At 38.8% G+C, this 230,686-nt stretch carries 187 protein-coding genes, 2 tRNA genes and 2 pseudogenes (2 of these 191 cut by a window edge); 105 read left to right on the forward strand and 86 right to left on the reverse strand.

All coding sequences use genetic code 11. The features are described 5' to 3' along the window. A protein-coding gene (locus tag Q4575_RS00410; RefSeq protein WP_303520987.1) for a PAS-domain containing protein crosses the window boundary here: on the reverse strand, nucleotides 1–3,066 show its 5' portion. 405 nt of this gene lie to the left of the window's left edge; only the first 3,066 of its 3,471 coding nucleotides appear in the window; its start codon is at nucleotides 3,064–3,066; its stop codon lies beyond the left edge, outside the window. A 140-nt stretch (nucleotides 3,067–3,206) separates the two neighbouring features. Between Q4575_RS00410 and Q4575_RS00415 the strand changes: the two genes are divergently transcribed. Beyond that, nucleotides 3,207–4,403, forward strand: a complete 1,197-nt coding sequence (locus Q4575_RS00415; protein WP_303520988.1) for an MFS transporter — start codon at nucleotides 3,207–3,209, stop codon at nucleotides 4,401–4,403. 10 nt (nucleotides 4,404–4,413) lie between these two features. Continuing rightward, nucleotides 4,414–5,358 (forward strand): alpha/beta hydrolase, encoded by a 945-nt coding sequence (locus tag Q4575_RS00420; RefSeq protein WP_303520989.1) that lies wholly within the window; start codon nucleotides 4,414–4,416, stop codon nucleotides 5,356–5,358. Between the two features lie 92 nt (nucleotides 5,359–5,450). On the opposite strand, the gene Q4575_RS00425 is transcribed toward Q4575_RS00420, so the two are convergent. Next, on the reverse strand, nucleotides 5,451–6,233 hold the full coding sequence (locus Q4575_RS00425; protein WP_215962786.1) for a 3-hydroxybutyrate dehydrogenase: 783 nt from the start codon (nucleotides 6,231–6,233) through the stop codon (nucleotides 5,451–5,453). A 303-nt stretch (nucleotides 6,234–6,536) separates the two neighbouring features. On the opposite strand from Q4575_RS00425, the gene Q4575_RS00430 reads away from it, so the two are divergent. The 5 genes from Q4575_RS00430 (at nucleotide 6,537) to Q4575_RS00450 (ending at nucleotide 10,813) form a co-directional block, all read left to right on the forward strand. Further along, complete coding sequence (locus tag Q4575_RS00430; protein ID WP_303520990.1) at nucleotides 6,537–7,235, forward strand: CoA transferase subunit A; 699 nt, start codon at nucleotides 6,537–6,539, stop codon at nucleotides 7,233–7,235. A gap of 14 nt (nucleotides 7,236–7,249) precedes the next feature. Then, entirely contained in the window at nucleotides 7,250–7,906 is a 657-nt protein-coding gene (locus tag Q4575_RS00435) for a 3-oxoacid CoA-transferase subunit B (RefSeq protein WP_215962788.1), read from the forward strand. 274 nt (nucleotides 7,907–8,180) lie between these two features. Beyond that, the gene (locus tag Q4575_RS00440; protein WP_215962789.1) at nucleotides 8,181–8,525 is read left to right on the forward strand and encodes a DUF1428 domain-containing protein; all 345 of its coding nucleotides are present in this window, start codon (nucleotides 8,181–8,183) and stop codon (nucleotides 8,523–8,525) included. 50 nt (nucleotides 8,526–8,575) lie between these two features. Beyond that, nucleotides 8,576–10,102 (forward strand): glycoside hydrolase family 13 protein, encoded by a 1,527-nt coding sequence (locus Q4575_RS00445; protein ID WP_303520991.1) that lies wholly within the window; start codon nucleotides 8,576–8,578, stop codon nucleotides 10,100–10,102. A 204-nt stretch (nucleotides 10,103–10,306) separates the two neighbouring features. Beyond that, nucleotides 10,307–10,813, forward strand: a complete 507-nt coding sequence (locus tag Q4575_RS00450) for a hypothetical protein (protein WP_215962791.1) — start codon at nucleotides 10,307–10,309, stop codon at nucleotides 10,811–10,813. A 27-nt stretch (nucleotides 10,814–10,840) separates the two neighbouring features. Here the strand turns inward: Q4575_RS00450 and Q4575_RS00455 are convergent, their stop codons facing one another. The 6 genes from Q4575_RS00455 to Q4575_RS00480 form a co-directional block, all read right to left on the reverse strand. Further along, nucleotides 10,841–11,734, reverse strand: a complete 894-nt coding sequence (locus tag Q4575_RS00455) for a nitrate- and nitrite sensing domain-containing protein (RefSeq protein ID WP_303520992.1) — start codon at nucleotides 11,732–11,734, stop codon at nucleotides 10,841–10,843. Nucleotides 11,735–11,750: 16 nt separating this feature from the next. After that, nucleotides 11,751–12,917, reverse strand: coding sequence for a methyl-accepting chemotaxis protein (locus tag Q4575_RS00460; RefSeq protein ID WP_215962793.1), 1,167 nt, complete (start codon nucleotides 12,915–12,917; stop codon nucleotides 11,751–11,753). Between the two features lie 345 nt (nucleotides 12,918–13,262). Then, the gene (locus Q4575_RS00465; protein ID WP_215962794.1) at nucleotides 13,263–16,340 is read right to left on the reverse strand and encodes an efflux RND transporter permease subunit; all 3,078 of its coding nucleotides are present in this window, start codon (nucleotides 16,338–16,340) and stop codon (nucleotides 13,263–13,265) included. Nucleotides 16,341–16,346: 6 nt separating this feature from the next. Further along, nucleotides 16,347–19,622 carry an efflux RND transporter permease subunit gene (locus Q4575_RS00470; protein WP_303520993.1) on the reverse strand — a complete coding sequence of 1,092 codons (3,276 nt, stop codon included), beginning with the start codon at nucleotides 19,620–19,622 and terminating at the stop codon, nucleotides 16,347–16,349. Between the two features lie 10 nt (nucleotides 19,623–19,632). Next, nucleotides 19,633–20,718 (reverse strand): efflux RND transporter periplasmic adaptor subunit, encoded by a 1,086-nt coding sequence (locus tag Q4575_RS00475; RefSeq protein ID WP_303520994.1) that lies wholly within the window; start codon nucleotides 20,716–20,718, stop codon nucleotides 19,633–19,635. A gap of 238 nt (nucleotides 20,719–20,956) precedes the next feature. Further along, nucleotides 20,957–22,243 carry a citrate synthase gene (locus Q4575_RS00480; RefSeq protein ID WP_303520995.1) on the reverse strand — a complete coding sequence of 429 codons (1,287 nt, stop codon included), beginning with the start codon at nucleotides 22,241–22,243 and terminating at the stop codon, nucleotides 20,957–20,959. Nucleotides 22,244–22,653: 410 nt separating this feature from the next. Here Q4575_RS00480 and sdhC point away from each other — a divergent pair, with 410 nt between their 5' ends. The 8 genes from sdhC to sucD all read left to right on the forward strand — a co-directional run bounded on the left by sdhC (nucleotide 22,654) and on the right by sucD (nucleotide 32,513). Next, a complete protein-coding gene (sdhC, locus tag Q4575_RS00485) occupies nucleotides 22,654–23,028 on the forward strand; it encodes a succinate dehydrogenase, cytochrome b556 subunit (protein WP_215962798.1) in 375 nt (124 codons plus the stop codon). Beyond that, the gene (sdhD, locus tag Q4575_RS00490) at nucleotides 23,022–23,369 is read left to right on the forward strand and encodes a succinate dehydrogenase, hydrophobic membrane anchor protein (RefSeq protein WP_215962799.1); all 348 of its coding nucleotides are present in this window, start codon (nucleotides 23,022–23,024) and stop codon (nucleotides 23,367–23,369) included. Before sdhC ends, sdhD begins: the two co-directional genes overlap by 7 nt. Further along, a complete protein-coding gene (sdhA, locus tag Q4575_RS00495; protein ID WP_303520996.1) occupies nucleotides 23,370–25,136 on the forward strand; it encodes a succinate dehydrogenase flavoprotein subunit in 1,767 nt (588 codons plus the stop codon). It begins immediately after the preceding gene. Between the two features lie 17 nt (nucleotides 25,137–25,153). Then, entirely contained in the window at nucleotides 25,154–25,867 is a 714-nt protein-coding gene (locus Q4575_RS00500; protein WP_215962801.1) for a succinate dehydrogenase iron-sulfur subunit, read from the forward strand. Nucleotides 25,868–25,994: 127 nt separating this feature from the next. Then, the gene (locus Q4575_RS00505; protein WP_215962802.1) at nucleotides 25,995–28,802 is read left to right on the forward strand and encodes a 2-oxoglutarate dehydrogenase E1 component; all 2,808 of its coding nucleotides are present in this window, start codon (nucleotides 25,995–25,997) and stop codon (nucleotides 28,800–28,802) included. Nucleotides 28,803–28,817: 15 nt separating this feature from the next. After that, entirely contained in the window at nucleotides 28,818–30,308 is a 1,491-nt protein-coding gene (gene odhB / locus Q4575_RS00510) for a 2-oxoglutarate dehydrogenase complex dihydrolipoyllysine-residue succinyltransferase (RefSeq protein ID WP_303520997.1), read from the forward strand. A gap of 166 nt (nucleotides 30,309–30,474) precedes the next feature. Then, nucleotides 30,475–31,641 carry an ADP-forming succinate--CoA ligase subunit beta gene (gene sucC / locus Q4575_RS00515; protein ID WP_215962804.1) on the forward strand — a complete coding sequence of 389 codons (1,167 nt, stop codon included), beginning with the start codon at nucleotides 30,475–30,477 and terminating at the stop codon, nucleotides 31,639–31,641. Beyond that, nucleotides 31,641–32,513 carry a succinate--CoA ligase subunit alpha gene (gene sucD / locus Q4575_RS00520; RefSeq protein WP_215962805.1) on the forward strand — a complete coding sequence of 291 codons (873 nt, stop codon included), beginning with the start codon at nucleotides 31,641–31,643 and terminating at the stop codon, nucleotides 32,511–32,513. The genes sucC and sucD overlap by 1 nt, the downstream gene beginning before the upstream one ends. Nucleotides 32,514–32,592: 79 nt before the next feature. Here sucD and Q4575_RS00525 read toward each other — a convergent pair whose 3' ends face one another. The 4 genes from Q4575_RS00525 to gloB form a co-directional block, all read right to left on the reverse strand. Next, nucleotides 32,593–33,030 carry a hypothetical protein gene (locus Q4575_RS00525; protein ID WP_272179563.1) on the reverse strand — a complete coding sequence of 146 codons (438 nt, stop codon included), beginning with the start codon at nucleotides 33,028–33,030 and terminating at the stop codon, nucleotides 32,593–32,595. 33 nt (nucleotides 33,031–33,063) lie between these two features. Next, nucleotides 33,064–33,642 carry a hypothetical protein gene (locus Q4575_RS00530; protein WP_303520998.1) on the reverse strand — a complete coding sequence of 193 codons (579 nt, stop codon included), beginning with the start codon at nucleotides 33,640–33,642 and terminating at the stop codon, nucleotides 33,064–33,066. 46 nt (nucleotides 33,643–33,688) lie between these two features. Then, nucleotides 33,689–35,308 (reverse strand): LysM peptidoglycan-binding domain-containing protein, encoded by a 1,620-nt coding sequence (locus tag Q4575_RS00535; RefSeq protein ID WP_215962808.1) that lies wholly within the window; start codon nucleotides 35,306–35,308, stop codon nucleotides 33,689–33,691. 139 nt (nucleotides 35,309–35,447) lie between these two features. After that, nucleotides 35,448–36,218, reverse strand: coding sequence for a hydroxyacylglutathione hydrolase (gene gloB, locus Q4575_RS00540; protein WP_215962809.1), 771 nt, complete (start codon nucleotides 36,216–36,218; stop codon nucleotides 35,448–35,450). Nucleotides 36,219–36,291: 73 nt separating this feature from the next. Here gloB and Q4575_RS00545 point away from each other — a divergent pair, with 73 nt between their 5' ends. The 5 genes from Q4575_RS00545 (at nucleotide 36,292) to Q4575_RS00565 (ending at nucleotide 40,171) form a co-directional block, all read left to right on the forward strand. Further along, nucleotides 36,292–37,044 carry a methyltransferase domain-containing protein gene (locus Q4575_RS00545; RefSeq protein WP_215962810.1) on the forward strand — a complete coding sequence of 251 codons (753 nt, stop codon included), beginning with the start codon at nucleotides 36,292–36,294 and terminating at the stop codon, nucleotides 37,042–37,044. 70 nt (nucleotides 37,045–37,114) lie between these two features. After that, nucleotides 37,115–37,858, forward strand: a complete 744-nt coding sequence (locus tag Q4575_RS00550; RefSeq protein WP_303521126.1) for a sulfite exporter TauE/SafE family protein — start codon at nucleotides 37,115–37,117, stop codon at nucleotides 37,856–37,858. A gap of 20 nt (nucleotides 37,859–37,878) precedes the next feature. Beyond that, complete coding sequence (locus tag Q4575_RS00555) at nucleotides 37,879–38,253, forward strand: rhodanese-like domain-containing protein (RefSeq protein ID WP_215962812.1); 375 nt, start codon at nucleotides 37,879–37,881, stop codon at nucleotides 38,251–38,253. Between the two features lie 242 nt (nucleotides 38,254–38,495). Further along, the gene (locus Q4575_RS00560) at nucleotides 38,496–39,248 is read left to right on the forward strand and encodes an electron transfer flavoprotein subunit beta/FixA family protein (RefSeq protein ID WP_215962813.1); all 753 of its coding nucleotides are present in this window, start codon (nucleotides 38,496–38,498) and stop codon (nucleotides 39,246–39,248) included. Continuing rightward, entirely contained in the window at nucleotides 39,245–40,171 is a 927-nt protein-coding gene (locus tag Q4575_RS00565; protein ID WP_272179570.1) for an electron transfer flavoprotein subunit alpha/FixB family protein, read from the forward strand. Before Q4575_RS00560 ends, Q4575_RS00565 begins: the two co-directional genes overlap by 4 nt. 47 nt (nucleotides 40,172–40,218) lie before the next feature. Here the strand turns inward: Q4575_RS00565 and Q4575_RS19785 are convergent, their stop codons facing one another. The 3 genes from Q4575_RS19785 to Q4575_RS00575 all read right to left on the reverse strand — a co-directional run bounded on the left by Q4575_RS19785 (nucleotide 40,219) and on the right by Q4575_RS00575 (nucleotide 42,343). Continuing rightward, the gene (locus tag Q4575_RS19785) at nucleotides 40,219–40,707 is read right to left on the reverse strand and encodes a GNAT family N-acetyltransferase (protein WP_368392513.1); all 489 of its coding nucleotides are present in this window, start codon (nucleotides 40,705–40,707) and stop codon (nucleotides 40,219–40,221) included. A 70-nt stretch (nucleotides 40,708–40,777) separates the two neighbouring features. Beyond that, nucleotides 40,778–41,539, reverse strand: a complete 762-nt coding sequence (locus tag Q4575_RS00570) for a hypothetical protein (RefSeq protein ID WP_303521000.1) — start codon at nucleotides 41,537–41,539, stop codon at nucleotides 40,778–40,780. An 87-nt stretch (nucleotides 41,540–41,626) separates the two neighbouring features. After that, a complete protein-coding gene (locus Q4575_RS00575; RefSeq protein ID WP_303521001.1) occupies nucleotides 41,627–42,343 on the reverse strand; it encodes a sensor histidine kinase KdpD in 717 nt (238 codons plus the stop codon). Nucleotides 42,344–42,595: 252 nt separating this feature from the next. Between Q4575_RS00575 and cysB the strand changes: the two genes are divergently transcribed. After that, nucleotides 42,596–43,570: an HTH-type transcriptional regulator CysB gene (gene cysB / locus Q4575_RS00580; protein ID WP_215962818.1), complete on the forward strand. Its 975-nt coding sequence runs from the start codon at nucleotides 42,596–42,598 to the stop codon at nucleotides 43,568–43,570. Between the two features lie 87 nt (nucleotides 43,571–43,657). On the opposite strand, the gene Q4575_RS00585 is transcribed toward cysB, so the two are convergent. After that, nucleotides 43,658–44,884 (reverse strand): NupC/NupG family nucleoside CNT transporter, encoded by a 1,227-nt coding sequence (locus Q4575_RS00585; protein WP_215962819.1) that lies wholly within the window; start codon nucleotides 44,882–44,884, stop codon nucleotides 43,658–43,660. A gap of 240 nt (nucleotides 44,885–45,124) precedes the next feature. Here Q4575_RS00585 and Q4575_RS00590 point away from each other — a divergent pair, with 240 nt between their 5' ends. Then, complete coding sequence (locus Q4575_RS00590; RefSeq protein WP_215962820.1) at nucleotides 45,125–47,431, forward strand: TonB-dependent receptor; 2,307 nt, start codon at nucleotides 45,125–45,127, stop codon at nucleotides 47,429–47,431. Nucleotides 47,432–47,573: 142 nt separating this feature from the next. Here Q4575_RS00590 and pyk read toward each other — a convergent pair whose 3' ends face one another. Next, on the reverse strand, nucleotides 47,574–49,013 hold the full coding sequence (gene pyk / locus Q4575_RS00595; RefSeq protein ID WP_215962821.1) for a pyruvate kinase: 1,440 nt from the start codon (nucleotides 49,011–49,013) through the stop codon (nucleotides 47,574–47,576). 163 nt (nucleotides 49,014–49,176) lie between these two features. Beyond that, nucleotides 49,177–50,034, reverse strand: a complete 858-nt coding sequence (locus Q4575_RS00600; RefSeq protein WP_215962822.1) for a MurR/RpiR family transcriptional regulator — start codon at nucleotides 50,032–50,034, stop codon at nucleotides 49,177–49,179. Between the two features lie 293 nt (nucleotides 50,035–50,327). Here Q4575_RS00600 and zwf point away from each other — a divergent pair, with 293 nt between their 5' ends. The 5 genes from zwf (at nucleotide 50,328) to Q4575_RS00625 (ending at nucleotide 56,011) form a co-directional block, all read left to right on the forward strand. After that, entirely contained in the window at nucleotides 50,328–51,797 is a 1,470-nt protein-coding gene (zwf, locus tag Q4575_RS00605; protein ID WP_215962823.1) for a glucose-6-phosphate dehydrogenase, read from the forward strand. Continuing rightward, nucleotides 51,797–52,495, forward strand: coding sequence for a 6-phosphogluconolactonase (pgl, locus tag Q4575_RS00610; RefSeq protein ID WP_303521003.1), 699 nt, complete (start codon nucleotides 51,797–51,799; stop codon nucleotides 52,493–52,495). The genes zwf and pgl overlap by 1 nt, the downstream gene beginning before the upstream one ends. Before the next feature lie 25 nt (nucleotides 52,496–52,520). Then, nucleotides 52,521–54,338: a phosphogluconate dehydratase gene (edd, locus tag Q4575_RS00615; protein WP_215962825.1), complete on the forward strand. Its 1,818-nt coding sequence runs from the start codon at nucleotides 52,521–52,523 to the stop codon at nucleotides 54,336–54,338. A gap of 12 nt (nucleotides 54,339–54,350) precedes the next feature. After that, entirely contained in the window at nucleotides 54,351–55,304 is a 954-nt protein-coding gene (locus Q4575_RS00620; RefSeq protein ID WP_303521004.1) for a glucokinase, read from the forward strand. 65 nt (nucleotides 55,305–55,369) lie between these two features. Continuing rightward, entirely contained in the window at nucleotides 55,370–56,011 is a 642-nt protein-coding gene (locus Q4575_RS00625) for a bifunctional 4-hydroxy-2-oxoglutarate aldolase/2-dehydro-3-deoxy-phosphogluconate aldolase (protein WP_252736695.1), read from the forward strand. A gap of 113 nt (nucleotides 56,012–56,124) precedes the next feature. Here Q4575_RS00625 and Q4575_RS00630 read toward each other — a convergent pair whose 3' ends face one another. Together Q4575_RS00630 and gap are read right to left on the reverse strand one after the other, a co-directional pair. After that, on the reverse strand, nucleotides 56,125–56,964 hold the full coding sequence (locus Q4575_RS00630) for a D-hexose-6-phosphate mutarotase (RefSeq protein WP_303521006.1): 840 nt from the start codon (nucleotides 56,962–56,964) through the stop codon (nucleotides 56,125–56,127). An 85-nt stretch (nucleotides 56,965–57,049) separates the two neighbouring features. Next, nucleotides 57,050–58,063 carry a type I glyceraldehyde-3-phosphate dehydrogenase gene (gap, locus tag Q4575_RS00635; RefSeq protein WP_215962828.1) on the reverse strand — a complete coding sequence of 338 codons (1,014 nt, stop codon included), beginning with the start codon at nucleotides 58,061–58,063 and terminating at the stop codon, nucleotides 57,050–57,052. A gap of 380 nt (nucleotides 58,064–58,443) precedes the next feature. On the opposite strand from gap, the gene malQ reads away from it, so the two are divergent. From malQ to Q4575_RS00700, 13 genes are all read left to right on the forward strand, one after another. Beyond that, nucleotides 58,444–60,654, forward strand: coding sequence for a 4-alpha-glucanotransferase (gene malQ / locus Q4575_RS00640; protein ID WP_303521007.1), 2,211 nt, complete (start codon nucleotides 58,444–58,446; stop codon nucleotides 60,652–60,654). Between the two features lie 175 nt (nucleotides 60,655–60,829). After that, nucleotides 60,830–63,013, forward strand: coding sequence for a 1,4-alpha-glucan branching protein GlgB (glgB, locus tag Q4575_RS00645; protein ID WP_215962830.1), 2,184 nt, complete (start codon nucleotides 60,830–60,832; stop codon nucleotides 63,011–63,013). A 58-nt stretch (nucleotides 63,014–63,071) separates the two neighbouring features. Next, nucleotides 63,072–65,144 carry a glycogen debranching protein GlgX gene (gene glgX / locus Q4575_RS00650; protein WP_303521008.1) on the forward strand — a complete coding sequence of 691 codons (2,073 nt, stop codon included), beginning with the start codon at nucleotides 63,072–63,074 and terminating at the stop codon, nucleotides 65,142–65,144. Between the two features lie 181 nt (nucleotides 65,145–65,325). Beyond that, nucleotides 65,326–66,849 (forward strand): NADP-dependent phosphogluconate dehydrogenase, encoded by a 1,524-nt coding sequence (gndA, locus tag Q4575_RS00655; RefSeq protein ID WP_303521009.1) that lies wholly within the window; start codon nucleotides 65,326–65,328, stop codon nucleotides 66,847–66,849. 78 nt (nucleotides 66,850–66,927) lie between these two features. Continuing rightward, the gene (gene msrB, locus Q4575_RS00660; protein ID WP_215962833.1) at nucleotides 66,928–67,317 is read left to right on the forward strand and encodes a peptide-methionine (R)-S-oxide reductase MsrB; all 390 of its coding nucleotides are present in this window, start codon (nucleotides 66,928–66,930) and stop codon (nucleotides 67,315–67,317) included. 234 nt (nucleotides 67,318–67,551) lie between these two features. Beyond that, a complete protein-coding gene (locus Q4575_RS00665) occupies nucleotides 67,552–68,997 on the forward strand; it encodes a glyceraldehyde-3-phosphate dehydrogenase (protein ID WP_215962834.1) in 1,446 nt (481 codons plus the stop codon). A 108-nt stretch (nucleotides 68,998–69,105) separates the two neighbouring features. Then, nucleotides 69,106–71,127 (forward strand): TonB-dependent siderophore receptor, encoded by a 2,022-nt coding sequence (locus Q4575_RS00670; RefSeq protein WP_303521010.1) that lies wholly within the window; start codon nucleotides 69,106–69,108, stop codon nucleotides 71,125–71,127. A 58-nt stretch (nucleotides 71,128–71,185) separates the two neighbouring features. Continuing rightward, nucleotides 71,186–71,677, forward strand: coding sequence for a redoxin domain-containing protein (locus tag Q4575_RS00675; RefSeq protein ID WP_215962836.1), 492 nt, complete (start codon nucleotides 71,186–71,188; stop codon nucleotides 71,675–71,677). 90 nt (nucleotides 71,678–71,767) lie between these two features. Next, nucleotides 71,768–72,895, forward strand: a complete 1,128-nt coding sequence (locus Q4575_RS00680; protein ID WP_303521011.1) for a M14-type cytosolic carboxypeptidase — start codon at nucleotides 71,768–71,770, stop codon at nucleotides 72,893–72,895. Between the two features lie 81 nt (nucleotides 72,896–72,976). After that, nucleotides 72,977–74,647 carry a sodium:alanine symporter family protein gene (locus Q4575_RS00685; protein ID WP_215962838.1) on the forward strand — a complete coding sequence of 557 codons (1,671 nt, stop codon included), beginning with the start codon at nucleotides 72,977–72,979 and terminating at the stop codon, nucleotides 74,645–74,647. A 93-nt stretch (nucleotides 74,648–74,740) separates the two neighbouring features. Next, entirely contained in the window at nucleotides 74,741–75,067 is a 327-nt protein-coding gene (locus Q4575_RS00690; protein ID WP_215962839.1) for a hypothetical protein, read from the forward strand. 9 nt (nucleotides 75,068–75,076) lie between these two features. Beyond that, the gene (locus Q4575_RS00695) at nucleotides 75,077–75,358 is read left to right on the forward strand and encodes a YeaC family protein (protein WP_215962840.1); all 282 of its coding nucleotides are present in this window, start codon (nucleotides 75,077–75,079) and stop codon (nucleotides 75,356–75,358) included. Next, nucleotides 75,348–78,128 (forward strand): DUF349 domain-containing protein, encoded by a 2,781-nt coding sequence (locus tag Q4575_RS00700; RefSeq protein ID WP_303521012.1) that lies wholly within the window; start codon nucleotides 75,348–75,350, stop codon nucleotides 78,126–78,128. Before Q4575_RS00695 ends, Q4575_RS00700 begins: the two co-directional genes overlap by 11 nt. A gap of 109 nt (nucleotides 78,129–78,237) precedes the next feature. Here Q4575_RS00700 and ansA read toward each other — a convergent pair whose 3' ends face one another. Next, entirely contained in the window at nucleotides 78,238–79,257 is a 1,020-nt protein-coding gene (ansA, locus tag Q4575_RS00705; RefSeq protein ID WP_215963043.1) for an asparaginase, read from the reverse strand. A 251-nt stretch (nucleotides 79,258–79,508) separates the two neighbouring features. Beyond that, nucleotides 79,509–81,365 carry a signal peptide peptidase SppA gene (gene sppA, locus Q4575_RS00710; protein ID WP_303521013.1) on the reverse strand — a complete coding sequence of 619 codons (1,857 nt, stop codon included), beginning with the start codon at nucleotides 81,363–81,365 and terminating at the stop codon, nucleotides 79,509–79,511. Nucleotides 81,366–81,545: 180 nt separating this feature from the next. Here sppA and Q4575_RS00715 point away from each other — a divergent pair, with 180 nt between their 5' ends. Together Q4575_RS00715 and Q4575_RS00720 are read left to right on the forward strand one after the other, a co-directional pair. Next, on the forward strand, nucleotides 81,546–83,561 hold the full coding sequence (locus tag Q4575_RS00715) for an FAD-dependent oxidoreductase (protein WP_215962843.1): 2,016 nt from the start codon (nucleotides 81,546–81,548) through the stop codon (nucleotides 83,559–83,561). Between the two features lie 78 nt (nucleotides 83,562–83,639). After that, on the forward strand, nucleotides 83,640–84,140 hold the full coding sequence (locus Q4575_RS00720; RefSeq protein WP_215962844.1) for an RNA methyltransferase: 501 nt from the start codon (nucleotides 83,640–83,642) through the stop codon (nucleotides 84,138–84,140). A 174-nt stretch (nucleotides 84,141–84,314) separates the two neighbouring features. Here the strand turns inward: Q4575_RS00720 and pssA are convergent, their stop codons facing one another. The 5 genes from pssA to asnS form a co-directional block, all read right to left on the reverse strand. Further along, entirely contained in the window at nucleotides 84,315–85,637 is a 1,323-nt protein-coding gene (pssA, locus tag Q4575_RS00725) for a CDP-diacylglycerol--serine O-phosphatidyltransferase (RefSeq protein ID WP_215962845.1), read from the reverse strand. Nucleotides 85,638–85,677: 40 nt separating this feature from the next. Further along, nucleotides 85,678–86,385: a dipeptidase PepE gene (gene pepE / locus Q4575_RS00730; protein ID WP_215962846.1), complete on the reverse strand. Its 708-nt coding sequence runs from the start codon at nucleotides 86,383–86,385 to the stop codon at nucleotides 85,678–85,680. A 107-nt stretch (nucleotides 86,386–86,492) separates the two neighbouring features. Beyond that, on the reverse strand, nucleotides 86,493–86,873 hold the full coding sequence (locus Q4575_RS00735) for a response regulator (RefSeq protein ID WP_215962847.1): 381 nt from the start codon (nucleotides 86,871–86,873) through the stop codon (nucleotides 86,493–86,495). Nucleotides 86,874–86,889: 16 nt separating this feature from the next. Further along, on the reverse strand, nucleotides 86,890–87,327 hold the full coding sequence (locus tag Q4575_RS00740) for a DUF3010 family protein (RefSeq protein WP_215962848.1): 438 nt from the start codon (nucleotides 87,325–87,327) through the stop codon (nucleotides 86,890–86,892). An 81-nt stretch (nucleotides 87,328–87,408) separates the two neighbouring features. Continuing rightward, complete coding sequence (gene asnS, locus Q4575_RS00745; RefSeq protein ID WP_215962849.1) at nucleotides 87,409–88,806, reverse strand: asparagine--tRNA ligase; 1,398 nt, start codon at nucleotides 88,804–88,806, stop codon at nucleotides 87,409–87,411. 336 nt (nucleotides 88,807–89,142) lie between these two features. On the opposite strand from asnS, the gene Q4575_RS00750 reads away from it, so the two are divergent. Further along, on the forward strand, nucleotides 89,143–89,493 hold the full coding sequence (locus tag Q4575_RS00750) for a hypothetical protein (RefSeq protein WP_215962850.1): 351 nt from the start codon (nucleotides 89,143–89,145) through the stop codon (nucleotides 89,491–89,493). A 69-nt stretch (nucleotides 89,494–89,562) separates the two neighbouring features. Here the strand turns inward: Q4575_RS00750 and bioA are convergent, their stop codons facing one another. Next, on the reverse strand, nucleotides 89,563–90,885 hold the full coding sequence (gene bioA / locus Q4575_RS00755) for an adenosylmethionine--8-amino-7-oxononanoate transaminase (protein WP_303521014.1): 1,323 nt from the start codon (nucleotides 90,883–90,885) through the stop codon (nucleotides 89,563–89,565). Between the two features lie 110 nt (nucleotides 90,886–90,995). Here bioA and bioB point away from each other — a divergent pair, with 110 nt between their 5' ends. The 6 genes from bioB to Q4575_RS00785 are packed head-to-tail and all read left to right on the forward strand — an operon-like array spanning nucleotide 90,996 to nucleotide 95,962. Further along, nucleotides 90,996–92,042: a biotin synthase BioB gene (gene bioB / locus Q4575_RS00760; protein WP_215962852.1), complete on the forward strand. Its 1,047-nt coding sequence runs from the start codon at nucleotides 90,996–90,998 to the stop codon at nucleotides 92,040–92,042. Between the two features lie 4 nt (nucleotides 92,043–92,046). Then, the gene (locus Q4575_RS00765; protein WP_303521016.1) at nucleotides 92,047–93,237 is read left to right on the forward strand and encodes an 8-amino-7-oxononanoate synthase; all 1,191 of its coding nucleotides are present in this window, start codon (nucleotides 92,047–92,049) and stop codon (nucleotides 93,235–93,237) included. Further along, on the forward strand, nucleotides 93,230–94,033 hold the full coding sequence (locus Q4575_RS00770; protein WP_303521017.1) for a methyltransferase domain-containing protein: 804 nt from the start codon (nucleotides 93,230–93,232) through the stop codon (nucleotides 94,031–94,033). The genes Q4575_RS00765 and Q4575_RS00770 overlap by 8 nt, the downstream gene beginning before the upstream one ends. Before the next feature lie 5 nt (nucleotides 94,034–94,038). After that, complete coding sequence (gene bioD, locus Q4575_RS00775; protein ID WP_303521018.1) at nucleotides 94,039–94,710, forward strand: dethiobiotin synthase; 672 nt, start codon at nucleotides 94,039–94,041, stop codon at nucleotides 94,708–94,710. Continuing rightward, entirely contained in the window at nucleotides 94,707–95,423 is a 717-nt protein-coding gene (locus Q4575_RS00780) for an ABC transporter permease (protein WP_303521019.1), read from the forward strand. Before bioD ends, Q4575_RS00780 begins: the two co-directional genes overlap by 4 nt. 2 nt (nucleotides 95,424–95,425) lie before the next feature. Further along, nucleotides 95,426–95,962: a YaeQ family protein gene (locus Q4575_RS00785; protein WP_303521020.1), complete on the forward strand. Its 537-nt coding sequence runs from the start codon at nucleotides 95,426–95,428 to the stop codon at nucleotides 95,960–95,962. On the opposite strand, the gene Q4575_RS00790 is transcribed toward Q4575_RS00785, so the two are convergent. The 6 genes from Q4575_RS00790 to Q4575_RS00815 are packed head-to-tail and all read right to left on the reverse strand — an operon-like array spanning nucleotide 95,946 to nucleotide 99,228. Further along, complete coding sequence (locus Q4575_RS00790; protein ID WP_215962857.1) at nucleotides 95,946–96,137, reverse strand: DUF2897 family protein; 192 nt, start codon at nucleotides 96,135–96,137, stop codon at nucleotides 95,946–95,948. The two genes, Q4575_RS00785 and Q4575_RS00790, sit on opposite strands and share 17 nt — an antisense overlap. Continuing rightward, nucleotides 96,137–96,817 carry a M15 family metallopeptidase gene (locus Q4575_RS00795; protein WP_215962858.1) on the reverse strand — a complete coding sequence of 227 codons (681 nt, stop codon included), beginning with the start codon at nucleotides 96,815–96,817 and terminating at the stop codon, nucleotides 96,137–96,139. The genes Q4575_RS00790 and Q4575_RS00795 overlap by 1 nt, the downstream gene beginning before the upstream one ends. A 20-nt stretch (nucleotides 96,818–96,837) precedes the next feature. Continuing rightward, nucleotides 96,838–97,974 carry a succinyl-diaminopimelate desuccinylase gene (dapE, locus tag Q4575_RS00800; RefSeq protein ID WP_215962859.1) on the reverse strand — a complete coding sequence of 379 codons (1,137 nt, stop codon included), beginning with the start codon at nucleotides 97,972–97,974 and terminating at the stop codon, nucleotides 96,838–96,840. 1 nt (nucleotide 97,975) lies between these two features. Next, complete coding sequence (locus Q4575_RS00805) at nucleotides 97,976–98,332, reverse strand: ArsC family reductase (RefSeq protein WP_303521022.1); 357 nt, start codon at nucleotides 98,330–98,332, stop codon at nucleotides 97,976–97,978. A gap of 7 nt (nucleotides 98,333–98,339) precedes the next feature. Next, nucleotides 98,340–98,831: a PTS glucose transporter subunit IIA gene (locus Q4575_RS00810; RefSeq protein WP_272179600.1), complete on the reverse strand. Its 492-nt coding sequence runs from the start codon at nucleotides 98,829–98,831 to the stop codon at nucleotides 98,340–98,342. 7 nt (nucleotides 98,832–98,838) lie between these two features. Further along, a complete protein-coding gene (locus Q4575_RS00815) occupies nucleotides 98,839–99,228 on the reverse strand; it encodes an ACT domain-containing protein (protein ID WP_215962861.1) in 390 nt (129 codons plus the stop codon). 558 nt (nucleotides 99,229–99,786) lie between these two features. On the opposite strand from Q4575_RS00815, the gene Q4575_RS00820 reads away from it, so the two are divergent. After that, nucleotides 99,787–100,257 carry a DUF412 family protein gene (locus Q4575_RS00820; RefSeq protein WP_215962862.1) on the forward strand — a complete coding sequence of 157 codons (471 nt, stop codon included), beginning with the start codon at nucleotides 99,787–99,789 and terminating at the stop codon, nucleotides 100,255–100,257. A 141-nt stretch (nucleotides 100,258–100,398) separates the two neighbouring features. On the opposite strand, the gene Q4575_RS00825 is transcribed toward Q4575_RS00820, so the two are convergent. From Q4575_RS00825 to xthA, 3 genes are read right to left on the reverse strand one after another with little or no spacing between them, the layout of a single operon-like run. After that, entirely contained in the window at nucleotides 100,399–100,995 is a 597-nt protein-coding gene (locus tag Q4575_RS00825; protein WP_215963045.1) for a glutathione S-transferase family protein, read from the reverse strand. 32 nt (nucleotides 100,996–101,027) lie between these two features. Then, nucleotides 101,028–101,618: a YceI family protein gene (locus Q4575_RS00830; RefSeq protein WP_303521024.1), complete on the reverse strand. Its 591-nt coding sequence runs from the start codon at nucleotides 101,616–101,618 to the stop codon at nucleotides 101,028–101,030. A 33-nt stretch (nucleotides 101,619–101,651) separates the two neighbouring features. Further along, the gene (gene xthA, locus Q4575_RS00835; protein ID WP_303521025.1) at nucleotides 101,652–102,473 is read right to left on the reverse strand and encodes an exodeoxyribonuclease III; all 822 of its coding nucleotides are present in this window, start codon (nucleotides 102,471–102,473) and stop codon (nucleotides 101,652–101,654) included. Between the two features lie 100 nt (nucleotides 102,474–102,573). On the opposite strand from xthA, the gene Q4575_RS00840 reads away from it, so the two are divergent. From Q4575_RS00840 to recD, 4 genes are all read left to right on the forward strand, one after another. Further along, nucleotides 102,574–102,897, forward strand: a complete 324-nt coding sequence (locus Q4575_RS00840) for a DUF6122 family protein (RefSeq protein WP_215963046.1) — start codon at nucleotides 102,574–102,576, stop codon at nucleotides 102,895–102,897. Between the two features lie 133 nt (nucleotides 102,898–103,030). Further along, on the forward strand, nucleotides 103,031–106,558 hold the full coding sequence (recC, locus tag Q4575_RS00845) for an exodeoxyribonuclease V subunit gamma (protein ID WP_303521026.1): 3,528 nt from the start codon (nucleotides 103,031–103,033) through the stop codon (nucleotides 106,556–106,558). Continuing rightward, complete coding sequence (recB, locus tag Q4575_RS00850) at nucleotides 106,559–110,473, forward strand: exodeoxyribonuclease V subunit beta (RefSeq protein WP_303521027.1); 3,915 nt, start codon at nucleotides 106,559–106,561, stop codon at nucleotides 110,471–110,473. A 2-nt stretch (nucleotides 110,474–110,475) separates the two neighbouring features. Next, nucleotides 110,476–112,512, forward strand: a complete 2,037-nt coding sequence (gene recD, locus Q4575_RS00855) for an exodeoxyribonuclease V subunit alpha (protein ID WP_303521028.1) — start codon at nucleotides 110,476–110,478, stop codon at nucleotides 112,510–112,512. A gap of 17 nt (nucleotides 112,513–112,529) precedes the next feature. Here the strand turns inward: recD and Q4575_RS00860 are convergent, their stop codons facing one another. After that, nucleotides 112,530–113,510, reverse strand: coding sequence for a pentapeptide repeat-containing protein (locus Q4575_RS00860; protein ID WP_215962868.1), 981 nt, complete (start codon nucleotides 113,508–113,510; stop codon nucleotides 112,530–112,532). A gap of 199 nt (nucleotides 113,511–113,709) precedes the next feature. Here Q4575_RS00860 and Q4575_RS00865 point away from each other — a divergent pair, with 199 nt between their 5' ends. Next, nucleotides 113,710–113,859: a hypothetical protein gene (locus Q4575_RS00865; protein ID WP_303521029.1), complete on the forward strand. Its 150-nt coding sequence runs from the start codon at nucleotides 113,710–113,712 to the stop codon at nucleotides 113,857–113,859. Between the two features lie 2 nt (nucleotides 113,860–113,861). Next, nucleotides 113,862–115,736 carry a metallophosphatase gene (locus Q4575_RS00870; RefSeq protein WP_303521031.1) on the forward strand — a complete coding sequence of 625 codons (1,875 nt, stop codon included), beginning with the start codon at nucleotides 113,862–113,864 and terminating at the stop codon, nucleotides 115,734–115,736. Here Q4575_RS00870 and Q4575_RS00875 read toward each other — a convergent pair whose 3' ends face one another. Then, a complete protein-coding gene (locus Q4575_RS00875; RefSeq protein ID WP_215962871.1) occupies nucleotides 115,737–116,921 on the reverse strand; it encodes a class I SAM-dependent rRNA methyltransferase in 1,185 nt (394 codons plus the stop codon). Between the two features lie 199 nt (nucleotides 116,922–117,120). On the opposite strand from Q4575_RS00875, the gene Q4575_RS00880 reads away from it, so the two are divergent. The 3 genes from Q4575_RS00880 (at nucleotide 117,121) to putA (ending at nucleotide 122,421) form a co-directional block, all read left to right on the forward strand. Further along, nucleotides 117,121–117,732: a DoxX family protein gene (locus Q4575_RS00880; protein WP_215963047.1), complete on the forward strand. Its 612-nt coding sequence runs from the start codon at nucleotides 117,121–117,123 to the stop codon at nucleotides 117,730–117,732. An 84-nt stretch (nucleotides 117,733–117,816) separates the two neighbouring features. Next, on the forward strand, nucleotides 117,817–118,368 hold the full coding sequence (locus tag Q4575_RS00885) for an NAD(P)H nitroreductase (protein ID WP_303521032.1): 552 nt from the start codon (nucleotides 117,817–117,819) through the stop codon (nucleotides 118,366–118,368). 264 nt (nucleotides 118,369–118,632) lie between these two features. Next, nucleotides 118,633–122,421, forward strand: a complete 3,789-nt coding sequence (gene putA / locus Q4575_RS00890) for a bifunctional proline dehydrogenase/L-glutamate gamma-semialdehyde dehydrogenase PutA (RefSeq protein ID WP_303521033.1) — start codon at nucleotides 118,633–118,635, stop codon at nucleotides 122,419–122,421. Nucleotides 122,422–122,620: 199 nt separating this feature from the next. Here the strand turns inward: putA and Q4575_RS00895 are convergent, their stop codons facing one another. Then, nucleotides 122,621–123,997, reverse strand: a complete 1,377-nt coding sequence (locus tag Q4575_RS00895; protein WP_215962874.1) for an MATE family efflux transporter — start codon at nucleotides 123,995–123,997, stop codon at nucleotides 122,621–122,623. Between the two features lie 394 nt (nucleotides 123,998–124,391). On the opposite strand from Q4575_RS00895, the gene Q4575_RS00900 reads away from it, so the two are divergent. The 3 genes from Q4575_RS00900 to Q4575_RS00910 all read left to right on the forward strand — a co-directional run bounded on the left by Q4575_RS00900 (nucleotide 124,392) and on the right by Q4575_RS00910 (nucleotide 127,097). Beyond that, nucleotides 124,392–124,871, forward strand: coding sequence for a low molecular weight protein-tyrosine-phosphatase (locus Q4575_RS00900; RefSeq protein WP_272179616.1), 480 nt, complete (start codon nucleotides 124,392–124,394; stop codon nucleotides 124,869–124,871). Nucleotides 124,872–124,912: 41 nt separating this feature from the next. After that, nucleotides 124,913–126,259 (forward strand): class II 3-deoxy-7-phosphoheptulonate synthase, encoded by a 1,347-nt coding sequence (locus tag Q4575_RS00905; protein ID WP_215962876.1) that lies wholly within the window; start codon nucleotides 124,913–124,915, stop codon nucleotides 126,257–126,259. Nucleotides 126,260–126,353: 94 nt separating this feature from the next. Further along, nucleotides 126,354–127,097, forward strand: coding sequence for a heparan-alpha-glucosaminide N-acetyltransferase (locus tag Q4575_RS00910; protein WP_303521034.1), 744 nt, complete (start codon nucleotides 126,354–126,356; stop codon nucleotides 127,095–127,097). Here the strand turns inward: Q4575_RS00910 and Q4575_RS00915 are convergent. Next, complete coding sequence (locus Q4575_RS00915; RefSeq protein ID WP_215962878.1) at nucleotides 127,094–127,909, reverse strand: pyruvate, water dikinase regulatory protein; 816 nt, start codon at nucleotides 127,907–127,909, stop codon at nucleotides 127,094–127,096. The two genes, Q4575_RS00910 and Q4575_RS00915, sit on opposite strands and share 4 nt — an antisense overlap. Nucleotides 127,910–128,086: 177 nt before the next feature. On the opposite strand from Q4575_RS00915, the gene ppsA reads away from it, so the two are divergent. Then, nucleotides 128,087–130,462: a phosphoenolpyruvate synthase gene (gene ppsA / locus Q4575_RS00920; protein ID WP_215962879.1), complete on the forward strand. Its 2,376-nt coding sequence runs from the start codon at nucleotides 128,087–128,089 to the stop codon at nucleotides 130,460–130,462. 147 nt (nucleotides 130,463–130,609) lie between these two features. On the opposite strand, the gene Q4575_RS00925 is transcribed toward ppsA, so the two are convergent. After that, a complete protein-coding gene (locus Q4575_RS00925) occupies nucleotides 130,610–131,059 on the reverse strand; it encodes a YchJ family protein (protein ID WP_272179618.1) in 450 nt (149 codons plus the stop codon). 11 nt (nucleotides 131,060–131,070) lie between these two features. After that, nucleotides 131,071–131,499, reverse strand: coding sequence for a hypothetical protein (locus Q4575_RS00930; protein WP_215962881.1), 429 nt, complete (start codon nucleotides 131,497–131,499; stop codon nucleotides 131,071–131,073). A gap of 158 nt (nucleotides 131,500–131,657) precedes the next feature. On the opposite strand from Q4575_RS00930, the gene Q4575_RS00935 reads away from it, so the two are divergent. The 11 genes and pseudogenes from Q4575_RS00935 (at nucleotide 131,658) to Q4575_RS00985 (ending at nucleotide 149,609) form a co-directional block, all read left to right on the forward strand. Further along, entirely contained in the window at nucleotides 131,658–134,207 is a 2,550-nt protein-coding gene (locus tag Q4575_RS00935; protein WP_303521035.1) for a 7TM diverse intracellular signaling domain-containing protein, read from the forward strand. Further along, nucleotides 134,204–136,714, forward strand: a complete 2,511-nt coding sequence (locus Q4575_RS00940; protein WP_303521036.1) for an EAL domain-containing protein — start codon at nucleotides 134,204–134,206, stop codon at nucleotides 136,712–136,714. Before Q4575_RS00935 ends, Q4575_RS00940 begins: the two co-directional genes overlap by 4 nt. A gap of 142 nt (nucleotides 136,715–136,856) precedes the next feature. Then, a complete protein-coding gene (locus Q4575_RS00945) occupies nucleotides 136,857–137,276 on the forward strand; it encodes a hypothetical protein (protein ID WP_303521037.1) in 420 nt (139 codons plus the stop codon). 120 nt (nucleotides 137,277–137,396) lie between these two features. Further along, nucleotides 137,397–137,597, forward strand: a complete 201-nt coding sequence (locus tag Q4575_RS00950; protein WP_303521038.1) for a hypothetical protein — start codon at nucleotides 137,397–137,399, stop codon at nucleotides 137,595–137,597. Beyond that, nucleotides 137,597–138,970 carry a TolC family protein gene (locus Q4575_RS00955; protein WP_303521039.1) on the forward strand — a complete coding sequence of 458 codons (1,374 nt, stop codon included), beginning with the start codon at nucleotides 137,597–137,599 and terminating at the stop codon, nucleotides 138,968–138,970. Before Q4575_RS00950 ends, Q4575_RS00955 begins: the two co-directional genes overlap by 1 nt. Nucleotides 138,971–139,059: 89 nt before the next feature. After that, nucleotides 139,060–140,766: pseudogene (locus tag Q4575_RS00960) on the forward strand (efflux RND transporter periplasmic adaptor subunit). An 11-nt stretch (nucleotides 140,767–140,777) separates the two neighbouring features. Further along, nucleotides 140,778–143,915: an efflux RND transporter permease subunit gene (locus tag Q4575_RS00965; RefSeq protein WP_303521040.1), complete on the forward strand. Its 3,138-nt coding sequence runs from the start codon at nucleotides 140,778–140,780 to the stop codon at nucleotides 143,913–143,915. Then, nucleotides 143,915–144,643 carry a PepSY domain-containing protein gene (locus tag Q4575_RS00970; protein ID WP_303521041.1) on the forward strand — a complete coding sequence of 243 codons (729 nt, stop codon included), beginning with the start codon at nucleotides 143,915–143,917 and terminating at the stop codon, nucleotides 144,641–144,643. Before Q4575_RS00965 ends, Q4575_RS00970 begins: the two co-directional genes overlap by 1 nt. A 5-nt stretch (nucleotides 144,644–144,648) precedes the next feature. Then, nucleotides 144,649–146,487 (forward strand): PepSY domain-containing protein, encoded by a 1,839-nt coding sequence (locus Q4575_RS00975; RefSeq protein ID WP_303521042.1) that lies wholly within the window; start codon nucleotides 144,649–144,651, stop codon nucleotides 146,485–146,487. Nucleotides 146,488–146,671: 184 nt separating this feature from the next. Beyond that, nucleotides 146,672–147,055 (forward strand): annotated as a pseudogene (locus Q4575_RS00980) (MerR family transcriptional regulator); the annotation flags it as partial. Between the two features lie 286 nt (nucleotides 147,056–147,341). Further along, on the forward strand, nucleotides 147,342–149,609 hold the full coding sequence (locus Q4575_RS00985) for a heavy metal translocating P-type ATPase (RefSeq protein WP_303521129.1): 2,268 nt from the start codon (nucleotides 147,342–147,344) through the stop codon (nucleotides 149,607–149,609). Between the two features lie 222 nt (nucleotides 149,610–149,831). Here the strand turns inward: Q4575_RS00985 and fghA are convergent, their stop codons facing one another. Both fghA and Q4575_RS00995 read right to left on the reverse strand, forming a co-directional pair. Then, a complete protein-coding gene (gene fghA / locus Q4575_RS00990) occupies nucleotides 149,832–150,674 on the reverse strand; it encodes an S-formylglutathione hydrolase (protein ID WP_303521044.1) in 843 nt (280 codons plus the stop codon). A gap of 151 nt (nucleotides 150,675–150,825) precedes the next feature. Then, a complete protein-coding gene (locus Q4575_RS00995; RefSeq protein WP_303521130.1) occupies nucleotides 150,826–151,956 on the reverse strand; it encodes an S-(hydroxymethyl)glutathione dehydrogenase/class III alcohol dehydrogenase in 1,131 nt (376 codons plus the stop codon). 360 nt (nucleotides 151,957–152,316) lie between these two features. Here Q4575_RS00995 and Q4575_RS01000 point away from each other — a divergent pair, with 360 nt between their 5' ends. After that, entirely contained in the window at nucleotides 152,317–153,183 is an 867-nt protein-coding gene (locus tag Q4575_RS01000) for a LysR substrate-binding domain-containing protein (protein ID WP_303521045.1), read from the forward strand. On the opposite strand, the gene Q4575_RS01005 is transcribed toward Q4575_RS01000, so the two are convergent. The 5 genes from Q4575_RS01005 to Q4575_RS01025 all read right to left on the reverse strand — a co-directional run bounded on the left by Q4575_RS01005 (nucleotide 153,176) and on the right by Q4575_RS01025 (nucleotide 158,436). Continuing rightward, entirely contained in the window at nucleotides 153,176–154,849 is a 1,674-nt protein-coding gene (locus Q4575_RS01005; RefSeq protein ID WP_303521046.1) for a Gldg family protein, read from the reverse strand. The two genes, Q4575_RS01000 and Q4575_RS01005, sit on opposite strands and share 8 nt — an antisense overlap. Then, a complete protein-coding gene (locus Q4575_RS01010; RefSeq protein ID WP_215962893.1) occupies nucleotides 154,850–155,560 on the reverse strand; it encodes an ABC transporter permease in 711 nt (236 codons plus the stop codon). After that, nucleotides 155,557–156,354 carry an ABC transporter ATP-binding protein gene (locus tag Q4575_RS01015; protein ID WP_303521047.1) on the reverse strand — a complete coding sequence of 266 codons (798 nt, stop codon included), beginning with the start codon at nucleotides 156,352–156,354 and terminating at the stop codon, nucleotides 155,557–155,559. The genes Q4575_RS01010 and Q4575_RS01015 overlap by 4 nt, the downstream gene beginning before the upstream one ends. Before the next feature lie 360 nt (nucleotides 156,355–156,714). Continuing rightward, the gene (locus Q4575_RS01020) at nucleotides 156,715–157,323 is read right to left on the reverse strand and encodes a PolC-type DNA polymerase III (protein WP_303521048.1); all 609 of its coding nucleotides are present in this window, start codon (nucleotides 157,321–157,323) and stop codon (nucleotides 156,715–156,717) included. Between the two features lie 480 nt (nucleotides 157,324–157,803). Beyond that, complete coding sequence (locus Q4575_RS01025) at nucleotides 157,804–158,436, reverse strand: PEP-CTERM sorting domain-containing protein (protein WP_303521049.1); 633 nt, start codon at nucleotides 158,434–158,436, stop codon at nucleotides 157,804–157,806. A 1,465-nt stretch (nucleotides 158,437–159,901) separates the two neighbouring features. On the opposite strand from Q4575_RS01025, the gene Q4575_RS01030 reads away from it, so the two are divergent. From Q4575_RS01030 to Q4575_RS01040, 3 genes are read left to right on the forward strand one after another with little or no spacing between them, the layout of a single operon-like run. Then, a complete protein-coding gene (locus Q4575_RS01030) occupies nucleotides 159,902–160,942 on the forward strand; it encodes a DUF262 domain-containing protein (protein WP_303521050.1) in 1,041 nt (346 codons plus the stop codon). 1 nt (nucleotide 160,943) lies between these two features. Next, nucleotides 160,944–161,633 (forward strand): MAE_28990/MAE_18760 family HEPN-like nuclease, encoded by a 690-nt coding sequence (locus Q4575_RS01035; protein WP_303521052.1) that lies wholly within the window; start codon nucleotides 160,944–160,946, stop codon nucleotides 161,631–161,633. Beyond that, a complete protein-coding gene (locus Q4575_RS01040; RefSeq protein WP_303521053.1) occupies nucleotides 161,623–162,759 on the forward strand; it encodes a DNA cytosine methyltransferase in 1,137 nt (378 codons plus the stop codon). Before Q4575_RS01035 ends, Q4575_RS01040 begins: the two co-directional genes overlap by 11 nt. 433 nt (nucleotides 162,760–163,192) lie before the next feature. On the opposite strand, the gene Q4575_RS01045 is transcribed toward Q4575_RS01040, so the two are convergent. Next, nucleotides 163,193–163,269 (reverse strand) — tRNA-Val (locus Q4575_RS01045). 219 nt (nucleotides 163,270–163,488) lie between these two features. Here Q4575_RS01045 and Q4575_RS01050 point away from each other — a divergent pair. Next, on the forward strand, nucleotides 163,489–164,115 hold the full coding sequence (locus Q4575_RS01050; RefSeq protein ID WP_215962903.1) for a riboflavin synthase subunit alpha: 627 nt from the start codon (nucleotides 163,489–163,491) through the stop codon (nucleotides 164,113–164,115). Nucleotides 164,116–164,160: 45 nt separating this feature from the next. Here Q4575_RS01050 and Q4575_RS01055 read toward each other — a convergent pair whose 3' ends face one another. Both Q4575_RS01055 and Q4575_RS01060 read right to left on the reverse strand, forming a co-directional pair. Next, nucleotides 164,161–164,361: a CPXCG motif-containing cysteine-rich protein gene (locus tag Q4575_RS01055; protein WP_215962904.1), complete on the reverse strand. Its 201-nt coding sequence runs from the start codon at nucleotides 164,359–164,361 to the stop codon at nucleotides 164,161–164,163. A 17-nt stretch (nucleotides 164,362–164,378) separates the two neighbouring features. Beyond that, nucleotides 164,379–165,122 carry a pteridine reductase gene (locus Q4575_RS01060; protein ID WP_303521054.1) on the reverse strand — a complete coding sequence of 248 codons (744 nt, stop codon included), beginning with the start codon at nucleotides 165,120–165,122 and terminating at the stop codon, nucleotides 164,379–164,381. A gap of 240 nt (nucleotides 165,123–165,362) precedes the next feature. Here Q4575_RS01060 and thrS point away from each other — a divergent pair, with 240 nt between their 5' ends. The 4 genes from thrS to rplT all read left to right on the forward strand — a co-directional run bounded on the left by thrS (nucleotide 165,363) and on the right by rplT (nucleotide 168,582). Next, complete coding sequence (thrS, locus tag Q4575_RS01065) at nucleotides 165,363–167,273, forward strand: threonine--tRNA ligase (protein ID WP_215962906.1); 1,911 nt, start codon at nucleotides 165,363–165,365, stop codon at nucleotides 167,271–167,273. A 67-nt stretch (nucleotides 167,274–167,340) separates the two neighbouring features. Further along, nucleotides 167,341–167,901, forward strand: a complete 561-nt coding sequence (infC, locus tag Q4575_RS01070; protein WP_215962907.1) for a translation initiation factor IF-3 — start codon at nucleotides 167,341–167,343, stop codon at nucleotides 167,899–167,901. Between the two features lie 107 nt (nucleotides 167,902–168,008). Beyond that, nucleotides 168,009–168,206, forward strand: a complete 198-nt coding sequence (gene rpmI, locus Q4575_RS01075) for a 50S ribosomal protein L35 (protein ID WP_215962908.1) — start codon at nucleotides 168,009–168,011, stop codon at nucleotides 168,204–168,206. Between the two features lie 16 nt (nucleotides 168,207–168,222). Beyond that, a complete protein-coding gene (rplT, locus tag Q4575_RS01080) occupies nucleotides 168,223–168,582 on the forward strand; it encodes a 50S ribosomal protein L20 (RefSeq protein WP_215962909.1) in 360 nt (119 codons plus the stop codon). A gap of 124 nt (nucleotides 168,583–168,706) precedes the next feature. Here the strand turns inward: rplT and Q4575_RS01085 are convergent, their stop codons facing one another. Continuing rightward, entirely contained in the window at nucleotides 168,707–169,564 is an 858-nt protein-coding gene (locus tag Q4575_RS01085) for a MaoC/PaaZ C-terminal domain-containing protein (protein WP_215962910.1), read from the reverse strand. Between the two features lie 216 nt (nucleotides 169,565–169,780). On the opposite strand from Q4575_RS01085, the gene Q4575_RS01090 reads away from it, so the two are divergent. Then, nucleotides 169,781–170,410, forward strand: coding sequence for an MBL fold metallo-hydrolase (locus tag Q4575_RS01090; RefSeq protein ID WP_303521055.1), 630 nt, complete (start codon nucleotides 169,781–169,783; stop codon nucleotides 170,408–170,410). A gap of 391 nt (nucleotides 170,411–170,801) precedes the next feature. Continuing rightward, nucleotides 170,802–171,965, forward strand: a complete 1,164-nt coding sequence (locus Q4575_RS01095; RefSeq protein ID WP_303521056.1) for a N(5)-(carboxyethyl)ornithine synthase — start codon at nucleotides 170,802–170,804, stop codon at nucleotides 171,963–171,965. A 96-nt stretch (nucleotides 171,966–172,061) separates the two neighbouring features. On the opposite strand, the gene fur is transcribed toward Q4575_RS01095, so the two are convergent. The 4 genes from fur to Q4575_RS01115 all read right to left on the reverse strand — a co-directional run bounded on the left by fur (nucleotide 172,062) and on the right by Q4575_RS01115 (nucleotide 177,494). Beyond that, the gene (gene fur, locus Q4575_RS01100; protein WP_215962913.1) at nucleotides 172,062–172,502 is read right to left on the reverse strand and encodes a ferric iron uptake transcriptional regulator; all 441 of its coding nucleotides are present in this window, start codon (nucleotides 172,500–172,502) and stop codon (nucleotides 172,062–172,064) included. Nucleotides 172,503–172,605: 103 nt separating this feature from the next. After that, nucleotides 172,606–174,024, reverse strand: coding sequence for a 30S ribosomal protein S12 methylthiotransferase RimO (gene rimO, locus Q4575_RS01105; protein ID WP_215962914.1), 1,419 nt, complete (start codon nucleotides 174,022–174,024; stop codon nucleotides 172,606–172,608). Nucleotides 174,025–174,157: 133 nt separating this feature from the next. Then, entirely contained in the window at nucleotides 174,158–176,485 is a 2,328-nt protein-coding gene (locus Q4575_RS01110) for a response regulator (protein ID WP_303521057.1), read from the reverse strand. Nucleotide 176,486: 1 nt separating this feature from the next. Beyond that, the gene (locus Q4575_RS01115; RefSeq protein ID WP_303521058.1) at nucleotides 176,487–177,494 is read right to left on the reverse strand and encodes a cytochrome-c peroxidase; all 1,008 of its coding nucleotides are present in this window, start codon (nucleotides 177,492–177,494) and stop codon (nucleotides 176,487–176,489) included. Nucleotides 177,495–177,623: 129 nt separating this feature from the next. On the opposite strand from Q4575_RS01115, the gene Q4575_RS01120 reads away from it, so the two are divergent. From Q4575_RS01120 to Q4575_RS01135, 4 genes are all read left to right on the forward strand, one after another. Next, nucleotides 177,624–178,259: a TetR/AcrR family transcriptional regulator gene (locus Q4575_RS01120; protein ID WP_215962917.1), complete on the forward strand. Its 636-nt coding sequence runs from the start codon at nucleotides 177,624–177,626 to the stop codon at nucleotides 178,257–178,259. Next, complete coding sequence (locus Q4575_RS01125) at nucleotides 178,252–179,625, forward strand: SLC13 family permease (protein ID WP_303521059.1); 1,374 nt, start codon at nucleotides 178,252–178,254, stop codon at nucleotides 179,623–179,625. The genes Q4575_RS01120 and Q4575_RS01125 overlap by 8 nt, the downstream gene beginning before the upstream one ends. Before the next feature lie 72 nt (nucleotides 179,626–179,697). Then, nucleotides 179,698–181,587 (forward strand): AMP-binding protein, encoded by a 1,890-nt coding sequence (locus Q4575_RS01130; protein WP_303521060.1) that lies wholly within the window; start codon nucleotides 179,698–179,700, stop codon nucleotides 181,585–181,587. Between the two features lie 347 nt (nucleotides 181,588–181,934). After that, nucleotides 181,935–183,578 (forward strand): SulP family inorganic anion transporter, encoded by a 1,644-nt coding sequence (locus tag Q4575_RS01135; protein ID WP_215962920.1) that lies wholly within the window; start codon nucleotides 181,935–181,937, stop codon nucleotides 183,576–183,578. 64 nt (nucleotides 183,579–183,642) lie between these two features. Here the strand turns inward: Q4575_RS01135 and fldA are convergent, their stop codons facing one another. The 4 genes from fldA to Q4575_RS01155 all read right to left on the reverse strand — a co-directional run bounded on the left by fldA (nucleotide 183,643) and on the right by Q4575_RS01155 (nucleotide 185,536). Then, nucleotides 183,643–184,167 (reverse strand): flavodoxin FldA, encoded by a 525-nt coding sequence (gene fldA / locus Q4575_RS01140; protein ID WP_215962921.1) that lies wholly within the window; start codon nucleotides 184,165–184,167, stop codon nucleotides 183,643–183,645. 13 nt (nucleotides 184,168–184,180) lie between these two features. Beyond that, on the reverse strand, nucleotides 184,181–184,456 hold the full coding sequence (ybfE, locus tag Q4575_RS01145) for a LexA regulated protein (RefSeq protein ID WP_215962922.1): 276 nt from the start codon (nucleotides 184,454–184,456) through the stop codon (nucleotides 184,181–184,183). Further along, complete coding sequence (locus Q4575_RS01150; protein ID WP_272179653.1) at nucleotides 184,456–184,677, reverse strand: DUF2788 domain-containing protein; 222 nt, start codon at nucleotides 184,675–184,677, stop codon at nucleotides 184,456–184,458. Before Q4575_RS01150 ends, ybfE begins: the two co-directional genes overlap by 1 nt. Nucleotides 184,678–184,780: 103 nt before the next feature. Then, nucleotides 184,781–185,536, reverse strand: a complete 756-nt coding sequence (locus tag Q4575_RS01155) for an alpha/beta fold hydrolase (RefSeq protein WP_303521061.1) — start codon at nucleotides 185,534–185,536, stop codon at nucleotides 184,781–184,783. Nucleotides 185,537–185,866: 330 nt separating this feature from the next. On the opposite strand from Q4575_RS01155, the gene Q4575_RS01160 reads away from it, so the two are divergent. From Q4575_RS01160 to Q4575_RS01195, 8 genes are all read left to right on the forward strand, one after another. Then, the gene (locus Q4575_RS01160; RefSeq protein ID WP_272179655.1) at nucleotides 185,867–186,508 is read left to right on the forward strand and encodes a replication initiation regulator SeqA; all 642 of its coding nucleotides are present in this window, start codon (nucleotides 185,867–185,869) and stop codon (nucleotides 186,506–186,508) included. Between the two features lie 20 nt (nucleotides 186,509–186,528). Beyond that, complete coding sequence (gene pgm / locus Q4575_RS01165) at nucleotides 186,529–188,181, forward strand: phosphoglucomutase (alpha-D-glucose-1,6-bisphosphate-dependent) (protein WP_303521063.1); 1,653 nt, start codon at nucleotides 186,529–186,531, stop codon at nucleotides 188,179–188,181. A gap of 228 nt (nucleotides 188,182–188,409) precedes the next feature. Beyond that, the gene (locus Q4575_RS01170; protein ID WP_215962927.1) at nucleotides 188,410–190,881 is read left to right on the forward strand and encodes a glycogen/starch/alpha-glucan phosphorylase; all 2,472 of its coding nucleotides are present in this window, start codon (nucleotides 188,410–188,412) and stop codon (nucleotides 190,879–190,881) included. 116 nt (nucleotides 190,882–190,997) lie between these two features. After that, nucleotides 190,998–192,038 (forward strand): succinylglutamate desuccinylase, encoded by a 1,041-nt coding sequence (gene astE / locus Q4575_RS01175; RefSeq protein ID WP_303521064.1) that lies wholly within the window; start codon nucleotides 190,998–191,000, stop codon nucleotides 192,036–192,038. A gap of 240 nt (nucleotides 192,039–192,278) precedes the next feature. Further along, a complete protein-coding gene (locus tag Q4575_RS01180; protein WP_215963054.1) occupies nucleotides 192,279–193,472 on the forward strand; it encodes a thiamine pyrophosphate-dependent dehydrogenase E1 component subunit alpha in 1,194 nt (397 codons plus the stop codon). Continuing rightward, complete coding sequence (locus Q4575_RS01185; protein WP_215962929.1) at nucleotides 193,472–194,449, forward strand: alpha-ketoacid dehydrogenase subunit beta; 978 nt, start codon at nucleotides 193,472–193,474, stop codon at nucleotides 194,447–194,449. The genes Q4575_RS01180 and Q4575_RS01185 overlap by 1 nt, the downstream gene beginning before the upstream one ends. Before the next feature lie 16 nt (nucleotides 194,450–194,465). Next, nucleotides 194,466–196,148, forward strand: coding sequence for a dihydrolipoyllysine-residue acetyltransferase (locus tag Q4575_RS01190; RefSeq protein WP_303521065.1), 1,683 nt, complete (start codon nucleotides 194,466–194,468; stop codon nucleotides 196,146–196,148). A gap of 122 nt (nucleotides 196,149–196,270) precedes the next feature. Further along, entirely contained in the window at nucleotides 196,271–198,109 is a 1,839-nt protein-coding gene (locus Q4575_RS01195; protein ID WP_252736703.1) for a protein kinase, read from the forward strand. 38 nt (nucleotides 198,110–198,147) lie between these two features. Here Q4575_RS01195 and Q4575_RS01200 read toward each other — a convergent pair whose 3' ends face one another. Both Q4575_RS01200 and Q4575_RS01205 read right to left on the reverse strand, forming a co-directional pair. Then, nucleotides 198,148–199,797, reverse strand: coding sequence for a tetratricopeptide repeat-containing response regulator (locus tag Q4575_RS01200; protein ID WP_215962932.1), 1,650 nt, complete (start codon nucleotides 199,795–199,797; stop codon nucleotides 198,148–198,150). Nucleotides 199,798–199,941: 144 nt separating this feature from the next. Beyond that, nucleotides 199,942–200,026, reverse strand: a tRNA-Tyr gene (locus tag Q4575_RS01205). A gap of 110 nt (nucleotides 200,027–200,136) precedes the next feature. Between Q4575_RS01205 and Q4575_RS01210 the strand changes: the two genes are divergently transcribed. The 5 genes from Q4575_RS01210 to Q4575_RS01230 all read left to right on the forward strand — a co-directional run bounded on the left by Q4575_RS01210 (nucleotide 200,137) and on the right by Q4575_RS01230 (nucleotide 205,978). After that, nucleotides 200,137–200,724, forward strand: coding sequence for a VC2046/SO_2500 family protein (locus Q4575_RS01210; RefSeq protein WP_303521066.1), 588 nt, complete (start codon nucleotides 200,137–200,139; stop codon nucleotides 200,722–200,724). A 210-nt stretch (nucleotides 200,725–200,934) separates the two neighbouring features. Beyond that, complete coding sequence (locus Q4575_RS01215; protein WP_303521067.1) at nucleotides 200,935–201,216, forward strand: hypothetical protein; 282 nt, start codon at nucleotides 200,935–200,937, stop codon at nucleotides 201,214–201,216. Nucleotides 201,217–201,442: 226 nt separating this feature from the next. Beyond that, the gene (locus Q4575_RS01220) at nucleotides 201,443–204,544 is read left to right on the forward strand and encodes an FAD-binding and (Fe-S)-binding domain-containing protein (RefSeq protein ID WP_303521068.1); all 3,102 of its coding nucleotides are present in this window, start codon (nucleotides 201,443–201,445) and stop codon (nucleotides 204,542–204,544) included. Further along, nucleotides 204,544–205,203 (forward strand): LysE family translocator, encoded by a 660-nt coding sequence (locus Q4575_RS01225; protein WP_215962936.1) that lies wholly within the window; start codon nucleotides 204,544–204,546, stop codon nucleotides 205,201–205,203. Before Q4575_RS01220 ends, Q4575_RS01225 begins: the two co-directional genes overlap by 1 nt. A gap of 151 nt (nucleotides 205,204–205,354) precedes the next feature. Further along, nucleotides 205,355–205,978, forward strand: coding sequence for a hypothetical protein (locus Q4575_RS01230; RefSeq protein WP_303521069.1), 624 nt, complete (start codon nucleotides 205,355–205,357; stop codon nucleotides 205,976–205,978). Between the two features lie 61 nt (nucleotides 205,979–206,039). Here the strand turns inward: Q4575_RS01230 and Q4575_RS01235 are convergent, their stop codons facing one another. Next, the gene (locus Q4575_RS01235) at nucleotides 206,040–206,825 is read right to left on the reverse strand and encodes a DUF2884 family protein (RefSeq protein WP_215962938.1); all 786 of its coding nucleotides are present in this window, start codon (nucleotides 206,823–206,825) and stop codon (nucleotides 206,040–206,042) included. A 314-nt stretch (nucleotides 206,826–207,139) separates the two neighbouring features. Here Q4575_RS01235 and glnS point away from each other — a divergent pair, with 314 nt between their 5' ends. Then, nucleotides 207,140–208,810, forward strand: a complete 1,671-nt coding sequence (gene glnS, locus Q4575_RS01240) for a glutamine--tRNA ligase (RefSeq protein WP_303521070.1) — start codon at nucleotides 207,140–207,142, stop codon at nucleotides 208,808–208,810. Between the two features lie 97 nt (nucleotides 208,811–208,907). Here the strand turns inward: glnS and ttcA are convergent, their stop codons facing one another. The 11 genes from ttcA to ccoN all read right to left on the reverse strand — a co-directional run bounded on the left by ttcA (nucleotide 208,908) and on the right by ccoN (nucleotide 218,803). Continuing rightward, complete coding sequence (ttcA, locus tag Q4575_RS01245; RefSeq protein ID WP_303521072.1) at nucleotides 208,908–209,816, reverse strand: tRNA 2-thiocytidine(32) synthetase TtcA; 909 nt, start codon at nucleotides 209,814–209,816, stop codon at nucleotides 208,908–208,910. An 86-nt stretch (nucleotides 209,817–209,902) separates the two neighbouring features. Next, complete coding sequence (gene uspE / locus Q4575_RS01250) at nucleotides 209,903–210,838, reverse strand: universal stress protein UspE (protein ID WP_215962941.1); 936 nt, start codon at nucleotides 210,836–210,838, stop codon at nucleotides 209,903–209,905. Between the two features lie 78 nt (nucleotides 210,839–210,916). Then, nucleotides 210,917–211,645, reverse strand: coding sequence for a fumarate/nitrate reduction transcriptional regulator Fnr (gene fnr / locus Q4575_RS01255; protein ID WP_215962942.1), 729 nt, complete (start codon nucleotides 211,643–211,645; stop codon nucleotides 210,917–210,919). Beyond that, nucleotides 211,638–212,312 (reverse strand): sulfite exporter TauE/SafE family protein, encoded by a 675-nt coding sequence (locus tag Q4575_RS01260; RefSeq protein WP_215962943.1) that lies wholly within the window; start codon nucleotides 212,310–212,312, stop codon nucleotides 211,638–211,640. The genes fnr and Q4575_RS01260 overlap by 8 nt, the downstream gene beginning before the upstream one ends. Further along, complete coding sequence (gene ccoS / locus Q4575_RS01265; RefSeq protein WP_215962944.1) at nucleotides 212,305–212,475, reverse strand: cbb3-type cytochrome oxidase assembly protein CcoS; 171 nt, start codon at nucleotides 212,473–212,475, stop codon at nucleotides 212,305–212,307. Before ccoS ends, Q4575_RS01260 begins: the two co-directional genes overlap by 8 nt. A gap of 4 nt (nucleotides 212,476–212,479) precedes the next feature. Continuing rightward, nucleotides 212,480–214,909: a heavy metal translocating P-type ATPase gene (locus tag Q4575_RS01270; protein ID WP_303521073.1), complete on the reverse strand. Its 2,430-nt coding sequence runs from the start codon at nucleotides 214,907–214,909 to the stop codon at nucleotides 212,480–212,482. Between the two features lie 16 nt (nucleotides 214,910–214,925). Next, nucleotides 214,926–215,399, reverse strand: coding sequence for a FixH family protein (locus tag Q4575_RS01275; RefSeq protein ID WP_272179666.1), 474 nt, complete (start codon nucleotides 215,397–215,399; stop codon nucleotides 214,926–214,928). 169 nt (nucleotides 215,400–215,568) lie between these two features. Then, the gene (gene ccoP, locus Q4575_RS01280) at nucleotides 215,569–216,537 is read right to left on the reverse strand and encodes a cytochrome-c oxidase, cbb3-type subunit III (protein ID WP_215962947.1); all 969 of its coding nucleotides are present in this window, start codon (nucleotides 216,535–216,537) and stop codon (nucleotides 215,569–215,571) included. A gap of 8 nt (nucleotides 216,538–216,545) precedes the next feature. Continuing rightward, nucleotides 216,546–216,713: a CcoQ/FixQ family Cbb3-type cytochrome c oxidase assembly chaperone gene (locus Q4575_RS01285; protein WP_215962948.1), complete on the reverse strand. Its 168-nt coding sequence runs from the start codon at nucleotides 216,711–216,713 to the stop codon at nucleotides 216,546–216,548. Nucleotides 216,714–216,718: 5 nt separating this feature from the next. Beyond that, on the reverse strand, nucleotides 216,719–217,363 hold the full coding sequence (ccoO, locus tag Q4575_RS01290; RefSeq protein ID WP_215962949.1) for a cytochrome-c oxidase, cbb3-type subunit II: 645 nt from the start codon (nucleotides 217,361–217,363) through the stop codon (nucleotides 216,719–216,721). Nucleotides 217,364–217,375: 12 nt separating this feature from the next. Continuing rightward, nucleotides 217,376–218,803, reverse strand: coding sequence for a cytochrome-c oxidase, cbb3-type subunit I (ccoN, locus tag Q4575_RS01295; RefSeq protein ID WP_215962950.1), 1,428 nt, complete (start codon nucleotides 218,801–218,803; stop codon nucleotides 217,376–217,378). A gap of 360 nt (nucleotides 218,804–219,163) precedes the next feature. On the opposite strand from ccoN, the gene Q4575_RS01300 reads away from it, so the two are divergent. Continuing rightward, the gene (locus tag Q4575_RS01300; RefSeq protein ID WP_215962951.1) at nucleotides 219,164–219,442 is read left to right on the forward strand and encodes a hypothetical protein; all 279 of its coding nucleotides are present in this window, start codon (nucleotides 219,164–219,166) and stop codon (nucleotides 219,440–219,442) included. 258 nt (nucleotides 219,443–219,700) lie between these two features. On the opposite strand, the gene Q4575_RS01305 is transcribed toward Q4575_RS01300, so the two are convergent. Next, nucleotides 219,701–220,594, reverse strand: a complete 894-nt coding sequence (locus tag Q4575_RS01305; RefSeq protein WP_303521074.1) for a WYL domain-containing protein — start codon at nucleotides 220,592–220,594, stop codon at nucleotides 219,701–219,703. Between the two features lie 643 nt (nucleotides 220,595–221,237). Here Q4575_RS01305 and Q4575_RS01310 point away from each other — a divergent pair. Continuing rightward, the gene (locus Q4575_RS01310) at nucleotides 221,238–222,122 is read left to right on the forward strand and encodes a WYL domain-containing protein (RefSeq protein ID WP_303521076.1); all 885 of its coding nucleotides are present in this window, start codon (nucleotides 221,238–221,240) and stop codon (nucleotides 222,120–222,122) included. 744 nt (nucleotides 222,123–222,866) lie between these two features. Here the strand turns inward: Q4575_RS01310 and Q4575_RS01315 are convergent. From Q4575_RS01315 to aroA, 9 genes are all read right to left on the reverse strand, one after another. After that, the gene (locus Q4575_RS01315; RefSeq protein ID WP_303521077.1) at nucleotides 222,867–223,664 is read right to left on the reverse strand and encodes an ABC transporter substrate-binding protein; all 798 of its coding nucleotides are present in this window, start codon (nucleotides 223,662–223,664) and stop codon (nucleotides 222,867–222,869) included. Nucleotides 223,665–223,817: 153 nt separating this feature from the next. Further along, complete coding sequence (locus tag Q4575_RS01320) at nucleotides 223,818–224,357, reverse strand: DUF924 family protein (RefSeq protein WP_303521078.1); 540 nt, start codon at nucleotides 224,355–224,357, stop codon at nucleotides 223,818–223,820. A 331-nt stretch (nucleotides 224,358–224,688) separates the two neighbouring features. Continuing rightward, nucleotides 224,689–225,384 carry an orotidine-5'-phosphate decarboxylase gene (gene pyrF, locus Q4575_RS01325; protein ID WP_215962972.1) on the reverse strand — a complete coding sequence of 232 codons (696 nt, stop codon included), beginning with the start codon at nucleotides 225,382–225,384 and terminating at the stop codon, nucleotides 224,689–224,691. 19 nt (nucleotides 225,385–225,403) lie between these two features. After that, nucleotides 225,404–226,558, reverse strand: a complete 1,155-nt coding sequence (locus tag Q4575_RS01330) for a hypothetical protein (protein ID WP_303521079.1) — start codon at nucleotides 226,556–226,558, stop codon at nucleotides 225,404–225,406. Further along, entirely contained in the window at nucleotides 226,551–226,763 is a 213-nt protein-coding gene (locus tag Q4575_RS19790) for a LapA family protein (protein WP_215962974.1), read from the reverse strand. Before Q4575_RS19790 ends, Q4575_RS01330 begins: the two co-directional genes overlap by 8 nt. Nucleotides 226,764–226,828: 65 nt before the next feature. After that, on the reverse strand, nucleotides 226,829–227,161 hold the full coding sequence (locus Q4575_RS01335; RefSeq protein WP_303521133.1) for an integration host factor subunit beta: 333 nt from the start codon (nucleotides 227,159–227,161) through the stop codon (nucleotides 226,829–226,831). Nucleotides 227,162–227,188: 27 nt separating this feature from the next. Next, complete coding sequence (rpsA, locus tag Q4575_RS01340) at nucleotides 227,189–228,856, reverse strand: 30S ribosomal protein S1 (RefSeq protein WP_215962976.1); 1,668 nt, start codon at nucleotides 228,854–228,856, stop codon at nucleotides 227,189–227,191. A gap of 123 nt (nucleotides 228,857–228,979) precedes the next feature. Beyond that, nucleotides 228,980–229,663, reverse strand: a complete 684-nt coding sequence (gene cmk / locus Q4575_RS01345; RefSeq protein ID WP_215962977.1) for a (d)CMP kinase — start codon at nucleotides 229,661–229,663, stop codon at nucleotides 228,980–228,982. Nucleotides 229,664–229,812: 149 nt separating this feature from the next. Continuing rightward, nucleotides 229,813–230,686, reverse strand: partial view of a 3-phosphoshikimate 1-carboxyvinyltransferase gene (gene aroA / locus Q4575_RS01350; RefSeq protein WP_303521080.1) — the 3' portion only. 416 nt of this gene lie beyond the right edge of the window; only the last 874 of its 1,290 coding nucleotides appear in the window; its start codon lies beyond the right edge, outside the window; it ends in the stop codon at nucleotides 229,813–229,815.

Here is a 230,686-nt window from a genome sequence, read left to right on the forward strand (position 1 = left end):
GCTATTTGATTCGATTAGCTCTGGGCTTTCTACTTGGCTTTTTATTTCAGGTGCACAAGTGGGCAGTGTAACGCTAAATACCGATCCTTTACCGACAACTGATCGCACAGCCAATTCAATATTGAGCAATTGAGCGATACGTTTAGAAATGGTTAGACCTAAACCTAAGCCCGGCTTGTCGCGGTTTTGTTCTAAACGCTCAAACTCTTGAAAGATTACGTCTTGTTTTTCCTGAGGGATACCTTGCCCGTTATCCCACACCTGAATTTGGACTTTATCGGGATAACGACGAACGCCAATCAATACTCGGGCTTGTTTGCCGTCTTTTTGAGTAGGTGAATAATGAAACGCATTAGACAAATAGTTTTGCACAATGCGGCGCAATAAACGAATATCTGAGTTCACCCATAAACAACTTGATTGAAAATCAAAGCGAATGTTTTGTTGTTTTGCCAACAGACTAAACTCGTGAAATAGTGGATCTAGAACGTCTTGAATAGCAAAAGGTTCTTCAACAATTTTTTGACTGCCACCTTCCAGTTTTGAAATTTCAACGAGATCCGTTAACAAACTTTCCACAACACCTAAAGAGTCTTGGATATGCTCTGCGATGGTTTCGGACTTTGTCCCTTTGACTTGTTGTTTTAACATGTCTGTGAATAACGACAACGCGTTAAATGGTTGCATTAAGTCATGACTTGCCGCGGCTAAAAAGCGGGTCTTACTTCGGTTTGCAAGTTCGGCTTCCGCCTTGGCTTTACTCAGTGCCAATGTTCGTTCATCAACTTTACGTTCTAAATGTTCATTGGCATATTGTAGGGCTTTTTCAGCCTCGATATGGCGGGTGATATCGGAAAAAGTACTCACAAAACCACCGCCTGGCATTGCTTGGCCTCTGATTTCAAGAACAACCCCTGTGGGTAATACACGTTGGAAATAGTGATTGTTCCCGGCCTGCATATGCTCGATACGTCGAGCGACCATAGTTTCTATGTCGTCGCCTTCAAGCATTTTTCGTTCAGCATTAAATTGAATAAGCTCCTGGATAGGCATACCAATCTTGACTAGGTCTTTGGGATAATCAAGGAGTTCAATATAACGTGAGTTCCAGGCAACTAGTCGCATATCGGCGTCAACGATACTTATACCTTGCTCGATGTTTTCAACACCGGCTTGAAGTAATTCTCGATTAAAATGAAATAACTGACTTGCTTCATCGACAATGTTCGCAACATCTTCTAATTGAATGTGCCGATTACTATCCTCTACCGCGGCGTTCATCACTAATTTTGTTGATGCTGAGCCTAAAACAGAGGCGAGTTTTTTACGTGCGAACTCTGTTAATTGTGGTGAGGCAGGTGATTGTTTTGATAGATTTGCATCTACATGCAGCATTAAATCATTTGCAGCTTCTAGACTGACAAACCGATTTAACAAACGGTACAGGTCATCTGCCGTTAACTGGTAAGTAACTCTATTTGTTGGTTTTTTTAAAAATATCTCCGCTTGTATTTTTTCACCAACAGAGCGCCGACTATTTAGCGATAACAACACAAAACACAGAGTATTGATGGCGAGACTGATAAATACGCCGTGACTTGTGACATCTAACATTCCTAGACCAAATAAATTGGTCGGTTGCAACCATGAAATGCCAAACAAACCTTGTTCAACGAGATATGAATTAGGCCATACTGTGGGCAATAACAAGGTATAACACCATAGACAACTACCGACTACGATACCGGTAAGGGCGCCGCTCGAACTGGCACTGCGCCAATACAATGCGCCTATCACAGCTGGGGCAAATTGAGCCAGTAACACAAACGATAAGATACCAATACTTGAAAGATGGCTTTGTTGGTCAACTATCCGTTCAAATAGCAATGACAGCATTAAAATGCCAACAATCGCAAATCGACGAAAATTTAACAATAAAGTAGAAAAGCGCTGGTTTTGATCTACATATTTGGGGTTGAAGCGTAATAGACTCGGGGTAATTAATTCGGTTGAAACCATAGTTGAAAGTACAATTGAGGCAACGATAACCATACTCGTTGCAGCCGCAAGACCACCAATATAAACAAAGATACTTAACCATTCTTGTTGAAAATATAGTGGCAAAGTTAATATATAAGTATCGGCATTGACACTGCCACCTGGGAAGGTGATTTGTCCCGCAATTGCGATTGGAAGTACAAACAAGTTAATTAATATCAGAAACAATGGATAAAGCCATCGGGCGGTTTTTAATTGTTGTTCGTTGTGATTTTCTATCACCATGACATGGAACAGTTGCGGGGTAATAAAAATTGAAATAAAACCAAGGGCAATCTGCGCTATTGGCATATAAAACGAAGTCGTTTTGACTTCGGCTTGAGGAAGTTGCTGTTGTTGAACAAGTAAATCGGAAAACCCGTCAAATACGCCAAACGTAATGTAATAGCCGACTGTCGTGATGGCGAGTAACTTGACTATAGAACTAAAAGCGATAGCTAAAGTCAGGCCATTATTTTGTTTATTTGCAACAACATGCCGTGCACCAAATAAAACACTAAATACGGAAAGTACCATAGCGACGATAATGGTGGTATTCACCCCTGAACGATAACTGCCAGTCACTAAATCAAAACTTTGGCTTATGGCTCTAAGTTGTAGGGCAATATAAGGAATTGTCCCCAAAAGGGCGATTACGGTAACGATTCCCGCAATGTTTAATGATTTGTCGTAGCGGCAGGCAACAAAATCCGCAATTGAGGTTAAATTTTGTTGTTTGCTTATTCTGAGCATTTTTAACAGCATCGGCCACGCTAGAATAAAACAGGCTATCGTACCGTAATAGATATAAGCAAGCCATTGACCGCTTGTTGCAGCTTGACCAATGATCCCGTAAAACGCCCAAGAGGTACAGCTCACGCCCAGACTCAAGCTATAAATCCAAGGGTGATTTGTCCATCTAGAGTTTTTGCCCTGTTGTCCCCAATAGGCAATAAAAAACAGCAGCAATAAATAGCCGAGAGACAACAACCCGATAAACCACGTATCGACAGACAGCCATGTAAACAAAGTATTACCCCAAAATATAAGCGAATCGTTAGCTTAAAGGCAGACTGCGGATAAGCATAGTGTACTAAGGTAGAAGATATTTTTGATAAACCCTGCGTTAATCTTCTACCATCACTTTTCTAAATGAAAAATTAGCATATATGAATATTAGTAACAAATACCTAGTGGAAGCGATTGTTTTTCTTAGTTATGTCTTGTTCGCGATGGCATGGGTGGGGGGAACTGCAAGTATGAGCCAAATAATGGCCAACTTAGAACTGACCAGTTTGGCGTCGGCGAGCTTTATTTCAGGGGCTGTCACGTTTGCAAAGATAGTCGGTACGTTTAGCGCGGCTTACTTTGCTATTCGTTTTGGAATAAAAGGAGCGTTCTTTGTTTCTTGCTTATTGGTCACCCTCGGGTTGATGACTCCTTATGCGCCTAGCTACGACTGGCTATTGGTTAGTCGATTTTTAATGGGACTTGGCGGGGCATTAATGATTGTTTACTTCAATCCAATTGTGATGAATTGGTTTGCAGTAGAGGAACGCGCCACGATTAATGGTCTAAATGCCGTCGCATTTAATGTTGGTACGGCGATTGTTTTGTGGTGTATGAACGACATCAATGCGCTTACCGGAAGCTGGCAAAATACGCTTGTATTGTTTTCTTTTTTAAGTGGATTGCTGGCAATTTTTTGGTTGTTCGTTAAATTTGATGGGACTAGTTCTGCAGCGCAAGAGAAACAAGAAGGCGCAGTTCAATATAGTTATAAGTCTGGTATCACCGATAGCTTTAACTGGGCGTACGCTTTAACGTATTCTGGTTTGCTGGCGTTTTATATTTGCCTGTTTACCTTTTATCCAACAGCCGGAATATCCGCGAGTAAATGGGTTATAGGCGCGGGTATTATAGGCACGATTGCGGGCATGTTATATAGCCGTAAAATCAAACAGCGAGTCCCCGTTATTCGTTGGTCAGGCTTAATCCAAACGGTAATGGTTATAGGGTTGTCGTTTTCAGAAAACGCATTAATTCAAACAGGCTCCGCTATCTTACTGGGGTTCTTTATATTTTTCCCTATAACGGCATTGGTTTCTATCCCACATGAAATGAAAAAAATGAGCGCGGGTAAAATTACCGTAGTCTTCAGTTTGTTCTGGTCAATCAGTTATTCGGTGGCAACCCTTGTCTTGTGGTTGTTTGGCCTCGTTGTCGATTGGCACCAGGGGGATTTTTTCTATGCATTTGTATTAATAAGTTTTGTTAGTTCAAGCTTCTTTCTAGGTAGTTTCTTTTTACCTGAAACCAATCCGAAATCTGATTTATCTGACAAAACTGAACCAACGACAGAATAGGACAATAAGCATGCGTGGCGAATTATCACCAAAGCTAACGGACTTTATTGCAACGGTAAACGTTGCAGCCAAAGCGTTTAAATCATCTGGTCAAACGCTGACGACGGAGCAGGCGAGATTAAATTTACAAAAACTGTCAGCTTTTGTAACTAAGGTTCCGGAAATTTCCTTTATTGCGGATAAAGAAATTCGTCATGAAACCTTATCAGTGCCCGTACGATTGTTTAGTCCCGATACTCAACGACCCTTGCCAGTACTTGTGTACTTTCATGGTGGTGGGCATATGTGTGGCGATATTGAGTTGTATGATCCTATGTGTCGAAAACTTGCCATTCATAGTCATTGCCATGTTGTGGCAGTTGAATATAGACGCTCTCCAGAGCATCCGTACCCTTGTGGTTTGGTAGATGCCGAGATCACAATTAAAAATATTCAACAGGTGTTGGGCGACGTGCAGCACAATGGTCAAATTTTTATTGCTGGTGATAGTGCCGGTGGCGCAATTTGTACCAGTATTTTGATGCGTCAAACCAGTTATGGATCTATTTTATCTGGTGTCACGATAGACAAGCAGATATTAATTTATCCAAGTGTTGATTACACCGGCTCCACGGGGTCCTATATAGAAAATGGCACGGGATACTTGTTGGAAAATACCCGAATTAAATGGTATTTCGATCATTATTTTACTGCCAATGAAGACCGAAAATTAGCGTCGCCTTTGTTTGGCCCGTTACCTGAGAACTACCCTAAGACACTAATTATTACAGCAGGGTGTGACCCTCTTAGAGATGAAGGTCTAGCTTATCTAGAGCGATTGATATCCAAAGGCGTTGAGACTCAACACGTGCAGTTTGAAGGGATGATCCACGCCTTTATGAACATCGAAGACCTTGTCCCAGACGAATGCCAATCTTTGTATAGTGAAATTAGTCGGTTTGTTCAAGCTGAATAATAGAGGTCTGGGTTTTAGATTTGATTCACAATTTATAGTAATAAAAAACGCAGCCAAAGCTGCGTTTTTTATTAAGTAAACGTAAAATAGATTTATTGAGCTGTCCAACCGCCATCAATAGGTAGCGATGCTCCGGTTATTCCAGCTGCCGCATCACTGCATAAAAACTGAATCAATTCACCAATTTGCGATGGTGCTGCCATTTCTGCACGGGGTTGTTTGGCTGTGACGAGTTTTGCTTTAGCAGTCGCAAGGTCAGAGCCGTCTTTATCTGCAATATCTTGAATTTGTTGATTGATTAATGGTGTTTCCACCCAACCTGGGCAAATGGCATTAACCGTAACACCCATATTAGCGTTTTCTATAGCGGTCACTTTCGTTAGTCCAACTAAACCATGTTTAGCGGCGACATAAGCAGACTTGTTAACTGAGCCTACTAATCCGTGTACAGACGCAATATTGACGATACGTCCCCATTTTTTGAGCTGCATTTTTGGTAGTACAGCCTGAGTAGTATGAAATGCTGAGGATAAATTAACGGCTAATATTAGATCCCATTTGTCTTTAGGGAATTCATGAACTGGTGCCGTGTGCTGTATACCTGCGTTATTAACTAAGATGTCGACAGTGCCAAGTTCTTGTTCGATAAAAGAGAACATCTCTAAAATTTGGTTTTGATCGGCCATATTTGCATTTGAGAAATAGCTTAGAACGTTATATTTTTCGGCTAATTCCTGGGCGATTTGCTCACCAATATGATCTTCCACTAATCCATGCACAACAATATGGCAGCCGGCATTTGCCAAAACCTCAACAGTTGCCAAACCAATGCCACTTGTAGACCCAGTGACTAACGCAATTTTGCCTTTTAACATGGTAAACCCTTTTATTTTTATTGATGTTATGACAATACCAAATAATGGGGTGAAAAAAATTACTACTAAAGTGCCACACAGGCCAAATTTAGTGGCCTTGGTGTTCTAAAGTAGCAATGACTTTAGGAGATTAATGCCTACACTGTAATAAAGCGTGTAATGACTTCGAAACAAAATGTGTCAAAAGATGTTTACTTACCTATGGTTCTTGATTGAGACAACCGTGCGCTAAAAAATTGGGTCAGTGACAGAGTTATGTAACTATTGGCAGATAAAAATACTAATAAAATAAGAGGGTTGAAAATGGCAGGGTTTGACAAAGTAGTGACAAGCTATGAACAAGCCATGGCGGGATTGGAAGACAACATGACCGTTATCGCAGGTGGATTTGGTTTATGTGGTATCCCAGAGGGCCTCATTGCTGAAATTAAGAAAAAAGGCACAACGGGCCTGACAGTTGTATCAAACAATTGTGGTGTTGACGGCTTTGGACTCGGTATTTTATTGGAAGACAAGCAGATCAAAAAGATGGTGTCTTCGTATGTGGGTGAAAATGCGTTATTTGAAAAGCAATTACTCAATGGTGAATTGGAAGTTGAATTAACGCCACAGGGGACACTTGCAGAAAAAATGCGAGCCGGCGGTGCGGGTATTCCTGCATTCTTTACTGCAACCGGCTACGGCACGTTAGTTGGTGAAGGCAAAGAAGTACGTGAATATAATGGCCGCAACTACATATTAGAAGAAAGCATTACAGGTGACTTCGCAATAGTCAAAGCGTGGAAAGCTGACCGTTATGGTAATTGTATCTATCGTCACACGGCGCAAAATTTCAATCCTATGGCGGCAACAGCAGGTAAAGTCACTGTTGTTGAAGTTGAAGAGATAGTTGAACCTGGGGAACTAAACCCAAGCGAAATTCATACGCCCGGGATTTATGTAGACCGCATTATTTTAGGTACGTTTGAAAAACGTATCGAAAAAATTACCACAGCAGATTAATAGGAGACACACTGATGGCGTTATCTAGAGAACAAATAGCACAACGTGTTGCTCGCGAATTTAATGATGGTGATTACGTAAACCTTGGCATTGGTATTCCAACTTTGGCTGCTAACTTTGTACCTGACGGCATGCAAGTTATGTTGCAATCAGAAAATGGATTGTTAGGTATGGGCCCATACCCTACAAAAGAAAATGTTGATGCCGATATGATAAATGCGGGCAAAGAAACAGTAACCACAGCCACGGGCGCGGCAATTTTTAGTTCGGCTGAAAGCTTTGCTATGATCCGCGGTGGACATGTTGATATAACAGTTTTAGGTGCTTTTGAAATAGATCAAAATGGTAATATTGCAAGCTATATGATCCCTGGTAAATTAGTTAAAGGCATGGGGGGCGCTATGGATTTAGTGGCCGGAGCTGACAATATTATTGTTACTATGACTCACGCCAATAAACATGGTGAGTCTAAATTACTTGAAGCATGTACCTTGCCACTTACTGGTGTAAATTGCATTACTAAGGTTATAACTGATTTGGCTTATTTAGAAATAATCGAAGGCGAGTTTGTTTTGTTAGAGCGCGCACCTGGCGTGTCCGTAGATGAAATAAAGCAAAAAACAGCGGGTAAATTACGGATTAATGGTGACGTGCCTGAAATGCAGTTTTAGTCGATGTTTTAAGCCTTAACGCTAATAACAGTTTGCTTTTTATAGACAAAAAGCAAACTGTTCTTCATTTAAGATTAACCTTTCTATACCCATTTTAAACCCTCATCCTTTTAAGTCGATTGATTATTAAAACATTCTAAAATTCATGTGTTTAGTTATTTGAATTATTCTAAAATCAGCCTAAAGTTAATTGAGTTAAAAAAATGATATAACAAGTCAGCTTTCATCATTGACGTTATTTTCTTAATTAGGGTATACAAAAGAGGAATTTAAAATGGATTATATAGACGCCTTTGTCGCAGCGGTACCAACTGAAAATAAAGAACTTTATCTAGAACATGCTAAAACGTCCGTTGCACTTTTTAAAGAATACGGTGCTTTACGTGTGGTTGAATGTTGGGGAGATGATGTGCCAGACGGTAAAATAACGTCATTTCCAATGGCTGTTAAATGTGAAGCCAACGAAACCGTAGTATTTAGTTGGGTTACTTGGCCAGATAAAAAAACGCGAGATGCGGGTATGGAAGGGCTAATGCAAGACCCAAGAATGGACATGGAAATGCCTTTTGATATGACTCGCATAATATTTGGTGGGTTTCAAATGATCCTCAATGAATAATTTTTCTGCTTAATTTAAATCGTAAAAGTGATATAGCAAACAGGGAACTCATGACGTACGCCACTCAATCGGAAACAGAACTTAACCAAATACTTACAAATCGAGAAAAAGACTGGCGAATAGGTGCCGTCGTTTACCAAGTTTTGGTAGACCGATTTGCACCGTCTTCTCAACTCGAAAATAAATGTGGTCTTTACCCTGAACCCAAAGTTCTAAAAAGATGGAATGAAACGCCTAAACACGGACACTATTTAGAACAACACAAATTGTGGAGTCACGAAATAGAATTTTGGGGTGGGGATTTTGAGTCACTTACCGACAAACTGGATTACATCGTGCAGCTTGGGGTAGATGTTCTGTATTTAAACCCGGTTCATGAGGCGTATACCAATCATAAATACGACAGTTTGGACTTTAAAAACATATCACCAGAATTTGGCTCTAAATCAGATGTAAAAATGTTAATAGATGCTGTTCATCAAAAAGGCATGAAAATCGTGCTTGATGGAGTATTTAATCATATGGGTCAAAATGCGCCGGTATTTCAAGAAGCGCAAGATAAACCTGACTCTATATATAGAGACTGGTTTTGTTTCAGTGATGAATATGAAGTGGGGTATCGAAGTTGGGATAATGCGACCAATTTACCTGAACTAAACTTAGAAAATGAAGCTGTGCGTTCATATGTATATTTAGATGACGACTCTGTGGTTAAAAGTTATCTCACAGACGGTGTTGATGGATGGCGTTTGGATGTTGCTCATGACATTGGCTTTAATTACTTGGCTGAATTAACGTATGAGGCCCACAAGCATAAACCCGGCTCGCTTATTATTGGTGAAGTATGGAGCTATCCACAGCAATGGTTAGGCAGTGTTGATGGCATTATGAATCTTACAATGCGGCATTTGATAATCCAAAGTGTTCTCGGTGCTATCCCAGCAAATTTAGCGAATAAACAACTTAATCAGATGGTTGTAGACTCAAATTATGAAGGATTATTAAAGTCCTGGGTTCTACTAGACAATCACGATACTGCGCGACTGGCGACGTTAGTACCTGATATTGCACAGCGTAAACTCGCTATGGCGCTGCAGTTTTGCGTTCCGGGCTCACCAAATCTTTATTATGGCAGTGAGTTGGGAATGATTGGGGGAGATGATCCAGAAATGCGAGCGCCGATGTGCTGGGATAAAGTGACGAAAGATAACGAGATGTTGTTGTGGACCTTAAAATTAGTAGCAACTCGCAAACAGAATAGGGCGCTTCGAATTGGCGAATTTAAAACGGTCCATTCATCGGATTTAATTGCGTTTCTACGCTATACGGACAAAGTGGAAGATGCCTGTATTATAGTGGTGAACCCCAAAAACGAGTCAGTGAAAGAACAGTTGATGATCCCTTATTCAAAATTAATGAATATGGGGAACATGGTTGAATTACTCGGCATGTATCCCGCTCAACTTAGAATTTCAGCATCTTATTTGGCAGTCGAAATGGCCCCACTTTCAATTGCAATATTTAAACCCAATACTGCGCCAACTAATGGCTATACGACATATAAACGAGTTGTCTAAATGCGTATATCAGCGCATATTTTATAGATTTACCGATTAAGTTCACTAACTTATTGGTCAATTATTTGATTGGCCAATTTCTCTCCTTTTGTTCGTTAACAGCGTTTTTTGTTTACCTTTGAAATTTCTTAACGAGTCTGCCGGTTTTTATTGTGACCTGGAAACGTTATACTAACCCCCATTGTTTACCAATTAAGATGCCTAATGGAACAGATCCAAGTCGGATATAATGCAGTACACGACCGAATGATAATGTCGATTAAAGCTAAGGGAGACATCCACAAAGTGTGGTTGACACGGCGTTTTGTAATGTTGTTTTTAGCGCAATTAAACCAAACAACACAAAACGATCCGGTGATAAAAGAGCAAACAGCTGGCCCCCATAAATCTGAGATCATGGCATTTCAAAAGCAGCAGGCTGAATTACAAGGCAAGATCAATAAATCGGCGGAACCAATTAAAGTTGATTTAGATGAAGGTGAGCCAATTTTAGCTTGCGGTATAAAAATAGATGAACAAACCCTTCACATAGACTGCACAAATAAGCGACGTTTAACGTTAGGACTATCAACTGGTTTGGCTTATTCACTCATAAATTTGATAGAACAAGCGTTAAAACATACCGGTTGGGGCTTTACAGGTGTTAAACCGGTCGCTAAAAAAACAACTGATGTGACGGTGGCGTCAAGTTGGTCTGCTTCCATAAATTAAACGCGATCAAATAGCTTACGAGTTCCGCTATACAGAACTACTAACGCCGTTCAGAGGTACTATTGATTGCTGAGATTTAGTGAGATTTAAAGCACTTAGCACCTGACGTAGTTGCAATTCAAAAATATCATTTAATGTCGCCATCGTCACGGACGTAAACTCAAAATAGACTTTTGGCTCGACCACAATTATTGATGCATCAATAAACTCATTGGAGATAGTTCCGTTGAGCTGGTTTATTTGTTTTTTTGCTAATTCTACTTTTTGTTTTTGTTCAAAGGTATAGGGATCCACCGAGGATAAATGGTCTAAAACGTGTTCAGTGGTATTGGTTAGTTTTTGTTGTAAATACGCTAGCCTAATCTTATCGACCTGGCTACAGTGTTTCATTGTGGCTATACCAACGCCAATCGCACGGCACTGACCAACAAATTCCGACGTTTGAATTAACTCGCGCCAAGTGAATCCAACGGAAGGTAATGAGGGCAATTGTGTACCATTTAATGCACTATTCTCTGCAATATCCTCTAATAGATACAGTAAATTTTCAATTAATTTGGTGTGTTGACTGAAGTTTTCTAAAACTGTAATCGTTGTTGTATTTTTTTGTAGCCGTGTCCAGTGATCAATATAACTATCCCAACGAACATGGTTAATTTCTAACTCAGGTTTAGCAAGATTAGACTGCACGGATTTGATGTTTTGTTTTATCTTTACCAGATCAGTGCGAGCTTGGGTGTTGCCGTTTAATAAAGCTGAACTCATTCCTCGATGTTTTTGAGTGAGAGAAATGAGATCTTTTAACTGACTTATCTGAGCAACGCCTCGACACTGTGATGTGACCAGCTGTCGCTTTTTTGTGTATCTAAAATAAACAAAGAAACTAAAAATAACAGCTGAATAAATACAAATTTCTATCATAAGCTTCCCTATAGTTTTAGGCGTACTGCTCAGTTAAATGTTCCAAATGTGCTGCGACATGCTCTGTTTGTTTTGCTATTAATGCATTTTCTTTTGCAACAACCACAACTGAATCTACATGCTCTGCAATCTCGTTTGTCGCCACAGCTTGTTGTTCGGCGTTGGTCGCTACAATGGCAATTTGTTCCTGAACATCGTTTGTTGTTTGTTCTATTTGAGTTAGAGCTTGATCTACTATCACTGCGCCATCACAACTTTGCTGAGTCTCTATAACAACGGTGGTCATACTGTCTAATATCTGTTTTGTTTGATTAGATACCTCTAAGACCGCCCGAACAATACTGTCAGCTGCAAGGTGTGAGCGGGTAGCAAGTTCGCGTACTTCTTCGGCGACGACGGCAAACCCAACGCCAAACTGACCAGCACGAGCTGCTTCAATAGATGCATTGAGCGCAAGTAAGTTGGTTTGTTGGGCAATTTTTTGAATGGCATGGGATTCTTTTTCAACGGATGTCGCCATAACGTTCAGTTTTTCCATTCTAGTTTGTGTATCCTGGGCTTCGATAGTAACGTTATGTAACTTTTCAGTTAAATTGATGAGCTCTTTTTTTGCTAGTGATGCGGTACTACTCGCTCCGCACGCGGCACTATGAACCAGTTCTATCTTGTTACTGACTTCCTGTAAAGAATGTGTCATTTCTATTATGGCCGACGCAGTACTTGTGGTGGCGTCAGATTGACGCTGTACGTTTTCACTAACCGAATTGGCTGTACCGATCACTTGTTGGGCGGAGTAGGCCACCTCTCTTAATCTTGCAGTGTTTTGTTCATTGGAGCGGCTTAGTTCGCGGAGAACTTCGACAAATTTAGCAGCAAGTGGATGATTTTGGCTGGCTAAAGATTTTATATTACGGGGATCAAATTGTTCTATGTCTATTTCATCAAGAAAACTAAGGGATGTTTTCAAATAGTGGTAAGTGACATATAAAGTGCCAAATAAAAGGTAGCTAGAGAGTAAACATAAAATATTTATTTGGACAATTCCAATCGACAGCACATTGAAAATATTTAACATATTTAATGTGAGATAAATCGACAGGGACGTAATCGCTAAGACAAAACAGTTTCTTATCCCAATTGATTTTAGTAACAGGGACACAGGATAAAAAATAATATTGCCCATAAATATTCCTTGTTAAGCAATGTTAACATCGCATTGCCTTATAAAAATGTGGTGTGGATTTTAACGGTCGATGCCATAAATTGCTTATGAACAGGAACACACGCTAAAAACTAAGTACTTAGGTAAGAAGTAATGGCAAGTTGTATTCCACAAATTAACATGTTGTTATATAAGTGAAAAAAATTAACTATTCAAAAGGGCTTGGAGGATATGAGGTACAACTGTGCAAGGTTGCATCATTTTAGTGAAAACCGACTTTTCACTATATTCATAATGGCTTGTGTATTTTTTTCTAAAACCAAATAAAACGGCTAGATTACTTTAATCTAGCCGTTTTAAAATAGTTTAAATAACTTTCCCTACAATTTTGTTACTGCGGGCGAACAAACGATGGCTTCGGTCTCTGAGTTTTAACAAAAGCACGTATGCAAGTGGTATAAAATAAAGACTGGTCACAGTTGAAAACATTAACCCGCCCATAATCGCTATGGCCATTGGTGAATATTCAGGACTGCCTGCGCCGCCAATGTTGGCATTGCCGACAGCAAGTGGCAATAAACCTAAAACGGTAGTCGCCACAGTCATTAAAATTGGACGAATACGATTACGACTGCCTTCTAAAACGGCTTCTTTAATTGCATAACCTTGTTCCCGTAATTGATTAATCCTATCGACCAATACAATTCCGTTGTTTACGACGATACCCATCAAAATTAAGATCCCAATCATTACCATGATTGACATACTGGTGCCGGTTAGCATGAGTGCCCAGAACAAGCCTGAAATCGAAAACAATAACGAGGTGATAACCGCAGTAGGCAAGATCAAACTTTCAAATAATGCAGCCATTACGATGTAAATCATGGCTAAGGCCAACAACATATTAACTTCCATGACGCTTTCAGCTTCACGTTGTCTTTCGAAACTGCCATTGAGGCTCCAGCTATAACCAGTAGGGAGTTGTATTTGGTTTAAGGTTTCTTCTATTCGTAGTTTTGCCTGTTCTAAGGTTGTGCCTTCCGCCATGTTTGCACCAATATTTAAACTGGTTTGGCGTTCAAATCGACTGATTTGGCTCAATCTAGGTACTATTTTGAGCTCAGCAAGTTGATCAAGACGATAGTCAATACCGTCTTCGGAATGGATAACGATAGAACGAAAACGTTCAAGTGATTTTTCAACGTCCTGTGCAAACATTAACCGTACTTGGATCTCACCAGAATTACGGTCACGATACGTACGCAAGTTTAAACCGCGAAGTGCCGTCCCCGCTGCTTGAGCAACATCTCGGCTACTAAGGCCAATACGTTGCACACGTTCTCGGTCAATAATTATTTGGATTTCTTTTTGATCACCAGTGACCTCAGAATTTACATCTTCCAAGCCTTCAATGTTCGAGATAACAGGAATTAATTGGTCTGCAATTTCCATCAATACTTCCGTCGCATTGCCTTTTAAGGTCACTTGAATGCCGCCGCCGTTGCCGCCACCCCAGCCAAACTGAGGTCGGGCCCGAACAAAGGTTGGCCAGTCTTTTTCAATATCAGTTTTGATGGCCTTAGCAGAGCGCGTAAGTTGTTTTTTTAGGTTAATTACAGAGTTCGCGTAACCATTAGTGTAATAACTATAGACTGAATCAAATTCAAACTTGTCTTGATTGGCGTATAAATAGTCTTCCATTCGGTTTACTATTTTTTCAACTTCGTCTTTAGAATAGTTTTTTTGCAGTTGGTAGTTGATAAACATGCGGGTGTTATCGACACCGTCGGCTTCATCACTCGTCACGGCGCCCATAGGAATAGCCATAGAAGCAAACAGTAAAAATCCAACTAAAAACGACTTTTTCTGATGGTTCATCACCCAATTTAACGATTTTTGGTAAAACTTCATTAGCTTACCGTCTTCTTTGTTCTTTTTAATCGGGATGTTTTTAATTTTGCTGGTTAGCAATGGGATCAATGTTTGCGCTATAAACAGTGAAGCGAATAAGGAAATACAAATAGCGATAGCCACGTGTTCTAAGAAGATAGTGATATCAATTTTTTTACCTATGATATTTGGTAAAAAAACGATCGCTGTAGTACAAGTCCCTGCAATAACAGCAAGTGATACATTTTGTACGCCTTGGTTTGTCGCTTTTATTTGGTCTTTTTCATTTTGACGTTCGTGAAATATAGATTCGGTAACTACCACCGCATTATCCACTAACATACCGACGGCCAACATTAAGCCCATAAGCGACAATATATTGAGGCTATAGCCCAGCATATACATCGCACCTAACGTGATAAAAATTGCAAAAGGTACGGACAAAACAACGATTATCGTTGTCGCCACATGACGCAGGAACAAATATAAAACGATAACTGACAGAAGGGCACCGATTAAACCGGCTTCCAATAAATTACTAAGGGAGTTGGTAACATCTTCGGCAGTGTTTTGCATTACGAACAAGTTGATGCCGTTAAATTGCGCACTATTAGAAACTTCATTTACGACTTCCATTACATCGGACGCAACTTGTACTAAATTAGCGCCGGACTCTTTCATGACATCCATGCCAATGGCATAAGTTTGATGTAAATGACGACCATCTTGACGTTCAGGCAACTCCAATTGAATATTGGCAATATCGCCAAGTTTGATGTTTTGTTCGATATAAAGATTATATACGTCTTCTACGGATTCAAATTTACCATTTGGGTTTATCATTATCTTACCGTCGGAGGTATTAAGATAACCGGCTGACTGACTGAAGTTCATGCGTCGAAGTTTTTCTACGACCGTGGGTAAATTTAAACGATAAGACGCAATTTTATTTTCATCTAAACGAATGCTAATTTGGCGTTTATCAACACCATATAGGGTCACTTGAGAAACGCCCGCTACACGTTCGATAGGGCGTTTTAAGTTACGTTCAAGTAAGTCATAAGCTAATGACAGATCTCGATCCGAAGATATACGCAAGTTAAAGACAGGCATATCGTTCGTATTAAACTGAAATACCATAATGCGCTCTAGATCATCTGGCAATTGATCGCGAATTGCATCAATTTTTTCTCTCGCTTCAATAGACTTAGCGTTTATATTTTCGTCCCATTTAAACTGGATAGAAATGTCTGCGCCGGTTTCCTTGGACCAAGTTCTAAATTGCTGGATACCGGAAATCGTTGCTAAAGCCTCCTCCACTGGCTTAGTTATTTGGCGTTCTACTTCAGCTGGTGTCGAATTTGGGTAGGGAACACTAATATACAACTCTGGAATATCAATCCCTGGCCACTTTTCTAGCGGCAGTAACCGGCTGGCAAAAATACCCAAAATAAGCAATGACACGAACATTATTATGGTTGTTACGGGTTTTTTAATCGCCCAGTTTGCCAATGATTTACTTGCAGTTTGTGTGTTGTTATTTAAATTATTCATTTCAACCTACTGAGCAATTGAGTCAAGGTGATTAACAGGTTCATCGACAGGAGCCACAAATCGTTTTCGGTCGATCAGTAAATATAACGATGGAATAAAAATTAACGTCAGCAAGGTAGAAAATATCAGTCCAAAAATGACGGTAAGTGCCATTGGAGAACGTAATTCTGCTCCGTCACCCAGCCCTAGCGCTAGGGGAAGCAGTCCGAGAGTTGTTGTCAGTGTTGTCATTATAATAGGACGCAATCGGCTTTGAGCTGATTCCAAAATAGCTTGTCGTTTTTCAATACCGAGTTCTCGCAGCTGATTTATTCTATCAATTAGGACGATGGCATTGTTGACAACAATACCAGCCAACATAATAAAACCAATAAAGACGACAACGCTGATGTTACTGTTTGTTAAGTACAGACCGTAAATCGATCCGGCTCCTGCTAATGGCACAGTAAATAAAATAATGAGCGGGTGTAATAAAGACTCAAACTGTGACGCCATTACGATATACACCATAAATACGGCCAAGATGAGGGCAATGGTTAATGATTCAAAGGAAACTTGCATATCTTCATTTTGCCCTTTCACAGCCCATGTAATTGACAGTGGCATATTTTGTTCCGTAATAATGCCGTTAACGATTGTGACCGCTTTTGCTAAATCAATACCAGTAACATTTAAATCAATAAGGGCAACTCGTTGCTGTTGTAACCGATTTATTTCACTTGGACCTGTGGTTAAACTCACTTCTGCGACATCGGCTAACGAAATTGGCATTGTTGAATTTGAATTGACGATTAACTGTTTTAAATCGTTAATTGAATTGCGGTCATTTTCGTTTGTGCGAACCAAAATATCGACTTTTCTATCGCCAACAGACAACTTGGTTGCGACTTTGCCGCCAATTTGTGCCGCAACAACGTCAGAGACTTGAGCCGCAGTTAAATTAAGTTGGGCTAGTCTACCGTGATTAAACTCGAGTTTTATTTCAGGGTGGCCTTTTTTTAAACTTGGATTGACGTCGGTTAGGTAATTGTTTGACTCAAATAGGGCGACCAGTTTATTGCTTTGTGTTTGCAACATGGAAAGGTCATAGCCAGAAAGAACAACTTGTATTGGTGCTTTAAAGGTCAAGAGTTTAGGGCGGTCAATAGTGCCATTTACGCCAGGAATACGATTTAGTTCCGCACGTAAATTAGACATAACAATACTTTCTTGCTCTGATGATTGGCCTTTTTTAAGGACAACATTGAGACGCCCCCAATTATCACCACTTTGACCTGGTGACGCATTCATCAAACTTCCTGTTCCTACGACGCTATAGGTTCTTTCAACAGCCTCGAGGGTTTTGGCAACATTTGCTAATTGCGTCAAACGTCTTTCTGTTTCTTCTAGTTTAGTGCCAGTTGGCATTAATACGTCTACAAAAAATTCACCTTGAGCCATCGGAGGTAATAATTCTGAACCAAGCTTTTTAACTAACGGCACGCTACCTAGTGCTAATAATGAGATAGCAGTTATCGTTAACGCAGGCCGCTTTAAAGAGACAATTAGGGTATTTTGATACACCTCACTCAAACGGTTGTAAACAAAATTAAAACCTTTAGCTGATGGCACCATAATAAAGGAAATAATTTTAACAAATAGGCGTATAACGGCTTTTAATACAATAGTGACAATTAACGGAATGTAATAAACCACGACTAAAATTAGCTTTTTAAAAGGCCAGGTTAAATACCAAAACGCCAATGCGATCTTATTGGTTGGTTTTTCTTTAATTGTAGGTTGGATAAATGGGTCTTGCTCTTCTTCAAACTTTCTAGTTTCTCTTGCTGCTAACATTGGAATTAATGTGATGGCAACAATTAGCGATGCAAATAACGCAAACGTTACGGCAAGTGCTTGGTCTGAAAATAGTTGTCCTGCGATGCCTTCTACAAATGCAAGTGGAAAAAATACTGCCATAGTGGTCAGTGTTGATGCAGTTACGGCAGTCGCCACTTCTTTGGTACCAATCGCTGATGCTTGTTTTGGCTCTAAACCCTGTTCTTTGTAACGGGCGATATTTTCGAGTACAACTATAGCAGAATCGACAAGTAAACCGATGGCTAATGCAATACCACCAAGACTCATAATATTAAGAGAAATGCTATTAGCGTGCATAAAATTAAAAGTGGCGATGACAGAAACTGGAATTGAAAGCGAAACAATAAATGTGGTCCAACTGTTTTGCAGAAACAAATACAGGATCAACATAGCCAATAAGCCGCCAATCACGGCTGCAATTTGTACTTCATCTACGGCTGAGTCGATAAACGTCGCTTGGTTATATATAGGCTCTAAAGTTAGTCCTTTTGGAAGTATATCATTAACTACTTCGAGTTGACTTAGCACTAGTTCGGCGACTTTAACCACATTTGCATCACCTTCTTTGTAGATAGCAACTTCGATGGCTTCTTCGCCGTTGACCTGAGTAATGCTATCTCGTTCTTTATGAGCGTCGGTCACTTTGGCAATTTCACTTAATCTAATGATCCTGCTGCCGTCATGTTTGACGATAAGTTCGCGGATGTCGGTTAAATCTTTAAATTGGTTTATTGTTCGAACTAAATAATCCTGACTTTGGTCTTTGACTCGACCACCAGATAAATTGACGTTTTCGTCACGCAAACGTTGAATAATTTGACTGATATCTAAATTGTGATGAGCGAGTTTACGTTGATCGATTGAGACATGAATTTCCTGCTCTAAGCCGCCACCTAGTTTTACGGATGCGACACCATTAACAGCTTCTAATTTACGTTTTACTTCTTCTTCAGCAAATGTACGTATTGATTTTAAATCGGCATCTAAGTTGTCTGATTTAAGAGCGAATCGCAAAATTGGATCTAAGCTAGGGTTAAATCGCAGCAATACTGGCTTTTTAACATCTAGAGGCAGTTGCAGAATATCGAGTTTTTCTCGAACATTAAGACTGGCCAAATCCATATCGGCCCCCCATTCGAATTCTAAAACAATGTCTGACTGACCTGCTTTAGAAACAGAGTTTACCAGGCGAACATTTTTGACCGTACCTATGGCTTCTTCAATCGGCTTACTTACCAATTGTTCTACTTCTGCAGGGGCTGCACCTTCATAATCGGTTCGAATTGTTAATGTAGGATAAGATAATTCTGGCAGTAAATTTATTGCTAACCGATTTAAAGACACAATACCGAACAACATTACTGCAAAGACAAACATCCAAATTGTGACCGGACGTTTTATGGCAACATCGACTATTTTCATTTTATTGCCCTTAAATATTATTAATTACGTTAACGTCAGCTTGGTCTTTTAGATTATTGTGACCTGCTGTGATCAAAAACGCGTTGTCGTCTAGGCCAGATAAAATTTCAACAAAGCCATTTTCCCGATAACCAATAACCACTTCTGTCTTAATAGCTTTATTTTCACTCACAATATAAGCAATCGATTGATTGTCCATCGTCAAAATACTGTTTGAAGGTGCGAGTAATGCATTGCGATGAACGCCATATTCGAGTTTAACTTCAGCGAACATTCCTGAATTTAAGAGTAATTTTTGATTGTCCATAGTGATTACTACCTTAAATGTGCCGCTTTTTGCATCAATTACAGGACTAATTCTTTCTACCTTAGCAACAAATTGTTGGTTATTTACTGCTGGAACAGACAAATTAACATTTTGGCCCTTCTTAACATTAGAAAATTGACCTTCTGGTAAATGTAAAACGCCCTGAAGTTCACGTTGAGATACGATATGGAATAAGTTTTCATGCTGATATTGTTGGACTAGATTTCCTTTTTTAACGTAGCGAGCCGATATAAAACCAGAAATTGGCGCAACTACGTTAGCTTCTGCCACATCTAACTCAGCGATACTTGTTGCGGCTTCAAGCGATTTGTATTGCCATTGCAGTTTTTCGAGTTGATCTGCAGAAACCAAACCTTTGTTTTTAGTTGAATTGAGTCGGTCATATTCGCTTTTAACTTGTTTAAGCTCTGCTCTACGTTGGTCTAATACTAATTGGTAACGTGTTGCATCTATAGTGGCGAGTACTTGTCCTTGTTCGACATAGTCACCTTCTTCTACTAGGACCTGCTCAATAAGACCCTGTACCTTAGCGATTACATCAGCTTCATTGATGGATTCTAGGATGGCGTTGGCTGCATAATAATTTGCGATTTGGCCCCGAGTAATCTTAGTTGCTTCAACAGGGACTTTTACAATTTCTTTTTTTTCTTCTTCTTCTTTGTCCATTGACGCTGTCGCTTCGCCACATCCGCTAATCGCGAATACGCTCGAAAAAGCAAATAAAATAGCGATGAGAGGGGAATGATTTGTTGTTTTTAAGTTTTTCATTTTTTTGCAAATCCATAATCTAAGGTTTGACTGGTATTGCACATAGCGCACCAATTATATTTGTTATATTTATCAACAACTTAGAACGGTATTGTGTTTTAGGTTTGGCGTATAGATAAATAATTTAACGAATATCGTTAAATGTTAGTCGAATTAACCAATATAGATGGATTTTTGTTAAATCATAGGCAAAAAAAATAGCAGCCTAAGCTGCTATTTTCTAATAGGTACGTAATAATTAGCGTTTATCTGCTGTAACGTAATCACGTTGAGGCGCACCAGTATATAACTGACGAGGACGACCAATTTTTTGTCCTTCTTCACCTAACATTTCGTCCCAGTGGCTGATCCAGCCAATAGTACGAGACATAGCGAAGATTACAGTGAACATGCTAGTAGGAATTCCCATTGCTTTTAAGATAATGCCTGAGTAGAAATCAACATTTGGGTATAATTTCTTCTCAACAAAATACGGGTCTTCTAATGCAATGCGTTCAAGTTCCATTGCAACATCCAATAATGGATCTTCGATGTGTAATGCCTTAAGAACATCGTGACATGTTTGACGCATAACTTTGGCGCGAGGGTCAAAGTTTTTGTAAACACGGTGACCAAAGCCCATAAGACGGAACGGATCCGCTTTATCTTTTGCTTTTGCTACGAATTCAGGAATACGATCTACAGAGCCAATTTTTTCTAGCATAGTTAAACATGCTTCATTTGCTCCACCATGTGCAGGTCCCCAAAGTGACGCAATACCAGCTGCGATACATGCGTAGGGATTCGCACCTGAAGAACCAGCAAGTCTTACAGTTGAAGTAGATGCGTTTTGTTCGTGGTCAGCATGAAGCATGAATATCTTATCCATTGCGTCCGCCAAAACAGGATTAACTACATAATCTTCAGCTGGTACTGAGAACATCATATTAAGGAAGTTTTCAGAGTAAGAAAGGTCGTTGCGAGGGTAAACAAAAGGTTGACCGATACTATATTTATAAGCCATTGCAGCGATAGTAGGTAACTTAGCGACTAAACGATAAGCGCTACGTTTGCGTTGCTCTGGATCAGTAATATCAAGGTCGTCATGGTAGAAACTAGACATAGCACCAACAACACCACATAGCATCGCCATTGGGTGTGCTTCAATTACAAATCCTTGGAAGAATGTTGCAATTTTTTCATGTACCAATGTGTGGTTCGTAATGGTGTTTTCAAACACAGCCAGTTCTTCTGCAGAAGGTAATTCACCGTGCAATAACAGAAAACATAATTCTAAATAGTTAGAGTTTTCAGCTAGTTGTTCGATTGGATAACCTCTATGCAACAGAATTCCTTTACCACCATCAATGAAAGTGATTTTAGACTGGCATGATGCGGTAGCCAAAAAGCCTGGGTCGTAGGTGAAAACACCCTTAGAACCCAAAGTTCTTACGTCAATGACATCGTTACCTGCAGTACCAGACATAATAGGAAGTTCGAAAGCTTCTTGTCCAGTGACTTGAACTGTGGCCTTTTTATCCGCCATTCATGTTCTCCTCATAATTGTCGTTTTTTAATTGTGCGACGTTTCTTAACTTGCACATTCAAAAATTAGTATTTTTGTAAGACAAGTAAAGTCGGTCATTTTTAAAAGTGCAACATTGTAACTACAAAATAGAGTAAAAAGTCAATTTAATTGCACTTATGACTAATAATTATTCAATATTAGCTAATAATTGTTCAATCGTTTGGATTAAAGCGCTTAATTTTAAACAGAAATTGATAAATCGAGAATCGATATATATACTCCACTTGGCTGCACACGTATGCAGTCTGTAATTTCTACCAAATTTTAATAGTTGTAAATATTAAACTTTAGTCGTATTGCAAAAACACAAGTGTACTGGTTTAGTACGCACACACAAAAATAAAAACAGCTCGGATAGGCATGTAACCGTGAAAAAACAAAGACCTGTAAATCTAGATCTGACAACCATTTCAATGCCAGCGTCGGCTAAAGCATCCATATTGCATCGTGTCACAGGTGTCGCATTATTTTTTGCGCTCATTTTTGTGATTGTAGTATGGGCGATATCCTTACAATCAGCTCAAGGATTTGAAACAGCTCAAGAATTAATTAATGGTGTGATAGGCAAAATCATCACTATTGGTACTCTTGCTGTTCTTTCCTATCATGTTATCGGTGGCATTCGTCATTTGATAATGGATATGGGCTATTGGGAAGAATTGGAATCAGGGAACATAAGCGCCAAGGTGTCAATTGCACTTTGGATTGTAACTGTAGTGTTAGCGGGAGTATGGATATGTTGATTAATCAAGCATCCTTAAAGCGTGACGGAATCCAAGATTACGTTTCACTTCGCGCTACGGCGTTATTCATGACAGCGTATGTCATATTTATTTTAGGTTATTTCCTAACAACACCTACTGTGACCTATGAAGGTTGGTCAGGTTTATTCTCTAACATTGCGGTTAAAGTATTTACCTTTATCACCTTACTTTGTATTTGGGTTCACACTCGTATAGGTCTTTGGCAAGTATTAACGGATTACGTTAAAAGCCCAAAAATGCGCTCAATACTAAGCTTTATTCTAAACACGATCGGTTTGGCTTACGTCATAACTGGTTTATTTGTTTTGTGGGGTGTTTAAGTGAGTATTAAAGTTCTTGAATTTGATGCCGTCGTAATCGGCGCAGGTGGCGCAGGTATGCGCGCCGCATTGCAAATTGCAGAGTCAGGCCAATCATGTGCCTTGATTTCAAAAGTTTTCCCAACTCGTTCGCACACAGTATCTGCTCAAGGTGGTATTACCGTAGCACTAGGTAATGCCCATGAAGATCACTGGGAACAGCATATGTACGATACCGTTAAAGGTTCTGATTTTATCGGCGACCAAGACGCGATTGAATACATGTGTAAAGAAGGGCCAGAGGCAATCTTAGAAATGGAAAATAAAGGTTTACCTTTTTCTCGTTTCGAAGATGGTCGAATTTACCAACGTCCGTTTGGTGGCCAATCTAAAAACTTTGGTGGCGAACAAGCTGCTCGTACTGCAGCGGCAGCTGACCGTACTGGCCACGCCTTGTTACATTTGTTGTATCAACAAAATGTTAAAAACAAAACTACAGTTTATAGCGAATGGTATGCACTTGATTTAGTTAAAAATGCCGATGGTGCAATTGTCGGTTGTACAGCAATTGACATTGAATCTGGTGATGTTGTTTTCTTTAAAGCTCGAGCGACTGTTTTAGCAACAGGTGGTGCAGGCCGTATTTATGCTTCTACTACTAACGCGCATATTAATACTGGTGACGGTGTTGGCATGGCGGTTCGCGCTGGCGTTTCATTGCAAGACATGGAAATGTGGCAATTCCACCCAACAGGCATAGCCGGTGCAGGTGTACTTGTGACAGAAGGTTGTCGTGGAGAAGGTGGTTACCTTCTTAATAAAGACGGCGAACGTTTCATGGAACGTTATGCACCAAATGCGAAAGACCTAGCGTCTCGAGATGTTGTTGCACGTTCAATGATGACTGAAATTCGTGAAGGTCGCGGTTGTGACGGTCCTTTAGGTCCTCACCTGAAGTTAAAACTAGACCACTTAGGTCGTGAAACGTTAGAAGCACGTTTACCTGGTGTATGTGAATTGTCTAAGACATTTGCTCACGTTCATCCAGCTGACGAACCAATTCCAGTTCTTCCTACTTGTCACTATATGATGGGTGGTGTTCCAACTAACGTAAACGGTCAAGCGTTAACAAAACTCGACGATGGCTCGTTTGCTGAAGTTGAAGGTTTGTTTGCCGTAGGTGAGATTGCATGTGTATCTGTACACGGCGCAAATCGCTTAGGTGGTAACTCATTGCTTGATTTAGTTGTGTTTGGTCGCGCTGCAGGTCTATATCTAGAAAAATATTTAGGTGAAGGGCGCGGTGCCACTGAAGTAACTGATGCTGATGTTGAGAAAGCGATGGAACGTTTCAATCGTTGGGAATCGACTTCTCAAGGTGAAGATCCAATTCAAATCAAAAAAGATCTACAACGCTGTATGCAACTTAACTTCTCGGTTTTCCGTGAAGGTCAAGCAATGGCGGAAGGTCTGGCAGAATTAAAAGAAATTCGTGAACGTTTAAAACATGCGAAATTATCTGATAATTCGAAAGAATTTAATACCCAGCGTATTGAGTGTTTGGAATTAGACAATCTTATGGAAACTGCACTTGCTACCGCTGCCGCTGCTAATTTCCGTACAGAAAGCCGTGGTGCCCATAGTCGAGAAGATTTCTTAGACCGTGATGATGTAAATTGGTTATGCCACAGTATTTATGACCCAAAAACTCAAGAAATGAGCAAGCGTGAAGTGAACATGAGCCCTGTGCATCGTGAAGCATTTCCGCCTAAAGCTCGTACATACTAATAGGGGAGTAACGAAATATGAAAACTTTGAATTTCTCGATTTACCGTTATAACCCTGATGTAGATGATGTTCCATACATGAAAGACTATCAACTTGAAGTTGAAGACGGTCAAGACATGATGGTACTAGACGCATTAATGTTATTAAAAGAACAAGATCCAACATTGTCGTTCCGTCGTTCTTGTCGTGAAGGCGTATGTGGTTCTGATGGTCTTAACATGAATGGCACAAATGGCTTAGCGTGTATCACGCCGCTATCTGCACTTGGTACAGGGACGACTATATTACGTCCATTACCTGGTTTGCCGGTTGTACGTGACTTAGTTATCGATATGACTCAGTTCTACACGCAATATGAAAAAGTTAAGCCATTCTTAATTAACGACGACAAAATGCCACCGGCTCGCGAATATATTCAATCTGTTGAAGATCGCGAAAAGCTTGATGGTTTGTACGAATGTATTCTTTGTGCATGTTGTTCTACGTCATGCCCATCGTTCTGGTGGAACCCAGACAAGTTTATCGGACCTGCTGGTTTGTTACATGCTTATCGATTCTTAATTGATAGCCGTGACACCGCAACTGATGAGCGACTGGCTGACTTAGACGATGCATTTAGTGTGTTCCGTTGCCACGGTATCATGAACTGTGTCAACGTTTGTCCTAAAGGGTTAAACCCGACAAAGGCGATTGGACACATCAAGTCTATGTTGTTGCAGAGGTCAGTTTAGAAAGTGAAAACTGAGGCTGTAATGACCTAACAAGAGAAAGAGTCGTTTCATTTATTTGGAAGGGCTCTTTTTTATTTTTAAACAAGAAAAAGCTAGTCACAAATCGACTAACAAGGATATATATCTAATGCACGAAGGTGTTATGCAATCTTGGCTGAATAGTTCACATTTATCAGCTAACAGCATGGTATATGTTGAACAGATGTATGAGTTGTATTTAGACGACCCGACTTCTGTTTCTGATGAGTGGCGTGAAATTTTTGATACTCTGCCAAAAGTAGAGGGGGTTTCCGTTGAAACCAAGCATTCAGAAATTCGCGACTTATTCGCTCAACTTGCCAAAACAAAAGACCGTACTGTCGTATCAGTTGCTGACCAAGCAGATGAAAAACAAGTTAAAGTGCTTCAGCTCATTAACGCGTTTAGATTCCGTGGTCACCAGAACGCCAACCTTGATCCTTTGGGATTGTGGCAACGTGAAAAAGTACGTGAATTGAGCTTAGCTCACCACGAACTTGATGACGTTGATAAAACGCGTGAATTTAATCTGGGTTCATTTGCAATCGGCAAAGATAAAATGCCGCTTGGTGAATTGTATGAAGCGCTAAAAGACACATATTGTGGTCCGATTGGCGCAGAATACATGCACATTACTGATACAGACGAAAAGCGTTGGATCCAACAACGTTTAGAATCAATTCAAAGCAAACCTTCATTTTCTTTAGATGTTAAAAAACGCATCTTAAAAGGTTTAATTGCTGTCGACGGATTAGAAAAGTACTTAGGTGCTAAGTTCCCAGGCGCGAAACGTTTCTCATTGGAAGGTGGCGATTCACTTGTTCCAATGATCAAAGAAATTATTCATCGTGCCGGCGAGCAAGGTCAAAAAGAAGTTGTAGTTGGTATGGCCCACCGTGGTCGACTAAACGTCTTAGTTAACGTACTTGGTAAAAAAGCAGGCGAATTATTTGAAGAATTTGGCGGCAAAGTTGATGAATCACTGGCCGCAGGTGACGTTAAATATCACCAAGGTTTTTCATCAGATTTTGCAACAGCCGGTGGTAATGTCCACTTAGCGTTAGCGTTTAACCCGTCTCACCTTGAAATTGTAAACCCGGTTGTAATGGGCTCTGTTCGTGCTCGATTAGACCGTCGTGATTGTGAAAATGGTTCTAAAGCGTTAGCAATTACCGTTCATGGTGATTCTGCAATCGCAGGACAAGGTGTTGTTCAAGAAACATTTAATATGTCCCAAACACGTGCTTATAAAGTAGGTGGTACGGTACGTATTGTTGTAAATAACCAAGTTGGATTTACAACGTCACTGCAAGAAGACGCACGTTCTACTGAATATTGTACGGACATAGCGAAAATGGTTCAGGCACCAATATTTCATGTAAATAGTGATGACCCTGAAGCTGTGGCGCTGGTTGCTCAACTTGCCGTTGATTACCGAAATACATTCCGTCGTGATGTTGTTATCGATCTAGTGTGTTATCGCCGCCATGGGCACAACGAAGCTGATGAGCCAAATGCCACTCAGCCTTTGATGTACCAAAAAATCAAAAAACACCCGGTTCCAAGAAACCTTTATATCAAACGTTTAGTTGCTGAAGGTTCGATCCAAGAATCAGACGTTACGCAATTGGCTGACGATTATCGTGGAATTTTAGATAAAGGCGAATGTACAGTTGAAGAATGGCGTCCGATGACAGAACATTCTGTAGATTGGCGACCTTTCCTAAATCACGATTGGGACATTGAATACAATAAAGCGATTTCAGTTGAAAAATTGAATGAGCTAGGTGAGAAAATCACTCAGTACCCAGCAGAGCACACATTGCACTCTCGGGTTAAAAAACAATATGACGAGCGTCGTAAAATGTTAGCGGGTGAAAAACCTCTCGATTGGGGTTTTGCAGAAACATTAGCCTATGCTGCATTATGTGATGATGGTCACGATATCCGTATTACGGGTCAAGACTCTGGTCGTGGTACGTTTTTCCACCGTCATGCTGTATTGCATAATCAAGTTGATGCATCTACGTATATCCCACTTCAACATTTACATAAAGAACAAGGTAAATTCGAAATATTCGATGCCGTGTTATCTGAAGTCGGTGTACTCGCATTTGAATACGGTTACGCAACTGCTGAACCAGAATCTTTGGTTATATGGGAAGCACAATTTGGTGACTTTGCCAACGTAGCACAGGTAGTAATTGACCAATTTATAAGCTCTGGTGAACAAAAGTGGGGCCGCCTATGTGGACTTACAATGTTATTGCCACACGGTTATGAAGGTCAAGGTCCTGAGCATAGTTCGGCAAGAATGGAACGATTCTTACAATTGTGTGCTGACCACAACATGCAGGTGTGTGTACCTTCGACTCCGGCTCAAGTATTTAACATGATCCGTCGTCAACAGATACGCCCAATGCGTAGACCACTTATCGTAATGACACCTAAGTCATTGCTTCGTCATCCTTTAGCCGTTTCAACTATGGAAGAATTGGCCGAAGGTACTTACCACAATGTAATTGATGAGATTGATGAGATTAATCCAGCAAACGTCAAACGCGTGGTATTTTGTTCAGGAAAAGTATATTACGACTTATTAGATCAACGTCGTAAAGCTGAACAAGACGATGTTGCCATTGTTCGTGTGGAGCAGTTATATCCGTTCCCACATGCAGAAATGGATGCGGTAGTAGAAAAATATAAACACGTGACAGATTTTGTTTGGTGTCAAGAAGAGCCACAGAACCAAGGCGCTTGGTACTGTAGCCAACACCATTTCTGGAATTCAATTCCAGCAAAAGCAAACCTAACATATGCCGGTCGTAAAGCATCAGCTTCACCAGCAGTTGGTTATGCCTCTGTCCATGCTAAAGAACAACAAGCGTTAGTTAATGACGCATTAACGATTAAATAATCTCAAGGATTAATCATGACTACTGAAATTAAAGTTCCAGTATTACCAGAATCAGTTGCTGACGCCTCAGTTGCGACTTGGCACGTAAAAGTTGGCGACACAGTCTCTCGTGACCAGAATTTGGTAGACATTGAAACTGATAAAGTTGTGTTGGAAGTTGTATCACCAGAAGATGGTGTTGTTACTGAAATTCTTCAAGAAGAAGGTGCCGTAGTTTTAGGCGAACAATTAATTGCAACTATTGGTGCAGCAGGAGCCGCGGCGGCACCAGCAGCACCTAAAGCCGAAGCAGCGTCGGCTCCAGCAGCAGATGCAGCACCGTCAAAAACAATTCAAATCAAAGTTCCTGTATTACCTGAATCGGTTGCAGATGCTTCAATAGCTACTTGGCACGTTCAAGAAGGTCAAGCGGTTAGCCGTGACGAAAACTTAGTTGATGTTGAAACAGATAAAGTAGTACTTGAAGTTGTGTCTCCTGAAGACGGAGTTGTCACTAAAATCATTAGCCCTGAAGGCGAAACGGTTCTTGGCGAACAACTTATTGCAGAAATTACCGTAGGTGGTGCTTCTGCAGCGTCTGCACCAGCGGCTGAAGCTGAGGAAACAACGTCTTCTGATGATGCGTTATCACCTTCAGTTCGTCGTTTAATTTCTGAAAAAGGGTTAGATGCATCTAAAATTACAGGTACTGGCAAAAGTGGGCGAGTTACTAAAGAAGATGTTGAAAACTTTGTGAAAGCGCAATCTGCGGCACCTAAAGCGGCACCTAAAGCTTCTGCGACTCCTTCGGCACAAGTTCTGGGTGAACGCACACAAAAACGCGTTCCGATGACTCGTTTACGTAAAACAATTGCGAATCGTTTATTAGAAGCTAAAAACTCTACTGCAATGTTAACCACGTTTAACGAAGTTAACATGAAGCCAATTATGGACTTACGTAAGCAATATAAAGACGTATTTGAAGAACGCCACGGCGCTCGCTTAGGCTTTATGTCGTTTTATGTAAAAGCAGTTGTTGAAGCATTAAAACGTTTCCCAGCTGTAAATGCGTCAATTGATGGTGACGATATCGTTTATCATAATTACTTTGACGTAAGTATTGCTGTTTCTACTCCTCGTGGTTTAGTTACACCAGTACTACGCGATTGCGACAAAATGAACTTTGCTGAAATCGAAAATGGTATTCGAGCACTGGCAATTAAAGGTCGTGACGGCAAATTAACTGTTGATGAGATGCAAGGTGGCAACTTCACAGTAACCAATGGCGGTGTATTTGGCTCGTTGTTATCAACGCCAATTATTAACCTTCCACAATCTGCGATTTTGGGTATGCACAAAATTCAAGATAGACCAATGGCGGTTGAAGGTAAGGTAGAAATCTTACCTATGATGTATTTGGCATTGTCTTACGATCACAGATTGGTTGACGGTAAGGAATCAGTTGGATTCTTAGTAACAATTAAAGAGTTGCTAGAAGATCCGACACGCTTGTTACTTGATGTTTAATTTATAAACAAAAGTAAAATAAAGCTAACAAAATTAGTGCAATTATTCCAATTTATACTTTAGTTGTATTGCACTAATTTAGGGGTGAACTATAATATCCCCGCATGTAATTTGGGCTGTAGATGTTCTGCAGCCTTTAACTTATAAAAGAGATGGATTGAACCTCATGAATTTGCATGAATATCAGGGTAAACAGTTGTTTGCTCAATACGGGCTTCCTGTATCTAAAGGTTTCGCAGCTGAAACTCCAGCCGAAGCGGCAGCAGCTGCTGATCTAATTCCTGGTGATGCTTATGTTGTTAAAGCACAAGTACACGCCGGTGGCCGTGGTAAAGCAGGTGGTGTTAAACTTGTTAATACTAAAGACGAAATTAAAGCATTTGCAGAAAAATGGTTAGGCGAGCGTTTAGTTACTTATCAAACTGATGAGAATGGCCAGCCTGTAAGTCGTATTTTGGTTGAACCATGTACTGACATTGCTCAAGAATTATACCTAGGTGCGGTTGTTGACCGTTCTAGCCGTCGTATCGTTTTCATGGCATCTACAGAAGGTGGTGTTGAAATCGAGAAAGTAGCAGAAGAAACGCCTGAGAAAATTCTTAAAGCGACTATCTGTCCTTTAGCGGGTGCACAACCTTACCAAGGTCGCGATTTAGCGTTCAAACTTGGTCTTGAAGGTAAGCAAGTAGGTCAATTTGTTAAGATCTTCTTAGGTCTTGCGAAAATGTTTAAAGAAAAAGACGTTGAGTTAATTGAAGTTAATCCTTTAGTTATTACACCAGCTGGTGACTTACATTGTCTTGACGCAAAAGTTGCAATCGACAGCAATGCTGTTGGTCGTCACGCAGACATCAGAGAAATGCACGATCCTTCACAAGAAGACGCGCGTGAAGCTGATGCGGCAAAATGGGAACTTAACTATGTCGCACTCGACGGAAACGTTGGTTGTATGGTTAATGGTGCTGGTCTAGCTATGGGTACGATGGATATCGTAAACCTTAATGGCGGTCGTCCTGCAAACTTCCTAGATGTTGGTGGTGGCGCAACTAAAGAACGTGTTGCTGAAGCATTTAAAATCATTTTATCTGATGACAATGTTAAAGCTGTTTTAGTTAACATCTTCGGCGGTATTGTTCGTTGTGACATGATTGCAGAAGGCATCATCGGTGCAGTTAAAGAAGTTGGTGTTTCAGTTCCAGTTGTTGTGCGTTTAGAAGGTACAAATGCTGAGAAAGGTCGTGAAGTATTAGCGAACTCAGACGTAGATATCATTGCAGCAGAAAGCTTACAAAGTGCTGCTGAGTTAGTAGTTAAAGCTGCAGAGGGCAAATAATGAGCGTTTTAATTAATAAAGACACTAAAGTAATCTGCCAAGGTTTTACTGGCTCACAAGGTACTTTTCACTCTGAACAAGCAATTGCATACGGCACTAACATGGTTGGTGGTGTAACGCCTGGTAAAGGTGGTCAAACGCATCTTGGTCTTCCAGTATTTAATACTGTTGCTGAAGCGGTTGCAGAAACTGGTGCGGACGCGTCAGTAATTTATGTACCTGCTGCATTTTGTAAAGATTCAGTTCTAGAAGCCGCAAACTCTGGTATCAAGCTAATCGTTTGTATCACTGAAGGTGTTCCAACTCTTGATATGCTTGACTGTAAAGTTAAGTGTGACGAGCTAGGTGTGCGTTTAATCGGTCCTAACTGCCCAGGCGTAATCACTCCTGGTGAATGTAAGATTGGTATTATGCCTGGTCACATTCATTTACCAGGTAAAGTAGGTATTGTTTCTCGCTCTGGTACATTAACGTACGAAGCGGTTAAACAAACTACAGACGCTGGTTTTGGTCAGTCTACTTGTGTTGGTATCGGTGGTGATCCAATCCCAGGTACTAACTTCATCGACGTATTGGAAATGTTCCAAAATGATCCGCAGACTGAAGCAATCGTTATGATCGGCGAAATCGGCGGAACAGCTGAAGAAGAAGCTGCTGCTTACATTAAAGAAAATGTAACTAAGCCTGTTGTTTCTTACATTGCCGGTGTTACTGCACCTGAAGGTAAGCGTATGGGTCATGCCGGCGCTATCATCTCTGGTGGTAAAGGTACAGCTGACGACAAGTTTGCTGCGTTAGAAGCAGCTGGTGTTAAAACTGTACGTTCTCTTGCTGAAATCGGCAAAGCACTTGCAGAAAAAACTGGTTGGTAATCTACCACTTAGTTTAATAAAAAAGGCACCTTAGGGTGCCTTTTTTGTATCTAATTTTTGGATTTTAAAAAAATGGGTATTAGTTTTTAATATTTGCTCTAGCAATCCGAGTGACTTCGTAAAGAATGTCCATCGCCTTATCAATTTCCATAATGGCATTTACATAATAAACGTCGTCGATAAAAATACCCGATACTACATATTCACCACCAAGCTCTTGTGGCCAATAATCAATATCTTGTGCTGGACTGATACCGCATAGTGGAGCAATTTCTACATCCATATAATTTGATGTTTTACCTGCTATCTTTTCAGTTACTTCAAATACAATAGCGTTATAACCGTCTAGGTTTGTTTTTGTTATAGGTGACTTATAAAGTCGAGAAACTGAGCCAATATAAACAAAGTCAGCCGTTTTTACGGCGTTAATAAATTTATCATTGTCTGATAGATCATTTTCTTCGCAGGCAAATACATTAACGCAAACCAATAACATCAAACTGATTACTATTTTCATAATTTAACCTTGTAAATTTAATACAGTTAATGACTAGCCTTCAGGCGACTCACAAGGCTCACCTGAAGCTTCTTCATTTTCGTTAGCCTTACACTCAGCTTTTACTTTATTAAGGCCTAAACTGGCAACCATGCCGTCTACTTCTATTTCTTCTAACCCTTCTTCATTAAACGAAAATGTAATTTGAGCGATGTTTTTTGAAAAAAAGTAGTCCTTGTCGTCTATCGATAGAATGTAATCACCCATGACCGGTTTTGCTAGTATTTCTTTGTATAACCGAATGTGTTTTTCGCCAATCTTCCAATCAAAAGATTCAATTAAACTTTTTGAAAATTCCTGAACCCATACGTAGTTGTTTTTTTGTAAAACTAATACGAAGGAATATTTGTCTGGGCGTCCAGAAACAGCATATTCGGCTTTACCTATTTTAAACGTATGATCGTATTCTTTGGCGACATAACCAATCGACATTTTTGACGATTCTTTAGCACCTGTTGGGTAAACCATTTTAACTTCGCCTTTAATGTCAAAGTCGGCAAGGGCAGACAATGATATTAGAGAGAATGCCGAAACAAATAGGACTTTATAAACAACACTCATTGTTTTATTCATGTGGAAACAACCCTATGGTTTTACAAAATTAACTGCGTTAGTCGCTTTAAGTTCTAGTCACATCGACATAGAGCTTTAAAGCTTGTCCTACGCGTAGATATTTGTCTGTGTCTAATTGGTTCCATTTTGCAATATCGACAATTTTAACTTTAAACTTTTTAGCGATACGGGCTAAAGAATCACCGTTTCTAACTCTGTATGTAATTGCGCGCATGACCGCATTTTCAGATTGATGTTTCGTTACGGTATCTTTCCAAATAACGAGTTTTTGACCCGGTTTTATTGGATCTTTTGGCGCCATACCATTCCACTTTGCAAGCGACCTAATACTGACATCGTATTCGCGACTAATATCCCAAAATGTGTCACCAGATTGCACAATGTAAGTCAGTTTGTTTGACGCTTGTTTGGTATTTTGTTTTTTAACAAGGCGATTTTCAGCGGTTAACGTATAGTCTGTTAAGGCGATTGATGATGTCGGGATCAATAACGCTTGGTTCACCCTTATTAATCGGCCTTTGATTTTGTTGACATCTCGAAGTACATCTAACGAGGTATTAAATTTTTGTGCTATCCCGCCAAGTGTATCTCCTGATTTGACAATATATCGCGACCAAGACATGCGTTTATTGTTAGGTAAATTTGCCAGGGCAACTTCAAACGCATTCGCCTTCTCAATTGGCAGTATGAATTTATGTGGGCCATTTGGATCTGTGGCCCATTGGTTATAACCAGGGTTTAGATGGTGTAAATCTTCTAGATCCATTTCCGCTAATTCTGCTGCTTTTGCCAAATCTATTTGACTTTTAGCATCAACAACGGCGATTGCTGGTTGATTACTGATCTTTGTCCAGGCCAAATTAAATTCATCGTTTCTTTTAAGTAGATCTGCAAGGGCCAACAGTTTAGGAACATATGCAGAAGTCTCTTTCGGCAAATCTAACGACCAAAAATCAGTAGGGAGATGCTTTTGACGGTTGCGTTTAATTGCTCTAAGAACACGACCTTCGCCAGAGTTATAAGCGGCAATTGCATTCAACCAGTCGCCGTCTAGCGTCTTGTGTAAAAACGACAAGTAATCTAAAGCTGCACGAGTTGCAGCGATTACATCACGGCGTCCGTCATACCACCAAGATTGTTTTAATTTAAAACGGTTACCAGTCCCGGGAATAAATTGCCATAACCCTGATGCTCGGCCATGTGAATAAGCAAATGGGTCAAATGCACTTTCTACAATTGGTAACAGCGCAAGTTCTATTGGCATTTCACGTTTTTCAATTTCCTCTACAATAAAGTGAAGAAATGGTGATGCTCTAGCTGAAACACGTTTTATATAGCTCGGGTGTTTTGCGTACCAATTACGTTCAGTAACAACTTGTCTGTTTTGAGGTACGTTTATGCTGAGTTGGTAAGAAATGCGATCCCAAACATCCTCAAATTCTGGAGTTTTGAGTTCTTTGGCAAGCTCACCAACTTCCAGTTGTAGTGCAGCTATTGTTAAAGCGTCGACAACTTCTTCTGGCGATGCTATTACTTCAGGTGTTTGATTTTTAGCTTGGTACTGGTTTTTCTCTTTGTCAGTGTTAAAAGTAGGTGTCAAATTACAGCCAGACAAAACACTCAGTGATAATAGTCCAGAGAAACAGTATAAATAAGTTTTGTTCATAAATAGTCTTTAATTTGGTTAGTAGTGAACTCAGCTAAATAGGCGTTGGGCTAAGCGACATAAAATTCAGTTACAGGAAAAAAATAATATTAACCCATTTATTCTGCCTACGCTAATACCGAATAACTCTGTTTATCAATTAAAAACTATCTTTCCAGCGTCTTAAATTTGCAAAACAGTTTTTCTCATCAAGGTCTTTTGTAGAAAATTGTTTTTCGACAGCGTGTTTTACTGGAAGACTATCACACCGCAAAAATGGATTTATTTTATTTTGAACTTCTACGGTTGTAGGGATAGTTGCGAAATCATTTTTTCGCAAGTCCTTAACAATTGATTCATAAGCAATAAGATCTTGATTTGATGGGTCTACGGTTTTCGCAAATTGAATATTTGACGCAGTGTACTCGTGTGCACAATAAATATTGGTTGATGGAGCTAAACGACTGATTTTTTTTAAACTGACAAGCATTTGTTCTGCAGATCCCTCGAAGAGGCGACCACAACCGGCAGAAAAAAGCGTATCACCAACAAATACATTGGCCGAGTCGAAATAGGCAATGTGGTCTATGGTATGTCCAGGAACTTCGATAACTTCAATGCAAGTATCCGATGCCTCTAAATTTATAACGTCACCTTGTTTAACTCCCTGGGCAAAGGAGTTAAAACGACTAGTGTCAGGACCATATATTTTACAATTGGGAAAGTGACTTTGTAATAGCTTAACACCGCCAATATGATCAGAGTGGTGGTGCGTAATCAAAATTTCAGTTAACTCAAACTGTTGGATCTGTAAAAATGACATGACGACATCGCCGTCGCCAGGGTCGACAATCGCACATTTGCCTTCATTATTGTGTATAGCCCAAATATAATTGTCTGAAAAGGCTGGAATCTTTACTACTTGATACATATGCTTACTTCTTTCATTGTTGATAGTTTAAGTGTAACTAATAATTTAGTTGTCGAGAAGGTCACAAATATATATGAAACCCGCACTCGGTTATCGTTGGATCCAGCCAGTGGAACATTGGCAAGAATTTCCAAATGGAGAGCTGTTAAAACAACAAGAAAACACCTCTATAAGTCATAGACTAAATCTTTGTTTTGGTAATCATTTGCTTAAAATTGGTTCACTTGCCAGTGCAATAGATACCACAACATGCCGTATTAACCATCAAATTAGTTTAGCTAATTTGGCCAGCAGAACTGAAAGTACTGGGGTCGTTGGCGAAATTGATGAATTGCCGTTTGTTCAACATGCAATTGACACTGCGGTGGTTTCTCATGTTCTTGAGTTTAGCGCAGATCCCCATCAAACGTTACGCGAAGTTCATAGAGTGTTAATGCCTAACGGAAACTTAATATTAACCGTGTTTAACCCTTTATCACTTCTTCTAGTTGGCAAGCTTTGGCCATTTAAGTCCAACAAGTCTTTTTGGCATTGCCGACTTTTTTCAATTCCACGGATAAAAGACTGGCTGAACCTGTTAGGTTTTGAGGTTATTGATGAACATTATTTATGTCATTCGACCTTATTAGGTGAAATTAAGGAGCAAAAGAAAGGTCGCATTACCAATATGTTCGCCAATATTGCGCCCAAAATGGGTTCTGTTTGTGTATTGACCGCTAAAAAACGAGAGTGGCCTTTAACACCCATTCGACCAAGAGTTCGATATAGAACGGTTTTTCAACCAGCTGTGCGGACGGCGTCCATGTTAGACCATGACAAAAATTAAGTGTGTACATTTTGAGTATTTGTGTCACAATTTGGGGTATAAGATATAACTTTTAGGAATATGTATTTTGTTGGTCGTTGTTGCTCTAATAATTGGATTGGCGATGGGATTGTTTGGATCAGGTGGTGCAATCCTAACTTTGCCGAGTTTAATTTATTTTCTAGGCATTGAAGATAAAGTCGCTATTATTGGTTCGTTAGTCGTTGTTGGTTTTATTTCAGCGGTTACGGCAATACCGCATTTATTTTCAAAAACGACAAATTTTAGTGCTCTAGTGTATTTTGCGCCTAGTGGTATTGCCATGAGTTTCCTTGGTGCAAAAATTGGCTCATTTACCTCAAGTGAAATACAGATAAGCGTATTTGCATTATTGGCCTTTTTAGCCGCAATCAAACTATTAATGCAGCCAAATTTACCTTCGACAAACTCGTCAGAAGTAAAAAAACTTTCTCTTGTTATCACCGGCGGTATAGTCGGTTTTTTTACTGGTTTTATCGGAGTTGGGGGAGGGTTCTTAATTGTTCCAAGTCTTATTCTGCTCGCCAATTTAAGTATAAGAGCTGCGGCGGCAACTAGTGTTGTAATCATATTGCTGCAATCTATAGTAGGTACCGCAGCATATGCATTATATTCACCAGACTATTTTGATCAGTTACCTTGGAAAACCTTAATGGTTATAGGTGTAATTGCGTCTGTTGGCTCTTTGTCAGGTGTCGTTCTTTCACGTTACTTGAGTCAAACCCTATTATCGAGAATACTTGGGGTGTTACTGATCCTTGTATCAACCACTTTGTTATATACCAAATTATTTTAATTAAAAATTAGGAGAAAGCGATGTTAACGTCAATTGGAGACATTGTTGCCAATGTTAAGCAAGAAATTCGTGAAATAAGTGTTGCTGATTTTAAAGAAATACTTAATAAAAATACCGTAGTTATAGATGTTCGTGAGCCATCAGAGTACTCATTGGGACATATAGAAAGTGCCGTAAACTATCCTCGTGGTGTGTTGGAAATGCAAATTACTCAACATCCATCGGTTAAAGATTTAGCCGATCCGATGTTAGGGTTAGCCGATCAAGATATTTATTTAATTTGTCGCTCTGGCGCTCGTTCAGCATTAGCTGCTGAGTCACTTAACCGTATGGGACTAGACGCTGTATATTCTGTTGCTGGAGGCATGGTCGCCTGGGAACAGCAAGCGTCTTAATTTAATGTCGTTTAACTCTCTAATGGTGTTTATGGAATAGATCTAAATATTGTTTTTATTTCTTAAACACCCTGCAACTTATCTAAAACAACCTACATTTGTATAAGTTAACTTTACAATTCTATGATTTTTTTAGAGTGTTCACAGATTGACGTTTACGTTAACTGCGATTACATTGTTCTACATTATAACGAGACCGTAAACAAAACCCATATCAGATTGATTTAGGTTTAGGAGATGATATGAAAGTTCTAGTACCGATAAAACGAGTTATTGACTATAACGTTAAAGCGCGCGTTAAAGCTGACAACAGTGATGTCGATTTAGCTAATGTGAAAATGGCAATGAACCCATTTTGTGAAATCGCGGTTGAAGAAGCCGTTCGATTAAAAGAGAAGGGCATTGCGACTGAAGTAGTTGTTGTTTCTATTGGCACAAAAGCATGTCAAGAACAACTGCGTACCGCATTAGCTCTTGGTGCTGATAGTGCGATACAAATTGAGACTGACCTCAATCTTGGCTCTTTGCAAGTTGCCAAATTATTGCAAAAAGTGGTTGAAGAAATTCAACCTGAGTTGGTCATATTGGGTAAACAGTCAATAGACTCGGATAATAATCAAACAGGGCAAATGCTAGCTGCGTTAACAAATATGCCGCAGGGCACCTTTGCTAGTGAAGTAAATGTAGCAGATGGAAAGGTTGCGGTAACTCGTGAAATTGACGGCGGATTACAAACTGTATCATTGTCTTTACCGGCCATTGTCACTACAGACTTAAGACTAAATGAGCCTCGTTATGCCTCTTTACCGAACATTATGAAAGCAAAACGTAAGCCATTGGAAGTCAAAGTAGCAGCGGATATGGGCGTTGATACGACCACCAAACTAAATGTACTAAAAGTAGAAGAGCCTGCTAAGCGTGTGGCTGGAGTTATGGTCGAATCGGTAATAGACCTAGTCGAAAAATTAAAAAATGAAGCGAAGGTGATCGCATGAGTATTTTATTAATTGCGGAACATGATAATTCTGAATTGAAAGCCGATACATTAAAAGCGGCAGATGCTGCTAGTCAAATTGGTGGTGACATTCATATTTTGGTCGCAGGTAGTGACTGTATGTCGGTTGCACAGAGCGCGCAAAAAGTTGCCGGTGTGACTAAAGTACTGGTGGTTGATAACGCTTGTTATGAACATGCTTTGGCGGAAAATATGTCAGCGTTAGTTGTTTCTTTGGCGGCAGATTATTCTCACATTATGGCGCCAGCAACGACCACAGGTAAAAATTATATGCCTCGTGTTGCGGCATTACTCGATGTTGAACAGGTGTCGGATATTATCGCTGTTGAAAGCTCTGATACATTCAAGCGACCCATTTATGCAGGTAATGCGATAGCAACAGTACAGTCTGAGTACGCTAAAAAGGTTATAACAGTGCGTACCGCTGCATTTGATAAAGCTGACTTATCTGGTAACGCTGAATTAGTAAACATAGAAGCAGCGACATCGACAGATCTTTCGACATTTGTAAGTCATGAATTAACCAAGTCAGAACGTCCAGAACTAACAGCGGCCAATGTCGTTATTTCGGGTGGTCGCGGTATGCAAAATGGTGATAACTTTAAACTGTTAGATGGTATTGCTGATAAACTTGGCGCTGCTATTGGTGCTTCTCGAGCTGCTGTTGATGCGGGTTTTGTACCGAATGATATGCAGGTTGGTCAAACTGGTAAGATAGTCGCGCCGGATCTATATATTGCAGTGGGGATTTCAGGGGCGATTCAACACCTTGCCGGAATGAAAGATTCAAAAGTTATTGTTGCTATCAATAAAGATCCTGAAGCACCAATCTTTCAAGTGGCTGATTATGGTTTAGAAGCAGATTTGTTTGAAGTTTTGCCGCAACTAGAAGCTGCATTATAAATTAACTTGCCTAGTCGCAGTGTCATTTACTCTGCTAAGTTGGTTTATCAAGGCCTGCACATAAGTGTCAGGCCTTTTTTATGCTCTTTTATTAGTACGTTAGGGGTTTTATTATCGGGAGCACTTTGCACCCTAAAGCCAAACGGTTGGTAAAGTGATGTTAGTTCATTTGGGCAACTAAGCAGTAACCTAGCGTCACTTTTATTACACAATAAAGTTAATATCTGTTTGGCGATTCCGTAATGTCGATGCTCTGGGTCCACAAAAAGGCTTCTTAATACAAATTGACCTAGTTCGGGGTGGTCATAACTTTGGCAAGACTGCGCTTCAGACCTAGGTTTAATGTTAATACTTTTGTTGGTTGGTAAATAACAGCGTATTAATCCAGCTCCTATGATTTTGTCTCCATTATAACTGACAGCAACAAGGTCAGATTGATGGCAACTAACATTTAATTTGAAGGAACGGTAAAAGCGATTTACGGGTTTGAATGTTGTTCCCATCAATAAGTTGCTTTTGATATTTGTATTAGGCATAAAAAAAGCAGGCTAGACCTGCTCCTCTGAGGTGTGTTATTTACAAACCCACAATCTATAGATTACGGTATTACCACTTTTTCTTAGGGGCGAATAACTCGTCTAAATCATCTTTTTCGTCTTCAATTTTTTTCTTCACCGCTTTTGCGTTAGCCGACTTCAAATCAGAAGCAATCAGCTCTAAGCGTTCAGTTACATTTTTCTTACGAGCAACAATATAGTCGTCTGAGTAGGGTTGAGCTTCCAATGTGGCAAGTGCTTTTTCAAAATATTGTCTAGCAGAACCTGTCAAGCCATTAGTAATTGCAAGTTTTCCTCGCTTAATCTGAGATTCGACATTTATTTTGAGCTGTAATTTTTCAATTTTTTTGTCTTCTTGCATGAACAAATTGCTAGGTATACGCCCTTTACCATGTTCAGACCGAAGGATCGTGCGGTATTTTTTAATACCTTGGATCAACGCAATCAGAAGTTTTTCATTGTCAGGTAATTCCGTATTTGAAACCTCCGCACTCGGAAAATCCCCAGCTGTGATTTTTTCTTTGATACTTTTAATCCGTGCTACAACATCCTTTTGACCGGGGTTAGTTTCATTCATCCCTGTTAAAGCATGATGCACTCGGCGATAAAGTATAGAATAACCTTCATTGGAAATTGGTACACCAACCTCATTCATTATCGTTTCGTCGGTTTCTTCTATGATTGCTCTATATTTAGCCATCTCTTGTCGCTTCTCAGCTTCAAGTTTGTCTTTTTGTTGTTGCATTGTATTCGCTACAACCGCAATAATGACAAGCCCTATAATTAGCGCGACTATGATCGCAAATAGCATACCGCTTCCTCTGTTTCTATAATTATTAATCGAAGATATATAGATTACTATCTAATTTCATTGTTCATAGTAAACAATAATTGGGCATTAAGGTAGTGTTAATGTGAATACACTGCCGTCTAATTCCCCACCGTTTTCCAGTTGTATTTTGCCTACATTTCCATCTTGAATATGTTTAGAAGCAATAAGTTGGGCAAAATAAAGGCCCAATCCTGTCCGGCTCATAGTCATATTGAATGTACTCGGTGTCGGCACAAGTTTATCTAGCATATTTTCAGGATAACCAGCACCATCATCTAATATTTTTACAATTAATGTTTCACCTTGCTGAAAAGCTTTTACTTTAATTGAGGTTTTACAGTAACGCATCGCATTTACAAAAACGTCATTAAGTAAATTGGCAACTAGTTCATTGTCAAAATACCAAGCTAGCTCATCTTCTATTTCAAACTCGATGTTTAGTTTTCGGTTATCGATATACAATTCATTTTTTGCGACAAGTTCTTCGAGTATCTCATCAAGGTAATATTCGTCTATATTCAGCGGTAATGTGTCACAATCTTCACGGTATAAAGCTAGGATTTGTAGTAAATTTGAATTTAATCTAGAGGCTTCGTAGTGGATCCCAGCGAGTTCTTGCGCTTCTTCTGCGCCTTTCTGCTCTAACTTATTACTTAAGTTTTCTATTGATTGAATGAGCAAACAAAGACTGTTTTTCATATCGTGAACCGATGATGCTAATACCGTTGAAAATTCAATTGTACGAGTTTGTTGAAGAGGTGCATTTGGATCCGCGATAGTCATTTATCGTAATTCTCTTTTAGTTGTTTAAACAAACGTTACCTTAATTATTGCACTTTGATGATAGGTCTTTGGTAATTTTATTCCATCAATTTTTCTATCGTTATGTGATTTTTGTTGCAAATATTGCGTTCTTATTCCTAAAAAGTGCATAAAAATGAAGTTTTTTATAAAAAAATGCAATTCTTTATGGAATAAATTAACGAATATGTATATATTTTTCGAATAACGAAGGCCAAATAAGCAACAATTCAAATGAAATTACAGCAATTACGTTACATCGTCGAAGTAGAAAACCATAATTTAAATGTTTCAGCAACGGCAGAAAGCCTCTATACCTCTCAGCCAGGGATCAGCAAACAAGTTCGTATGTTAGAAGATGAGCTTGGTATTCAAATATTTGGTCGCAGTGGTAAGCATTTAACTCATGTGACACCAGCCGGTAAAGAAATAATTGATATTGCGCATGATATCTTGAGTAAAGTGGACAGTATAAAGTCAGTTGCGCGTGAGCACACCTTACCTGATCAAGGTAAGTTGAATGTTGCAACAACCCATACTCAAGCGCGTTACGCTTTGCCTGAAGTTATCAAAGGGTTTATGGCGAGGTTCCCAAAAGTGTCTTTGCATATGCATCAAGGTACGCCGTCACAAATTAGTGATGCTGCTGCAAAAGGAGAGGCCGATTTTGCAATTGCAACAGAAGCACTGCATTTATATAACGATTTGGTTATGTTGCCTTGTTATCACTGGAATCGTTCGATTGTCGTGAAAAAAGATCACCCTCTGGCGTTAAAAACTGAGCGTGTGACAATTGAAGATATCGCTCAATTTTCACTAGTGACTTATGTATTTGGTTTTACTGGCCGTTCTGAATTGGATAAAGCGTTTGCTAATAAAGGGCTTGAACCTAAAATCGTATTCACCGCAACCGATGCAGATGTCATTAAGACTTATGTGAGAATGGGGCTAGGAGTAGGTGTTGTCGCGACCATGGCAATCGATGACGATGATAGTGATTTAGTCGCAATTGATGCTGGACACATATTTGAAGCGTCAACAACTAAGATTGGGTTCCGCAAGGGCAGTTTCTTACGTACTTATATGTATGAATTTATCGAACGATTTGCGCCACACTTAACACGTGATGTTGTAGAAAGAGCCTGTTTATTAAGAAACCAAGAAGAAGTTGATAAGATGTTCGCAGATATGGATTTGCCACTTAGGTAAGCCAATTTGTAAACAATAAAATACGGGATGCCAAAAACATCCCGTATTTTTTTTGCCTAAAATTTAGTGCAAACTCAATTTTACTCGCTATAACGTCACAAATAGTCCTGCAATAGCCGCACTTAATAGATTTGCTAATGTTGCTGCCATTACCGCTTTTAAGCCAAGTTCTGCGAGGTCGTGTCGTCTTTCTGGCGCCATACTGCCAATTCCACCAATTAATATTGCGATTGAAGATAAATTAGCAAATCCGCAGAGGCCAAACGTGATTATAACTTGAGTAATTTCACTTAATTGTTCTTTATGTTTAATAAAATCTAAGTAAGCAACAAACTCGTTTAATACAAGTTTTTGACCCAAGAAGCTTCCAGCAATGTGTGCTTCAGACCAAGGAATACCTAAAATAAAAGCAATAGGTGCAAACAAGTAACCAAGTATGAGTTGCAACGTAAGTTCATCAAAATCAAATAGTCCGCCAACCGCGCCTAAAATTCCATTTAATAAGCTTATCAACGCGATAAAAGCCATTAACATTGCGCCAATACTTAGCGCAAACTTCATACCTTCAGCGGCGCCATCGGCTGCTGCGTCAATAACATTAACATGGTTACTCGACGTTAAATTAAGCTCTTCTATATCGTTTTTAGGCACTTCCGTTTCTGGCATCATGATCTTAGCCATAAGTAAACCACCGGGAGCGGCCATAAAGCTTGCGGCAATGAGATATTTAAGTTCGATACCAATACCGGATAAACCAGCGATTATTGCACCAGCGACTGTCGCCATACCGCCTACCATTACGGCAAACAATTCTGATCGAGTCATTGTTTTTAAAAATGGTTTTACAACCAGTGGAGCTTCGGCTTGTCCAACGACAATATTTGCGGCGGCACACATGGACTCAGGTTTACTGGTTCGAGTGACATAACGTAACCCCCCACCAATAATACTGACTGCTTTACCCATCACACCTAAATAATAAAGCACCGCTATTAACGAGCTAAAAAAGACAATGACCGGAAGAATATGAACAGCAAAGATAAAGCCAAGACTCTTGCCACCAATTTGTTCACCGAACAAAAAGAGAATGCCGTCTTCTGCATAACTAAACACATTGTTTAATGTGCTCGAAACTGCCATAAGAATGTCTTTTCCAGGCTCCCAATAAAGAACCATTGCACCCAAACCAAACTGCAGTAAAAACGCACAAATGGTGGTTCGCTTACTAATAACCTTGCGGTTTGCTGAAAACAGAACTGCAATCGCTAATAATGTGGCGATCCCGAAAACACTTCGTAACCAATCGAATTCCACCAAAATACTCCAAATATTATGTTTTATTTTTCTAGTGGAGGATAATAAGTGGAAAAATCAGAGTTGCAATAGTTGAACCTAGATTCGACCAAATAAAGACTAAAATTAGTCATTTTATAAAAAGTATCGAAATATTATTCAAATTCTAGGACAATGCACTTGTTAACATAACTTTTATGTATTACTAATTTATTAAAATCTAAAATCAAGACACACTTCAACAATAACTACGGAATAGACATGAAACTATTTAAGAAAGCAACAATAGCTAATATTGTGCAAATAGCACTTTTAAGTACAGCTTCAAATATTGCTTTAGCTGCGGATAAAAAGGCTGAAGACGACGGCAAACTAGAGCGCATTACAGTTACAGCGCTAAAACGCACTCAATCTATTCAAGATGTGCCGGTGTCAATAGCGACCTTGTCAGGCGAAAAATTTGAAAATATGTTTTCTTCAGGCGATGACGTTTTAGCACTTGCTACAAAAGTACCAGGGTTATACGCTGAGTCATCAAACGGCCGTGTAGCGCCACGTTTTTATATGCGTGGACTTGGTAACACCGATTTTGATTTAGCTGCCTCTCAGCCAGTTTCTATTATTATGGATGACGTAGTAATGGAAAATGTAGTATTAAAAAGTTTCCCATTATTTGACGTCGACCAAGTTGAAGTGATCCGTGGCCCGCAGGGGACGTTATTTGGACGTAATACGACGGCCGGTATCATTAAATTTACAAGCCGTAAGCCAACAGACGATTTTGAAGCTTATGTAAGAGCCGGCGTGGGTAGCTATGGACTACAAAATTTTGAGGGCGCAGTTGGCGGTGGCTTAACTGAAGACCTAACAGCGCGCTTATCTGTGTTAAATCAATCTAAAGATGATTGGATCGAAAACGGTTTCACTGGCGAAAAAGACGCTATGGGTGGTCACTCTGACCAAGCGGTCCGTCTCCAAGTTGGATACAACCCAACAGATGCATTAGATATTTTGTTTAACTACCACACACGAACTCTAGAAGGGACTTCTTCTATATTTAGAGCCAACGTACTGACTCAAGGTAAGTCGGGCTTAAACAGCAATTACGACCGTGACAAAGTGTATTACGATAAAGGTGATAACAATCCACAGGAATATGATAATTCTGGCTGGAGCGTTAACGTAACCTATGATTTAGGAGCGATTACGCTTACTTCGATAACCGCTATGGAAATGGCGGATGGTCGAAGCTTAGGAGATATCGATGGTGGTGTCTTACGTAATGCCGATGGTTCGACACCTAGTGACGTTGATTACGTTGAATACCAAGATGATTTTAACAATGACCTAATTTCGTATCCTGGATTTATTCCTTTTGATGCGATTACTGAAGATCAATTGAAAGACTTAGAGCAATTTACTCAAGAAATTCGTTTTAGCAGTAATACAACGAACCCGTTGTCTTGGCAAACTGGTGTGTACTTTTTTGATTCTTCATTTAGCGTAACGAGTATTGATGGCTTTTTTGGCGCAACTGAAGTCTTCCACGAAAATACAACTTGGGCGGTATTTGGCCAAACCACGTATCAATTATCTGATGAATTATCAGTAATTGGTGGCTTGCGTTATACCAAAGATAAAAAATCCCTTTCTGTTGGTAAACAAAACGAAGATGGTTTTGCCGTAATTATTGGTGCAGCGTCTATACAGGACTATGACGACGTTTCAGTATCGGATGGTCAATGGAGTTGGGAAGGCATGGCAAACTATAGAGTAAGCGAAGACGTGAGCCTATATGCCAGAATTTCTAACGGTTTCAGAGCACAGTCTATCCAAGGCCGCGACATCGCATTTGAAGGTATGCCGTCTACCGCTAAAGCTGAGACAATTATGTCTTATGAAGCGGGTTTTAAATCAGATTTAATCGACAATACCTTGCGTTTAAACGGTGCTGTTTTTCAATATACTATTGACGATATTCAGTTAACGGCAGTGGGTGGCAATGGAAATAACATTGGTTTAACAAATGCTGGTCAAGGCACGGGACAAGGGTTTGAAGTCGATGCGGAATATCGCGTAACGGAAAATTTAGTTGTTACTGCGGGTTATTCATTAAATAAGACAGAACTCAAAGATAAGTCGTTAAGAATTGCAACATGTGGTTCAGGTGCGTGTACACCTACAGACGAAATTGATCCTGAAAACGGTGGTGCCATTGTTCATGGTAATCCATTCCCTAATGCACCAGAGTCTATATTTACAGCAACTGGTCGTTATACAGTTCCTATGGGGAATGAGGGCGAGGTGTTTTTCTATGGTGACTATGCGTACCAAGGTAAAACCAATCTCTTCATTTATGAAACCAAAGAGCATGTTACTGACGGTCAGTTTGAATTAGGCTTACGTGCTGGTTATATCAATTATGACATGGATTTCGAAATTGCTGTATTTGGTCGTAACATTACAGATGAAGATAATTTAAAAGCGGGTATCGACTTTAACAACAATACAGGTGTTGTTAACGAACCTGCTGTTTGGGGCATCGAGTTTAAGAAAAACTTCTATTAGTTCCGATAGCTAAGAACGAACGTCGTTTTTTGTTCTTAGCTTTAGACATTAAAAAACCCGGTTAGCTAACCGGGTTTTTTATTTGCGTTGAACAATCTTGAGGGCAATAAATATTATTTGTATTTATTCGCTTTTTTCAAAATTAAACAATCATTAACTTCATTGTATTTGTTGCGCCAATTGTTTCCATTTTGTCGCCATGAGTAACCATAACCAAGTCACCGTCATTTAACTTGCCTGCAGCTTTTAGCGAGTTTAATGCTTCACGTCCGTCTTCAACGGCATACTGTGTGGTATCAAACGAAAACGGATATACACCACGGTATAGTGCACAAAGGTTTAACGTTTTTTGATGACGAGATAATGCATAGATTGGAAGGCCAGATGAAATACGTGATAACAAACGAGCCATACCGCCAGATTCAGTCAATGCTATAATCGCCTTTATGCCAGTCATGTGGTTAGCTGCATACATCGTTGCCATCGCAATTGTTTCAGAGATATTGTCAAACTGAATATCAAGGCGGTGTTTTGAACTAAGTACGCTTGGGTGTTTTTCAGCTCCAACACAAACGTTTGCCATTGCTTGAACCGTTTCTAACGGGAAATCACCAGCGGCTGTTTCAGCAGATAACATTACGGCATCGGTACCATCTAAAACGGCGTTTGATACGTCCATAACTTCAGCACGTGTCGGCATTGGGCTCGAAATCATGCTTTCCATCATTTGAGTTGCTGTGATTACGGCTTTATTTAATTGACGTGAACGAGCGATAAGTTTTTTCTGAACACCGACTAATTCTGCGTCGCCAATTTCTACACCTAAGTCACCACGGGCAACCATGATTACGTCAGACGCTAAAATGATGTCATCAATTGCTTCATCAGTTGCTACCGTTTCTGCACGCTCAACTTTAGCGACGATACGTGGTTTAAAACCAGCTTCGTGAGCTAGTTTACGAGCGTAGTGTAAATCTTCGCCATTACGTGGAAATGAAACAGCAAGATATTCAACGTCAATCTTAGCCGCAGTCAAAATATCTTCTTTATCTTTTTCAGTTAGAGCAGGGGCCGTTAGACCACCACCTTTTCTGTTTATGCCTTTATTATTAGATAATGGCCCGGCAACCGTAACTTCAGTAAGAACCTTAGTACCTTCGATGCTTTCAACGACGAGTTGAACTCGACCGTCATCTAATAATAATAAATCACCTGGTTTAACGTCGTTTGGAAGCTCTTTGTAGTCAATACCAACTTGATGTTGGTCGCCTTCATCACGGCCAAGAGCAGCGTCAAGGATAAATTTGTCGCCTACTGCTAAGTGGATTTTAGTATCTTTAAATCGAGCTACTCGGATTTTTGGACCTTGAAGGTCACCCAAAATTGCAACATACGTATTTAATTTAGCAGCGATTGCACGAACTTTATTTGCGCGTTCAATATGGTCTTCTGCAGACCCATGTGAGAAGTTCATACGTACGGTATTTACGCCGGCCGCAATTATTTTTTCTAGTACGCCTTCTTTATCGGTTGCTGGACCAAGTGTTGAGACAATTTTGGTTCTTCGCAGTGCGTTAGCCATTCGGGGAAACTCCAATATGATTGAGTAGGAAAACTGTAATTAAATTACATTTTGAAAGATTTTAAAAAAATTACAAGGGGATAATGGTCGGATATGAATAAAAGTAACTAAATAAATGCAAAAAAGGCGATATTCATCGCCTTTTATTCATATTTTCAAAAAATTAATTGAAAGTTTCTTTCTTTTCGAAGCGTGATGACCGAAGTGAATCTTTAACTTTCTTTAAGTTGTCTCTAAACTTTGGTCCTCTGCGAAGGGTAAATCCCGTTGCCAATATATCGACAATAACCAAATGGGCTATTCGAGACGCCATCGGCATATATAGGTCTGTATCTTCAGGAACATCTGGACTTAAACAAATATTACACTCTTGAGCCAAAGGGCTGTCTTTAGCAGTAACTCCAATAACGGTTGCATCATTTTGGCGCGCTATTTCTGCAATTTCGACGAGCGGTTTTGTTCGACCGGTATGAGAGAATAAAACGACAACATCTCCCTCTGTGCAGTTCATGCAACTCATGCGCTGCATAACAATGTCTTCAAAACAATTTATTGGTACATTAAAACGGAAAAATTTATTTAATGCATCCTGTGCCACAGAAGCGGATGCACCTAAGCCAAAAAAGCTTATTTTTTTCGCCTGAGTTAAAATATCTACAGAGCGATTAATTTGAGAAATATCAATGCTCTTTCTGGCTGTATTTAATGAAGCCATAGTCGATTCGAATATTTTCGACGTATATTCTTCAGGGCCATCACCTTCATCAACATGACGATTAACATACGGTGTACCGTTTGCTAGGCCTTGCGCCAAATGCAATTTAAAATCTGGGAAACCTTTGGTGTCTAATCGACGACAAAAGCGGTTAACAGTAGGTTCACTCACATCGGCAATTTTCGCTAATGTTGCAATTGACGAATGAATTGCCTGCTCAGGATTATCGATAATGACTTCAGCCACTTTTCTTTCCGATTTACTGAACGTAGTTATCTGTAAGTTTATTTTCTCAAGAATATTCATTAAAAGCCCTCGTACTCACAACGTTGCAAAGGTAATATATTGTCTCAAAACAAATAGCTTTGACTAATATAAGCTTTATCAATTGTCAGTAGTAACTGTTGTTGATTACCTAATCTTATGTATCGCATTAGAAAGTAATTACTAATTAAAAACAACATTATTCGTCAAAAGTTTACTGGAAATGTAAAAAAATTACAAAATTACGGTTTACATGGGCTATATTAGTTAGTTAGCATTGCGAACATGTAGTTTAATTACAAATTGACCTAAAATTACAATAAACGGAGAATCTAATGGCACAAAAATTGAGCCACAAGCCATGTGATTTAGTACTTTTTGGTACCAAGGGTGACCTTGCACGCCGAAAATTAATACCATCATTATACCAATTAGAGGTTGCCGGACTGTTAGCTGCTGATACTCGTATTACGGGTGTTGCGCGCAACGAAATGACAACAGAAGAATATATCGAGCTGGTGACAACTAGTTTAGAGCGATTTGTTAAAGAAGGTGTAGATGAGGAAGCGAAAACTCGATTTGTCGCCCGTCTAAATTATTGTCAAATTGATATGAAATCACCAGAGCAATATAAAGCACTGTGTGAAGTTGTCGATTTAGAAAACCGCACTATGGTGAATTACTTCTCTACACCACCGTCAATTTTTGGTGACATTTGTAGTGGTCTTAATGCTGCTGGATTGGTCGTAGACGATACTCGTGTGGTTGTAGAAAAACCGATTGGTCACTGTTTAGAATCGTCTAAAGTAATTAATGATAAAATTGCTGAATATTTTAAAGAGTCACAAATCTATCGTATTGACCACTATTTAGGTAAAGAAACGGTTCTTAACCTTTTAGTATTGCGATTCGCGAATGCGATTTTTACCAACAATTGGGATCATGAATGTATTGATCATGTTCAAATCACCGTTGCAGAAGTTGTTGGTGTAGAAGGTCGTTGGGGCTATTACGATGACGCCGGCCAAATGCGAGACATGGTTCAAAACCATTTATTGCAAATTTTGTCATTGTTAGCGATGGAACCGCCAGTAGATATTAGTGCTGACAGTATTCGTGATGAGAAATTAAAAGTATTACGCGCACTTCGTCCAATTGACTCAAACAATTACCAAGAAAAAACCGTTCGCGGACAATACACTTCTGGTTTTGTTGAAGGTAAATCAGCACCGGGTTACTTGGAAGAAGAAGGGGCGAATACCCAAAGTACTACAGAAACGTTTGCGTCAATTCGTGTCGACATCGACAACTGGCGTTGGGCGGGCGTGCCATTTTACCTCAGAACAGGTAAACGTATGGCCAGCAAAGGTACCGAAATTGTTGTTCACTTTAAAGACTTGCCTCACAACATCTTTAAAGATACGTATAAGTCGTTGCCTGCAAACAAGTTGCTTATTCGTCTGCAACCAGATGAAGGTGTTGAAATACACTTGCTTAATAAAGTCCCTGGTCTGGGCGAAACAATGGAACTTCAAAATACCAAACTTGATTTAAGTTTCTCTGATACGTTTAAAAATGAACGTATTGCAGATGCCTATGAACGTTTAATTTTAGAAGCCATGTTAGGTAATCAATCACTCTTTGTGCGTCGCGACGAAGTTGAAGCTGCATGGAGTTGGGTTGACGGAATTTTAGATGCATGGAAAGGCTCAAATGAACCACCTCGCCCTTATGCGGCCGGTTCTTGGGGTCCTGTTGCATCTATTGCAATGTTGGCTCGTGACGAAAGAGAATGGGACGAATAATGAAAGCAGAACTTAGAAAATTTCAAACGTCTGCTGAATTAAATGACGTTTTTGCACCAGAAATAGCGGCCAAGCTACAGGCGGGAATCGACCAAGATGGTCGCGCAAGTTTATTGGTATCGGGTGGCAGTACACCGCGACCTATGTTTGCCAAACTTAGCGAAATTGACATTGATTGGTCCAAAGTGGATATAGCTTTAGTTGATGACCGTTGGGTTAATACTGATGACAGTGCGTCAAATGAAAAAATGGCGTATGAAGCACTGTTAATTAATAAAGCCGCTTCGGCTAAGTTTTACGGTATGAAAACCGAACATGAAGATGCGTTTGCAGCAGTCTCGACCGTAACTACTAATCTAGCATCGTTAAAAAAACCGTTTGATGTTGTTATTTTAGGCATGGGTGAAGACGGACATACAGCGTCTATCTTTCCATGTTGTGAACAATTAGATGAAGCGCTAACAACACAACAAATGATCATGGCGACTCAGCCAACAACAGCACCTCACCAACGTATGACATTTACTTTGTCTGCGTTGCTAAACTCAAAGCAGATTTATCTGCATTTAGTCGGTGAGAGTAAAGAAACGGTGCTTAATGAAGTTATAGGAATTAACGACATTAAAAAAGCACCAATAAAAGCATTCTTAAATCAATCTGATGTACCAATGTCGGTGATGTTAGCGACAACTAAATAGATTGATTTAACAAGGGAGAAAAAACATGAATCCAGTTATTCAAGAAGTAACAGACAGAATTATCGAACGCAGTCGAGATAGCCGTAAAGCTTATCTTGCTAAAATAGAAAAAGCCCGCTTGAAAGGTCCACATCGTGGCATCTTGTCATGCGGCAACTTAGCTCACGGCTTTGCAGCGTGCAGCACTGAAGAGAAAAAGGACCTAACGGCACTTACAAAAGCCAATATCGGTATTATTTCGTCGTACAACGACATGTTATCGGCCCACCAACCTTATGAAGTTTACCCAGACAAAATTAGAGCTGCGGTACAAAAAGTTGGTTCTGTAGCACAATTTGCAGGTGGTGTACCAGCCATGTGTGACGGTGTTACTCAGGGTCAACCTGGTATGGATTTAAGCTTAATGAGTCGTGATGTTATCGCGATGAGTGCCGCAATCGGTTTGTCTCACAATATGTTTGATGGTGCTGTGATGATGGGGATTTGTGACAAGATTGTCCCAGGTCTCGTTATGTCAGCATTAACATTTGGCCACCTGCCATTTATCTTTATCCCAGCAGGGCCAATGGAATCTGGTATTCCAAATAAAGAAAAAGCACGTGTACGCCAACTTTACGCTGAAGGTAAAGTAGGTCGTGACGAGTTATTAGAATCAGAATCAAAATCTTATCACTCTGCGGGTACTTGTACGTTCTACGGAACTGCTAACTCAAACCAATTGGTTGTCGAAGTGATGGGACTGCATTTACCAGGTTCATCATTTGTAAATCCAGGTACTGAACTTCGTGAAAAATTAACAGAAGCTGCGGCAATTCAAGCAACACGTATAACTGACCTTGGCACTGAATATCGTCCAATTGGTCACATCGTTGATGAAAAGTCAGTGGTTAACGGCATTGTGGCGTTATTGGCAACGGGTGGTTCAACGAACCACACTATGCATTTAGTAGCGATGGCGAAAGCGGCTGGCATTATCGTTAATTGGGACGATTTTGACGCGTTATCTTCAGCCACGCCACTTCTTACAAAAATCTATCCAAACGGCCAAGCTGATATCAATCACTTCCAAGCTGCTGGCGGTATGGCTTTGTTATTTAGAGAACTTCTAAACGGTGGATTAATTCATAACGATGTTAAGACTATTTGTGGTGAAGGCTTAGAAATTTACACTAAAGAGCCAGTTGTTCGTAACGGCGAACTTGAATGGATTGACGGCCCTACGAAGTCACTTGATGACGACGTAATTGCAACAGTTGAAAAACCATTTAAAGCTGACGGCGGTTTATGTGTACTAGAAGGTAACTTAGGTCGTGCGGTTATTAAAACATCGTCATTACGTGCCGGTAAAACGAAAGTGAAAGCACCTGCAGTTGTATTTGAAAGCCAGCACGATTTAGACGGCGCATTTAAAGCAGGCGAACTCGACAAAGATTGTGTTGTTGTTGTTCGTTATCAAGGCCCAAGAGCGGTTGGTATGCCTGAATTACATAAACTAACGCCACCTTTAGGTGTGTTACAGGACAAAGGCTTTAATGTTGCGCTAGTAACCGACGGTCGTATGTCTGGTGCATCAGGTAAAGTACCTGCGGCGATTCATTTGTACCCAGAAGCGTTAGATGGTGGATTAATTGCCAAAATCCAAGATGGTGACATTATTGAATTAAACGCCGATGAGAACATTATCCGCGTACATGTATCTGATGAAGAATTGGCTCAACGTCAACCATTCATAAAAGATCTTAAAGAAGAACGTGAAGCTATGGGTCGTGAGTTATTTAATGGTTTACGTCAAGTAATGACGACGCCAGAAGAAGGCGCTAGCTGCGTATTTCACGAAGCTTAAAAAGGAATAGTAATGACAATTCAAGCTTTAGTTGCTGATGTCGGTGGTACTAATATTCGATTAGCTGTGGCGAATTTAGAAGATTATTCACTGTCATTAATTAAAACGTATCAATGTGCCGATTTTGACAATATTGATGCCGCGATTAGCCAATATTTTGCTGAAACTGACTGCAAAATTGAGTTTGCCTGTATTGATGTCGCCACTGCTGTGGTGGGCGATCAGGTTAGTCTTACAAATAACCACTGGTCGTTTTCACAAAAAGCGATTAAAGCGCAATTTGGATTCAAAAAACTCATTATTATTAATGACTTTACTGCGATAGCGATGTCGGTTCCACATATCAGTGCTGATAAAAAAGTTCAGATAGGCGGCGGTGAAGCACAGCCCAATAAGCCGATTGCAATTTATGGCGCAGGTACGGGACTGGGTGTAGCAAACTTAGTCCATAGCGGCGAAAAATGGATACCTTTGCCTGGTGAAGGTGGACATGTCGATTTTGCACCAATAGATGCGGACGAAATCACTATCTTGAAAGAATTGCAGAAAAAGTACGCACGCGTATCGGCCGAGCAGTTGTTATCTGGTTTGGGATTAGTTCAGATTTATCAGTCGTTGCAATCTGCACAGGGTCTTGCTGTTTCAAACGTTGATCCAGCTTATGTCAGTACAAGCGCATTAGAAGAAACCGATGAATTGGCAATAAAATCATTGCAGATATTTTGTCGTATATTGGGCAGTTTCGGCGGTAATTTAGCATTAACACTCGTAACGTTTGGTGGTGTTTATATCGCGGGCGGTATTGTTCCACGATTTATTGAATATGTGAAAAATAGTGATTTTAGAAGCCGTTTTGATACAAAAGGGCGCTTTAGTAAGCTAGTTGAAACTATTCCTGTTTATATTGTTACAGAAGATCAACCTGGTTTGATTGGCTGTGCAGCGTATTTGAAACAAGAACTTTAATTGAGTTCTTAACGTATTTGCCACCTTATTAGAGTGGCTCGAATTGAAAGTGAAAAGGATAAAATATGGCAGAACGTAATTGGTTAATGGATTCTTCTGAAGTATTTGCTGCTGGGCCAGTTGTTCCAGTTTTAGTAATAGAAAATGTAGAAGATGCAGTACCGATCGCTGAAGCGTTAATCGCCGGCGGGATCCGTGTTCTCGAAGTTACGCTTCGTACACCGGCTGCCCTAGACGTGATTAAAGCAATTGCAGACAATGTGCCAGAAGCCATTATTGGCGCGGGTACAGTAACTAATGCAGCACAACTTAAGCAAGTGACAGACGCTGGTGCAAAATTTGCTATTAGCCCAGGATTAACGCCTGAGTTGTTAGATGCTGGTAATGCGGGTTCTATTGCATTAATCCCAGGTATCGCCTCAATTTCTGAATTAATGGTTGGTCTAGATAAAGGCTATTCACACTTTAAATTCTTCCCAGCGGAAGCGTCTGGTGGTGTGCAATCATTAAAATCAATTGGCGGGCCTTTCCCTGCGGTACGTTTTTGCCCAACTGGTGGCATCAACCCTGGTAATTACCAGGACTACTTAGCACTTAGCAATGTAATGTGTTGTGGTGGTTCATGGTTGTGTCCAGACAATATCGTTAAAGAAAAACGTTGGGGTGAGATCACTAAATTAGCGGCGACGGCAGTTGCTGGTAAATAGTAATCGGTAAAGACAACTTAGTCTTAGAATTTAAAAAGCCTACTTTATGTAGGCTTTTTTCGTTTTAATTTTTAGTGTTTGCAAGTTTTTAAATTACCCGTACTAAGCTTAATCTACCGAATGTTTTGTTTTAACTTATGGGTTTTTCCTGGTGCTAATATAAACCCTTGAGTGTTGGCCATTTCAATACACACCATATTTAAATACCCGTTGTCGTCAAAGTCAGGTATATCTTTGGCCAATTCTTTCCAAGGGTTCCAGACAACGATTGAGTCGTGACCCGCGCCACTGATTAATCTAGTCGTCGTATTCGTCTTACAGGACAAATCAGGCTGATCCGTGACGTATACTCTGTCTACTGACTGATCTATTTTAATATCTGAGACTTGTTGCTTTGACTCTTTAGTCAGTTTGTCTGCAAATTGGCAGTTATCTAACCCTATGATCTCAGTGTTATGGATATCGTCCACTCTAAAATAAGTATGAATTGCTTGAGAAAGGGGACGTGGCGTTTCACTGACGTTTGTCGTAACTAAGCTTATTTTTAATTTATTGGAAAATTTATATTCAACAAATACGTCTAAACCTAGTCTTTCTTTAAGTTCACTCGGCATAATAGGGGATAATCTAACGGTTAACGCTTTATCGTCACCTTCAACGAGAATCAATTCCCAATCAAGACTTCTGATATAACCATGTTGCGGTTCGCCTTCAAATTCGCCCGTTGCCGGACCAAACCAAGGCCAACAAAGCGGTACACCACCTCTTATAGGCTTTGAACCATCTAGTTTAGCACTGGTAGATAACCACAGCCATTGTTCTTGATTGGTTGGTTTAAACGCTAATAAGTGCCCTCCAAATTTACTGATCTGGGCAGTAAATCGCGGGTGTACCAAATCAAATATATCCGAAGCGTCTTTATTTTTTACCAACTTAATATACGGGTTATTCATTTATTCACCAAAATTGAAAACAAAAAAAGGTGGCTAAGGCCACCTTTTACAATCTTATACAATAATGTTTCTTAATTCAGAAAAATTATTTTGCAGTCATTAACTGAACTGCATTATCTAACATGCGGTTTGAGAAACCCCATTCGTTGTCGTACCAGCTCATAACTTTAACCAATCGACCAATTACTCGGGTTTCAGTCGCGTCAAAGTTTGAAGAGTATGCAATGTGATTGAAGTCAACAGAAACGAGAGGTTCGTCGTTCACTGCTAATACTTCCGCTAATGAACCGCCTTTTGCAACAGCGTTTCGGATAGCGTCGTTAACTTGTTCTGCTGTTACGTCTGTTTTAGAGATGAATGTTAAATCAACTAACGAAACATTAATTGTTGGAACACGAACCGCTAAACCGTCAACTTTACCAGCTAGTTCTGGAACCACTAGACCAACAGCCGCTGCCGCGCCTGTTTTAGTTGGGATCATAGACATTGCCGCTGCACGAGCACGACGCAAATCAGTGTGATATACATCGCTCAAACGTTGGTCATTGGTATAAGCATGAATTGTATTCATAAGCCCAGACTCGATACCAAATTCGTCATTTAAGATCTTAGCAAATGGTGCGAGACAGTTCGTTGTACAAGACGCATTTGAAATAACAGTCATGTCACTCGTAATCGTGTCTTCGTTTACGCCGTAAACGATAGTCGCGTCAACATTTTTAGCCGGAGCTGAAATGATAACTTTTTTAGCACCGGCATCTAAATGCGCACTTGCTGCTTCTTTAGACTGGAAAATACCCGTACATTCAAAAACAACATCAATTTCTTGCTCTGCCCAAGGCAAGTCAGCAGGGTTGCGTTCAGACGTCACGCTTATCACGTCACCGTTTACAACAATAGAGTCATCTGCCACTTCAACTTGAGCATTAAAACGGCCGTGTGCCGTGTCATATTTCAAAAGGTGAGCATTGATGCTGGCATCGCCAAGATCGTTTATTGCAACGATTTTAAGGTCATAATTTTTTTCTGATTCATATAACGCACGAAGAACGTTACGTCCGATACGGCCAAATCCGTTAATAGCTACGCGAATAGTCATAAAGCACCTATAGATAGTGTATTCAATTTACAAAGTTGTAATAAAATTACATTTATTTCTCCGTCATGTAAAGCTATTTGCTGTTATCAACGAATATTTTTTACGACATTACCCTATATCGTAAAAAAATAACCAAATCATCGTGTTTTAGTTGTTTATTAATACAGGTGTCATATTATTTACGTACTTAGTCGATAGCCTACTAACGAAATTTAGCAAGTTTTCTATATAAAAATGCCGCACTTATCTTATGCAAACGTATGTAGTGGTAATAGAAGCCAAAACGCTTTTATAGTTACAACCTGACTGGGTGGGAGTGAACATTTTTTTTGGGTCAAACTCCACAAACTCTCTTTAATTTCCATAGCATAGGAATGAGCATGAATGCATCATTAGTCGAACAACTTGTTCAGGCACGCGGTATAGAATCGGAATACACTGACGCATGGGGGACACGCGCAGTAATTAAACAAGAATCTAAAGAAAAAATTCTTGCAGCCATGGGATATCCAGTCCATGACGAAGCGGCATTAATTGAAAAAGTGAATGATGAGGCAGAACAAAGTTGGCTTTGCGTTGTCGAACCTGTAACTGTGGTTCGAACAGGTTCAGTGACCAGATTACTATTTAAATTACCAATCGATTTTGCCAATGATCCTTTGGTGTTAAAGATATCTCAGGGTAATCGCGTTATTCAAGAATTTGAATTTGTGGCTGTAGAGCAAGAACTTATCGCCGCTGTTGAGATCCGTGATGTCGAAATACAACAATATGCATTTGAATTTAACGAAGAACTTGATATGGGTTATTACAAAATCGAGTTATTTGAAAAAGGCGTAGAAGAGGCATTAGGCGAAGGAAAGTTAATTGTAGCGCCACAAGAATGTTATAAACAGCAAGCCTTAATTCAGGGTAAAAAAATGTGGGGCCCTAGTATTCAGCTTTACTGTGTACGTAGTGCTCGTAACTGGGGGGTAGGCGACTTCAATGACCTCAAAGTATTAATTGATAAAGTGGCAGACCGTGGAGCTGACTTTGTTGGTCTAAACCCAATTCATGCTTTGTACCCAAACAATGCTGACGCCTGTAGCCCTTATAGCCCGTCTTCTCGACGTTGGCTTAATGTTATTTATATCGATGTCCAGAGTGTTGTTGGCTTTAACGAGAGCAAAGACGTTCAAAAGCTAGTTGCATCTGACGATTTTATCGCGCAATTAAACTTAGCCAAGCAAACAAACGACGTTGATTATGGGTCTGTAATGGATCTTAAATTAAAAGCGTTAAAGCCGTTATATTCGTTTTTTGTAGCAAATGAAGTTTCTAAAAATACCAAAACGGCCAAAGCATTTGCGGACTTTAAACTGCTTGGTGGCGATAGCTTAAAGCAAATGGCAACCTTTGACGCCATTCAAGACTCTTTTAAAGCCGAAGGTAAATTTATCGGCGACAATTGGGGATGGCCTGTGTGGCCGGAAGGTTTCCGTGATTATGATTCTGAAGATGTAAAATCATTTGCAAAAGCACATAGTGATTTAGTCGATTTTTATATGTATCTGCAATTTGTAGCAGCGCAACAATTAGAAGATGTCGATCAACTCGCCAAAGCCAAAGGTATGGCGATTGGCACTTATCGAGATTTAGCCGTAGGGGTTAGCGAAGGTTCGACAGAAATTTGGGCAAATAAAGATTTGTATCGTACAGACGCGTCGGTTGGTGCTCCACCAGATGTATTAGGCCCGCTCGGCCAAAACTGGGGTTTACCACCAATGGATCCCGTTCGACTTTATCAACAAGCTTACCAGCCAATTATTGATTTATTTAGAGCCAATATGCATGCTTGTGGTGCGCTTAGAATCGACCACGTAATGGCATTATTGAGATTGTGGTGGGTTCCGGCGGGTGAGTCAGCGAAAGAGGGCACTTATGTTTATTACCCGGTTGATGATTTATTAGCAATATTGGCGTTAGAAAGCCATTTAAATAAATGTTCAATCATTGGTGAAGACCTAGGTACTGTGCCAGACAATATCGTAGGCAAGTTAAAAGAAAATGGTATTCACTCTTATAAAGTGTTTTTCTTTGAGCAGGCCGAGGATGGCGGTTTCTACTCGCCAAAACATTATGTTGAACAAGCAATGGCAACGTTGACGACACATGATATGCCAACCCTCATTGGCTATTGGCACTGTAAAGATTTAGAACTTGGTCAACAACTTGGACTATACGAAGGTGAAGAACTCATCAAAAATTTATATGCTGACCGTATACATGCCAAACAATGTATTTTAGATAGTTTACATGGACATAATTCTTTGCCAGAAGAAATTGGGAAAGATGCGAATGAAGTGCCGATGACACAAGCATTGAACTACGGCATGCAAATTCATATGGCTAAAGGGGCCTCTGCTCTGTTAAGTTTACAGTTAGAAGACTGGTTACAGATGGACATGCCGGTGAATATTCCAGGTACAAGTTCAGAATATCCAAATTGGCGACGTAAGCTCAGTACTAACTTAGAAGACATATTTTCTATCAATGAAATAAATCATCTAACAAATGAACTGACAAAAGCTCGACAATCAGCGTCTTAGGATGGTAAAAAATAAGAAGTGAAATTAATATTTTAGGTATTTATTTTAGTCAATGGATAAAAAGTTTTTAATTGACTCGAATAGGGACTAACGAATACTGTAATTTAAAGCATCGTCTAAGGTGGTAAATGCCTTAGACGATGTTTCGCATTTAGAATTTTGTTAAGGAATAAATATGCAACAACCGAATGCCTTGGTAAATCGACTTAATCAAGCTAACGTAACCTTTCCCTTTGAACATCTTGGTATGCAACCAGGCGACAACAATAAAGGCATTATGCTTCGAGTATGGCAACCTAAGGCAAGTAAGGTAGTGGTATTAGATGTAAAAACTGGCAAAAATTTAGGCGAATTAGTCGAAGTTAAAAACGGCTTGTTTGAAAAACAGTTTCCTCGAAGAAAAAATTACTTTAATTACAAGCTAGTTGCGACTGTTGATAACGTAGAAAAAGAAATTAACGACCCTTATTTTTATAAGGATGAGGCGTATCATGCTGTTCATTATTTGGCGACAGCCGCCGAAAACATATATCAACAACTCGGTGCACAATTAATCACATTAGAAAACGGCGTATCTGCGACACGTTTTGCCGTATTCGCTCCAAATGCCATGAGTTGTAGCTTAATAGGCGATTTCAATGAATGGGATGGTCGTATTTTACCAATGCAAAAAACCGATTGTGGACATTTTGTATTAGTCGTACCGGGTGTTGTTGCAGGCGATAAGTATAAGTTTGAATTAAAAGATGCGCATGGGCATAGTCTTCCACATAAAGCCGATCCTGTTGGCTTTAGCCATGATCAATACCCATCATTTGCCTCTGTAGTTTATGACCATAATCAATACCAATGGCAAGACAGCTCTTGGATGTCTAAACCGAAACAAAATGTTTACCGTCAACCTATGTCAATATATGAGGTTCATTTAGGCTCGTGGCGGACTAAAATTATTGACGGTGAACAGGTTTCGCTTTCTTATCAAGAAATGGCACAGGAACTTATTCCCTACTTAAAAGATATGGGATACACCCATTTAGAAGTGTTGCCAGTAACTGAGTTTCCATTTAATGGTTCTTGGGGCTATCAACCAACCGGTCTATTTGCACCAACTTCACGATTTGGTGACCCAGACGATTTCAAAGCGTTTGTAGACGAGTGTCACAAAAATGATATCGGGGTCATCGTTGATTGGGTTCCGGCTCATTTTCCAGAAGACGCCCATGGATTAGCTCGATTTGACGGCTCTAATGTCTACGAATACGAAGACCCACGTCGCGGTTGGCACCCTGATTGGAACTCATGTATTTATGACTATGGTAAAGACACAGTCAGACAGTTTTTAGTTGCAAGCGCTTTGTATTGGGTTGACAAGTTTCATATTGATGGGCTGCGTGTTGATGCGGTTGCGTCTATGTTGTATTGGGATTATTCACGTAATGAAGGTGAATGGATACCAAATGTTGACGGCGGGAATCATAATTACGAAGCAATAAGTTTATTGCGTTGGATGAATGACGATGTTCATGCCAAATTCCCACATGCTATGACCATTGCAGAAGAGTCAACATCGTTTGCTGGCGTGTCTAAACCGTCAGAACATGGTGGGTTAGGCTTTGACTTTAAGTGGAATATGGGGTGGATGCACGACTCGCTAAATTACATATCTAAAGATCCGTCGTACCGTCGTTACCACCACAATGATATTACGTTTGCAATGGTGTATAACTACGACGAACACTTTGTCTTGCCGATTTCCCATGATGAAGTGGTTCATGGCAAAGGTTCACTAGTGGGTAAAATGCCTGGGGATGAATGGCAACAGTCGGCGAATCTTCGTTGTTACGCTTCGTTTATGTATGCTCACCCAGGTAAAAAACTAAACTTTATGGGGAATGAAATTGGTCAATGCGAAGAATGGAACCACAATCAAAGTTTAAGTTGGCATGTTTTAGAGTTTGATAAACATTCGGGTATGCAAAACTTATATCGTGATTTGAACAAATTGTATCGTAGCGAGACCGCGCTTCATGAATTAGATCATGAACATGGCGGTTTCCAATGGCTTGATCATTCTGACGCTGAACACAGTGTCGTGTCATTTATGCGTACAGATAGCAAAGGCGAGAACATAATTGTAATCTCCAACTTTACGCCTATTCCTAGAAACAACTATCGCGTTGGTGTCGCTCAAGCTGGCGAATATAAAGTGATATTTAACTCTGACAGTGAGTATTACTGGGGTAGTAACTATTCAGCGGGTGAACCGCTAAATTCTGAACCACAGTTATGGCACGATAAGGCAAATAGTCTACTTGTTAATTTGCCACCTTTGAGCACCATCTTTTTAAAATTAAAGTAAATGATTTGCCGTTTTAACGGCAAGTCTGAATGACTACCACAACAACTAAATGGTTACTATGGCTCAAACTAAACAATTTTCACCTCAAACGGGCAGCCCTTGCCCGCTTGGAGTGAGCTGGCAAGCAGAGAAACTAAACATCGCAGTCTTCGCATCTGATGCGACGCAATTATTTATTCATTTTTTCTTACCTGATACTGAAGAGGAAGTGGCTGTAGTTGAATTGGCCCACCGCACCGGCAAAGTATTTCATGCCGAATTTTTGGGGGTAAATAGTGACTGGTTATATGCAGTACAAGCGATACAAAAAGACGAGAATAAGGGCAAGCAAGTTAATGACAAATTGCTTATCGACCCATATTCAAAGGGGATAAATCGTCCTGTTATTTGGAATAAAAGTCTGTATGAAGAAAATAGTCCATTTTTCATTCCTAAATCTACTCTCAAATCGCCTGATTTTGATTGGCAAGGGGTGACAAAGCCAAAAAAACCTCGCGAAGAAACCATATTATATGAGACACACGTAAAAGGATTTACACAACTCAATGAGTTAGTCCCTGAAGAAAATAGAGGTACATATCTAGGGCTATGCGATCCTAATGTAATCAAACATATTAAATCGTTAGGGGTTACCAGTGTGCAGTTAATGCCAGTGTTTTCCTATATGTCGGAGCCCCGACTTGAAGACTTGGAACTAACTAACTATTGGGGATACAACCCAATAAATTTCTTTGCTCCAGATCCAAGATACGCCAAACATAACGCGGTTGTCGAGTTTAAAACCTTAGTTAGAACTTTCCACGAAAATGGTTTGGAAGTCATTTTAGATGTGGTCTATAACCATACTGCCGAAGCGGGTAAAGATGGCGCTGTTCTGAGTTTTAGAGGGTTAGCTGAATTCGACTTTTACCTTATGACTTACGATGATTATTGCTTAGACTACGCCAATTATACCGGTTGTGGCAACACAGTTAATTGTGACAGCGACTTCAGTTTACGTATGATCATGGACTCACTTCGTTATTGGTTAACTGAAATGCAGGTAGACGGATTTCGATTTGATCTTGCGGCAACTATGGGCCGAAATGGTGAGCGATTTAATCGTAAATCGGCATTGTTCAAAGCCATCGCTCAAGATCCTATTGTTGGTCAATGTAAATTAATTGCTGAACCTTGGGATATTGGGCCAGAAGGCTATCAATTAGGTAACTTCCCCGCTTATTGGAATGAATGTAACGATAAATATCGCGACGGTATTCGCAAGTTTTGGAACGGTGAGAAAGGCCTAGTACCTGAAGTTGCGAGTCGAATATTAGGATCGCGAGATGTATTTCGTAAAGGAAAACGAAGTCAACTTTCGTCAGTAAACTACATTTGCTACCACGATGGATTTACGTTACAAGATTTAGTGAGTTACGACCATCGCCACAATTTAGCTAATTTAGAAAATAATCGTGATGGACATGGCGCTAATTTTTCTAAAAATTATGGCGTAGAAGGGCCAACATCTGAATTTGCAATTGTTGATAAACGCGAATTACATAAACGCAATTTAGTTGCGACCTTACTCTTCTCACAAGGGATCCCGCACCTTTTAGCTGGTGATGAGTTAAGTCGTACACAAAACGGCAACAACAACGCTTATTGTCAAGACAACGAAATTAGTTGGGTGAATTGGTCAATTGACAGTCGTCAATCGGCATTTTTACAATTTATGAAACGTTGTATCGAAATTAGAAAGCGCTTCTCAGTGTTAAAACATTGTTTTCTGCCGGATGATAATTTTGAACACAGCACTTATCATCATAAAGTCAGTTGGATAAGGCCAGATGGCGAAGAGAAACGGATTGAAGATTGGCACAATCATTATAATCAATGCCTGGGTTTACTCGTTGCTGACGAAGATAAATGTTACCAACTGTTATTGATCTTTAATTCGTCAAATAAAGACGTTGGTTATAACGTGCCAGACGGGCTCACTAAAACATTAGTAATAGATACGTCTAAACCTTATGCTGACGAACATGTTTCGGTCGGAACAACGTTATACAAACAAAATGCAAATAGCATGAGTTTGTGGAAAATCGACTATGATAATTGTGTTATTGGTCAAAAGTCTCAAACAGCCTAATTCGTTTTTAAGGTTTAAAGTGAGCTTTAAACCTGTGCCGGATAGTTAACTTTAATATTGGAATTTGTTCCTTTGTATAATTAATTGTTCTTGACGGTATGAATGGAAGGATAGTTTTTGTATAATCCGCGCCAAATTTCAGGCTATGCCGAATTTGGTTCGGATTAAGAGGCGACGTAAAATGTCAGACCAAGAAATATTGTGTGATGTAGGTTTTATTGGCCTAGGTGTGATGGGCAAAAATTTAGCTTTAAACCTAGCAGATAATGGTTACAAAATTGCTGCATTCGACTTAGACACAGACAAAGTTAATGACGCAATAAAACAAGATGAAGTTGAACGAGGTGAAAACCCTCAGCGTATTTTTCCTTGTACCTCTTATACCGAACTATTAGCAAAACTAAAATCCCCTCATTTGATAATGTTATCTGTACCAGCAGGCAAGCCAGTTGATGACGTCTGTCATAAACTTATCGACGCCGGTATACAAGCCGACGATATTGTTGTTGATACTGGCAATAGCTTATGGACTGACACAGTTCAACGCGAAAAAGATTTTGAAGGTAAGCTTTTATTCTTTTCTACTGCGGTTTCGGGTGGAGAAGTTGGCGCGCGCTTTGGTGCTTCATTGATGCCAAGTGGTGACCGATATGCATGGACTCGTATAGCACCTATGTTGAAAGCCATTGCCGCTAAAGTAGACTCTACTACCGGTAAGCCAATTGAACGTTTCGAACCAGGAAATCCAGTGTTAGAAGGCGAACCTTGTGCCACTTATATCGGTGGAACCGGCAGTGGTCACTATGTCAAAATGGTCCACAATGGTATTGAATATGCTGATATGCAGTTAATTTGCGAAGCCTATAATATCATGCGAACAGGGTTGGATATGCAACCTAGTGAAATCGCCAAGATTTTTAGAGATTGGAATAAAGGCGAATTAAATAGTTACCTAATTGAGATCAGTGCAGAAGTTTTAGAGCACATTGACCCTGAAACACAATTGCCTTTGGTTGATATTATTTTGGATCAAGCAGGTCAAAAGGGGACTGGACTATGGACTGCAGTTAGTTCACTGCAAATCGGTGCCCCTTCACCAACCATTACATCAGCTGTCTATGCACGTGCTCTGTCGACATTAAAAGAAGATAGAGTAAAGGCATCAACGATTTTGGCTGGTCCTGATATTTCAGCAATGAATTTAGATAAAGACACGGTTATTAGAGAACTACACGACGCTTTGTACTGTTCTAAAATATGTGCTTATGCTCAAGGTTTCCAACTTATGAGTATGGCCGCTAAAGAATATGAATGGAGTTTAGATTTTGCAGGCATAGCTAAAATTTGGCGTGCTGGTTGTATTATTAGAGCTGTTTTTCTTCAGTCGATCACTGAAGCTTATCAACGTGATGAAGACTTAACCAACTTGTTAATGGACCCGTTTTTTTCTGAACAAATATCTAAGTTTCAATCTAATTGGCGTAGAACTGTAGCAAACTCAACTATGATGGGCATTCCGGTTGGAGGGTTTTCATCCGCTTTAGCTTATTATGATTCTTATCGTAGCGCGGTATTACCAGCTAATTTGTTGCAAGGGCAACGAGACTTTTTTGGGGCGCATACTTTTGCACGCACAGATAAAGCCGCTGGCAAAAAATACCATGTCGAATGGAGTCATAAAGATCGACCCATCGTAAAAATATAATACGAAAAAACCACATCACAGTATGTGGTTTTTTTATGTCTATACTAAACTAACGTTTCGATTAAGCAGGAGTGACAAATGTCAAAAATAGTAAAAACCGATGAACAGTGGCTGGAACAACTTGGTCCAGAAGCATTTAAAGTGACGCGGAAAAAAGGTACGGAGTATCCAGGTACAGGCAAATTTTTAAACCACAGTGAAAAAGGCCTTTATGTTTGTACATGTTGCCAAGCACCTTTGTTTACTTTTGATTCAAAATTTAATGCCCACTGTGGTTGGCCTGCATTTGACCAAAGCATTGACGGGGCTGTCGAATATATTAAGGACCACTCAAATGGCATGACCCGAATTGAAATATTGTGCACTAATTGCGATTCCCATTTAGGGCACATTTTTGATGACGGCCCGACAGAAACTGGTAAGCGGTATTGTGTTAATTCTTTGTCACTTTCTTTTATACCGTCTTAGGGGGCTTACATATTCAGGCGGATGTGCCTATAAAGCATGAAACGACTCCGTTTTTGCCAATTTATAAAAGATATACAATAGTCACGTTGTTCAGTTAATTGTCATTTTTGTTGTTAGGTGTGTAATAGTACAAAATAACTTTCATGTTTTGGTTTGTTCCTTTACAATGTGTTCGTTTTTTAGGTGCTTTACATCTAGTTATCCCGCAACGTTAATTAATTGAAGGTAGAAAGAATGACTTTAACTCCAGAACAGCAATATCAACAAAGTTGGTTAGTGCGACAAGAATTTGCAGAACGTATGCAACCGCTTATTGGTATGTTGTATCGTAATCGTGGTATTGAAATTTGCGTCTATGGTCGTCCACTTGTCTCTGCTTCTACAATTGATGTTATCAAAGCACATAAAACAGTTTCTAAATATGAAGACCACAAGTTAAGACTTAAAGAAAGCTTTGAGTTTTTAGAAATCATTAACAATCTTAATTTGAATCCTGCAAAAGTGGACCTTGGTAAATTAGCCTACGGTTATTTATTTAAAAATGCCGGGGAAGGGCTTACAAAAGAAGCGTATTTAAAACGAGAATTAGCACTTGTATTAGATCAGCCACCGGCTGAAAAACCGCAGGATGTTGTGCTCTATGGTTTTGGTCGTATCGGTCGTTTACTGGCTCGATTGCTTATTGAAAAAAATGGTCCTAACGCTAATTTACGTTTACGTGCAATCGTTGTTCGTGGTGGTAAAGACGGGGATTTAGAAAAACGTGCCAGTTTATTACGCCGAGACTCTGTTCACGGACCATTTAATGGCAGCATTACCGTTGATGCAAAAGCAAATGTAATAAAAGCAAATGGTGCTTATATTCAAGTTATATATGCCAACTCACCAGATGAAGTTGATTATACTAAATATGGAATTAGTAATGCCTTAATCGTAGATAATACGGGTATTTGGAAAGACGAAGATGGACTTGGCCTTCATCTTAAATCCAAAGGCGCAGCAAAAGTATTGTTAACAGCCCCTGCGGGCGGGAAAATTAAAAACATTGTTTATGGTGTAAACCATTTAGATGTTTTAAAAGACGATAAAATTGTTTGTGCCGCAAGTTGTACAACAAATGCAATAACACCGGTGTTAAAAGCGTTAAATGATGAATATGGCATAAACAACGGTCATGTTGAAACGGTCCATTCTTATACAAATGACCAAAACCTAATTGATAACTTCCATAAAGCTGAACGTCGTGGCAGAGCCGCAGCGCTAAATATGGTATTAACGTCTACTGGAGCGGCTAAAGCTGTGTCTAAGGCGTTACCTGAATTAGAAGGTAAATTGACTGGTAATGCGATTCGCGTCCCAACCCCGAACGTATCAATGGCTATAATGAACCTTAATTTAGACCGCGAAACGTCGGTAAAAGAATTAAATGAGCATTTACTCGATGTCGCTTTACATTCTGATTTACGTGACCAAATTGATTTCACGAGCTCAACCGAAATCGTTTCTACCGATTTAGTGGGCAATCGATACGCAGGTGTTATTGATTCAAGAGCGACGATTGTCGATGGAAATCGCGCTGTATTGTATGTTTGGTATGACAATGAATTTGGGTACAGTTGCCAAGTTGTACGTGTCATGCAACAAATGGCAGGTATTCAATACCCATCACTCCCTGTTTAAAAACAAAAACAATTTTAAAAAGGTCACTAAAATCAGTGACCTTTTTTTGTTTTTTGGTTAATCTTCCAAACAAATCTTTTAAGACTTTGAGTTATTTTGAGAAAATATATGATTGATGTCAGATCATCCTTGTTGTTATCGACATTATTGGTTGCCCCCTTTGCTCACGCCAAACAAGACAATAGCGATTTATTCACGTTATCAATAGAAGAATTATTGCAAGTTGAAACGAGTGTCGCAGGATTTAGCTCCGAGTTAATTGCGGGATCTCCTTCTGTGGTTACCGTATTTTCTAGTGGTGATATTCAGGCATATGGTGTCGACAATCTTTATGACTTAATGAACTTTGTACCGGGTTTTCAAACCACAGTAGGGGAGAAAGTTGGGGCTCAATCAAAGTTACAATCTAGAGGCGTCTATCTCGACAACGGCTATGTGTTGGTCATGATAGATGGTGTGCGAATTAACGAAGTTTCATTTGGTAAAGCAAGTGTATATACCCCTTTCATTAATTTGGAAACGGCCGAGAAGGTAGAAATAATACGCGGTCCAGGATCGGCTAAATATGGCAGCAATGCATTCATAGGCGTGATTAATATTGTAACAAAAAAGGATGATCACTTAGCTGCAGGGATCGGTAGCAATGGCCAATCACGTTTTAGCTTTGGATTAACTGAATCTTTATTTAATGGCACGCTTGCCGCAAATTTTTCGTTTTTAGAAGCTGATGGTCAGAAATTCATCATTAGCGACCAACAAACGTTAAACGATGTTGAAACCCGTAATCCATATGAACATCAGCAGATGGCAATCAATTGGTCAAATGCCAATTTTGAACTCGGTTACCGAAAAGATAGTCATAAACAAGATGGGTTTATTAACCTTAATGGTTATCATCCACTTAACTATTATCTTTCTGAAAACCAATATTGGTATGGTAAAACACAGTATTCATTTAATCCTAAAACCCAATTAAGTGCACAATTAGAATATGCCGATCATTTAATCGAGTCCGCTGGCTTTATTGAATCATCGGGAATTGCACCATTTAGCCATGATGTCCTCCAAGGGCCTTACTGGGGAACTGACCGCTATGCGCTACAGGTTAATATCAGTCACCAATATAGTGAAAGTTTAGAATTTAGTGTAGGCGTTGAAGTTCAGCGAGAATCCCAAGTAAAAGCCGGTGTGGTAACCACGCACGTTACAGATGATGGCCAATCAACAAGTCCTGCAATTGACGCGCATTACCAAAATGGTTTGATCAAATTATCTGAACTAGGTGATTTTGAAGGCTTAAAAGATTCAATAACAAGCCGCGCATGGTTTGGTGAATTACAATGGCAAATCGATGACCAGCAAAAAGTATTTATAGGTGGTCGCTATGAAAATTATAATAGTGCCGGTGATGCTTTTTCACCTCGTATTGCTTACATTAGAAAATTAGACCAACAGCATCAAATAAAAGCTATTTATTCGCAGGCATTTAGAGCCCCCGTGACTAATGAATTGTATTCAAACGACGGTGTAACAGTTGGCAATTCGACACTAAAACCAGAATTGGTTGAAACGTCTGAGTTACAATGGCTAATGACAAATGACAAGTTCATGTTAGAAACCACTTTGTTCCATACAAAAATGACTGATTTAATTGTTTATCAAGAGCTTCCAAGTAATCAACGATTTACCTTCTTTAACAGCGGCAGTACTGAATTAAATGGTATTGAATTGTTAAGTAATGTGGATATAGCTCCAAATCTCTCCGCCAGAGCCACCTATACGCATATATTTAGCGATACAGTAAATGCTCAGTACGATCATTTTGCAACGGCAAGTCTCTTTTGGAGCAATGAGAAGTGGCGTTCAAATGTACATGTCATTTATCGCCCTGCAAGTTCTATAAGTCAGGGTTTGACCGATGGTAACGAACAATATTTCTCTGAAACTAGTCAATTTATTGTAAACCTTTCTTTGCATTATCAGATGGGTCGCAACTTGTCTTTCCAATTTGCGGTAGAAAACCTAAATGACAATCAATATAACGGTTATGAACCTCGTCAATCACTTAATGACTTTGGGGTTCCACAGCCTAGAAGACAAATGAGTATAAATGCACGTTACGCATTTTAACTGTAATAATAGTCAGTCTCTAACGGTCTTGTAGAGTGACGTTGTTATGAGGTTGAAAATGTTTAAAAATATACTTACTCAAATTGTAGTTGTGTTCCTTGTATTTAATCTAGTGAGTACGATACGAGAGACATCGTTGCTTAGCTATGATGAAACTGTTCCTGGGTTCATCATGCCAACAGTCAAGGGCACGACGGTTAATTCTGAGCAGTTAAAAGGTAAGCCTACGCTTATTTATTTTTGGGCCCCTTGGTGCAGTGTTTGCAATATTAGCCTACCAAATCTTCAAGACTTTTATCGTGATTATGGAAGCGAAATTAATATTGTTTCTGTGGTATTAAGCTACCAACAAATTGAAGATGTTCACATGAAGATCATTAAGCATAAGTTGGACTTTCCAGTTTTACTCGGAACAAACGAAGTGGCAGATGAGTTTAATATCACTGGATTTCCGACGTATTATTTACTGGATGCGGATCAAAAAGTCGTATCTAAATCGCTTGGCTATTCATCTGAATTGGGAATGCGGCTAAGAGCGTTGATTTTATAAACATTGATCACCTAGATCACCAAGATCCTATGGTTAAAACTAGATAGAATATGATAACCTCATCTAGGTTTAACAAATTGGTGAAATATAATGAAAATAAGCAGTAATTTTGACAGCGGAAATATTGAAGTTGTCCGTTTAGAGTCTGCAACTGATATCCAGTTAAATATAAAGAAAGACAATAATTCTGATTTTTATCAATGGTTTCATTTTAAACTTGAAACTTCAGCTGGTGAAGAACATACAATTAAAATATTGAATGCTCAACAGTCAGCCTACCCAGAAGGTTGGAAAGATTATAATGTTATGGCCTCATATGACCGTAACACTTGGTTTAGAGTCGACACTGATTATGATGATGGGCCACTCGTTATTAACCATATCCCCGAATTTGACCACGTATTTTACGCCTATTTTGTACCATATTCCTACGAACGACATTTAGATCTAATCCACAGCGCACAATTAAATCCCAACACGCAATTAACGACTCTAGGTCAAACCATCGATGGTCGCGATATTTCGGTTATCCAAGTAGGTGAACCCGCAGAACACAAAAAATCAATTTGGATCACCGCACGTCAACATCCTGGCGAATCGATGGCCGAATGGTATGTTGAGGGCCTGTTAGAACGTTTATTTGATTTAGACGATGCAACGTCTCGACTTTTACAGCAAAAAGCTGTGTTTTATATCGTCCCAAATATGAACCCAGATGGCTCGGTAAGAGGGCACTTAAGAACAAATGCCAATGGCGTTAACTTAAACCGAGAATGGCTAACACCAAGTAAAGAAAATAGCCCAGAAGTTTATTACGTTCGCGAACACATGTTATCTACAGGTGTTGATATGTTTTTAGATATTCATGGCGATGAAGCAATTCCATACAATTTTGTGGCCGGTTGTGAAGGTATTGAAAGTTACGACCAGAAACACAGTGACCTTGAAACTTTGTTTAAACAATCTTATGCCGCAGTGACACCTGAATTCCAAGATGAATTTGGGTATCCAAAAGATGAACCTGGCCAAGCGCTTAAAACGGTGGGTTCAGCTTGGGTAGGTGAACAATTTAAGTGTTTAGCCTACACGGTTGAGATGCCATTTAAAGATCACAACAATGCACCAGATGTCGACTATGGTTGGAACGATGTTCGTTCAGCTAAATTTGGCGCAGATGTATTAACAGCAATTTTAGCTGTAGTTGATACGTTACGATAATAATTACCCTACACTGCGCGGTAATCAATAAAAATAACGCCGCGCATTAATTAAAACAATAACAACAAAAAGGAACAAACAGTGACGGCTTTTAATGACCTACTTGTTTTTCTAGATAGTATTTTAGGCAGCTCGCCTTGGTTTCCGTATGTGTTACTCGGTACGGGTGTTTTTTTCACGCTATATTTAAAATTCCCGCAAATTCGTTATTTTAAACATGCATGGAAAGTAGTTACCGGTAAGTACGACAAAAAAGGTGCGGAAGGTGATACAAATCATTTCCAAGCATTAGCAACGGCTCTATCGGGTACCGTCGGTACTGGTAATATCGGTGGTGTTGCTTTAGCACTTTCCATCGGTGGGCCTGCGGCTCTATTTTGGATGTGGATGACTGCCTTTTTTGGTATGACAACTAAGTTTGTTGAAGTAACCATGTCTCATAAATATCGTGTGAAAACTGAAGACGGTACTATGTCTGGTGGCCCAATGTATTATATGGACCGCCGTTTAAACATGAAATGGTTAGCTGTGTTATTCGCCGTTGCAACGGTTATCAGCTCATTTGGTACAGGCAGCCTGCCACAAATTAATAACATTGCCGTTTCAATGCACGACTCATTTGGTATTGACCATATGGTTACAGGTGGTGTTCTTGCGATTCTATTAGCGCTAGTTATCTTAGGCGGGATTAAACGTATTGCGTACATTACATCACGCGTTGTCCCTGCGATGTCAATTCTTTATATCATTGGTGCATTAGGCGTTATATTTTATAACATCGAAAATCTTGTTCCTTCATTTGTCTCTGTTTTTGCAGAAGCCTTCACAGGTTCCGCAGCAACGGGTGGTTTTGTCGGGGCCGCATTTGCCTATGCATTTACTAAAGGTGTTAACCGTGGTTTGTTTTCAAACGAAGCTGGTCAAGGTTCAGCGCCAATTGCTCACGCTGCAGCAAAAGCCGATAACCCAGTATCAGAAGGTATGGTGTCTATTTTAGAACCGTTTATTGATACCATTATTATTTGTACACTGACAGGTATGGTGATCTTATCTTCTGGTGCGTGGCATCAAAAATACGAAAATGTATTCCAGCGCTCAGATATGGAAATATTGAAAGGCACTTACAGCCAACAAAATGAACAAGATTTTGCGGAAATATCCAGTTACTTAAATGGACAACCAAGTAAAGTTGAAGATTTTGATGGCGAAATCATTGTCCGTGAAGGTATTGCGGTTACTGGTGACTTCACAATTTTAAATTCACGTTCATTTGCTGAGAACGTTGTATTTTTGTTACCTGGTGACCATGTGTATAACGGTAAGTTAAAAGTTATTGGTGGCCAACTGAAAAACGACGAGATTATTGTTCGAGGTGACTCCTTGATCCACTCTGCGGCCTTAACGACCAAAGCATTCACCCAAGGTTATTTTGGTGAATATGGTAAATATATTGTCACAATCGGGCTATTACTCTTTGCGTTTTCAACAGCAATAGCGTGGTCTTATTATGGTGACCGTGCGATGACCTACTTGTTAGGGGCAAAATCAGTAATGCCATATCGTGTTATATATGTTGCCGGGTTCTTTTGGGCTTCTTATGCCGATACATCTCTAATATGGACATTAGCTGCGGTCGCAATCGTCGTCATGACATTACCGAACTTGTTCGGTATTTTATTACTACGCAAAGAAATGAAAGAAACTGTTGGTGATTATTGGGTTAAGTTCAATAAAGAGAACGATACCAAGTAATTATTGATTCGATAAAACAGCACCCTTTAATAGGGTGCTTTCTGCGTTTACGGTGTTGCCGTAAAATTTTAAAACTCCTTTAGGTAGACCAATATGGCGATTATCAAATGTCCACAATGTGCCAATAACATTTCGGATAAACACAAAGCTTGCCCACACTGCGAACTCGATATGACCGAGTTAACAGAAGAAAAACTTCATAGTTTAAACAAAATACGTTCGTTAAAATCCAACCAAACCCTTATGACACATCAGATAATTGCTATGTTGTTATTTTTGGCAGGTTGTTTCTCGTACTACAAACTTGATGATCCGGAGTCACCACAATTTGTTGCGGCGCAGGCATCCATTGTAATTGGTTTTGTGTGGTATATCGTCAATCGAATTCGGATCATTCTCGCCAAACGACAAAAGTATTAAGGACAAATAATGAGTATTGAACAACTTTTAGCGGGTGTAACCCCCGAAGTTTTCGAAAACCTAAAATACGTTGTCGAAACTGGAAAGTGGCAAAATGGCCGTGTTGCAACACAGGAGCAAAAAGATAATGCTCTGCAACTGGTTATCGCCTATCAGTCGAAAATCGAAAAGTCTACTCAGCACTTCACTATTGGTGAAGATGGTGAAATGGTAGTTAAGTCCAAAAGTGAACTCAAAAAAGAGTTTCTGGCAGCAAACGACATTGCAAGGTTTGACGAAAATGATATTTAAGAATCTTTTTAAAAGAAAAAAATGGCTAAGTGAAAAAGTCAGTGACCGATTAGCGGCAATTGCCGAATTAGAATTGAGTGACCTTTCTAATAAACCCATTATTCATGAACTGGCTTTTAACGACAATAATGACAAAGTTAGACGCGCCGCTTTGGATAAATTAAGTGATTTTGCATTGTGGTGGCAAGCATTTAAACACGATGTTTCAGAACCGATTAAAAAGCACGCTGAAAAAGTTATCGTCGATAGTCTTACAGGAAAGGGCACCGTAAAAATTGATGCGAGCTTAAAATCAAAATTTATTACTGAATGTAATATTAGCCACATACTTGAGAAAGTGGTTTTTAGCTTAGATGATGAATCGTTAGTTTTATCTGTCCTTAACAAACTAGATAAAGAATCTCTTTATTTTAAAGCCATTACAGACTCAGCCTTATCAGCGGAGTTAAAAAAGCAACTCATAGAAAATACCAATGAGCTAGGGCAGTTACGAAAACTCTCTAAAAAATTAACAGCGGCTCAACTTGAATTAGTGAACGCTAAAATTCAAGTGCTTACCGAAGAAGCGGAACGTCCGGTTAAAATCGAAAAGCATGTTCGGTTGTTGTTGGCTCGACTTAATGCATTAAAAGAAAAAAGCGATTTTGATGTGATTCAATCGCAAATGACAAGTTTAAACGCCGAATGGCTTGCCAATGAACGTGATATCAGCTTATTAAGCGAGTCTGTTCAAACAGAACTGGCTACCAAATATAACGCCATAAATGTCAGCTTAGAACGTATTTTAGCGCCGCTTAAAGCGCAATTTGAAAAAGAACAAGCTATACGCCAAACTGCCATCGAACAAGATAAAAATTATACTGCCCTCAATACGCAACTAGACAGTGTGGAAGGTCAAATCACTTCGTCTATCGTGGAAGAAAAAGAAATTGATCAGGTTCAAATCACAGAAACGATCAATTCTATTTCAAAGCAATGTCACGAATTAGCGTTAACTGAACAAAACAAAGCGCAATTAATCAAACGTTGCGAATCAATTTTTAATCGTGCAAATCAAGTCCCACAAATAAAACAAGCGATAATTAATGCTGCGCAAGTGATTACTGAGCTGTCACAGTTAGAGGCGCCAAAAGATCTAGCGTCTTTAAATGTGTTTAATCCTCAGTTTAAAGCCATTAAATTGCGTTGGCAGGAAAATGTGTCGCAGGCAAATATCGCGCTTCCTGAAAACATTGCTAATGAATACAAAATTAAATTAACAGCGCTGCAAGAACCCGTTTGGCAATTAGAGCGCGAACAAAAGCAAATGTTTAATCAAACGCGTCGTAAAATGGCGGAGTTAGAAGGGCTTGTAAAAGAAGGCCGTTACCATAACGCATTTGGTTTGTTTAAGAAATTGACGTTTTGGTTTGCAGAGTTAAATGATTATCAACAAGCTCAGTTGACAAATAAATGGCAAATTCTACAAGAGCAAGTAGATGGCCTGCGTGAATTAGAGCGATCTTTTTCAAATCCTAAAAAACAAGAGTTGCTTGAAGAAATTGGCACACTCGCGACGACGCCTATAGCAGATCCTACAGAACAAGCTCATCGTGTACGTTTGTTACGTTCAAATTGGCAAAGTCTTGGCCATGCTGGTGACGATACGGAAACTGAGTTAAATAAGCAGTTTGACGATTTATGTGAGCAAGCATTTGTACCATGTCGAGAACATTACCAAATGTTAGAAAAAGAGCGCAGTGATAGTTTGGCAGCCAAGCAGCTTATTTTAGAACAACTGCAAAAACTCAACGATAATTTAACAAGTTCACAAGTCGCTGATTGGCGTGAGTTGGAGTCTGTATTTGTTAAGTTAACAAAGCTTTGGCGTGAAACTGGTTTGGTTGACCGTGAAAAAGTGGATGAAGTTAACGGAAAATACCGTACGCTTTGCTCACCAATTCGTAAAGCCATTAACGACCATCACAGCGATAATGAACAAGAAAAACGTGACATCCTTAAAAAAGCAGAGGCGATCATTCAGTCCGATGACAAGTTAGACTCGAAAATTGACAACTTAAAGGGGCTACAAAATAAGTGGCAGAAAGTCGGTTTTGCTGGAAAAAATGTTGACCAAAAATTATGGCGAGAATTTAGGGCGCTAAACAATCCTATTTTTGCGCAGCGAGAAGAAGCTTATAGGCAGCAAAAAGAGCAATCGTTAGCTATCTATGATGACTTTGCCGACAGGCTTAAAGACCTAGCAGAGCGAGCGAACAATGGTAGTGACATTAGTGAATTACGATCAGTTATAGACGACGTTGAGGCTGTTCTAAGTTCGCTCGAAGGATTGTCAAAAGGTCAATATGAAAAGCTTAAACGTACGGGGCAAGAAATTAACGCTGTATGTGACGTTCAGATTGGCAAACAACGAGAGTTACAAGAAAAGCAAGTTTACGTTGATTTGTTTGCTGCGGTTAAAAGCTTAGCCCTTGGCGAAAAGGCCGAAGTTAATCATCTTAAAGCAGCATGGCAAACTGCCTTGAATACAAATGGTAAATCAGACCGCCATCTTGTGACAATAAAACTCGAACTTATTGCCGGTATTAGTTCGCCAGCGGCAGACAAAGCCAAACGTAACGAAATACAAATGATCTTAATGTCGGAAAAACTAGAACAGGGTATCGAATATTCTACTCAAGACTTATTAGAAGAGTGGCTTACAGCCGGAGTATTTGAAGAAACAGATTTAGTTCTGTTAGATCGGATCAAGCCAATCTTTATGAACTAACCCTTAGGCTATTTCAGCCATTAAGCAAAAAGCCAAATACTGTGTATTTGGCTTTTTTATGCGTGTCTCTTTGTTTAATTGGACTATAAGTCGAATGACCGCACATAAACTACAAACTAAGTTCACCTTTTAAGTTTATTTCAAAGCGTCTTCGAACTTCGTCATAACTAAGATCTTGACTCAGCAAGTGATGAATTTTGGTAAGGCAAGCTTCTAGCGTCATGTCTCTCGCGGACAATACACCTGCATCTTTAAGTGCATGACCTGTGGCGTATCCTTCCATGTTAACCATGCCTCTGTGGCATTGCGTTCGATTTACAACCAAAATGCCGCGTTTATGGGCTTGCTCAATTTCGTTCAATAACGCTTCGTTTTCCGGTGCGTTACCAACACCATAACTCTGTATGATTAACGCATTTACAGGTTGAGCAAGAATGTTTGCAATAACCTGATGGGATATTCCAGGGTATAAACTAACGACGCCAATTGGTTGGTCTTTAATTGGAATGACAGTTAACTTACTTTCATTGCGCGGCGGGGTAACAACTAACTGACCTAGGTCGACGTTGATTTGAATTCCAGCGGTAATTAACGGGTCACAATTGGGACTTTCAAAAGCATTAAACCCTGAAGAGTCCGCCTTAGTTGAGCGATTTCCCCGGTATAATTTGTTATTAAAAAATAACCCAACTTCAGCGAGCGGGTAATGAGCTGCTAAATATAACGAATTTAGTAAGTTAAGTTGTCCATCACTGCGTATTTCAGAAAGTGGAATTTGGCTCCCTGTAACGATAACTGGTTTTTGCAAGTTATCTAACATAAAAGACAACGCAGATGCTGTATACGCCATTGTGTCGGTACCGTGCAATACCACAAAGCCATCATATTGGTCGTATTTTGCTTGTATATCATCAGCAATAAACTGCCAGTCATTAGGGGTCATATTGCTAGAATCAATAACAGGGCAGTATTCGTGTATATCAAAATTAGGCATCTCTTCTCGGTGCAGTTCAGTCAACCCTTTTACCACATCAGAAACATATCCTTGTACTGGAATATAACCGTTTTTAGATTTTTTCATTCCTATGGTGCCGCCAGTATAAGCGATATAAATACGTTTTTTGTTTATGTTCATGAAGTGTCACTACCCAAGTAAATTTAAGGCATTGTAATTAAATAAATCGGCGAGGCAAATTGTCTCGCATTATCGTTCATTTGAAACATTCTATTTTGTACTAAAAACTTGACCGGGACTATTGTGCTAAAAAAAACGTACTTCAATCTTGTTAATAGAAGTACGTTAAATTCATCTGTTGTTTGTTGAGGCCAATCTAAGATGATTTTAGTAGCATCAAAGTTTGTTTACAGCTCATTTGGTTTTTACTGCAAGGTGTCGCACTCCAAACAGTAAATGTAAACGCCTGCTGGATCATTCATTTCTGTCCATTTTTCTGCTTGCGTAGCTATGGTGCCAAAGAGCGATTGAATTGATTGACGACGAATATCGAAGTTGTCAGTTAAATTAGGTCCGTACGTTTTAAATAACTCTTGCATGAATTGCTCCATTGGATTGAGTTTTGTTTCTACGACTTTAATATCGTAATCACTTAACTCAGCTAAATTAGCTGCAGAATCAATGGCATCATTGAAGTAACCTAACTTATCTACAAGCCCAATTTCAAAAGCCGTTTTACCAGACCAAACTCGGCCCTGTGCAATTTTGTCTACATCAGATTTACTTATCGAACGTTCTTCTGCGACAAGAGAAATAAACTGGTCATAACCATGTTCAATCGCAAGTTGAATGACTTTTCCCATTTGCGGATCTAAAGCACGAACGGCTGATAGTCCATTAAGTTCCGTTGTAGCAACACCATCGGTTGTTACACCTAGTGCACTTAAGCTATCTTCATAGGTCAGGAACATTCCAAAGATCCCAATTGAACCAGTAATGGTAGAAGGGGCGGCCCAAATTTCATCAGCTGACGCTGAAATCCAATAACCACCAGAGGCGGCCATAGAACTCATCGATACTACGATTGGTTTTCCAGCCTGTTTCATGGCTTCTACTTCATTTCGAATTAATTCAGACGCAAATGCAGAGCCTCCAGGGCTATCTACACGCAGTACAACCGCTTTGACGGACTTATCAAGACGTGCTTGCTTTAATAGCGCAGCAGTTGATTGACCACCAATTTCACCGGGTTTACGCTTGCCATCGTAAATAGTGCCTTTAGCAACGACTATAGCGACCTTATCCATAGGCTCCATCTCTAGTTGTTGACTCATTGACGCTAAGTAATGATTAAAGTTTACGTAATTTACATCTTTACCGTACTTTTCCGCTAAGTAGCTATCTAATTCTTGATGTGATTTAAGACCATCAATCCATTTGTTTTGCAATGCAAATAGCGAAAAACTACCATTGGTTTGAGTTAGCTTTTCTAAAAAATCATCTAAAGATTCATCAAAATTAGAGGTTTCAATATTTCGAGCTTGCGCTACGTCTTCTTTGTAGATTGTCCATAAATCGTTTAACCAATTGATATTTGCTTCTTTGGCGGCAGCTGACATATCGTCACGAATAAAGGGTTCTACTGCAGATTTAAATGTACCCACTCTAAAAATATGGGCATTGATTTTGAGTTTTTCCAAAGCCGCTTTGTAATACATATTAAAACGACCAAATCCGTCTAAACTAATCGACCCCATGGGATGCAGATACAATTCATCGGCGTGGGCCGCAAGGTAATATTGGCTTTGGCTAAAATAGTCGCCATAGGCAATGACAGGTTTACCGGCTTGTTTAAATTCGTCAATAGCAAATGCAATTTCCTGCAGTTTATTTAATCCGGTATTTTTTAAACTGTGTAAATTTAACACTAGTGCTTTAATTTTATTATCGTCTTTAGCTTCTGCGATTACGTCTAATACGTCGATTAATAATATTTCAGGACTTTGATTTCGATTACCCGCAAAATCAGCCATGACCTCATCGTAAGGGTCGACAAACGTTTTTTGTTCGACGATGTCACCAACGAGGTTTAGCGTTAGAATGGAATTGTTTTTTACTACAATAGGAGCCGTTTGACTTGCACTAAAAATGATGAATAAGGCAATTAATACTAATATAAAACCGATATTTAAAAAGACTCGACGACTAAAATTTATGACATTCCAACTTGCTTTAATGAGATCTCTTAACCAATGTTTATTCTGAGATAGATCGCTACGCATAATATTCCTTGCTTTGACTTTAAATGGATTTTGTTGGTTATTGCTTATTACTTTAATTCTAAGACCAAAAGCAAATAATTTCAGTAGGTATTTAGGGAAACCTTGTAACAAAATATACAGTTGAAGTCCGACCAGTTGTTGGGTAGAGTAATACCATAATTATAAAAAGGGTTTTACAACATGTCATTTCCACACATTTTTGAACCATTAGACCTTGGATTTACCACTTTAAAAAATAGAGTATTGATGGGCTCCATGCATATGGGGCTTGAGGAAGAAAAAAATGGATTTGATAAGCTTGCTGCTTTTTATCAAGCGCGAGCTAAAGGTGGTGTAGGTCTCATAGTTACTGGCGGCATTGCGCCTAATTTTGCTGGTCGTGTTGAACCCAAAGGGTCGCAACTCAGTTTCTTCTGGCATGTAAACAAACATAAAAAAATTACAAATGCGGTTCATCAAGAAGGCGGTAAGATCTGTCTTCAAATCTTACATACTGGCCGATACGCCTACCATCCGTTTAATGTAAGTGCGTCTGCAATAAAATCACCAATTTCTCCATTTAAACCTAAGGCATTATCAGAACGTGGTATTAAAAAGACCATTAATGACTTTGTTAATTGCGCCTATCTAGCACAAAAGGCCGGCTATGATGGGGTGGAAATTATGGGTTCGGAAGGGTACTTGATAAATCAATTTATTGCTCCGAAGACCAATAAGCGAACGGATGACTGGGGAGGGAGCTTTGAAAATCGAACGCGTTTGGCATTAGACATTGTTCGTCAAACACGAGAAAAAGTAGGCCCTGACTTTATTATTATCTTCCGATTGTCCATGTTGGACCTAGTTGATGAAGGCTCTACTTTTGACGAAGTGGTCAAATTAGCGAAGCTATTAGAAACCGCCGGAGTAACTATACTTAATACCGGTATTGGATGGCATGAAGCTCGAATACCAACAATTGTAACCTCCGTGCCCCGTAAAGCCTTTACGTGGATAACAGAACGCATTAAGCAACAAGTCAGTATTCCTGTAATCACCACCAACAGAATTAATACGCCTGAAGTTGCGGAACAAATATTATCCTCTGGTCAAGCGGATATGGTTTCGATGGCTCGACCCTTTTTAGCGGATGCCGATTTTGTTAATAAAGCCAAAGAAAATAACAGTGATCAGATAAATACGTGTATCGCCTGTAACCAAGGTTGTTTAGATCATGTTTTTCAACGTCAAAGGGCAACGTGTTTAGTAAATCCAGTTGCTGGCTATGAAACCGAATTACTATTTAAGACGGTTGTCGAACCGAAAAAATTGGCTGTAGTCGGAGCGGGTCCGGCGGGTATGGCGTTTGCGTGTTATGCGGCTGAACGAGGTCACGAGATCCATTTATTTGACGCTGAACAATCTATCGGTGGTCAGTTTAATATCGCCAAGACCATTCCAGGTAAAGAAGAATTTTATGAAACGATTCGTTACTTTGAAAATCGATTAAAGCAACTCGGTGTGCATTTGCATTTAGGTCAAACAAAAGACGCGGAATCGTTAGTTGCTGGTGACTTTGACAAAATCGTAATTGCGACCGGTATAACCCCACGAAAACTGCCAATTCCAGGTTTTGACTCAGACAAGGTTCTTGGTTATTTAGATGTCCTTAAGCATCATAAACCTGTTGGCAAAAACGTTGCGATTATAGGCGCTGGCGGTATCGGTTTTGATGTAGCATGTGCACTTACGCAACCTAAATCACATACATTAGATTTGGAACATTGGTTAGCCTATTGGGGCGTAGATACCGATTATTCGGAACGTGGAGCGATTAAAAAGCAAAAAGAAGACCAGCCAACTCGTAAAATATACTTAATGCAACGTAAAAATACTAAAGTTGGAGCTGGTTTAGGGAAAACGTCTGGTTGGGTACACCGAATGGAACTGAAACGTTCTGGGGTCGATATGATGGCCGGTGTAGAATACAAAGCACTTACCGAAGAAGGTTTAGAAATTATTATCGATGGAGAAACACGTATTCTCGATGTGGATAATGTCATTGTATGTGCGGGTCAATTAAGTAATACGACGCTTGCAGATGAACTAAAAGCACTTGGAGCAGATGTCGAAATAATTGGCGGTGCGAGTTATGCGTCAGAACTAGATGCAAAACGAGCGATACGCCAGGGCGCCGAATTAGCGTCGACGATTTAAATTGTTGGTGTTAGGTGGGTTAGAATTACAATAAGCTCATGGTAAACTGCGCGCAATTTTTTTGTAATTAGAGTTTTTATGACAGATGTAACCATATGTTTGACCAACCCAAAGAGCCCAACCAATGTGGGTGGTGTAATGCGGGCCGTAGGTTGTTTTGGCGCGGATAAGGTACTTTATACTGGGAATCGGTATGATATTGCGAAAAAATTTCATACCGATACACAAAATATATCGGCTGATATTGGACTTGTTCATGTTGACGATTTTTTTGCGGAAAAACCGAAAGAAGTACCACTAATCTGCATTGAATTGGTTGAAGGGGCGATTCCTTTAAACGAATTTAATCACCCGCCAAAAGCATTTTACTTATTAGGTCCAGAAGATAGTTCGGTAAAGCAAGAGTGGGTCGACCAAGCAGACGCTGTTGTTTATATTCCAACTAAAGGCAGTTTGAATTTAGCCGCAACGGTCAATGTGTTGTTGTACGATCGATTTTCTAAATCAACTCAGGATATTGACCATACCTCTTTGATTAAGCAAAGTAGGGATGTCAATAATCGCTTAGCGGTCAAATAGTTCTCTAAAGTACTAGATTAGCGCCGAACTCAATCGACCTTACCTTAGTACCAAAAAGCGATAACTAGTTTTGCTAAAAATGAGTTATCGCTTTTTAAGTTCAGCTCTCAAATGTACCTATTTTGACCGACTCTTTAATCGCATGATTGTGTTAAAGCACATTTTTGTTAGTCATTAAAGAAGTCGTTTTAACAACCTATCAATTTGAGTTAACCGCAGCTTTTTAATTAACTTTTGTGGTTTTTGTGGATAGTCACGCAAAGATTGTAATTCTGTAACCGATTTAACAACCGTTGTATGTTGATAAATTTGGGCAAGTTCGTTTTCGACCTGTTCGGTCAAAACTCCGTTTTTATCGTCAATGAGTAAACCATTTTCAAGGTCTAATGCCCATGCTCTTGGGTTTACATTACTGCCCGTAATTAAGTGGTATCTACTATCAGAAATAATGCCTTTTAGATGATAGCTATTTTTGTCATGTTTCCATAGGCGGATGGTTAATTGCCCAGACAAAATGTATTTCTGCCACTTTTTAACAAATCGAACCAACAAAATTTCATATAAATAGGGTATCGCGCCAATGGTTGAAAACTTGTCAGGATCTTCGATATAAAAGTCATTTGCAGTTTTATCGCCGACGGTAATTTCAACATTAACGCCACGTCGTAACGCTTTTGCAAGATCACGGACTAATACTTTTGGCATATTAAAATAAGGGGTAAATATAACAACCTTATCGACAGAGCGTTGTATTGTCTTTCTTATATGCTTATTTAGTTGATTATTTCTAGCTCCAAACCCAACAAGCGGTTTAACGGTAAGTTCACAATTTAAAGGTCGATATTGTTTTGTTTTATATTGCGTAACTGCCAATAACTTTCTTAACTTTTGAACAATTGTTTTGCGAGTTTGAAGGTCTGGGTAATATTCGATATTAAGCTTTGGGGCTAATGCAGAATCGATAAATACAGTATCTAAGTATTGGCAGAAGCTATCGGCTAATGACTTGGAGTTTAAAATGTAATATCTATCAAGGCGGTATTTGTCATGTTGATGACAATAAACATCATTAATGCTCGCGCCGGTATAAAGTACATGATCATCAAATACCATGCCTTTGAGATGTAACACACCAAATAGTTCTTTATTTTTGACCGCTACGCCATAAATATTAATGGTATCGCCATATTGTTGTGCGAGCTTAAGGTAAAGTGCGCGGTTACCAAGTTGTTGTTTTTCGCCAATTAGTCCTCTCTGAGCTCGGTGAGCGTCTACAAATATATTAATATTAAGCTTAGGACGAAGTTGTTTGGCCTGATATAGCGCATCTAAAATGATTTTACCTGCGTCATCATCTTGCAGATACAACGCGGTAATGTAGATCCGTTTTTCAGCTCTTGAAATGTGCTCTAGTAACGCACTAAGGTATGATTTGGCTGAATCTAAGATGTTAATGTCGCCAACATCTAGTGCAATTGGTTTTGTCTCAAATAACAACAGCTTTACTCTTCAAGTAATAAAATTAGAAAACAAACTTTCACTTTAACAACTCTGAAAGATCTTGTTGCGGTTGAACAATGGTCTTATCGCCAGACTTAAATATAAAAGCGTCTTTATTGCCTTTAAGTGATAGAGAATGTCCATTTAGTTGTAGTGCACTTCCTTCTTGGATGCCGACAATCGTTGCGAGAGGGTTCAATACCATAAATTCTTCAATTCTCATTTGTCGCGTTTCACCGTTGTGGCCTGGAGGCTGAAAATCGGTGTAATGAGGGTTTAGTTGAAAAGGCACTAAATTAAGTGCCGTAAATGACTGAGGTTGCACTATTGGCATGTCATTGGTAGTTTTGATTGATTGTCCGGCAATATTTGAACCTGCGCTCCAGCCAATATAGTAAGTATGTCTTTCAACAGATTGTTGGATGACATCTAGTAAATCATGATTGTATAACTGATTTAACAACTCGAACGTATTTCCACCGCCAACGATGATCACGTCAGCATCTTTTAACGCCTGTTGGTAATCATTAAACTCGTGAATACCCTTAATCGAAAAAGGCAATGAAGCTAACGCTTGTTTAACCTTAGTCGTATATTCACCATAACTAATTGTGACGCCAGCAAACGGAATAAATACAGCATTAACTATTGTACGGTCAGCTAAAAATTCTGAAATTATGGGTAAAGCATGTTCCAAGTATTCAGTATTGCCTTCTTTTGAGGCACTTAATAATAGGGCATTCATATATATTCCATCTTCAACGCCTAAGGACTAAAACATGTCATATGTGTCGCTAAAAGTCGAATAAGTGCGACACATATAGAAGTCATAATCGCTGTAATAATTTGCAATTAAGCAACTTGCACAGTCTCGAGATTAAGTCGTTTGAGTAAATTTTTAAGTTTATGGGGCGAAATCGGTTTCGTTAAAAACCCTTTTGCGCCTTTATCCCAAGTTAATTTAACGTTTTCTACCGAATTATGGGCGGAGCACATGACAACATCTGTATTGCTGTCGCTTGCTTGGATCTGGTCTAGAATGACAGTCCCGCACAAATCAGGTAATTCAATATCCAAAAACGCCAAATCAAATTGTTCATTTTGGATTATTTCTAAAGCTTCTTTCCCGGTGCTTACTAAGGTTATGTCCTGATAGCCTAATTGATTCAGAAGGTGTTTGAAGAGGTGCAAAATGTCTGCTACATCATCAACAACCAAAACCTTTATTTGCATATTATGCTCGTTATTATTATTCGCTCTTATTTAAACTTAAAGCGTAGGTGTACGCAGTGTAAAAAGCTTGTTCTTGAAATTGTCTTAACTCAAGATCCTTCATGGAATATTCCATAGGATTATGTTTTAAGTTATCTTTTATTTCGTTATTTGTAATTAACTCGACATTAGCGCCTTCAATTAATTGAATGGCGGCTTCCATTTTAAAGCTATTTGAACTTCCGGCAAACTTGCCTCGAGTATGTCTTTGTTTAATTACTATTTTATCTATCTTGTAGTCTTCAATTAACTTTTTAAATTGAAACTGAAAGTGCTGCATGCCTTCGCTAGTCTCAGGCGTATTAGTACCGATACCGCGAGTTCGACATTCTTTGACGTTAAACAACCCATGTTCGAAGCTAATAATACAAATAACGGCTTCTTTGTTGTTTAACTCAACGCCAAGTATGTTCATAATATTTCCAGTTTAATAATAAATTTAAGTAACTATTAAAAATGGCCCAACTTAGAAAGCAGGACCATTTTTGTGTTTTTGTTAAAAGTTTGCTGTACCAGGCGCACGTGGAAATGCGATAACATCTCTTACGTTTTGCATGCCAGTAACATAAGCAACTAGGCGCTCAAAGCCAAGACCAAACCCTGAATGCGGTACTGAACCGTAACGGCGTAAATCGCGATACCAGCTGTAGTCTTCTTTATCTAAGCCCATTTCTTCTAATCGAGCATCAAAAACGTCCAAACGTTCTTCACGTTGAGAACCGCCAATTATTTCACCGATACCTGGTGCTAAGACATCCATAGCAGCAACCGTTTTACCGTCGTCATTTTGTCGCATATAAAACGCTTTAATGTCACGAGGGTAGTTTTGCATAATAATAGGAGCACCAATATGCTCTTCAGCTAAGTAGCGCTCATGCTCTGAAGATAAATCAATACCCCATTCAACAGGGAACTCAAATTTCTTGCCACAGTTTTGCAAAATTTCAATAGCGTCTGTGTAGTTCATTCGAACAAAATCACTTGTTACCAACGCTTCTAGGCGGCTAATCGCTGTTTTTTCAACACGCTGTGCAAAAAATTGCATATCGTCTGGCAACTCGGTCAATACCGCGTTTGCAACATATTTAAGTAAATCTTCAGCTAGTTGCGCAATATCACCTAAATCAGCAAATGCCACTTCAGGTTCAATCATCCAAAATTCAGCTAAATGACGACTTGTATTAGAATTTTCCGCTCTGAATGTTGGTCCGAACGTATATATTTTACTTAAAGCACAGGCATACGTTTCGCCATTTAATTGGCCAGAAACGGTTAAATACGCCTCTTTACCAAAAAAGTCTTGGCTGTAATCCACTGTGCCTTCGTCAGTTAATGGTGTGTTAACCATGTCTAATGTTGAAACGCGAAACATTTCCCCAGCACCTTCACAATCAGACGCAGTAATTATTGGTGTGGATATCCAATAATAACCCTGTTCGTGGAAAAATCTGTGTATTGCTTGTGACAAGCAATTACGAACACGCGCAACTGCACCAATAATATTAGTACGTGGACGTAAATGAGCATGTTCACGTAAGTATTCAATAGAATGACGTTTCGCTGACATTGGATATGTGTCTGGGTTTTCTACCCAGCCAATGATCTCTACTGTCTCAGCTTGAATCTCTAGGTTTTGACCCGCACCTTCAGATTGCACCAACGTACCGGTAACTGCAACTGAACAACTTGTTGTTAACTTTGTCACATCGTTATAATTTGGTAATTCGTTTGGAACTACTGCCTGAATTGGATCAAAACACGAACCATCGTGTACAGCCAAAAACGAGATCCCTGCTTTTGAGTCACGTTTCGTTCTTATCCAACCTTTTACGGTTACGGTCTCGCCAGCTTTTGTATCGCCAGCTAATAATGATTTTACAGTTTGATGTGACATATTTTTCGTTTTCAGAAGTTTCAATAATGTTCAAGTGGGGGCCAATTTTACTTTGTTCAAGTTGAGATACAAGACTTAAAACCGATATAAGTTAGCAATTTTTATTTATTTGCCAAACTAATACGGTATTGGCACAGAAATAGCTATCTTACGAATTAGTGTGTTAATTAAATAACGTACTCTTTCTTAAATTAGGTTCTGGTAGTTAAGTTTTTGTTTTGTCAGATTGCCATTAATTTACCTAATTACTAAATAAAGCGCATAATAGAGGCCGTCTACTAATTATGAATAAAGTTGTTACTATGATTAGAGTACACAAGTTAAAGTTGAGTAAAAATGTGGGATGGTAAAAATCGCCGCAAGGGCCCTGATAATTTAAGTATAATGTTGAATGTGCTTAACCTTATATCTTGGATGGTATTTGTCGCTGCATTGGGGCTATTTCACTATGCCCGTCCCGAAGTGTTTTATTTAACAGCGATGTTCCATGATGTGCCAGTTAGAACAGTATGGGTTGCATCACTTAAACATTGGCTGCTTATTACCTTATATTTTAACGTTGCGATAAGTATGTTAACGCTGTTTATCAATCAACGACGATCTAAACGAGCGAGTGACCACAGACGTTACAATTTGGTTTTTTTAGTGCTCATCGTCGCTGCATTTTTATTCGCTACGAATACGTAAACAAAAATACAACAATTAAGTGACGCTCTGTTTGTCCCGTGCGCTGGCCTAAACGGCCAGCGTGTCAATCTAACCTTTAACTTCGAGCCCGCGGATTACGCTATTTAAGCCATCGGTTAGTGCAGTGAGTTGTTCATCTGTGATCACATACTGAGGCATAACGTAAATAAGACGTCCAAATGGTCTAATCCACAAATTATGTTCAATAAATTGTTTTTGTATCGTCGCGACGTCGACATTTTGACACATCTCTATTACCCCAATTGCGCCAAACACCCTGACATCTTCAACGTGATCTAAATCTGCTAAAGTACTTAAGTTTGAACGGAGTAGGGTTTCTATGTTCTTAACATTAGATTGCCAATCATATTGACTTAACAAAGCCAAACTGGCATTTGCAACAGCGCAGGCAAGGGGATTGGCCATAAAAGTAGGGCCATGCATGATAACGCCAGCCTCACACTTTCCAATATCATTTGCGACTTCCGTTGTACAAATTGTTGCCGCTAAGCTCATATAACCGCCGGTTATCGCTTTACCAACACACATGATGTCAGGGGAAATATTGGCATGTTCACAGGCAAACATTTTACCCGTGCGGCCGAAGCCAGTGGCTATTTCATCAGCAATAAGCAATATGCCGTATTTATTACAAATTTGACGGATTAAAGAGAGGTACTCAGGATGATAAAATTTCATCCCCCCAGCACCTTGTACTATTGGTTCTAATATAAATGCAGCAATTTCTAAATGATGTTTTTCTAGTGTGTCAACAAGTTCAGCCATATCTGCATTATCAAATACTTGATGGGGTTTTATAGTCGGTGCTGAAACAAAATAATGTTGCGGTAAAATACCGGTATATAAGCTATGCATCGAATTATCTGGATCACAAACGGACATTGCGCCAAACGTATCACCGTGATATCCGTTTTTAATGGTAATAAATCTATTTCTGTTTTTAAATCCTCTCCCTAACTGTGCTTGAATCGCCATTTTTAAGGCAACTTCAACTGCAACAGAACCACTGTCTGCTAAAAATACTTTATCAAGTCCAGCGGGTGTTAAATGAACAAGCTTCTTGCACAAATCAATGGCGGGTTTATGGGTTAAGCCACCAAACATAACATGGCTCATATCTGCTAATTGTTCGGTTACGGCTTTGTTTAAAATAGGGTGGTTATAGCCATGAATTACTGACCACCATGAGGACATGCCATCAATTAGCTTGGTGCCGTCTTCTAATTCTATATACACACCTTCCGCTCGCTTTACGGGATAACACGGTAACGGATCTTTTAACGAGGTATATGGATGCCATACATGATTTAAATCAAATGTTGAATCGACACTTTGGGTAGGTATATCACTTTTTACAGTCTTTGTGGTCATAAATTGTTCACTTGTAAACTTTTGTGTAAGTCTTAAATTGACTTATTATTTGCGCAGGATAGACTACCGACTTTTAAAATTCATCAATTTTTGATTATTTGGATTAAATTATGTCTGCAGAAATACGCCACGATTGGTCTCACGAAGAAGTAAAACGCTTGTTTGAAATGCCATTTAACGACTTGATGTTTAAAGCACAGCTTGTTCATCGTGAACATTTTGATCCAAATTATGTCCAAGTAAGCACTTTATTGTCAATTAAGACGGGTGCTTGCCCAGAAGATTGTAAATACTGCCCACAAAGTGCGCGTTATTCTACGGGACTTGAAAAAGAACGCTTGATGGAAGTTGAAAAAGTCCTAAAACGAGCTGAAGAAGCAAAAGAGATTGGTTCTACTCGTTTTTGTATGGGCGCTGCGTGGCGTAACCCTAAAGACCGTGACATGCCTTATGTAATTGAAATGGTTAAAGGTGTAAAAAAGCTAGGTTTAGAAACCTGCATGACTCTCGGAATGCTTACAAAAGAACAAGCGTTAGCATTAAAAGAAGCGGGCCTCGATTACTATAACCATAACCTAGATACCTCTCCTGAATATTATGGCGATATCATTACGACTCGTACTTATGAAGACCGTTTAGAAACTCTTGATAATGTTAGAACTGCCGGTATGAATGTCTGTTCTGGCGGTATAGTTGGCTTGGGTGAGTCTGAAAAAGACCGTCATGGCTTATTAATGGCGCTAGCAAACTTGCCTCACCATCCTGAAAGCGTACCAATTAATATGTTGGTTAAAGTGGAAGGTACGCCACTTGATTCAGTGGATGATTTAGACTCTTTTGAATTTGTTCGCACAATTGCAGTTGCGCGCATTATGATGCCTAAATCGTTTGTTCGTTTGTCTGCTGGACGTGAAGGCATGAATGAACAAATGCAAGCGATGTGCTTTATGGCTGGGGCAAACTCGATATTTTATGGTTGTAAATTACTAACAACAGCAAACCCCGATGAACATTTTGACCGCAAATTGTTCCAAAAATTAGGGATTAACTCTGAACAAACTAAAGACTATTCAGACGAAACTAAAGAAGCTGCGTTGTTAGAACAGATCAGTGATCAGACTAAACCAGCTGAAAAAGAAATGTTTTACGAAGCGTAATACGATGTTTCATCAGTATGTGGCGGAGCAGCTGGCTGAACGAGAACGGTCTGGCTTGCTGCGTAAAACGCAACTTGTTAATCCTAAAAGCGCTAGGCTGATAGAAGTCGAAGGTTCGCATTATTTAAACTTTGCGACGAACGATTACTTAGGCCTAGCAGCTGATTCAAATCAGATATTATCGTCAGCTAAGACTAGTCTATTTAGCGGTGCGATGGCGAGTCCTTTAGTTACCGGTTACCATCAAATTCATCGCGATTTAGAGCAACAGTTGTTGCAACTGGTCAAAGCGCCTATTGATTTTGGTTGTTTGTTATTTAGCTCTGGATTTGCCGCCAATATGGGTGTCATTAAAGCGTTATTTAATAGCTCGCGTGGTAACGCGTTACTGATTCAGGATAAGCTGAATCATGCGTCCTTATTAGAATCTGGCAGTAATTCGCAGGGTCAAGGCTATTGCAAACAATGGCGATTCAAACACAATGACAATTCTAGTTTAGAGCAACTTCTTACGGCTAAAAACGCACATGAAACTCGATGTTTGACGGTAACCGAAGGCATTTTTAGTATGGATGGTGATGCGCCAGATTTGTCTGGTTTATCTCAAGTTGCTCGTCGAGCAGGTAGTCTTGTAATGGTCGATGATGCACATGGGATAGGTGTATTAGGACCACATGGGATAGGTAGTTTAGCAGAACAGAATTTATCCTTTAGTGACATTGACATTTTAGTGGTTACCTTTGGTAAAGGCGTCGGTGCACAAGGGGCTGCCGTCATTGCTCCGCAATTATATATTGATTATTTTACTAACTACTCAAAAGAGTTTATTTATTCGACGCATCTATCGCCAATGCAAACCTATTTGGTTAGTGAGAATTTAAAGAAAATGGTAAGTGAAGATTGGCGTAGAGAGAAGTTACACAGCAACATTGCCTATTTTAAAACCAAAATGAAAAACGCAAACAGAACCGTGATGCCAAGTGGCTCTGCAATCCAACCTATTTGGATTGGTGATGAGAAAGTGGCTTTGTCGGTTTCTGAGCAATTAAAACAAAAGGGAATTTGGCTCACCGCGATTCGTTATCCTACTGTTGCTAAAGGCGCTGCTCGATTGCGTTTAACACTGACAACTGATCATACCCATGACGATATCGATTTTCTTGTAAAAAGCTTAGTAGAAAGTACATATGACTAAGCAATTTGAATCGCAACTTATAGCGCAAGATACGTTTCAACAATTGTCTCAGCGAGAAAAGATCCAGATTTGCTTTTCAAATTCAGCGCAAACGTATCGTTGCGGAGCCCAGTTACAACAAAGAGTTGGGCAAACTTGTTTATCTAAGATAGCTAACAAAAAATATAAACGCATTTTGGATTTGGGGTGCGGCCCGGGTTTATTTGCGCCTGAGTTAGAATTGTTAACAACACAACTTATCAGTCTTGATTTATCAAAATCCATGTTAGAAACAAATCCATCGTCGGGCGTTAAGATACAAAGTGATAGTCATAAGTTGCCTTTACAACCAAATTGCTTTGATTTGGTTTTTTCAAGTTTGATGATCCAGTGGTGCAATATCGAAACCGTTTTAAGTGAGATACACCAAATATTAAGACCTGGCGGACAAGCCGTTATTTCTACTTTAGTAAGCGGTACGTTAATTGAATTGGAACAAGCTTGGTCTGCTGTTGATAACGATACCCATATTCATCAATATTCGACTTTTGAAGACATCGAGCGGATCGTTAACTCAAGTGATTGGAAAAAAACTAATGCAGAATTGGCAACTATATCGTTAAAATTTGATTCTGTTTTATCACTTGCAAAAGAATTAAAGTTACTTGGTGCTAATTTTGTAAAAGATCGTAAGAACAAAGGTTTAGTGACCAAAAACAAATGGGTAAAAATGGAACAAGCATATCAACATAATTGTGGTAGCGACAATTCAATCCCCGCAACCTATCAGGTTGTTTATATAACGTTGGAGAAATAGCGTTTATGGATTTTGCTAAATTACCGACACGGTTTTTTGTCACTGGTACAGATACAGAAGTAGGTAAAACCTATTGCAGTGCTTTAATAGTAAAAGCCTTAATCCACAGTGGTCACTCGGTTTTTCCATTTAAGCCTGTCGCAGCTGGTGTTGAGCCATCATTGGTGGTTAACGGCAAAGCGGTAAATGAAGATGCTTATCATCTTTGGTTAGCGTGTAACAAAGTGTACTCGTTAGATCAAATAAATCCCATATTATATCAACAGCCCATAGCACCTCATATTGCAGCAGAGCTTGAGAATAAGGTTTTAGATGCATCGCTGCTTTCGTTGCTTAGTTCAAAAGTTCCTGGAGCGGAGTACACTTTAATAGAAGGAGCAGGGGGCTGGCACCTTCCCCTTAATAATGAAAAGCTGATGTCTGAATGGGTCGTTAATGAAAAATTACCTGTTTTATTGGTGGTAGGTATTAAACTCGGGTGTTTAAATCATGCGCTGTTAACTGCGGAGTCGATAATAAATTCAGGTGGCGCAGTTATTGGGTGGGTTGCTAACTTTATAGATGGTGAAACAGATATCGGGCGAAAAAACGTAGAGTATTTGCAAACTCAACTGACTAAACGCTTTAATATTTCAAAGTTGTTTGAAATCCAAAAAAACCAACGGACGCTTTTGTGACTCAACAAATTGAACTGATTGACGTGGCGCTATCATTTGTTCCTGTTAGCGTTGTTTTGTTTCTCATGTACCGCTCTAAAATGCCGGTGACCGGGCCCACTATCTCTATTGCTCGTATGTTATTGCAACTTATGGTCGTCGGTTATGCGCTGTTATGGGTGTTTCAACAAGCGTCCCCTCTATTTATCACTTTGTTGATATTTTTAATGATGTTGATAGCAAGTTGGCTTGCTCTTAATGTTGTTAAAACTAAAACGGTTGTGTTATTTCGCCACGCTTTAATATCTATATTAATAGGCAGCGGCCTTGTTCTGATTTTTATAACTCAGGGGGTTTTGAGAATTGAACCTTGGTATAACCCACAATATTTGATCCCACTTGGTGGTATGCTATTTAGTAGCAGTATGACCGCGATTAGCCTTGCGTTGGAGCGATTTGTTGCTGAACTTGAATATCACACAGTAGCTTCGGCTAAAAATATTGCGATAAAAGCCGCTATGATCCCAGTAATCAATTCCATGTTGGCAGTCGGCGTTGTATCCTTGCCAGGTATGATGACCGGTCAAATACTTTCCGGCGTAGAACCATACATTGCTGCCCGGTATCAAATTTTGGTAATGACCATGGTTTTTTCAGCAACCGGGTTAACGGTATTTGTATTTATGTATTTGTTGGCTAAAACCAACCTGTCTTATTTGAAGAGTAAAAACTGACTATGGCTTTAAAAGCAACGATTTATAAATTTGATGTGTCTATTACTGACCTAGATCGAAATTATTATAATGACCACCAACTGACGGTTGCAAAACATCCATCAGAAACAAGTGAGCGCATGATGTTACGCTTATTAGCCTTTATTTTAAATGCGTCAGAAACACTCGAGTTTACCAAAGGGTTAAGTGACACAGATGAGCCTGACTTATGGCAAAAAGACATGTCTGATGTTATTGAACTTTGGATTGCGTTAGGCCAACCGTCAGAATCTCGAGTGAAAAAAGGCAGTAACCAATCGAATAAAATGGCTATCTATGCTTACGAGGACGGCTTTTTTAACGAGTTTTGGGCTAAGCAAAAGAATAAAATTAGCGTTAAAGATAACATTTCGGTTGTGACTGTACCTTCTACCATCGGACAACAACTTGTTGCAGCATTGCAGCGTACCATGGCTATTCAAGTCACGATTCAAGATGGTACTGTGTACTTAACGGTTGCGGGTGAAAGCTTGTCTTTTTCCCCTACAACTCATCTGTAGGTTTATCGTTAACCTTTGTATGCTCAGATGATTTCTCATCTGATTTTTTCGAATTTTCAATGGGCTCCTGTTTTAGGTTCTTCATTGAAAATTTTGCGGAATGTTTTAACAGCATAATGTTGCCGACTATCATACCAAGCGCGATTACAATAATTACAATTGCAAATCCTGACATTACTCTACTCGATTTACGTTCAAAATATAATAATCAAGTATATGCTCAAAATTCCTAAGTATCGTGGTTTTGCCAGCTATATCTTCATTTATGATCAAATCGAACAATATCTTTGGTTCCGACTCAAGTAATTCCAAATAGCCTGAAGATAGCGGGTAATAAGACATGTGCCAAGGTTCTTCGGCAATACCGCCATTGTGGTTTAGATAAGGGAAATGGAAGCCAAAGTTTTCAGCATTTTTTAGTAGCCATTGGTGTAAATTAGCAAACGGTCCGTCGCCCTGATATTCAGAACTTACCAATTTAAGCCCCAACGTTTGATCAAAAGTAGATTTATCGTAATAGTCAAAATCAGTGCCCCAATGATGACGACTCGCGCCAGGAAGCGCTGAAAACCTCAAAATAGCTTTTATTCGCTCGAAGGGTTCAAGGGTATCAACGTCAAGTTGTATTTGATTGTCATCAAAAATTGGGATCATACCTAAATATTTGCCGTTCCATATTTTTAACTGTCTTTCAAAGTCTCTAAATCCTGATGCAATCTGCATGTCGAAACCGGCATCAAATGCTGCAGTTTGTAAGGCATTATAAGGCTCTATAACGTCGCTATGTATTGCGACGCCATTTGATTGAAAGATTATATTAGCGGTGTCCTTGCCGGTTAGATCCAATTTTTTCATTAACTAATTATTTTCCTAAATTATGGTAATAGGGCATTTTCTAAAACTTTAAAATACATTTCAGTTAGTTGATCTAAATCTGCGATAGCAACAGATTCGTCTACTTTATGTATCGTCGCATTACATGGGCCTAATTCAACGACTTGCGCGCCAGTAGGGGCAATGAAACGACCATCGGACGTGCCTCCTGTCGTTAGTAGTTGTGGCTTTTTCCCGGTAACTTCTTCAACTGCTATGTTAACAGCATCGACTAACGTACCTTCGTCTGTTAAAAACGGTAGACCGTTATATGTCCATTTTAACTCGTAGTTAAGTTCATTATCGTTAAACAATGTTTCAACTTGATGAACAAGTTGTTCAGCGGTCACTTCAGTTGAATATCTAAAATTGAACATGATTTCAACATCGCCAGGGATAACATTCCCAGCGCCAGTGCCAGAATTGATATTTGATATTTGAAAACTCGTAGGTGGGAAAAAATCATTGCCAAGATCCCATTGTGTTTGCGTCAATTGGAAAATAGATTGCGACACTTTATGAATAGGGTTTTCAGCAAGGTGCGGATAAGCGACATGGCCTTGCACACCTTTAACCGTTAAATCGCCTGTTAAAGACCCCCGACGGCCATTTTTCACGATATCTCCACAATAGTTGGTACTAGAAGGTTCACCAACAATGCACATATCAATCTTTTCATTTCGGGCTTCTAACGTTTCAATGACTTTCATCGTGCCGTTGATGAATGGACCTTCTTCATCACTTGTAATTAAAAAAGCGATAGAGCCTTTATGATCTGGGTGAGCTTTGACAAAATTTTCTGTTGCGACAACCATAGCCGCTAAACTGCCTTTCATGTCTGCTGCACCACGACCAAAAATATGACCGTCCTTGATAACAGGTTCAAAAGGTGGCGTAGACCAGTTTTTAACATCTCCTGTCGGTACAACATCGGTGTGCCCTGCAAAACAGAACACCGGCGCTTCTGTGCCTTTTCGTGCCCACATATTTAATGTGTCGACATAAAACATCGATTCGATATTAAAACCTAATTTTTCAAGACGAGAAGCCATTAACTGTTGGCAGCCTGCATCTTCTGGAGTTACAGACTCGCGACTTATAAGTTGTTGAGTTAATTCAATTGTTGGAGATATTTGCATATTAAGATTTGCCAAAAAGTGTTTCGTAATCAGTTTGTTTAAAACCCAGGTAATAATTACCGTTGGTATATAAAATAGGGCGTTTAATCATCGCTGGAGCGTCTAGCATACATTTAATTGCTAATGATTCGTCCATGGCTTCTTTTGTCGAATCGTCAAGTTGTCGAAAAGTTGTACCACGTTTGTTTAATACATTTTGCCAACCAAGTTCTTTACATACATTAACAAGCCATTGGTGTTCGATGCCGTCTTTGCGGTAGTCGTGAAATGTAAAAGAGATGTCTTGTGTGGTTAGCCATTTTTGCGCTTTTTTTATGGTATCGCAGTTCTTAATACCAAACATAGTTGTTGTATTCATAGTTTATTTATTCTGTCACTAAGGTAAATAAAGGGTCTGCACCATGCTCGACGTGAGTTCTTGGTACGACTATTCGTTTTATCGTTTGAGCATTTAACCAAAAGATATAAAGATGGGTCGGTGTTGAGTTGTGACTCATCTTATAAAGGTTAAGTTCCATTAATGGTTGATCAAGGGTTACCGCTTGACCCAATTTAACTAAAATCTTAATGCCTAGGCCCAAGTTTTGTTTGTATTCAAAAGGCAACTGAATAGCTAGTTTAAGCTTGTTTTTTGCTTGTAAAACGATCTGGCCGATTGAGATATCAATAGCAATCACATGGGCATTAAACGGTGCGGTTACTTGACTTGTCGTCGGAGTAATACTTACGCCACACCCTAATTGGTTGACTAATGGGCATGAAATTCTGGAGACTTTCCCCGATATAGGAGCAGGAATTTGTACCCCAGTTACAGTGGCCCCTTGTTTAAATTCTATTTTACTGGATTGACCAATCATGGTTTTACTAAATCTCAGCCCTTATTTTGTAGCCGGCTTTTTCGAGATGAATAATCGCGGCTTCAACATTTTTACTTTTAACTAAAATGTAGTCAGTATCGAATGTTGAAATTACGAATATGCTGATATCAGCAGCAGAGAGCACGCCGCTAATGTCTGACAAAATCCCTGTCAATGAAAATCCCAATGGCCCTATAACTTCTAAACTCTTCCAGCCATCCTCTTGCTCGTCGCTCTCTAATTTTAAATCAGAAGAGCAAACAATAGATAACTCGTCTGCAGTTTTACCTATAAAAAAGATATCTGATTGCAAAACGACTTGAGGTACCGGCGTTTCTGGTACGAAACTGTGTACTGAAAACTCTCCGTCTAGAAGGTGTAATGTTTGTTTAGGCATGAAGCCGATATCCTTATTCGATCTAGTAACCGATGCCTTTTATATTACTATGCTTTAAACAAAAAAGCAGTCTAAAACCTTTAAAATAGTCTAACGTTATTTTCTACAACGTTGTTAAACTCCTGTTTATTTACACAGTTATCAACTGTGCTTAATACTTTTCCACAGATTGTGTGGATAACTCTGTTGAGTAACTCTGTTGTAGTCTGTAAGTTATTGATAACAATGTGTATTAACAAGTGGTTAAATATTGTCACCGGACAAATAATATACGTACATAGTTGCTTAAGTAATCGGTTTTGGTCCTGGCTTTTAACCTATGAACAAATAGACAACAAAAGCAAGTATAAACTTGATGTAAATAGTGGATAAGTCGGTGTTTTTAAATTCACTTGTGGATAACTTGTAAATAACATTTAGATAAAAATATGGTACTTAGATAGCTGATAAATAGCGCAAAAATTGATTATCCAGTGATAATGTCCATTTTGTATTTTGACGGTGTTGAGAATTAGGTTATCTTTAATGGTAGTGAGTCTATTTAAGAGGTAGTGAAATTTGCTAATAATTAAAACTCTAAAAACCGGATATGATTTTAGCCAACTTTGGCCAAAACGAGAACCCTATTTGGCGATGTTTGACCAAACAAGGGCGGTGAAACTAGCGTTGTTGTCTTTGACATTAATGCCTTCACTTGCAATTGTTACTGCGTTTCTGCATTTACAGTTTTTTGGAACAAGCCAGATAAATCTTACATTTGCGATGACGATTTTGTTTTTAAGTATTCCTGTACAAGCGTTTTATGTACTGGGTCTAAAAGCGAATAGTCAACTACCTGTAAGTTTACGAGTATGGTACAGAGAGTTAGAGTCTAAGATTAAATTGACGCCACTTGTGGAGCCTGGTTTAGAAGGTAAAGCAGATAAACGTCTGGGTAAATCAGATAATAAACTAACATTTTTAGACTTAGCCTGTGTATTACATGACCTGTTTGATCCAAGCAAAAGAACAAACAAGTCATTTAATTAACAATATAATAGACGCTAGTAATCGAGTTATCATTTAAACGTTTTTTATTAAAGTGGTTTTGGACTATAGTCAGCGCCACTTTTTATTTTAACACTGCGATAACCTTAAACTTCAAAATCGATTTCAATAAATATAAATAGATTAGCCAATAGCAACGTAGTGTTCGTTGTTTTCGATACGTTTGAGCCAATTTGAAATATTCGGAAATTGACTGAGGTCAAAACCACCTTCATCTGCAACATGGGTGTAAGCATAGAGCGAAATGTCCGCAGTTGTAATTGTATCACCTGTTAAAAATGCGGAGCTTTGCAAGCATTTTTCCATAACTGTTAGCGCTTTATTGCCGCCGGCTTGTTTATCTTTATATTCTTGTAACCTAGATTCAGGCATTCCCAAATATTTATTAATAAAGCGCGCAACGGCAATAAATGGCTCGTGGCTGTATTGTTCAAAAAATTGCCATTGTTGGATTAGTGCTTGGGCTTTAGGATCAGAAGGGTAAAACTTACTGCTATTTGCAATATAGTTAATAATAGAATTAGATTCCGATAGGCAAAAGCCGTCACTAAAACGAACAAACGGGATCTTGCCATTTGGATTCATAGAGACAAACTGATCGGTCTTGGTATCGCCCTTTAATATGTCGACCTCAATCCATTTATATTTGACTTGTAACAACTCACAAACAAGTTTTACTTTGTAACAATTTCCTGAATTTACATCGCCATATACTTCAATCATCGTTAACTCCAGAGTTGATTTGTTAATCGTTATTGGTGACTAAATGCAAGGGAAAACGTAATTGGCACTGAATAGCTGATCGAACTTAGGCCCGCTAGTTGTTTAAGTTTATCGATACCACCAGTTAACTGAAATTGGTCACTATTTATCACAACCGGTTTGATAGTACTTATTGTCAGAGTTTTGTTTTTTCCTTTCACAAGCATCACTTCAGTTGTTATTTTTTGGGAAATACCATGGAGTGATAACATTCCCTCTATGGTCGTTGTTGTGTGTTCGCCCAAGGTTAGATTTTCATAAACGCTAGGTTTAACTTGGGTTGTAAAAACGGCTTGAGGGTATAGGTTCGTTTCAAACAACTCTTTTGTCATTCGCTGATTACGGATCTCGATATTGCTTTCGACACTATTTAGATCAATTGATAAACTTGCTAAGCCTTGCTTGTTTATTGTGCCACTTAGTTGAGTAAACTGATGAACTTCAGTGGTTGTTTGTTTTTTAGTCGATAAAAAGTGGAAGGCTGAATTATCATTATCCAATTTATAGTCGGCAAATACGCCAGCAGAGGCACTCATCAGCAATGCCGACATGGCCAAATTAGCTATCATTTTACTGTTCATGTCTTTTCTCAATTTTTTATTGCTAAATTTAGTTTAAATTTCAAACGTTGACCAAATTGGTGCGTGGTCAGAAGGTTTTTCTATACCGCGCAGTTCATAGTCAATATCTGATCCTACTAGTGTATCCGTCAACGATTGTGTTGCTAAGATCACATCTATTCTAAGGCCTCGGTTGTCATCAAATCCCTTAGAACGATAATCAAACCAGCTGTATTTTTCTGTAGTATCTGGGTGCAGTTGCCTAAACGTATCAGTAAAACCCCAATTTAAAAGGTCACTGAGCCATTCGCGCTCAATCGGTTGGAATGAGCATTTTCCAGTTTTTAACCAACGTTTACGGTTTACTTCGCCAATTCCGATATCTAAATCTGTTGGAGAAATATTTATATCGCCCATAACAATCAAGTTTTCCGTGGGCGATTGATAGGTCTCTAAGTGGTTCATTAAATCTTTATAGAACTGCTGTTTATACGGAAATTTAGTCTCGTGTGAAAGGTTATCACCCTGTGGGAAATAGCCATTCATTACTGTTAACTTATTGCCTTTGGGCGTATTTAACGTCACTGATACCATTCTTTTTTGATGCAATTCTGTATCTGTCGAAAAGCCTTTATCTTCGCTGATGATCTGTTCAACTAAGTCTTGGCGAACTAACATAGCCACACCATAATGAGCTTTTTGGCCATGTACTATAGGATAGTATCCAAGAGCAGTTATATCGTCGAATGGAAAAACTTCATCATGTGCTTTAGTTTCTTGCAAGCCAATTATATCTGGATTGTGTTTAGTGATAAGCGCAGTTAGTTGGTGAATTCGAGCGCGAACGCCATTTATATTAAAAGAAATAATTTTCATAGAATTTAATCACGATGCTAATGTTTTATGGTGGAGATGATGCCTGTAAGTCATTAGAATCGCAAATATAAGTCTATTAAATTGTAGCTAGGAGCTAACTATTTTTCATTTATTTTTACACTTTCTAGTGCCGTGCTGCATTGCTTTAATTTTTGCACCAAAACAATGGCAAAAACCACTACTCATTATGATGTTAACGATGGTTGTTGATATTGACCATGTCGTTGCGGATCCGATCTACGACCCAAACCGTTGTTCAATAGGTTTTCATCCATTCCATAAACTTTATTTTATTTTGCTTTATGGTGTTTTGTTATTTTTTAAAAGAGTACGTTGGATTGGGGTCGGCTTAATGGTTCATATGTTGCTCGATAGTATCGATTGCTATCAAAATATGGGCATTTGGTGGCACAGTGCAGTGTAATTAATTCTTGTTCTTGGAATTACCCGTATAAAAGTTATACGGTCTTTTTAATAGTTTAAATTAATCACTGAAAACCAAGTCAATTTGAATTAGAGTTAAGCGATAACTAGGATACAACGAAGATCTTGTTTTCATGCTGAATGTTTTTCAATCTAATCGACTTGAAGCTCTCGTCACCATTTTATCAAAACAAATGAGTGACAATGCCTTAGATTCTGTACTAACCCCGGATACGATTTTAGTGCAAAGCCCCGGCATGGCGCAGTGGCTTAAACTAGAAATCGCAAAATCAAATGGTATAGCAGCAAATTTGGCGTTTCCGTTACCGAGTAGCTTTATTTGGCGACTTTATCAAAAAACCATGCCAGATATTCCAGAACAAAGTCCATTTAATAAAGACCGAATGACCTGGATATTGTTTAAGTTATTACCCCAGTTTTTAACCCAGACAGAATTTAACGCTCTGAGCCACTTTTTGGAAAGTGCTAAAATTGATACAAGTAATGGAAGTGAACATTTTTATCAACTTAGATTGTTTCAACTGGCCGAAAAAATAGCTGATGTACTCGACAATTACTTAATGTACCGACCTCATTGGTTAACGCACTGGCAGGAAGGCAATAATGATTTACCACCTACAGAACCCAATATCGATATAGAACAACACGCGTGGCAGGCCATATTGTGGCGAGAAGTTGTTCGATACGTAGAAGCAGATTATGACGATGTGGACAACATTCCTGCATTACACCGAGCGGAAATGCAAAAGGTGTTGTTAAATTGGTTAGCGCAAGCCGATAAGGCAACAATTCAGGCGATGGTTGGTGCTAGGGTAAGTGTATTTGGTATTTCAACGTTACCTGAGCAACAGCTAGAAGTACTGGAAGCGCTCGCGAGAAACATTGAAATTGATGTTTATTGGTTTAATCCTTGTCAACTATACTGGGGCGATATTATTAGCCCTAAACTTGCTGCCCGATTGACAAGTCAACAACAAAACATAGTTAAGATTAATAGTGAATTACATGACCAATATTATATTGTTGGCAACCCATTATTGGCCAGTTGGGGAAAAGTTGGTAAAGATTATCTGGATTTGCTAACCAATAGAAATGTTGAAGTATATGACATCTTTATTGACCAAGCTGATCAAGCCACTAGATCAGTTTTACATAAAATTCAGCATGACATTCTAAATTTGGAATATCGTGACAGTCAGGTCCCGTTGACGCCTCAAGAGCTAAATTCAGAGCAGGGCAAATTAGTTTGGCCTCAAGACGATACATCAATACAAGTTCATATTTGCCATAGTCGTTTACGTGAACTGGAAGTATTAAAAGATAACTTGCTTCATTTATTAGCTGAGAACGAGGGGTTATTAGCGAGTGACATACTCGTGATGATGCCAGATGTTAATGCTTATAGCCCGTTTATAGAAAGTGTTTTTGGTGGGTTACACCAAGGTGCAAAGTACATTCCGTATACAGTTGCGGACCGCAGCGGTCACGATCTAAGTCCATCACTCACAGCATTTGTTGATATGTTCCTACTGCCTGAATCACGATTTACCATCATTGAAATATTGGACCTTATTGAAGTTCCTTTTATGAGTCGTTTATTCAGTTTTGACCAAGATGATTTAAATCTTATTCGCAGGTGGGTTGATGGTTGTCAGATTAAATGGGGAATATCTGGACAGCATAAAACCAAATGGCAAATGCCAAATAGAGATATGAATACTTGGCAAAGCGGTTTAAAGCGAATGTTGCTCGGCATATCCGTAGGTGAAGATGCACTATGGCATGACATTGTTTCTTTTTCAGAAATAGAAGGTATGCAAGCGAAAACACTGGGTAAGCTAATTGATTTTTTCCAGTTTGTTGTAACGTTACAAGTTGAATTAGACGCGGCTAAAACCCCTGAACAGTGGCATCACTATATAACTGAGCTATTGGCGTATAGTTTTGACTTAGACACACTCGATGAAATTGAACAAAACGTATTAATGGCTATTCGGGACGTCAATGACAAACTCAAGGACTTCTCTAATACGTTACGTCTTGATCAAAAAGTGAGTTACAAAATTATTCACCGACATTTTGATACTTTTTTACAAGAAGATGGGGTAACGCAGCGATTTTTAGCGGGTAAGCTAAACTTTTGTAGCTTAATGCCAATGCGATCTGTGCCATTTAAAGTTGTTTGTGTATTAGGCTTAAATGAAGGTGAGTACCCTCGGAACGTTGACCCAATTAGTTTTGACTTAGTCTCGTTATGTTCGCCTAAAAAAGGCGATCGTTCGAGAAAATGGGATGACCGCTATTTATTGCTAGAAGCATTGTGCTCAGCCAGAGACGTGTTTTATTTAAGTTATGTAGGTATTTCTCTCAAAAATAATGAAATGGTGCCTCCTTCAGTGTTGTTAAATGAGTTTAAAGATTACTTGTGTCAATCATATTTACCAACAAACAAGCAACAAAAACTAACGGATAGCTTTGAATATATCCATAGATTACAACCATTTGATAGCGAATATTATACGCAATCAACACAGAGTAATTTGCAAAATTCTTACCATAAACAGTGGTTTGATGTAGCAAAAGCAGCACATGCTGAAAACAATGGGGAGGAACTTACATCGTCGCCTTTGACCTCTGACCAATCAAATTTGGAGAACTGGTTTCAATACAGCGCGAATGCTAACGACAGTGAAATTAATATTGATCAGTTTATTGAATTTTGTCGCAATCCAATCAAAGCGTTTTATCGTCAACAATTAGATGTTCGATATGAGTTCTATACAGATACTTTAACAGAGGTTGAAAACTTTAGTCACAACGGCCTAACTAAATACACAATGAATCTTAAATTTATTGAAGCTGCACTTAATCAACAACTACCAAGTAAAACGCTTATGTTACAAAATGGTCAGTTTCCGTCGGACGAATGGGGACAACGACTTTATAAAAATTATAGTGCAAATAACGAAAAATATACGTCTGGATTGCATCAGGTAGTTGAGATTGAAGAAGGCGATAACATTCAATCAACACCACTTTCAATTGAATATAAACCAGCGTTTGGTAACGGTAATATTACCCTAGAAGCTGATTACCATTTGCTCGCAGGTCAAAACGTGCAACTCAGAGCTGGACGAATAAGAACGGTTGATATTATTAGTTGTTGGATTAACCATTTAGTGATAAATGCCAGTGGCTTTGAAATTAAGTCAGTGGTTTATGGGATAGAAGGTACGTCACCTAAATGGCATGGTTTCCCTGCACTTAGTAAAGCGTACAGTGCACAGATGTTAAATGACTGGTTGCGACTTTATTGTTATTCAATGGACCAACAACGTTTGTTGAAATGGCACCCGGAAACCGCACTTTTATGGCTGCAGAAACGTAAAAAAGATGTTTCACCACAAGAACTTGAAAGCGTATTGATGGATGCAATTGCAGAGGGCAGCTCTGCAGCTACAATTACTATAGATAGTTACAGTTGGCGTTTATTTACCAAGCTTGATGATTTCACGCCTGAGTTTTTTGCTTTAGCAGATAAAATGTTATTGCCCATGTTAGAAATAGGAATGGGTTGTGGAGTTAGAGGGTTAAAGCACTATATTTCTCACATTAATCAAGCGCCAGTGGAGAGCCTTTAAATGAACGTACTTAATCCACTCTCTTTAGTGCTGAATCAAAATTGCCTAATCGAAGCGAGTGCAGGCACCGGTAAAACTTATACTATTACAACATTATATCTTAGGGCCATTTTGGGGCTCATAGACCCCGAACGTGAATTGAGCCCAATTGAAATTCAGAAAATTTTAGTGGTGACCTTTACCGATGCTGCAACAAAAGAGCTTAAAGATAGGATCAGAGATAAGTTAATTGAGGCGCAACATTATCTAATCTCTAGCCAATCTAGCGAAAAAACAAAAGCTGATCCTAATCTAATTGCGGTCATTTCCTTGTATCAACTAAAGTGCCAACAGCAATATGATATGGCGTCAGAAGCGGCTAGTTTACGGGCGTATACTCAGCTTCAACAAGCCATAGTACTTATAGATGAAGCGTCTATCTTTACGATTCATGGATATTGTCAACGGTGCTTAAACCAGTTTGCGTTTGAAACACAATCTGATTTTGACAAAGAAATGGACTTAGACAGCAAACCGACTACAGATAAAGCGCTTTATGATTTTTGGCGTCGTGAAGTATTAACGCTGACCTCTATTGAATTTGGATTATTTTCAGAAAACTGGGCGACACCTGAGGCTTTATATAACAATATTTCAAATGTTCTTGGTAAACGGATTTTAATTAACCCAACGTTGGATGAGGAAGGTTACCAGAGCCAACTTGCTACATTAGTTGGTCTAACAGAAAAAATCCGTACACTGTGGAATGACTGTAATTTTAGTGACATTATTTTAAGCTCTGGAATGATTGCAAAGCGAAAAGCCGTTACGCGATTAGCTAGTTTAGAACCGTTTTTAGCGGGCGATATCGCTTACCCAGAGTTTGCCGATAAAGACAGGTGGTCAGTTTGGGGTCAGGAGGTTTTTGGGAAGCAAAGCAATTACAAAAAAGGTCATCCCTGTTTAGAGCACGAAATTATCGCTTTAATCGAACAACTAATCGCATTAGATGAGTCTTTTTGTGGCTCAGCTTTTAAAGGTTACTGGTTAACACACGCAAAAAATAGTATTGAACGACTTGCGAGTCAATCAAACTCACAGCAACAAACGATCACACCGGATGACCTGTTAACGTCCTTAGCCAACGCATTAGAAAATGACGAACAGCACGCTTTAGTTAAGGTAATAAGAAATTCGTATCCGTTGGCATTTATCGATGAATTTCAAGATACGGATCCAGTTCAATATCAAATATTCTCTACGATTTATAAAACCGATTTTGAGCCTGAAAGAGAAGCGGGTGAGTCGGCCGCTAATATGATTTTAATTGGCGATCCGAAACAAGCGATCTATAAGTTCCGTGGCGCAGATATTTACACGTATATTCGGGCAAAACACGACATCGTGCCGGAACGTCATTTTACTTTGAATAAAAATTGGCGCTCACACCCTGAGTTAATTCAATCAGTAAATTATATATTTGAACATAGCCCAGAACAATTTGAGCATAAATCAATTCCCTTTGTCTCTGTTGATTCCGGTCGCTCATTTGACTCACAACAAGCCCCAATTGACCACGACCAAGCGGCGTTTGAAGTATGTCATTTAGTTGTTGATGAACAGCAAGATAGTGGTAATTCGGAAACAAATATAAACAATACCGACGACACAGCAATTATTAACGCTGAGGAAGCTAAAGATAAAAATAAAAACAAATCAACGTCATCAACCAAAGAGGGCGATAAAACAACTATAGCAAGCACACAAGGTTATGATCTCATGGCCAAATGGTGTGCCGTCGATATTGTTAATTTATTAAACGGACATAAACATAAGGGACCTGATGATCCAAAAGCGGTATCCACAGGTGATATTTGTATTTTGGTTCGTAGTCGTCCGCAAGCCAAAATTATAAAAAATAGCTTGAGTCAACTTGGCTTAGATTCCGTGTACCTGAGCCGTGATAGTATTTTTAGTAGTAAAGTTGCTCAGGACTTAAATCTTTTACTCATGGCAATTGCAGCGCCGAACAACGAACAAAAAGTAAAAACCGCACTGGCGACTCAGCTTTTTCAATACTCAGTAGAAGACTTACTCACATTTCAACACGACCCAAATCTATGGCAAGAAAAGCTCAATTGGTTTTTCGAAGCTCAAGTTGAACTGCAAAGGGGCAATATTACGAGCAGCGTCGAACATTTAATGTTTTGCGCTGAAAGCTATTCAAAATGGTCATCGAGTGTCAAAGACTTCAACCGACACATAACCGACTTACGTCATTTGTTGGAAATATTGCAATCGCAACAGAAACAGCATGCTGGTATAGAAAAGCTTTTATTGTGGTTCGAACAACAAATCTCGATGGATGTATCAAATGAATCAAACGATGAAAAAGTATTGAGACTAGAGTCGGATTCAAATTTGATAAAAATAGTGACATATCATGCGTCTAAAGGTCTGGAGTATCCTTATGTGTATTTGCCTTTTATCTGCAATGCAATGTTAAGTAAACAAGCTATTTATACCTCGGAAAAGGACAATACCACCTATTTTAGGGCCGATAATAGACTTATTGAACTGCAATACGCAGAACAAGAGCGCATGGCAGAAGATATACGATTACTGTATGTCAGTTTAACAAGGCCGATTTATCGCGTCGTTATTGGCATGTTTAACGTTGTAAACAGACAGTTTAAACTGCATCAAACCGCGATTTATAAATTGCTATTTGGCCGTGAAGAACAATCGAACATTGATGAGCGGATCAGTGATTATTTTACTGCAATGTCAAAGCAGGTTACTAATAATCAAACTGCTGGGGTTGTTTATAAAAAAGTAACTGTCTCTGAGGTTCATGACGCGTTTAAATCTTCACCAGTATTGTTGATGCCTAAGAATAGCGACGAAGCTTCGATGGTATTTAATCATTATAACCCACCTAAAAAACATGACTGGCGGATCATAAGTTATTCTATGATGAGTAACCAAATTGGTCATGCAAGTCATAGCGACGTCATTAAATCTGAGCCTGATGTTCTATTTGAAACTAGGGGGGTTAACGAAACAGAAGAAAGTGAATCTAATGATATCCTTGTCGCACCAGAAGGGGTTTTTAATCAGTTTCATTTTCCAAAAGGCGCTAATGCGGGAACCTGTATCCATTGGATTTTAGAGCATGTTGATTTTCAACAACCAATGTCTGCACAGACCCAGGTTATCATTGACGGGTTAACTAAATTTTCAATATCTTTAGAGTGGGTTGAGACGGTAGAACAATGGTTGCAAAATGTAATTTTAAATCCCAAAGCTGGTTTTTCTTTATCTCAATTGGCACCTAATAAATTTATTAATGAATTGGAGTTTTACTTTGATTTTAGTGGCCTCGATATGTCTATTTTTGGTAACGCGTTATCGATGTTAGGGTTAGAACAATTGAGTAACAAAATGAAAGGCTCAATGTTTTCAGTGTCTAGAGGCGTTGTTAAAGGGTTTATCGACGTTGTTGTCCAACACGAACAAAAGTTTTATGTAGTGGACTACAAATCCAATTTTCTAGGGTTTGAACTTCAAGATTATGACCAAACCAAGCTATTTGAAAGTATGATTGACCATCATTATCACTTACAAGCGCTGATCTATCTTTTAGCGTTACATCGTTTTTTAGCTACACGTTTAACGGACTACAATTACGACTTACATGTAGGTGGTGCTGTGTATTTATATGTCCGTGGGATGGATGAAAAAGATGACACTGGCGTATACAAATTTGAAGTGAATTATGACGTAATTCAATATCTTGATAATGCCCTAAAACAACACGATGTAGCGCAACACGACTTAGCGCAAAATGCCGATACTGGCGAGTCAAAGTCAGCTGGAACGGATGTTAAAATTGTCGATGAAGGTTTATGGTCACAAAAAGGATTTGGGTTTTAACAATGAATTTTTTATTAAGAACAAATAGCAATACGTTGATAAATGATAACGGCTCCTTTATGGAAATAGGCTCAACCGATAAATCAATACTTAAATTTGATCAGACTCCCGTCGCACATTTGTTAACTGAGTTGGTTGCAAACGGCAAAATTGAGTCGGTCTGTAAACACTTCGCTAATATGATATTTGATGAACACTTAAGTCAAAATAAGCAAACTGAGGGAGATTCGAGTAGGAACCTATTAACGATTTTAGCGGCGTTTGTAATGGACGCAATGTTAAAACAACATTCATGTATCTATATTGATAGAAAAATCATTAGTAGCTGGTTAGCGATAAGCGACATTCTTGAACTTAACATTTTGCTACCCGATCACCAGATTTGGCTCGATACCGTTAGGGGTGAAACAGACTTTGTTCAAAATATTGACGACATTAGTTCGCTAAGTACTGCACAACAGGTTATTAAGCCATTTGTTTTGTGGCAAAACCGATTCTACTTGCACCGTTATTTTATCGCTGAACATTGTATTGCAAATAAAATTACTAAGATGTTAGGTCGAGCACCTAAGCAATCAAACAATAAGCTTGAAAGCGCAGATGAAGATCAAGCAGAAAATAATATTACGCCACGTACTTTAGGCTTTATCGAAAGCATGTTTAAGCGCAGCGATGAAAATAAAGAAAACGACAATGTTGTAGATTGGCAAAAAGTCGCAGTCACAAACGCTCTTCAGTCTCAGTTTTCTGTTATTAGCGGCGGTCCCGGCACTGGCAAAACGACAACCGTGGTTAAGTTACTTGCCGGAATTCTATTTGATCATCAGCTCGTAGGTGGACAGGGAAAATTAAAAATCGCAATTACCGCGCCGACAGGTAAGGCAGCGTTACGACTTGAAGAGTCTATTAAAGGAGCGTTAGGTTCTCTAGATATTGAAGACGAACTTGCGGCTCAGGTTCCTGTTTCGGCCTCTACAGTACATCGATTAATGGGCTCCCGAGGCAACGGGCAATTTAAACATGATCATAATAATTTTTTATTGCGACTCGACATATTGCTTATTGACGAAGCTTCTATGATTGATGTCACATTAATGGCAAAAGTATTTAATGCGTTGCCGTTAAACTGCCGAGTGATATTGATCGGAGACAGACAACAATTAGCCTCTGTAGAGGCTGGTAATGTGTTAGCCGATTTTTACATTGCTCAAAACCAATTGTCCTTACGTTACCTTGTTGAACTAAAAAAGAGTTTTCGGTTTGGTGCAGAAAGTTCGATAGGGCAACTCGCCGCGGCAATTAACGTTGGTGACTTTAATAGCGTCAATGCTACATTTTTAGCGGATACAGCAAATGAACAGTCGTTAAATTGGTATCGTCAGCCACACGCTGAAATTGATAAAGTAGTTGAGTTAGTTACAGAACATTATTCTAATATCCATAGAATGGCGGCAACATTAACAATTGAAAATGAGGCCGAATTGATCCCTGAAGTGTTTAAAACGTTATATCAATTACAGGTATTTTGTTGTGTCCGTAAATCAGAATTTGGTACTGAATCTCTCAATAGGCGTGTTCATAGACGATTAATGCAAAAATCGTTAGTGCCCAACAAAGAGCAACATTATGTTGGTCGGCCAATTATGATTTCAACAAATGCGTATAATTTGAAATTATATAATGGTGATATTGGCATTCAACTCATTGACCCGGTTTCGGGGTTATTAATGACGTATTTTCAAGTCGGAAAGTCTGCATTCTCTAAATTCCATTGCCAAAGGTTACCAGGTCATGAGAGTGTTTATTCAATGACAGTGCATAAGAGTCAGGGTTCGGAATTTGACCATAGTATACTGATACTCCCAGCGGAAGATGAGTCTTCATCGTTAGTTTCAAGGGAAATTGTTTACACTGGACTAACGCGTTCCAAAATCAATTTTTCATTACTGGCCACTGAAACCAGTTTGCGTTCCGCGATAAATAGAACAACCCATCGTTACTCTGGACTAGCGGAAATGTTGGTCAATCAACTAAGCTAGTATATCTTTTGGTTTAATTAACGGGTGGTTTTTTTGACAAAAACCACCACAAAAAGTGCGAGCGCAAAGCTACCAATAAAAGCTTCTACTGCTGCGATGAGTCGCGAAAATCCTACCGGCTGTATGTCGCCATAACCTAATGTTGTAAATGTTACGACGCTAAAATAAATGGTCGAGAAAAAGTCCGAAAGATTCGACGCGAGTGAATTTTCTGTTGAAAACTTAATAATGCCTTCGTTGGCCTGGACACCAAAGATAAAGAATAGCAGGGCGCAGACAAAGATCAGGGCGAGTGAAAATGAAATGACATTCATGGGACGTTCGCCATATCCACAAAATAGGTCCACCGTTTTTGATATTATCCGTCCTTTTGAAAACTTAGGAAACTGCTTACGTCGCATGGTAAGTTCTTTATGGGCACAGTGCCCCGCGAGGCCTAATAGACCGTCGGACTCAGCTGATTTTCTTAAGTTTCGATATATTTCTTCCGATTGTTCATAGTGGTCAGCTGCTTCTTCCCTTAACCCTTTTTTATCAAAAGAATCTGCGATTGCTTCTTGTTGAACAAAGTCACCAATTTTTATGTTATCTAACCGAGCGCCATGGAGTTTGGTGCCTAATAAGTTGCAATTGTGTAGGTTGGCACAATGCAGATTTGCTTCGTTGAGGTTCGCTTTCATTAACGAAGCACCACTTAAATCCAAATTAAACAAATGGGCTTCTTGCATATTCGCGCGATAAAGGTCGGCACTGCGCATGTCGTAACCGATAGGGGAGTCTGGGCGCACTAAATTAACGTGGAATAAGTTGGCGCGTTTTAGTCTTATTCCCTGTAATAAGCCACCACTCGAGGCAAAGGCTTCTAAACGTTCACTCAATTCCATTCCGGTTTTGTCTATTATTGGGTCATGCCAAAAACAGAATCCAGTGCCTAAATCCTTTTCTTTACACTTTTGTTTGTCCTCCGAAACATAACTACAGGGTCTATACTCAGACATAAATTAAGTGCACTCTTAAGAAGTTGTTATTGTTATAAAAACAATAGTTGAAGATCGTTAACTCGGTAACAATTTTTTTACAAATTTTTGCAATTTAAATACACCTTTACGATTTAATTCTCGTTTTAACACGATACACTTAGTCAAACGACTAAAACTGATTTTCTTACATTACTTTTAATTAAGGGGCTAAAGCGTTATGCATATCATTGTTTTAGCCTCATTTATCTTTGCGATTGTAGGTATGTTGTTAGCAAAATATAAAGGTCTAAATTGGTTGTGGGGCTTTTTGGTTGGTTTAATTTTAGGCCCAATAGCGATCCCCCTTATTTTATTAAAAGGAAAATAAATTTGTCAGTAACCCCTTCTATTTTATGCGGCCCTATACTGCGACGTCTGTTGTCATCTGAGTTACTGATATGGTTGGTCATGGACAAACGCCGTAACCTGACATTGAATTTATATTTAGAGCAAATCAAATTATTAGATACTGAGTGTTCAGTAGAATGGATCCAGATAGGTGATAATGCGACAATCGCGTTATTTAGACTTATTCCAACATATGAAGACGCCTGGCCGAATGGTGTTGATATTGAATATGAGCTCAAAGATGATGATAGCGGTCATGTATATGATTTATCCCATTTAAGTTTAAGTCGAACCAGACCAAGTTTTTGTTATAACCAAACGATGAGTTCGGTTATCCAAGGTTCATGTCGTAAACCTGATCATATTGCGAAAGACGCTTTTGCTGGGATTTATGCCAAACTTCAAGATGGCACGCTGTCCCGCCCTGATTATCTAATTATGGCGGGCGATCAAATCTACGCTGACGATGTAAGTGCGCCGATGTTGATTGGCGCTCAGTTACTGTCTAAAAAGTTGAAGTTGTATTCCGCTACTCACTACACAGATGCGCTACCAAGAACTGCATTAGAATGGCAAAAGTCAGTAAATAAACGACATCAGCTATTACCGCAAAAAGAAGGCTTAAGTCGGTGGCAAAATTTTTGGCATGGCTCAACCATTATTTCTGCACGATTTCATGAAAACCATTTAATTACATTAGATGAATTTTTTGCGACCTATCTACTCACCTGGTCGACGGCTTGTTGGCAATTGGTCATGGATGAAGTGGAACTTGCAGCTGGTGATTTTTCTGGTTTAGAGCAAAAAAAATACCTTGAAGAGTTACATACCGTAAAACAATTTATTGAGGAACTTGACCAATTTGAAGCGGTTGTCGCAAACGTACCTACATTAATGATATTTGATGATCATGACATCACCGATGATTGGAACTTAACAGCGGATTGGGAATCACATATTTATGGCAATACAGTGACCAAGCACATGATAAGTGATGGTTTGTTGTCTTATTGTTTATTCCAAGGTTGGGGCAATAACCCTGAACGGCTAGACCCCATAATAGAAAAACTTAGATCCCTCGCACTCAAAAAAGACTTTGCGAATAAACAACTCACTGAGCAACTCCTAGATTTTAATCAATGGGATTATGTCGTTGAAACATCGCCTAGAATTGTAGTATTAGATACGCGCACGCAACGGTGGCGTAGTGAGACGTCCGCTAAAAATCCAAGTGGGTTAATGGATTGGAGGTCACTTGAGCAGCTTGAAGATCAACTTTATGAATCGTTTGGTTCTATACTTGTTGTGTCGGCGGCGCCCGTTTTTGGTGTTAAAGCAATTGAAGTCGTACAAAAAGCTTGTGAACTAGTAGGCCAAGAATTGTTAGTTGATGTTGAAAATTGGATGGCTCATCAGGGCTCTGCACGTAAATTGATGAGTATGATGCGCCACGATAATGCGCCTGATGAGATAATCATTTTGTCGGGCGATGTTCACTATTCGTTTTGTTTTTCAGCGGAAAGACGTTTTAGCTCAAGTACCGACAAGATATGGCAACTAACATGTTCGGGATTTAAAAATGAATTTCCTCAAAAATTACTTAAATTCTTTGATTACATAGATAGATTTCTCTATTCGCAATACAGTTTGCTTAACATTTTTACCAAAAGAAGAAAGTTAGCGGTAGATCATCATCCCTTAAAAACACAAGATAATGCGTTTAAACATTTAAATGGTAGACATTTAGTGAGTAGTTCTGCTGCAGGTGTTGTTGAGTTAGATCAAAAAGGAATGTTAAAACACTACCGGCTTGTAACCGGTAGTGGTGATATTCACGAATTTGCGCTCGATGAGTAATTAGAATACTTGCGCGACAAAGCCTTTTAAATAGTAACCTTCAGGATACACACTGCTAATTATATGGTCTTGAGCCTGTGAAAGCTTTTCGATAAAGACCATATCGCGTTTTGCATCTAATGCAGCATCGGCCAGAATTTTTTGAAATAAAGATGGTTCCATTAATCCTGAACAAGAGAAACTGAGTATGATGCCACCCGGGTTTAGCAACTGCATGGCAATCATATTAATGTCTTTATAACCACGACATGCGCCTCGTAACTGCGCTTTACTTTCCGCAAATTTAGGCGGATCCATGATGATTACATCGAATTTTGTACCTTCTTCGCGGTATTTTCTTAATAGTTTGAAGACATCATGTTTTACAAGAGAAACTTTAGCTTGGTCAAAATTATTTAAGTCAATGTTTTTAGCAGCAATATCTAGCGCCGACTGTGACATATCAACTTGTGTAACATGTTTTGCACCACCTTTAAGGGCGGTTAACCCAAACGTGCCGGTATAGCTAAAACAATTTAGAACCGTTTTACCTTCAACATATTTTTCTAATGTTTTTCGATTATCTCGTTGATCTAAATAGAAACCTGTCTTATGTCCATTTTCAACGTCTACGTACGCCTTAATGCCGTTTTCTTCAATAATGATAGGTGATTGCAATTTGCCAAAGATCTCGCCGCGACGGTTTTTCAGACCTTCTTTTTGACGCACATCGACGTCGCTTCTTTCATAAATGACATGGTCAGGGAATACCGTCTTAAGGGCTTCGACGATTATGTCTTTATTTGCTTCAACACCCGCACTTAAGATTTGGCAAACAAGCGTAGTGTTATAAACATCAACGGTTAAACCTGGAATTCCGTCTGACTCTGCACAGAGTAGACGATAACCGGTTGTTTGAGCTTGTTTGATCATCGGTTGTCGAATAAATAAAGCTCGTTCAATTTTAGCTTTAAAGAAATCTATGTCGATTTCTTGGTTTTGCTCAAAACTCCAAATGCGCGCTCGGATCTGTGAGTGCGGAGAGTAGGCAGCCTTAGCTAACCACTTGTTATTTTCATCTAAAAGATCGACGGTTTCGCCTAATTGCGGATCACCGATGACTTCTTTAATTGCTTTAGAGAAAATCCAAGGGTGTTTGCGTTTGACCGCTTTAACTCGGTCATTTTTAATAATGATTGCTGACATGTGTATACCAATAGAAAATAAATTAGACGCAGTTTACCTTTTTATCACTAAACTAGATATTGTTCCGTTACGTGAGTAGTCGTTTTTACTTTTTAGTCCCAGAAAATTATTTTTTGTCTCACTAGAAATAAAACCGTAAAAACATCGTTCTTATTACTAACCAATAATAAATATTAGAAAGCAAAGGTGTATTTTGAAAATATATTCGACTTATAAAAATTTTGTTGAGCGCTTATCTCTGGCAGATGGTTTGCCGCTTTTATTTATCAGATTATACTTGGCTCCCGTCCTTATCCAAGCTGGCTGGACTAAATTTCAAGCGTTTGATCAGACCTCAGCATGGTTTGGTAATAATGAATGGGGATTAGGATTACCGTTTCCGGATTTAATGGCAAGTTTAGCGATATCTGCTGAATTACTAGGCGGGATTTTTATACTGTTCGGCTTACTCACACGGTTAACTTCAATACCACTTTTAATAACGATGTTTGTTGCTGCTAAAACCGCTCATTGGCAAAATGGGTGGCTGGCCATTGCCGATCCGTCTAGCTGGTTGGCCGACGGAACTCTATTTCTAAATGAGCAAATAATGGCCTCTGTAGAAAAGAAACAAAAAGCGATAGAGATAATACAGGAGCACGGTCATTATGATTGGTTATCGAGTAGCGGATCATTTGTTATTCTAAACAACGGCATCGAGTTTGCGGCAACGTATTTTATTATGTTACTGGTTTTACTTGTTTTTGGTGGTGGTAAATATACCAGTATTGACCATTATCTAACGGGTTTGGTAGACAAAACAAAAAGTTAATTTTAGTTCGTATCTATCACTTTAAAACTTAATGGGAATTACGTACTATCCTGTTTAAATTCACTTAATAAGTTTAGATATTTAATGGATGCACTAGAGTTATTGCTAACACGAAGTTCCTTTGCCCGTCTTGATGCTCCGGCACCAGAGGGCAAGGCTTTAGACAACATCATAAATGCGGGTTTGAGAGCTCCAGATCACGCCAACCTAACACCATTTGAGTTTGTCGTATGCACTGGTGAAGGTTTAGACCGACTCACCGATATATTTACAAATGCTGCCGTGGCTGCGAATCGAGAAGAACTCGTCATCGAAAAATCAAAAAAAATGTGTTACCGCGCACCTATGATTATTGTTGCTATTATGCGTTATAAAGAACACGAAAAAGTACCGAGAGTTGAGCAAATAGCGACAACGGCTTGTGCTGTTCAAAATATGCAAATGGCCGCATTTGCCCAAGGATATAACGGCATTTGGCGCACCGGTAGTTTTGCTTTTGATGACAATGTACGAACCGCATTTGACTTGCAATCTCAAGATGAGATAGTGGGTTTTTTGTATTTAGGCACACCTGCTATACCAACACCAATTAAAAAAGCAAAGGCTATTGGTGATACTGTGTCTTATTGGCGCTAAAATTTCATTCGTTTACTAATTAGTTTTTCTTAACTCAGATTGCCTAAAATTAACGTGACGCCTACAAATAAAGGCTTCACGGTTAATTTAGACATTGTAATAACGATAAAAATCAATCACCTCTGGCATAAATATTTCTAATGATTTTGCCTTAATATAATTCGTTAACGCTTGTTAAAATTGCTGAATTAGAATGCGGAAAATTCACTAAACACATTCATAACTAAAGTGGTTATTAATGGTATTCAGATTAGAGGCCGTCCTATGTTGTTTTCAGAAAATTTAGCAGCGACTTGTCCAATTCGTCAAAAAATCCGCGATTTTTATCGAATTGAAGAAAACGAAGCTGTTGCGCATATTTTGCCATTAGCTGAGGTTGATTTACGGGCGAAAACCCGAGCATGGGAACGTGCCCGTAAAATGGTTCTACAGATCAGAGCAGAATCTGAAGGCAGTGGCGGTATAGACGCCTTGTTAAATGAATATTCATTATCGTCGGAGGAAGGTGTTGTATTAATGTGCTTGGCTGAAGCACTATTACGCGTGCCTGACAAAGCAACTCAAGATGAGCTTATACGCGATAAATTAACACAAGGTAAATGGAGTGCGCATCTTGGTGCTAGCGATTCTCTTTTTGTTAATGCATCGTCGTGGGGACTGTTAGTTACCGGTTCTATGGTTAAGTACTCTGATAAAAATCTGCATAAACATTTTGGCATTATCAAACGTTCACTAGGACGTTTTGGTGAGCCGGTTATCAGAAAAGCCATGAATATTGCAATGAAGATCATGGGCAAACAGTTTGTGATGGGTGAAACGATTGAAGAAGCAACGGTTAGAGCTCAATCTAAAGAACAGAAAGGATATGTCTACTCGTATGATATGTTGGGCGAGGGCGCTCGAAATGCTGACGATGCGCAACGCTATTTTAATTCATACAAAAATGCGATCCACGTGATTGGCAAGGCGGCTGGCAATAAAGGTCCACGCCAAAGCCCAGGCATTTCTATTAAATTATCTGCAATTTTTTCTCGCTATGAATTTACGCATCGCGAACGCGTGATGGCGGAACTTGTCCCAAAATTAAAAGAGTTGTGTTTATTAGCAAAGCAATACGACATAAGCCTAACTGTTGATGCTGAAGAATCGGAGCGTTTGGATATATCACTTGATGTAATTGAAGCCGTATTTTCTGACAGTGATCTTGGCACATGGGCTGGATTTGGCCTTGCGGTGCAAGCTTATCAGAAGCGATCTATCTATGTCATAGACTGGTTACGTCAACTAACTGAAAATGTTGGACGTAAACTCATGGTTCGTCTTGTTAAAGGCGCTTATTGGGATAGTGAAATAAAAAATGCCCAGAAAGACGGCATGTCACATTTTCCGGTATTTACTCGCAAAGCCAGTACAGACGTTTCTTACCACGCTTGTGCTAATAAACTTTTGTCGTACAGAGATACCATTTATCCGCAATTTGCAACCCATAATGCATACACAGCGTCAGTGATTATTGAACTAGCCGGTGAGGATAAGAAAGGTTTTGAGTTCCAATGTTTACACGGAATGGGCGATACACTTTACGACCAAATCGTAACAATGGATTATATTCAATGCCGTGTTTATGCACCTGTTGGTTACCACGAAGACTTACTTGCTTATCTTGTTCGCCGGTTATTAGAAAATGGCGCTAATTCATCATTTGTAAATGCCATCGTTGACGTTGATCGTCCAGTGGAAGAGTTATTGGAAGATCCTGTTGAGAAAATTAAGCGTACGGCGTCTAAATACAACAAACAAATTAAATTACCGATTGAGATGTTTGGCGAAGAGCGAGATAACTCCATTGGTTTCGATGTCACAGATATTAACCAACTAACGCCGCTTAAAAACAGCCTTGTAAGCTGGTTTGAACTTAATCAGCAGCTAGTACAACAGAACAAAAATGATGACTTAGTGGCAGTTACCAATCCAGCGAACTTGTCTGAAGTGATTGGTTGGAGTCAAGTCAATACAAAAGTGGATATGGAGCATATGCTCGAGCGTTCACAAACTGCCTTTGAGTCATGGTCTAAAACATCTGTTAAGGTGCGCGCAGACATTTTGCGCAAAACCGCCGACATGTTAGAACAACATAGTGACGAACTTTATGCCTTGTGTATTAAAGAAGCAGGGAAGGTTCTAGCAGATAGCGTTGATGAAGTTAGAGAGGCCGTGGATTTTTGTCGCTATTATGCAGCACAAGCAGAGCAACTTAGTGAAGACACTCGATTAACGTCACGTGGTGTCGTGTTGTGTATTAGCCCGTGGAACTTTCCATTGGCTATTTTCTTAGGGCAAGTTGCTGCTGCTATTGTTACGGGTAATACCGTTATTGCTAAGCCAGCAGAGCAAACAAGTTTGATTGCATTAAGAGCAATTGAATTAATGGAACTTTGTGGTCTGCCGAAATCGGTTGTTCAGGCGGTAATTGCTGCTGGACGAGATGTTGGTGATACTTTGTTACCAGATGAACGTATCGCAGCGGTAATGTTCACCGGCTCAACACAAACAGGAACATTGATTTCTCAAATTTTGTCCAAACGCGGTGATGAGCAAGTTCCGCTTATTGCCGAGACCGGTGGTCAAAATTGCATGATTGTCGATTCTACCGCGTTGCCAGAACAAGTTGTAGACGATGTTATTGCAAGTGGTTTCCAAAGTGCTGGACAACGTTGTTCTGCGCTTAGAGTTTTGTTTGTACAAGAAGATATTGCAGACAATATGATAAGAATGATCAAAGGCGCAATGGCAGAATTACACGTTGGTGACCCCCAGTTTTTGGGTACCGACGTTGGGCCAGTCATTGATACTAGAGCACTAACGGCGTTACAAAATCATGCCGATTATATGGAGAAAAATGGTAAGTTAATTTACCAATGTCCGTTGTCTAGTTCAGCTGATAAAGGTCACTTTTTTGCACCTCGTTTGTACGAAATTGACAGTATTGATGTACTTAAACAAGAAGTATTTGGGCCTTGTGTTCATGTTGTTCGTTTCAAAGCAAGTGAAATTGAATCCGTCATTGATAAAGTAAACTCAACAGGGTTTGGCTTGACCATGGGGATCCATACAAGAATTGAACGTCGAGCGGAAAAAATAATTAAATTGTCACGAGCGGGCAATGTATATGTTAATCGCAATATGATTGGGGCCGTTGTTGGAGTTCAACCATTTGGCGGTCGAGGTTTATCGGGGACGGGACCAAAAGCAGGTGGCCCAAATTATCTACAACGTTTGATGAAAGAAAACGTTGAAGTGGAGTTAAGTACCAACTTAAATAATGACCAAGCGCTATTGTCGGACGATAAAATAGCTGCCGAAGCGACCGATTTTATGGCTAATGCAAGTCGTGTAGAAAAAGAATGGCGCTTAACGCCGTTAAATGACCGTATCTCTTTTGTGCGACGTTTACTCGCTGAGATTTCAAAACTAGACAGTATTGACAATTTTGCCGATGATTTAAACAACACGCTATTAATTGCCCGAGAGCAGTTAATCGATATTGAATCTAAATTAAAACGTCCAACTGTATTGCCTGGGCCAACAGGAGAATCTAATACGTTGTATTTAGAACCTCGTGGAAATGTAGTGGTGTTCGCTGATTGCCAAGTGACGTTTCATTACTGGGTACTTGCAATTATTACCGCGCTCGCAACAGGTAATACAGTTATCACTGTAGTGTCTGATATCTTTTATGATAAGGCTGCGGCATTTAGAAACAAGTTTTTACTTACGGATGCACCTGAAGGTGTTTTACAAATAGCTAAACTAAATCACTTGCAGGCACTGTTAAAAGAAGAGCAACTTGCGGGTGTGGTAATGCAGTCAAACTGTCAGCGACGTAAGTTAGTAGCAACATGGTTGTCTGAACGTGAAGGTGCTATTTTACCAACTATCACCGCGGAGTTTAATGACAACCTAATTACGCGATTAGTAACAGAGAAGACCGTAAGTGTTGATACTACAGCGTCAGGTGGTAATACATCGTTAATGACGTTGGAAGATGAATAGGGCGAAGTTATTTAAATATTTGAAATGCATTAAAAATTAATGTCAAAAGTAAATCAAGGCATAGAGTAAACACATCGCTCTATGCCTTTTTTGTTTCTGATTAACTTAGCTAATTACAAAGGGTTTACTATGTCCTTCAGTAATTAACGGACTGGCATTTTTTTCTATGGATTTTACTAAGTTATTTAATTTCTAATAACTAAACGAAGTTTTCCGGCATTTGGGGCTTACTAAGCTGTTGCTTTAAACTGCGTAGGGTCCATCTAAGTTTAATTAGAAACATTACAGACGCTGCCGTTAACCCAAACACTATGCCTATCCAAAACCCCTCTGCTCCCATCGCGGGTACAAGGATATCTGTTCGTCCTAAGGTATAACCTAGTGCAAATCCCATTGGCCAATAAGCTATAAAGGTAATGTAGAATAAAGGTTTAGTGTCCTTTAATCCTTTAAAAACTCCCGCAGCCATCACTTGTATCGCGTCAGGTAATTGGTAAATTGCAGCGATAACTAAAATGGAACTCGCCAATAAAACCACAGACGGCTCGTCTGTATAAATAGCAATGATTTGTTGATTCAATAAAAGTGTTATAACCATTACGATGGCACCAAATACAAAGGCAATGTTAAAGCATGTTTTAATCGAATGGATGAGTTTTGAATAATCCCCTTGACCCCTTAAATAACCGATGCGGATTGTGGCGGCCATCGCCAAACTTAACGGTGCCATAAAAACAACGCTACTATAACTAAACGCGACTTGGTGGCCTGCAACAGCAATCGCACCGAGAGGCGCTATAAACAGTGCGGTAAACGCAAATAAACTGCTTTCGAACAATAAAGCGAGTGAAATGGGGGTGCCAATTTTGACTAAATTATTAATGGCAGAGAAGTCGGGTTTGCCAATGACTAAGCTTGCATAAGGTTTAAATACTCTTGAAACTTTAAAGTAAATTAATAGGCTGATAATTGAAATCCAGTTGACAATTGCGGTAGCAAGACCACAACCCGCGGCCCCCATTTTAGGCATTCCAAATTCACCAAATACAAAAATATAGTTAAGCGGGATGTTTGCAAGTAGCCCAACAACGCTAACTATTAATGCTGGTTTTGTCGCACCAACGCCTTCACAAAACCCTCTATAGATAAAAAATAAACAAGTCGGCACTATGCCCCAAATTACATAGTTTAAATAACCCAAAGACTTTTGATGTAATACCGTTTCGAGTTCGAGTTTGTCGATGGGAATGTGAATAAATTGAAAAATAATCAGTACAAAGATGGATACAAACAAAGCTAAATAGACGCCTTGTTTGAGGGATGCTTTTAAATCGGCAGTAGAACTGTTTTTATTAGCGCCCAGTAATTGAGCGACAACAGGGGTAATTGCGACTAATAAACCTTGCACAGAAAAAACGATCGGACTCCAAATACCTGTAGCTACAGATACCGCAGCCATGTCGACGTGACTCGCGCGACTGGCCATTACTGTGTCGGTAAAAAACATCAAACTAACGACAATTTGGGTTGCTAATAAAGGTAAGGCGAGCTTTAAAATTTGTTTAACTTCAGACATTGACTCATTTCTTAAAAGAGAACTAAAAGGTCGTTTTAAAACGGTTTTGAATTCTATCATGGATAAATTATTGCGGATAAGAATTTGTGGTACTCGCGCAATAATAGTCAGAGTTAATTGCCCTTAAATTGGTTTTGTATTCCAGGTGAAGGTAAGAATTTGATGGTTTTATATTCAGGTGTGAGTGGGATCAATAATCAATAGTATATTAGCTCTAAAAAGTACCAATTATCTGTTTCAATTTGGCCGTCTATATGGCAGTCTAAACCTAAAGTGGTTAACGGTTTTACGCGGTTATTATGCGTTTTACAAAGACAATAAAGGTTTTTCCGTTGCACTAAAAATAATGTAACGCCAGCTTAGTTAGCTATTTATGAATGGAAGATCTACCAACATGTCGGACGCTAAAATTACATCAGTATTGTTTGTATGCTTGGGCAATATATGTCGCTCACCAACAGCACATGCCATCTTTCGTCAGAAGGCAGAAAGTATCGGATTATATATTGACGTCGAAAGTGCAGGAACGTCTGCATATCACGAGGGTACAAGGCCTGATCCGCGTTCCGTGGCTGCAGGAAAAAAACGAAATTACGATTTTTCGGACATTAGTTCACGAAAAATAAAAGAACAAGACTTTGAGCATTACGATTTAATTTTGGCAATGGATAACGATAATTTGGCTTCGCTGAAGCGTCGGTGCCCAGCAGAGTTTCAATCGAAAATTAAACTTATGTTGGCGTTTTCAGAAAAATACAATGACGTTGTTGAGGTACCCGATCCATATTATGGTGGCGCTGCAGGTTTTGAATTTGTATTAGATCTAATTGAGGATGCTAGTGACGGTTTGATATCAGCCATCTCTAAAAATTAATAGTAACACAATAAATAAAGACAAAATAAAAGGGTATATACGTGAGTAACTGGACACCAGATAGTTGGAGACAATTTCCAATCCAACAACAGCCAAATTATAAAGACCAAACATTGCTGCACAATGTAGAGGAACAAATTCATAGCTTTCCTCCTTTGGTTTTTGCTGAAGAGACGCGTGATTTAAGAAAACAGCTAGGCGATGTTGCTGAAGGTCGAGGTTTTCTTTTGCAAGGTGGTGATTGTGCTGAATCGTTTTCAGACTTTAATGCTGCGAACATTCGCGATACATTTAAAGTTATGCTGCAAATGGCAGTTGTACTTACATTTGGTGGAAAAGTTCCAGTTACAAAAATTGCGCGTGTTGCAGGTCAGTACGCAAAACCACGTTCAGCTGATTTAGAAACAATCGACGGCGTTTCATTTCCTAGCTATCGTGGAGATATCGTCAATAGTTTTGAATTTAACGAACAAGCCCGTGAACCTGATCCAAATAGATTAGTGACTGCTTATCATCATTCTGCGTCAACCTTAAACTTGTTGCGTGCTTTTGCCCAGGGCGGTTTAGCAGACTTGCACCAAGTTAATCGCTGGAATATGAGTTTTGTTGCTTCAAATCCAAATCGTGAACGTTACCAACATCTTGCTGATCGTATTAAAGAAACTCTCGAGTTTATGAAAGTAATTGGATTAACGTCTGAAACGACACCAGTTATTAAAGAAACCCAGTTATTTACATCTCATGAGGCGCTACTGTTAAATTATGAGCAAGCTTTAACACGTCGTGATCATTTAACCGGTAAATGGTATGACTGTTCAGCGCATATGGTGTGGATTGGTGAACGTACTCGACAACTCGATCATGCCCATATCGAATTTTTTAAAGGCATAAATAACCCAATTGGTGTGAAAGTTGGCCCGGGAATGGACCCTGACGAATTAATCAAATTGATTGATACATTAAACCCAAACAATGAGCCTGGCCGTTTAACTCTGATCACGCGTATGGGGGCAAATGTGCTTGAAGGTAAATTGCCTGCGTTAGTGCGTAAAGTGAAAGAAGAAGGTCGTCACGTGGTTTGGAGTTCGGATCCAATGCATGGCAATACTATTAAAGCAAGCAATGGATATAAGACACGTAACTTTGATTCTGTATTAAAAGAAATTCAGCAGTTTTTTGCGGTTCATAAAGCTGAAGGTACATGGGCTGGCGGTGTTCATTTTGAAATGACAGGGCAACACGTTACCGAATGTACAGGTGGCGCGTATGGGTTAAGTGAAGCTGACTTATCACAACGTTATAAAACGCAATGTGATCCACGTTTAAATGCTGACCAAGTTCAAGAACTGGCATTTTTAATTACAGACGCATTAAAATTCGCTAAATAAAGTTGAATTTTAGATAAAACAAAACCGGATGTAATAGTCCGGTTTTTTGATTTTAACACTAACGTTAATTGCTTAAATAAGTGGTGTAATAGGTATGATTAATAATAGGTATTCTTTGTTAGATTGGCTTCGAGGGTTTGCCATTTTACTTATGGTTATTTACCACTTTTGCTACGATCTCTATTATTTTAACTATATCGACACCATGTTTGGCAAAGGCTATTGGATCCCGTTTAGATACGTCATTGTCATTCTATTTTTAAGTTTAGTCGGGGTGAGTTTAGTTTTGTCACACAATCCTAAACTTCGTTGGCGTAATCTTATCAGACGCTCTGGACAACTCGGTTTGGCAGCGTTCTTCGTCAGTGTATCAAGTTATTTTATTGCCGCTGATAAAGTAACTGTGTTTGGAATAATTCATTTCATTTTACTGGCGACATTTTTAAGTTTGCCGTTTATATCACGCCCAAAGATTGCGTTAGTGCTTGGGGTAATTGTCTTCTTTTTAGGACATTATGTTCAATCCCAATTTTTTGACCCCTTATATTTTCACTGGTTAGGAATGGTAGAAACTAAACGTCCTGCGTTGGATTACGTTCCCGTGTTTCCATGGTTTGGTATCGTTTTGATTGGGATCTTTTTCGGACACTTAATTCAAAACAATAACGTGGTTCAGAAGGTCTTTAAAACAAACCTTGCAGAACAATTCCATTTACCTATGTTAACCATTTTTAACTCACTGATTGAACGAGCAGGCCAGCATAGCTTAATCATCTATTTGGTACATCAACCTATCTTGTTTGGGTTATTTATGGCCGTTGAGTTGTTGATCAACTAATGATTAAATCGCTCTAATGCCATTTCAGACATGATTTTTGCTGAAATCTCTTCAACAGAAAACGAAGTGGTGTTGATGAAAGGGATCTTAGATTTACGGTAGAGCCGTTCGACTTCCCGTAACTCCATACGGCATTGCCTTAACGACGCGTATTTGCTGTTAGCGTAACGTTCGTTGCGGATCGCTGCCAATCGTTTAGCGTCGATTGTTAAGCCAAATAATTTCTTTTTGTTGTTCTTCAAAATAGCCGGTAAGGTCAATTCATCCATATCGTCTTCAATAAATGGATAGTTTGCTGCCTTAATTCCATAATTTAGCGCTAAATAAATGCTTGTGGGGGTTTTCCCACTTCTCGATACGCCAACTAAAATAACGTCCGCGTCGGCATAATTCTGCATAGTCTGGCCGTCGTCGTTTGCTAAAGCATAGTTCATAGCTTCAATTCGATAGTCATAACGGTTTGTTTTCATGGAGTGGGTGCGGTGCAATTTTGGCGTTGCTGTAACGCCTAATGCCAATTCCACTTTGCTAGTAAACGGAATAAGTACGTCAAAACATACCGCTTTTGCATGCTCAATAATTTCTTTAAGTTGTTGGTCAACAAAGGTATAGAAGACAAGCGGCATTTTTCCGTTGGCAGCATATATTTGATTTATTCTAGAAACGACCTTTTTAGCCATCTCTATATTTTCGATAAAAGGTAGAGTAACGTGTTCAATTTGCATTTCAAACTGCGATAGTGTGGCGTGCCCAACCGTCTCAGCAGTTATTGCAGTGCCATCTGAAATATAAAATGCATGATGATCGAACATGTTTTCACTCCTAAAAAATTAAAAAAATCAATTTGCGCAATTGAATCACCTGTGTAAAATGCCGCAATATGTAATTCGTTTTGTATTATTACAATTTTACTTACATAATAATACTTATCATAACAAAACAATACTATAGTTCATCTAAATATTAATGAAAATTACGGAGTGTTTGTCGTGCAAAATTATGTCCTTTGGTACAAAGAGTTAGGCATGGGTGATGTTAACCAAGTCGGTGGAAAGAACGCCTCTTTAGGTGAAATGATCAGCAATTTGTCTAGTGTTGGCGTACAAGTGCCAAATGGTTTTGCGACAACGTCTTACGCCTTTAATGAGTTTTTAGAACAAAGTGGATTAGAGCAACGCATTCATGATTTGTTAGATGCGCTCGATATCGACGACTTAGCTGCGCTTTCGGCAGCCGGCGAAAAGATTAGAAACTGGATCATAGAAACGCCTTTCCAACCAGAATTTGAAAATGAAATGGAACGATCGTATGCGGAACTCGCAGGGGAGTTAGGAGATGAAGCGTCATTTGCAGTTCGTTCATCTGCAACTGCGGAAGATATGCCAGATGCATCGTTTGCAGGACAACAAGAAACCTTTCTTAATGTAAAAGGGCTAGATTCAATTAAAACGGCGGTAAAACATGTTTTTGCTTCTTTGTTTAACGACAGAGCAATTTCATATCGTGTTCACCAAGGTTACGATCACAAAGGTGTTGCATTATCAGCTGGTGTACAGCGTATGGTTCGTTCGGATCTATCTTCGTCAGGTGTTATGTTCTCTATTGACACAGAGTCAGGATTTGAAGATGTGGTATTTGTGACTTCATCTTTTGGTCTTGGCGAAATGGTTGTGCAGGGTGCTGTTAACCCCGATGAGTTTTACGTACACAAGCCAACGCTTGCGAACGGTCGCCCTGCAGTAATTCGCAAAAATATGGGCAGTAAAGCGATTAAGATGATTTATAGCGACGACGTGGAACATGGTAAACAAGTTAAAGTTATTGATGTTGAACCTGAACTCGCGAATCAGTTTTCATTAACTGAAGATGAAATTATGGAGCTTGCTAAACAAGCGGTAACAATAGAAAAACATTATGGTCGACCTATGGACATTGAGTGGGCTAAGGATGGTATGGATGGTCAACTATATATAGTTCAGGCACGACCAGAAACGGTACGCAGTAACGAAGAAGCAAATGTTATTGAATCATTTCAACTAGAACGCCGCGGCAAAATATTAACAGAAGGCCGTGCAATTGGACACAAGGTTGGCGCTGGTGTTGCGAAAGTGCTCGGTTCAATTGCTGAAATGGACCAAATTTTACCTGGAGACGTTTTAGTTACGGACATGACTGACCCGGATTGGGAACCAATTATGAAACGTGCTTCAGCGATTGTAACAAATCGCGGGGGCAGAACTTGCCACGCAGCTATTATCGCACGTGAATTAGGGATCCCTGCTGTGGTTGGTTGTGGTAATGCAACTGAGTCTATTGTCACAGGCGACGAGGTTACGGTATCGTGCGCAGAAGGTGATACCGGTTTTATTTATGGTGAAGTATTGCCATACGAAGTGGTGACTTCAAAGGTTGACGACATGCCAGATTTACCCGTTAAAGTAATGATGAATGTCGGTAACCCAGACCGTGCTTTTGACTTTGCTCGTTTACCACATGCGGGAATTGGCCTCGCTCGATTAGAGTTTATAATTAATAGAATGATTGGGGTGCATCCAAAGGCATTATTAAATTACGATGCTCAACCAGAAGATATTAAAGAAGAAATTGACGAACTTGCAGCAGGCTATGACTCACCAGTCGAGTTTTATATCAATAAAATTAAAGAGGGCGTATCGACGCTAGCATCTGCTTTTTATCCGGAAAAAGTAATTGTTCGTATGTCAGATTTCAAATCAAATGAATATGCCAATTTAGTTGGTGGTGACCAATACGAACCTGAAGAAGAAAACCCGATGATAGGATATCGTGGCGCATCTCGTTACATTTCAGATAGTTTTAGAGAATGTTTTGCTCTGGAGTGTGAAGCTCTAAAACGAGTTAGAAATGACATGGGATTGACCAATGTCGAAGTTATGATCCCATTTGTACGAACGGTAAGCGAAGCTAAACGTGTATCTGAATTATTAGAAGAACATGGTCTTAAACGTGGGGTCGACGGTTTACGAGTCATAATGATGTGTGAGTTACCATCAAATGCCTTATTGGCTGATCAATTTTTAGAGTACTTTGATGGCTTTTCGATTGGATCAAATGATCTAACTCAATTAACGCTTGGTCTTGATAGAGACTCAGGTCTTATTGCTGACCTGTTTGATGAACGAGACGAAGCCGTAAAAGCATTACTGTCTTTGGCTATTAAAGCCTGTAAAAAGGCAAATAAATATGTTGGTATATGTGGACAGGGACCTTCAGATCATGAAGATTTTGCTAATTGGTTGGTTGAACAAGGAATTGATTCAATTTCATTAAACCCCGACACGGTTCTAGAAACTTGGTTATATTTGGCTGAACAACAAAATAATTAATGATTTAGTCTAAAACACATAAGTAAATTGAAATGGTAGGCTTGGCCTGCCATTTTTATTTGATTTCACCTAAATCTAAATCGTTTTTACTTTTACAGAGGAACATCAAGAAGATTTTAATCCGATTAAAGCAAATGCCTTAAACGATCATCTCATATGACACTTTTTAAATTTTTTACCGCTGTCGCACGGACAAAGGTCATTTCTATTTAACTTATTAATAGGTTCGTCAAATAGAGTTCCAGTGTCGTACTTCCAAATGCCATTTTCTACTACAAATTTAGAACGTTCGTGTAATACGCCACAATGTTCATGCTCGATAAAAAACGCTTTAAACTCCACAAACTGAGTTTCTGTATTAACAATTTCTAACTTAACAAAACAATTTTCAATACATGATTGACGCAACTGTTCAACCGTTAGCTGACTTTTTAGATTGACTGAACTTGTATCGTACAAATATTCTGGTTTATTTAGTACAAACGCAGAGTATCTTGACCTCATCAATTGTTCAGGTGAACTTGGGCTGCTTTTCCTTTCAATTAAAGGCTTGCAACAAATTTCATATTCACGATCACTGCACGGACAACAAAACATAGCTTAGGCACTTAGTGGGTTTGAATATACTCATTATAAGTGGTTTGATCTGAGTTTAATAGATATAGCGCAGTACCATTCTCATGGGCTTGTTTTCGTATTAATTCTAATTCGAGACCACTAATCGAATCGTCCCAAATGACTAAAACGGCACAGTTATCAAAAAATATGGCCTTTTTGGCAAGTTCGAACGCGCTTTTGCAATATCGCTTATGCACGGTAAGTACTTTACTTAAATTGATACTGCATGAATTAAGAATTTGCTTATCTGGCAGTTTTTCTGGCGCAATGAGCAACGTCCAACCATCGCTAAATTCATATCGTTTAATTATCTTCAGCAATTCTAAGTGTGTATCTAAAAGGTCGGCATTAATTGATGGTTTAATCGGTGAAATTGCCGGATGCTGAAATTTGTTATTACTAAAGTTTAAATAGTTCATCGCCAATACCTGTTTTTATTAATAGTATCTTATACAGTGGTTTATACAGTAGTCGTGGGGGATTAAAAATGCAACAAAAATATTCTGTAAAAGAGTAAATATTTTTACTAAATAAGAACTATAATATGGCTTAACTATTGAGATATTTAGGAAATATAATGAAAAAAGCTGGGAGCTGGGCAATAACAGGATGTGTCCTTTTCATCTTATTTTCACTATTGTGGGGAATTAAAAGTTCTTTTGACCGTATAAACGAATTAAATATAAACACCAATAATCTGCAATTAAAAATTGATCAAGCGTATTTTGTTGATGACAAAAATCAATTTGTTAACTCTAATTATAGTGAATTTAAAAGTCGATTTAGACCAACTAAACTCAACTATTCAAAGATAGAATTTGGTGAAAGTGACGTTTGGTACCAATTAAAATTTAGAAACCTGACAACCACCAAAATGAATTTGGTCCTTTTATTAGATAATCCAATGTTAGATTACATTGATATTTATGAATTGAAGAATAATGACCTCCACGTTTTGTCAAAACTAGGCGATAAACGAAAGAATACGGAACTCGAGTTACTTGCTTTACCTCACTCAGTAATTGAACTTAACGGTTCTGGTGAGATGGAAATGGTTATTAGAACCAATTCTAAAGGTACGCCGAATTTACCTATATCTATTTTTACCAATGAAAACTTTGAACAATACAAATCCATGGTGTTTCTTATCTGGGGAAGTTTTGTCGGCATCGTCATATTAATGTCTATTTACAACATTATTTTATTTGTAGGTGTAAAAGATAAACTTTATCTAATTTATGTAGGTTACATATTTGCCTTTTTGGTTGTCCTAGGTGTAGTTCATGGATTTTTAACTTACCTTGTGCCTTATTGGGTGTATGACCTAATAGCGGATAATGTCATCGCTCTGTTTAGCATGGTTGGGGCGCTAATGTTGGCGTTTGCCATGAAGTTTCTAAAATTTGATCAAGACAAACGCAGTCTTAGTTTTCGGACGGGCCAGGTCGTTATTAATTTGCTTTTGGCACTTAGTTTTTACGCGTTGTTTGTTGTTGAATATAAGGCGGCGCAACTGTTTTTTATGGCACAAGGTTCTGTCTATATTTTTGCCATCATTTTAGTCGCAATCCGATTAAAGTTAGATTTTAGCTGGGCAAAATATTATGTGATTTCCTGGTTACCGTTATTCATCGGAGCTGCAGTAGGCCCATTAATGTTAACGGGTAATCTGGAGTATAGTTTCTGGAGTCGTCATGCACTTTTGTTGGGCGTATTATTTGAAATGACCTTCATTTCAATGGCTTTAGCAGAACGATTACGAATGAGCGAAAATCAATTACTGTTCCAGGCCACACATGATCACTTTTTAAATATTGGCAATTCAATAATTTTAGAACAGCAACTTAAAAAACAATTTGATGTTGTACCTAATCCTTCATTTAGTTTAGTGGTAATTAAAATAGAAAATTATCATCAGTTAACGCCTTATCTAGATCAAATAAGTTTAAAAGTAGTCGTCGATAAATTTTTAACAAAAGTTGAAACGTTTTTTAGTGACCATGTCACCTTAGCGACACTTGACGAACATATCGACGTAAAACATATTGCTGCTGTTAAAGATGGCTATTTTGCGTTAGTAATTTTAAGTACCGATCAAATACTAATCGACAACTTACAAGATGAAATTGGAGAATTGCTTCCTTTTACCTATCGCCTGAAAGGATTTGATGTTTCGTTTAATTGCTTTATTAGTTGCGTAAATTCAGCAGAATTTGAGTCACCAGAAGAAATTATTACTTTTAGCTTTAATGTATTACAACAGAGCAATCGTGCCACGACTACATTTCAAACTTTTGAGAAACGGAGCTCGGATAAAAGGCATCAGCTAGTTTCGGAACTTGTAAAATCTAACGAACTACAAGATTTTCAAATAGGATTTCAACCTACAACAAACTCGGTTAACAGTAAATTATCGCTAGTTAAATTGAGTATAAGTTCCTCTAAAAATAATGAGTTCTTTGAACTTTCTGCCTGTTTAGATACAACGACTAACAATATGATGGCTAGTTTGTTCGAAGAACGAGTTTTCGAGTTAATTTGCAGTCAAGTTGCATTGTTAGACTCGACTAAAACTAAGTTTTTAATCGACTTCTCAACTCAAAATAGAATAACAAAAACCTTTATTTCCATGCTGATTAAAACGTTAAATAAATATGGTTTGAAGGCCGATTTATTTGTTATTACGGTAAGTAGCAAGCTAATGAATTCGCAAAACATACAGGAAATCAGCACGCTTCGAGAATTTGTCGACCTCGGATTTTTAATTAGTATTAAGGAAGATACATTTGGAATAGAAAGTGCAAACTGGATCAGTGAGTTGCCTATCTCAGTAGTTACGTTTCAAGCGGAAACAATGAAAAAACTTATAATGACAAGCGACCCCGAACGAGTTCTCAATTTTTCTTCTACTTTACAAAAAATGGATATTTCGATATTGGTTGAGAATATAAAAAATCAAACGGATTTTGATGAGTTAAAAGTGCTTCCTTTTAATTTAGTTGGAGCGCTATCAACAAACGTGTTGTCAGAAATAGAATTTAAGGAATACATTGATCAGCGCTTTATCGACTCTCTCGCTAAAGACCAAAGTTTACATAGCTTTGTTTTAAATGGGGTGAAATCATGAAACTTCATTTAAGGTTCATTTCAATTCTGTTCATGTCCTTTTTAGTTGTTATTTTTACTAGCTATATCATTAGTAAACTCGAAAATATTAATAAACTGGCATTAAATAGTAAAAATTTGGCAGTCGAATCAGTTTACAGGAATGTTCAAGGTGACTTTAAAACTGACTCGCAGACCATCTACAATTTCTTTAAAAATGATACTCGAGAAAAGAAAACAATAAGTTTAGAGTTTGGTGAGAATGAATACTGGCACTTAATTAAAATTAGAAATCTACGTTCTGTATTGTCTGAATATGTTTATTTATTTGATAATCCAATGTTAGATGAAATAGACATTTATGAAATAAAAGCTGGTATCCCAACTCTCGTTAAGCGATTAGGTGATAATCGAATTAATAAGAAGCGCGAAATGGCGTTACCTTCAATCGCAGTGAGTTTGCAAAAGCAACAACAAAAAGAATTACTTATTAGAACCTATTCTTTAGGAACACCACATCTACCAGTGGCCCTTTTTGAATCTAATGGCTTCAATCGTTATAAAAATATGCTGTATTTGTTGTGGGGATCAATCGTAGGGATCGTCTTTGTTATGACAGCCTATAACTTAATCTTGTTTCTCGGTGTTCACGACAAATTATATATTTTATATGTTGGCTATATTATTAGCTTTTTAATGGTTTTAAGTTTTGTGCATGGTTTTGGAATTTATTTATTACCAATCAGTTTTTACCAGCACATTGGCAACAATATTATTTCAGTTTATTACCTGCTTGGTATCTTCTTGCTGTTATTTAGTTATTACTTTTTACACTTCAATAATAAAGAACAATTAGTGATTCAGCGCTCTGTGAAAGGGTTAACGATCATATTGTTTGTATTTGGAGTATACGCCACAACCCAAAGTGAGTATGAGGCTGCTAAACCATTTTTTTTAATGCAGCTATTTATTTATATTTTGTGCTTAATCATGTTGTTTCAGAGAATAAGAAAAAATAAGAGTTGGGGGACACTTTACATCATCTCATGGTTGCCGCTCTTTGTCGGTTCAGCCGTTGGAACTCTATTGCTGCAAGGGCAGTTAGAATATGGCTTTTGGACGCGGCATGCGGCGTTTTTTGGCGTCGTTTTTGAAATGACATTAATTTCGATGGCACTTGCCGAAAGATTACGGGTAAATAAAGCAGAAATACTTTATGAAGCGACACATGACAAGATCTTTAAACTGGCAAATATTGCAAAATTAGAATTTTGCATTAATCAAACGCCTAAGCTAGCTAAGAATAAATACTCTGTAATATTAATTGAGTTAGATGAAGTTGATAATTTTACAACAATAGATAAAAACCAAGAACAAATAGCGTTTATCAATAGTTTTGTGAGCGATATACAACGATATTTTTCAAGTTATCTCCATGTTATTGACGTTGATAATGACTCGACGATAAGAAAAGTCTGTTTAGTGCGTGAGGGATTGTTTGCCATTACGATTACCAGCAGTGATGAAGCATTACTCAAAACTACGATTAAAGAATTTTGTAAGTTACAAAAGTTAAACAATAGTACAACAGCACAATTGTATAAAATGCATTTTGTTATTGGCGCAGCGACCAAGGAAAGTAATGATTTTTCATTAACTGATATTGTCAATCAGGCGCAACAAGCGATTAATATCGCGAATTCTAAAAAATTAGATTTTTGGATTTTTAATGAATTAGATAAATTTAACCAAAATAGAAGAGTTGAAATTGCCACTGAATTACAAAAAGCGATCGATAACAAAGAACTCATTATCTACCATCAACCGAAATTGGGTGTGGATAAGCTTGAAGTGATTGGTAGTGAAATATTAGTTCGCTGGGAACATTCTGAGTTAGGTGAAATTAGCCCTTCAGAGTTTGTACCGATTGCCAAAGATACAGGGTTGATTTCGTCATTAACTGAATGGGTGATAGACACTTCGTGTCAAAACTTAAGTAAGCTAATTAAAGAGTTTGACCCTAATTATCATGTCGCCATTAACATTTCTGTTTCTGATTTACATTTGTCGCAGTTTTTAGCGATGGTCCAAAAAAGTTTAGATACATATAGGATTGCGGCCAAGCATTTAACGTTTGAGTTCACTGATCTAAAATTTGAAAATTTAGACAATAATATTAAAAAAACAATAATAGGACTAAAGAGAAAAGGGTATCGGATCTCAGTAGATGCACTAAAAACGCCGTTATCTAATTTAGGATTTGTATTTAACGGACTGGTGTCTGAAATCAAATTGGATTGCAGAGAAATTCAAAATATAGAAGCGACACAAGGTAATACAACCGTCATTCGTCAGCTTGTCAGCTTGACAAATACCAATGGTATTGATGTTGTAGGTATTGGGATAGACTCATTAGATTCTGAAAATATGATGCTTGAACTACCTTGTAATATCGTACAAGGGTTTAAATATTGTGAGCCTTTGCCTTTTCATATGTATATCAACTGGCTAAATACAAACGCAAGGTGAGTTTATTCAATACTTTTGATAAGGCGTTATAAATCGCTGTCGTCGTTGTATTAGAATGTTAGTAACCTATTTGTTTCTTTTCAACTTTACAAATAAGTGCTTAGAATGTATTTTGCTACTATCAAATCAGTAAGAGAAATCCATGTCGTCTGCGTTTACTAGAGCTTGCGTAATTATAACAATGTTGTTGTCCGTAATAGGGCAATCGCTTGCTAATACCGTTATGCCTTGCGAAATGACAGATAGTGGCCAACACATGACGATGAATCATACTGGGAAAACATCTACATCTACATCTTCATCAATGGCAATGCACAAAGATATGAAAGTATCTGGAAATATGTCACATGATGCACCTTCTAATCATGAGCAAAGCGGGAAAATGGATTGTTGTGATATTGAATGCAGTTGTCCCGCAAACGCCTGCTCAACTTACACGTTTGTAACCGTTGACATACAGTCAATATTATCTCTAGTAACAATCGAAAAAGTGCCGAGCCTAGAACATACATCACCAATCTCAATTTATAAGTCTTTCTACCGTCCTCCTATAATTTCTTAATCCACAGGACAAGTGCATCTAAATTTTGGTGCACATACATAACTCTCTCAAAACCAAAAAGTTAGAACGACTTAGTCTATTTATTTGTCTAACGCCGTTTTCATTTAAAGATGGTAAAGCATGTATTTACAAACAAAAGAACTAATTGCCATGCTGGTGTTTTTCGTCGCAGGCGCGATTTTGGCAGCAATGGCTAATGCAATGAACAAATTTGAGCCTCTTATTCACCCAGAGAAAAAGCGCCAAGTTTATAAAAAACCTAGTTGTGGATGCTGTAAAAAATGGGGCTTGCATATTGACCACTACGAGGAGCAGTTTTGATGGCTCAACTTAATTTTCGTAATGCTACCTTAATCGGAGCGGTATTAATTTCTACTATGTCTAATTCGGTGACGGCGAATCCTGTTATTTCGTTAGACGACGCAATAATTCAAGCCATTACAAATGACCCTTGGGTGAATGGCAATAACCAAAAATACCGAGCGACATTAGCAAGAAGTACTGCCGTCGCCACGATGTCTGATCCGCTTGTGTCAGTTAGTTTAATGAATGTACCTGTCGATTCTATGGATTTTAATCAAGAGAACATGACGCAGTTAAAAGTTTATGTATCGCAATTGCTGCCAAGAGGAAACGTACTCGACATTAAACAAGCGAAACTGACTACAAGTGCGCAAAAATATCCGTTGATGCAAGAAGAACGAAAAGCCCAACTAACGCTAAATGTGACACATATTTGGTTAGACATTTATTTGGCCCAAAAGACCATTAACCTTATAACTCGTGACAAAACCTTATTTGAACAAACTGCAGATGTTGCTAGAGCGAGTTATTCTAGTACCGTAGGAAAAACCCGACAACAAGATGTTATTCGTTCACAACTAGAGCTTATCCAATTAGACGACAGATTAGCGGTAGAGTATCAAAAGCTTGAATCCGCTATCGCAAGGCTTAATGAATGGTTGCATGTTTTTCAAGACGGTTTACATGACAATAAACCTAATTTTGACGCAATAGCAACAGACATCAAAGTAACTGATTCATTGCCATCAATACCTTTGAGAAGCAATATTTTGTCTAAAAATAAATTATTGTCTCGAAATTCATTAGCTCAACTTGTTTCAAATCACCCCACAGTACGTCTAATCGATGTTGACCAAAAAGTGGCATTAAAAGATGTTGAAATAGCGAAAGAACAATACAAACCACAATGGGGGATCAATGCGTCTTATGCGTATAGAGACGCTATGGAAAATGGTGATGATAGGGCAGATTTTTTTTCCATTGGGGTTACTTTTGATGTGCCATTATTTACCAATAAACGACAAGATAAACTTGTATCTGCATCTATTTCCGACGCAGCGTCCATTAGAACGGACCACCTTTTATTAACAAAAAGCCTAATTACACAAATTGAAAAAGAATATAGAAACTTACAACGCCTTACCCAGCGACAGCAACTGTATATAACGCAACTAATAACCCAAAGTCATGAGCAAGCAGAGGCCTCGTTAACAGCTTATACCAATGACGACGGTGATTTCTCTGAAGTTATTCGCGCTCGTATCGCTGAACTTAATACACAAATATCGGCACTTAACATTGATATCAATTTGCTAAAAGCAACGGCTCGAATTAACTATCTAACGACGCAATCGCTACTGCCATATTATCCAGACGGATGGACTAAATAATGACTATTACACAAAAATTTGTCGCAACAATAATAGCTAGCACGATTTTAGGTGCAGTGTTAACCGTAATTAGTGCACCTACTTTACAATTGCTTGGCTTTAATCTATTCCCCAACAACGGTGCTGCAAATAGTACAGATGAGTCAGCAAGTAAGAAGCCACTTTATTGGGTAGCACCTATGGATTCAAATTACCGTAGAGATAAACCGGGTAAGTCACCAATGGGAATGGATCTGGTTCCGGTTTATGCCGAGAGCAAGCAACAGGGAACCGCTGGACAGGTGACAATTGCGTCTCACGTTATCAATAATATGGGCGTTAGGACGGCAAAAGTCGTTCGCGGTGAAATGATGACCGAAATCTCTACAGTTGGATATGTACAATATGACGAAGATCAATTGGTTCATATTCATCCCCGCGTAGAGGGATGGATAGAAAAATTGTTTGTCAAAGCCGCAGGGAATCCCGTTGAAAAAGGCCAACCTTTATATACGCTTTATGCGCCACAATTAGTTAACGCTCAAGAAGAGTTTTTAATCGCGTTAAAGCGCAATAATAAAACACTAATCATCGCAGCGCGAGAACGTCTACAGGCATTGCAACTGTCAGATGCGTTTATTCTTAACTTAGAAAAAAGTCAAAAGGTGGTTCAAAACATCACTTTTATCGCACCTCAATCAGGCGTAATAGATGGGCTTAAAATTCGCGAAGGATTTTTTGTAAAGCCAGGCACAACGTTAATGAGTATTGGACAGCTTGACCAAGTTTGGGTTGAAGCCGAAGTCTTCGAACGAGACGCCGCATTGGTGCGAGCCGGATTAGATGTATCAATGACGTTAGATTACCTGCCAAGTAAAACGTAGTCAGGAATTGTTGACTATGTTTATCCAACTTTAAACCCTACAACTCGTACTCTACGAGTCAGATTAAAGTTTGAGAATCCGGACCACAAATTAAAGCCTAACATGTTCGCGCAAGTCTTAATTCACGCCACTGGTATTACAAATACGTTAATGGTACCAAAAGAATCTGTTATAAGAACGGGTAAACAAGATAGAGTTGTTTTAGCGTTAGGCGATGGTCAATTTAAGTCTATCGAGGTCGTCATAGGTCGTGTTTCAAATGATTACATTGAAATCAAACGTGGCTTAAATGATCAAGACCGAGTCGTTGTTTCTGCCCAGTTTTTGATTGATTCAGAATCAAGTAAAAGTTCAGACTTCCTCAGAATGAGTCCAACGGTTCGCAGTGAAACTGTATTTGCTACGGGCGTTGTAAACAGTCTGATGCGGGAACATAGTATGATAAATATCACACATGAGCCCGTAGAGGAATGGCAATGGCCTGAGATGACAATGGATTTCATCGTAGCCAATGAGGTCGATTTATCTGACGTTCGAGTTGGGCAAACACTACATTTTGAAATGACAAAACTGCCTAACGACGAAATTAACATTACTGTTATTCATATTCGTGACGAAGGTGATAATTCAGCAAAGGATTCACCTAATTACCCAACGGCAACTGTGGGCGGCATTATTAACAGCGTTGACAAAAAAAATAGGATCGTAAACATAAGTCGAGAAGCCATAACCAAATGGCAAAGAGACGCAGCAACTTTGGATTTTGAAATTGAAGAAAATTTATCATTAGACAAATTTGTGGAAGGTAATCCTGTGACATTTACTTTTGAAGTTAGAGATGAGTTAACAGTGATTGCGATAAAAGTAAATGATAACCCTGCGATAAAACCTAAAGACAAGGTCGAACCAATGTCTATGCATGACGGCCATTAGGAGACTATTTAATGATTGAAGCAATTATCAGATGGTCAATTCAAAACCGTTTTTTTGTTATTTTAGCCACAATAATAATCGTTGGTGCCGGATTATATTCCGTCAAAAATACACCTGTAGATGCATTACCTGATTTATCAGATGTACAGGTGATCATAAAAACCAATTATCCAGGCCAGGCACCACAGGTTGTTCAAGACCAAGTAACCTATCCATTAACCACGGCAATGTTATCTGTGCCTGGCGCTGTAACCGTGCGTGGTTATTCATTTTTTGGCGATTCATTTGTCTATGTCATATTTGACGAATCTACCGATTTATACTGGGCTCGCAGCCGAGTGTTAGAGTATTTGAGTCAAGTTACACCTTCATTACCACCAAGTGCACGTCCGCAATTAGGACCCGACGCTACCGGCGTTGGCTGGGTATATTTGTATTCATTAATTGATAAAACGGGGCAACACGACATTAGCCAATTACGTAGCTTGCAAGATTGGTTTTTAAAATATGAATTACAAACAGTGGCTGGGGTGTCAGAAGTCGCCGCAATTGGTGGCATGGTTAAACAGTACCAAGTCCAAATTGACCCAGATAAACTTAGAGCTTACGGTGTACCACTAAACCATATAAAAACAGCTCTACAACGCGGTAATCAAGAAACCGGCGCTTCTGTCGTCGAAATGGCCGAAGCTGAATATATGGTTACCGCGTCTGGTTACATTAAGAATATTCAAGACATTGAAGCAATTCCACTTGGTGTTAATAAACAAGGAACACCATTAACCATTGGTGACTTAGCCCAGGTAAGTTTAGGGCCACAAATGCGCCGAGGTATTGCCGAGTTAAATGGTGAAGGCGAAGTTGTTGGTGGGATTGTTGTTATGCGATTTGGCGAAAACGCACAGCAAACGATTGAAGGTGTTAAAGCAAAACTTAAACAACTCAAAAAGGGACTTCCTAAAGGCGTCGAAATTGTCACGGTTTACGACCGTTCAGGACTTATTGACGATGCTGTAGAAAACTTATGGACAAAATTGTTAGAAGAATTTGCTGTTGTTGCATTAGTTTGTATGGTCTTTTTATTCCACTTACGATCGTCATTGGTTGCTATCATCAGCTTGCCAGTCGGTATCCTAACGGCATTTATCATCATGCATTTGCAAGGGATCAATGCCAATATCATGTCATTAGGTGGTATTGCAATAGCTATAGGTGCAATGATAGACGGCGCAATTGTCATGATTGAAAATATGCATAAACATATGGAGAAAACACCGCTAACAGACAAGAATCGCTGGCAGATCGTAGCTCAATCGGCAAGTGAAGTTGGCCCTGCGTTGTTTTTTTCACTGTTGATCATAACGGTTTCGTTTTTACCGGTATTTACGTTAGAAGCCCAAGAGGGAAAAATGTTTTCTCCATTGGCGTTTACTAAAACGTACGCAATGGCTGCATCAGCGGCCCTCGCTATAACTTTAGTACCTGTTTTAATGGGGTATTTTATTAGAGGTAAAGTATTAGCTGAGCATAAAAACCCAATAAACAGATTGTTAACGGCAATATACTTACCGACATTAAATAAGGTTTTAACTTATCCAAAGTCGACTATTGTTGCGGCATTTTTAGTAACCGTAGCGGGTTTTTGGCCAATAAGTAAAATAGGTAGTGAGTTTATTCCGCCCTTAGATGAAGGCGATTTAATGTATATGCCCACAACATACCCAGGTATTTCAATTGGTAAAGCCCGTGAATTATTACAACAAACGGACAAGTTGATTAAAACCGTTCCAGAAGTAGAAACTGTATTTGGCAAAGTAGGGCGTGCTGAAACGGCTACCGATCCCGCGCCATTAACTATGATTGAGACCATAATTCAGCTTAAACCACGGGAGCAGTGGCGTGACGGTGTCACAACTGAGAGCCTCAAGAAAGAATTTAATAATTTAGTTCAATTTCCTGGGTTAACCAATGCCTGGGTAATGCCGATAAAAACTCGAATAGACATGTTAGCTACAGGCATTAAAACGCCTGTCGGGATTAAGATTGCTGGACCTAAATTAAAAGATATTGAAGAAATAGGGAAATCGTTGGAAAAAATATTGATGACTGTACCTGGTACTTCGTCTGTTTACTCCGAGCGAGTCGCCGGTGGCCGTTATCTTAAAGTCGACATTCAACGTAAAAAAGCAGCGCGCTATGGTTTAAATATCGCCGATGTACAACAAGTTGTAGCCTCTGCGATTGGTGGTATGAATGTTACGCAAACAGTTGAAGGTCAAGAACGATACCCGGTTAATTTACGTTACCCACAGGACTATCGAGACTCACCTGAAAAACTTTCACGATTACCAATAGTTACACCGGATGGGATGCGTATTTCATTAGCGGATGTCGCTAATGTTTTGATTGAAGATGGTCCGCCGGGAATTAAAAGTGAGAATGCCAGAATAAACGGTTGGGTGTTTGTCGATATAGAAGGGGCGGATATCGGTACTTATGTGCAAGAAGCACAACGAGTCGTCTCGGAGCAATTACAAATAAAATCAGGTTATTCTATCGCTTGGGCTGGGCAATATGAATATATGTTGCGGGCTAAAGAAAAGCTAACTTTTGTAGTGCCATTAACATTAGCGATAATTGTAATATTGTTGTACCTCAATTTTAGAAACGTTGCGGAAGTATTCATTATTATGGGGACTTTGCCATTGGCTATGGTAGGCAGTATTTGGTTAATGTACTTACAAGGCTTTAATTTTTCAGTGGCAGTTGGTGTCGGCTTTATCGCATTGGCCGGTGTTGCTGTGGAGATCGGGGTGATCATGTTAGTTTACTTAAATCAGGCAATTAACTCGATGTATCAAACATTGCTAAAGGAAAATAAACCGGTGACTAAAGCGGATATACAGAGTGCCATTATAGAAGGTGCTGGTATGCGGGTAAGACCTGTAATGATGACTGCCGCGGCAATAATTGTCGGTTTGCTACCTATTTTGTATGGCACAGGCGTTGGTTCTGAAGTGATGAGTCGAATTGCTGCTCCTATGGTAGGTGGCATGGCAAGTGCGGTAATGTTGACTCTCGTGGTATTACCGGCTGTTTTTTATCTTAAGGAAGTAACAAAGTTAACGGTCGGAAATAAGGAAACGTAATGAAAGGAAACATCATGATCCGAAGTATTCGAAAATACCACAAATGGCTTATGGCGTTTGTTGGTGTGCAGTTTCTATTTTGGTCTTTGACTGGTCTATATATGGTGAGCTTTGATATCCACTATATTCATGGCGAAACCTTAGTTAAAGAGAATGAAGCGTCGATAGCGTTATCACAGGTAACGTACCCAATAAGCGACCTTTTAGCGCAATATCCAAAGGCTGAGTCGATTTCGTTGACGACTTTAATCAACCGGCCGGTTTATCTGTTTTCAGAGCCAAAAAGCAAACCTAGCTGGCGGTTGGTAGATGCTAAAACAGGGCTTATATTACCGGTAATCGACAAAATGATGGCAATTCATATCGCTGAAAGTAAATATAGCGGCAATAGTGAAATAAAATCAATAAGGCTTCTGAGTGAGTCTACAGACGTACCTCCTGAATTATCTTCTCGTTATATTCCTGTTTGGAAAATAGATTATGATCAGTTTTCCTCACCGACGCTATACATTAGCCAGGAGTCGGGCAAGTTAGTCACTAAAAGGCATGATTTTTGGCGATTATTCGACTGGATGTGGCGCTTCCATATTATGGATTATGATGATGGAGAAAACGTCGCTAATTGGTTCTTATTATTAGTGGCTTCTCTTGGGATTTTGGCGGCATTTGCAGGAGCAGTGCTTACTTATATTCGCGTATTTAAACCCAATTACAATGAGGTTAAATAACGAATATGTATAAATTGAGTAAAACAGTTCACAAATGGGCATCGTTATTTGTAGGTATTCAATTACTCATTTGGTTAGCAACGGGTCTCTATTTTAATTTGATGGACCACGAAAAAGCCACGGGGAACAACAATCGCCAACATGTTAGTCAAATTGGGAACCATCAAGACTTTGTGTTTAAGCCGATAAAATCATTGGGATTACCCGCGCCGAAAGCGCTCAATCTAGTTTGGATCTTAGGTGAACCCTATTATCAATTAAAATATGAGCTACCAGCACATGCAGAAGCGCTACAAGATCAACTCGTTGTTCACGCGGTGACAGGCACGTCTTTTCAGTTAACAGAAAGGGATGCATTAAAAATTGCAAAGCAGTCATTCACAGGGACGGTAACTGAGCCAATAATAAGCTTTGTTCAACCGCCTATAGATAATTTGCCAAAACAAAAAACAGCTGTATGGAAAGTACAATTAGGTGATGTTGATAATACGGAAGTTTTTGTAAATGCCTACACAGGTGAGGTTGTTGGTCACTTTAATGACGATCGTCGATTACGTGACCTCATGTTTACTTTGCATTTTATGGACTATAACAATCAGGGGAGTTTCAATAATTGGTGGATTATTCTATTTGGCGCGGCTACGTTTTTTTTGTCAATATCAGGACTGATTTGGTTGGTAGAGTTAGTTAAATCTCAACAGTTTAAAATTTCATTTTATAAAGAAAATAAGGCGGTCCAGTTACATTATTCAGATAACTCTAAAACTGAGACTCTCATCTTAAAGAGCAACGACACTGTATTGGAAAGTTTAGCGATTAAAGGTGTCTTTATACCATCTAGTTGTGGCGGTGGGGGAACCTGCGGTAAATGTAAGTTTATTGCAAATAAAGATGCATCTATATGGCCAGCGGATAGACAACAATTATCAAAGGAGGAATTAGAGCAGGGATACCGACTTTCGTGCCAACATAACGTTAGTGAATTAGAGAATATTACGTTGGCTAAACAATTAAATGCAAAACACATTTACCTGACTTTAGTTTCTAGTGAATTTGTTACGCCATTTATAAAAGAACTTAAATTTGAACCTACTTCAAATGCGGTTTTAAACTATAGAGCTGGGGCGTATATGCAATTCCATATTCCTGCTAGCCAATATGAAGCCACGTTTGACGATGTACCAGAGGGTTATCAATCGTTTTGGAAAGGTATGGCAAGCCAAACATTACAACACGACAAAACCGTTAGAAGTTATTCAATTGTCAACTTTGATACTGAAACTCATCAGTTAACATTTGCTGTTCGGTGGCAAGTTCCGGTAAATAAAATTGGCGAGGTAGGGATTGGTTCAAGCTATTTATGTTCACTCTCGCTTGGCGATACTATCGAAGCAACGGGGCCTTTTAGTGAATTTTACGCTCGTCCAAACTCACTAAACAGACGTGTTTTTATTGGTGCGGGTTCTGGTATGGCGCCGCTGAGGGCAATTATTTTTGAACAGTTTAATAAGTATGACGTTAGCAACCCAACACTTTTTATTTTTGGCGCACGAACTGAAAAGGATTTGCTTTACAAAGATGAATTTCAAAAATTAGAGTCAACTAATAGCAGCTTTAATTATGTCCCTGTTTTATCGCAGCCGAGTTCAAACTGGCAAGGTCGCGAAGGCTACGTTCAAGACATATTGGAAGATTACATTAATCAAGACGAACCCCTTACCGACATTGAATTTTATTTGTGCGGCCCTGCTGCAATGATGATTGAAGTAGAAAATAAACTGCATTTGTTGGGTATCGATAGTGTAAATATATTTAAAGATGACTTTAGTCGTAACTCAAAATAATTGAAGGCTCCCTAACATCGATGTGGCCTGCTTTAGGCCCGTTGTATATCTAATATATGGCTCTTAAGCGATTAACTTAGCTTTCGAACATACGGGTTAATAATTCTAAAACAAGGTTGACCTGTGTCTAACTCACAGGTTTAAACTGACCATATTAATTGTATAACCACCAAAGGATATGCTGATGAAAGTATCTGAACTCGCCAGTTTGTTAAACATTTCTGCTGATACTGTACGTTTTTATACGAGAGAAAAATTGCTTAAGCCCACTAAAAGTAGCAATGGCTATAAATACTATTCCCCTCAAGATGTATCTCAGCTCAAATTCATACTTAGTGCTCGTAGTTTGGGCTTTACGATTTCAGACATAAAAAACATTTTAATTGAGGCAAAGCAGGGTAAAACCGCGTGTCCTATGGTTCGAGAAATAATTAAACAACGGTTAGCAAAAACAGAAAAACAGTTCCAAGCGATGTTAGCGCTACGACAGAAAATGACGGATACGCTGTCTTTGTGGGAAAAAATGGACGACCGGTGTCCTACATCTGATATGGTCTGCCATTTAATTGGACATGCTGGCATGAGTAAACCTGAGGAAGTTACATTAGCTGGTATTGAAACTTCTAATCACAATAGCTGTCCTCAAAAGACAGGACCAAATACGTTAGGAGGCGAGACTCATGACAAAGAATAGCTCAACGATAAGTGAACTTACAAATTCAAAAGAACAGTTAAAACCAGCCCAAAGTAGCTGCTGTAAAGCTAAACAATTGCCTGAAGAAAAGGATAGTCAACGCAATATCGGCACTGCATCTGAATCTGAATCTAAATCTGAAGCTCAACCTCAAAATCAGATGGAAATTATATTACTCATTGAAGGCGCTTCTTGTTCGAGTTGTGTATTAAAAATCGAAAAAGCATTGCGCACGGTTAAAAATGTATCGTCGGCGGAAATGAATTTTGGCGACAGGACGGTTGTTGTCGTTGCCAACGTTGAAAATAATAGTAAAAAAGCTATCGTAACAAAACTCCAAAATGCAGTGGATATAGCGGGGTATAAAGCAACTATCGTTAACGACAATGTTAGTGAGGAAGCCGAGGAAGAAAAACAAAAGCTTGATGAATTACAATACAAAAAGTTAATAAAAAATACCGTTACGGCTTTGTCACTTGGTATTCCTCTTATGATATACGGCATGTTTATTGGCGAGATGACCGTCGTAACAAACAACGAACGCGCGGTCTGGGGCACCATTGGTTTATTGACCTTGGCTATTATGTATTTATCCGGAGGCCATTTTTATAGCAGTGCTTGGAAAAGTTTTAAAAATCATTCTGCCAATATGGATACCTTAGTTGCATTAGGAACAGGTACTGCGTGGCTCTATTCTATGGTAGTTGTTCTATCGCCAATGATGGTTCCAGAAATGGCTCGTCATGTGTATTTCGAAGCGACGGCGATGATCATTGGGCTTATTAATTTGGGACTTTCGCTTGAATTTACAGCTCGTGGTAAAACATCTGAAGCGATTAAACGGCTTATTGGTTTACAGCCCAAAACAGCGATTGTTGTTAGGGACAACGAAGAGGTTACGATTGCAATTGAACAAGTGGTAATTAACGATATTGTGAAAGTACGACCGGGTGAAAAAATACCAGTTGATGGACATGTTATATCTGGCGCTTCAACGGTTGATGAAGCCATGTTAACCGGTGAACCTATGCCTGTTGCAAAAAACACAGGCGACAAAGTAATCGCTGGCACCATAAATAAAACCGGTATGTTCTTATTTAAGGCGAACAAAGTAGGTAAAGACACCGCATTAGCTAATATCATTACCTTAGTTAAAAAAGCCCAAAACTCTAAGTTGCCAATCGCTAAATTGGCAGATGTCATATCCGCATACTTCGTCCCTATTGTACTAATTATCGCGGTCTGTAGTGCATTGGTATGGCTCAACTTTGGACCTGAACCCACTATCGCTTTTGCATTGGTGTCCGCAACGACCGTGCTAATTATTGCGTGTCCGTGTGCACTCGGCTTAGCAACACCGATGTCTGTTATGGTAGGTGTTGGTAAAGCTGCTGAAGCCGGCATATTGATCCGTAACGGCGATGCGCTGCAATCGGCATCAAAGATTACCGCTATGGTGCTTGATAAAACTGGCACTATTACAGAAGGATCACCAAAGGTGACCGACATCCATGTTGTAAATCTAATGTCAGAAAACGACATATTATCTCTGGCCGCGAGTTTAGAGTCTGGCTCTGAACATCCATTAGCTCAGGCAATTGTAGAAAGCGCAAAAGAACGTAATTTACCGTTGGTCAAAATAACGCAGTTTTCTTCAAAAACAGGGAAGGGTGTTGAAGCTCATTGTGATAATAAATTGCTATCGTTTGGCAATGCTAGGCTTATGGCCGACAGTGGCATTCAAATTGATGAATATACAGATTTAACAAAAAGCTTTGCCCTACAAGCAAAAACGCCTATGTTTTTTGCTGTTGATAATAAACTAGCCGCGATTATCGCCGTGGCCGACCCAATCAAATCTGATTCAAAGCCAGCCATTCTGCGATTACAACAACTTGGTATAAACGTCGTTATGTTGACTGGTGATAATTATGACACGGCAAAAGCAATTGCAAAATCAGTCGGGGTAGACGATTTTAAAGCGGAAGTATTACCAGAGGAAAAAGCGCTTTATGTTAAACATCTTCAAACTGATCATCAAATCGTAGCGATGACTGGTGATGGAATAAATGACGCCCCCGCATTGGCGCAAGCTGATGTTGGTTTTGCGATTGGGACCGGCACAGACGTCGCTATTGAAAGTGCCGATATCACACTCATTAGAGGTTCACTCCATGGGTTAGTTGATGGTATTGCCGTAAGTCGAGCAACGATTAGAAACATCAAACAAAACCTTGTGGGGGCCTTTATATACAATATTATCGGGATCCCAGTGGCCGCAGGCGTACTTTATCCATTAACTGGGATGTTGCTAAACCCAGTCGTCGCGGGCGCTGCGATGGCGTTGTCGTCAGTAACGGTGGTGTCGAACGCTAACCGATTGCGCTGGTTAAAAATCAATTCTACTCATATGAGTCCAAAGCAATAATCAATTAGTTTTTGCGCTAACACGCTCTATATTTGCTTAAGTAATATTAACTAAGGATAAAATCAATGTTATTGATAAATTTAGTTGGAATCGGTTTAATCGCCTTCATTGTGTGGTGGTTTTGGTTGTATCAACCACCGAACAAATAACAAATATAAAAAACGGGCTAATGATTTTCCCGTTTTTTTACATTTTGATCCAGCATAAATTGCGAGTAAGAACCTAACTTATTGTTAAATGTATTGCGTGAAAGCGTAAGTGTTCTTCAATAAAACTCGCAATAAAAAAGTAACTGTGATCGTAACCATCATGCTGAGTTAATTGAAGCGGATAACCACTTATTTGTGCTGCCGAAACGAGTGTTTCAGGCTTCAGCTGTTCATTTAAAAAATTATCTGCGTTTCCTTGATCAACTTTTGTAGGAACAAATTTGGTGGCAATTCGCATAAGTTCACTGGCATCATGCTTGCGCCATGCAGCTTTGTCGTTACCTAAATATGCACTAAATGCTTTTTGACCCCAAGGGCAGTTCATAGGGTTACTAATAGGACTAAAGGCTGAAACCGACGCGTATCGGTCAGGGTTTAACATTGATATCGTTAATGCCCCATGCCCACCCATAGAGTGTCCCGAGATCGCGCGTTTGTCCGTTACCGGAAATGTTGTTTCAATTAGAGCTGGCAACTCATCAACAATGTAGTCATACATTTTGTAATGTTTATCCCAGGGGGATTGCGTCGCATTTACATAAAACCCAGCGCCTTGACCTAAATCATAACCTTCATCGTTAGCAATATTATCGCCACGAGGGCTGGTATCAGGCGCAACTATAGCAATGCCTAGTTCTGCAGCAATGCGTTGAGCACCGGCTTTTTGCATAAAATTTTCATCAGTGCAGGTTAATCCAGATAACCAATATAAAACAGGCACAGGCTGACCGCTAGTTGCCTGCGGTGGTAGATAAATAGCAAATTGCATTTCGCAATTAAGTACGTTGGACTTGTGTCGATACTGTTTGTGCCAGCCATTAAAACTCTTAGTTGCACTAATATTTTCAATTGTCATGTTTTTGCCCTAACTGCCTAATTTGAACTTCACAAACCAATACGACCTAACTCACTAATTTAAAAGCGACGATAAGTTTGTGTTTTATGTACAATAAAAAGATGTAATTTAAGGTGACTGCTTAACATAAAGCAGCCACTATAATCAGTTGCTATTTATCAAAGTGAATAACAGTGCGAATACTTTTGCCTTCATGCATAAGGTCAAATGCCGAGTTAATATCCTGTAAAGGCATAGTATGTGTAATAAAATCGCTAAGTTTAAACTCACCTTGTAAGTAACGCTCTACGTAGTTTGGTAATTCAGTACGACCTTTAACGCCACCAAATGCAGTGCCGCGCCAAACTCGACCGGTCACTAATTGGAATGGACGAGTTGATATTTCTTGACCGGCACCTGCTACGCCAATAATCACCGATTCTCCCCAACCTTTATGACAACATTCAAGGGCAGAGCGCATAACATCAACATTACCAATACATTCAAACGAATAATCTACACCGCCATCAGTTAGCTCAACAATAACGTCTTGGATAGGTTTGTCATGCAATTTAGGATTAATACAATCTGTTGCACCCAATTTTTTAGCCAATTCAAACTTGCTTTCATTGATGTCAATAACAATAATTCGGCTTGCCTTTGCCATCGTTGCACCGATTACTGCAGATAAACCGATGCCACCAAGGCCAAAGATTGCAACCGTGTCGCCTTCTTCTACTTTGGCTGTATTCATTACAGCGCCCATACCTGTTGTGACACCGCACCCCAATAAGCAAACTTCTTCTAGTGGCGCAGCTTTGTTGACCTTCGCCAATGATATTTCTGGTAAAACAGTATATTCAGAAAACGTTGAACAACCCATATAGTGGAAAATTGGCTGACCATCTTTATAAAAGCGGGTAGTACCATCCGGCATTAACCCTTGGCCCTGAGTGGTACGTATTTTTTGACATAGATTGGTTTTGCCAGAAGTACAAAATTTACACTCGCCACATTCAGGCGTATAAAGTGGAATGACATGATCGCCAACTTGCACGCTTGAAACACCTTCACCTACCTGTTCTACTATGCCACCACCTTCATGACCTAAAATTGCAGGAAAGATCCCTTCCGGATCTTCACCAGATAGGGTAAATGCGTCAGTATGACACACACCAGACGCAACAATTTTAACCAAAACTTCGCCTTTTTTTGGCAACATGACATCAACTTCTTCAATTGTCATTGGTTGGTTTGGACCCCAGGCAATTGCCGCCTTTGATTTAATAAATTGATCGGACATCATAATTCTCGCTTTTAATTAATATGTGTTTATTGCAATAGCCGAAACTAGCTAGATATCTACCAAGGTTTTGATTTATCTACAATTAGAGACAGAAATCTATGTTATTTAAGCTGACCTATGGCAGAACGTATTATTAACATTAATGGATCTGACTGCATTAAGTGAAGTAAGTCTAGTTCAGATTTTAGTTTGTGATAATAGGTCAAAATTACAAATCAGTTTTACCTATATGTAATAATCAATGGTATTTAAGGGGTAAGTGTTACATCATTACGACTATTATTTTTGTACTGCTAAATTAAATTTTATTATGGTTGAAGTCGTACTTTAACAAAAGGCATTTAAAGGTAGGTTTTAATGAATTGGGAAGGGATCAGTGAATTTGTATTTGTCGCTGAAAGTGAAAGCTTTACCTTAGCTTCAAAAAAGCTGGCTATTTCAACGGCTCAAGTAAGTCGTCAAATTAGCGCATTAGAACGTCGTTTAGACGTAAAACTGTTTTATCGAACCACTCGAAAAGTCGCTTTAACGGAAGAAGGGCGTATATTTTATCAACATTGTAGAAGCGTGCTTGACGGATTAGATGCGGCAGAACGTGCAATCACCAATTTGCAGTCGACACCTAAGGGAAAGATTAAAATGACTGCGCCAGTCACCTTTGGTGAGCATTATATTTTACCTTTGTTAAACAACTTTATGGCACAACATAATGAAATCGAAATTAATGCGTATTTAAGTAATCACCAAATAGATTTAGTCGACGGTGGTTACGACTTAGCCATTCGAGTTGGAAACTTAGCTGACTCAACTATGATGGCTAAAAAACTTGGATCTAGAACAAACTATGTCTGTGCGTCACCTAGTTACATAACACAATTTGGCACACCGCATACGTTATCTGAGCTAAACAAACACAACTGTTTACTTGGCACGTTAGACAGTTGGCATTTTAAAGGAGATGGACGAGACCTAAATGTGCGAGTAAAAGGCAAGCTTAGATACAACAGTGGTTTTGGTCTAGTCGACGCGGCGCTCAAAGGGTTGGGCATCGTGCAACTACCAGATTATTACGTACAACAGTACTTAGAAAACGGTGAACTTGTTTCCTTGTTGGATAACCACCGGGTACCCGACGAGGGGATTTGGGCCCTTTACCCACAAAACAGGCACCTATCACCGAAGATCCGCTTTTTAGTTGACTATTTAGCAGCAGAACTTAGTTAACTTTAGTCTTCATCCAGACCACTAGACCGAATAGGGCGATCAAAAACGGCAAGAAAAACAGTATCACGACGACTACCCGTTTTTGTTGACTGGTTAAATCAAGTCGCTCAACTTTTATTTGGTTTGAACTCATCAAGGTTTGATAGTCCAAATCGGCTAACCAATTAACAACGTTTAATCCCATTTTTGAATTACTGTATTGATTGATATAAACATTCGTCAAGAAGTCTGCATCGGTGAATACAATTAGCCGAGTATCTGATTTTGCTTTTAGTGTTACGCCATCGCCTGCATGTCGCCCTTTATGTTCTTCAAGGACGACATAAGACATTGGCACAGGCCCTATGGTGTCGACGCCTGCATCATATTGAACTTCTAAATATCGATTTGTTTCCGCCCAACTTTGATCTTTAGAAGCTGTGGCGGCAATTACAGCAAGTTTAATGGTTGGACGACGACCATCAACTATTTTAATAGAACGAGGTCGAACGTAGAATGTGTAATCAAGATCAGCTGTGATGGCTTTATGATTTTGATAATTTTTAGTCGCAGGGCTGCCTACATCATTTCCTATATGATTGGTCAAGTCGACCACAACATCGGACTCTACATTAAGTCCCCACTGATTTATTATCTCATTAAGTGATGGATTTAGCTGTTGCTGCTCGTCGGTTAGCGGCTGATCTGGGGTTGTTACCAAAGAATGTTCAATCAAAAATAACGCATCACCACCATCTCTTAAGTAGTTGGTAATTAATGTTTGTTCCTGTGTAGTTAAGTTTGTTTTTGGCCCCGCGATAATTAACACGTCACAGTCCGTTGGAATTTCAGGTGTGATACCTAACATTAGTGGATAACTTTGAATGTTGTTGTCGTCGAGTAGCTGCTTAAACGTCGACAAACCAATATTGCCTTGATTGGAAGTTGAATATTCTCCGTGCCCTTGGAGAAAATACACTTTTGCTGGCTCTCGAGTCACACGAGCGATTGCATTGGTTAGTTGTTCTTCTGTCAGCAAGTCTTTAGTAAAATCAACGTCCTGTCGTACATTGTCAGACTGTACGATAACTTTCTGCTCGTCACTATTAACAACGTTACCAAAGGTTGCAGCAAATGAAATGTTTTCAATTGGGTCAATTATTTGAGTGGTAATAAAGTCATTGGACAATCGCTCGTAATTGTTAAATAAATCCTGTAGATATTTTGGCGGAGTCCCTACGTGCAACGCGGTTAACTCAACATTCTTATTTAGAGAACTGACCAATTTAATGGTATTACTAGTCATTGTATGCTGTTTACCAACAGTGACGTCCCAAGGCGTTGGAAACTTTCCTGCAATGTAATGACTTATTCCTAAAAATCCCACGCTCGCTATTATTAACAAAACAATCAAAATAGGGGTGCGCCAGCGACCATAAAGGCTGTCTTGTGTTTTGTAACTGTTTTCTACGGTTTGCTTGTTTTTTGTGAATAGAAACCAAAATAAAACTACTGTGGATAAACAACCGATAAAAATCAAAAAACTTGCTAACGTCCATGACCAAAACGTGCTTTGTGCATTGATGTAAAACAGAGATAACCCTAAAGCGACCATCACTAGAGACATTGCCATCAAAATCGGCGAGATTGATTTAAATTTGCTTTTTAACACTTCCATGTTGTTCATTTAAGACCAGCTCCTATGATTTATACTGACACGGGTGAGGGTCAAACAAAGAACAATACCTGCAAGGTAATATACAAGGTCACCAATGGATATCATGCCAATTGCAAAGTTCTCAAGATGTGTACGGGTACTCAGTTGTATGACGAAGTTTTCAGCGGCTCCCGTAAAATACTTACTAAAGGTAACTGAAAAATAGAGCATAAATAAAATGATGTACGACAACATTGCAGCAATAATTTGATTGCGGGTCCAAGAAGAGGTTAATAGTCCGATAGCAATAAACAGTGCGCCTTCTAACCAAATTCCGAGATAACCGGAAAGCATGCTACTTGAATCAGGTTCACCAAAGTACTCAACGATAAAATAGTAACTTCCAGTTAGGCCAATTAAAAGAGAGTAAAATAGTAAAACACTACAATATTTTCCTAGTACAATCATGCTCGGTGTTAAAGGCGCAGTTAATAAAAATTCCATCGTGCCATTTGCTTTTTCTTCAGCAAAACTTTTCATCGTTAACATTGGAATAATGAAAATAAACATAAATTCCATTACCTGAAACACATCTCTTAACGACACTTCTTTATTTTGGTCAATGATCATAAAAAACAAAATATTGAACAAGGACAAGCACGCAATAAGAATAATGTAGGCAATAGGACTGCTAAAGTAACTTCGCAATTCTTTTTTGGTTAACGCATAAATTTTATTCATTGTGTTTTATTATCTGCTATTGCTGACTTGGCACTAACGCCGTGAAAATCGATAAATATCTGCTCTAACGTAGCAACCTTGTTTAGGGGATTGTCACCTAAAGCACCTATACTTCCGCCTTTATAGTTTTGAAGCAGTGTTTCTAAAGGTTCGTCGATAACCAACTTACCTGTCTTAATCATTAAAATGCGCTCTGCTATTTGCTCAATTTCTGACAAAGTGTGAGTACTGAGTAATACGGTTCGTTGTTCACGTTGATTTTTAATTAACGACAAGACTTGTTGAATTTGAATCGGATCCAAACCACTCGTGGGTTCGTCTAAAATAAGTAATTTAGGGTCGTGGATAATAGCCTGCGCTATACCAACACGCTGTTTGTAACCCTTAGACAAGGTTGATATGGTTTTTTTTGCAACCTCTTGTAAGTTGCACTCATCAATTACTTTTGCGATTTGTACCGTCAGTTTTTTTGCTGGAACTTCCTTTATTTCGGCAGCGAACTTCAAATATTGATAAACCGACATTTCTGCGTATAAAGGAGGGGATTCCGGTAAATAACCTATCTTTTGCCTTATAGCTAGGGAATGTTTGGAGATGTCATCACCGTCTACCAATATTTTACCCGTCGTTGGGGCCAAGAACGACGTAATCATGCGCATTAAGGTTGTTTTACCAGCGCCATTTTTTCCTAAAAAACCAACAATTTCACCTTGGTTTATTTCAAAACTAACATTGTCTACCGCCAGATGTGAACCAAAGCGCTTACTGATATTATCAACTGTTAGGATCTTCACTAAATCGCCTTCTTTAAAGATGGGTGTATTCAAACCTGATTAAAACCATATTTTAGCGCGTTCATATATCACGAAATGAAATATACAAAACCGTTTGTTGTTTTTCTAAAAAATGAGTACGCAAAACAACATATTAACCATAAACCCCTCAGGATCTAAACAATTGTTGAGATAAGCGCTTAACTTTAATTTTGAGTGTAACACGTACTAGTAACTTTGGTTTTTTAACGTTACTAATTAGGAGAGGAGATGACGTAATAAAGCAGAAAATACCAAAGCTTATTCAAAAGCTTTTAAGTTACATTTTGACGTAATGTTCTGGGTTATGCATATGGCGGGAACTTGCAGTTAATTTTACGATTAAAGCTTTGCTAAAAAGGTATCAATGTTCTTTTTAGGCATTTTTGATAACCTCTGTATAAGTGAAAACGGAACGTCACTAACACTTGTTTGTTGTTCTATATCATTAAGCATCACTAACCATAACTTCGCAGTCATTTCAGAGTCATATAACGCTCTGTGAAAGCTGCCGTTGGATTCAATATTTTTGTAGTTTACCAATGTGCCAAGTTTATGGTTTGGTGCATCTTGATACAATCTTCTTGATAAGAGAAGAGAACAAGCAAAGTCGCCATCATAATCTGCGGAAATACGTTGAAGTTCACTGTCTAAAAATCGTTTATCAAATGAAGCGTTATGGGCAACTAAGTTGTGCCCCTTTATAAAGTCAGCAAATCGGGCCATAACTTCACCGCAAGGTGCAGCCGAACTTAACATTTGGTTGGTAATTCCGGTGTAATCTTCGATAAAATAATTTATTGGCCGTCCAGGATCCATTAATTCCTGAAATCGCTCCGTAATAACACCATTAACTAATTTGACCGCACCAATCTCAATTGCTCTATCCCCGTTATCCGGTGATAAACCTGTGGTTTCAAAGTCGAGAACAATTACAGTGTGTGCGTTCATTTTAAAAATCTTTTAGTCAAAGTGACAGCAATATACAACAAGTCTTTGGGTGCTCTAACAACAAATTTAAATTTTCTAAGCTGAAGTATAAATTTTTGGGATTATGAACTCTTTCTGAGCTTAAATATTTTATGGGATAAAAATGGGTACGACTGTCCGGAAACCAATTTCTTTTCAATTTTTTGAACGAAAACGTGCTAGGTAGGCGCCAGCCATTAACCTGAGTATACTAGCACTGAAGCAGGAAGGGGGGATTTCAAATGACTTTACTTAAGCCCTTGTACAACAGGTGGGTTTTGTTCGATACGGCATCGACTTTCACATTCGCTGAGGCATGTTAGGTATTGAGAAGTAACCAGCCCTGCATGAGAGCGCTTAGCTAAAGTCAAGTCTTTACCTACCGCATCAATCACGTGTTTCTAACTGAAGTGACATTGAAGTGTGGTTTGGAAAGACCTGAACTTTGTTTTAAAAAGGTGATTACACTTTTTTGCGTCGATTAAAGACTATTCCTGCAATACTAAGACTAAGAAGCATTAATGTTGTAGGTTCTGGCACAGCATTGGCTTCGTATGTCACTGAACCAGTAAGACCGTAAACTCCAAAACCGCCGCCTGCACTGTTGTGTGCCTTAAAGGCTATGACGTTGTCACCGGATACCAAATAGCTCGTTATATCAGCCGTTTGAACGCCACTATTGCCACCGTTATTATCAATTAGCCCAGGAACAAGTATACCGTTAACCCAAACTAGCGAGTCATCATCAACGCCTATAGAAAATGTTCCATAGTTTGGAGTCCCATCGATGTTGAATACTTGACGTGCATAGAATGGAGTAAGTGCCCCAGCAGGTAAGCCACCGCTGTATGCAGACCAAGAAGAGTCATCATAGCTAGCGCTAATGTTCCACCCGCTGTTCGCTGATTCCCATGTTAAGCCTGTCGCAAAGATATTAGAAGCACAGGGGTAGCAGGTATTGTCAAATGATTCTGGGGTGACCGTTGCCTTCCAATCACTGCCTAAATAGGCGTCTAAGGAAATAACGGTAGCCTGTGCTGTAGCTGACAATATTAAGCCAGCGAATATCAGTGCTAGAGCGGTTACTTTTTTCATTATTCAATTTCCTAATTTATGAGGTTTGTTAATTAGGAAAAGCACATATTAAGCCAATTGAATATTTTGTAATAATTACAATACCTTAGCTTTATAAGTAAACAGCCAAATTTCATGAGTGTAAAAATTTTCGACACTTAGGTGCAGCAAAACAACTTAAGTCGAATAATTTAAGTTTATCCTTCGCTACCTAATAAGTTGGTTTACCAGAATAGGGCACCAGCGCCAGTGAACTATTATGGGAGGATAGGGGAAGTCTACGCTGACTCCAAATGGGTTATGACTAAATAACAAGTAGAGGCATTGAATGAATACTTTGCCTAATAAGGCCATCATAGGGATATTGTTTGATCCACGGCGCTTTTAGATGGCTTCGCTACTTTCCCCTAAAGCACCATTCCACAAACTATGCCCAATATGGCAGCGTTACTAATGTCCGAAATTGGTACAAAACTCTTATTTGGTTATGAGCGATCACCAGACAATCAAGTTAACTAACTTTTATTGGTGTGGTACCTTTTAAGGCCTAACTTCAAATTTGTTTGAGATTCTCGAATGGAAAATGTGGGACTAATTAATACTATTGGTTTGTCACGTCGAATAGCTTTAGCTTGCGTATTATCAACCGTTGTTTTATTCGGCTTTTACCAATTAAGTTCACATCTTGGTGTCTGGAGTTGGTTTGCAAGGAGTGGCTCCATTTTAGTGTGCATTGGAGTTTTAACAGCTGCATTCGATATTAAAGGTCAAATGGCGAAATGTTTGCTCCTGAGATTTATTTGTCTCAGACAACTATAATGGAAGCATCCATTGTTGTGGTTGGAACCTTAGTTTGGGACTTTGGCGATCTACTTGTTCATTTGAACTAGTTGGCAGTCAGTTATTGGCACAAAACACCATTAGGAAATCGAAATGATAGAATCGATATTACAAATTTTGACTAAGGTGTTAATAGAGTTTTTCATCAATACAATTTGTTATTACGTCGGGTGGCCGATATGCCGCATAATAACTTTGGGATCTTATCCTGAGGAAAACCCTCACGAGGAAGGACTCTTAACTGGGTATATATTTGAAAACATGTGGCGATATTGCGAGCGGCAGTAACATCTAGATCAAGAAAGCGACCTAGCGTGATAGCGTGTTTTCTACCTTCCATGGTATAACGCAACATCCAATGCTTGTTACCTGACTTACCCGATAAACACTTAAGATCAATGTTCTCAGTATCTGCATACTAACATTCGGTACATTTTGATTCTACTGGGTTGGAAGCTAATGCTTTGATGCTTGCATTGGTAAAATTAAACTTTTTCTTTTGTATAAAAACCTCGATTAGTTTGGTTATAACCAAGGTATGGATATGTGTTTAAATTTTGCACTAACCCATTAATATAGGTTTCATTATGTAAAGCTATTCATTAATATAATGACAATAGTAATTCTTATTTATGGATGAGTATAAGTGGTTAAAAAAATTGTTGAAATTACAGAAGAGCAGAAAAAAATAGCAGAAGCACAAATCAAAGCTCAACAGAAAGAAACTAAATATGATTTACGAGATTTTACAATAGATTATATTATTAAGCAGTTTCAAGATGGGTTGTTTTTCATTCCTGAATACCAAAGAAAATTCATTTGGCCTGAAAAACATAGAATAGACTTTATCGAGTCAATTCTGTTGGGTTTGCCAATTCCTATGATGTTCGTTGCAGATCTTGATGACGGCAGATTAGAAATAGTAGATGGTGCCCAGAGAATTCAGACATTAGAGCAGTTTTGTAATAATGATTTAACTCTTAAGAAGCCTAAAATATTAGATTCGTTAGCTGGGTTTAAATATAAAAATTTATCTATTTCTCAAAAAAGAAAGTTTGATACAAAAGCCTTGAGGTTAGTTGTTTTAGAAGACTCTACCAGTGTAGAGAGAAGGCAAGAAATTTTTCATAGGATAAATACTAGCTCTGTCAAAGCAAGAGATAGTGAAATAAGAAGAGGGGATTTCAACTCTCCGTTTATGAAATTTATTATTAAATGCTCAAGCAATGAACTCTTCAAGAAACTTTGTCCAGCGAGCGAGGCAACAATTAAAAGAAGAGAGCGAGAAGAACTTGTTTTACGTTTTTTCGCATATTCAAATTCATATAAAACCTTTAAACATGATGTTGGTAAATTTCTTGATTCATACTTAGTTCAAAATAAAGAAGATTTTGATCATGATGTGATGTTTACTGAGTTTACTAGGACTATGAATTTTGTCTCTAAACACTTCCCTTCAGGTTTTGCTAAGACTAAAAATGCAAAAACTACACCTAGAGTTAGATTTGAAGCTATAGCAATAGGAGTGAATTTGGCTCTTAGAGAGAATAAATATTTGGTACCAAAATCAATGGATTGGTTAGATAGTGAAGGTTTTATTAATCAAACAACAACCCATGCGAGTAATTCAGGGCCTAAATTGAAAGGGCGTGTTGAATTTGTTAGAGATCAATTGTTAAAGGAATAGCATGGAAGATGTAATCGAAGATTTTCAAGAAAGAGTTACTGAACTTAATGAGTATTTAACATTATTAGTTTACCTTTCGCATAATGATGCAAAAATTTCAATTATGGGAAAAAGAGATAAAGCTGTTGAAACATTGGCCTTAAAAACAATGAAGGCTTCATGCTTTTTAATGCTTTATAATTTAGTTGAGTCATGCATCAGGGGAGCTATGACTAAGTTATATGAGCAAATGAATTCCGAAGAGAAACATCTTCAGGAATTTGATAGCCATGTTAAGGAAATTTGGATTGAACAGTGCTTTAGAAAAATGGAGCCTTGTTCTGCTAATCAATCTAGCTATAGGCAGTTAATAAAAGGTATGGTAGATAAAGTGTTGGATTCGAGCAGTGTCGAACTAGATCCAAGGAAGCTTCATTTGAGTGGCAATCTAGATGCTAGGGAAATTCGTAAGCTATTTGAAAAGCATAAAATATCAACTCAAACCCATTATAGAGCGTTTAATGGTGCAGAGTTGAGAACTATAAAAGATCAAAGAAACTCTCTAGCCCATGGTAACATCAGTTTTTCAGATTGCGGACAGCAGTACACAGTAAGTGATATAATAGCTATCAAAAATCAAGCTGTTGTATTTTTGCGCAGCTCATTGAGAAATATAAAAAAGCACATCGAAAATACACAATATGCAGCATGAAATATTTTTAGAAAAAGAGCATGTCCTTAAATGGGTTAAGACTAAGAGAACTACATTAGATAACAATAATAAAAGTGAGCTTAGGTTTGTTGATTTGTTCTCAGGTTGTGGTGGACTTTCTCTCGGTATTGTTAGAGCTGCTGAACTCAATGGTTTACGAGCAAAATGTGCTTTCGCATTGGATTCAAATTTAGCTCCTCTAAATGTTTTTAAAGACAATATCCCTCACATTGATGGAGCAGTCGAAAAGAATGACATTCTTGAGTTATTTGATTCAGAACTCTCAAAAGAACTAAATAGCAAAGAGCTAGAGCTAAAAACTAAAGTTGGAAAAGTAAATGTTTTAGTAGCAGGTCCACCTTGCCAAGGGCATTCAGATTTGAATAACTCGACTAGAAGGTATGATCCTAGAAACAAGCTATACCTTTCTTGTATTAGAGCTGTAGAAGTTTTTGAACCTGACTTGATCATAATAGAAAATGTACCTACAGTCATTCACTCTAAAGAGGGCGTAGTTCAAGTTACAGAAAAGCATTTGTCAGAAAAAGGATACACTGTAAAGCATATTAATATTAATTTTCTTGATTTGGGATTACCACAATCCCGAAAGAGGCATTTGCTTGTTGCATCGAAGAACCAAAATTTTATTAGTTGTTTAGCAACATTAAAGCAACGAGAACAGAAAGCTACATTAAGAGAATATATAGAAGACTCACAAGCAAGTGATGAATTGATTTATAAATCTGGGAAATTATCTAAAGAAAATATCGCAAGAGTTCAATTCTTGTTTGATAATAACTTGTATGATTTGCCTAACTCACAGAGACCACCTTGTCACCGTGACAAATCACATTCCTATAAGTCAGTCTATGGAAGATTAAATTGGGATGAACCTGCTCAAACAATCACTTCTGGTTACGGTTCTATGGGACAAGGTCGGTACATCCACCCATCCGAAAAAAGGACTATTAACTCTAGAGAAGCAGCAAGAATACAAGGATTTCCTGATTATTATTCATTTGAATCTACCTCTAAGCTTACTGAGTTACGTAAAATGATTGCGAATGCTGTTCCACCACAACTAACTTTTTCTATTTGCAGCCATTACTTCAAAGAAATTGCTTAATGAAATTAGAATATAAAGCTCATTTTATTAATTTGACATAACCTTAGCCAACTATTAAGAGAGTTACCTGATAGATTAACAACGAAAAGCCCAAGGTGAAAAACCTTGGGCTTAGTTTCTTTCTGTTAAAACAAGTTACGATTTTGGTCTAAGAGCGACTCGTCATTTAGGCTTATTACTACCAGAACTTCCAAGTTTTAGTGGCCAATTTAACTTGACCACTTGTATGTTGAAGCTCTGCATGTTTAGCTAACTCCAAGCTCTAAAATCAGTTTAAAACACCCATCTTTATAGCCGACTTTGCCGTTATTGCTATTAGCCTAACTCCTTTCGGGGCAGAAAGGAGTTACGTCACAAGGAGCGGTGTGCTTTTTCTTGCTTGAAACTAATTTTTGAATTTGCATATTTTCAATTCTTTTAGGGGATAAAGAATTGGTACGACCGAGTGGATTCGAACCACCGACCCCCACCATGTCAAGGTGATGCTCTAACCAGCTGAGCTACGGTCGTACATTTTTAAATAGTTTGTCGTTAAGACGGGCGCTATGTTAAGTAGGCGCCTATAAAAAAGCAAGACGTTTTTTTAAAATGCCGTTTGTTTGCGGATTTTATAATCAGACAACGATTCTAATTCAGTAATTTCGTCTATTTTACACTCTTAAACTGATCTCAAATTAGATATTTTGGTATAGTCCTGCCATTATCTTTTTATTTAGATTAGCGACTTATATGTTTACAGGAATAGTTCAAACCAAAGGCACCGTAATTTCATTTGTTGGTAATGACAAATTTAGGACATTAACTTTGTCTGTAGCCAGTGAGCACCTGCAACGTTTAAATATTGGTGCAAGTATTGCGATAAATGGTGTCTGTTTAACGGTAACAAAATTTGCAAGCGATTTAGGTGAGAGAAATGGCCACGTGCAATTTGATATTATCGATGAAACATTAGACAAAACAAATTTAGGCAAATTGCAGAAGGGCGAAAAGGTTAACTTAGAACGCAGTGTTACATTTGGCACTGAACTCGGCGGTCATATTGTGTCGGGTCATATTCACGATTCTGTTTTAGTCGTTAGTGTTGAACAAAACAAAGACAACTGCTCAATCCAACTGCAAGTCGATCCAAATTGGATGAAGTTTATTTTATATAAAGGTTTTGTCTCGATAAATGGTTGCAGTTTAACCGTTGGTGAAGTCAAACCTGATGGTTTCTCTCTACACTTAATACCTGAAACATTGCAGGCCACTAATTTAGGCACTGTTAAAATGGGCGACCGTTTAAACCTAGAAGTTGATCAACAAACGTATTCTATCGTGCAAACAGTAGAACGCTATTTAGCAAATAATAAATAACGATAACTAGGTTTGCCACAGTGATTAAAAGCCGTAGGGCGACGACTAATAAATTTGTTCGTCGTCCGCATCAAGTTTCAATTCAATTTTTTGATGAACGTTATCTAAGTGCATGTCTATATGGATTGCATTACAGCAGGCGGCACAATCTTCATAGTAGTTCTGGTCACCATTTGATGCATCAAACGTAAAGTGCACGTGGTGTCCACAATGTGGGCATAAAATTGTTTTTTCAAAGGTATCCATAGTTCACCTCTATTTAGTTATGCTTTGGCGCCTCCATTGACACTTCTCCCTCCGTCTACGGCCAAAATTTGTCCTGTTACATAATGTGCTCTAGCTAAATACAATATTGCTTCTGCAATATCATCGGGACTTCCAAGTCGGTTGAGTGCTATTTCATTTAATACTGTGACCTTATCTTCTTCAGCAAGTTCATTTTCGTGCCACAATATTGCACCCGGTGCGATGCCATTCACTCTAATATTAGGTGCTAATTCACGAGAAAGCGACTTTGTTAACATCGCTAAACCGGCTTTTGCCATGCAATAAATTGGGTAGCCTAAAAGGGGCCTGTCAGCATGGATATCTACCATATTGATTACACAACCTTTATTCGTTTCTAATTGCTGTTGAAGCGACTTAATCAAGAAGAATGGGGCCTTTAAATTAGTTGTCATTAAATCGTCCCACTGTTCGAAACTGGCGTTTTCGACATCAGTTGGATAAAACGTACTGGCATTATTAATAAGTAGGTCTAGTCGGCCGTAATAATTAACAGCTTGTTGTGCAATGATATCGAGTTGGTTTAGTTCCAATAGATCAGCGATGAGTAAGTGTGCTGAATTACTGCGTTTTTGATTTAACTGTTCAACAAGTTTCTCAGCATCTTTTACCGACTTATGACAGTGAATGATCACATTATAACCGGCGTTGTGGAGATGACACGCGGTCGTTTTACCAATACGTTTAGCCGCGCCGGTGATTAAAGCAACAGGAAATGTCATAGATTAAAAAGCCTTTCGTTGTTAATTTTAGCGATTTTGTCTTAGTGGTACCAATAGTACGGAAAAACTAGCCAATATCATACGGCTAACCCTTGCGAATTTGCACTAGATAAAATACCATTCGTCGTTCTTAGGCGCAGCTTTGAATAGGTAGTATCTGTTCTTGCGCTTTCAAATTAAAACACATTTTATTGTATATGCGACGTTTCGTATGCGCCGCCACTGTACTAAGGAAATTTCATGCCTGTAATTACTCTCCCTGATGGAAGCCAACGTGTCTTCGAAAATGCCGTTTCAGTAATGGATGTTGCCAATGACATCGGTCCTGGATTAGCTAAAGCAACAATAGCGGGTGCTATAGACGGTGTTCGCATCGATGCTTGTGACTTAATAGAAGCTGACGCTAATTTACAAATTATCACCGCACGCGATGATGATGGACTCGAAATTATTCGTCACTCATGTGCTCACCTTTTAGGGCACGCGATTAAGCAAATGTTCCCAGATGTTAAAATGGCCATAGGTCCAACCATCGAAAATGGTTTCTACTACGACCTAGATTTAGAAAAATCGTTAACTCAGGAAGACATTGATGCGCTTGAAAAACGCATGTTGCAACTTGCTAAGACCAACTACGATGTTGTTAAGAAAACAGTATCGTGGCAAGAAGCGCGTGATACGTTTGAAGCGCGTGGTGAACCTTACAAGCTTGAAATTTTAGATCAAAATATAGAACGTGACGATCGTCCTGGTTTATACCATCACGAAGAATATGTTGATATGTGTCGTGGTCCTCACGTTCCTAATATGAAGTTTTGTCAGCACTTTAAATTAATGAAAGTTGCCGGTGCTTATTGGCGTGGTAATTCTGACAACAAAATGTTGCAACGTGTATACGGCACAGCATGGGGCGACAAAAAGCAACTTAAAGCGTATTTAAAACGTCTTGAAGAAGCTGAAAAACGAGACCATCGTAAAATTGGTAAAGCCCTCGATCTATTCCATTGGCAAGAAGAAGCGCCAGGAATGGTATTTTGGCATAATGACGGTTACGCGATTTATACTGAATTGGAAAAGTTCATTCGCAACAAACTAGTTGAATACAACTACGACGAAGTTAAGGGCCCATTAATGATGGACCGTTCGTTGTGGGAAAAATCAGGTCACTGGGACAAATACGCTGAAAACATGTTCACAACAAGTTCTGAACACCGTGAATACGCGATTAAACCAATGAACTGTCCAGGTCACGTACAAATATTTAACCAAGGGCTTAAATCTTACCGTGATTTACCACTGCGTATGGCTGAGTTTGGCTGTTGTCACCGTAATGAACCGTCAGGTGCTTTACACGGATTAATGCGTGTACGTGGATTTACCCAAGATGACGCGCATATATTCTGTACTGAAGAGCAAATTCAAAAAGAAGTCAGCAGCTGTATCGAAATGGTTTTTGATACTTACAAAACATTTGGTTTTGAAAATATTAGTATCAAACTGTCAACACGACCTGAACAACGTGTTGGTACAGATGAAAGCTGGGACAAAGCAGAAAAAGCGTTAGAAGACGCTTTGAAAGTAAATGAACTGGATTTTGATTTCCAACCAGGAGAAGGCGCGTTTTACGGTCCTAAAATTGAATTTACCTTACATGACTGTTTAGGTCGTGCTTGGCAATGTGGCACAATCCAAGTTGATTTCTCAATGCCTGGTCGTTTAGGTGCAACTTATGTTGCAGAAGACAACGAAAGACGAACGCCAGTTATGATCCACAGAGCGATTTTGGGTTCTCTTGAGCGCTTTATTGGAATTTTAATTGAAGAATATGCAGGCTTGTTGCCAACTTGGTTAGCACCAAAACAAGTCGTCGTAATGAATATTACCGACTCACAAGCCGAATATGTGCAAGAAATCACCGAAAAATTGAAACTAAATGGAATTAGAGTCATTTCGGACTTGAGAAATGAGAAGATAGGCTTTAAAATCCGCGAGCACACATTAAAACGTATTCCTTATATGTTAGTTGTGGGCGAGAAGGAAAAAGAATCTGGTCAAGTTGCCGTTCGTACTCGAAAAGGTGAAGACTTAGGTTCGATTGATTTAGTCGATTTTGTCGGCTTAATTAAAGAAACGATTAGCAATCATAAATAATCGGTTCTAAAATTTGATGAACGGAGCTTAAAAATGAGAAATAGCTTCGTTCTTTTATATTAATTTCGTGGAGGATTTTGCCATTAGAGCGCAAAACAAACGAGGCCAAAAGGTCGCGGCAAACAGGTTAAACGATGAGATCACTGCTCAAGAAGTAAGATTAGTCGGGGTTGAAGGCGAGCCACTAGGTGTAGTTACTATTAGTGAAGCGTTAGGTACAGCGACTGAAGCTGGAATGGATTTGGTTGAAATTAGCCCAAATGCAGAGCCACCTGTTTGTAAGGTAATGGACTACGGCAAATTTTTATATGAAAAGAGCAAAGCTCAGAAAGAGCAGCGCAAAAAGCAAAAACAGATCCAGGTTAAGGAAATCAAATTCCGTCCTGGGACTGACGAAGGCGACTACCAGGTAAAACTACGCAACCTGCGTCGCTTCATTGAAGCTGGGGACAAGGCGAAAGTCACGATCCGCTTCCGTGGTCGAGAGATGGCTCATCAAGATATCGGTATTGCACTTTTAAATCGCGTGAAAAAAGATTTAGAAGAAATAACCAATGTTGAATCTTTTCCTTCAAGAGCTGAAGGACGACAGATGATCATGGTACTCGCGCCTGTTAAGACCAACTAGGTCGTTAACATAGCAAGTAATTAGGGCCTTTAAAAAGTAGCTCGATTAATTTATTAGTCGTCTCGCCTTATTACTATTATTAAACTTAACAATGCGGAGTTCAGGCTATGCCTAAAATGAAAACTCACAGTGGAGCGGCTAAACGCTTCAAAAAAACTGCTTCTGGCGGTTACAAACGTAAACAGTCTCACTTACGTCACATTTTGACTAAAAAGAGCTCTAAGCGTAAACGTCATCTACGTAGCAAACTTATGGTTTCAGCGGTTGATAAACCGTTAATCGATCGTATGTTAGCTGGCGCTTAAGAGAGGAGACTGAAAAATGGCAAGAGTAAAACGTGGTGTACAAGCTCGCAAGAGTCACAAAAAAGTACTAAAGGCAGCTAAAGGTTATTACGGCGCACGTTCACGTGTTTATCGTGTAGCGTTCCAAGCAGTAACTAAAGCTGGTCAATACGCTTACCGCGACCGTCGTCAGAAAAAACGTGTTTTCCGCCAATTGTGGATTGCTCGTATTAACGCTGCAGCGCGTCAAAACGGTTTATCTTATAGCAAATTCATGAACGGCTTGAAAAAGGCGTCTATTGAAGTTGACCGTAAGATCCTAGCTGACATAGCAGTGCACGACCAAGCTACATTTGCAGCATTAGTTGTTAAAGCGAACGAAGCTTTAGCGGCATAATAGCAAACAGTTTGTAGAAAAAAGGAAGCTTATGCTTCCTTTTTTTATGCCCGAATTTGAGTAACTGCGACGACAACATACATCGAAAAAAGTACATGCACGTGCTCGTACTTAAATAGTTAAGCTATTTTGACTCGGTTTGTTGGGTAACTAAATCTTCTATTTCTATTTTTAAAAAACGTTCCGTCTGATCTTTACCAAATAGGCCATATTCATTGGTATCCGTATAATTTTTCAAAAATATCTGATTTGGCAAAAAGCACGGGCGATTAAACTGCACTTTTATTGAAGATACTTTTTCGGTTCGACTTTTTAAGATGTGTTTTAAACTAAAGTGCAAATTGAACATACCGTGAATTAACGCACGTTTTAGCCCAAACTGTTTAGCTAACGCAGGGTGAAGATGGATAGGGTTAAAATCCTTCGACATCCACGCATAATACCAGGCTGTTTTTATTGACAATACCGTCGACGCCAAGGTTTTGCTAAGTGACTTAGTTTGCTTTTTTTCTGGTGCAGAGCGGCTAGGGCGATAAGATGGATCTTTGTCTAACATTCTATTGGAATTGATGATCGTTATTTCACCGTTTTGAAATAACTTAGTCACGACCAAATAATTAAGGCCTTTTTCATCTTTAGTGACATCTTTAATTGACACTTCTATATCAGTCGGCAATAACCAATTATGCGGAGTAGCAATATTAAAGTCTGAATTTAAATGGATGAGCCCCATCAAATTTGAGGTGATATTTGATTGCGCTAAACATTGCAAAACTAATTTGAACGTTGCAACAAATGCAAAACTCGGAAGCTCATTTGGATGAGCGAAACCTTTAGTGAATTTTTCTAACTGAGCCCGTCGACAATAAAAATTATTGACGCGAATACTAAATGGCCGGAAATCTTCCGTCGGGTCTTTTTTCCTAGACATTGCTTTATAAATTATTTTGGCAATCGAAAATTCTTTTTGAAGCTTAGACATAACAACACTCTTAATGTCAGTTGAAACCAGTTTATAGCTATCAATGTATTCAATTTGAATTCACCTTACCAGTGTTATTTCTATTAAATTTTAGTTCGTCCAGATCCAACTCTAGGCTGTTTTTAACTGCTGGTTCAGGTAGAATTCAATAAATTCCATTGCCCATTCTTTTAAATGGTTTTCCAACTAAATTAAGTCCCAACTAGGTTTGTTTAAATGAAAGTCGAAATTATTCCAGTAACGCCGTTCCAACAAAATTGCAGCATTATTATTTGCAGTGAAACAAATAGAGCGGCAATTGTCGATCCTGGTGGCGAAGTAGAACGTTTAGTCGATCGAATAGACGCTCTGGGCGTAACGCTTGAAAAGATCCTAATTACTCATGCCCACATTGACCATGCCGGCGGCACCAAAGATCTCGCAGATAAATTTGATCTGCCTATTGAAGGCCCTCAACAAGAAGACATATTTTGGATAGACCGTTTAAGTGACCAATCTCGTATGTTTCAGTTTCCAGAGGCAAAACCTTTTGTTCCTACACGCTGGTTAGAACACGATGACACAGTAACTGTCGGGAACTTAACCTTTGATGTAAAACATTGTCCAGGCCATACACCTGGTCATGTCGTTTTTATAAATCACGAGAACAAATTAGCATGGGTTGGAGATGTATTATTTAAAGGCAGTATGGGAAGAACCGACTTTCCAAGAGGTGATCATCAAACATTAATTGACTCAATACATTCAAGTTTAATGACGCTTCCAGATGATTATCAATTTATCTCAGGACACGGTGATATTTCAACAATTGGTCATGAAAGACAAACAAACCCTTATATTAGATAACAAAAACCAGTGACGTTTTTCATGCGTTAAATTTTTTGTCTGCCCCTAAGTTAGAGCTACGCATTGGTTAACTTAGGTGGCTGTTTTATCGCACTTTTATACATTCAAATTATAAACCTCAAAAGCAGGTAAATTCTGCCTTCGGATACGTGTTATAGTTATATCTTGTGTCACATCTCGATAGGTTATTTGACACGTCTTGATCAAAGCAAAATACAGCTGTTCATTTCTACAACTAATGTTCGTACGCTGCTCTAATACTCTTTCCTTAAATCATTTTTAAATCGTTACTTAAAATATTTATACGTAATACCCAAATAATAATTGCGGCACACTAAATATCGTTATCAGACGTCTCACCTATTAAATATTTAATAAAAGGAAAGACAAATTGAATAACTTAATTGTAGGAGTCATTGGAACTTCTAAAAAACAAGATGAAAAACGTTTCCCTATCCATCCTGAACACTTACCAAGAATACCCGAATCTTTTCGCCGCCAGTTAGTATTTGAAACAGGTTATGGGGTTGAATTTGGAATGAGTAATGAAGAAATAGCGGCAATGACAGGTGGTATAGCAACACGTTCTGAAATTCTAAAAGAGATAGGGACGGTTATTATCGCTAAACCCGTTCTTGAAGATTTACTTGAGCTAAAAGAAGGCGGTACTTTATGGGGTTATGCACATTGTGTGCAACAGCAAGATATTACGCAGGCGTCCATTGATAGAAAACTAACAATAATTGCTTTTGAAGATATGTTTGTTTGGTCGGCAACTGGACAGATAGGGCGACATACATTTTATAAAAATAATGAAATGGCAGGTTATTGCGCCGTGATCCATGCTTTACAACTCAAAGGCATAGATGGTCATTATGGTAACCAACGGAAGACTATTATCTTTGGTTTTGGTGCAGTTAGTCGCGGCGCTATTTATGCTTTAAAAGCCCATGGATTTAGAGACATTACTATCTGTATTCAACGAGTTGAGGATGAAGTTCGAGAAGAAGTCTTAGATTGTAATTATGTCCGAGTCAAAAATGGCAAAGAAGGCGAAGACAGAATGATGGTTTTTGAACATGACGGTACCTCTAGACCACTATCTGAATTGATAAGCGAAGCGGATATAATTGTAAATGGCACTTTTCAAAATACCCTAAAGCCGACCAACTTTGTAATTGAATCAGAACAAGAATGTCTGAAGCACAATAGTCTAATCATTGACGTGAGTTGTGATGAAGGCATGGGCTTCTTTTTTGCCAAACCGACCACTTTTAAAAACCCGATGTTTAGGTATAACCAAACAGACTATTACGCAGTTGATCATACACCGAGTTATCTTTGGGAAAGTGCAACTCGTTCAATCTCCGCAGCACTAATTGTTTACATACCAGTCATGTTAAAAGGGCGGGACAGTTGGTTTAAAAACGATACGATTAAGCGTGCCATTAACATAGATAACGGTAAGATAAATAATTCAGCGATTTTTACGTTCCAAAAAAGAGTACAAGACTACCCACATTCTTTAGTAGGAGAAGGCGAAATGAATGTTTAGCCTTTAACGCGATAGAAATTTAATAGACGTTAAAACATGAGATACAAAAAAAGCAGCTAATTGCTACTTTTTAATATTAAACACTAAAAATGAACGTTAGTTGTTATTTTTATAGTCTTCACATGCTTCTGTATCGTTACATTCGCCGTATAGATATAAACTGTGGTGAGTCAACTTCACATTGTAGCGTTTAGAAACCATCAATTGACGCTCTTCAATTACGTCGTCTTCAAATTCGATGACCTTGCCGCATTTTAAACAAACAAGATGATCGTGATGATGTTTATCGCTGAGTTCAAATACGGACTTACCACCTTCAAAATGATGGCGAGTAACGATACCTGCGTCGTCAAATTGATTTAACACTCGGTAAATTGTTGCTAGACCAATCTCTTCGTCTTGATCTAACATTAATTTGTACAAGTCTTCTGCACTGATATGTTCATCAGGAATAGACTTTAAGATCTCAAGGACCTTAAGTCGTGGCGACGTGACCTTAAGTCCCGCCTTTTTTAGTTGAATGTCGTTTTCACTCATTAGTCACTTTTTCTTATTTTAGTTTGTGTATGATTATAGGCATACAAAAAATATAATTAAACCCAGTATTTAGTGGGGGATTATAAAGTCCCAACAAAGCGCGTTATACTGGTGTTCCCCAAAGATCATATTCGTCACTGTGTTCAATCTGAACATCAATCATATCACCCGCTTCAACATTAAATACGCCATTGAGATAAACCATACCATCAATTTCAGGAGCGTCTGCAGTTGTACGTCCAATTGCGCCTTCTTCATCAACTTCATCGACAAGCACTTTCATCGTGCTGCCAATGCGAGCTTTCAGTTTATTTGTACTTATTAATTGTTGTTTCTCCATGAAACGCGCATAGCGTTCTTCTTTTACATCTTCGCTCACATGGTCGGCTAAATCGTTTGCGACCGCACCTTCAACTTCGCTGTATTTAAAACAACCTACACGGTCGAGTTGAGCGTCTTCTAACCAATCCAACAACAATTGGAAATCTTCTTCGGTTTCACCCGGGAAACCCACAATAAACGTTGAGCGGATAACAATTTCAGGACAAATTTCACGCCACTTTTTGATGCGTTCAAGAACTCGTTCTGCTTGTCCCGGACGTTTCATTGCTTTTAATATTTTAGGAGACGCATGTTGAAAAGGAATATCTAAGTATGGCAATAATTTACCTTCCGTCATCAACGGAATGACTTTATCAACTGATGGATATGGGTAAACATAGTGCAAGCGAACCCATAACCCTAATTCACCTAACTTTTCACATAACGTTTTCATGTCAGTTTTTACTGGCATGCCGTTCCAAAAATCCATTTTATATTTGACATCAACACCATAGGCGCTTGTATCTTGCGAGATAACTAAGAGTTCTTTTACACCCGCTGCTTTTAACCGCTCCGCTTCAGATAAAACTTCACCAATTGGGCGACTAACTAGATCACCACGCATAGAGGGGATAATACAGAAGGTACATTTGTGATTGCAGCCTTCCGATATTTTTAAATAGGCGAAATGTTTAGGCGTAAGTTTAACGCCATGATCTGGGATTAAGTTTTCAAAAGGGTTATGTTCAGGTTTTGGTAAATGCTCATGAACTTGATTTAACACTTCTTCATAGGCATGTGGGCCTGTTACGGCAAGCACATTTGGATGTATTTCTCGAATTTCATCACTTTTAACACCTAAACAACCTGTAACGATAACACGGCCATTTTCTTTAAGTGCTTCTCCAATTGTATCGAGAGATTCCTGTACTGCGTCATCGATAAATCCGCAGGTATTAACGATGACTAAATCTGAATCATTGTATGTATTAACAACTTCGTAACCTTCTGTACGTAATTGAGTCAGAATGCGTTCTGAGTCAACCAAGTTTTTAGGGCAACCTAAGCTTATAAAACCAATTCGAGCTGCACCAAGGTTTATTTGCTGACCTTCTTTGGCGCTATTTGACTGTTGTTCTAAGACTTTTTTGGGTGTCTCTAAAGTCGTAGTTTGTGTCGGGTCAAATTTGTTTACGGTCATATTGGGCCTTATTTTGTGGTTCTATATTCGAAGTATGAATTGCGTTGCGTATAATACAGGATTTTAAACTCAAAAGGTACTTACAGAACCCTTAGAAACGTTTAAATTTAACAAAGATAAGTAACCCTAAATATTACTCAACGTCATCGTATAATTGGTAATATTTACTTAACAAAATTTGTATTTTATCAAGTTCGTAGGGCTTTCCTAAATGCGCGTTCATACCAATTTTCTGATAATAAATGACTTCTTCTTCGGTGACATTTGCTGTTAATGCAACAATGATTAGTTCATCAAATTCGTACGTTTGTCTTAATACTTTGGTTGTTTCTATCCCGTCCATTACAGGCATTTGAACATCCATCAATACCACTCGGTAGGCATATTTTTCTATCGCCTCTAACGCTTCTTTGCCGTTTTCTGCTAAATCAACTGTTAAACCAAGGCTTTGTAGAAGATTCATTGCAACAATTTGATTTATTTTATTATCTTCAACTAGCAATATTTTTTGAATTAATTTAGATACCGTCGTTTGATTGTTAGGTACTTCCTTGACTAACTGGTTAGATTTTCCAATAAAGTCTAATTCGCTATGGTTTTTTTCTTTTGCTATTTTTAATATCTGATACAAACTTTCCATTGTTACGGGCTTAGGCAGAAAAAGGCCGGTAAATGCTACGTTTGCGTGGTTTTCTATGTACTCTTTACTGTATGCACTACATATGACCAATAAATCAGGTCGATTTGCATGGTTTTCCATTGCGACAATAAAGTCGAGACCAGATTCTCCTTTTAAATTCCAATCTACTAGCGCAAGGTCATAATGATTCTTTTCTACTAAAGTTAAGGCTTCTGAAATTGTTGTGGCGATATCAACGTCAACTTTAAAATGATTGGCCATTTTGCTTATAACAATTTGAGTCACTTCATAATCTTCAATAAGTAACATTTGTAAGCCGGGTAAGCTATCGGGTTCAATTTTTGATTTTAATTCGATAAGCGGTAACGCTACATTAAATTTCGAACCCGAACCCAATTCGCTTTCTACCCAAATTCGACCTCCCATTAACTCAACCAATAATTTTGCGATTGCTAATCCAAGACCAGTGCCGCCATATTTTCTAGTCGTTGAATGGTCTGCTTGAGAAAATCGTTTAAATAGCCTCAGTTGTTGTTCAGTGGATAGACCGATACCCGTATCTTCTATTTGGTAACAGATCCAGTCTTTATCATCGTATTGAGCCAAATTAACGTGCAATATGACGTGTCCATGTTCAGTAAATTTCACTGCATTGCTCATCAAATTAAGTAAAATTTGGTTAACTCTAACTGGGTCTCCGGTAATGGTTTTTGGTACATCTGGCGAAATATCAAAAATAAGTTCTATTGCTTTATCCTCGGCAACACGACCTAACATAATGTTAAGACTGTCAAACAGTTTTATATGATCAAAAGTAATGTTTTCGATACTGAGCTGGCCAGATTCTATTTTAGAAAAGTCTAAAATGTCGTTAATGATAGTGAGTAGGGCATTTGCAGAAAAGTCGATTTTCTCTAAGTAGGCGCGTTGCTGAGGCGTCAACGTTGTTTTAAGTGTTAACTCAATGAGTCCAATAATCCCAGTCATAGGTGTTCGTATTTCATGGGACATATTGGCGAGAAACTGGCTCTTGATTTCTACGGCATGTTCTAATGATTCGGACGTCTGCCTTAATTTCATCTGTTGACGTTTTAACACGATTATAAGCAATAGCAATAGGCACAAAATACTGGCTGAAGTTGCAGTAATCAACGTTCGTTGTGACCGTGTAATATTAAAATATTCGGTTTCTACAGCTTTGTTAACGTTACTAATAATAGGAAGGTTTATTAAGTGTTGCCGTTGCGTTGCTGACTGTTGGTAATTTTCCAAAACAAATAGACTATGCAGTCTAAATAAATTCCAATGGTTCAATTCTGATAGCGTCAACTGTGTTGAATCAAATGAATTTAATCGTGTCATTATTGCTTGTTGCAGTCGGCTCGTTGGGTTATTTAGAAAGTTAAAAACATCTATTTTTCCCTGCTGTATCACGCTGTTTGTAACCACAAATGCACTAGTTTCATAACCACTAATTAGTCGTAGTGACGTTTTAAACATTGTGACTAATTGAATGTATTTAGATGTACCTGATGAATAATTTCGAATGAGCGTTTGCAGTTGAGTCTTATTTTCTAAGTCTTTGGCAGCTTGTTCAATTTGCGAATCTAACTGGGCAAATCTATCATAGTGGACCTGGTCACTAAAATTGACGTTCAATAATTGAATTTGATGTTTTGGTAATAACATTTCTAATGTTTTTAACTTTTCCAAATTCACATTTAAATGTTGACTATCTAGATATGCTTGACTTCCATTGTTTGCAAAATATGCCAGTAAACACAAACAAAGAGCTTCAGGTAGATATTTAAATATACTCATATTAATCAACCTCTACCCGAGGCCCACTAAACGAATAAAGTAATGCGACAATGTCTTCAATTTCTGTCGATGTTAACTCTCGTCCTAACTGTGATCTTGCCATTATCTTTACGGCTTCATCTAATGTTGCGATTTCACCATTGTGAAAATAGGGCGCTGTTTCAGCAACATTCCGCAGAGAAGGTACTTTAAAAACATGATTGTCATTAGGGTCATTGGTAATAGCATAACGTCCAGGGTCAGTTTTAAGCCCAAGTGGAACGTGTTGCAAACGCCCAAATTTTTGAAAAATGTTGCCACCTATATTAATACCTTGATGACACGTTGTGCAGCCGTAAGATTTAAACAGGTGTAAACCTCTTTGTTGCTGTATCGTTAATGCGTTGCTATCACCCAAAATAAACCGATCAATTGCTGAACCTGGGGTAATTAACGACTCTTCGAATGTGGCGATCACCTGAGTTATATTTTGTTGCGTAATACCGTCTTTAAACAACTCTGAGAATTGACTTGCAAAATACGCATCATTTTTAAGCTTTGTAATAATTTCTGGCCAGGTAGTGCCCATCTCTATAGGGTTGTGAATAGGGCCAAGCATTTGCTCCTCTAACGTGTTTGCACGACCATCCCAAAATTGCTTAAAGTTAAATACGGCGTTCAATACGGTGGGTGAATTTCTAGAACCTTTTCGATTTTTTATGCCCGTCGATACTGGAAAACCATCATCACCACCATAATCAATTAGGTGACAGGATGCACATGAAACCGTATTGTCTTTAGATAACAACGGACTATGAAATACGGCTTTACCTAAACTTACCCATTCTTTATTAATTTCAATGATGGTCGGAATAGGCTGTATTGCACCGTAAACTTTCTGAAAATTATATCGGGTCTGCGTAAATTCCTCTTTAAGTTTCAAATGTTCACCGTCAAATAATTTTAATACCGGGACAATTAAACACACTAAAACAGCACAAATTAATGCTACGTAATATTTTTTGTCCATTCGGTTAATTCCATTTCTATTTAAACGCTTAGTAAAAGTTTAGTAGATAAATAACATAACAACTTAATTTTGATAGAATTCATATTTCGTTCTATTCTAAACGCCTGTTTAAAACAAAAGTATTACTCCATGAATTCAACCAAAATTAAAATTTTAAATGCGGCAGAATATTTGTTTGCTACTCACGGATATGCAGAAACATCCATGCGACAAATAACGAATCGAGCAAATGTAAATTTGGCATCGGTTAACTATCATTTTGGTTCAAAAAAAGCGTTAACCATTGAAGTTATCGATAGGTATCTATCTCAATTGATGCCAGACATTATTGCAAATCTAAAACAACTTCAAAACAAAAAAGAAGAACCAAGTATAAGCGCGATATTTTCCATTTTTAAACAACCATTATTAACCTTAAATTCAATTAATGATGGTGGAACTGTCTACTTTCTTAAGTTACTTGGTCGCGGTTATATTGATTCACAAGGCCATTTGCGAGGCTTTATTACCCACAAATATCAAACCGAGTTACGATTCATCCGTCAGGCATTTCATCAAAGTTGCCCACAATTGTCTGAAGAAGAATTATTTTGGCATTTACATTTTGCGTTAGGCACAACATCATTCACTTTGTCGGCATCTGATGCGCTGACAGATATTGTAAAAGCCGATTTTAATACAGAGCTTTACCTTGATGACATCTTAGATCGAATGGTGCCTTATATTTCGGCCGGTTTTATACGTCAAGGAAATTTAAATGTTTGACCCTAAACAAAGCCTTACCTGGATAGCACCTATCGTCGCTGTATTTACTGGTGTCATATGTTTTTATTTAGGGTTATCACAGGACATTGCGATTACCATTGCATTAACAGTGTGGGTTGGCACTTGGTGGATATTTGAATGTGTACCCATCCCATTTACTTCTCTATTACCTTTTGTTGTATTGCCTACCTTTAACATTATTGATTATAAACAAGCTTCGTCGTCGTTTGGCAATCACGTCATTATTTTATTACTTGGTGCATTTTTACTCGCAAAGGGTTTAGAAAGCTCGCAGGTGCATAAGCGGATCGCATTTAAAATTATTAACGTTATCGGTGGTACTAGTGCATTTCGTATTGTTTTTGCATTTATGTGTGCCAGTGCTTTTTTATCTATGTGGATGTCTAATACAGCGACTGTATTGGCATTAATGCCAGTTGCCGCAGCGGTATGTGCTGGCAGTTCTAATAAAGTATTTTCGGTAGCACTGCTACTTGGGTTAGCTTACTCAGCTTCTATTGGAGGAGTAGGGACACTAATTGGTACACCACCAAATGTTATTTTTGCATCTGTTTATGAACAATATGCCGGTATGGAATTTAACTTTGTTGATTGGATGGCAATTGGTGTACCCATTGTCGTTGTAATGATCCCACTAGTGGCATTGTGGTTAACACACAAAATTAAACTCGACCACAAAATTGAGTTGCCCCAAATGGGACAGTGGCGTTTGGCTGAAAAAAGGGCTTTAGCAATTTTTTCTGTTGTTGTTTGCCTCTGGGTTTTCAGAAAAACACCGTTTGGCGGTTGGACAGCTTGGAGCGGAATAGAAGGTGTTGGCGATGTTACCATTGCTATGTTTGGGGCGATCATAATGGCCATTGTTAAAGGCGATAATGACAGGCCAATACTCACTTGGGAGACGGCTAAAACTATCCCATGGGACATGTTAATACTGTTCAGTGGTGGTATTTGTTTAGCAAAAGGATTTAGTGCATCTGGCCTGAGCGAGCTTATCGGTAATTCGCTTTCTAGCGCATTAGAAATGCAAATATTTTTAGTAATGATTGTCCTTTGTTTAACTTTATCTTTTTTAACAGAGGTCACTTCTAATACTGCTACCGCGACGTTATTTATGCCAATACTAGCAAGTGTCGCTTTCGAAAAAGGGATCCCTATCGAATACATAATGATCCCAGCAGTTATTTCATGCAGCTTTGCATTTTGTTTACCTGTTGCGACTGCGCCAAATTCTGTCGTATTTGCAACAGGGCAAGTCACTGTAAAAGATATGGCAAAACAAGGTGTCCCGCTTAATATAATGGGCGCTTTTGTTATTTCTGCACTCTGTTATTTGATTTTATAGCCTAAGGTCTAATACCTTAATGTGTGTTTATTCTCTAGGTTAGTAGTGATAAAACTAGTCTGGAGAATAAACATGACCTATTTTACATCCTATCAAGCTGCTAAACATGACCCTGAAGGCTTTTGGGCTGAAGAGTCTAAAACTATCGAATGGTTTAAAAATCCAGATTCGATTTTAAGTAAAGACAGCAATGGCTTTTATCGGTGGTTTGATGGTGGTGAACTAAATACGTCTTACCTCGCACTGGATTGCCAAGTAAAACTCGGTCTTGGCGATAATGCGGCAATCATTTACGACTCGCCAGTAACTAATACCAAATTGACGATAACCTACAATGAATTACTAGAGCGTGTATCAAAATTTGCTAGTGTATTGGCGGCTCAAAATGTGCAAAAAGGCGATCGTGTATTAATCTATATGCCTATGATCCCTGAAGCTTTAATCGCAATGTTGGCAACTGCCCGCCTCGGTGCTATTCACTCTGTTGTATTTGGTGGATTTGCAGCACATGAACTGGCCATTAGAATTGATGATGCGGAACCAAAAGTCATTGTTACTGCGAGTTGCGGTATCGAAATAGACAAAGTCATTCCATACAAACCTATTGTAGACAAAGCCATCGCCAGTTCGGATCCCCAGACTAAACCAAATGCTTGTATTGTTTACCAACGTTCTCAACTATTTGCCAAATTAGACCAAGAAATTGATATAAACTGGATGGACGAAGAGCAACTTGCACCTTTACATCCTCCCGTTCCTGTTAAGGCTACCGATCCGCTTTATATTTTGTATACGTCTGGTACCACAGGCAAGCCCAAAGGTGTTGTGCGGGATAATGGTGGCCACGCCATTGCAATGAAATACAGTATGAAAACCGTCTACGGTGCTTCACAGGGTGATGTGTTTTGGGCCGCATCAGATGTTGGCTGGGTTGTCGGGCATTCGTATATTTTATATGGCCCGCTTATGTCTGGTTGCACTACGTTATTGTATGAAGGTAAACCCATAAAAACACCGGATGCCGGCGCTTTCTGGCGCGTGTGTGCTGAACATAAAGTAAATATTTTGTTTACTGCGCCAACCGCATTTAGAGCGATTCGAAAAGAAGACCCTAAAGCGAGTCTTTTAAAAGAATATGATCTTTCAAATCTTAAACGCCTCTATTTAGCAGGGGAACGGCTAGACCCCTCCACTTATCTATGGTTAAAAGAAGCTACCCATAAGCCCGTTATCGATCATTGGTGGCAAACTGAAACCGGATGGCCTATCGCTGGCATACCTGTAGGTTTAGAACAACTCGAAGAAAAGCTTGGCTCCGCTGGTTTACCAATCCCAGGGTTTCAAGTCGAGATCCTTAATCAAGACGGCCATCAATGCGAAGCCGGAAAAATGGGTACCATTGCGATTAAATTACCATTACCACCTGGGTGTTTACCGACTATCTGGAAAAACAATGACAGGTTTAAAGCCGGTTATCTAAATAGCTTTGATGGGTATTATGTGACTGGTGATGGGGGATATGTCGATGAAAACGGCTATTTATTTGTTATGGGCAGAACTGATGACGTAATAAATGTTGCAGGTCATAGACTGTCTACCGGTGAAATGGAAGATGTTATTTCAGGCCATACTGCTATAGCAGAGTGCGCTGTAATGGGAATACATTGTGATATTAAGGGGCAAGTACCTTATGCATTGGTTGTCTTAAAAAATGGGATTGAATACCTAAATATATACGATAAGGAAATTAAGTCATTAATAAGGGAACAAATTGGCGCAATTGCATCGTTAAAAGAAGTGGCTGTTGCAAAACGTTTACCAAAAACACGTTCAGGTAAAGTCCTGAGAAAATTAATGAAGCAAATGATTGATGGTGAAGACATTCAAATACCATCTACTATCGATGATGTTTCTGTTATTTCAGAGTTAAAGAGTATATTTTCTCAACGATTACCAATTTAACCAAAAATAATATCGGTAACAGCCATTCACTCGCGGTTTTTAAAGGATTTTTTTATCCATTAACAAACCGCGACGCTGTTACTACTGCCAAATTTTAATGTTTCGGTTTTCAAATATTTGTTTACCCTCTGTTAACAAGTGTTGAACAGCAGGGTATTTAATCTTTCGCTTTGGTAATACTTACATAAGTCGCAATCGCCTGAAAATACTGCCACTGAAGATAGTAAAGCCAATCCTAAAGGTCATAGAAATAATATGTATAAGGAAGTTATTTTATATCACAGCCTTTAAAAATGATTTTTGATAAAATTGTAAGCTAAGCACATATTTCTATCGGAGATCCCTTTATGTCAGAGAGTCGTTTTAAACATATAGATCTAAAAGGTGATGTTTTTGGCGGTGTAACCACCGCCGTTATTTCTTTACCGCTAGCACTTGCGTTTGGTGTTGCCTCGGGCGCTGGTGCAGAAGCTGGTTTGTGGGGGGCTATTTTAGTTGGTTTATTTGCCGCACTGTTTGGCGGTTCTACCACTTTAATATCTGAACCGACCGGACCAATGACAGTCATCATGACCGCAGTACTTACAACGATGATGGCTAAATATCCTGAAACTGGAATAGCAATGTCATTTACTGTTGTCATGATGGCCGGGGCATTTCAAATTTTACTGGGGACTTTAAAACTCGGAAAATATGTCACGTTAATGCCATACAGTGTCATATCAGGCTTTATGTCTGGGATCGGTATTATTCTCATTATTTTGCAGTTATCTCCGCTCGTTGGCCATCCTGCACCTGCCGGTGGTGTCATAGGAACATTAAGTGCACTGCCAGAACTTTTAAGCAATTTAAAACTAAGTGAAGTTTTTCTAGGTCTGATCACATTAGGGGTATTGTTCTATTTTCCTAAAAAATATCGAAAATTTGTACCTGCACAACTCGTTGCATTGATCTTTGTCACACTCGTATCAGTCATCATCTTCGACACCGATAGTGTACGTAGGATTGGCGAAATACCATCAGGGCTACCTTCTATCGTCATACCTCATTTTAATGCTGAAATGTTAACAATTATGGTTATTGATGCGTTAGTTTTAGGTACTTTAGGTTGCATTGATACTCTACTAACAGCGGTAATCGGAGATTCATTAACTCGTAAAGAACATGACTCAGACAAAGAATTACGGGGTCAGGGCTTAGCAAATATGATCTCAGGCTTATTTGGCGCACTGCCTGGTGCAGGCGCTACAATGGGAACTGTCACCAATATTCAAGTTGGCGCTCGTTCTCCGTTATCAGGCATTATACGTGCTGGAACCCTAGCTTTGGTCGTTTTAGTTGCTGGCGGATTAACCGAACCCATTCCGATGGCCGTTCTCGCTGGCATTGCGGTTTATGTTGGGTTAAATATTTTAGATTGGAGTTTTATTCAACGAGCCCATAAAGTTAGTAAACAAGGCATGTTTATTATGTATGGCGTTATGCTCCTTACGGTTTTTGTAGATCTAATTGCTGCAGTCGGTTTAGGGGTATTTATTTCAAATATCATTGTTATTGAAAAATTAAGTAAAGAACAAGCTCGTAAAATTAAAGCAATTAGCGACGCCGACGATAATGACGTGCCTCTGACAAACCGTGAACGGGAACTGTTAGAACAAGCGAACGGCAAGGTATTGTTTTTTTATCTCTCTGGGCCAATGATTTTTAGTGTCTCTAAAGCGATTTCAAAACAGCATGCAAGTATTTCAGACTATCAAGTCATGATCTTAGATTTAACAGACGTACCTATGATAGATGTAACCGTTGGTTTAGCGTTAGAGAACGCTATTAAGGATGCGGTAGATGCCAACTGTGAAATTTTGTTATTGTGTGACGATGTAAATACGAGACAACAATTAGAAAAATTTAAGATAATGGATTTAATAAAACAAGATGCGCTTTGCGAAAGTAGAGAAATCTCGTTGAATAGGGCACTTGAGTACATAAAATAAGTTTTTTAGCGTCAGACATAAAAAAAGGACGGCTTACCGTCCTTTTTAATGCGCTATCTAAATATTATTTTAGTTCATCTAAACACATTTCTTCGTTTATCTGAGCACACCATTGTTTAATTCGTTGCTCGGTTAGTTCTGGTTGACGGTCTTCGTCTATACCTAAACCAACAAAATGGTTGTCATCTTGCAACCCTTTAGAAGCAACAAAATCATAACCTTCAGTAGGCCACAAGCCCATTAAAATACCGCCTTTAGCATCAACAATATCTCGTACCATACCCATGGCGTCTAAGAAATATTCAGCATAATCTTCTTGGTCGCCACAGCCAAATACAGCATATAACTTACCATCAAAATCTATTTGCTCTAATTCAGGAAAAAAGTCATCCCAGTCACATTGTGCTTCGCCGTAATACCAAGTAGGGATCCCGAATAACAACAAATCGTATTCTGCAATTTCTTCTTTTGTACTTTTTGCGATGTCATGAACGTCAACTAGCCCTTTACCAAGTTCTTTTTGGATAAGTTTTGCTACATGTTCAGTATTACCAGTGTCGCTACCGAAATAAATGCCTACGCTTGCCATTTAAAATAACCTTCTATAAATTTTTTAATGATTCGTTTATCAAGTCAGCTAAAAATTCGCCGCGACTTAACCCTCGTTCTAGGGCCAATTCAGACGCTTTATCATAAGTTTCTTTATGAAGCTTAATTTCGACTCTTTTTAAACCCGCTTGTCTATCTCTAACAAGCTGATTTTTCTTATTAATTCTTAGTTGTTGCTCTCGACTATATGGAGACGATTTAGGTCGCCCCCGTTGCTTTTCAGTCTCAAACAAGTCAATGGTTGTACGATCAATTGTTACTTTAGCCATTAAGAAAGTCCGTTTGATTCCCAAAGAACCTGAACTATGCCTTTAAACACAAAGCCGGCGCATCCCAAAAACAAAACAAACCAAACAAATACCCGACCAAATTTAGGCACTTCGCCTTTTTTTAGAACATCTTGAATTGCCATACCTATAAAAATGAAAATTCCGATAAAAAACAGATTTAATCCTATCGTTTCGGCAATGGCATACTGTTGCGGTGTCATCGTTTTAACTTACCTAAAATGTTTTTGAAAATTGTCTTAAACCCACCGTTTTATTTAATAAACAATAAACGGCGGCGGATTCTATCAAACTACGACACTAATTTCAGCTCTGAACTAAAAATTCTCGACAAATTTTTTCAAAAGCTGCTGGTTTTTCGGCATGCAGCCAATGGCCAGTGCCATGGATCACTTTAGAACGGGTATTTGGGAAGCGAGAGAGTATTGCTGTCTTATGTTCCAACGTGACGTAATTTGACTCACCACCGATAATAAATAGGGTATCTACCGGAGACGTTACATTGGTATTTCCGTCTATAAGATTGTCGTAGTTTTTGGCTAACGCATCTAAGTCAAAAGCCCACGGAGAACTTGCATTAGGTAGAAAACTTTTCAATAAAAAGCCTCGCACGCCAGGTTCTTGAATGTAGCCTTTTAACTTACTATCTGCATCACGTCTATTATTCGTATCGACCGTTACAGATTGCAGGCCATTTATTATTGCATCATGTCGGCGTGTATATTTAACGGGGGCAATGTCCGCTACAATAAGTTTAGTAATTAATGTTGGCTCTTTTAAAGCTACTTCCATTGCAATTTTACCGCCTAAGCTATGTCCTAATAGGCTGACTTTTGACAAGTGTTGTTGCTTTATAAAGGTTATTACCATGTCAGCCATAGATTGCAGATCCAATGGCGTCGGGGTTGAAGATTTGCCATGTGCAGGAGCGTCTATTAAAAACACTTCAAAATGATCAGAGAGACTTTTCCCGACTGTTTTTAAGTTGTCCAAAGTACCAAATAGGCCATGAATAACAATTAATGCAGGGCCATTACCAAACTTTTCAAAATGAATAGACATGTTTTTCTCTTTATTAATCTTAATTATCTACTCAACGTAGGCTAAATTTTATTTGTTTTAGCGGTATTTAGTCTATCCTAATTATTCAATAAAACTGTAATATCGCGGTAAAGCAGTAGTAATACCATTTAAACACAACAGATATTTTTAATATTGGCGTTGTGACGATTTAGGTTAAAAGCTCTAGTGGGTTTATTGTCTAATAACAAAGGTTTTTATTCAATATCGTCTTTGGTATAAGATGGTTCTTTAAGCTGAGCAGGAATTCTGGTTATAATAGGCTCAACTCAGTGTTTTAATCACAATCCTCCAATGAACTGATCAATATTTATGAAAACTATTCAAATTGAAGATGATTTATACCAATACATAGCGTCGCAAACCCAAGATATTGGTGAAAGCGCGTCTAGCATTTTACGTCGATTGTTAATCGACCAGCAGGCAGAGAAGGCGATGACGCCTAACGTGTTAAAGCCTCTAACAGCAGAGGTACAACAAAATAAAGTCGCAATGTCCTCTGAACCAGACAGTGCCCCGCAATCAGCTTCTGCTGTTATAGCTAAATCTGTTGCTGATAATAAAGATATTATTAGCGAAGATGCGACAGAAGAGTTAAAAGAAGACATACAAGTCAACGGTAATGTTTTTGACGTTCTTAATAAAGAAGAAGTCATGACACAAAAAGGTGCGGTAGGCCGTTTCCTATTTATTTTGGCCGCTTTTTATCGTTGTCATAATAAATCATTTAAAAAAGTATTGGACATAAAAGGCCGTGAACGCCATTACTTTGGTGAGACGGCGAAAGAATTAGAAGCCAGTGGCAGTAGTATTAAACCCAAGCAAATTCCAGAAAGTCATTATTGGGTTGTTACAAATAACAATACGCCAAGAAAGAAATTAATAATTACAGAAGTAGCGTCTGCACTTAATTATACACAAGAGCAGGCAGAAGAATTACGTGAACTCATTTAGAATTTTAAAGGAATTGACCTATGGCGTTACATCAAAATGCTGGTAAACCCGCTCAAAAATCGGACTTAATTAATGTCCCTCGAGTGATGTCTGCCTATTATTTAAATGAACCTGATGTTGATAAGTTTCCTGAACAACGCGTAGCGTTTGGAACATCTGGTCATCGTGGCGCGTCTCTAAATACCACGTTTAATGAATCTCATATTTTAGCGATTACACAGGCCATCTGTGACTATCGCAAAGCCAATCATTTTGAAGGCCCACTATTTTTAGGGTTTGATACTCATGCGTTGTCAGAATCGGCATTTTATTCTGCGATAGAAGTGCTTGTAGCTAACGAAGTTGAAACTCATGTTCAGCAAGATTTGGGTTATACACCAACGCCGGTAATTTCGAATCTCATTATAAATTATAATGAAGCTCATCCATCCTTTTTAGCCGACGGCATAATTATTACGCCATCCCATAATCCGCCACAAGATGGTGGTATTAAATATAACCCTCCGCATGGTGGACCAGCAGATAGTAAAGCGACAAAATGGATTGAAGACCGCGCAAATGAATTATTAAGGAACGACTTATACGATGTGCAAATCTTTCCTTATACTAATGCAATGAAAACAGGCTACGTTAAAGAACAAAACTTTATTGAGCAATATGTCGAAGGGCTAGAGCAAGTTATTGACTTTGAAGCAATTCGCAACGCTAAAGTAAAGATTGGTGTTCACCCGTTAGGAGGCTCAGGAATTCACTATTGGCCGGCAATTGCTGAACATTACAATTTAGACATAACTATGGTGTCTGACGTCGTTGATCCAACATTTGAGTTTATGACGCTCGACAAAGACGGCAAAATTAGAATGGATTGTTCCTCTGCATCGGCTATGGCTGGGTTAATCGCACTAAAAGATCAATTTGAAGTTGCGGTTGCAAACGACCCTGACTACGACCGACATGGAATTGTGACAAAAACACATGGATTAATGAATCCAAACCATTACTTGTCAGTTTGTATCGATTATTTAAGCAAGAATAGACCTCAATGGAATTCAACACTTAAGGTCGGTAAAACATTAGTGAGTACGTCTTTAATAGACCGAATTGCTAAAGACAATGATAAAGACGTTGTTGAAGTACCGGTAGGGTTTAAATGGTTTGTAGAAGGGCTGGTAAATCATCAACTTATGTTTGGTGGTGAAGAAAGTGCCGGTGCATCGTTTCTAACCAAAGAAGGCAAAGTTTGGTCGACTGACAAGGATGGAGTAATCCTTGCGCTACTCGCCGCTGAAATAACAGCCGTAACCGGTTTAAATCCATCTCAGTACTACGAACAATTAACTGAAAAGCTTGGTTCACCTATTTATAAACGTATAGATGCGCCAGCAAATCCAGAACAAAAAGCCATTTTAACTAACCTTAAGCCTGAAGACATCACGTCAACAGAGCTAGCGGGTGAACCCATTACTGCAATTTTAACTAATGCCCCCGGAAATGGCGCTGCAATTGGCGGTTTAAAGGTTGTTACGGAAAATGGTTGGTTTGCTGCGCGTCCATCTGGAACTGAAAATATTTATAAAATTTATATGGAAAGTTTCTTAGGTCAGGCGCATTTGGATAAAATTGAAGCGGAAGCTCAAGCAATTGTTTCTTCATCTTTTAATAAAAAGTTATAAGAATGAATAAACACTGGCCAGAAACTTGCTGTGCAAACGTATGTTGCTAAAAAACTTCGCAGACCACCTTGGTCTGCGGGGCTCTAGGATATATTCTTCACTCATCATTCAAGACTAAATCATTTATTTGTCATATATCGACTATAAATTTAACCATGATTTCAATAACTGCAACGGCGCAAAAGAGACGCTGTTTAAATAGGCAGTAATAAAGGAGTAGATCCCAATATGAAAAATAACAAGATGATCGCGGGCGAGATTACCGCCGAACAATTCAAAGACTCTATTATTAAACATTTACACGGTACGTTTGGTACTGACGCAAACAAAGCGAGCAACCGCTCTTGGTGGAATGCGACATCAGCAGCATTAAATGAATTTGTTTACAGCGGATTGAGTAATACACAAAAAACTTATTTTGAAAATGATACACGTGCCGTTCATTACTTTTCTTTAGAATTTTTAATGGGACGTTTAACGGGTAACAACTTAATCAATTTGGGTTTGTTCGAAACAGCAAAACAAGCACTTACCGATTTAGACATTAACATTGACGAATTAGTGGATGAAGAAGAAGATATGGCGCTAGGGAACGGTGGCTTAGGTCGTTTAGCTGCCTGTTTCATTGATAGTTTAGCAACAATGGAATTACCTGCGGTTGGTTATGGTATTCATTACGAACATGGATTATTCCGTCAAGAATTCCAAGAAGGTCATCAAATTGAACGCCCAGATAGCTGGCGTGAATACGGTAACCCATTTGAAATATGCCGTCCTGAAAGTGTTCAAGACATACCGGTTTATGGTTATGTTGAAACAAAATTTGATGAGTCGGGCAAAATTGTAAAAGAATGGCACCCAGGTCGTATCATTAAAGGTGTTCCTTGGGACGTGCCGGTTGTTGGCTATACTGGTAATAACGTTAACGTTCTTAGACTTTGGGAATCTCGCGCTTCTAATTTCTTTAACTGGGATGTATTTAACTCAGGTGGCTACCATGATGCTCATAAAGAAAATGTAGAATCTGAGACAATTTCAAAAGTACTTTATCCAAATGATGAAACGGACGCTGGTAAAGAATTACGCTTAATTCAGCAATACTTCTTTAGCGCTTGTTCATTAAAAGACATTATCCGTCGGTATAAACGTGTTCACGGTGATGATTGGAGCAAATTTAGTGCTCAAGTTGCCGTACAGTTAAATGACACTCACCCGGCAATTGCCATCCCAGAGTTGATGCGTATATTAATCGACCGAGCAGAGCTATCTTGGGATTACGCATGGCAAATTTGTCGTGAAACTTTTTCTTATACCAACCACACCTTGTTGCCAGAAGCGCTAGAGAAGTGGTCTGTACGTTTATTTGAAAAAGTTTTACCACGTCATTTAGAAATTATTTATGAAATTAACCGTCGCTTCTTAGAAGACGAAGTTGAAGCAAAATGGCCTGGTGACGACTCGATTAAATCTAAGCTTTCTATTATAGAAGAAGGTCATGATCGCATGGTAAGAATGGGTAACTTAAGTGTTATCGGTTCTAATAAAGTTAATGGTGTTGCAGAAGTCCACTCACAGTTGGTTAAATCTGACTTATTCCCAGAATTTGACGCTTTATGGCCTGACAAACTAACAAACGTAACAAATGGCGTAACACCACGTCGTTGGTTGAAGTATTGCAACCCTGAATTAGCTAGCCTAATTGACGATACGGTTGGTGATGAATGGCCAACAAACCTAGAGTTATTACGCCGTTTGGACAAAAAAGCAGGCAATGCTAAGTTCCAAAAGCAATACATGGACATCAAACATACTAACAAAGTTAAATTAGCTAAAGTTATTAAAGATTTGGTTAATGTTGACGTTGACCCATCAGCTATATTTGATATTCAAATCAAACGATTACACGAATATAAGCGCCAACATTTGAATCTAATTCACATTATGGCTTTGTACCGTCGTTTATTACAAAACCCAGATTACGATATGCACCCTCGTGTCTTTATTTTTGGAGCAAAAGCAGCACCTGGTTATCGTTTAGCAAAAGACATAATTTTTGCTATCAACAAAGTTGCTGACAAAGTTAATAATGACCCAAGAATAAAAGACAAGCTTAAAGTAGTATTTTTACCTAACTACCGCGTTTCACTTGCTGAAAAAATGATCCCTGCTGCAGACGTATCTGAGCAGATTTCAACAGCCGGTAAGGAAGCATCCGGTACAGGTAACATGAAACTTGCGCTTAATGGTGCAATTACCATCGGTACACTCGATGGCGCGAACATTGAGATTGCTGAGGAAGTGGGCGAAGAAAACGTTGTTATCTTTGGTTTAACTGTCGATGAAGTTAAAGCAGTTAACGCTGAAGGTTATAATCCTTGGGATTATTACTATGGCAACCCTGAAATTAAAGCAGTGTTAGATTGGTTCGATACAGATTACTTCACACCGGGTAAACCTGGTGCGTTATCGAGTATCAAACATAGTTTATTAGACGGTGGTGACCCATACCTATGTTTAGCTGACTTTGAGTCTTACTCTGAGGCACATAAAGAGATAGATGCTAAGTATCGAGACACTAAAGGTTGGGCGAAAAGTGCGATCTTAAATACCGCATATATGGGTAAATTTAACTCAGACCGTTCAATTCAAGACTATGTTGACCGTATTTGGAAACTAAAATCTTGCAAAACTAAATGGTAGTCGCGTAACAAAAGCGATACAGCAAACCCGTTGCTAAATTATTAGCAACGGGTTTTTTATTTTCTAAAATAAGCGTTAGACTCTAACTAAGTTAAAAATAATAATTATAAAATCCTATGACAAACATAAAAAATAACGATTTTTTGGCGTTAACTCGCCAACACGAGAACCATTTACCTGCAAGTCGATTTGAAGATAATAAACATAGTTTTGAGATCTGGGATACCGGAGTGTTGCAAGTCAGCCCTATTGGGGCCAGTAAATTTGACTTAGCAATTGTATTGTCCGCCGGTATACATGGCAATGAAACTGCACCGATTGAAATGATCAATGAGTTGATCAAAGAAATACTCACTAAAGAGATAACATTAAAACGACCAGTATTATTTATATTTGGTAATCCACCATCAATGAATATCAACAAGCGATTTGTTATTGAAAACCTCAATAGACTATTTTGCTCTACCTATTTAAACGGTGTCGATATTAATGGTGATAGAACCAACTTAGAACGTCAACGTGCTGAAAAACTAGAATGTTATGTCGCACGTTTTTATCAAACCTATGATTCCGAAAACAAATGTCATTATGATTTGCATACCGCAATCAAAGATTCGGTCCATGAAAAATTTGCTGTTTACCCTTACATTGGCAATTCACCTTGGAAAACTCAGCAGTTTGAACTACTACGTGCAATGGACGTCACGACGGTTATGTTAATGCAAAAACCGGCTACCACATTTAGTTATCATTCATCGAGTGTCCACGGCGCAGATTCGTTTACCATTGAGTTAGGTAAGGTTAGGGGTTTTGGTGAAAACGATAAATCAAAATTTGAAAAAGCCAAAGTAACACTGCGAAATTTGATGTGTGGAATTGACGTAGACAAAACACTATTTGATGAAGCTAATTTTGTCATGCTAAAAGTGCATCGTTCTATTACCAAAAATTATGGCGACTTTGAACTTGGCTTTGACGACCAACTCGCGAATTTTAGTGAATTTAAAGAAGGTGAATTGCTCGCAAAGGAAAATGGGGATGACATCGTCGCTGAAATAGATGGGGAAGCCATCGTGTTTCCAAATGCAGCGGTTGAAATTGGCCAACGAGCCATATTAACCGTCGTGCCCACCAGCGTTTCAAATAGCATAATTTAAAAACACATAAGGCACTGATATTAGTGCCTTTATTATATGTAGTGGCAACATATTTGAACACTTACAAGGTCTAAACTAAAAGCTCTAAAATGCCAGCTAATTGAATCCAACTTTACGTAAAGGTAAAGTCCCGCCAAATAATAACAATCAAGCTGTTTATCCAGACCGAGAATCTTTTATTGGTCTAAAATCACATTAGTGATGGGATTAAGGGGAAGCCTAATGGGCAAGTTAAACAACATAGATAATCCAAATAACATTACAAAAGAAGAAACTTTGAAATTAGAGTTTATTTCTGAAAATGCGTTATCTATACCTGTATTTAAAATGATGGATGCCGATGGTGAGCTTTACGACGGTGCTTGTCATTCGTCATTAGATAAAGACACTGCAATTAAAATTTACGAAACAATGCGTTTCATCCGTATATTAGACGAACGAATGCTGGCCGCTCAACGACAGGGGCGGATCAGCTTCTATATGCAGTGTTTAGGTGAAGAAGCTGCTGTAACAGCTTCTGCGGCGGCATTAGAATCCCAAGATATGATATTTGCTCAATATCGCGAACAAGCAGCGTTAGCGTATCGAGGGTTTGAACTTGAACAATTTATGCATCAAAACTTTTCAAATTCTAAAGACCTAGGGAAAGGCCGTCAAATGCCCATTCACTATGGTTCTAACGCGTTAAATTACATGACGATTTCATCTCCCCTTGGAACCCAAATTCCACAAGCTGCTGGTTATGCTTATGGCCAAAAACTAGATGGTAATGGTGGATGTACTATTTGCTATTTTGGTGAAGGTGCGGCTTCAGAAGGAGACTTCCACGCCGGTCTAAATATGGCCGCTGTTCATAAAGCCCCAGTGATATTTTTTGCGCGTAATAACGGCTATGCGATCTCAACTCCAGCAAGTGAACAGTTTAAAGGCGATGGCATTGCGTGTCGTGGCGTCGGTTATGGTATGAAGTCTATTCGTGTCGATGGCGTTGACACTTTAGCTGTATATGAGGCAGTTAAATTAGCGCGTGAATATGCTGTTAAAAATAACGAGCCGATTCTAATTGAATCAATAGCTTATCGTTTAGCTGCCCACAGTAGTTCAGATGATCCGACGGGCTATCGTTCAAAGGACGAGGAAGAAAATTTCCGTCTAAACTGCCCGGTTAATCGTTTTCGTAATTATTTGATCAAGCAAAATTGGTTAGATGAGCAAGAAGACGAATCAAGCAAAGAAACTATTCGTAAGGAAGTATTAGCGGCGTTGAAAAAAGCCGAAGTTGTCGAAAAGCCGTCACTTGAAGACTTAATAACAGATGTATATGAAGAAGTACCACAGCATCTTCGTAAACAGATGGATGAACTTAAAGCTCACATTGCTAAGTACCCTGAGCATTATCCGGCCTCGTCAGGCGCTAAAGGGGAGAACCACTAATGGCTAAAATGAACATGTTACAGGCGATCAATTCCGCATTGATGATTGCATTGGAAGAGCACCCTAAAGCCTGTGTATTTGGCGAAGACGTCGGATATTTTGGCGGGGTATTTAGAGCAACAAGTGGACTCCAAGAAACATTTGGTAAGTCACGTGTGTTCAATACACCTCTAGTAGAACAAGGCATATTAGGCTTTGCGAACGGGTTAGCTGCGCAGGGCGTAAAAGCGATCGCTGAAATTCAGTTTGCTGACTATATATTTCCAGCATTTGACCAAATCGTTAATGAAACCGCAAAGTTTAGATACCGTTCAGGTAATGAATTTAACGTCGGAAATCTAGTGATAAGAACGCCTTATGGTGGCGGTATTGCCGGTGGACTGTATCACTCACAGTCACCTGAAGCCTATTTTGCCCATACACCAGGTTTAAAGTTAGTGTTTCCTAGAAACGCATATCAAGCAAAAGGGTTGTTAGCATCTTCAATTGAAGCGAATGATCCTGTGATCTTTTTCGAACCAAAACGTTTATATCGAGCATCTGTTGGCGAAGTGCCTGAGGAAAAGTACCTGATCCCGCTCGATAAAGCTGAAATCATCAAAGGTGGTAATGATGTCACGTTACTGGCCTGGGGCGCGCAGGTTGAGATTATTGAGAAGGCTGCTGAAATGGCGGAAAAGCAGGGAATATCCTGTGAAGTGATCGACCTAAGAACGGTATTGCCTTGGGATGTTGAAACCGTCGCTAACTCTGTGATCAAAACGGGTCGTCTAATTATTTCTCAAGAAGCCCCATTAACCGGTGGTTTTGCCTCTGAAATATCGGCCACAATTCAGTCTGAATGTTTTCTACATTTAGAGTCGCCAATCGATAGAGTGTGTGGTTTAGATACCCCGTATCCATTAGCGCAGGAAAAAGAATATATGGCAGATCATTTAAAAGTTTACGAAGCGATTTTACGCTCAGTTCAATATTAGCCAGGCGGTACACATTATGAGTAAAGACTTTATATTACCTGATATTGGCGAAGGCATCGTTGAATGCGAGGTTGTCGAGTGGTTTGTTCAAGAGGGCGATACTGTCGTTGAAGATCAACCCGTATGTGATGTTATGACGGATAAAGCGTTAGTACAGATACCAGCGATTTCTGACGGCGTTGTCACTAAGTTATATTATGAAAAAGGTGAAGTGGCTATTGTCCACGAGCCTTTATTTGCAGTCTCCTCAGTTGGAGAGCCATTGTCGGAATCAACGCCGATGCAGGGCGTATCTGAGCAGATTATGGATCAAACTCCTGTTGTTTCTATTAACAACAATGCGACAAAAACAGAAGACTTTTTATTACCTGATATCGGTGAAGGGATCGTCGAATGTGAAGTTGCTGAATGGTTAGTGGAAGAAGGCGAGGAAGTACTAGAAGATCAAGCCATTTGTGAAGTCATGACAGACAAAGCACTCGTGCAAATTCCAGCCAAAAACGACGGTATTGTTAGTAAGCTTTATTATGCAAAAGGCGATATTGCCAAAGTACATGAACCGTTATTTGCAATTACAAGTAAAGTAGAGGGCATTGCCCAGGTTACGTCGCCACACATAGCAAGTGACGAAGATACTCAAACAAAAAGCTTAGCTAGTGCTGTCGGGTCAAATACAACAACAAACCCAGCGATAAGCGATACCAGCAATAACACCAGCAATAACACAAGCAATGTAACGAGCAATGTGACGAGCATCACGGCTTCAACTGGTAAAAAGAAAGCAGTAGCATCGCCTGCGGTCCGTAGGATGGCAAGAGAAATGAACCTCGACATTACAGCGGTTGTTGGCAGTGGTGAGAAAGGTCGAGTATTCAAACAAGATTTATTGTCTGTCGGTAATTCTGGTAATACGGTTGTACAAGCCAATGCCGGAGTAAGTGGTGATATGACAACATCAGTTGCTAAAGCATCAGCTTCAAACACCAATACAGGGTCTAATCGAGTAGAGCCGATACGCGGCGTTAAAGCGGCGATGGCAAAAGCAATGCAAGATTCGGTTTCAAGCATTCCACACTTTACCTACAGTGATGAAATTGACTTAACTGAGTTGATTAAACTTAGAAAAGCTCTAAAACCTAAATTTGAGCAAGATGACATTAAACTAACAATGATGCCTTTTTTCATTAAAGCAATGTCTTTAGCGCTTAAGCAATTCCCTATAATGAACAGTCAGCCAAACAGTGATTGTACTGAATTAACCTATCTGGAAGACCACAATATTGGTATGGCTGTCGATAGTAAAGTTGGCTTGCTTGTTCCTAATATAAAAGGCTGTCAGAGTAAATCGATACGCGATATCGCCGTCGATGTCATGGCCATCACCAAGAGCGCTCGGGACGGTCGGTTAGCGCCTGAACAGCTAAAAAATGGCACTATATCGATATCTAATATCGGTGCAATTGGTGGCACGACAGCAACACCAATCATCAATAAACCCGAAGTCGCTATTGTCGCGCTTGGAAAAATGCAAACGTTACCGCGTTTTGATGAAAGTGGTAATGTGGTTGCGAGGCAAATAATGACGGTAAGTTGGTCAGGCGACCACAGGGTAATCGATGGAGGAACCATAGCTCGTTTCAATAATTTATGGATGAGTTATTTAGAAGAACCATCATCAATGTTAACTGAAATGATTTAACTTGTTGAAAATGCCCGCTAAAGCGGGCATTTTGCTATATGTGACTTTACCTAAGCGGCCACTTAGTTTAGCTTCAAATCAGATACGATTTAAAAAATAGCGATATAAAATGGAATATGACTTTGGAAATTAACTTAAAAAATTTTTATATTTCAGACGAACAGTCAATTTATTTATTGGCGGCAAACGACGCTAAAAAACTAAGAGATTGGGTCGCCTTGTGTCAAACACAATTACAAAAAATGGGCTACCAACAAGTCCATTTAATTGGTAAAGGTGCCTATGGATTTGTATTTGTCGGTACGGATAAAAAGCGTAATGAACGGGTATTCAAATTCTCCCGAATTACGTTACCTCAAGCTGTCCGTGAAAGACTCGAAGAAGAAGGGTATATGCTTGGTTTGTTAGATCACCCGAGTATTCCAAAATATATTGCGTTTGAGAGCATAAAAAAACAGGGCATTTTAGTAATGCAACGAGGTCAAGGAGTTGATTTACACGAGCTCTCTCGTAGTTATGGTCGTTTACCCGTGTACTTAATTATAAAAATTGCAGAACAACTCGCCGATATATTAGTTTATTTGCGAAGCGTACAAATACAAGGCGCAAATGGCCAATTAGAATCCCGTCCGATAGTGCACGGCGACATAAAACCATCCAATTTGTTATGGGATGAACATACTCAAAAACTTTCGCTTGTCGATTGGGGCTCTAGTGTATTTGCCCAGCTTGATACTCAATGCCAACCCATAGTTAACAACGTCATGGAATTAATGTCTGCAGATATGCAAAATACTAATTCTCGGTTAGGTGACGTATATTTTATCGGTAATGACCAACTAAACGGTGGTCTGTCTAGTCCTAGGTTCGACGAACAAGGCGCCGCGGCCACCTTATATGCCTTAGCGTCTAATCAAAATTGCCGCTACGGTGTCGCGGCCATACCGACAAATTCGTTGTGCCTGCCAAAAGCGTTCTCAGATGTGTTGTCAGATATGTTGAGTGACGATGTCGCTAAACAGCACAAAGCCGGTGATACCTTTATTACGCAAATAAAACATTTAAAGAATTGGGTATTGAGTGACACCGAAAATTATCAAGACGCAAATCATTTGCCTATTTGGACAAAAGTACGAAAACAAAATGTAGAAACAGTTGTCTATTCATCGCGTAAGTCGTTTTTACGGCAACATCAGGCAGACGCGGCTTCACTTGACGGCATTAAAGATGCACAACTCGACAAATATTATAAAAACTATCTACAGGGCATGGGAGAAAATGAAAAAGCGTTTGTCGCGGCGGTAAGCCGATTGAATGAATTTCCCATCGTTGGTGGATTTGCGATTCACTGGTTAGCGGACAAAATTTCTGTAGAATCGAATCTAAATCTATTTGACGTTAAATACCAAGTCAGTGTGGGTCAAACAATAGATAATATTATTGATTTAGCCCGAAGCTTAGAACTTAGAGAAGGTATATTTAAAGCGTGTTTATTTGATGCTAAAAATACTCTGCATTTTGAGCGTGAAAACGAACACCAACCATTTTATTGTTCGGATACCACACATATTTCATTTGAAATTACCCCCGTACCGGAAACCGATGACAACAAACAACACTCATATTTTGAAGATGGTGATGATCCGGACGAAAAGTTAGCCTTACCAGAAGAAATAATGCAACACATAGTCGCCCTGAACAACATACGGCATACTGGTTGTATTATTTTTGAGGCGTTGCCAAAACATCTAAAAATTCATAATTACTATACGTTATTAGATGAGTCACAATACTTGCAATTTAAACATCATTTAAGCGGGGTTTTGGCAAATATTAAGCATATAAAAGGCATAGGTGTATCTGGATTTATGAAGTTACCGTACAAAGACACTAAATCGTTTTCTTATCAAACCAAGCGACCTGAGTTGTATTGCAATACACTTAAACGACTCACGGCATAAGCGCGTTAAACGCACGATTAAAAACGACTCATTGAGAATTATTTTTTAGGTTCTGTCACTAGCGTATTAAATTTTTCAGCCAACGACATAGCTCTTTGATTATTTGCTTGCGCCAAAGGCATACCGTCGATTATTTTAAAGATAAACCGACATCTATCAATTAATTGCCAGCGCGACCTTGGCTCAGACTCAATTAATGAAATTAGGACCTGGATAAGGTTTAGCGCCGTACCAGAGTTCATTGGGGCAATATTAAGTGCCTGTTCAAAGTATTTAAGCGAATTGTGCAGTTCACCTTTATGATAATCTTCAATACCTTTTTTATTGAGCGTTTTAACAAGATCAATATTTTCACCAGCATTCTCCCGGGCCCGAGCAATCATTTCAATTGCAAAGTCATCTAAATCATCTTTTACCATTTCAACTTTTTGGGCATATTCTTTGGCTTTTTCATATTCACCAATTTTCAACATCAATGAGACACTGTCAGGCAATAAGTTAGAAGGGAGATCGATTTTGCGATTAGTAAATTTTGCTGATAATTCAAAAAATGATCGCTTGGCCTGATAATTTAGCCCATTTACAGAATCGAGTCGGGCCATGCAAATCTGTTCAAAGTCTTCAATTTTCAGTGCTGCATTCACATGTTGTTCATGTTTTGACTTTTGCAAAGCGTAAATAGCTTCTTGATTATACTTACGTTTTTTATTTACATCTTGTTCTAGTTCACAAATATCGATGATATTACGAATGTGGTTCAAAAGATGTTTTTGATCTCTACGAAATGATTTTGATGTCAGTTCAACAACTTGATTACACGCTTTTATTGATACGTCGTAGTCTTTATTCAATTTTGCAATAGAGCTTAATTTATATTGGCGTTGAACAGAAAAAGGGGATTTTTCGATACCAGACCTGATCCAGTCGTAAGCGGGTTTAGTTTCCGAGTTTTGCAAATAACAATCAGCAATTATATCGTATGCTTCAATGGTCAGTTTGCTCAACGAGAGCGCTTCTTTACTATATTTTATCGCTAGACCGTGTTTGCCTTTGGACCGCATTAGTTTACTTTTATAAACCAATGCCCAATTTAAACTCTTAACTTTAAGTACTTGGTCTAAAAAGGCCTCTAACTCTTGAAACTTGCCTAATTTAAACAAAATATCCGCTTTGTATTTTAAGATAAGTGTTCTTAATCGCGGAGCCGTTTTAGATAATTCATCAACCTGTATTAACGCCTTATCTAATTGATCCCTATCTAGATACATTAACAATGGCAATAATGTTTGCTTTTTGAGCCAAGTACGGGACACTCGTTGCTTTAATAGATTTTGAGAAAAGGGCTTAACAACGTAATCGTCAGGCCTAACTTCAACAGCCCCGATAACCATGTTTAATTCACTCTCACCAGTTACCAACATACTTACGTTATGCACTGGTAATAATTTTCGTTCCTTTAATTCTTCAAATAGCTGTCGACCGTTACGGCCATCACCTAAATTGTAATCGATAAAGATCACATCAAACTTTTCTTCATTACAACGCACAAGAGCTTGTTCTCCATTTGGAGAAACAACTACGTTTCTAGCCCCCATGTTTTTTAACATCCCCTTGAGCATGACTTGAAAAGGCTTCTGGTCTTCTACGATAAGAATGTTTTTGTCAGCAAATGAAAATTCAGTTTTCAAAGTTACAACTTATTGATATTTAATCTCACCTCAGTTTTGGTAAGTTTACGCTGAAATTCAAGTGTTTATTTAAAAGAATGGAAAAAATAGTAAAAAGAAGACGAAAAAAAACCGAAGTCATAGGACTTCGGTCTACATAATAAGTGGTGGAGGGAGGTGGATTCGAACCACCGAAGGCAGAGCCAGCAGATTTACAGTCTGATCCCTTTGGCCACTCGGGAACCCCTCCACTTAGTACGAGGTGGATATTAACAAATTATTAAGTGATGTAAATAATTTATTAAAGTTATTGCTTTAACCGTCGATAAAACGCTCAATAGCATAATAAAAAGTTGTAATATGCACACCCAACCGTCCTTAAACACTAAATTCGAACAAACTGCTGATGTGATCCGCGAGTCGTCTTTTCGCACTGAACTTACTCAAGCGGTTACCGATAACGATAAAGCATTTTATAATTTGCTTATGTCTATGGTGAGTACTGACGCGACCGACTTGGATCAATTTCATCAATACAAAACCACACCTGTAGAAACATTGAACGACTTAAATAAGAAATTTAATGTGGCACACTTTGAATCGGTAGGGCAATTTGATGTTGAAACTGAATTAAAGTGCAATGGATTTGCAAATAGTGGCAACATATCTTCAATCAATTTAGCGCAGTCTCTCGCTCGACAACCCTTAGTTGCAAAGTCAGATAACAACTTGCCTGATGAGGTGATTGCAAATTTAGACTACAACATTAAGTTAAAATATTTAGCTCAACAGAAACTTAATCGAGATATTGAAACAAATTCAATTCTTGATGAAACCAAGGTTACGCCAAAACTTGACGTAGAAACATGGTTTAATACGTTAAACCAAGCACGTGCAATGGAAAATATTCGATTTAATAATAGCAACCGCCTTTCTCTTTCAGCTTAGCTTCTACGCAGACATACTGTTCAGTGAATTGTTCTCCTTCAACTTAATACAATGCCCATAAACACACATGTTGAAATACTTCTTAACCGTATTTAGTGCTTTTATTTCCAAAGAGGTAAGAATACGCTCGCAGTTTTTATCAAAGCCAAGTAAGTTAGCGTTTCAATATTAATAACTCAGTTGATAACTTACTGACTAAGCGGGTATTACATGCATATCGACAAGGCTAAAAAACGAATTAGCAAACACCTAAAGTCTGGTTTTAAGGGCTATCCACAGATCACGTTAGAATATTTTGGACAAACTGCAGCGTCTGCAAACGAAGTCGCTGTTCAATTTATCTTTGAGGAAGGTGCCGATGTTCAAGTTGAACGGTTCAACTGCGAAGAAGATGCAAGAGAAAGCGAACTAATCCAATCAACCATAGTTAAAATTATCGAACGTACTGACGTAAAAACAGTATTAGAGATTGAAGGTGTGACGATTCTATAATACAGAAGTTAACCTCACATAATGTTTATCAATGACAGACGCCGCTAAAGGGCTGGTTCGGTTGGTAATAACCTTGTTTTTAACACTAAAAATGCTTATTAGCGTTAGTATTTTTAGACCGGTAAACAATCATCGTTGCATTTGATTGTACTTATTCTAATTTGGTAATTTCAATTTCAATTTAAAACGATATAATTCAATTCAAATCCAACAATTTGTCTTGCATATGATCCGCCGTATTACTGAACAAGAAACGCTTTCTCCGATTGTTTTCAACTTTTGTCGTCAATTGTCGCAACTCAACGTGTCTACCGACGCCACGCAGGCCGCCGACAACAAAATATCCATCACTACACCATTTTCCGGTGATATCGATACTACGTATGCTACGCGCGTTACATTGGCCTCTGATAATAGTATTTATCAAGAGTTACCACAGGCTGCCTTGTTTCCTAAAAACGAAAATGATTTATTGCTCATTACACAATTAGCCAACGACAAGCAATTTAGTGCCATTAAGTTTTCTCCACGAGGTGGCGGTACCGGCACAAACGGGCAGTCCTTAACCGAGCATGTCATCGTAGATATGTCTCGTTATATGCGTGAAATCATCGAAATTAACCTTGATGAAAAATGGGTCCGTGTTCAATCAGGAGTTATTAAAGATCAACTTAATGATTATCTAAGACCATATGGCTATTTCTTCGCCCCGGATTTATCTACATCTAACCGCGCAACAATTGGTGGCATGGTTAATACAGATGCATCTGGGCAGGGCTCTTTAGTGTACGGAAAAACCAGCGACCACGTACTAGCATTAGAATCAGTCACAATTTCTGGACACAAGCTTTCGACTAAACCTTTACCGGTAACCGAAGTCAAAACCATAATTGAAGAAAAGTCGCCATTAAGTCCGCTCTATCTTCAAGTATTTAAAACAGGTTACGAGCATAGAGAAGAAATCCTTAACGTTTTTCCACGTTTAAACCGGTTTTTAACAGGTTACGATTTAGAACATGTTTTTAACGACGACATGACCAGTTTTGACTTATCTCGAGTACTTACAGGCTCAGAGGGTACACTGGCATTTGTGACAGAAGCAAAGCTGAACATTACCCCAATCGCCAAATTTAAAACATTGATAAATGTTAAGTACGACAGTTTTGACTCTGCATTACGTAACTCACCATTTTTAGTAGAAGCACATGCAACCTCGGTAGAAACTATAGACTCAAAAGTATTAGGTTTGGCCAAACAAGATGTCGTATGGGATACCGTGTCTGACCTCATTCAATCGGTGCCTGGTAAAGTGATGGACGGCTTAAACATTGTTGAGTTTAATGATGAAGTTGCTGAGTCGCAGCAAATCAAAGTTGAGAGTTTATGTGCTCGATTAGACCAACTCATCAGTTCTGAACAAGCCGGGGTTATTGGTTATCAAGTCATCAACGACTTAGGTGCAATACAACGTATTTATGGTATGCGTAAAAAGGCCGTAGGCTTGCTAGGTAATACCAAAGGTAATAAAAAGCCAATCGCATTTGCAGAAGATACAGCAGTGCCACCAGAAAATTTAGCCGATTATATCGCAGAATTTCGTCAGTTATTAGACAGTTACAATTTAGACTACGGTATGTTTGGCCATGTCGACGCCGGTGTATTACACGTACGGCCGGCTTTAGACTTAACCGATCCAGAACAAGAAACCTTACTGCGTACGATTTCCGATAAGGTCGTCGCATTAACTGCAAAATACGGTGGTTTAATGTGGGGTGAACATGGTAAAGGCTATCGTAGTGAATATGGCCCTGCATTTTTTGGCGAAAAGTTATTCGCTGAAGTTCAAAAAATTAAAGCGCAGTTTGACCCACAAAACAGACTGAACCCGGGTAAAATTTGTACACCATACAAATCGACAGACAAGATGGTTTCGGTTGATGCGGTAAAACGCGCTTCATTTGATAAACAAATTCCAATTGAAATAAAAACAGAGTTTGAAACCACCGTTAATTGCAATGGTAATGGGCAATGTTTTAACTACGATACATCATCGCCAATGTGTCCTTCTTATAAAGCGAGTAACGACCGTCGTTACTCACCAAAAGGACGAGCTTCATTAATGCGTGAATGGCTCAGATTACAAGGCAATACGTTTAGTGCTGATAACCGGGAAATGTATCGCACTGGTTTTACGCAGCTTTTAACATTCCCATATAAGGTATTTAGAACCGCTGGGGCAAAACTCGGCAACTACGACTTTAACCATGAAGTTAAAGCTAGTATGGACGAATGTTTAGCATGTAAAGCCTGTACAACAGCCTGTCCAATTAAAGTTGACGTGCCCACGTTCCGAACTAAATTTATCGAAGCGTATTATTCACGATATCTAAGACCAATTAGCGATCACCTTGTGGCTAACGTAGAAGGGTTATTACCTTTACTTAGTAGAACGCCATCTGTTGGCAACCTAATTATGCACAATCCGATTAGCACCTGGGTAACGCGTAACCTTGTTGGGTATGTTGATGCGCCTAAGTTTGGCGACAATTTAAGAAAAGCGATTGCCAATGAAAATTGGTATTCACCTGAACGGGTAAATGCGCTTAGCGAACAACAAAAACAACGTGCTGTTTTTATCGTTCAAGACCCATTTACCAGTGCTTATGAAAGTAGCTTAGTTGTTGATACTGTTTCAGTCCTAACAAAACTTGGATATTTGCCAATTGTTTTACCTTTTTATGCCAATGGTAAACCAGCCCACGTTAAAGGGTTTGTTTCTAAATTTGCACGTATCGCGGCTAAAGCCACAACGTTTTTTAATAAAGTTGCACAGCACAACATACCGATGATTGGTCTAGATGCTTCTTTAGTATTTGCCTATCGTGATGAATACGTAAAAGCTCTCGGTAAAGACGCGGTAAAATTTGATGTCATGGTACTAAGCGAATGGTTAAAGGACGTCGATGTGGAAGTTGAGGTAACACCAAGCCTGCAAAGTCAAGCCACCTACACGTTATTAGCGCATTGTACAGAAAAGTCGATAATCAATGGCGTTGAAAAACATTGGGTGAGTATTTTTAACAAAGTTGGCCTCAACCTTAATATCAGAAACACGGGGTGTTGTGGTATGGCAGGAACATTTGGGCATGAAAAACAACATCAAGAAACGTCAAAAACAATTTATAACTTAAGTTGGAAACATGCAGTTGCGCAGGAGAAGCCAGAACTTATTTTGGCGACAGGATTCTCTTGTCGAAGCCAAGTTAAACGTCTTGATGGTGTCGAACTAAGTCATCCAATTCAAATGTTAGATAAAGTGTTAAGTTAATGGACAGTTCTAGTCTTTTAATAGAGTTTTTAACGATTGCAACAGCCCACTTTTTTGCAGTTGCCAGTCCAGGACCAGACTTTGCAATCGTGTTAAAACATTCTATTAACTATGGTAAACGGATAGCGATTATCACCAGTCTTGGTGTTGGTACTGCGATATTCATTCATGTAGCGTATGCATTAATGGGCATTGGGCTTATTATCAGTTCAACACCTTGGTTGTATGATCTTCTAATTCTTTTTGCGTCAGGTTTTTTGTTGTACTTGGGTTTTGGTGCTATTCGTTCATCTAAAAATGTTAAAACTAACGAACAGGTAATTGACAATAACGTTGTAGAAATTAGTGGAAAAAGGGCGTTTTACTTAGGTTTTCTAACAAACGGCCTTAATCCGAAAGCAACCATATTTTTTCTCTCGTTGTTTACCGTTGTCGTCAGCGCTGAAACACCATTAATTATTAAAGGGTTATATGGCGTTTATCTCGCATTAGCAACAACCGCGTGGTTTTGTTTTTTATCACTAATATTAACTCGACCAAAAGTTCGTGAATTTTTTAACGGACATGCCTATATTTTTGACAGAGTAATGGGGTGGGTATTGATCTTATTAGCCGTTAAAATTACCTACAGTGAAATAATCACAAAATATCTATTCTAAATTAATAAGATAGATATTTGGCTGAGATGTTGGCACCACTATTGTATGATTTTTATGCAGTAGTGAACTTACCCGCCAAACTGCAACGAAGTGAGACAACAAACTTATTTATTACGTTGTTTATGTATTGGCTAAGGTTTTAGGCAACCCCATGGCAAATCAAGCAGTGTTACTCAATTACCATTACGATATGGTAAAAGCAAAGTCTCATAGCGCAGGGCATCTATCAGTCCCGTTAACTAACATAACTTCTTTTACAGATTTCCTGTTAGCGCAAAGCACATCTTTAAGTCAACTTGAAACGTTAACAAAATTATTGTCTATTGCATTATTTAACGATCTTAACGCCTATGTGGACGTAAAAACACGACTGGATCAATTGACAGAATTAGATGGTTTGTATTTAGTTAACCGCTACCAACATCATATTAAACCAGTCATATTCGTTACAACGGAACTCACCGATTTTGTATTTAAAAAACTTCATAACAAAGCCAACTTAGTAAATGTAACTGCGATGTTTAATCAAACAGTAGATACCATACCTACTGACAAGACCTGTACGAAACGAAAAACACCTAACCTCACCTTTATATGCAAATCTAACAGCTTCCCTGAAATTGATTTTAACAAACGTGTGTCGTTAGATTGCTACTTAGAGCATAACCAATTGTCAGTTGTCGTAAACAAGCTACATTATATTGATTTTGAAGTTGTTAACTTACGAAAAATAGAAGACTTGTTAATAACAAGTCTTCTAGCTGATGCGGGGTAAATTAAATGATCATAAACGATGAGTAACGCTCCTCGTTTATTTATATCGTAGGACAAGCTATTTAGCGGTCTTCGTAATCGTCATTTTCATTAATTTTGATTAAATCAAAGTTAGCAAATTTACTATTTGACGCCGTTAATTCATCTTCCATTTTATCGACCAGTTTTAATTTTTCACAAAACTTGTTGGCCTTTATTTCAATTTCATCCGCTCGTGATTCTATTTCTTGTTCAATACGGTCATCTAGATTATCTAAATCGCTAAAAGACGATTCTCCATTTGCAATAGAGTTACCAATATTAGAGATAAGGCCACCAATTAAGCTAGGGATCATATCTTCCATTAACTCTTCCACAGATTCGTCTATACCACTGCCGTCAATCTGATGATTAAATTCTCCATTAGAAAACGAATAATGGCTGTCTTCACTTTCATACTTATCTTTTATCTTTGTCTTTATTTCATCAAATTTACTGCTTAATTTAGAATTTTCAGGCATTTGGCCAAACGCCGCTTGTATACCTTGAAACGCTATATCAACGGCTTCGATTGCAATTTCACCAATCTCTGGAATGGCCGCACGCAACGACGCTGCATATTCTGTTACAAGTTTTTGCTGTTTGCTGTCTAATTCGATTAAATCGCCTCTGACAAATACCATTTTATCGTCATAGATGTCGATAAGAGTTTCATCTTCATTTTTGATAAGAATATGCTTTGGCGTAATTGTTAGCGCATTGTTTAATTCAAGATCACAATGATTATCCATAGATACATTGGCAGCTTGAGAATAGGGTGAGACAAAAAGAGTTGCTGCGACAAGTGTCGTTAGGGCCAATAGTTTCATAATGTTTCCTTTAATAAAAAATGGTGCAATTTAGTGATTGTCGCAAACGATAACATTAACGCGACATATTTAGTTTAATAATGACTTTAAAGGCAATCTTAATGCCAACTAAAAAACACATTAATTACAATAAGATAAAAATATTCAGTGATTTACATTAAACAAAAAACGTAGATGAGTTGGTGATTTTTGTCAAAAACTGGTTAATTTTGTTAAGTGCTTAAAATATCAGCTAATGAACTATTTACACTTGGCATACTTAATACCAGCAGTGGTATACTCTTGGCAATTATTTAGTTAAAAAGGCACTATCAATGGCAGAGATGCAAGCTCGTCCGACGAACTTTATCAGAAATATAATTGATGCAGATTTAGAAGCAGGAAAACATCAAACAACTCATACCCGTTTTCCGCCAGAACCAAACGGTTATTTGCACATCGGGCATGCAAAATCTATTGTGCTTAATTTCGGTATTGCAAAAGACTATAACGGTTTTTGTAACTTACGATTTGATGATACAAATCCTGAAAAAGAAGACATTGATTACGTAAATGCCATAAAAAAAGACGTTAACTGGTTAGGCTATCAGTGGCACGATGAAGTCCGCTATTCTTCTAATTATTTTGACCAGCTTTTTGGTTTTGCAGAAGAACTCATCTCCAAAGGCCTCGCGTATGTAGAGTTTTCTAATCAAGAAGAAATTCGCTCAATGCGAGGTACGCTTACATCACCAGGTAAAAACAGCCCATATCGCGACGTATCCATTGAGGAAAACCTCAAACATTTTCATGATATGCGCGATGGGAAATACAAAGAAGGTGAGTGCTGCTTACGAGCTAAAATAGATATGTCGAGCAGCTTCATGTGTATGCGTGATCCTGTTATTTATCGTATTCGATATGCTAATCATCACCAAACTGGCGACAAATGGTGCATTTACCCAATGTACGATTTTACTCACTGTATTTCTGATGCGATTGAAAACATTACGCATTCTTTATGTACGCTAGAATTCCAAGATAATCGTCGTCTTTACGACTGGGTTTTGGATAATATCACTATAGATTCGCGCCCACATCAATATGAGTTTTCAAGACTAAACCTTGAATACACGATGATGAGTAAACGTAAGCTAAATACGTTAGTAACAGAAAATTACGTGAGTGGCTGGGATGACCCTAGAATGCCAACTATTGCGGGTTTACGTCGTAGAGGGTATACGGCAGCAGCTATTCAAGAGTTTTGCCAACGTATTGGTGTGACTAAGATGGAAAACACGGTCGAAATGGGCATGTTAGAAGCCTGTATCCGAGATGACCTAAATGAAAATGCACCTCGCGCAATGGCTGTTTTAGATCCGATAAAAGTGGTTATCGAAAACTACCCAACTGACAGTGTTGAATGGTTAGACGCACCAAATCATCCCAACAACGAAGACATGGGCAGTCGTAAATTGCCATTTACTCGTGAAGTATTTATTGAACGCGAAGATTTTCGTGAGGAAGCCAACAAAAAATACAAACGTCTAGTCATTGGTAAGGAAGTTCGTTTACGTAATGCTTATTTCGTCAAAGCAGAACGCTGTGATAAAGATGAAAACGGCGAAATCACGACAATTTATTGTACTTATGACGATACTACGTTAGGTAAGTTGCCTGCGGATGGCCGCAAGGCTAAAGGCGTGATCCATTGGGTGTCAGCGAGCGAAGGTGTTCCAGCCGAAATTCGAGATTATGACCGTCTATTTACCGTTCCAAATCCAGCGGCTGCAGAATCAATTGATGAGATCTTAAATCCAGACTCATTAATTATCCGCAACGGATTTATCGAACCAAGTTTACTTGAAAGCCAAGCTCAGCAAGCATTCCAGTTTGAACGATTAGGTTATTTCTGTAACGATGGTACTAAGAATGAAGCCGGAAATTTAGTATTTAACAAGACTGTCGGTTTACGTGATTCTTGGGCTAAAATTGAGCCCAAATAAATACTACTTTATTGCCTGATAAGGTTTAACTTCAGCGATGCGATAACGGTTGCAAATAGATCAAAAAAGCCACTTTACAGTGGCTTTTTTATTGTCTCTAACTTAATTCAACAAATTGAGTGACTGTGCTGTCATCATCCATCACATCTTCGTCAATTACAAACGAAGGAATTTCAGGTGCATCAAACGCAATATCACCTTCATCTACTTCCTGACTTAAGGTTTTAAAATCATATAATTCATTGTCAGCAAGGTGACTTGGAACAACATTTTGCAATGCTTTAAACATACTTTCAATGCGGCCCGGGAATTGTTTGTCCCAACTGTTTAACATCTCTTTAATGTTTTGTCTCTGCAGGTTTTCTTGTGAGCCACAAAGATTACATGGAATGATAGGGAATTGTTTAGCGTCGGCAAAACGTTGAATGTCTTTCTCTTTTGCGTACGCAAGCGGACGAATGACAACATGTTCTTTATTATCACTTTTTAACTTTGGCGGCATAGATTTTAATTTACCACCGTGAAACATGTTCAAAAACATAGTTTCTAAAATATCGTCTCGGTGATGACCCAAAGCAATTTTAGTTGCACCAAGCTCCTTTGCAGTCCTATATAAAATCCCACGTCTTAGACGAGAACATAAAGAACAGGTTGTTTTACCTTCTGGTATTTTATCCATCACGATTGAATAAGTGTCTTCAGTGACAATTTTGTATTCAATGCCAAGTTCTTCTAAGTAGTTAGGTAAAACTTGGGCAGGAAAACCAGGCTGCTTCTGATCTAAGTTAACTGCGATTAGTTCAAATTGAATGGGTGCAGAACGTTGCAGGCTCATCAAGATATCCAACATAGCATAGCTATCCTTGCCACCTGATAAACAAACCATAACGCGATCGCCGTGTTCGATCATATTAAAATCTGCAATTGCCTTACCGACATCTCTACGCAAACGTTTTTGCAGTTTGTTAAAGTTGTATTTTTCTTTTGCTTGAACTGAAGTCGCCATAATTACCCTCAAAAACTAAGGCGCGCATTATATATTTTGTATCAGCAAAGATAAATTGATTATTGGTCAACACAGCGCAAACTTACTTATAGTGGTTTAACACTACTTACAAAGCCGGGTGGTTTTAATGCTAATAAATCGCAATCGATATTATCGATAACGTGTTCCGCTGTATTGCCAATCAATGCGGCGCTTAAGCCACTTCGACCTACTGTACCGATGACAACAAGCTCAGCGTCTATTTGTTCACTTATCTTAGGTATAACATCTTCAGGCATACCTTCTTCGCAATAGACGTTTTCCATTGGTACACCATGTTGCTTAGCAAATTTTTTGACTGCCGCGTTATGATGCTCCTGCATTGAATTTTGGTATTCAATAACATCAAATTCTGGTATTTCTACTGCAATATTCATGGGGGTAGGTGGGAAAGCATTAACTAAATTGACTTCAGCGTTTAGCAAGTCACTCATATAATGGGCATGTTCAACAATAGATTCGTTGAGCTTCATATGATCGATGTCGTCAGTACCTGCGTTGATAGCACCTAATATTTGACCGTGGTCAGGCCATTGATGTTCTTTGACTAACAATACACTACAGGGGCACTTACGTAGTAGATGCCAATCAGTTGGCGTAAAGATCACTGATTTTAAAATATCATGTTCGTGAGTGGCTTTAACTACTAGGTCAAAATCACCCTCTATTACGGTTCTAATAATGCTTTCATAAGGGCGGTTGTGCCAGACAACGATGATATCAATTAGACTGCTCGTGCCCTGTGCTTCGATAACCAATTGGTTTAACCAATCTTTCCGATCTTGAATAACCGCATTTCTCATTGATTCGCGTTCTGTTGGCGACAACATAGTTGTCATTTCATAGGAAAAATCATAAATTGTGAGGAAGAGCGTCACATTACAATTTGAAACGCATGACGCTAACTGCAGAGCTCGGGAAAGTGCTTTTTGGTTATCTTCTGCTGGATCGATAACAACTAATAATTTGCTAAATTGACTCATATGAAATTCACCTTAATGATTTTCTTACTTTAATTGTAGTCAATAATGCAAAAGCTTCTAATTATTTTAAGAGGTTTTTTAAAGTTGATTCAAATTGTCAAAATCAATTATTTCAATTAATTTGCCATCCACTTTTATCAGCATCTGTTTTTGAAACTTACTAAAGATACGAGATACAGTCTCGACGGTTAAACCTAGATAATTGCCAATGTCAGCGCGAGTCATAGACAAACGGAATGACCGTTTGGATAGATTTCGTTGGCTAAATCGATTAGCCATATCCACAATAAATCGAGCGACACGTTCTTCTGCTGTACGTTTATTTAGTTGCATAAACATCGATTGATCATGGCTAATTTCGTTACTCATCAAGCGGTTCACTTGTTGACGTAATTTGGGCATCTGGTTCGACAAATCATCCATTAATGTAAATGGGATCTCACAAACCATAGAAGTCTCTAATGCCGTGCTAAAGGTTTGATGCGTCCGCTCTGCAAGGGCGTCAAAGCCAATGACATCCCCAGGTAAATGAAAAGCAGTAACTTGTGATACACCTTGCTTGTCAATTAAGTACGACTTGAAACTTCCTGATCTGACGGCAAAAAGACTTGTAAATTTTGCGCCTGCTTCAAATAACACATCACCTTTATGGAACGGTTTTTTGCGATCAATAGCATTGTCTAATGTATTGAGTTCATCATCGTTTAATGAAAACGGTATGCATAACTGGCTTAGATTGCAGTTAGCACAACTTATCGAAAAAGTATTACAAGGAGTTTGCATTGCGTTATCACGACTTTTAAACATTCAATGCGTTTAGTTTATAAAAAGCGTTACTAATTTGATATAGCCCAGCGAAAGTAATTATTAAACCCAATATGATTTTAGTGTAGCTATGGCTAAAAATACGAGAGAGGTGATTAGAAAAAACCGTCATACCGACGACGGTAGGTAAAGTAGCCAATCCAAAAATTGTCATTACTGAAAAAGCCGTTATTGGGCTCGGACTGACAATTGCTAAGCTCAGTGCTGTATAAACAAGACCACAGGGTAAGAAGCCCCACAATAAACCATAGGCTAAACATTTGGGAATCGTGTCAATTGGCATCAGTTTTTTCTTTAGCGGCGCTAACCAAATGTCGATAAACGTACCAAGTTTTTCTAACTTTGTGACGATATTACTAATATTAGCTATATGCAATCCGATACCGACTATTAATACACCGGATAACATTGATAGATAAAATACCGTACCTGAACTTGCGACAACGATCGACTGTGTTAATAGGTTAGCAAGTAGCCCAATAAGACCGTACCCAAATACACGACCGAGGCTAACAAATAACGCATATAGCCAAAAAGTTTTCTGTTTTGGAATTGAAAATCCAAGAGCAACAGATAATGAACCACACATAGTTAAACAATGAACTGAGCCGGTTAGACCCATTATTAACGCAGTTATGACTTCATTCATTGTCTTTAGGTTTTGTCGTGTTGTCGTCTTCATCCATTAGAATGGACAAACCATGTTTTTCAATGTCGTCGAATTGCTCGTTTTTTGTTGCCCAAAAAAATGCAATTACACCGATGATTAAAAATATCAGAGCAACCGGTATTAGGTAGTAAATTACTTGCAACGTTTTAATCCCGTAATAGTTTTAGTGAATTCGATACGACTAATATTGAACTTGCTGACATACCGAGCACCGCAATATAAGGTGGCACCAATCCTAACATGGCCACTGGTAAAATAATCATATTGTAAATTAAAGACCAATACAGGTTATTACGGATTGTCTGTTTTGTTTCTAATGCCGCTGTTAAAAGCGTTTCAACAGCCGTTAATTTATTGTTAAGTACTATGATATCAGCAGAGTGTTTAGTCATGTCTGCACCACTAGACATTGCAATGGATACATTAGACGCCCCAAAAACGGGTGCGTCGTTAATTCCATCCCCGATCATCAAAATATTATTGCCCTCTGACTGCAATGACACAATCTTATCCGCTTTTGATTTAGGATCACACCCTGTATAGATATGATCAAAGTTAAGCTTTTTGCCGATCACATTACCAGATTCAGATGGGTCACCGGTAACTAACAAGGTAGTTAACCCTTTTTGTTTTAGGTTGCTTATTGTTATTTCACTATCTGGTTTTAGGTTATCCGTAACACTAAACTGTGCGCATAACCTATTGTCATAACTAACCAATACATTTTGCACTGTACGGTTTTTTGGCAAATGTAAAGTCGACCCGATAAACTCCGGAGTCCCTATTTTTAAGGTCTTTTCATTATAAGTTGCCGAAATACCTTGGCCAATATGACTTACAATGTCCGTTAAGTTTATGGTGCCAATATCACGATTGAGAATACCTAAGTTTTCGGTGGTAAACGCTTTAGCAATTGGGTGTTCAGAATGACATTGTAATAAGTAAACCGCAGCCGCTAATTCTGTCGTAAATTCTGAGGATAATTCTGTACCATTTGCGTTTATTTCAAATCGACCTGTTGTTAATGTACCTGTTTTATCAAAAGCAACATGGGTTATTTCTGTCAATTGTTCAAATGCTAATGCATCTTTAACTAAGATACCCTTACGATTTAACTTACTTAAAATACAGGTATAGGCCGTTGGTGTTGCTAAACTTAACGCACAGGGGCAGGTAGCAACTAAAACCGATAAACTTATCCATATAGCGTCGTCTGGACTTACATTCAACCAAATCAAATAAGTAATAAATGCAATTATTAGTTGTCCAATAACAAAATAGTGAGCAATTTTGTCGGCAAATTGACTTAATTTAGGACGGTGTTTGGTAAATTCTTCCTGTAACTGACCAATCTTAGCTAATGTTGTATTAGACCCTAACGCCGTAATTTCTACTTTAATATTGCCATCGTTGTTAATACTGCCGGCCAACACAGGATCACCAAAATGTTTAAATATTGGAGAAAATTCACCAGTTAAAACAGATTCATTGACTGTTGTTTCGCCATTAACTATTTTACCGTCCACGGCAAACTGTTCACCCGGTTTTACTACTATGGTGTCTCCAATATTTAATTTTTGAATTAATACCGTTGTTATCTGACCGTTTTCAAATCGATTGGCAAAAATAGGGAGCGTTTTATTTAGATTTGCATTGGACAATATTGCTCGACTTTTTGCTTTAAACTCTAGGTATTTTCCAATGAGTAACAACAATGTAAACATCGAAATACTTTCGAAATATACCTCCCCACGATTACCATCAAAACCATATTTTAATAGCTGATAAAAACTAATAAAAAAAGCACCGTAAATAGCGACCGCGACGGAAACATCCATAGATAAGTGGCGAGATTTAACCGCGGTTATTGCCCCCCTTAAGAACGGCAACGCTGAATAGAATACAACTGGGATGCATAGCGCAAAACTGATCCATTTAAAGTAACTTGTTTGGTGCGACTCCATTGTCGAAAAGGCGCCAAAATACATAGCAAAAGCGAGCATCATGACTTGCATGGTGAACAACCCAGCAACGCCTAATCGTTTAATGTATTGCTTTTCCTGACGTTTGATGTTTTTTTCAGCATCGGTTACCGAAAATGGCGTGCTAGCATAGCCAATAGATTTAAGTTTTGAAAGGAGTTGCGAAAGGTGGATTATATTTTGGTCCCATTCAATTGTCGCTCGTTCGCTAATCGTGTTTACATTAACTTTGATTATGCCATCAAGTGGCGATAATGAATGTTCAATTAACCAAGCACATGCGGCACAGTGAATATTGTCGACACTTAACGTGATCCGTTTTGTGGACTCTTGGAGGTTCTCACAAATTAAATCAATATATTCTGCCTGATTATAAACTTCAAAATCACTACTATCAGAAGTATCGGGCTTATTGCCAAGTTCAGTTCGGTACTGGTAATAAACACTTAGACCACTTTGATAAATGTGCTCACTAACCGCTTTACAACCATTACAACATACTTGCTGTTGTTCGGTATTAAGCTGGGCGAATAGGGGGCTTTCACCTGCCGGAATCGATTCACCACAATGAAAACACGCAGTTTTTTTTGTCATTACCAGTCAATTAGTTTTATTTAATTAGTATTGTATTGCTGTTTGGAAGAGCGATTTCTTTTCGAAGTTTCCAGCTGCCATCCATAGGTTCGATGAACACTTGCCATTTACCTGAAATATCATGTTCAACCGGTGCAGTAAGTTGTCCCTTAGCGTTTGGTGTCGCAATGAAATCTAGGTCGCGATATTTTAACGTAGAGTGAACTAGCTTAATTTTAACCGCGGGAAGGTTATAAGGATTTTCCAGTGTAATCTTTTGGTCGGTAATGACCGTCGACATTTCAATGCCCAATGCTTCCGCTTGTTTGTATAATTTAAGTTCTAAATTAATGGCCTTACCTTTTTTGTAGTAGTCATCTACAACCATATCTGGTTGGTTCATGCTTGTAATGATCACTGTAGCAATACCACCGATTACCGCCGTCATCGGTAAAGTTATAACCAACCATACGTACGGGTTTTTATACCAAATATCTTGTTTTAAATTCATTAAAATTTCCTAATTGGGGAGTACGAACCTAACAGATGTTTTACTAAAATCTAGTTAGAACATAGTTAGAATTGCAATAATACGTTTAATTTAGAAAGACATTAATGTGGGGAATGTACTTCTGAATTAATAGTAAAAAAAAGCCTCCGAAGAGGCTTTTTCTGAAGTCCTACTGATTAGGGTGGGACTTCCTATATATATAAGCAGAGATAACGTGTACTTTATCCGCGCCTAAAATGTCTTTCCATGCTGGCATAACACCATTACGACCACTTCGAATAGACTCTTCAACTGCACGACGTGAACCGCCATACAACCAAACGTTATCCGTAAGGTTAGGTGCACCAAACGACAGACCGTGAGCAACTGAACCACGACCATCTTGACCGTGACATGCCGCACACATGACAAACTTAGCTTTACCTGCTTCTGCTAACTTATCGTTAACTTTACGACCAGCAAGCTTTAGAACGTATTCAGTCATTTCCTGAACACCTTGCTCACCTAGTGACGCTTCCCAAGCTGGCATCGCACCAACTCGACCATGCATCAAAGTCGCTTTAATTGTTTCAGGAGCTCCACCATACAACCAATCACTGTCAGTTAAGTTAGGGAAACCACGTGAACCACGGGCATCAGAACCATGACAAAGCGCACAGTTTTGTAAGTACAAACGTTGACCAACTTTAAACGCGTCGTCGTTGTATGCTAATTCCAAAATTGGCGTATCTGCCATTGCTTTGAAGATAGGACCGTAAAGTTCTTCTGCAACAACTTCTTCTTGGTTTAATTGAACAAGTAAGCCTTCGTCTTTTGCTATTTGTGCCAGCTTTTTAGACTCAGCCATAGTCACTATACCTTGGTTCGAGCTTTTCCAACCTAAAGCACCTTCATAGTTTCCTAAACCAGGAAATAAGAAGAGGTAACCAATTGACCAAACAAGAATGAAATAGAACATATACGTCCACCACTTTGGTAGAGGGTTGTTCATTTCTTCGATGCCGTCAAACTCGTGCCCCATAGACTCGCCTTCGCCTACGTGGGTGTAGTTCTTTAAGTTAATGGTAATTATCCAAAAGCAAAGAACTAATGAAGTAACAGTGAGTATTATTACCCACCAATGCCAAAACTCAGTCATGACCATTTTTATGACTCCTTACTATTTTTCTTATCTTCAACGTCGTCTTCAAGAATAGAACTGGCGATGTCGTCAAATTTATTCTTACGTTTTTTACCGTAAGCCCAGTAAACGATAAGCAAAAATAAAACTAATAAAATTAATGTGTAAATGCCTCTATAAGTACCGTAATCCATAGTCATTACTTAAGATGAGTACCTAGTTGTTGCAAATAAGCGATTAGAGCCTGCATTTCAGTTTTACCTTCAACGGCGGCTTTCGCACCAGCAATGTCTTCTGCAGAGTACAAAGGAATGTAGTTACCCTCTGCATCTTTATGAGTTTTGCCTGAAGTTAATCTGTTAAAGACTTCAAATTTCTTTGCAATGTGTTCACCAGTCAACAGGTTTTCATCTAACCATTTAAATGAAGGCATATTAGACTGTGGAACAACAGAACGAGGATCCATTAAATGGGCATAGTGCCAATCGTCTGAATAACGTTGACCTACTCGGGCCAGGTCAGGGCCAGTTCGTTTTGAACCCCAAAGGAAAGGGTGATCCCAAACTGATTCACCTGCAACAGAATAGTGACCGTAACGTTCTACTTCAGCGCGGAATGGACGGATCATTTGGCTGTGACAGTTATTACACCCTTCACGGATGTATATGTCACGGCCTTCCATTTCCAATGGCGTTAAAGCTCGTAATCCAGCAACGGGTTCGGTCGTATCTTTTTGAAACATTAGTGGAGTAATTTCAACTAGCGCACCAAAGCTAATCGCGACAACAGTTAATATAGCCATTAACGTGACGCTTTTTTCAATCTTCTCGTGATGATTTGCCATTATAATTGCTCCTTATACAGCTTGTGCTTCAGCAACAGGTTGCTTAGATGAACTGCGAACTGTTTTAATGACGTTATAAGCCATTACAAGCATACCGGCTACAACAAACAGGCCGCCTAAGAATCTAACAAAATAGAATGGGTAAGAAGCCTCAAGACTCTGTACAAAACTGTATGTTAATGTACCGTCTGAGTTTACCGCACGCCACATTAGACCTTGCATAACACCCGATATCCACATAGCAACGATATAAAGTACTACACCGACTGTGTGTAACCAGAAATGTACATTAACCAATTTAAGGTCAATCATTTGGGTTAAACCGTAAAGACGAGGAATTAAATGATAAAGCGCTCCGATAGAGATCATCGCAACCCAACCTAACGCACCAGAATGAACGTGACCGATAGTCCAGTCAGTGTAGTGTGAAAGGGCATTTACCGACTTAATCGCCATCATTGGACCTTCAAACGTCGACATACCGTAGAACGAAAGAGAAACGATTAAGAAACGTAAAACCGGGTCGGTTTTCAATTTATGCCAAGCACCTGACAAGGTCATGATACCGTTGATCATACCGCCCCATGATGGGATAAAGAGTATAACTGACATCACCATACCTAAAGATTGAGTCCAATCTGGAAGTGCTGTGTAATGTAAGTGGTGCGGACCAGCCCAAATATAAAGCGAAATTAACGCCCAAAAGTGAACAACTGACAAACGATACGAATAAACCGGACGCTCTGCTTGTTTTGGTACAAAATAATACATCATGCCAAGGAAACCAGCTGTTAGTAAGAAACCAACCGCATTGTGTCCATACCACCACTGTACCATTGCATCAACTGCACCTGAGTACATTGAATATGATTTAAACAAATGTACAGGTATTGCAGCGCTATTTACTAAATGTAAAACCGCAACGGTGATAATGAAACCGGCATAAAACCAGTTCGCTACATATATATGGCTTGTTTTACGAATCGCCAACGTGCCTAAAAATACATAAGCATAAGCTAACCATACACACGTAATCAGTATGTCGATTGGCCATTCTAACTCTGCATATTCTTTAGACGTTGTAATTCCAAGCGGCAATGTGATCACAGCTGAAATAATAACGGCCTGCCAACCCCAGAATGTAAATGCCGCGACTTTGTCGCTAATAATGCGAACTTTACAAGTACGCTGCACAACATAATAAGATGTAGCAAATAGAGCGCTCGTACCAAACGCGAAAATTACCGCATTGGTATGCAGAGGACGAAGTCGAGAGAAAGTTAACCATGGTGTATCGAAGTTTAATGCGGGCCATATCAATTGCGCTGCAATCAATACACCAACCGTCATTCCTACAATACCCCACAAAACAGTTGTTAAAGCAAATTGCTTAACAACCTTGTAATTGTACTCTGGGTGAGCAATGTTTGTTGTTGTCATATTTTAAAATTCCACTTGGGGGTGAAAATAGTTGTTTAAGGTTATTATTCTAGACCCAAAATCCAAATATTGGAGATTAATCCTAAAAAGATAAACTTAAGTTCTTTTGGGAGGGTGAATGATAATGGCTTTGGAGGTAAAATAACAGCGACTAAACACATATTATTGTTGTAGATCAATAAAGAATTGGTGCAAATGCTCAAAAAACAATCTGTTATATTTCAAACACTAACTTTTATAAGTTTCAGTTATATCTTAGGTGCGTGCGCACCCGATCCCAAAACACCTAACGAGTCTCAAAATATCAGTTGTGAGGAACACAATAGTTGCCTTGTACGAAACACAAAAAACAGCACACTGATGTTTAAAACGGAACATTTATTTGTAGAGCAACTCATTCCCTTTACGATACGTTCAAATAAACCCTTAGAATCCGTTTATCTTGTTGCGACAAATATGAACATGGGGCGACTTCCTGTTAGGCTAAATAAATTAACTAAAACTGAAACTCAAGCAGAGGTTTTTTTTGGCATGTGCGCAGAACCAATGATGTCGTGGAATGTAATTTTGACGTATCAAGATGGCACACAAGAGATAACGGACCTAAAAAGTTACTGGAATCAAAGAGCCATACAATAATTTATATTACAATAACTTAGTGTCGATGTTAGTCAACACCAACATGGTTACGCGATACCATTTTAACACTACTTTCATTCACTTAACTGGATTAATTTATAGAAGGCAATAACAAATATTTTCGTTTACATTGGTCCAAGTAAACACAACTTATAAAATGATAACTTGCCATTATTGACAAGTTCAGAAGTTAGATTAGGTCCAAATTTTTCGCATTTTTAGTCTTTCCTACAATAATTGTGGTTTGGGTAAGACTGTTTAAAAAACCCATCGTTTAATTGCATTTAAATTCTCTATCACTATTTTCTGTTCCGTTGGATCAGGGTGAGTGATATTGACATCAATATTGAGTTGCTTAAATAAGTAGGGAATAAAGCAAACTCGGGTATTTATTAACAAACTACCAAATTCCATATCGAATTCGTTTTCAACTACCAACTTTTGTACCGCTGATAATCTCGGATCTGGAATTACGTTGATGTTAACAAGTGTGTTCCAGTCATCATCCATTTCTACTGTATTAATATTTTGCTCACTATTATAAGTGGGTGTTCCATGTATATGACGTAATTCAAAATTACGAAACGATAATTCCCGAAAACAATATGCTCTGACATGCCATTGTTGATTGATGAAAATAATAGAATGGGGGGCGATGAGCTGCATTTCGCTTGTTGGTGATTTAATTGTTCGGTGATCGATATTAAGACAATGAGAATGCACGCACGCATTTAATACTTCTCTAAACGCATCCGCAGAAATTGCACGATGTCCAAACTCAATGTTATGAACAATATTAACACCTAAATAAAGTGGCTTATTGGCACTGCTTGAATTTGAGTTGTTAACAGTTCGGCAGTGTTCCAACGTATATAGATAGTCATTTAATTTGTCGTCGATCAGTTTTGCTGCAAAACCTTGAGTGACAACATATCGTTTTAGCGAAGCATCATAAACCAAGTTTCCAGGTCCAATTTCCCGCAAGTATATTTTTATATCTCTAGAAGCCTGCTGTCTCTGAATTCCAAAATAATCACATAAATGTTTGGTACTTAATTCTCCCTCCCACAAGGCGAGGGTTTCTATAAATTTAAACCGTTGTAACTGATCATAACGAAGTGCTTGGTTATTTTCTTTATGTTTTTCTTGCATGAGAACAGGCCCCAAATATATGTAACATTTTGGTACACCATAACACAAACCAAACCGAAGACCAACAAAAACAACCAAACATATGTATACAAAGAATCCACACATGGTAATTAACAACCGACTAAGTATGTATTTACCAACAGGAAGAACGCCAATTACAATGACTTTCGTGAATTTACCCACAGGTGTAGGGCGAAACTACCCACGAGACTCATTATGATACACTCTTATTTATAAGCATTTATAAGTGCCTAAAGTTAACCTGTGAATAACTTTTAAACTAACTTCGTTTACCAAGTGGTTACGAACCGTTAGTAACGTAATTTAAGTTTGTGAGGGTTACAGTTTGATACAGTAAACGATACTAATTCAGCGGGATTTGGTGTCGTGAAACTACTTTAAAGGCATAGGTGATGAAGAGGCATGATCTTTAGTAATGCCATTTTATAATTATTGGTGATCGGGTATTTAATATGTTCAACCACCCTTAACAACTTGTTTCGTTTAAATTCAGAAAATAAACCAAATTACTAATTAACAACGAGGACTTTACTTTACTTTTGATGTGGTTTATTTTAAATCACATACTTAACATTAACAAAACTCCAGTAATCTCAGCGATTGAAACATTTAAGGAAATAGTGTGGCCACAAACAAAAATATAGAATTCGAAAATATTCCCTTCGCTCAAAAGCAACGCTTAGCGTTTATCGACTTTTCTTTATTTTTTAAGGGACACCTATGTCGTAATGACCTTATTAGCCAATTTGAAGTTGGTTTGTCGGCTGGAACAAGAGATTTCAACCTTTACAAAGAATATGCACCAAACAATTTATATTATGACGCAAAAGTTAAACGTTATTTTCAAGCAGAAACATTCAAACCTTTATTCCCGCATGATGCGCGTAAAACTTTAGTAAAGCTTGCGAATCAAATTTCAGATGGTTACGACTCGATAGCTAATACAGAGTTTCCAGTAGAGCAACCATCACACTTAAATGTACCCGACATATTTGTGATAGCACGTTTAGTTCAAGCAATGTTAAACGGTAATGTTGTAAATATGATCTATACCTCGTTGTCCAGTGGTTCTGCGGCAAGAGACTTTGTACCACACTCGATTATTGATAATGGGTTACGATGGCATGTTCGTGGTTACGACCGAAAATCAAACAGCTTTAGAGATTTTGTTTTGACACGAATAAGTAAAGTATCGATTCGATCAAACCAACTCGGGGTTCATGAATTACAAACCGCAGATGACGCATGGCAAAATATTTTGCAGCTCGAAATTGTACCGCATCCTAAAAACATCAAACATCCCACTGCGATAGAAATGGATTACGGCATGCTTGATGGGAAAAAAATTGTTAGCGTACGCGCTGCCATGGCAGGGTATTTATTAAGAAGATGGAATGTCGACTGCACGGTTGGCGGCACCTTATCTAGTGTCGAATATCAGTTGTATTTGAACAATCGTACTGAGATTCGAGGTGCGCATAACTTATCAATTGCACCAGGTTATTAACTCTATTTTACTTATATTAAATGGTTCGCCGTTTTTGTCAGCTTTCAGTTTTATAGACTGAGGTTTATAACGGCTAATTAAACAAGGTAAGTATCTTTGTACAAAAGTGTGTCGTGTAGCAATCCAAAGGTTATGTAAACGATTGAACTACATAAACATAGTGAACAGAGCAAAGTGAAATAGATTTGGGGGTAATAGGAATTGTTAAATGGGAAGAGACAGTCAACGGAACTATATTAAAGCCACAGTGTTGGGCAGGCAATGTTGGTCAACACCCTATTTAACATAATATACATTGTGCGCATAGCAAGGAACTGTTTGAAGTAGAGCACTTACAAATCAAATTGGCCTAATATTTCCCACCATTTCTATTTATATCGTTTTAATTTAGTTAGATTTTCTCTTTAAACAGATTGTCTTCTTAATCTATTAACGCGCTACGTGGCTGAAATAATTTAGACTGGCTTGTTATCCGTAAAATTTAAATACTGCACGCGCTACGTGGTTGAAATAATTTAGACTGGCTTGTTATCCGTAAAATTCAAATACCGCACGCGCTACGTGGTTGAAATAATTTAGACTGCCTTATTTTCCGTAAAATTTAAATACGGCATCTTTCTTATTTGGCTAGTTAGATATTTGTCGTATCTATTTCTTAGTCTTAGCTGTGTCTTATCTATGTCGTATCTTTGTATTATCTATGTCGGCTTTAAAATAATGAATCTGGTTTAATTCGTGTCGAACTTAATTAACATCTTCAGACAATGACTTTTTCCAATTTTCGATATCTTGGTCTGTGTAATTGAACTCTTTGAAATATGAAATGACTTCTTGGGAATCTTTTATAGCGACTAAACCGTTATTTAGTTTTTTCATTATCGCCTTAGACTTTTTAGTCTTAAGGCTTAATGTATGAATAAACTTCCCGCCATAATTACCGCCAACACGTTTTAAACAATCGCGATCTGTTGGATCTTCATAAAACATACAATAGTAATTAACTGCGCCGACAGCAAAAAATAGATAATCTAATCGGCGTTGACGTAACATATAAAAAAGTTGTTTACGTGTAACCGTTGCGTAAATGTTCTTAAATCCCAGTTCCTTTGCAATTGTTTCTTGGCTTGAATTTGCAGAAACGCCTATTGTGGCGACGTTTAGATCAATTTCAGAAACGTGATTTATTGGGTTTTCGGGCAATGTAAAAATAGACGACGTGGTTGACATTAATGGCTTTGAAAAATATCCCCACTTTGCGCGTTCCTCTGTTTTAAAAGCGGCAAAAATTAAATCGACCTTTTTCCCCTTTAACCTTTTAACACTGCCTTGCCACGAACTTTCCTGAGGTACTAACGTTATGTTTTGAGACTTTGCTGCGAGTGTAATTAGTCGCCAAGAAATACCGTATGGGCCCGAAGCCAATACGTATTTATCGTGGTCATCAAAAACGGCAATCGTAACTTCACTGTCAGCATTAGCAATAACTGGTAAAGTACTTAGCAGTAATAAAAAAAGAATCGCTTTGTAAAATAACCTTTTCATCTTGCACCTGTTGATCTCTATAACAACGCTCACATCGTTGTTTACTACTAACACCTCATTTATGCCCCAAAACTTTATTTTTATTCTATCTGTTGGGTAAACCTATTATTGATAAACGATAAGTTTTAGACCGTTTAGCAACAATATTCACGTTTAAAATGACGAATTAGGTCCATTTAAAAATGCAATCTCTTGATCGGTACTTCTACGTCCCAAAATCGAATTTCTGTGTGGATAACGCCCGAAGCGATCTATTATTTCTTTGTGTTTATGTTCAAAATTAAGTGTGTTTTCAAGTCCAGGTTGGTCAAATAAGGTCACCGCTACCTTATGAATGCTTGGTGATTCGCTGTGCATAAACGGCATATATAAAAACGACTTTTGAGGGATACTCATAGCTACATCCAAGCGGTGTGCAATTGCTTCTTGAGCTAAAACTAATGCTAAAGGATCTGATTCAAACGCCCTTTTATCATCCCTATATATATTACGTGCAAATTGGTCTAATACGATTATTTCGGCTAAACGACCCAAAGGTTCAGTACGCCAGATATAAAGTTCGCCCAGTTTTGCTGCCGATAAAGTATCATCAAAACGCGTTGTAATGACTCGGTCTAACTCATCACTTTTAGAAAAGTGCTGGGCTGGTGTTAACTCGTCAAACCAAAACGCTATTACATTTTGCCAATTCATTGCTATCTTCCTTTGCAATACATCATTCAAAATCTTTTTATGCCCAATGTTTTATCAAGGTGTCTGTTATTAAACAATAGTTTAAATATCTGAATATACCTATTTTGAGTTCAAGAAAAGAATCTAATTAATTAGATTTAACATAAAACACGGGTTTCGTTTGAAATAATAACGTTGCTAGGCAATTTTGAGTGGGTTTATTAGATGGCCAATTCGTAGTATTAGTCTCGTCATGGCGTGACTAAGATGAGGTAACCCGTTGATTAATTAGCAATGTAGGACACTGTTACTAACCAACGAGTTGTCGTTAGGCAAATACAAACTAGAGGAATTAGTTTATAGATTGATAAATTGCTTTCATAGTTTCAATTGGGTTTGAAGATTGCGTAATCGCTCGACCAATAACTAAGTAGTCAGATCCTGCAGCAACCGCTTTTTGCGGTGTCATGATCCTTTTTTGATCATCAACTGACGCATCCGCAGTTCGAATACCTGGTGTTACCAATTTAAAGTTTGCGCCATAGTTTTGTTTTAACATCTGCGCTTCTTGGGCTGAACACACCACTCCGTCTAGTTCATATTTGTGTGCTAGACCGGCTAAAAAGTTAACTTGTTCACGAGGTGTACGCGTTATACCTAACTCTATTAAATCGTCGTCAGACATACTTGTTAATACCGTAACTGCAATTAGTAAAGGCGCGTCATTACCAAACGGTTGCAGTATGGTTTTGGCTGCATCCATCATTTTACCACCGCCACTTGCATGTACATTTACCATCCACACGCCAAGGTCTGCCGCTGCTTTTACGGCTTTTGCAACTGTGTTTGGTATATCATGGAACTTTAGATCGAGAAAAACGTCAAAACCTTTGTTCTGAATTTCGGTGACAAAGGTTGGTCCAAAGTGAGTAAACATTTCTTTGCCAATTTTCAAACGACATAAACTAGGGTCAAGTCTGTCGACCAGATCAGTCGTTTCTTTTTTATTGTCAAAATCCAATGCTACTACGATGTTTTTGTTATTCACGGAAATGTCTCTCTAACTTTTATATGCCGTCTAATCCGGCCAATGGTTTTATTGTTTGCCAATTATTGCATGCTGGACAACGCCAGCTGAAATGATTTGTGGTAAACCCACAACTATTACATTCATAAAGTGGCTTTAATTCAATGTAACGTGTAATTAGGGATTGCAGTTGTTTAAAATGAGGATCGGACATAAAAAATTCTTTTTCAAGTTCAATCAACTTTGCAAAACCGCGAACACTTGGCTGGTCCTGCAAATGCTCAATGATATAACTGCGCCCCGCCTCAATGCCCTTCTCTTTTACAATATAGTCAGTCATCTGACTATGAGCTGTAACACTTTTAATGTTTTTTTCTTTTATTAGCCAAAATAACCAAGCTGTTTGTTCGAACTCATCGACAAAACATTCAGGCGCAATATTAAATAACGCCGGTGCAAAACTCGGTTCTTGGTCAAGAATCGTAACAACTAATTCTCTCGATTTTTGTTTGTTATTTACGATTAGGTACAATTTAGATAAGGCCAATAAACTTCTAACTGATTTTCGGTTTACCTTTAATGCCCGTTTATACGCTTGTTTTTTAGATTTGTAGTTATCGTGTGCATCGCCAATTTCACAATAAAAATGACTTACGAGTTGACGACAGTTTTCAGACAATAATTGAGCATCGGCCGCTAGATAGGACTCTACGCCCGCTTGCCATTCACGAGTTTGCTCAAATATATGGAGTAGTCCAAGTAATGCCTCTGAAGCGTGTTGCGATGTTAATAAAGGCGTAAGAGTGTTTTGAGCTCGTTCTAACATGCCCGCTGACAGAAAATCCTGCGCTAATTCAAGTTGAATTTCTTCTAACTCATATTGAGGAATTGTGATCTGATCGGTTTTAACTAAACCTTCATGGATCGCGATAGCTTTGTCGATTTCGCCTTTTTTGCGAAACAGCTTTGCTAACGTTAAATAATTGTCGATGTTTGAAGGCGTGTCGTCAAAATATTGGATAAGCCTGTCAAAGGCCTGTTCTTGATCTTCATTAAGTAATAACGACACACTCGAATTGATCGCATTATTAATGGTTAATTGCTGTTCTAACAATTCTTTTTTTGCGCTGTGTTTACCCATAACCCAGCCATAAATGACTGCAGCAGGTAATAGCAAAAATAGTAATTCAAGCATTCTTTCGTGTAATCAACTTTTTAATAGCAGATATCACAAGCATAACAAATACGCCCAGCATAAATGTTAGGAATAATAAAACAGCTAGAGGCAGTTGTACCTTCACAACAAGTAGATTCAAATCTACCAATTGATGGTTTTCACTGCCTAATGCCAACGCGAATATGACTAGAATGAAAAATATAGCGTAACTAAGTAATTTCAAAAACTTAACCCCTGCAATTTAGGGGTACAAGGCTATTGTAAGTCTTTCATCGAGTCAATACGGAACTACTTAAAATCGACTCTTTCGCGTAATTCTTTGCCAGGTTTAAAGTGTGGGACATATTTTGCCTCCAACTCAACCGAGTCACCCGTCTTAGGATTACGTCCTGTACGCGGCGCACGATAATGCAAAGAAAAGCTACCAAACCCACGTATTTCAATACGATCACCAGTTGATAGACATTCGGCCATGTTATCTATAATGCTCTTAACTGCAGTTTCCACTTCCTTTACAGGTACATGTGGATGTTGTTCAGATAATGTTTCTATTAATTCAGACTTTGTCATTTTCTCACCTAATATCGAGACAAAAAATAAGGGAGCGTTATGCTCCCCTATATTTATAGCTCATTTAAAATCAAATGCTTAGTCTTTTTGTGCATTTTTAAATGCAGCAGCCATCGCATTTTCAAATTCAGGCGCTTGATTTTGTAAGTTATCTAACGCAGCTTTCTCTTCTGCTTCGTCGATAGCCTTGATAGATAGGCTTATCACGCGATTCTTACGGTCAACACCAACGAACTTAGCTTCTAACTCAGAACCAGCAGTTAATACTGTTGTAGCATCTTCTACACGTTCACGAGAAAGTTCAGATACACGGATGTAACCTTCAACTTCGTTACCTAGGTCAACAGTAGCACCTTTAGCGTCAACGTCTTTTACAAGACCTTTAACCATAGTACCTTTTTTGTGAGCTTCTAAGTATTCGCTAAACGGATCAGAATCCATTTGTTTAACGCCTAGAGAGATACGCTCGCGCTCTGGGTCAACTTGTAATACAACAGCTTCGATTTCGTCGCCTTTCTTGAAGTCACGTACTGCGTCTTCACCAGAAACATTCCAAGAAATGTCAGAAAGGTGTACAAGACCATCAATACCGCCGTCAAGACCGATGAAGATACCAAAGTCAGTGATTGACTTGATGTTACCAGCAACACGGTCGCCTTTGTTATGAGTCTTAGCAAATACTTCCCATGGGTTGTCTTTACATTGTTTAAGACCAAGAGAAATACGACGACGTTCTTCGTCGATTTCAAGAACCATAACTTCAACTTCGTCGCCAAGATTAACAACTTTAGAAGGATGGATGTTCTTGTTAGTCCAATCCATTTCAGAAACGTGTACAAGACCTTCAATACCGTCTTCGATTTCAACGAAACAACCGTAGTCAGTAAGGTTAGTAACACGGCCTTTAAGACGTGAACTTTCAGGGTAACGACCAGCAATGTCGCCCCAAGGATCTGAACCAAGTTGCTTAAGACCTAGAGAAACACGGTTTTTCTCTTTGTCGAATTTAAGAACTTTAACGTCTATTTCATCACCAACTGCAACGATTTCACTTGGGTGCTTAACACGTTTCCAAGCCATATCTGTGATGTGAAGTAGTCCGTCTAGGCCACCAAGGTCAACGAACGCTCCGTAATCGGTAAGGTTCTTAACGATACCTTTAACTTCTGAACCTTCTTCAAGGTTAGCAAGAAGCTCTTCACGTTCTGCAGAGTTTTCAGTTTCGATAACTGCGCGACGTGATACAACAACGTTGTTACGTTTTTGGTCAAGTTTGATTACTTTAAAATCTAACTCTTTGCCTTCTAAGTGAGACGTGTCACGGATAGGACGTACGTCTACTAAAGAACCTGGTAAGAATGCTCGGATGCCTTCAACTTCAACAGTGAAACCGCCTTTAACTTTACCAGAGATAACACCTTTAACGATTTCTTGTTCTTCACAAGCTTTCTCAAGGCGTACCCAAGACTCGTAACGTTTCGCTTTTTCACGAGATAGAATTGTTTCACCAAATCCGTCTTCGATTGAATCTAGTGCTACGTCAACTTCATCACCAACTGCTACTTCTAATTCACCAGCGTGGTTTTTAAATTGAGCCGCAGGAATAGCAGATTCTGATTTTAAGCCAGCGTCTACGATTACAAGGTCACGATCGATAGAGATAATAGTACCTTTAACGATTGAACCAGGGCGTGTTTCGATAGCCTGAAGGCTTTCTTCAAATAACTGAGCAAAATTTTCTGTCATGATTTATCTTCATTATTGCCAAAGAGGCGTTCCAGCGACTATGGGTTGATTTTTAACTTGTTACATCCATGCTAACAAGGCTTTTAAGTTTGTTAATAAACCCTTTTAAAATAAAAAGGTTGCCTAACTACGAATAAATTTTTCTTCAACCACTTTAATAAGCAATTGATAGACTTCTTCTGCCGATAACGTAGTCGAATCAATTTCGATAGAATCCTCTGCAGGCACCATTGGTGCTACACTTCGGTTCATATCTCGGTCGTCTCGAGCTTGTATCTCGGTTAAAAGGTCGCCGATTTTAACATCGTGGCCCTTTCCTTTCAACTCTATATAGCGTCGATTTGCACGTTCTTCCGCGCTTGCAGTAAGAAAAACCTTAATTGCAGCGTCTGGGAATACAACTGTCCCCATGTCTCGACCGTCTGCGATTAAACCCGGTTTTTGTCTAAAGGCGCGTTGACGACGCAATAATGCTTCGCGCACACGAGGTAAAGCTGCAATTTTAGAGGCAACGCCACCGACTTCTTCATTTCGGATCGAATGTGTTACTTCTTCACCTTCAAGCACAATTTTAGTTCCAGCTTCGCTAGATAAAAACTGCACATCAAGATGAGCCGCGAGTGGGATCAAGCTTTCTTCGTCACTCGGTAGTATGTTGTGATGCATTGACGCTAAGGCCAATACGCGATAGATAGCACCGCTATCAAGGATTTCCCATCCTAATTTTTCCGCTAACAGACGACATACCGTGCCTTTGCCTGCTCCACTTGGACCATCAATAGTGATGACCGGAATAGAATGCGCCATAGTTACTCCACGAAGTGAATTTCGGGCGGCATTATACGCGATTGGCTACAAATTAAAATTAAATTAGAAAGTTATTTTTCATATAAAAAATGTAACCGAGTAAATTAGAGTTAAATCACTCGGCTATAAGGTAGGTTTTTTGGCTAAAATTAGCAGACTAATGCATTAAATCTATCGAAATAGTCCGGGAAGGTTTTACTCGTTACTTTTGGATCATTAATCGTTACTGATGCTTGATCAAAACATAACAACGAGAAACACATGGCAATTCGATGATCGTTATAAGTATCTATTGCTACGTGTTTAATTGGCGCTGGTGTAACGATAATATAGTCATGCCCTTCTTCAACAATCGCACCCGCTTTTTTAAGTTCAGTAGCCATCGCAAATAAACGGTCGGTTTCTTTAACTCGCCAATTGTAAATATTACGAATGGCTGTTGTACCCTCTGCAAATAATGCAGTAGTAGCAATCGTCATTGCGGCATCTGGAATATGATTCATATCCATATCAACTGCGGTTAGTTTACCGTTGGATGACACAGAAATATGGTCATCAAAATAGGTAATATCTGCACCCATTTTTGCAAGAACGTCCGCAAATTGGATGTCGCCTTGAACACTATTTTTACCGACACCATACACATTTACCGGACCGCCGCTAATTGCGCCAGCAGCTAAGAAATAAGATGCTGAACTTGCATCGCCTTCAACCATAAAGTCGCCAGGAGATTGATATTGAGCATCAGCATTTACCACAAAGCTTTGGTAATTATTGTTTTCTACCTCAACCCCAAATTGACGAATAATATCGATAGTTAAATCTATATAAGGTTTTGAAACCAAATCACCAATCACTTTAACCGTTATGGTTTTGTGAATTAATGGGGCTGCCATTAACAACGCCGATAAAAATTGACTTGAAACACTGCCGTCAATTTCAACAACGGTGTCGTCAGTGATCACTGCAGGCTCAATTTTAAGCGGTGGATAATTTTCGTTACCCAAGTAGGTTATTGTTGCG

It is taken from the genome of Psychrosphaera sp. 1_MG-2023 (assembly GCF_030548245.1).
GTDB classification, from domain to species: Bacteria; Pseudomonadota; Gammaproteobacteria; order Enterobacterales; family Alteromonadaceae; genus Psychrosphaera; species Psychrosphaera algicola.

Bases quoted from the DNA above. Each gene is read 5' to 3' on its own strand.
- Q4575_RS00415 (WP_303520988.1), top strand. From the start codon at position 3,207: ATGAATATTAGTAACAAATACCTAGTGGAAGCGATTGTTTTTCTTAGT.
- Q4575_RS00420 (WP_303520989.1), top strand. From the start codon at position 4,414: ATGCGTGGCGAATTATCACCAAAGCTAACGGACTTTATTGCAACGGTA.
- Q4575_RS00425 (WP_215962786.1), bottom strand. From the start codon at position 6,233: ATGTTAAAAGGCAAAATTGCGTTAGTCACTGGGTCTACAAGTGGCATT.
- Q4575_RS00430 (WP_303520990.1), top strand. From the start codon at position 6,537: ATGGCAGGGTTTGACAAAGTAGTGACAAGCTATGAACAAGCCATGGCG.
- Q4575_RS00435 (WP_215962788.1), top strand. From the start codon at position 7,250: ATGGCGTTATCTAGAGAACAAATAGCACAACGTGTTGCTCGCGAATTT.
- Q4575_RS00440 (WP_215962789.1), top strand. From the start codon at position 8,181: ATGGATTATATAGACGCCTTTGTCGCAGCGGTACCAACTGAAAATAAA.
- Q4575_RS00445 (WP_303520991.1), top strand. From the start codon at position 8,576: ATGACGTACGCCACTCAATCGGAAACAGAACTTAACCAAATACTTACA.
- Q4575_RS00450 (WP_215962791.1), top strand. From the start codon at position 10,307: ATGGAACAGATCCAAGTCGGATATAATGCAGTACACGACCGAATGATA.
- Q4575_RS00455 (WP_303520992.1), bottom strand. From the start codon at position 11,734: ATGATAGAAATTTGTATTTATTCAGCTGTTATTTTTAGTTTCTTTGTT.
- Q4575_RS00460 (WP_215962793.1), bottom strand. From the start codon at position 12,917: ATGGGCAATATTATTTTTTATCCTGTGTCCCTGTTACTAAAATCAATT.
- Q4575_RS00465 (WP_215962794.1), bottom strand. From the start codon at position 16,340: ATGAATAATTTAAATAACAACACACAAACTGCAAGTAAATCATTGGCA.
- Q4575_RS00470 (WP_303520993.1), bottom strand. From the start codon at position 19,622: ATGAAAATAGTCGATGTTGCCATAAAACGTCCGGTCACAATTTGGATG.
- Q4575_RS00475 (WP_303520994.1), bottom strand. From the start codon at position 20,718: ATGAAAAACTTAAAAACAACAAATCATTCCCCTCTCATCGCTATTTTA.
- Q4575_RS00480 (WP_303520995.1), bottom strand. From the start codon at position 22,243: ATGGCGGATAAAAAGGCCACAGTTCAAGTCACTGGACAAGAAGCTTTC.
- sdhD (WP_215962799.1), top strand. From the start codon at position 23,022: ATGTTGATTAATCAAGCATCCTTAAAGCGTGACGGAATCCAAGATTAC.
- Q4575_RS00500 (WP_215962801.1), top strand. From the start codon at position 25,154: ATGAAAACTTTGAATTTCTCGATTTACCGTTATAACCCTGATGTAGAT.
- Q4575_RS00505 (WP_215962802.1), top strand. From the start codon at position 25,995: ATGCACGAAGGTGTTATGCAATCTTGGCTGAATAGTTCACATTTATCA.
- odhB (WP_303520997.1), top strand. From the start codon at position 28,818: ATGACTACTGAAATTAAAGTTCCAGTATTACCAGAATCAGTTGCTGAC.
- sucC (WP_215962804.1), top strand. From the start codon at position 30,475: ATGAATTTGCATGAATATCAGGGTAAACAGTTGTTTGCTCAATACGGG.
- sucD (WP_215962805.1), top strand. From the start codon at position 31,641: ATGAGCGTTTTAATTAATAAAGACACTAAAGTAATCTGCCAAGGTTTT.
- Q4575_RS00525 (WP_272179563.1), bottom strand. From the start codon at position 33,030: ATGAAAATAGTAATCAGTTTGATGTTATTGGTTTGCGTTAATGTATTT.
- Q4575_RS00530 (WP_303520998.1), bottom strand. From the start codon at position 33,642: ATGAATAAAACAATGAGTGTTGTTTATAAAGTCCTATTTGTTTCGGCA.
- Q4575_RS00535 (WP_215962808.1), bottom strand. From the start codon at position 35,308: ATGAACAAAACTTATTTATACTGTTTCTCTGGACTATTATCACTGAGT.
- gloB (WP_215962809.1), bottom strand. From the start codon at position 36,218: ATGTATCAAGTAGTAAAGATTCCAGCCTTTTCAGACAATTATATTTGG.
- Q4575_RS00545 (WP_215962810.1), top strand. From the start codon at position 36,292: ATGAAACCCGCACTCGGTTATCGTTGGATCCAGCCAGTGGAACATTGG.
- Q4575_RS00555 (WP_215962812.1), top strand. From the start codon at position 37,879: ATGTTAACGTCAATTGGAGACATTGTTGCCAATGTTAAGCAAGAAATT.
- Q4575_RS00560 (WP_215962813.1), top strand. From the start codon at position 38,496: ATGAAAGTTCTAGTACCGATAAAACGAGTTATTGACTATAACGTTAAA.
- Q4575_RS00565 (WP_272179570.1), top strand. From the start codon at position 39,245: ATGAGTATTTTATTAATTGCGGAACATGATAATTCTGAATTGAAAGCC.
- Q4575_RS19785 (WP_368392513.1), bottom strand. From the start codon at position 40,707: ATGCCTAATACAAATATCAAAAGCAACTTATTGATGGGAACAACATTC.
- Q4575_RS00570 (WP_303521000.1), bottom strand. From the start codon at position 41,539: ATGCTATTTGCGATCATAGTCGCGCTAATTATAGGGCTTGTCATTATT.
- Q4575_RS00575 (WP_303521001.1), bottom strand. From the start codon at position 42,343: ATGACTATCGCGGATCCAAATGCACCTCTTCAACAAACTCGTACAATT.
- cysB (WP_215962818.1), top strand. From the start codon at position 42,596: ATGAAATTACAGCAATTACGTTACATCGTCGAAGTAGAAAACCATAAT.
- Q4575_RS00590 (WP_215962820.1), top strand. From the start codon at position 45,125: ATGAAACTATTTAAGAAAGCAACAATAGCTAATATTGTGCAAATAGCA.
- pyk (WP_215962821.1), bottom strand. From the start codon at position 49,013: ATGGCTAACGCACTGCGAAGAACCAAAATTGTCTCAACACTTGGTCCA.
- Q4575_RS00600 (WP_215962822.1), bottom strand. From the start codon at position 50,034: ATGAATATTCTTGAGAAAATAAACTTACAGATAACTACGTTCAGTAAA.
- zwf (WP_215962823.1), top strand. From the start codon at position 50,328: ATGGCACAAAAATTGAGCCACAAGCCATGTGATTTAGTACTTTTTGGT.
- pgl (WP_303521003.1), top strand. From the start codon at position 51,797: ATGAAAGCAGAACTTAGAAAATTTCAAACGTCTGCTGAATTAAATGAC.
- edd (WP_215962825.1), top strand. From the start codon at position 52,521: ATGAATCCAGTTATTCAAGAAGTAACAGACAGAATTATCGAACGCAGT.
- Q4575_RS00620 (WP_303521004.1), top strand. From the start codon at position 54,351: ATGACAATTCAAGCTTTAGTTGCTGATGTCGGTGGTACTAATATTCGA.
- Q4575_RS00625 (WP_252736695.1), top strand. From the start codon at position 55,370: ATGGCAGAACGTAATTGGTTAATGGATTCTTCTGAAGTATTTGCTGCT.
- Q4575_RS00630 (WP_303521006.1), bottom strand. From the start codon at position 56,964: ATGAATAACCCGTATATTAAGTTGGTAAAAAATAAAGACGCTTCGGAT.
- gap (WP_215962828.1), bottom strand. From the start codon at position 58,063: ATGACTATTCGCGTAGCTATTAACGGATTTGGCCGTATCGGACGTAAC.
- malQ (WP_303521007.1), top strand. From the start codon at position 58,444: ATGAATGCATCATTAGTCGAACAACTTGTTCAGGCACGCGGTATAGAA.
- glgB (WP_215962830.1), top strand. From the start codon at position 60,830: ATGCAACAACCGAATGCCTTGGTAAATCGACTTAATCAAGCTAACGTA.
- glgX (WP_303521008.1), top strand. From the start codon at position 63,072: ATGGCTCAAACTAAACAATTTTCACCTCAAACGGGCAGCCCTTGCCCG.
- gndA (WP_303521009.1), top strand. From the start codon at position 65,326: ATGTCAGACCAAGAAATATTGTGTGATGTAGGTTTTATTGGCCTAGGT.
- msrB (WP_215962833.1), top strand. From the start codon at position 66,928: ATGTCAAAAATAGTAAAAACCGATGAACAGTGGCTGGAACAACTTGGT.
- Q4575_RS00665 (WP_215962834.1), top strand. From the start codon at position 67,552: ATGACTTTAACTCCAGAACAGCAATATCAACAAAGTTGGTTAGTGCGA.
- Q4575_RS00670 (WP_303521010.1), top strand. From the start codon at position 69,106: ATGATTGATGTCAGATCATCCTTGTTGTTATCGACATTATTGGTTGCC.
- Q4575_RS00675 (WP_215962836.1), top strand. From the start codon at position 71,186: ATGTTTAAAAATATACTTACTCAAATTGTAGTTGTGTTCCTTGTATTT.
- Q4575_RS00680 (WP_303521011.1), top strand. From the start codon at position 71,768: ATGAAAATAAGCAGTAATTTTGACAGCGGAAATATTGAAGTTGTCCGT.
- Q4575_RS00690 (WP_215962839.1), top strand. From the start codon at position 74,741: ATGGCGATTATCAAATGTCCACAATGTGCCAATAACATTTCGGATAAA.
- Q4575_RS00695 (WP_215962840.1), top strand. From the start codon at position 75,077: ATGAGTATTGAACAACTTTTAGCGGGTGTAACCCCCGAAGTTTTCGAA.
- Q4575_RS00700 (WP_303521012.1), top strand. From the start codon at position 75,348: ATGATATTTAAGAATCTTTTTAAAAGAAAAAAATGGCTAAGTGAAAAA.
- sppA (WP_303521013.1), bottom strand. From the start codon at position 81,365: ATGCGTAGCGATCTATCTCAGAATAAACATTGGTTAAGAGATCTCATT.
- Q4575_RS00715 (WP_215962843.1), top strand. From the start codon at position 81,546: ATGTCATTTCCACACATTTTTGAACCATTAGACCTTGGATTTACCACT.
- Q4575_RS00720 (WP_215962844.1), top strand. From the start codon at position 83,640: ATGACAGATGTAACCATATGTTTGACCAACCCAAAGAGCCCAACCAAT.
- pepE (WP_215962846.1), bottom strand. From the start codon at position 86,385: ATGAATGCCCTATTATTAAGTGCCTCAAAAGAAGGCAATACTGAATAC.
- Q4575_RS00735 (WP_215962847.1), bottom strand. From the start codon at position 86,873: ATGCAAATAAAGGTTTTGGTTGTTGATGATGTAGCAGACATTTTGCAC.
- Q4575_RS00740 (WP_215962848.1), bottom strand. From the start codon at position 87,327: ATGAACATACTTGGCGTTGAGTTAAACAACAAAGAAGCCGTTATTTGT.
- asnS (WP_215962849.1), bottom strand. From the start codon at position 88,806: ATGTCACATCAAACTGTAAAATCATTATTAGCTGGCGATACAAAAGCT.
- Q4575_RS00750 (WP_215962850.1), top strand. From the start codon at position 89,143: ATGTGGGATGGTAAAAATCGCCGCAAGGGCCCTGATAATTTAAGTATA.
- bioA (WP_303521014.1), bottom strand. From the start codon at position 90,885: ATGACCACAAAGACTGTAAAAAGTGATATACCTACCCAAAGTGTCGAT.
- bioB (WP_215962852.1), top strand. From the start codon at position 90,996: ATGTCTGCAGAAATACGCCACGATTGGTCTCACGAAGAAGTAAAACGC.
- Q4575_RS00765 (WP_303521016.1), top strand. From the start codon at position 92,047: ATGTTTCATCAGTATGTGGCGGAGCAGCTGGCTGAACGAGAACGGTCT.
- Q4575_RS00770 (WP_303521017.1), top strand. From the start codon at position 93,230: ATGACTAAGCAATTTGAATCGCAACTTATAGCGCAAGATACGTTTCAA.
- bioD (WP_303521018.1), top strand. From the start codon at position 94,039: ATGGATTTTGCTAAATTACCGACACGGTTTTTTGTCACTGGTACAGAT.
- Q4575_RS00785 (WP_303521020.1), top strand. From the start codon at position 95,426: ATGGCTTTAAAAGCAACGATTTATAAATTTGATGTGTCTATTACTGAC.
- Q4575_RS00790 (WP_215962857.1), bottom strand. From the start codon at position 96,137: ATGTCAGGATTTGCAATTGTAATTATTGTAATCGCGCTTGGTATGATA.
- Q4575_RS00795 (WP_215962858.1), bottom strand. From the start codon at position 96,817: ATGAAAAAATTGGATCTAACCGGCAAGGACACCGCTAATATAATCTTT.
- dapE (WP_215962859.1), bottom strand. From the start codon at position 97,974: ATGCAAATATCTCCAACAATTGAATTAACTCAACAACTTATAAGTCGC.
- Q4575_RS00805 (WP_303521022.1), bottom strand. From the start codon at position 98,332: ATGAATACAACAACTATGTTTGGTATTAAGAACTGCGATACCATAAAA.
- Q4575_RS00810 (WP_272179600.1), bottom strand. From the start codon at position 98,831: ATGATTGGTCAATCCAGTAAAATAGAATTTAAACAAGGGGCCACTGTA.
- Q4575_RS00815 (WP_215962861.1), bottom strand. From the start codon at position 99,228: ATGCCTAAACAAACATTACACCTTCTAGACGGAGAGTTTTCAGTACAC.
- Q4575_RS00830 (WP_303521024.1), bottom strand. From the start codon at position 101,618: ATGAACAGTAAAATGATAGCTAATTTGGCCATGTCGGCATTGCTGATG.
- xthA (WP_303521025.1), bottom strand. From the start codon at position 102,473: ATGAAAATTATTTCTTTTAATATAAATGGCGTTCGCGCTCGAATTCAC.
- recC (WP_303521026.1), top strand. From the start codon at position 103,031: ATGCTGAATGTTTTTCAATCTAATCGACTTGAAGCTCTCGTCACCATT.
- recB (WP_303521027.1), top strand. From the start codon at position 106,559: ATGAACGTACTTAATCCACTCTCTTTAGTGCTGAATCAAAATTGCCTA.
- recD (WP_303521028.1), top strand. From the start codon at position 110,476: ATGAATTTTTTATTAAGAACAAATAGCAATACGTTGATAAATGATAAC.
- Q4575_RS00860 (WP_215962868.1), bottom strand. From the start codon at position 113,510: ATGTCTGAGTATAGACCCTGTAGTTATGTTTCGGAGGACAAACAAAAG.
- Q4575_RS00865 (WP_303521029.1), top strand. From the start codon at position 113,710: ATGCATATCATTGTTTTAGCCTCATTTATCTTTGCGATTGTAGGTATG.
- Q4575_RS00875 (WP_215962871.1), bottom strand. From the start codon at position 116,921: ATGTCAGCAATCATTATTAAAAATGACCGAGTTAAAGCGGTCAAACGC.
- Q4575_RS00885 (WP_303521032.1), top strand. From the start codon at position 117,817: ATGGATGCACTAGAGTTATTGCTAACACGAAGTTCCTTTGCCCGTCTT.
- putA (WP_303521033.1), top strand. From the start codon at position 118,633: ATGTTGTTTTCAGAAAATTTAGCAGCGACTTGTCCAATTCGTCAAAAA.
- Q4575_RS00895 (WP_215962874.1), bottom strand. From the start codon at position 123,997: ATGTCTGAAGTTAAACAAATTTTAAAGCTCGCCTTACCTTTATTAGCA.
- Q4575_RS00900 (WP_272179616.1), top strand. From the start codon at position 124,392: ATGTCGGACGCTAAAATTACATCAGTATTGTTTGTATGCTTGGGCAAT.
- Q4575_RS00910 (WP_303521034.1), top strand. From the start codon at position 126,354: ATGATTAATAATAGGTATTCTTTGTTAGATTGGCTTCGAGGGTTTGCC.
- Q4575_RS00915 (WP_215962878.1), bottom strand. From the start codon at position 127,909: ATGTTCGATCATCATGCATTTTATATTTCAGATGGCACTGCAATAACT.
- Q4575_RS00925 (WP_272179618.1), bottom strand. From the start codon at position 131,059: ATGTTTTGTTGTCCGTGCAGTGATCGTGAATATGAAATTTGTTGCAAG.
- Q4575_RS00930 (WP_215962881.1), bottom strand. From the start codon at position 131,499: ATGAACTATTTAAACTTTAGTAATAACAAATTTCAGCATCCGGCAATT.
- Q4575_RS00935 (WP_303521035.1), top strand. From the start codon at position 131,658: ATGAAAAAAGCTGGGAGCTGGGCAATAACAGGATGTGTCCTTTTCATC.
- Q4575_RS00940 (WP_303521036.1), top strand. From the start codon at position 134,204: ATGAAACTTCATTTAAGGTTCATTTCAATTCTGTTCATGTCCTTTTTA.
- Q4575_RS00945 (WP_303521037.1), top strand. From the start codon at position 136,857: ATGTCGTCTGCGTTTACTAGAGCTTGCGTAATTATAACAATGTTGTTG.
- Q4575_RS00950 (WP_303521038.1), top strand. From the start codon at position 137,397: ATGTATTTACAAACAAAAGAACTAATTGCCATGCTGGTGTTTTTCGTC.
- Q4575_RS00955 (WP_303521039.1), top strand. From the start codon at position 137,597: ATGGCTCAACTTAATTTTCGTAATGCTACCTTAATCGGAGCGGTATTA.
- Q4575_RS00965 (WP_303521040.1), top strand. From the start codon at position 140,778: ATGATTGAAGCAATTATCAGATGGTCAATTCAAAACCGTTTTTTTGTT.
- Q4575_RS00970 (WP_303521041.1), top strand. From the start codon at position 143,915: ATGAAAGGAAACATCATGATCCGAAGTATTCGAAAATACCACAAATGG.
- Q4575_RS00975 (WP_303521042.1), top strand. From the start codon at position 144,649: ATGTATAAATTGAGTAAAACAGTTCACAAATGGGCATCGTTATTTGTA.
- Q4575_RS00985 (WP_303521129.1), top strand. From the start codon at position 147,342: ATGGAAATTATATTACTCATTGAAGGCGCTTCTTGTTCGAGTTGTGTA.
- fghA (WP_303521044.1), bottom strand. From the start codon at position 150,674: ATGACAATTGAAAATATTAGTGCAACTAAGAGTTTTAATGGCTGGCAC.
- Q4575_RS00995 (WP_303521130.1), bottom strand. From the start codon at position 151,956: ATGTCCGATCAATTTATTAAATCAAAGGCGGCAATTGCCTGGGGTCCA.
- Q4575_RS01000 (WP_303521045.1), top strand. From the start codon at position 152,317: ATGAATTGGGAAGGGATCAGTGAATTTGTATTTGTCGCTGAAAGTGAA.
- Q4575_RS01005 (WP_303521046.1), bottom strand. From the start codon at position 154,849: ATGAACAACATGGAAGTGTTAAAAAGCAAATTTAAATCAATCTCGCCG.
- Q4575_RS01010 (WP_215962893.1), bottom strand. From the start codon at position 155,560: ATGAATAAAATTTATGCGTTAACCAAAAAAGAATTGCGAAGTTACTTT.
- Q4575_RS01020 (WP_303521048.1), bottom strand. From the start codon at position 157,323: ATGAACGCACACACTGTAATTGTTCTCGACTTTGAAACCACAGGTTTA.
- Q4575_RS01025 (WP_303521049.1), bottom strand. From the start codon at position 158,436: ATGAAAAAAGTAACCGCTCTAGCACTGATATTCGCTGGCTTAATATTG.
- Q4575_RS01035 (WP_303521052.1), top strand. From the start codon at position 160,944: ATGGAAGATGTAATCGAAGATTTTCAAGAAAGAGTTACTGAACTTAAT.
- Q4575_RS01040 (WP_303521053.1), top strand. From the start codon at position 161,623: ATGCAGCATGAAATATTTTTAGAAAAAGAGCATGTCCTTAAATGGGTT.
- Q4575_RS01050 (WP_215962903.1), top strand. From the start codon at position 163,489: ATGTTTACAGGAATAGTTCAAACCAAAGGCACCGTAATTTCATTTGTT.
- Q4575_RS01055 (WP_215962904.1), bottom strand. From the start codon at position 164,361: ATGGATACCTTTGAAAAAACAATTTTATGCCCACATTGTGGACACCAC.
- Q4575_RS01060 (WP_303521054.1), bottom strand. From the start codon at position 165,122: ATGACATTTCCTGTTGCTTTAATCACCGGCGCGGCTAAACGTATTGGT.
- thrS (WP_215962906.1), top strand. From the start codon at position 165,363: ATGCCTGTAATTACTCTCCCTGATGGAAGCCAACGTGTCTTCGAAAAT.
- rpmI (WP_215962908.1), top strand. From the start codon at position 168,009: ATGCCTAAAATGAAAACTCACAGTGGAGCGGCTAAACGCTTCAAAAAA.
- rplT (WP_215962909.1), top strand. From the start codon at position 168,223: ATGGCAAGAGTAAAACGTGGTGTACAAGCTCGCAAGAGTCACAAAAAA.
- Q4575_RS01085 (WP_215962910.1), bottom strand. From the start codon at position 169,564: ATGTCTAAGCTTCAAAAAGAATTTTCGATTGCCAAAATAATTTATAAA.
- Q4575_RS01090 (WP_303521055.1), top strand. From the start codon at position 169,781: ATGAAAGTCGAAATTATTCCAGTAACGCCGTTCCAACAAAATTGCAGC.
- fur (WP_215962913.1), bottom strand. From the start codon at position 172,502: ATGAGTGAAAACGACATTCAACTAAAAAAGGCGGGACTTAAGGTCACG.
- rimO (WP_215962914.1), bottom strand. From the start codon at position 174,024: ATGACCGTAAACAAATTTGACCCGACACAAACTACGACTTTAGAGACA.
- Q4575_RS01110 (WP_303521057.1), bottom strand. From the start codon at position 176,485: ATGAGTATATTTAAATATCTACCTGAAGCTCTTTGTTTGTGTTTACTG.
- Q4575_RS01115 (WP_303521058.1), bottom strand. From the start codon at position 177,494: ATGGACAAAAAATATTACGTAGCATTAATTTGTGCTGTTTTAGTGTGT.
- Q4575_RS01120 (WP_215962917.1), top strand. From the start codon at position 177,624: ATGAATTCAACCAAAATTAAAATTTTAAATGCGGCAGAATATTTGTTT.
- Q4575_RS01125 (WP_303521059.1), top strand. From the start codon at position 178,252: ATGTTTGACCCTAAACAAAGCCTTACCTGGATAGCACCTATCGTCGCT.
- Q4575_RS01130 (WP_303521060.1), top strand. From the start codon at position 179,698: ATGACCTATTTTACATCCTATCAAGCTGCTAAACATGACCCTGAAGGC.
- Q4575_RS01135 (WP_215962920.1), top strand. From the start codon at position 181,935: ATGTCAGAGAGTCGTTTTAAACATATAGATCTAAAAGGTGATGTTTTT.
- fldA (WP_215962921.1), bottom strand. From the start codon at position 184,167: ATGGCAAGCGTAGGCATTTATTTCGGTAGCGACACTGGTAATACTGAA.
- ybfE (WP_215962922.1), bottom strand. From the start codon at position 184,456: ATGGCTAAAGTAACAATTGATCGTACAACCATTGACTTGTTTGAGACT.
- Q4575_RS01150 (WP_272179653.1), bottom strand. From the start codon at position 184,677: ATGACACCGCAACAGTATGCCATTGCCGAAACGATAGGATTAAATCTG.
- Q4575_RS01155 (WP_303521061.1), bottom strand. From the start codon at position 185,536: ATGTCTATTCATTTTGAAAAGTTTGGTAATGGCCCTGCATTAATTGTT.
- Q4575_RS01160 (WP_272179655.1), top strand. From the start codon at position 185,867: ATGAAAACTATTCAAATTGAAGATGATTTATACCAATACATAGCGTCG.
- pgm (WP_303521063.1), top strand. From the start codon at position 186,529: ATGGCGTTACATCAAAATGCTGGTAAACCCGCTCAAAAATCGGACTTA.
- Q4575_RS01170 (WP_215962927.1), top strand. From the start codon at position 188,410: ATGAAAAATAACAAGATGATCGCGGGCGAGATTACCGCCGAACAATTC.
- astE (WP_303521064.1), top strand. From the start codon at position 190,998: ATGACAAACATAAAAAATAACGATTTTTTGGCGTTAACTCGCCAACAC.
- Q4575_RS01185 (WP_215962929.1), top strand. From the start codon at position 193,472: ATGGCTAAAATGAACATGTTACAGGCGATCAATTCCGCATTGATGATT.
- Q4575_RS01190 (WP_303521065.1), top strand. From the start codon at position 194,466: ATGAGTAAAGACTTTATATTACCTGATATTGGCGAAGGCATCGTTGAA.
- Q4575_RS01210 (WP_303521066.1), top strand. From the start codon at position 200,137: ATGCACACCCAACCGTCCTTAAACACTAAATTCGAACAAACTGCTGAT.
- Q4575_RS01215 (WP_303521067.1), top strand. From the start codon at position 200,935: ATGCATATCGACAAGGCTAAAAAACGAATTAGCAAACACCTAAAGTCT.
- Q4575_RS01220 (WP_303521068.1), top strand. From the start codon at position 201,443: ATGATCCGCCGTATTACTGAACAAGAAACGCTTTCTCCGATTGTTTTC.
- Q4575_RS01225 (WP_215962936.1), top strand. From the start codon at position 204,544: ATGGACAGTTCTAGTCTTTTAATAGAGTTTTTAACGATTGCAACAGCC.
- Q4575_RS01230 (WP_303521069.1), top strand. From the start codon at position 205,355: ATGGCAAATCAAGCAGTGTTACTCAATTACCATTACGATATGGTAAAA.
- Q4575_RS01235 (WP_215962938.1), bottom strand. From the start codon at position 206,825: ATGAAACTATTGGCCCTAACGACACTTGTCGCAGCAACTCTTTTTGTC.
- glnS (WP_303521070.1), top strand. From the start codon at position 207,140: ATGGCAGAGATGCAAGCTCGTCCGACGAACTTTATCAGAAATATAATT.
- ttcA (WP_303521072.1), bottom strand. From the start codon at position 209,816: ATGGCGACTTCAGTTCAAGCAAAAGAAAAATACAACTTTAACAAACTG.
- uspE (WP_215962941.1), bottom strand. From the start codon at position 210,838: ATGAGTCAATTTAGCAAATTATTAGTTGTTATCGATCCAGCAGAAGAT.
- fnr (WP_215962942.1), bottom strand. From the start codon at position 211,645: ATGTTTAAAAGTCGTGATAACGCAATGCAAACTCCTTGTAATACTTTT.
- Q4575_RS01260 (WP_215962943.1), bottom strand. From the start codon at position 212,312: ATGAATGAAGTCATAACTGCGTTAATAATGGGTCTAACCGGCTCAGTT.
- Q4575_RS01270 (WP_303521073.1), bottom strand. From the start codon at position 214,909: ATGACAAAAAAAACTGCGTGTTTTCATTGTGGTGAATCGATTCCGGCA.
- Q4575_RS01275 (WP_272179666.1), bottom strand. From the start codon at position 215,399: ATGAATTTAAAACAAGATATTTGGTATAAAAACCCGTACGTATGGTTG.
- ccoP (WP_215962947.1), bottom strand. From the start codon at position 216,537: ATGACTGAGTTTTGGCATTGGTGGGTAATAATACTCACTGTTACTTCA.
- Q4575_RS01285 (WP_215962948.1), bottom strand. From the start codon at position 216,713: ATGGATTACGGTACTTATAGAGGCATTTACACATTAATTTTATTAGTT.
- ccoO (WP_215962949.1), bottom strand. From the start codon at position 217,363: ATGGCAAATCATCACGAGAAGATTGAAAAAAGCGTCACGTTAATGGCT.
- ccoN (WP_215962950.1), bottom strand. From the start codon at position 218,803: ATGACAACAACAAACATTGCTCACCCAGAGTACAATTACAAGGTTGTT.
- Q4575_RS01300 (WP_215962951.1), top strand. From the start codon at position 219,164: ATGTTTAAAACGGAACATTTATTTGTAGAGCAACTCATTCCCTTTACG.
- Q4575_RS01305 (WP_303521074.1), bottom strand. From the start codon at position 220,594: ATGCAAGAAAAACATAAAGAAAATAACCAAGCACTTCGTTATGATCAG.
- Q4575_RS01315 (WP_303521077.1), bottom strand. From the start codon at position 223,664: ATGAAAAGGTTATTTTACAAAGCGATTCTTTTTTTATTACTGCTAAGT.
- Q4575_RS01320 (WP_303521078.1), bottom strand. From the start codon at position 224,357: ATGAATTGGCAAAATGTAATAGCGTTTTGGTTTGACGAGTTAACACCA.
- Q4575_RS01330 (WP_303521079.1), bottom strand. From the start codon at position 226,558: ATGCTTGAATTACTATTTTTGCTATTACCTGCTGCAGTCATTTATGGC.
- rpsA (WP_215962976.1), bottom strand. From the start codon at position 228,856: ATGACAGAAAATTTTGCTCAGTTATTTGAAGAAAGCCTTCAGGCTATC.
- cmk (WP_215962977.1), bottom strand. From the start codon at position 229,663: ATGGCGCATTCTATTCCGGTCATCACTATTGATGGTCCAAGTGGAGCA.